Origin of the sequence: Nocardia sp. BMG51109, assembly GCF_000526215.1 — a bacterium.
Taxonomy (GTDB): domain Bacteria; phylum Actinomycetota; class Actinomycetes; order Mycobacteriales; family Mycobacteriaceae; genus Nocardia.
This window is the reverse complement of the sequence record NZ_JAFQ01000004.1, coordinates 2,757,002-2,983,449: the sequence shown is the minus strand read 5'-3', so window position 1 is coordinate 2,983,449 and position 226,448 is coordinate 2,757,002. Positions and strand designations below refer to the sequence as shown.

At 69.1% G+C, this 226,448-nt stretch carries 227 protein-coding genes, 5 tRNA genes, 3 rRNA genes, 1 pseudogene and 1 riboswitch (2 of these 237 running past the window's edge); of the genes and pseudogenes, 98 read left to right on the top strand and 138 right to left on the bottom strand.

The genetic code is table 11. The features are described from left to right. The 16 genes from D892_RS0115085 to D892_RS0115020 all read right to left on the bottom strand — a co-directional run. A protein-coding gene (locus D892_RS0115085) for an ABC transporter permease (protein ID WP_024802034.1) crosses the window boundary here: on the bottom strand, positions 1-545 show its 5' portion. 250 nt of this gene lie to the left of the window's left edge; 545 of the gene's 795 nt are visible here — the first part of the coding sequence; its start codon is at positions 543-545; its stop codon lies beyond the left edge, outside the window. An 11-nt stretch (positions 546-556) separates the two neighbouring features. Beyond that, the gene (locus D892_RS0115080) at positions 557-1,633 is read right to left on the bottom strand and encodes an ABC transporter ATP-binding protein (protein WP_024802033.1); all 1,077 of its coding nucleotides are present in this window, start codon (positions 1,631-1,633) and stop codon (positions 557-559) included. A gap of 326 nt (positions 1,634-1,959) precedes the next feature. Continuing rightward, positions 1,960-2,343, bottom strand: coding sequence for a 50S ribosomal protein L7/L12 (gene rplL, locus D892_RS0115075; RefSeq protein WP_024802032.1), 384 nt, complete (start codon positions 2,341-2,343; stop codon positions 1,960-1,962). Positions 2,344-2,385: 42 nt separating this feature from the next. After that, positions 2,386-2,931, bottom strand: coding sequence for a 50S ribosomal protein L10 (gene rplJ, locus D892_RS0115070; protein WP_024802031.1), 546 nt, complete (start codon positions 2,929-2,931; stop codon positions 2,386-2,388). Between the two features lie 325 nt (positions 2,932-3,256). Further along, positions 3,257-3,463: a type II toxin-antitoxin system HicA family toxin gene (locus tag D892_RS49615; protein ID WP_198036899.1), complete on the bottom strand. Its 207-nt coding sequence runs from the start codon at positions 3,461-3,463 to the stop codon at positions 3,257-3,259. Between the two features lie 48 nt (positions 3,464-3,511). Further along, complete coding sequence (locus tag D892_RS45180; protein ID WP_084161079.1) at positions 3,512-3,721, bottom strand: type II toxin-antitoxin system HicB family antitoxin; 210 nt, start codon at positions 3,719-3,721, stop codon at positions 3,512-3,514. Positions 3,722-3,854: 133 nt separating this feature from the next. Further along, positions 3,855-4,568, bottom strand: a complete 714-nt coding sequence (gene rplA / locus D892_RS0115065) for a 50S ribosomal protein L1 (RefSeq protein WP_024802030.1) — start codon at positions 4,566-4,568, stop codon at positions 3,855-3,857. Between the two features lie 101 nt (positions 4,569-4,669). Further along, entirely contained in the window at positions 4,670-5,104 is a 435-nt protein-coding gene (gene rplK / locus D892_RS0115060) for a 50S ribosomal protein L11 (protein ID WP_024802029.1), read from the bottom strand. Between the two features lie 39 nt (positions 5,105-5,143). Continuing rightward, entirely contained in the window at positions 5,144-5,962 is an 819-nt protein-coding gene (nusG, locus tag D892_RS0115055) for a transcription termination/antitermination protein NusG (RefSeq protein ID WP_024802028.1), read from the bottom strand. Between the two features lie 127 nt (positions 5,963-6,089). Further along, positions 6,090-6,509 (bottom strand): preprotein translocase subunit SecE, encoded by a 420-nt coding sequence (secE, locus tag D892_RS0115050; protein ID WP_024802027.1) that lies wholly within the window; start codon positions 6,507-6,509, stop codon positions 6,090-6,092. 34 nt (positions 6,510-6,543) lie between these two features. Further along, a tRNA-Trp gene (locus tag D892_RS0115045) sits at positions 6,544-6,616 on the bottom strand. 270 nt (positions 6,617-6,886) lie between these two features. Continuing rightward, on the bottom strand, positions 6,887-7,972 hold the full coding sequence (locus D892_RS0115040; RefSeq protein WP_304413527.1) for a fused (3R)-hydroxyacyl-ACP dehydratase subunits HadA/HadB: 1,086 nt from the start codon (positions 7,970-7,972) through the stop codon (positions 6,887-6,889). Positions 7,973-8,145: 173 nt separating this feature from the next. Further along, complete coding sequence (gene rpmG / locus D892_RS0115035) at positions 8,146-8,316, bottom strand: 50S ribosomal protein L33 (RefSeq protein WP_019049401.1); 171 nt, start codon at positions 8,314-8,316, stop codon at positions 8,146-8,148. 45 nt (positions 8,317-8,361) lie between these two features. Then, positions 8,362-8,434: transfer RNA gene (locus D892_RS0115030), tRNA-Met, on the bottom strand. Positions 8,435-8,517: 83 nt separating this feature from the next. Beyond that, a tRNA-Thr gene (locus tag D892_RS0115025) sits at positions 8,518-8,590 on the bottom strand. A gap of 512 nt (positions 8,591-9,102) precedes the next feature. After that, positions 9,103-9,183 (bottom strand) — tRNA-Tyr (locus D892_RS0115020). A gap of 186 nt (positions 9,184-9,369) precedes the next feature. Between D892_RS0115020 and D892_RS0115015 the strand changes: the two genes are divergently transcribed. Continuing rightward, a complete protein-coding gene (locus D892_RS0115015) occupies positions 9,370-9,861 on the top strand; it encodes a YajQ family cyclic di-GMP-binding protein (RefSeq protein WP_024802025.1) in 492 nt (163 codons plus the stop codon). Between the two features lie 30 nt (positions 9,862-9,891). On the opposite strand, the gene htpX is transcribed toward D892_RS0115015, so the two are convergent. Next, the gene (htpX, locus tag D892_RS0115010; protein ID WP_024802024.1) at positions 9,892-10,773 is read right to left on the bottom strand and encodes a zinc metalloprotease HtpX; all 882 of its coding nucleotides are present in this window, start codon (positions 10,771-10,773) and stop codon (positions 9,892-9,894) included. Between the two features lie 124 nt (positions 10,774-10,897). Then, positions 10,898-11,923, bottom strand: a complete 1,026-nt coding sequence (locus D892_RS0115005; RefSeq protein WP_036567072.1) for a polyprenyl synthetase family protein — start codon at positions 11,921-11,923, stop codon at positions 10,898-10,900. A 218-nt stretch (positions 11,924-12,141) separates the two neighbouring features. On the opposite strand from D892_RS0115005, the gene D892_RS0115000 reads away from it, so the two are divergent. From D892_RS0115000 to D892_RS0114990, 3 genes are all read left to right on the top strand, one after another. Next, a complete protein-coding gene (locus D892_RS0115000; RefSeq protein ID WP_024802022.1) occupies positions 12,142-13,458 on the top strand; it encodes a geranylgeranyl reductase family protein in 1,317 nt (438 codons plus the stop codon). A 5-nt stretch (positions 13,459-13,463) separates the two neighbouring features. After that, entirely contained in the window at positions 13,464-13,925 is a 462-nt protein-coding gene (locus tag D892_RS0114995) for a helix-turn-helix domain-containing protein (protein WP_051499694.1), read from the top strand. An 89-nt stretch (positions 13,926-14,014) separates the two neighbouring features. Continuing rightward, positions 14,015-14,476, top strand: coding sequence for a VOC family protein (locus D892_RS0114990; protein WP_036567070.1), 462 nt, complete (start codon positions 14,015-14,017; stop codon positions 14,474-14,476). Positions 14,477-14,618: 142 nt separating this feature from the next. On the opposite strand, the gene D892_RS0114985 is transcribed toward D892_RS0114990, so the two are convergent. Continuing rightward, complete coding sequence (locus tag D892_RS0114985) at positions 14,619-15,125, bottom strand: DUF2505 domain-containing protein (protein WP_024802019.1); 507 nt, start codon at positions 15,123-15,125, stop codon at positions 14,619-14,621. A 40-nt stretch (positions 15,126-15,165) separates the two neighbouring features. Between D892_RS0114985 and D892_RS41195 the strand changes: the two genes are divergently transcribed. The 7 genes from D892_RS41195 (at position 15,166) to D892_RS0114950 (ending at position 24,094) form a co-directional block, all read left to right on the top strand. Then, the gene (locus tag D892_RS41195; RefSeq protein WP_024802018.1) at positions 15,166-15,672 is read left to right on the top strand and encodes a DUF3592 domain-containing protein; all 507 of its coding nucleotides are present in this window, start codon (positions 15,166-15,168) and stop codon (positions 15,670-15,672) included. Positions 15,673-15,745: 73 nt separating this feature from the next. Further along, positions 15,746-16,888, top strand: a complete 1,143-nt coding sequence (locus tag D892_RS0114975; protein WP_024802017.1) for a glycosyltransferase family 1 protein — start codon at positions 15,746-15,748, stop codon at positions 16,886-16,888. 482 nt (positions 16,889-17,370) lie between these two features. Continuing rightward, entirely contained in the window at positions 17,371-18,159 is a 789-nt protein-coding gene (gene erm / locus D892_RS0114970) for a 23S ribosomal RNA methyltransferase Erm (RefSeq protein WP_024802016.1), read from the top strand. A gap of 54 nt (positions 18,160-18,213) precedes the next feature. Further along, positions 18,214-18,918, top strand: a complete 705-nt coding sequence (locus D892_RS0114965; RefSeq protein WP_024802015.1) for a demethylmenaquinone methyltransferase — start codon at positions 18,214-18,216, stop codon at positions 18,916-18,918. A 190-nt stretch (positions 18,919-19,108) separates the two neighbouring features. Next, on the top strand, positions 19,109-23,263 hold the full coding sequence (locus D892_RS0114960; protein WP_024802014.1) for a bifunctional nitrate reductase/sulfite reductase flavoprotein subunit alpha: 4,155 nt from the start codon (positions 19,109-19,111) through the stop codon (positions 23,261-23,263). Between the two features lie 243 nt (positions 23,264-23,506). After that, positions 23,507-23,734 (top strand): hypothetical protein, encoded by a 228-nt coding sequence (locus D892_RS0114955; RefSeq protein ID WP_024802013.1) that lies wholly within the window; start codon positions 23,507-23,509, stop codon positions 23,732-23,734. 129 nt (positions 23,735-23,863) lie between these two features. Next, positions 23,864-24,094 (top strand): hypothetical protein, encoded by a 231-nt coding sequence (locus tag D892_RS0114950; RefSeq protein WP_024802012.1) that lies wholly within the window; start codon positions 23,864-23,866, stop codon positions 24,092-24,094. 10 nt (positions 24,095-24,104) lie between these two features. Here the strand turns inward: D892_RS0114950 and menD are convergent, their stop codons facing one another. Beyond that, entirely contained in the window at positions 24,105-25,733 is a 1,629-nt protein-coding gene (gene menD / locus D892_RS0114945) for a 2-succinyl-5-enolpyruvyl-6-hydroxy-3-cyclohexene-1-carboxylic-acid synthase (protein ID WP_024802011.1), read from the bottom strand. A gap of 89 nt (positions 25,734-25,822) precedes the next feature. On the opposite strand from menD, the gene D892_RS0114940 reads away from it, so the two are divergent. Next, on the top strand, positions 25,823-26,650 hold the full coding sequence (locus tag D892_RS0114940; RefSeq protein ID WP_024802010.1) for a siderophore-interacting protein: 828 nt from the start codon (positions 25,823-25,825) through the stop codon (positions 26,648-26,650). A 252-nt stretch (positions 26,651-26,902) separates the two neighbouring features. Here D892_RS0114940 and D892_RS0114935 read toward each other — a convergent pair whose 3' ends face one another. Together D892_RS0114935 and D892_RS0114930 are read right to left on the bottom strand one after the other, a co-directional pair. Beyond that, positions 26,903-27,349 (bottom strand): hypothetical protein, encoded by a 447-nt coding sequence (locus D892_RS0114935; protein ID WP_024802009.1) that lies wholly within the window; start codon positions 27,347-27,349, stop codon positions 26,903-26,905. A gap of 85 nt (positions 27,350-27,434) precedes the next feature. Then, positions 27,435-28,121 (bottom strand): PaaI family thioesterase, encoded by a 687-nt coding sequence (locus D892_RS0114930; protein ID WP_024802008.1) that lies wholly within the window; start codon positions 28,119-28,121, stop codon positions 27,435-27,437. A 104-nt stretch (positions 28,122-28,225) separates the two neighbouring features. Here D892_RS0114930 and D892_RS0114925 point away from each other — a divergent pair, with 104 nt between their 5' ends. From D892_RS0114925 to menE, 6 genes are all read left to right on the top strand, one after another. Further along, positions 28,226-29,119 carry a 1,4-dihydroxy-2-naphthoyl-CoA synthase gene (locus D892_RS0114925; protein WP_024802007.1) on the top strand — a complete coding sequence of 298 codons (894 nt, stop codon included), beginning with the start codon at positions 28,226-28,228 and terminating at the stop codon, positions 29,117-29,119. A 99-nt stretch (positions 29,120-29,218) separates the two neighbouring features. Then, on the top strand, positions 29,219-29,614 hold the full coding sequence (locus tag D892_RS0114920) for a VOC family protein (protein WP_024802006.1): 396 nt from the start codon (positions 29,219-29,221) through the stop codon (positions 29,612-29,614). 104 nt (positions 29,615-29,718) lie between these two features. Beyond that, positions 29,719-31,029 (top strand): inorganic phosphate transporter, encoded by a 1,311-nt coding sequence (locus D892_RS0114915; protein WP_024802005.1) that lies wholly within the window; start codon positions 29,719-29,721, stop codon positions 31,027-31,029. Then, on the top strand, positions 31,029-31,343 hold the full coding sequence (locus tag D892_RS0114910) for a hypothetical protein (protein WP_024802004.1): 315 nt from the start codon (positions 31,029-31,031) through the stop codon (positions 31,341-31,343). Before D892_RS0114915 ends, D892_RS0114910 begins: the two co-directional genes overlap by 1 nt. Before the next feature lie 90 nt (positions 31,344-31,433). Continuing rightward, positions 31,434-31,727, top strand: a complete 294-nt coding sequence (locus D892_RS41190) for a DUF3349 domain-containing protein (RefSeq protein WP_036568881.1) — start codon at positions 31,434-31,436, stop codon at positions 31,725-31,727. 104 nt (positions 31,728-31,831) lie between these two features. Beyond that, positions 31,832-32,989, top strand: coding sequence for an o-succinylbenzoate--CoA ligase (gene menE, locus D892_RS0114900; RefSeq protein ID WP_051499067.1), 1,158 nt, complete (start codon positions 31,832-31,834; stop codon positions 32,987-32,989). On the opposite strand, the gene D892_RS0114895 is transcribed toward menE, so the two are convergent. After that, positions 32,979-33,407 (bottom strand): TA system VapC family ribonuclease toxin, encoded by a 429-nt coding sequence (locus D892_RS0114895; protein ID WP_024802001.1) that lies wholly within the window; start codon positions 33,405-33,407, stop codon positions 32,979-32,981. The genes menE and D892_RS0114895 overlap by 11 nt on opposite strands. Continuing rightward, positions 33,407-33,634 carry a hypothetical protein gene (locus tag D892_RS0114890; protein ID WP_024802000.1) on the bottom strand — a complete coding sequence of 76 codons (228 nt, stop codon included), beginning with the start codon at positions 33,632-33,634 and terminating at the stop codon, positions 33,407-33,409. The genes D892_RS0114895 and D892_RS0114890 overlap by 1 nt, the downstream gene beginning before the upstream one ends. Positions 33,635-33,757: 123 nt before the next feature. Here D892_RS0114890 and D892_RS0114885 point away from each other — a divergent pair, with 123 nt between their 5' ends. Next, a complete protein-coding gene (locus D892_RS0114885) occupies positions 33,758-34,774 on the top strand; it encodes a daunorubicin resistance protein DrrA family ABC transporter ATP-binding protein (RefSeq protein WP_024801999.1) in 1,017 nt (338 codons plus the stop codon). Between the two features lie 58 nt (positions 34,775-34,832). Beyond that, a complete protein-coding gene (locus D892_RS0114880) occupies positions 34,833-35,678 on the top strand; it encodes an ABC transporter permease (RefSeq protein WP_024801998.1) in 846 nt (281 codons plus the stop codon). A gap of 53 nt (positions 35,679-35,731) precedes the next feature. Here the strand turns inward: D892_RS0114880 and D892_RS0114875 are convergent, their stop codons facing one another. Continuing rightward, complete coding sequence (locus D892_RS0114875) at positions 35,732-39,172, bottom strand: BTAD domain-containing putative transcriptional regulator (protein ID WP_024801997.1); 3,441 nt, start codon at positions 39,170-39,172, stop codon at positions 35,732-35,734. 189 nt (positions 39,173-39,361) lie between these two features. Here D892_RS0114875 and D892_RS0114870 point away from each other — a divergent pair, with 189 nt between their 5' ends. Beyond that, positions 39,362-40,231, top strand: a complete 870-nt coding sequence (locus tag D892_RS0114870) for a 1,4-dihydroxy-2-naphthoate polyprenyltransferase (protein ID WP_024801996.1) — start codon at positions 39,362-39,364, stop codon at positions 40,229-40,231. Here D892_RS0114870 and D892_RS0114865 read toward each other — a convergent pair. The 4 genes from D892_RS0114865 to D892_RS0114850 form a co-directional block, all read right to left on the bottom strand. Beyond that, positions 40,228-40,611: a phage holin family protein gene (locus tag D892_RS0114865; RefSeq protein ID WP_024801995.1), complete on the bottom strand. Its 384-nt coding sequence runs from the start codon at positions 40,609-40,611 to the stop codon at positions 40,228-40,230. The genes D892_RS0114870 and D892_RS0114865 overlap by 4 nt on opposite strands. A gap of 68 nt (positions 40,612-40,679) precedes the next feature. Continuing rightward, entirely contained in the window at positions 40,680-41,291 is a 612-nt protein-coding gene (locus D892_RS0114860) for a Clp protease N-terminal domain-containing protein (RefSeq protein WP_024801994.1), read from the bottom strand. Continuing rightward, positions 41,291-41,512, bottom strand: a complete 222-nt coding sequence (locus D892_RS0114855; RefSeq protein WP_024801993.1) for a helix-turn-helix domain-containing protein — start codon at positions 41,510-41,512, stop codon at positions 41,291-41,293. The genes D892_RS0114860 and D892_RS0114855 overlap by 1 nt, the downstream gene beginning before the upstream one ends. Before the next feature lie 172 nt (positions 41,513-41,684). Then, positions 41,685-42,023: a DUF4229 domain-containing protein gene (locus D892_RS0114850; protein ID WP_024801992.1), complete on the bottom strand. Its 339-nt coding sequence runs from the start codon at positions 42,021-42,023 to the stop codon at positions 41,685-41,687. A gap of 237 nt (positions 42,024-42,260) precedes the next feature. Between D892_RS0114850 and D892_RS0114845 the strand changes: the two genes are divergently transcribed. Together D892_RS0114845 and D892_RS0114840 are read left to right on the top strand one after the other, a co-directional pair. After that, the gene (locus tag D892_RS0114845; protein WP_024801991.1) at positions 42,261-42,494 is read left to right on the top strand and encodes a BldC family transcriptional regulator; all 234 of its coding nucleotides are present in this window, start codon (positions 42,261-42,263) and stop codon (positions 42,492-42,494) included. 86 nt (positions 42,495-42,580) lie between these two features. Next, positions 42,581-42,778, top strand: coding sequence for a hypothetical protein (locus D892_RS0114840; protein ID WP_024801990.1), 198 nt, complete (start codon positions 42,581-42,583; stop codon positions 42,776-42,778). A 256-nt stretch (positions 42,779-43,034) separates the two neighbouring features. Here D892_RS0114840 and dapA read toward each other — a convergent pair whose 3' ends face one another. Then, positions 43,035-43,958: a 4-hydroxy-tetrahydrodipicolinate synthase gene (gene dapA, locus D892_RS0114835; RefSeq protein WP_024801989.1), complete on the bottom strand. Its 924-nt coding sequence runs from the start codon at positions 43,956-43,958 to the stop codon at positions 43,035-43,037. A 71-nt stretch (positions 43,959-44,029) separates the two neighbouring features. Here dapA and D892_RS0114830 point away from each other — a divergent pair, with 71 nt between their 5' ends. Next, positions 44,030-44,974, top strand: a complete 945-nt coding sequence (locus D892_RS0114830) for a LysR substrate-binding domain-containing protein (RefSeq protein ID WP_024801988.1) — start codon at positions 44,030-44,032, stop codon at positions 44,972-44,974. A 29-nt stretch (positions 44,975-45,003) separates the two neighbouring features. Further along, positions 45,004-45,927, top strand: coding sequence for an NADP-dependent oxidoreductase (locus D892_RS0114825; RefSeq protein WP_024801987.1), 924 nt, complete (start codon positions 45,004-45,006; stop codon positions 45,925-45,927). A 73-nt stretch (positions 45,928-46,000) separates the two neighbouring features. Here D892_RS0114825 and D892_RS0114820 read toward each other — a convergent pair whose 3' ends face one another. From D892_RS0114820 to hemL, 7 genes are all read right to left on the bottom strand, one after another. Then, positions 46,001-46,639, bottom strand: a complete 639-nt coding sequence (locus tag D892_RS0114820) for a hypothetical protein (protein WP_036567060.1) — start codon at positions 46,637-46,639, stop codon at positions 46,001-46,003. Between the two features lie 4 nt (positions 46,640-46,643). Beyond that, positions 46,644-47,615, bottom strand: coding sequence for a c-type cytochrome biogenesis protein CcsB (gene ccsB, locus D892_RS0114815; protein WP_024801985.1), 972 nt, complete (start codon positions 47,613-47,615; stop codon positions 46,644-46,646). A 2-nt stretch (positions 47,616-47,617) separates the two neighbouring features. Continuing rightward, complete coding sequence (locus tag D892_RS0114810; RefSeq protein WP_024801984.1) at positions 47,618-49,309, bottom strand: cytochrome c biogenesis protein ResB; 1,692 nt, start codon at positions 49,307-49,309, stop codon at positions 47,618-47,620. A gap of 1 nt (position 49,310) precedes the next feature. Beyond that, complete coding sequence (locus tag D892_RS0114805) at positions 49,311-50,147, bottom strand: cytochrome C biogenesis protein CcdA (RefSeq protein WP_036567058.1); 837 nt, start codon at positions 50,145-50,147, stop codon at positions 49,311-49,313. A gap of 211 nt (positions 50,148-50,358) precedes the next feature. Further along, the gene (locus tag D892_RS0114800) at positions 50,359-50,937 is read right to left on the bottom strand and encodes a TlpA disulfide reductase family protein (RefSeq protein ID WP_036568876.1); all 579 of its coding nucleotides are present in this window, start codon (positions 50,935-50,937) and stop codon (positions 50,359-50,361) included. 125 nt (positions 50,938-51,062) lie between these two features. Continuing rightward, entirely contained in the window at positions 51,063-51,668 is a 606-nt protein-coding gene (locus tag D892_RS0114795; protein ID WP_051499686.1) for a histidine phosphatase family protein, read from the bottom strand. A gap of 158 nt (positions 51,669-51,826) precedes the next feature. Next, positions 51,827-53,158: a glutamate-1-semialdehyde 2,1-aminomutase gene (hemL, locus tag D892_RS0114790; RefSeq protein ID WP_024801980.1), complete on the bottom strand. Its 1,332-nt coding sequence runs from the start codon at positions 53,156-53,158 to the stop codon at positions 51,827-51,829. Positions 53,159-53,550: 392 nt separating this feature from the next. On the opposite strand from hemL, the gene D892_RS0114785 reads away from it, so the two are divergent. Continuing rightward, on the top strand, positions 53,551-53,937 hold the full coding sequence (locus D892_RS0114785; RefSeq protein ID WP_024801979.1) for a hypothetical protein: 387 nt from the start codon (positions 53,551-53,553) through the stop codon (positions 53,935-53,937). A gap of 10 nt (positions 53,938-53,947) precedes the next feature. Here the strand turns inward: D892_RS0114785 and D892_RS0114780 are convergent, their stop codons facing one another. The 5 genes from D892_RS0114780 to hemB form a co-directional block, all read right to left on the bottom strand. Next, complete coding sequence (locus tag D892_RS0114780; protein ID WP_024801978.1) at positions 53,948-54,196, bottom strand: hypothetical protein; 249 nt, start codon at positions 54,194-54,196, stop codon at positions 53,948-53,950. 248 nt (positions 54,197-54,444) lie between these two features. Further along, complete coding sequence (locus tag D892_RS0114775) at positions 54,445-54,681, bottom strand: hypothetical protein (RefSeq protein WP_156959512.1); 237 nt, start codon at positions 54,679-54,681, stop codon at positions 54,445-54,447. Further along, positions 54,678-55,193, bottom strand: coding sequence for a hypothetical protein (locus D892_RS0114770; protein ID WP_024801976.1), 516 nt, complete (start codon positions 55,191-55,193; stop codon positions 54,678-54,680). Before D892_RS0114770 ends, D892_RS0114775 begins: the two co-directional genes overlap by 4 nt. Before the next feature lie 269 nt (positions 55,194-55,462). Then, complete coding sequence (locus D892_RS0114760; RefSeq protein ID WP_024801975.1) at positions 55,463-55,981, bottom strand: hypothetical protein; 519 nt, start codon at positions 55,979-55,981, stop codon at positions 55,463-55,465. Next, a complete protein-coding gene (gene hemB / locus D892_RS0114755; protein WP_024801974.1) occupies positions 55,978-56,955 on the bottom strand; it encodes a porphobilinogen synthase in 978 nt (325 codons plus the stop codon). The genes D892_RS0114760 and hemB overlap by 4 nt, the downstream gene beginning before the upstream one ends. A gap of 354 nt (positions 56,956-57,309) precedes the next feature. On the opposite strand from hemB, the gene D892_RS41185 reads away from it, so the two are divergent. After that, a complete protein-coding gene (locus tag D892_RS41185) occupies positions 57,310-58,143 on the top strand; it encodes a tetratricopeptide repeat protein (RefSeq protein ID WP_024801973.1) in 834 nt (277 codons plus the stop codon). Positions 58,144-58,500: 357 nt separating this feature from the next. Continuing rightward, positions 58,501-58,773: a hypothetical protein gene (locus D892_RS0114745; protein ID WP_024801972.1), complete on the top strand. Its 273-nt coding sequence runs from the start codon at positions 58,501-58,503 to the stop codon at positions 58,771-58,773. A gap of 405 nt (positions 58,774-59,178) precedes the next feature. Here the strand turns inward: D892_RS0114745 and D892_RS0114740 are convergent, their stop codons facing one another. From D892_RS0114740 to D892_RS0114720, 5 genes are all read right to left on the bottom strand, one after another. Continuing rightward, positions 59,179-60,741 carry a bifunctional uroporphyrinogen-III C-methyltransferase/uroporphyrinogen-III synthase gene (locus D892_RS0114740; protein ID WP_024801971.1) on the bottom strand — a complete coding sequence of 521 codons (1,563 nt, stop codon included), beginning with the start codon at positions 60,739-60,741 and terminating at the stop codon, positions 59,179-59,181. A gap of 76 nt (positions 60,742-60,817) precedes the next feature. Further along, complete coding sequence (gene hemC / locus D892_RS0114735) at positions 60,818-61,939, bottom strand: hydroxymethylbilane synthase (protein WP_084161076.1); 1,122 nt, start codon at positions 61,937-61,939, stop codon at positions 60,818-60,820. 103 nt (positions 61,940-62,042) lie between these two features. Then, positions 62,043-63,461: a glutamyl-tRNA reductase gene (locus tag D892_RS0114730; protein ID WP_024801969.1), complete on the bottom strand. Its 1,419-nt coding sequence runs from the start codon at positions 63,459-63,461 to the stop codon at positions 62,043-62,045. Continuing rightward, positions 63,458-64,369 (bottom strand): redox-sensing transcriptional repressor Rex, encoded by a 912-nt coding sequence (locus D892_RS41180; protein WP_024801968.1) that lies wholly within the window; start codon positions 64,367-64,369, stop codon positions 63,458-63,460. The genes D892_RS0114730 and D892_RS41180 overlap by 4 nt, the downstream gene beginning before the upstream one ends. A gap of 270 nt (positions 64,370-64,639) precedes the next feature. Next, positions 64,640-64,900, bottom strand: coding sequence for a glutaredoxin family protein (locus D892_RS0114720; RefSeq protein WP_024801967.1), 261 nt, complete (start codon positions 64,898-64,900; stop codon positions 64,640-64,642). 220 nt (positions 64,901-65,120) lie between these two features. Here D892_RS0114720 and D892_RS0114710 point away from each other — a divergent pair, with 220 nt between their 5' ends. Continuing rightward, positions 65,121-66,158 carry an HAD-IB family hydrolase gene (locus tag D892_RS0114710; RefSeq protein ID WP_024801966.1) on the top strand — a complete coding sequence of 346 codons (1,038 nt, stop codon included), beginning with the start codon at positions 65,121-65,123 and terminating at the stop codon, positions 66,156-66,158. Positions 66,159-66,423: 265 nt separating this feature from the next. Here D892_RS0114710 and D892_RS0114705 read toward each other — a convergent pair whose 3' ends face one another. The 9 genes from D892_RS0114705 to D892_RS0114665 form a co-directional block, all read right to left on the bottom strand. Beyond that, on the bottom strand, positions 66,424-67,440 hold the full coding sequence (locus D892_RS0114705) for a lysophospholipid acyltransferase family protein (RefSeq protein ID WP_024801965.1): 1,017 nt from the start codon (positions 67,438-67,440) through the stop codon (positions 66,424-66,426). Then, positions 67,437-68,507 (bottom strand): NAD-dependent epimerase/dehydratase family protein, encoded by a 1,071-nt coding sequence (locus D892_RS0114700; protein ID WP_051499066.1) that lies wholly within the window; start codon positions 68,505-68,507, stop codon positions 67,437-67,439. Before D892_RS0114700 ends, D892_RS0114705 begins: the two co-directional genes overlap by 4 nt. Before the next feature lie 189 nt (positions 68,508-68,696). Continuing rightward, a complete protein-coding gene (locus D892_RS45175) occupies positions 68,697-68,798 on the bottom strand; it encodes a 30S ribosomal protein bS22 (RefSeq protein WP_003402602.1) in 102 nt (33 codons plus the stop codon). A gap of 229 nt (positions 68,799-69,027) precedes the next feature. Continuing rightward, the gene (locus D892_RS0114690; protein WP_024801963.1) at positions 69,028-69,252 is read right to left on the bottom strand and encodes a helix-turn-helix domain-containing protein; all 225 of its coding nucleotides are present in this window, start codon (positions 69,250-69,252) and stop codon (positions 69,028-69,030) included. A gap of 136 nt (positions 69,253-69,388) precedes the next feature. Then, a complete protein-coding gene (gene proC / locus D892_RS0114685; protein WP_024801962.1) occupies positions 69,389-70,207 on the bottom strand; it encodes a pyrroline-5-carboxylate reductase in 819 nt (272 codons plus the stop codon). A gap of 60 nt (positions 70,208-70,267) precedes the next feature. After that, entirely contained in the window at positions 70,268-71,167 is a 900-nt protein-coding gene (locus D892_RS0114680) for an acyl-CoA thioesterase domain-containing protein (RefSeq protein ID WP_024801961.1), read from the bottom strand. Positions 71,168-71,649: 482 nt separating this feature from the next. Continuing rightward, positions 71,650-72,546 carry a sugar phosphate isomerase/epimerase gene (locus D892_RS0114675; RefSeq protein ID WP_036567054.1) on the bottom strand — a complete coding sequence of 299 codons (897 nt, stop codon included), beginning with the start codon at positions 72,544-72,546 and terminating at the stop codon, positions 71,650-71,652. 32 nt (positions 72,547-72,578) lie between these two features. Continuing rightward, positions 72,579-74,237, bottom strand: a complete 1,659-nt coding sequence (locus tag D892_RS43680; RefSeq protein ID WP_024801959.1) for a hypothetical protein — start codon at positions 74,235-74,237, stop codon at positions 72,579-72,581. After that, complete coding sequence (locus D892_RS0114665) at positions 74,234-75,223, bottom strand: Ppx/GppA phosphatase family protein (protein WP_024801958.1); 990 nt, start codon at positions 75,221-75,223, stop codon at positions 74,234-74,236. Before D892_RS0114665 ends, D892_RS43680 begins: the two co-directional genes overlap by 4 nt. A 107-nt stretch (positions 75,224-75,330) precedes the next feature. Here D892_RS0114665 and D892_RS0114660 point away from each other — a divergent pair, with 107 nt between their 5' ends. From D892_RS0114660 to D892_RS0114650, 3 genes are all read left to right on the top strand, one after another. Further along, entirely contained in the window at positions 75,331-76,188 is an 858-nt protein-coding gene (locus D892_RS0114660; RefSeq protein WP_024801957.1) for a hypothetical protein, read from the top strand. A gap of 219 nt (positions 76,189-76,407) precedes the next feature. Beyond that, complete coding sequence (locus tag D892_RS0114655; RefSeq protein ID WP_232236091.1) at positions 76,408-76,731, top strand: hypothetical protein; 324 nt, start codon at positions 76,408-76,410, stop codon at positions 76,729-76,731. 112 nt (positions 76,732-76,843) lie between these two features. Next, a complete protein-coding gene (locus tag D892_RS0114650) occupies positions 76,844-77,188 on the top strand; it encodes a hypothetical protein (protein WP_024801955.1) in 345 nt (114 codons plus the stop codon). Between the two features lie 22 nt (positions 77,189-77,210). Here the strand turns inward: D892_RS0114650 and D892_RS0114645 are convergent, their stop codons facing one another. Both D892_RS0114645 and D892_RS0114640 read right to left on the bottom strand, forming a co-directional pair. Next, on the bottom strand, positions 77,211-77,900 hold the full coding sequence (locus D892_RS0114645) for a response regulator transcription factor (protein ID WP_024801954.1): 690 nt from the start codon (positions 77,898-77,900) through the stop codon (positions 77,211-77,213). Next, positions 77,897-79,171 (bottom strand): cell wall metabolism sensor histidine kinase WalK, encoded by a 1,275-nt coding sequence (locus D892_RS0114640; RefSeq protein WP_024801953.1) that lies wholly within the window; start codon positions 79,169-79,171, stop codon positions 77,897-77,899. Before D892_RS0114640 ends, D892_RS0114645 begins: the two co-directional genes overlap by 4 nt. Before the next feature lie 369 nt (positions 79,172-79,540). Here D892_RS0114640 and D892_RS0114635 point away from each other — a divergent pair, with 369 nt between their 5' ends. Then, positions 79,541-80,356 carry a class I SAM-dependent methyltransferase gene (locus tag D892_RS0114635; RefSeq protein WP_024801952.1) on the top strand — a complete coding sequence of 272 codons (816 nt, stop codon included), beginning with the start codon at positions 79,541-79,543 and terminating at the stop codon, positions 80,354-80,356. A gap of 22 nt (positions 80,357-80,378) precedes the next feature. Here the strand turns inward: D892_RS0114635 and D892_RS0114630 are convergent, their stop codons facing one another. From D892_RS0114630 to D892_RS0114595, 8 genes are all read right to left on the bottom strand, one after another. Further along, positions 80,379-81,131: a DUF6796 family protein gene (locus D892_RS0114630; RefSeq protein WP_369801749.1), complete on the bottom strand. Its 753-nt coding sequence runs from the start codon at positions 81,129-81,131 to the stop codon at positions 80,379-80,381. Positions 81,132-81,188: 57 nt separating this feature from the next. Then, positions 81,189-83,228 carry a CocE/NonD family hydrolase gene (locus D892_RS0114625; RefSeq protein ID WP_024801950.1) on the bottom strand — a complete coding sequence of 680 codons (2,040 nt, stop codon included), beginning with the start codon at positions 83,226-83,228 and terminating at the stop codon, positions 81,189-81,191. Positions 83,229-83,748: 520 nt separating this feature from the next. Next, the gene (locus D892_RS0114620; protein WP_024801949.1) at positions 83,749-85,809 is read right to left on the bottom strand and encodes a CocE/NonD family hydrolase; all 2,061 of its coding nucleotides are present in this window, start codon (positions 85,807-85,809) and stop codon (positions 83,749-83,751) included. A 396-nt stretch (positions 85,810-86,205) separates the two neighbouring features. Further along, entirely contained in the window at positions 86,206-86,943 is a 738-nt protein-coding gene (locus tag D892_RS0114615) for a phosphoglyceromutase (RefSeq protein ID WP_024801948.1), read from the bottom strand. Between the two features lie 193 nt (positions 86,944-87,136). After that, complete coding sequence (locus D892_RS0114610) at positions 87,137-88,042, bottom strand: ROK family protein (protein ID WP_024801947.1); 906 nt, start codon at positions 88,040-88,042, stop codon at positions 87,137-87,139. Positions 88,043-88,169: 127 nt separating this feature from the next. Next, positions 88,170-88,661 carry a YbjN domain-containing protein gene (locus D892_RS0114605; RefSeq protein ID WP_024801946.1) on the bottom strand — a complete coding sequence of 164 codons (492 nt, stop codon included), beginning with the start codon at positions 88,659-88,661 and terminating at the stop codon, positions 88,170-88,172. Between the two features lie 14 nt (positions 88,662-88,675). Then, a complete protein-coding gene (gene mshA / locus D892_RS0114600) occupies positions 88,676-90,028 on the bottom strand; it encodes a D-inositol-3-phosphate glycosyltransferase (RefSeq protein WP_024801945.1) in 1,353 nt (450 codons plus the stop codon). A gap of 175 nt (positions 90,029-90,203) precedes the next feature. Continuing rightward, positions 90,204-91,028, bottom strand: a complete 825-nt coding sequence (locus D892_RS0114595) for an alpha/beta fold hydrolase (protein ID WP_024801944.1) — start codon at positions 91,026-91,028, stop codon at positions 90,204-90,206. 287 nt (positions 91,029-91,315) lie between these two features. On the opposite strand from D892_RS0114595, the gene D892_RS0114590 reads away from it, so the two are divergent. Further along, the gene (locus D892_RS0114590) at positions 91,316-92,050 is read left to right on the top strand and encodes an SDR family NAD(P)-dependent oxidoreductase (RefSeq protein ID WP_024801943.1); all 735 of its coding nucleotides are present in this window, start codon (positions 91,316-91,318) and stop codon (positions 92,048-92,050) included. A gap of 180 nt (positions 92,051-92,230) precedes the next feature. On the opposite strand, the gene D892_RS0114585 is transcribed toward D892_RS0114590, so the two are convergent. Continuing rightward, positions 92,231-93,424 (bottom strand): Ig-like domain-containing protein, encoded by a 1,194-nt coding sequence (locus tag D892_RS0114585; RefSeq protein ID WP_051499676.1) that lies wholly within the window; start codon positions 93,422-93,424, stop codon positions 92,231-92,233. Between the two features lie 98 nt (positions 93,425-93,522). After that, the gene (locus tag D892_RS0114580) at positions 93,523-94,608 is read right to left on the bottom strand and encodes a UDP-N-acetylmuramate dehydrogenase (protein WP_051499674.1); all 1,086 of its coding nucleotides are present in this window, start codon (positions 94,606-94,608) and stop codon (positions 93,523-93,525) included. A 59-nt stretch (positions 94,609-94,667) separates the two neighbouring features. Here D892_RS0114580 and D892_RS0114575 point away from each other — a divergent pair, with 59 nt between their 5' ends. The 3 genes from D892_RS0114575 to D892_RS0114565 all read left to right on the top strand — a co-directional run bounded on the left by D892_RS0114575 (position 94,668) and on the right by D892_RS0114565 (position 96,545). Continuing rightward, positions 94,668-95,159, top strand: coding sequence for a DUF2505 domain-containing protein (locus D892_RS0114575; RefSeq protein WP_024801940.1), 492 nt, complete (start codon positions 94,668-94,670; stop codon positions 95,157-95,159). Positions 95,160-95,250: 91 nt separating this feature from the next. After that, positions 95,251-95,766, top strand: coding sequence for a DUF2505 domain-containing protein (locus D892_RS0114570; RefSeq protein WP_024801939.1), 516 nt, complete (start codon positions 95,251-95,253; stop codon positions 95,764-95,766). Next, complete coding sequence (locus tag D892_RS0114565) at positions 95,736-96,545, top strand: hypothetical protein (protein WP_024801938.1); 810 nt, start codon at positions 95,736-95,738, stop codon at positions 96,543-96,545. The genes D892_RS0114570 and D892_RS0114565 overlap by 31 nt, the downstream gene beginning before the upstream one ends. Positions 96,546-96,750: 205 nt before the next feature. On the opposite strand, the gene D892_RS0114560 is transcribed toward D892_RS0114565, so the two are convergent. Together D892_RS0114560 and D892_RS0114555 are read right to left on the bottom strand one after the other, a co-directional pair. Then, positions 96,751-98,232 carry a hypothetical protein gene (locus D892_RS0114560; RefSeq protein ID WP_036568862.1) on the bottom strand — a complete coding sequence of 494 codons (1,482 nt, stop codon included), beginning with the start codon at positions 98,230-98,232 and terminating at the stop codon, positions 96,751-96,753. 158 nt (positions 98,233-98,390) lie between these two features. Next, positions 98,391-98,999: a hypothetical protein gene (locus D892_RS0114555; protein WP_024801936.1), complete on the bottom strand. Its 609-nt coding sequence runs from the start codon at positions 98,997-98,999 to the stop codon at positions 98,391-98,393. A gap of 116 nt (positions 99,000-99,115) precedes the next feature. Here D892_RS0114555 and D892_RS0114550 point away from each other — a divergent pair, with 116 nt between their 5' ends. Beyond that, complete coding sequence (locus D892_RS0114550; protein ID WP_024801935.1) at positions 99,116-99,877, top strand: DUF2993 domain-containing protein; 762 nt, start codon at positions 99,116-99,118, stop codon at positions 99,875-99,877. A gap of 65 nt (positions 99,878-99,942) precedes the next feature. Here D892_RS0114550 and deoC read toward each other — a convergent pair whose 3' ends face one another. Further along, entirely contained in the window at positions 99,943-100,629 is a 687-nt protein-coding gene (gene deoC / locus D892_RS0114545; RefSeq protein WP_024801934.1) for a deoxyribose-phosphate aldolase, read from the bottom strand. A 154-nt stretch (positions 100,630-100,783) separates the two neighbouring features. On the opposite strand from deoC, the gene D892_RS0114540 reads away from it, so the two are divergent. Beyond that, positions 100,784-101,329 carry a GNAT family N-acetyltransferase gene (locus D892_RS0114540; RefSeq protein ID WP_024801933.1) on the top strand — a complete coding sequence of 182 codons (546 nt, stop codon included), beginning with the start codon at positions 100,784-100,786 and terminating at the stop codon, positions 101,327-101,329. A 79-nt stretch (positions 101,330-101,408) separates the two neighbouring features. Further along, entirely contained in the window at positions 101,409-102,290 is an 882-nt protein-coding gene (gene purU / locus D892_RS0114535) for a formyltetrahydrofolate deformylase (protein WP_024801932.1), read from the top strand. Positions 102,291-102,350: 60 nt separating this feature from the next. Here the strand turns inward: purU and D892_RS0114530 are convergent, their stop codons facing one another. The 6 genes from D892_RS0114530 to D892_RS0114505 all read right to left on the bottom strand — a co-directional run bounded on the left by D892_RS0114530 (position 102,351) and on the right by D892_RS0114505 (position 107,796). Next, on the bottom strand, positions 102,351-103,367 hold the full coding sequence (locus D892_RS0114530; protein ID WP_024801931.1) for an alpha/beta fold hydrolase: 1,017 nt from the start codon (positions 103,365-103,367) through the stop codon (positions 102,351-102,353). A gap of 390 nt (positions 103,368-103,757) precedes the next feature. Continuing rightward, on the bottom strand, positions 103,758-104,777 hold the full coding sequence (locus D892_RS0114525) for an alpha/beta fold hydrolase (RefSeq protein WP_024801930.1): 1,020 nt from the start codon (positions 104,775-104,777) through the stop codon (positions 103,758-103,760). 79 nt (positions 104,778-104,856) lie between these two features. Beyond that, complete coding sequence (locus D892_RS0114520) at positions 104,857-105,153, bottom strand: DUF2516 family protein (protein ID WP_024801929.1); 297 nt, start codon at positions 105,151-105,153, stop codon at positions 104,857-104,859. Between the two features lie 54 nt (positions 105,154-105,207). Beyond that, a complete protein-coding gene (locus D892_RS0114515; protein ID WP_024801928.1) occupies positions 105,208-105,900 on the bottom strand; it encodes a hypothetical protein in 693 nt (230 codons plus the stop codon). Further along, on the bottom strand, positions 105,897-106,451 hold the full coding sequence (locus D892_RS0114510; RefSeq protein ID WP_024801927.1) for a helix-turn-helix domain-containing protein: 555 nt from the start codon (positions 106,449-106,451) through the stop codon (positions 105,897-105,899). The genes D892_RS0114515 and D892_RS0114510 overlap by 4 nt, the downstream gene beginning before the upstream one ends. An 85-nt stretch (positions 106,452-106,536) precedes the next feature. Beyond that, the gene (locus tag D892_RS0114505) at positions 106,537-107,796 is read right to left on the bottom strand and encodes a DUF445 domain-containing protein (RefSeq protein ID WP_232236341.1); all 1,260 of its coding nucleotides are present in this window, start codon (positions 107,794-107,796) and stop codon (positions 106,537-106,539) included. Between the two features lie 271 nt (positions 107,797-108,067). Between D892_RS0114505 and D892_RS0114500 the strand changes: the two genes are divergently transcribed. The 3 genes from D892_RS0114500 to D892_RS0114490 all read left to right on the top strand — a co-directional run bounded on the left by D892_RS0114500 (position 108,068) and on the right by D892_RS0114490 (position 111,849). Beyond that, positions 108,068-108,838: a TetR/AcrR family transcriptional regulator gene (locus D892_RS0114500; protein ID WP_051499064.1), complete on the top strand. Its 771-nt coding sequence runs from the start codon at positions 108,068-108,070 to the stop codon at positions 108,836-108,838. A gap of 307 nt (positions 108,839-109,145) precedes the next feature. Then, on the top strand, positions 109,146-110,585 hold the full coding sequence (locus D892_RS0114495; protein WP_024801924.1) for an AarF/ABC1/UbiB kinase family protein: 1,440 nt from the start codon (positions 109,146-109,148) through the stop codon (positions 110,583-110,585). A gap of 22 nt (positions 110,586-110,607) precedes the next feature. Further along, positions 110,608-111,849 (top strand): trans-acting enoyl reductase family protein, encoded by a 1,242-nt coding sequence (locus D892_RS0114490; RefSeq protein WP_024801923.1) that lies wholly within the window; start codon positions 110,608-110,610, stop codon positions 111,847-111,849. 93 nt (positions 111,850-111,942) lie between these two features. Here the strand turns inward: D892_RS0114490 and D892_RS0114485 are convergent, their stop codons facing one another. Next, complete coding sequence (locus D892_RS0114485; RefSeq protein WP_024801922.1) at positions 111,943-112,854, bottom strand: diiron oxygenase; 912 nt, start codon at positions 112,852-112,854, stop codon at positions 111,943-111,945. 159 nt (positions 112,855-113,013) lie between these two features. On the opposite strand from D892_RS0114485, the gene D892_RS0114480 reads away from it, so the two are divergent. The 8 genes from D892_RS0114480 to D892_RS0114445 all read left to right on the top strand — a co-directional run bounded on the left by D892_RS0114480 (position 113,014) and on the right by D892_RS0114445 (position 118,696). Next, the gene (locus D892_RS0114480; protein ID WP_024801921.1) at positions 113,014-113,343 is read left to right on the top strand and encodes a DUF4873 domain-containing protein; all 330 of its coding nucleotides are present in this window, start codon (positions 113,014-113,016) and stop codon (positions 113,341-113,343) included. Next, entirely contained in the window at positions 113,340-113,972 is a 633-nt protein-coding gene (locus D892_RS0114475) for a class I SAM-dependent methyltransferase (RefSeq protein ID WP_024801920.1), read from the top strand. The genes D892_RS0114480 and D892_RS0114475 overlap by 4 nt, the downstream gene beginning before the upstream one ends. Before the next feature lie 295 nt (positions 113,973-114,267). Continuing rightward, on the top strand, positions 114,268-114,654 hold the full coding sequence (locus tag D892_RS0114470; protein WP_024801919.1) for a hypothetical protein: 387 nt from the start codon (positions 114,268-114,270) through the stop codon (positions 114,652-114,654). Then, positions 114,651-115,394, top strand: coding sequence for a hypothetical protein (locus D892_RS41170; protein WP_024801918.1), 744 nt, complete (start codon positions 114,651-114,653; stop codon positions 115,392-115,394). Before D892_RS0114470 ends, D892_RS41170 begins: the two co-directional genes overlap by 4 nt. Continuing rightward, entirely contained in the window at positions 115,394-116,137 is a 744-nt protein-coding gene (locus tag D892_RS0114460) for an ESX secretion-associated protein EspG (RefSeq protein WP_024801917.1), read from the top strand. Before D892_RS41170 ends, D892_RS0114460 begins: the two co-directional genes overlap by 1 nt. A gap of 69 nt (positions 116,138-116,206) precedes the next feature. After that, entirely contained in the window at positions 116,207-117,100 is an 894-nt protein-coding gene (locus D892_RS0114455; protein ID WP_024801916.1) for a polyphosphate kinase 2 family protein, read from the top strand. Positions 117,101-117,266: 166 nt separating this feature from the next. Continuing rightward, positions 117,267-118,040, top strand: coding sequence for a thioredoxin domain-containing protein (locus D892_RS0114450; protein ID WP_024801915.1), 774 nt, complete (start codon positions 117,267-117,269; stop codon positions 118,038-118,040). Between the two features lie 98 nt (positions 118,041-118,138). Then, on the top strand, positions 118,139-118,696 hold the full coding sequence (locus tag D892_RS0114445) for a vitamin K epoxide reductase family protein (protein ID WP_024801914.1): 558 nt from the start codon (positions 118,139-118,141) through the stop codon (positions 118,694-118,696). A 3-nt stretch (positions 118,697-118,699) separates the two neighbouring features. On the opposite strand, the gene D892_RS0114440 is transcribed toward D892_RS0114445, so the two are convergent. Together D892_RS0114440 and D892_RS0114435 are read right to left on the bottom strand one after the other, a co-directional pair. Beyond that, on the bottom strand, positions 118,700-119,857 hold the full coding sequence (locus D892_RS0114440; protein ID WP_051499063.1) for a S1C family serine protease: 1,158 nt from the start codon (positions 119,855-119,857) through the stop codon (positions 118,700-118,702). 295 nt (positions 119,858-120,152) lie between these two features. Beyond that, positions 120,153-120,884 (bottom strand): ZIP family metal transporter, encoded by a 732-nt coding sequence (locus tag D892_RS0114435; protein ID WP_024801912.1) that lies wholly within the window; start codon positions 120,882-120,884, stop codon positions 120,153-120,155. Between the two features lie 114 nt (positions 120,885-120,998). Between D892_RS0114435 and D892_RS0114430 the strand changes: the two genes are divergently transcribed. Both D892_RS0114430 and D892_RS0114425 read left to right on the top strand, forming a co-directional pair. Beyond that, the gene (locus D892_RS0114430) at positions 120,999-122,051 is read left to right on the top strand and encodes an NAD(P)-dependent alcohol dehydrogenase (protein WP_024801911.1); all 1,053 of its coding nucleotides are present in this window, start codon (positions 120,999-121,001) and stop codon (positions 122,049-122,051) included. Positions 122,052-122,828: 777 nt separating this feature from the next. After that, complete coding sequence (locus D892_RS0114425; RefSeq protein WP_024801910.1) at positions 122,829-123,452, top strand: hypothetical protein; 624 nt, start codon at positions 122,829-122,831, stop codon at positions 123,450-123,452. A 163-nt stretch (positions 123,453-123,615) separates the two neighbouring features. Here D892_RS0114425 and D892_RS0114420 read toward each other — a convergent pair whose 3' ends face one another. From D892_RS0114420 to aceA, 5 genes are all read right to left on the bottom strand, one after another. Continuing rightward, complete coding sequence (locus tag D892_RS0114420; RefSeq protein WP_024801909.1) at positions 123,616-124,530, bottom strand: triacylglycerol lipase; 915 nt, start codon at positions 124,528-124,530, stop codon at positions 123,616-123,618. A 157-nt stretch (positions 124,531-124,687) separates the two neighbouring features. After that, complete coding sequence (locus D892_RS0114415; RefSeq protein ID WP_024801908.1) at positions 124,688-124,870, bottom strand: antitoxin; 183 nt, start codon at positions 124,868-124,870, stop codon at positions 124,688-124,690. A 69-nt stretch (positions 124,871-124,939) separates the two neighbouring features. Then, positions 124,940-127,246, bottom strand: a complete 2,307-nt coding sequence (metE, locus tag D892_RS0114410) for a 5-methyltetrahydropteroyltriglutamate--homocysteine S-methyltransferase (protein ID WP_024801907.1) — start codon at positions 127,244-127,246, stop codon at positions 124,940-124,942. 132 nt (positions 127,247-127,378) lie between these two features. Continuing rightward, positions 127,379-128,254 carry a 3-hydroxybutyryl-CoA dehydrogenase gene (locus tag D892_RS0114405; RefSeq protein ID WP_024801906.1) on the bottom strand — a complete coding sequence of 292 codons (876 nt, stop codon included), beginning with the start codon at positions 128,252-128,254 and terminating at the stop codon, positions 127,379-127,381. A 231-nt stretch (positions 128,255-128,485) separates the two neighbouring features. Beyond that, the gene (aceA, locus tag D892_RS0114400; RefSeq protein ID WP_024801905.1) at positions 128,486-129,772 is read right to left on the bottom strand and encodes an isocitrate lyase; all 1,287 of its coding nucleotides are present in this window, start codon (positions 129,770-129,772) and stop codon (positions 128,486-128,488) included. A gap of 467 nt (positions 129,773-130,239) precedes the next feature. On the opposite strand from aceA, the gene D892_RS0114395 reads away from it, so the two are divergent. Beyond that, positions 130,240-131,373 carry a lipase family protein gene (locus D892_RS0114395; RefSeq protein ID WP_024801904.1) on the top strand — a complete coding sequence of 378 codons (1,134 nt, stop codon included), beginning with the start codon at positions 130,240-130,242 and terminating at the stop codon, positions 131,371-131,373. A gap of 25 nt (positions 131,374-131,398) precedes the next feature. Here the strand turns inward: D892_RS0114395 and D892_RS0114390 are convergent, their stop codons facing one another. After that, positions 131,399-131,638 (bottom strand): hypothetical protein, encoded by a 240-nt coding sequence (locus tag D892_RS0114390; protein ID WP_024801903.1) that lies wholly within the window; start codon positions 131,636-131,638, stop codon positions 131,399-131,401. Continuing rightward, positions 131,635-132,024, bottom strand: a complete 390-nt coding sequence (locus tag D892_RS0114385; protein ID WP_024801902.1) for a hypothetical protein — start codon at positions 132,022-132,024, stop codon at positions 131,635-131,637. Before D892_RS0114385 ends, D892_RS0114390 begins: the two co-directional genes overlap by 4 nt. A gap of 257 nt (positions 132,025-132,281) precedes the next feature. Between D892_RS0114385 and D892_RS0114380 the strand changes: the two genes are divergently transcribed. The 3 genes from D892_RS0114380 (at position 132,282) to D892_RS0114365 (ending at position 136,998) form a co-directional block, all read left to right on the top strand. Continuing rightward, complete coding sequence (locus D892_RS0114380; RefSeq protein ID WP_156959510.1) at positions 132,282-135,146, top strand: tetratricopeptide repeat protein; 2,865 nt, start codon at positions 132,282-132,284, stop codon at positions 135,144-135,146. A gap of 225 nt (positions 135,147-135,371) precedes the next feature. Next, positions 135,372-135,986, top strand: a complete 615-nt coding sequence (locus tag D892_RS0114370) for an NTP transferase domain-containing protein (RefSeq protein ID WP_024801900.1) — start codon at positions 135,372-135,374, stop codon at positions 135,984-135,986. 13 nt (positions 135,987-135,999) lie between these two features. Further along, entirely contained in the window at positions 136,000-136,998 is a 999-nt protein-coding gene (locus D892_RS0114365; RefSeq protein WP_024801899.1) for an XdhC family protein, read from the top strand. 7 nt (positions 136,999-137,005) lie between these two features. Here the strand turns inward: D892_RS0114365 and D892_RS0114360 are convergent, their stop codons facing one another. From D892_RS0114360 to D892_RS0114340, 5 genes are all read right to left on the bottom strand, one after another. After that, a complete protein-coding gene (locus D892_RS0114360; RefSeq protein ID WP_024801898.1) occupies positions 137,006-138,109 on the bottom strand; it encodes an ABC transporter substrate-binding protein in 1,104 nt (367 codons plus the stop codon). An 89-nt stretch (positions 138,110-138,198) separates the two neighbouring features. Next, the gene (locus D892_RS0114355; RefSeq protein WP_024801897.1) at positions 138,199-138,996 is read right to left on the bottom strand and encodes an ABC transporter permease; all 798 of its coding nucleotides are present in this window, start codon (positions 138,994-138,996) and stop codon (positions 138,199-138,201) included. A 70-nt stretch (positions 138,997-139,066) separates the two neighbouring features. After that, entirely contained in the window at positions 139,067-139,819 is a 753-nt protein-coding gene (locus D892_RS0114350) for an ABC transporter permease (protein WP_024801896.1), read from the bottom strand. Next, entirely contained in the window at positions 139,816-140,655 is an 840-nt protein-coding gene (locus D892_RS0114345; protein ID WP_024801895.1) for an ABC transporter ATP-binding protein, read from the bottom strand. The genes D892_RS0114350 and D892_RS0114345 overlap by 4 nt, the downstream gene beginning before the upstream one ends. Before the next feature lie 87 nt (positions 140,656-140,742). Continuing rightward, positions 140,743-141,318, bottom strand: a complete 576-nt coding sequence (locus D892_RS0114340; protein WP_156959509.1) for a hypothetical protein — start codon at positions 141,316-141,318, stop codon at positions 140,743-140,745. Between the two features lie 221 nt (positions 141,319-141,539). Between D892_RS0114340 and D892_RS0114335 the strand changes: the two genes are divergently transcribed. After that, complete coding sequence (locus D892_RS0114335; RefSeq protein WP_024801893.1) at positions 141,540-141,773, top strand: hypothetical protein; 234 nt, start codon at positions 141,540-141,542, stop codon at positions 141,771-141,773. Positions 141,774-141,786: 13 nt separating this feature from the next. On the opposite strand, the gene D892_RS0114330 is transcribed toward D892_RS0114335, so the two are convergent. The 5 genes from D892_RS0114330 to D892_RS0114310 all read right to left on the bottom strand — a co-directional run bounded on the left by D892_RS0114330 (position 141,787) and on the right by D892_RS0114310 (position 146,762). Then, positions 141,787-142,611: a class II fructose-bisphosphate aldolase gene (locus D892_RS0114330; protein ID WP_024801892.1), complete on the bottom strand. Its 825-nt coding sequence runs from the start codon at positions 142,609-142,611 to the stop codon at positions 141,787-141,789. After that, a complete protein-coding gene (locus D892_RS0114325; RefSeq protein WP_232236090.1) occupies positions 142,608-143,555 on the bottom strand; it encodes a hexose kinase in 948 nt (315 codons plus the stop codon). The genes D892_RS0114330 and D892_RS0114325 overlap by 4 nt, the downstream gene beginning before the upstream one ends. Then, on the bottom strand, positions 143,552-144,712 hold the full coding sequence (locus D892_RS0114320) for an N-acetylglucosamine-6-phosphate deacetylase (RefSeq protein WP_036567046.1): 1,161 nt from the start codon (positions 144,710-144,712) through the stop codon (positions 143,552-143,554). The genes D892_RS0114325 and D892_RS0114320 overlap by 4 nt, the downstream gene beginning before the upstream one ends. Positions 144,713-144,913: 201 nt before the next feature. After that, positions 144,914-145,840, bottom strand: coding sequence for an ROK family protein (locus D892_RS0114315; RefSeq protein ID WP_024801889.1), 927 nt, complete (start codon positions 145,838-145,840; stop codon positions 144,914-144,916). Positions 145,841-145,850: 10 nt separating this feature from the next. Beyond that, complete coding sequence (locus D892_RS0114310) at positions 145,851-146,762, bottom strand: SIS domain-containing protein (RefSeq protein ID WP_036568852.1); 912 nt, start codon at positions 146,760-146,762, stop codon at positions 145,851-145,853. Positions 146,763-146,917: 155 nt separating this feature from the next. On the opposite strand from D892_RS0114310, the gene D892_RS0114305 reads away from it, so the two are divergent. The 5 genes from D892_RS0114305 (at position 146,918) to D892_RS0114285 (ending at position 151,261) form a co-directional block, all read left to right on the top strand. Beyond that, a complete protein-coding gene (locus D892_RS0114305; RefSeq protein WP_024801887.1) occupies positions 146,918-148,162 on the top strand; it encodes an extracellular solute-binding protein in 1,245 nt (414 codons plus the stop codon). After that, complete coding sequence (locus tag D892_RS0114300) at positions 148,159-149,067, top strand: carbohydrate ABC transporter permease (RefSeq protein ID WP_024801886.1); 909 nt, start codon at positions 148,159-148,161, stop codon at positions 149,065-149,067. Before D892_RS0114305 ends, D892_RS0114300 begins: the two co-directional genes overlap by 4 nt. After that, the gene (locus tag D892_RS0114295; protein ID WP_232236089.1) at positions 149,064-149,963 is read left to right on the top strand and encodes a carbohydrate ABC transporter permease; all 900 of its coding nucleotides are present in this window, start codon (positions 149,064-149,066) and stop codon (positions 149,961-149,963) included. Before D892_RS0114300 ends, D892_RS0114295 begins: the two co-directional genes overlap by 4 nt. Continuing rightward, a complete protein-coding gene (locus tag D892_RS0114290; protein WP_024801884.1) occupies positions 149,960-150,748 on the top strand; it encodes a DeoR/GlpR family DNA-binding transcription regulator in 789 nt (262 codons plus the stop codon). The genes D892_RS0114295 and D892_RS0114290 overlap by 4 nt, the downstream gene beginning before the upstream one ends. A gap of 69 nt (positions 150,749-150,817) precedes the next feature. Continuing rightward, positions 150,818-151,261 carry a DUF4254 domain-containing protein gene (locus D892_RS0114285; RefSeq protein ID WP_024801883.1) on the top strand — a complete coding sequence of 148 codons (444 nt, stop codon included), beginning with the start codon at positions 150,818-150,820 and terminating at the stop codon, positions 151,259-151,261. A 210-nt stretch (positions 151,262-151,471) separates the two neighbouring features. Here the strand turns inward: D892_RS0114285 and D892_RS0114280 are convergent, their stop codons facing one another. Next, the gene (locus D892_RS0114280) at positions 151,472-153,070 is read right to left on the bottom strand and encodes an ATP-dependent DNA ligase (RefSeq protein WP_024801882.1); all 1,599 of its coding nucleotides are present in this window, start codon (positions 153,068-153,070) and stop codon (positions 151,472-151,474) included. 94 nt (positions 153,071-153,164) lie between these two features. Between D892_RS0114280 and ramB the strand changes: the two genes are divergently transcribed. From ramB to D892_RS0114240, 8 genes are all read left to right on the top strand, one after another. Next, positions 153,165-154,574 carry an acetate metabolism transcriptional regulator RamB gene (gene ramB, locus D892_RS0114275; protein WP_024801881.1) on the top strand — a complete coding sequence of 470 codons (1,410 nt, stop codon included), beginning with the start codon at positions 153,165-153,167 and terminating at the stop codon, positions 154,572-154,574. 242 nt (positions 154,575-154,816) lie between these two features. Continuing rightward, entirely contained in the window at positions 154,817-156,094 is a 1,278-nt protein-coding gene (gene urtA, locus D892_RS0114270) for an urea ABC transporter substrate-binding protein (protein WP_024801880.1), read from the top strand. A 101-nt stretch (positions 156,095-156,195) separates the two neighbouring features. Continuing rightward, positions 156,196-157,080, top strand: coding sequence for an urea ABC transporter permease subunit UrtB (gene urtB, locus D892_RS0114265; protein ID WP_024801879.1), 885 nt, complete (start codon positions 156,196-156,198; stop codon positions 157,078-157,080). Between the two features lie 71 nt (positions 157,081-157,151). Further along, positions 157,152-158,303: an urea ABC transporter permease subunit UrtC gene (urtC, locus tag D892_RS0114260; protein WP_024801878.1), complete on the top strand. Its 1,152-nt coding sequence runs from the start codon at positions 157,152-157,154 to the stop codon at positions 158,301-158,303. Next, the gene (gene urtD, locus D892_RS0114255; RefSeq protein ID WP_024801877.1) at positions 158,300-159,148 is read left to right on the top strand and encodes an urea ABC transporter ATP-binding protein UrtD; all 849 of its coding nucleotides are present in this window, start codon (positions 158,300-158,302) and stop codon (positions 159,146-159,148) included. The genes urtC and urtD overlap by 4 nt, the downstream gene beginning before the upstream one ends. Then, positions 159,132-159,824 carry an urea ABC transporter ATP-binding subunit UrtE gene (urtE, locus tag D892_RS0114250; RefSeq protein ID WP_024801876.1) on the top strand — a complete coding sequence of 231 codons (693 nt, stop codon included), beginning with the start codon at positions 159,132-159,134 and terminating at the stop codon, positions 159,822-159,824. Before urtD ends, urtE begins: the two co-directional genes overlap by 17 nt. A gap of 14 nt (positions 159,825-159,838) precedes the next feature. After that, entirely contained in the window at positions 159,839-160,678 is an 840-nt protein-coding gene (locus D892_RS45170; RefSeq protein WP_024801875.1) for a GntR family transcriptional regulator, read from the top strand. Between the two features lie 237 nt (positions 160,679-160,915). Further along, positions 160,916-161,455 (top strand): carboxymuconolactone decarboxylase family protein, encoded by a 540-nt coding sequence (locus D892_RS0114240; RefSeq protein ID WP_024801874.1) that lies wholly within the window; start codon positions 160,916-160,918, stop codon positions 161,453-161,455. Between the two features lie 88 nt (positions 161,456-161,543). Here the strand turns inward: D892_RS0114240 and D892_RS0114235 are convergent, their stop codons facing one another. Together D892_RS0114235 and lpdA are read right to left on the bottom strand one after the other, a co-directional pair. After that, complete coding sequence (locus D892_RS0114235; RefSeq protein WP_198036897.1) at positions 161,544-162,197, bottom strand: Uma2 family endonuclease; 654 nt, start codon at positions 162,195-162,197, stop codon at positions 161,544-161,546. Between the two features lie 205 nt (positions 162,198-162,402). Further along, positions 162,403-163,806 carry a dihydrolipoyl dehydrogenase gene (gene lpdA, locus D892_RS0114230; protein WP_024801872.1) on the bottom strand — a complete coding sequence of 468 codons (1,404 nt, stop codon included), beginning with the start codon at positions 163,804-163,806 and terminating at the stop codon, positions 162,403-162,405. 167 nt (positions 163,807-163,973) lie between these two features. On the opposite strand from lpdA, the gene D892_RS0114225 reads away from it, so the two are divergent. After that, positions 163,974-164,693 carry an alpha/beta hydrolase gene (locus D892_RS0114225; protein ID WP_024801871.1) on the top strand — a complete coding sequence of 240 codons (720 nt, stop codon included), beginning with the start codon at positions 163,974-163,976 and terminating at the stop codon, positions 164,691-164,693. A gap of 37 nt (positions 164,694-164,730) precedes the next feature. Here D892_RS0114225 and D892_RS0114220 read toward each other — a convergent pair whose 3' ends face one another. After that, positions 164,731-165,705 carry a dipeptidase gene (locus tag D892_RS0114220; protein WP_024801870.1) on the bottom strand — a complete coding sequence of 325 codons (975 nt, stop codon included), beginning with the start codon at positions 165,703-165,705 and terminating at the stop codon, positions 164,731-164,733. A 199-nt stretch (positions 165,706-165,904) separates the two neighbouring features. Between D892_RS0114220 and D892_RS0114215 the strand changes: the two genes are divergently transcribed. Beyond that, on the top strand, positions 165,905-167,968 hold the full coding sequence (locus D892_RS0114215) for a prolyl oligopeptidase family protein (protein WP_024801869.1): 2,064 nt from the start codon (positions 165,905-165,907) through the stop codon (positions 167,966-167,968). Here the strand turns inward: D892_RS0114215 and D892_RS41165 are convergent. The 7 genes from D892_RS41165 to D892_RS48525 all read right to left on the bottom strand — a co-directional run bounded on the left by D892_RS41165 (position 167,965) and on the right by D892_RS48525 (position 174,777). Beyond that, positions 167,965-168,615, bottom strand: a complete 651-nt coding sequence (locus D892_RS41165) for a TetR/AcrR family transcriptional regulator (RefSeq protein WP_024801868.1) — start codon at positions 168,613-168,615, stop codon at positions 167,965-167,967. The two genes, D892_RS0114215 and D892_RS41165, sit on opposite strands and share 4 nt — an antisense overlap. Beyond that, entirely contained in the window at positions 168,612-169,520 is a 909-nt protein-coding gene (locus D892_RS43675; protein ID WP_024801867.1) for an alpha/beta fold hydrolase, read from the bottom strand. The genes D892_RS41165 and D892_RS43675 overlap by 4 nt, the downstream gene beginning before the upstream one ends. Before the next feature lie 356 nt (positions 169,521-169,876). After that, entirely contained in the window at positions 169,877-170,737 is an 861-nt protein-coding gene (locus D892_RS0114200; RefSeq protein ID WP_024801866.1) for an alpha/beta fold hydrolase, read from the bottom strand. A 216-nt stretch (positions 170,738-170,953) separates the two neighbouring features. After that, entirely contained in the window at positions 170,954-172,675 is a 1,722-nt protein-coding gene (locus D892_RS0114195) for an NAD-binding protein (protein ID WP_024801865.1), read from the bottom strand. A 99-nt stretch (positions 172,676-172,774) separates the two neighbouring features. After that, the gene (locus tag D892_RS0114190; RefSeq protein ID WP_024801864.1) at positions 172,775-173,407 is read right to left on the bottom strand and encodes a TetR/AcrR family transcriptional regulator; all 633 of its coding nucleotides are present in this window, start codon (positions 173,405-173,407) and stop codon (positions 172,775-172,777) included. A 332-nt stretch (positions 173,408-173,739) separates the two neighbouring features. After that, positions 173,740-174,537: an HAD-IIA family hydrolase gene (locus tag D892_RS0114185; RefSeq protein ID WP_024801863.1), complete on the bottom strand. Its 798-nt coding sequence runs from the start codon at positions 174,535-174,537 to the stop codon at positions 173,740-173,742. 72 nt (positions 174,538-174,609) lie between these two features. Continuing rightward, positions 174,610-174,777, bottom strand: a complete 168-nt coding sequence (locus D892_RS48525) for a hypothetical protein (protein ID WP_232236088.1) — start codon at positions 174,775-174,777, stop codon at positions 174,610-174,612. Here D892_RS48525 and D892_RS48520 point away from each other — a divergent pair. Genes D892_RS48520 through D892_RS0114165 form a run of 3 tightly spaced genes read left to right on the top strand, consistent with a single transcriptional unit; the run spans position 174,776 to position 175,761 of the window. After that, a complete protein-coding gene (locus tag D892_RS48520) occupies positions 174,776-174,883 on the top strand; it encodes an ArsR family transcriptional regulator (protein WP_232236087.1) in 108 nt (35 codons plus the stop codon). The two genes, D892_RS48525 and D892_RS48520, sit on opposite strands and share 2 nt — an antisense overlap. Before the next feature lie 3 nt (positions 174,884-174,886). Beyond that, positions 174,887-175,270: an SRPBCC domain-containing protein gene (locus D892_RS0114170; RefSeq protein ID WP_024801862.1), complete on the top strand. Its 384-nt coding sequence runs from the start codon at positions 174,887-174,889 to the stop codon at positions 175,268-175,270. Next, entirely contained in the window at positions 175,267-175,761 is a 495-nt protein-coding gene (locus D892_RS0114165; protein WP_024801861.1) for an LOG family protein, read from the top strand. Before D892_RS0114170 ends, D892_RS0114165 begins: the two co-directional genes overlap by 4 nt. A 61-nt stretch (positions 175,762-175,822) precedes the next feature. On the opposite strand, the gene D892_RS0114160 is transcribed toward D892_RS0114165, so the two are convergent. The 7 genes from D892_RS0114160 to D892_RS0114130 form a co-directional block, all read right to left on the bottom strand. Continuing rightward, positions 175,823-176,806, bottom strand: coding sequence for a nitronate monooxygenase family protein (locus D892_RS0114160; RefSeq protein ID WP_024801860.1), 984 nt, complete (start codon positions 176,804-176,806; stop codon positions 175,823-175,825). Positions 176,807-176,941: 135 nt separating this feature from the next. Continuing rightward, a 5S ribosomal RNA gene (gene rrf / locus D892_RS0114155) occupies positions 176,942-177,058 on the bottom strand. A 102-nt stretch (positions 177,059-177,160) separates the two neighbouring features. Further along, a 23S ribosomal RNA gene (locus D892_RS0114150) occupies positions 177,161-180,269 on the bottom strand. Positions 180,270-180,597: 328 nt separating this feature from the next. After that, positions 180,598-182,114, bottom strand: a 16S ribosomal RNA gene (locus D892_RS0114145). The 16S, 23S and 5S rRNA genes sit together here, the layout of an rRNA operon. A gap of 516 nt (positions 182,115-182,630) precedes the next feature. Next, a complete protein-coding gene (locus D892_RS0114140) occupies positions 182,631-183,056 on the bottom strand; it encodes a hypothetical protein (RefSeq protein ID WP_024801859.1) in 426 nt (141 codons plus the stop codon). Between the two features lie 125 nt (positions 183,057-183,181). Then, on the bottom strand, positions 183,182-184,807 hold the full coding sequence (gene groL, locus D892_RS0114135; protein WP_024801858.1) for a chaperonin GroEL: 1,626 nt from the start codon (positions 184,805-184,807) through the stop codon (positions 183,182-183,184). Between the two features lie 200 nt (positions 184,808-185,007). Next, entirely contained in the window at positions 185,008-185,301 is a 294-nt protein-coding gene (locus D892_RS0114130) for a hypothetical protein (RefSeq protein WP_024801857.1), read from the bottom strand. 93 nt (positions 185,302-185,394) lie between these two features. Between D892_RS0114130 and D892_RS0114125 the strand changes: the two genes are divergently transcribed. Continuing rightward, positions 185,395-186,159 carry a trans-aconitate 2-methyltransferase gene (locus tag D892_RS0114125; protein WP_024801856.1) on the top strand — a complete coding sequence of 255 codons (765 nt, stop codon included), beginning with the start codon at positions 185,395-185,397 and terminating at the stop codon, positions 186,157-186,159. A gap of 18 nt (positions 186,160-186,177) precedes the next feature. Here D892_RS0114125 and D892_RS0114120 read toward each other — a convergent pair whose 3' ends face one another. From D892_RS0114120 to D892_RS0114085, 8 genes and pseudogenes are all read right to left on the bottom strand, one after another. Beyond that, positions 186,178-186,663: a DUF4189 domain-containing protein gene (locus tag D892_RS0114120; RefSeq protein ID WP_024801855.1), complete on the bottom strand. Its 486-nt coding sequence runs from the start codon at positions 186,661-186,663 to the stop codon at positions 186,178-186,180. Positions 186,664-186,949: 286 nt separating this feature from the next. Continuing rightward, a pseudogene (locus D892_RS0114115) lies at positions 186,950-187,663 on the bottom strand (Clp protease N-terminal domain-containing protein); the annotation flags it as partial. A 103-nt stretch (positions 187,664-187,766) separates the two neighbouring features. After that, on the bottom strand, positions 187,767-188,051 hold the full coding sequence (locus D892_RS0114110) for a hypothetical protein (RefSeq protein WP_156959508.1): 285 nt from the start codon (positions 188,049-188,051) through the stop codon (positions 187,767-187,769). 156 nt (positions 188,052-188,207) lie between these two features. After that, positions 188,208-188,639 (bottom strand): hypothetical protein, encoded by a 432-nt coding sequence (locus tag D892_RS46660; protein ID WP_024801852.1) that lies wholly within the window; start codon positions 188,637-188,639, stop codon positions 188,208-188,210. A gap of 95 nt (positions 188,640-188,734) precedes the next feature. After that, entirely contained in the window at positions 188,735-189,088 is a 354-nt protein-coding gene (locus D892_RS0114100) for a UBP-type zinc finger domain-containing protein (protein WP_024801851.1), read from the bottom strand. After that, entirely contained in the window at positions 189,088-190,566 is a 1,479-nt protein-coding gene (locus D892_RS0114095) for an ATP-binding protein (RefSeq protein ID WP_051499667.1), read from the bottom strand. Before D892_RS0114095 ends, D892_RS0114100 begins: the two co-directional genes overlap by 1 nt. 56 nt (positions 190,567-190,622) lie before the next feature. Next, the gene (locus D892_RS0114090) at positions 190,623-192,296 is read right to left on the bottom strand and encodes an FAD-dependent oxidoreductase (RefSeq protein ID WP_024801849.1); all 1,674 of its coding nucleotides are present in this window, start codon (positions 192,294-192,296) and stop codon (positions 190,623-190,625) included. 34 nt (positions 192,297-192,330) lie between these two features. After that, a complete protein-coding gene (locus D892_RS0114085; protein ID WP_024801848.1) occupies positions 192,331-192,528 on the bottom strand; it encodes a hypothetical protein in 198 nt (65 codons plus the stop codon). Positions 192,529-192,760: 232 nt separating this feature from the next. On the opposite strand from D892_RS0114085, the gene D892_RS0114080 reads away from it, so the two are divergent. Further along, on the top strand, positions 192,761-193,213 hold the full coding sequence (locus D892_RS0114080) for an SRPBCC family protein (protein ID WP_024801847.1): 453 nt from the start codon (positions 192,761-192,763) through the stop codon (positions 193,211-193,213). Between the two features lie 11 nt (positions 193,214-193,224). Here the strand turns inward: D892_RS0114080 and D892_RS0114075 are convergent, their stop codons facing one another. Beyond that, on the bottom strand, positions 193,225-194,253 hold the full coding sequence (locus tag D892_RS0114075; protein ID WP_024801846.1) for a beta-ketoacyl-ACP synthase III: 1,029 nt from the start codon (positions 194,251-194,253) through the stop codon (positions 193,225-193,227). Positions 194,254-194,506: 253 nt separating this feature from the next. On the opposite strand from D892_RS0114075, the gene D892_RS0114070 reads away from it, so the two are divergent. The 13 genes from D892_RS0114070 to mnhG all read left to right on the top strand — a co-directional run bounded on the left by D892_RS0114070 (position 194,507) and on the right by mnhG (position 207,242). Then, on the top strand, positions 194,507-194,779 hold the full coding sequence (locus tag D892_RS0114070) for a GlsB/YeaQ/YmgE family stress response membrane protein (protein WP_024801845.1): 273 nt from the start codon (positions 194,507-194,509) through the stop codon (positions 194,777-194,779). A 125-nt stretch (positions 194,780-194,904) separates the two neighbouring features. Continuing rightward, positions 194,905-195,621, top strand: a complete 717-nt coding sequence (locus D892_RS0114065; protein ID WP_024801844.1) for a phosphatidylserine decarboxylase — start codon at positions 194,905-194,907, stop codon at positions 195,619-195,621. Beyond that, positions 195,618-196,535, top strand: a complete 918-nt coding sequence (locus tag D892_RS0114060) for a phosphatidylcholine/phosphatidylserine synthase (RefSeq protein WP_024801843.1) — start codon at positions 195,618-195,620, stop codon at positions 196,533-196,535. The genes D892_RS0114065 and D892_RS0114060 overlap by 4 nt, the downstream gene beginning before the upstream one ends. A gap of 84 nt (positions 196,536-196,619) precedes the next feature. Continuing rightward, positions 196,620-196,838, top strand: coding sequence for a type II toxin-antitoxin system CcdA family antitoxin (locus D892_RS0114055; protein ID WP_024801842.1), 219 nt, complete (start codon positions 196,620-196,622; stop codon positions 196,836-196,838). Continuing rightward, entirely contained in the window at positions 196,835-197,242 is a 408-nt protein-coding gene (locus D892_RS0114050) for a type II toxin-antitoxin system VapC family toxin (protein ID WP_232236083.1), read from the top strand. Before D892_RS0114055 ends, D892_RS0114050 begins: the two co-directional genes overlap by 4 nt. 12 nt (positions 197,243-197,254) lie before the next feature. Beyond that, a complete protein-coding gene (locus tag D892_RS0114045) occupies positions 197,255-199,468 on the top strand; it encodes an AAA family ATPase (protein ID WP_036567034.1) in 2,214 nt (737 codons plus the stop codon). A 189-nt stretch (positions 199,469-199,657) separates the two neighbouring features. Further along, positions 199,658-200,995, top strand: a complete 1,338-nt coding sequence (locus D892_RS0114040; protein ID WP_024801839.1) for a hypothetical protein — start codon at positions 199,658-199,660, stop codon at positions 200,993-200,995. 121 nt (positions 200,996-201,116) lie between these two features. Continuing rightward, the gene (locus tag D892_RS0114035; RefSeq protein ID WP_024801838.1) at positions 201,117-204,041 is read left to right on the top strand and encodes a Na+/H+ antiporter subunit A; all 2,925 of its coding nucleotides are present in this window, start codon (positions 201,117-201,119) and stop codon (positions 204,039-204,041) included. A 40-nt stretch (positions 204,042-204,081) separates the two neighbouring features. Continuing rightward, complete coding sequence (locus D892_RS0114030) at positions 204,082-204,465, top strand: Na(+)/H(+) antiporter subunit C (protein ID WP_024801837.1); 384 nt, start codon at positions 204,082-204,084, stop codon at positions 204,463-204,465. Next, positions 204,462-206,078: a Na+/H+ antiporter subunit D gene (locus tag D892_RS0114025; RefSeq protein WP_024801836.1), complete on the top strand. Its 1,617-nt coding sequence runs from the start codon at positions 204,462-204,464 to the stop codon at positions 206,076-206,078. The genes D892_RS0114030 and D892_RS0114025 overlap by 4 nt, the downstream gene beginning before the upstream one ends. A gap of 8 nt (positions 206,079-206,086) precedes the next feature. Then, the gene (locus D892_RS0114020) at positions 206,087-206,635 is read left to right on the top strand and encodes a Na+/H+ antiporter subunit E (RefSeq protein ID WP_024801835.1); all 549 of its coding nucleotides are present in this window, start codon (positions 206,087-206,089) and stop codon (positions 206,633-206,635) included. Continuing rightward, complete coding sequence (locus tag D892_RS0114015) at positions 206,635-206,895, top strand: monovalent cation/H+ antiporter complex subunit F (protein ID WP_024801834.1); 261 nt, start codon at positions 206,635-206,637, stop codon at positions 206,893-206,895. The genes D892_RS0114020 and D892_RS0114015 overlap by 1 nt, the downstream gene beginning before the upstream one ends. Beyond that, positions 206,892-207,242 (top strand): monovalent cation/H(+) antiporter subunit G, encoded by a 351-nt coding sequence (mnhG, locus tag D892_RS0114010; RefSeq protein WP_024801833.1) that lies wholly within the window; start codon positions 206,892-206,894, stop codon positions 207,240-207,242. The genes D892_RS0114015 and mnhG overlap by 4 nt, the downstream gene beginning before the upstream one ends. Here the strand turns inward: mnhG and D892_RS0114005 are convergent. The 5 genes from D892_RS0114005 to D892_RS0113985 all read right to left on the bottom strand — a co-directional run bounded on the left by D892_RS0114005 (position 207,211) and on the right by D892_RS0113985 (position 211,658). Next, entirely contained in the window at positions 207,211-208,521 is a 1,311-nt protein-coding gene (locus D892_RS0114005; protein ID WP_051499664.1) for a phosphatase PAP2 family protein, read from the bottom strand. The two genes, mnhG and D892_RS0114005, sit on opposite strands and share 32 nt — an antisense overlap. A 203-nt stretch (positions 208,522-208,724) precedes the next feature. Then, positions 208,725-209,870, bottom strand: a complete 1,146-nt coding sequence (locus D892_RS0114000) for a glutamate--cysteine ligase (RefSeq protein WP_024801831.1) — start codon at positions 209,868-209,870, stop codon at positions 208,725-208,727. A 12-nt stretch (positions 209,871-209,882) separates the two neighbouring features. Then, positions 209,883-210,584 carry a superoxide dismutase family protein gene (locus D892_RS0113995; RefSeq protein ID WP_024801830.1) on the bottom strand — a complete coding sequence of 234 codons (702 nt, stop codon included), beginning with the start codon at positions 210,582-210,584 and terminating at the stop codon, positions 209,883-209,885. A 114-nt stretch (positions 210,585-210,698) separates the two neighbouring features. Then, positions 210,699-211,268: a LytR C-terminal domain-containing protein gene (locus tag D892_RS0113990; protein ID WP_024801829.1), complete on the bottom strand. Its 570-nt coding sequence runs from the start codon at positions 211,266-211,268 to the stop codon at positions 210,699-210,701. 39 nt (positions 211,269-211,307) lie between these two features. Next, the gene (locus D892_RS0113985) at positions 211,308-211,658 is read right to left on the bottom strand and encodes a DUF3263 domain-containing protein (RefSeq protein WP_024801828.1); all 351 of its coding nucleotides are present in this window, start codon (positions 211,656-211,658) and stop codon (positions 211,308-211,310) included. A gap of 317 nt (positions 211,659-211,975) precedes the next feature. On the opposite strand from D892_RS0113985, the gene D892_RS0113980 reads away from it, so the two are divergent. Genes D892_RS0113980 through D892_RS0113970 form a run of 3 tightly spaced genes read left to right on the top strand, consistent with a single transcriptional unit; the run spans position 211,976 to position 214,377 of the window. After that, on the top strand, positions 211,976-212,566 hold the full coding sequence (locus D892_RS0113980; protein WP_024801827.1) for a peptide deformylase: 591 nt from the start codon (positions 211,976-211,978) through the stop codon (positions 212,564-212,566). After that, positions 212,556-213,518 carry a GNAT family N-acetyltransferase gene (locus tag D892_RS0113975; RefSeq protein ID WP_024801826.1) on the top strand — a complete coding sequence of 321 codons (963 nt, stop codon included), beginning with the start codon at positions 212,556-212,558 and terminating at the stop codon, positions 213,516-213,518. The genes D892_RS0113980 and D892_RS0113975 overlap by 11 nt, the downstream gene beginning before the upstream one ends. 43 nt (positions 213,519-213,561) lie before the next feature. Beyond that, on the top strand, positions 213,562-214,377 hold the full coding sequence (locus D892_RS0113970; RefSeq protein WP_024801825.1) for an exodeoxyribonuclease III: 816 nt from the start codon (positions 213,562-213,564) through the stop codon (positions 214,375-214,377). 59 nt (positions 214,378-214,436) lie between these two features. Here the strand turns inward: D892_RS0113970 and D892_RS0113965 are convergent, their stop codons facing one another. Together D892_RS0113965 and D892_RS0113960 are read right to left on the bottom strand one after the other, a co-directional pair. Further along, positions 214,437-215,075 carry a hypothetical protein gene (locus D892_RS0113965; protein ID WP_024801824.1) on the bottom strand — a complete coding sequence of 213 codons (639 nt, stop codon included), beginning with the start codon at positions 215,073-215,075 and terminating at the stop codon, positions 214,437-214,439. A gap of 74 nt (positions 215,076-215,149) precedes the next feature. Next, the gene (locus D892_RS0113960; protein ID WP_024801823.1) at positions 215,150-216,976 is read right to left on the bottom strand and encodes an acyl-CoA dehydrogenase; all 1,827 of its coding nucleotides are present in this window, start codon (positions 216,974-216,976) and stop codon (positions 215,150-215,152) included. A 361-nt stretch (positions 216,977-217,337) separates the two neighbouring features. Here D892_RS0113960 and D892_RS0113955 point away from each other — a divergent pair, with 361 nt between their 5' ends. Both D892_RS0113955 and thiC read left to right on the top strand, forming a co-directional pair. Continuing rightward, positions 217,338-217,964 carry a TetR/AcrR family transcriptional regulator gene (locus tag D892_RS0113955; RefSeq protein ID WP_024801822.1) on the top strand — a complete coding sequence of 209 codons (627 nt, stop codon included), beginning with the start codon at positions 217,338-217,340 and terminating at the stop codon, positions 217,962-217,964. Between the two features lie 63 nt (positions 217,965-218,027). After that, positions 218,028-218,154, top strand: a riboswitch (TPP riboswitch). 153 nt (positions 218,155-218,307) lie between these two features. Further along, positions 218,308-219,909 carry a phosphomethylpyrimidine synthase ThiC gene (thiC, locus tag D892_RS0113950; protein WP_051499659.1) on the top strand — a complete coding sequence of 534 codons (1,602 nt, stop codon included), beginning with the start codon at positions 218,308-218,310 and terminating at the stop codon, positions 219,907-219,909. A gap of 102 nt (positions 219,910-220,011) precedes the next feature. Here the strand turns inward: thiC and D892_RS0113945 are convergent, their stop codons facing one another. Next, positions 220,012-220,410 (bottom strand): VOC family protein, encoded by a 399-nt coding sequence (locus tag D892_RS0113945; protein ID WP_024801820.1) that lies wholly within the window; start codon positions 220,408-220,410, stop codon positions 220,012-220,014. Positions 220,411-220,652: 242 nt separating this feature from the next. On the opposite strand from D892_RS0113945, the gene thiD reads away from it, so the two are divergent. Together thiD and D892_RS0113935 are read left to right on the top strand one after the other, a co-directional pair. Further along, complete coding sequence (thiD, locus tag D892_RS0113940; RefSeq protein WP_024801819.1) at positions 220,653-221,498, top strand: bifunctional hydroxymethylpyrimidine kinase/phosphomethylpyrimidine kinase; 846 nt, start codon at positions 220,653-220,655, stop codon at positions 221,496-221,498. 90 nt (positions 221,499-221,588) lie between these two features. Further along, the gene (locus D892_RS0113935) at positions 221,589-222,872 is read left to right on the top strand and encodes a bifunctional glycosyltransferase family 2/GtrA family protein (protein WP_024801818.1); all 1,284 of its coding nucleotides are present in this window, start codon (positions 221,589-221,591) and stop codon (positions 222,870-222,872) included. Positions 222,873-222,896: 24 nt separating this feature from the next. Here D892_RS0113935 and D892_RS49180 read toward each other — a convergent pair whose 3' ends face one another. The 6 genes from D892_RS49180 to D892_RS0113910 form a co-directional block, all read right to left on the bottom strand. Continuing rightward, a complete protein-coding gene (locus D892_RS49180; RefSeq protein WP_255360224.1) occupies positions 222,897-223,019 on the bottom strand; it encodes a hypothetical protein in 123 nt (40 codons plus the stop codon). Positions 223,020-223,113: 94 nt separating this feature from the next. Beyond that, positions 223,114-223,186, bottom strand: a tRNA-Glu gene (locus D892_RS0113930). Positions 223,187-223,302: 116 nt separating this feature from the next. Then, positions 223,303-223,926 (bottom strand): TetR/AcrR family transcriptional regulator, encoded by a 624-nt coding sequence (locus tag D892_RS0113925; RefSeq protein ID WP_024801817.1) that lies wholly within the window; start codon positions 223,924-223,926, stop codon positions 223,303-223,305. Positions 223,927-223,932: 6 nt separating this feature from the next. Beyond that, positions 223,933-224,721 carry an enoyl-CoA hydratase family protein gene (locus D892_RS0113920; RefSeq protein ID WP_024801816.1) on the bottom strand — a complete coding sequence of 263 codons (789 nt, stop codon included), beginning with the start codon at positions 224,719-224,721 and terminating at the stop codon, positions 223,933-223,935. Further along, positions 224,721-225,881: an acyl-CoA dehydrogenase family protein gene (locus D892_RS0113915; protein WP_024801815.1), complete on the bottom strand. Its 1,161-nt coding sequence runs from the start codon at positions 225,879-225,881 to the stop codon at positions 224,721-224,723. The genes D892_RS0113920 and D892_RS0113915 overlap by 1 nt, the downstream gene beginning before the upstream one ends. A 4-nt stretch (positions 225,882-225,885) precedes the next feature. Further along, positions 225,886-226,448: the 3' end of a biotin carboxylase N-terminal domain-containing protein gene (locus D892_RS0113910; RefSeq protein WP_024801814.1), read on the bottom strand. It continues 1,525 nt past the right edge of the window; 563 of the gene's 2,088 nt are visible here — the last part of the coding sequence; its start codon lies beyond the right edge, outside the window; its stop codon occupies positions 225,886-225,888.

Here is a 226,448-nt window from a genome sequence, read left to right as displayed (position 1 = left end):
CCCGGCGTGCCACCCTGCAGCAGCACGTTGAATCCGTAACCGCCGCAGATGCCGACGACCGACACCAGGCCGTTCAGCAGCACGGCGACCAGCATCATGCCCAGTACGCGCGGCACCACCAGCCGCTGCACCGGATCGATGCCGAGGACTTCCATCGCGTCGATCTCCTCGCGGATCGTCCGCGAGCCCAGATCCGCGGCGACGGCCGAACCCGCCGCGCCCGCGATGATCAGCGCGGTGACGACCGGGGCCGCCTGTTGCACCGTGGCCAGCACACTGGTCGCGCCGGTGAACGACTCGGCGCCCAGCTGCTTGATCAGTGAACCGGTCTGTAACGCCACCACGGCGCCGAACGGGATTGCCACCAGGGAGGCGGGAAGGATCGACACACTCGCGATGAACCACGACTGTTCGACGAACTCCCGCCACTGGAACGGCCGGACGAAGGTCTTGCGTGCAACGCTGATGAGCAGCGCAAAGATATTGCCGGCCTGAGCAAAACCCGACTCGACCGGGGTGCGCAGCCGCGTCAGGGTTTGATTCACGGTCGCGTATGTTACCCGTTGGTTCGGTTGTGTCGAACAGTGGTGTCGTACGCGCCGCCCTGATATTCCGGAGCATTACCGGTATAGGCGGGTAGGACTTGTGTATCGCCGTTCTCTTCCATCGATTCCTGGATGGCGATCTGCGCCGCGTGCGGCAGCGTGTGCATGATCTCGCGGACGCGACGGCGGCGCCGTTCGACGGCCTGGCGCACGGGCATGCCCGGATTGACCTTCATCTGCGGCGGGATGCCCTGAATGTCGTCGATGCCGTTGTCGTAGTGGCCGGCGTCGGCGAGGGCCTGCTCGCGGGCCATCTGCGTCTCGTCCTTCTCCTCGGTCATACCGATCGGACCGACCATGCGGCCGTTGAGGAACTGCTTGACCACGGGCTCCTCCGAGGTGAGCAGCACCTCGCGGGGACCGAACATGACCAGCTGACGGCGGAACAGCATGCCGATGTTGTCGGGGATCGTGCGGGCCACCTGGATGTTGTGCGTCACGATCAGGATCGTGGCGTCGATCTGCGCGTTGATGTCGAGCAGCAGCTGGCTGATGTAGGTGGTGCGGACCGGGTCCAGACCCGAGTCGGGCTCGTCGACGAGGATGATCTGCGGGTCCAGCACCAGCGCGCGAGCCAGGCCCGCGCGCTTGCGCATACCGCCGGAGATCTCGCCGGGCAGCTTGCCTTCGGCGCCGACCAGACCGGTCAGCTCGAGCTTCTCCATGACGATCTTCTTGATCTCGGATTCGCTCTTCTTGGTGTGCTCGCGCAGCGGGAAGGCCACGTTGTCGAACAGGTTCATCGAACCGAACAGCGCACCGTCCTGGAACAGGACGCCGAACAGCTTGCGGATCTCGTAGAGATCCTTGTTCGAACAGGTGGTGATGTCGGTTCCGTCGATGAAGATCGAGCCGCGCTCGGGGCGCAGCAGGCCGATCAGAGACTTCAGAAAGACGGACTTACCGGTACCTGAGGGGCCGAGCAGGGCGCTGACTTCCCCGGGGGGCAGGGTGAGGGTTACATCCTGCCAAATACGCTGCGAACCGAAAGATTTCGTGACCCCTTCGGTCCTGACCTCGACGCCCACGCCAACCTCCACGACTTCTTCTGACGAGCGCCCACGCAACCGCGCCACGGCGATCCCAGCGCTGTGTGACGCGGAGCACTGGGGTGCGGCCACTGTATCGTATGCCGCTTGTCTCGGACACCCTACCTGACTCGCCAGTAGAAACTTTGTCGCACGAGTGTCATACGACCGGCGACGATGCGTACCGCGGCCAGGCCGGCAGGCCACCGGCATGGACACCCTGCGAATTTAACGGGCTATTTTCCGTTGAAATGAGCAGTGGGCGGTCCCCGAGGGAACCGCCCGCTGCGACACGGTACGACCGTGGTTAATCCACAGGAAACCGACTACTTGACGGAGACCTTGGCGCCGGCCTCTTCCAGCTTGGTCTTCGCGGCGTCGGCCTGCTCCTTGGCGACCTTCTCCAGGATCGGCTTCGGGGCGCCCTCGACCAGGTCCTTGGCCTCCTTCAGGCCCAGGCCGGACACGATCTCGCGGACGACCTTGATGACCTGGATCTTCTTGTCGCCGGCGCCCTCGAGGACGACGTCGAACTCGTCCTGCTCCTCGACGGGCTCGGCACCGGCGGCGGCACCGGCCGGAGCGGCGGCGACGGCGACCGGGGCGGCGGCGGTGACGTCGAACTTCTCCTCGAACTTCTTCACGAAGTCCGACAGCTCGAGCAGGGTCATGTTGCCGATGGTGTCGAGCAGCTCGTCAACGTTGGCCATGGTGGTATTCCTTTCGGTGATGGGTCTCGATGGGGGGAAGGATCATTCGGCGGCCGGAGCGGCGTCGCCGCCCTCGGCACGCTTCTGGTCCTCGAGCGCGGCGAACAGGCGGACGACCTGACCCGCGGGGGCGGCGAACAGGCCGGCGGCCTTGTACAGGTTGCCCTTCATGGCACCGGCCAGCTTGGCCAGCAGCACCTCGCGGGACTCCAGGTCGGCGATGCGCTCGACCTCGGCCACGGACAGCGGGGCGCCGTCCATGTATCCGCCCTTGATGACCAGGGACTTGTTGTCCTTGGCGAAGGTCTTCAGCGCTTTCGCCGCATCGACCGGATCACCCTTGACGAAGGTGATCGCGGTCGGGCCGACGAACAAGTCGTCCAGGCCGTCCACGTCCGCGTCGGCGGCGGCGCGCTTGACCAGGGTGTTCTTGGCGATGGAGTAAGTGGCGTTCGAGCCCAGGGCCCGGCGCAGCTCGGTGAGCTTGCCGACCGACAGACCACGGTATTCCGTGATCACGGTGGCGGTGGAACCCTTGAACTGCTCGCTGATCTCCTCGACCGCGTTGACCTTCCAGGTCTTCGCCATACTTCGCCTCCTCTCTGGATGATCGGTTCGTGTGCTACCGACGTCCGGCGGAGGCGAGACCCAGCGACAAAGCAAACGCCCCGGACGCAGAGGTTCCGGGGCGCACAAGAAATCAGCGCCGACGCCTGCCGACTACACGGCATCCGCCAGCGGACAATTCCGTCCTCGGTTCTCCCTGCGTGGGCCGCCGACATCAGCGCCGGACCTTCAGCTGCCTGACGGCAGCAACCAACGGTCTTCGGTAGAACGATTGGGGTTGATCGCCGAACAGGCCGACGACCACAGCACAGAATAGCCGACCCCACCCCCATCCGCCAAAACGGGCCTAGAGGAGCTTGGTCAGCTCTTCCACAGTCATAAAGGCTTCTTTGAGAATCCCCCGCAGCGTCCCCCGTTTGAGATCTCGCCCCTGATGAACCGGGACCACTACCTCACGACCATCCGGGTGCCTCATCAGGTGGTGGCTGCCGCGGGTTCGCACCAATCTCCACCCGCACTTCTCAAGGGCGCGAATAACTTTCCTGCCTGGCACAACAGGTACCGGCGGCAATTGTTCCCCCCGTGTATCGACTGAAGACGATCAAGCGACGTCCATGGTTACCGTCATCTCGTCCGGCACACCGTCTTCTTCGATCAGAAGAAGCAAACCTTCGCGAAGATCCGCCAATGCCTCGTCAGCTGTATCGCCGTCGCCAAAGGCAGTAGCACCGGGACGAAGACTGGCACTGGCGCACCACGCTCCATCCTCATCCTGTTCCAGCGTGTAGGGAACATGCACTGTGCGGCTCATGCAGCCAAGTATAAGTTGACATCCGGCCGGGCCGATCGGGTAATGGGGATCCGTTCGGCCGAAGACGAATCCACCCGTCGACAGACGAACGGCCGGTACGGAGATCCGTACCGGCCGTGCGGGGTTCAGCGTGCTACGCGTCCTCGTCGGTGAGGTTGCGGGTGCGGTTCGGGTCCACCGGGATGCCCGGGCCGGTGTTCGTCGAAATCGTCACCTTCTTGACGTAGCGGCCCTTCGCGTTCGAGGGCTTCAGGCGCAGGATCTCGTCCAGCGCGGCGCCGTAGTTCTCCACCAGGTTCTTGTCGTCGAAGGACGCCTTGCCGATCACGAAATGCAGGTTGGCCTGCTTGTCGACGCGGAAGTTGATCTTGCCGCCCTTGATCTCGTTGACGGCCTTGGTCACATCGGTGGTGACCGTGCCCGTCTTCGGGTTCGGCATCAGGCCGCGCGGGCCCAGCACTCGCGCGATGCGGCCGACCTTGGCCATCTGGTCCGGCGTGGCGATCGCGGCGTCGAACTCGAGCCAACCGCCCTGGATGCGCTCGATCAGGTCCTCGGCGCCCACGGCGTCGGCGCCGGCGGCCTCGGCCTCGGCGGCCTTCTCGCCGGCCGCGAACACGATGACGCGGGCGGTCTTACCGGTGCCGTGCGGCAGGTTCACGGTGCCGCGGACCATCTGATCGGCCTTGCGCGGATCGACGCCCAGCCGGACGGCGACCTCGACGGTGGCGTCGGTCTTCTTGGTGGAGGTGTCCTTCGCCAACCGCGTGGCGGCCAGCGGCGAGTAGAGCTGAGCGCGGTCGACCTTGGCGGCCGCCTCGAGATAAGCCTTGCTTCGTTTTGCCATGATTTTCTGTCCTGTCCTGGAGTTCAGATGTGGTTGCCGGGACTGGCCGTCCCTCCCACCGGAGCCGGAATGCCGCGGGCGGCGAAGCCGCCCCGAAAAGCTCAGTCGGAGATGGTGATACCCATCGAGCGAGCGGTGCCGGCGATGATCTTGGCCGCATGATCGAGGTCGTAGGCGTTCAGATCTTCCTGCTTGGTCTTGGCGATCTCGCGGATCTGATCCATGCTGACCGTGGCGACCTTGTTGCGGTGCGGCTCGGCGGAGCCCTTCTGCACACCGGCGGCCTTGAGCAGGAGCTTGGCGGCGGGCGGAGTCTTCAGCTTGAAGTCGAACGAGCGGTCCTCGAAGACCGTGATCTCGACCGGGATGACGTTGCCGCGCTGCGACTCGGTCGCGGCGTTGTACGCCTTGCAGAACTCCATGATGTTGACGCCGTGCTGACCCAGCGCGGGACCGACCGGCGGGGCGGGATTCGCCTGGCCGGCCTGGATCTGGAGCTTGATGAGCCCAGCGACCTTCTTCTTCTTGGGGGGCATCTTTCTTTCCTTGGTTGGGTTCTTGCCTTATTGCAAGTCTCAGATTTTCGCGACCTGGGTGAAGGACAGCTCCACCGGGGTCTCGCGGCCGAAGATCGACACCAGCACCTTCAGCTTCTGCTGCTCGGCGTTGACCTCGGAGATGCTGGCCGGCAGCGTCGCGAACGGGCCGTCCATCACGGTCACCGACTCGCCGACCTCGAAATCGACCTCGAGCGCCGGCTTCGACACGGTTTCCGTCGAGGACTCCGTCGCCGCGGCGGACGTGCTGGCGGCCGCGGCCGGCTTCTTCTGCTGCTCCTCGGCCGGGATCAGGAACTTCACGACCTCGTCGATGGACAGCGGCGACGGCCGGGAGGTGGCCCCGACGAACCCGGTGACGCCGGGGGTGTTGCGCACCGCGCCCCACGACTCGTCGTTCAGGTCCATCCGCACCAGGATGTAGCCCGGCAGCACCTTGCGCTGCACGTTCTTGCGCTGGCCGTTCTTGATCTCGGTGACCTGCTCGGTCGGGACCTCGACCTGGAAGATGTAGTCCTCCAGGCCCAGGTTCTGCACGCGGGTCTCGAGGTTGGTCTTCACCTTGTTCTCGTAGCCGGCGTAGGAGTGGATGACATACCAGTCGCCGGGGGCGCGACGCAGGGCCGACTTCATCTCCGCGACCGGATCGGCGGGTGCGTCGGCGGGCTCGGCGGATGCGTCGGTGGGCTCCGTGCTCGATGCGGCGTCCGCGGTGGCGCTCCCGCCGTCGGTCGGCGCGGAGTCCGCGAAGTCCTCGGCGGTCTCGCCGACGCCGGCCTGCTCGACCGCGTCGTCGACCGGGAACTCGTCGGTTGTGCCGTTCTCCGGGGTGCTCACTGGGCACTCGCTTCCTGTGTCGTCACTAACTTCCTCTGCGTGCCGGAGCTACATCCGGCGGATGGCTCCGCCCCGGCCCGGCCGAATTCCGGCCTGTTCGGGAGCGGTGTACCGGCGCTGACGTCAGCTAGCCGAACAGCCAGTTGACACCCTTGATGAACGCCAGATCCAACCCGGCGATGAACGCGACCATGAAGACCACGAACACCAAGACCACGCTCGTATAGGTGACCATCTGCTTGCGGTTGGGCCAGATCACCTTGCGGAGTTCCGCGACAACCTCGCGCAGGAACTTCACCAGGCGCTTGAACGGATTCGCCGATCCGCCCGAGGCCTTCTTGCCAGACGATGTGGACGCCTTCCCGGAGTCCGAGTCGGCCCGGGAACCGGCCGACCGCTCGATCGTGGCGACCGAACCCGTATCGCTCTGCGAGGACGTTCCGCGAGCACGCCGGCTCGACCGCTTACCACTCGGCCGACTCACCGCCGCGGCATCGTCGTCGTCATCGGACGCATGCGCGCCGCGGCGAAGGTCCTCGTCGCTCACGTCCACTCCTCGCTCTCGTCGCTGGCATCCAGTGCAGGGGCGACAGGACTTGAACCTGCAACCTGCGGTTTTGGAGACCGCTGCTCTGCCATTTGAGCTACGCCCCTTCGGCTGGATGTCCGTCGGTTATCCAGCACCGTTTCTTTTCAGTTGTATCCAGGTATCACACAACACGCGGTATTACACAACACGCGCGCCGCTCCGGCGACGGCGGCCCCGACGGGTATCCCCGGTCGGAACCAGCCCTTTCAGAGCAGCGCGCAGCGGCTGGCGACCCAGAAACCCGAGTGTACGTTACCGATCCTCCGGATTGCCAATCGGGTTCGACCGTGCCGATCACGAGGCACGCCGCCGGGATGGACCGCCTACCGGGCCGCTCACACCAGCTGCACCGTGGCGGTCGCCCGTCCGAAAATCTTACGCCCCTCGGACTTCGCGACGATCGCCACGACCGCCGTGCGGGTCTCCGGATCCATCGACTTCACCTTGCCGGTGTACTCGATCTCGGCCGGCCGGTCGGCGGGCACGTAGACCGGACTGGTGAAGCGGACGTTGTACTCCTTGACCGCGCCCGGGTCGCCGAGCCAGGAGGTGACGAACCCGCCGCCCAGGCCCATGGTGAGCATGCCGTGCGCCACCACGTTGTCCAGGCCGACGAGCCCGACCACGTCGTCGCTCCAGTGGATGGGGTTGGCGTCGCCGGAGACACCGGCGTAGTTGACCAGGTCGCCACGGGTGAGCTTGACGTTGCGGGTGGGCAGTTCGTCGCCGACGGAGACGTCGTCGAACCGGATCGCCCGCTTGCTGGGGGCCACATCGGGAATCGTGATGGCCGGCGCCTCGGCGACCGGCGGGGCCGTGCGCGGGCGATGGCCGGGCGCCTCCCCGATGCCGTGCATCAGCACGTTGCTGACGGCGTCGCCGACGTTCGAGTCGACCTCGGCGCCGCTGCGGCCGACCAAGGTGGTGTAGGTGGTCAGCACCAGCTCGTCGTTCTGCGCGGTCACGATGTTCTTGGTGACGATCATGTCGGCACCGCCGGGGGCCTGCCGGAACGAATGTAGGTAGACGTCGCAGGTCAGCTGGTCGCCGACCCGGATCGGGCGGTGGAACTCCAGGATCTGGTCGGTCTGCATGATCTGGCTCAGGTCGTAGCCGGTGACGACCTGCTCGAACAGCTTGCGCTGGGCCAGGATGCCGACCAGGGAGATGAAGGTCAGCGGCGCGACCAGGCTGTCGTGGCCGTACTCCTGAGCGGTGTCCTCCTCCCAGTGCACCGGGTGGTAGTCCTGCACGGCCCGCGCGTACTCGCGCACCTTCTCGCGGCCGACCTCGTAGTAGTCGTCGACGCGGTAGTGGTGGCCGACCATCGCCGCCGCGTGGGTCGCGGGGTCGGACGGCTCGCCGTCCGGACCGGCCGTGGCCTGTCCCGGCTCGACTGCGGTACCGGTGTTGATTGTCACGGAAGGCTATCCCTATCTGACCCCGCTACCGGGAGTCGGCGGAGCGCTCACCACCGCACAGACACCAAATGCCGGAGCGGGTGGAACCTGCTCCGGCACTCTGGACTGCATGGGATTGCGGCGCTGCGGGGACACAGCGGCCGCATGCGGCGGCTTGCACGCGTGGAGAAACGTTAGCGAGACTCGCGGTGCGCCCGATGAGTACCGCAGTTCGGGCAGAACTTCTTCAGCTCGAGGCGGTCCGGGTCGTTACGCCGGTTCTTCTTGGTGATGTAGTTGCGGTGCTTGCACTCTTCGCAGGCCAAGGTGATCTTTGGCCGGACATCGGTGGACTTCGCGGCCACGATATGCCTTCTTTCCGGTCAACCTGAGGGTCAATCAGTATGGGGTAGCGATGGCCGGACTCGAACCGGCGACACAACGATTATGAGTCGTTTGCTCTACCGCCTGAGCTACACCGCCATATGCGCGGCAATGCGGAGGTGCTACCCGGCTCTCGGTTCAACGCACAGAGTGCCGAGTCGGTCACCACCGGCAATCCGGCGAGCCCCCTAACGGAATCGAACCGTTGACCTTTTCCTTACCATGGAAACGCTCTGCCGACTGAGCTAAGGGGGCACAGCCACTCACGCCCAGCGATGCAGAAGATCGACCACATACGATGTCGACCGCACACACCCCGGGGCGCTGAAGCCTTGAACGAGGTTACACACCCGACCACGTGGTTACCAAACCGGCAGTTCAGGGCGGATTTCCGACCACAGCAGAAGCACACCGGCAACGAACCACGCACCACTCCCGACGAGCAGTCGGAAAAGTGACGACGAGCCGGGCGCGAGGAAAACCCGTGCGGACCAACCACACACACCCGAACCAGAGTGCCGAACACCCGAAACACCAGAGTACCGAACCCCCAGGACAGCGGGCGTACATCTGCCCGAGAAGCACCGACAACCCAGATGTGCACAACTCCGGGAGGTTGACGTACACAACCCCGGGAGGTTTACACCCGGAAGGGGGGTCCGGGGGGCGAAGCCCCTCCGGGCAAGGGGTGTGGGGGCTGCGCCCCCACAATCAATCCTCGAAAAAGGTGCGCGCTTTCGGCGCACAGAACTCCCCCTGAGAGGAGGTGGCGGATGGAGGATTCGAACCTCCGAAGCTTGCGCGGCTGATTTACAGTCAGCTCCCTTTGGCCGCTCGGGCAATCCGCCTCGTCGCGCTGTCTCAGCGCGCAGTGCAGAATACAACGATCCCGGCCCCAGGACGCAAACCTGCTGGCCAGAGCGCCGGCGGTGCGGCCGGCTTCGCATCACGGCAGGCTCCCGACTAGCTTCGATGGTCCGGGGAGAAACGCCGTGACCGGAACGTCCGGACGGAACTTCAGACAGGAGTACAGGGTGGCCGATTCGTCATTCGATGTCGTGAGCAAGGTCGACCGGCAGGAGGTCGACAACGCGCTGAATCAGGCGGCGAAGGAGCTCGGCACCCGGTACGACTTCCGCGGCACCGGCGCGAGCATCGAGTGGTCCGGGGAGGAGCGGATCGTGCTGTCGGCGGAGTCGGAGGACCGGGTCAAGGCGGCGCTGGACGTGTTCAAGGAGAAGCTGATCCGCCGCGACATCTCGCTGAAGGCCTTCGACGCCGGCGAGCCGCAGGCCTCCGGCAAGGTCTACAAGATCACCGGCACGCTGCTGCAGGGCATCTCCACCGAGAATGCGAAGAAGATCGCCAAGCTGATCCGCGACGAGGGCCCCAAGGGCGTCAAGGCGCAGATCCAGGGCGACGAGCTACGGGTGAGCGGGAAGAAGCGCGACGATCTGCAGGCGGTCATCGCGCTGCTGAAGAATGCCGACCTCGACGTCGCGCTGCAGTTCGTGAACTACCGGTAGATATCCGGCCTACTGCGGTAGGTATCCGGCCTACTGCCGCGGCCCGCCGGCCATCTGTTCCAGGCGGGCGATGCGTTCATCCATCGGGGGGTGGGTGGAGAACCAGCGCGCCATCCGGTCGCCGGCCCGGAACGGGTTGGCGATCATCAGATGCGACTGGGAGGTCAGCTGCGGCTCCGGCGGTAGCGGCGCCGCCTGGGTGCCGCGCTCCAGCTTGCGTAACGCCGAGGCCAGGGCCAGCGGGTCGCCGGTCAGCGCGGCACCGTCCTGGTCGGCCTGGTACTCGCGCGATCGCGATACGGCCAGCTTGATGAGGGTGGCGGCGATCGGCCCGAGCAGCGATACCAGCAGTACGCCCAGGATGTTCGGGCTCTCGCCGTCGCGGCTGCCGCCGAACATGCTGGCGAAGAACGCCAGATTCGCCAGGCCCGAGATCACCGCGGCCAGGGCGCCGGCCACCGACGAGATCAGGATGTCCCGGTTGTAGACGTGCGACAGCTCGTGCCCCAGCACCGCGCGCAGCTCCCGTTCGTTGAGGATCTGCAGGATGCCGGTGGTGCAGCAGACGGCCGCGTGCCGCGGATTGCGACCGGTGGCGAAGGCGTTCGGGGCGTTGGTCGGGCTGACGTAGAGCCGGGGCATCGGCTGGCGCGCGGAGGTAGCCAGTTCGCGCACGATCTTGTACATCACCGGCGCCTCCAGCTCGGAGACCGGCTGTGCGTGCATCGCCTTCAGCGCGAGCTTGTCGCTGTTGAAGTAGGCGTAGGCGTTCATGCCGAGGGCCAGCAGGATCGCGATCACCAGGATGACCGGGCTGCGGAACATCGCCCCGGCGAAAACGATCAGCGCCGAAAGACCGACCAGTAGCGCGAACGTCTTCACGCCGTTGCCAAAACCACCGTGCCCGTGCATCGCACTCCTTCACGCCCCCGGATCTCGATTGCGTTACACCAGGTCAACGATGGAAGGCCGGGAGAAGGTTCCTGGTCGGATTGTGAGCTTTGCGAGGTTGACCCCGGCGCCGGCGGTAGCTAACTCACCCCACCCGTTCGATGGTGTAGCGGACCAGACGCTCGAGGGCCGCGTTGGCGGGACCGTCGGGGAGCGCGGCCAGCTCGGTGTACGCGATGTCGGCGTAGCTGTGCAGCTTCTCCTTCGCCAGCGCCATGCCGCGGGAGCGGGACAGCAGGTCGAGGGCCTCGGTCACTTCCTCGTCGGTCTGCAGCGGGCGGGCCAGCAGCGAGCGCAGCCGGTCGCCCTCCGGGCCCTGGTCGCGCAGCGCGTACAGCACGGGCAGCGTGTGCACGCCCTCGCGCAGGTCGGTGCCCGGGGTCTTGCCGGACTGCGCGGAGACCGAGGAGATGTCGATGATGTCGTCGGAGATCTGGAATGCCGTGCCGACCGCGTCGCCGAGCCGGGCGAGGCGCTCCACGTCGTCCGGGCTGTCGCCGGAGAACATGCCGCCGAACCGGCCCGAGGCGGCGATCAGCGAACCGGTCTTCTCCCACACCACCCGCAGGTAGTGCTCGACCGGATCCTGGGATTGCTTGGCGCCCAGCGTTTCCCGCATCTGGCCGGTCACCAGTTCGGCGAACGTCTCAGCGATGATGCGCACCGCGTCCGGGCCCAGCGTGGAGACCAGCCGCGATGCGTGCGCGAACAGATAGTCGCCGGCCAGGATGGCGATGCTGTTACCCCAGCGCGAGTTCACGCTGGCCGCGCCGCGGCGCATCGACGCCTCGTCCATCACGTCGTCGTGGTACAGGGTGGCCAGGTGCACCAGCTCGACCACGGTGCCCGCGGTGATCAGATCCGGGTCGCCCGGGCGCGGGCCCAGCTGGCCGGTGAGGATGGTGAACAGCGGGCGAAAACGCTTACCGCCAGCCTTGGCCAGATGCAATGCGGCTTCCTGCAGGAAATCCTCGCCGTCGGACAGCTCGCTGATCAGTAGCTTCTCGACCTCTTCCAGACCGTTGCGCACGGTCGAGGCGAGTTCGGCATCGCCGAGATCGACCCCGGCGACCACGGTGGTGGTCTCATCAGTCACAGCCGATGCACTCATGCCATCTCCCACTGCCGGTTCCATCCCCACACCCAAGAACCTAGCGTGTCGGGCTCGACCTTCCCATGAACAGTGTCACTCTCGAGCGGATCGGAGAGTCCGGGGGTACCGGCGGCCCGGAGCGAGGCGTCCGGTCCACCCGATTCCGGCGGCCCGGGGAGATCCGCACCGTGCGGCACCGTCGACACCCCTGGACCGGTGCTGCAAGTATTGACGCCATGGGTGCAGCGGATGCGGGTACCGCGAGCGGTGATTCGACGGCGCGGGCACGCGGGAACTCTCCCGCCGCCCTGCCCTCGCATGCCGAGGTGCTGGTGGTGGGTGCGGGTCCGGCGGGCTCGGCGGCCGCGGCGTGGGCCGCGCGCGCCGGCCGCGACGTGCTGCTGCTCGACGCCGCGGCGTTCCCGCGCGACAAGACCTGCGGCGACGGGTTGACGCCGCGGGCGACGGCCGAGCTGGAACACCTCGGGCTGGGCGAGTGGGTGCGCACGCATACGGTCAACCGCGGCCTGCGGATGACCGGATTCGGCCGAGAGGCCCTGCTGACCTGGCCGGACGGGTCGTTTCCTGGCTACGGCAGCGCGGTCGCCCGCACCGAACTCGACGACAAGCTGCGCGAGACGGCGGTGAAATGGGGAGCCCACATGGTCGACGGGGCGCGCGTGGTGGACGTGGCCCGCACCGGCGACCGGGTTACCGCAGTCACCGTGCGCACCGATAACGGTACCCGCGAGAACAACGGCACCCGCGAGATCGGCTGCCGGACCCTGATCGTCGCCGACGGGGTGCGCTCGCCGGTCGGGAAGTTGCTGGGGCGCACCTGGCATCGCCGCTTCGCCTACGGCGTCGCCGCCCGCGCCTACATCCGATCCGCCCGCAGCGACGACGAGTGGATCACCTCGCATCTGGAGCTGCGCGACGCCGACGACACCCTGGTGCCCGGCTACGGCTGGGTGTTCCCGCTCGGCAACGGCGAGGTCAACATCGGTGTGGGCTCGCTGGCCACCGCCGGCCGGCCCTCGCACGTCGCGCTGAGACCGCTGCTACAGCACTATGTGTCGCTGCGGCGCGGGGAATGGGAGTTCGAGGGCGAGGCGCGGGCCGTCGCCTCGGCGCTGCTGCCCATGGGCGGCGCCGTGTCGGCGATCGCGGGCCGCAACTGGGCCCTGGTCGGCGACGCCGCGGGCTGTGTCAACCCGCTCAACGGCGAGGGCATCGACTACGGCCTGGAGGGCGGGCACCTGCTGGCCGGGCTGCTCGACGAGCCGGATCTGAGCACGCTGTGGCCGGATCTGCTGCGCGCCCGGTACGGCCGCACGTTCTCGGTGGCGCGGCGCATCGCCGCGCTGGCCACCCGCCCGCGCATGGTGCCGACCGGCGGGCCGCCGGTGATGCGCTCGAAGTACCTGCAGCGCACCGCGGTCCGGGTGATGGGCAACCTGGTCACCGAGGAGGACGCCGATCTGACCGCGCGCGCCTGGCGGGCCGCGGGCCGGACGTCGATGCGGTTCGACGACCTGCCGCCGTTCACATGACCGGCATGCGAGATCGGCTGCCGGCGCGCCGAGTGGTGAGCGGTGGCCGGCGGCCGGAGCAATCGCCGCTGGAGCTGCTGCCGCATCTGCGGCGGGCGCGCGATCTCGCCGACCGCCACTATGCCGAACCGCTGGATCTGGACGGTCTCGCCGCGGCGGCGGGCGTATCGAAGTACTACTTCCTGCGCTGCTTCGCGGCGACCTACGGCAAGACACCCGCGGTATATCTGGCGGAGCGCCGCATCGAACGCGCGCAGGATCTGCTGCGCGCCACCAACATCACCGTCACCGAGGCGTGCATGCTGGTCGGCTACACCAGCCTCGGCTCGTTCAGCCGCAAGTTCACCGAGCTGGTGGGCATGTCCCCGTCCGCCTACCAGGCGAAATTCGCCGCCGAGGGCGCGCCGCGCATACCGGGCTGCTACGTGTTCATGCACGGGCTGTCGGACCGCAAGCGGCCGGACTGAACGAGACCCCGGCGCCCGGGGCACCCGCACCGCCGAACACCGCAATTTCGGAGAAGCGATCCGCTGTCCGGATTCCATAGCCTTGGCCCATGGCAACCATCACGAACGTTTCGCTGGTGACCGTGTACGTCACCGATCAGGACGCCGCCAAGCAGTGGTATATCGACAAGCTGGGATTCGTGGAGGGCAGCGATGTCACCATGGGCGACAACGGCTTTCGATGGCTCACCGTGCTTCAGCCGGACCATCCCGAACTGGAGGTGACGCTCATGGTTCCGGGTCCGCCGCTGGACGACAACCTCGCCGAGGCGATCCGCCGGTCCATGGCGAACGGCACGCACGGCGCGCTCGGCCTGAACACCGACGACTGTCAGAAGGCCTACGAGGAGCTCACCGCCAAGGGTGTGGAATTCGTGCAGCCGCCGTCGGAGCGCCCCTACGGTGTCGAGGCCGTGATGCGGGACAACTCCGGAAACTGGCTGGTGCTGGTGGAGAAGCGGGAGTTCGATCCCACCACCGTCGACTGGAACGCGGAAACGGGCTGCGCCTGACCGGCCGGGCTTTCGGGCCGGGCAACGGACGAGCCGGGAACCGGCGGCACGGCCGGCGCACAGCGAGCGCAACCCGCCTCCGAGGGGCGTGGCCGCGAACAGAACCGGCGTACCGGCGACGTTCGCGGCCTTCGGGTTTCGGTCAGGCGCCGGCCTTGACTCCCAGCCACTCCTCGATGAACTTGCGCTCGCTGGTCAGCACCCGGTGCTGCAACTGCTCGGCCAGCGGTTCGATGGCGCCGCCGACCAGCGGAACCTGTACCGCGAGGGTGCCGGAGACCTCGATCTCCGAACCCTCCGCGGTGGGCCGCAGGACGTAGGTGCCCGACATCTCGCTGGCGATGCCCTTGGACGCGCCGGCGAAGGCGCCCGCGGCGGTGTCGCCGTCGAGCGGGCCCCAGTCGTCGGTGCGCTCGAGCACCAGTTCGTTGTCGAGGACCTTGTTGACGACGGCCGGAATCTTGTCCCGACGTGCTCGTTCGGTCATGTGCACGCGGATGGTTCCCGGTCCGTCGGGATGCGACAGATCGAGCGTGGCGGTGTCGGCGCCGTCGAAACGGGCCCGCCACATGTCGTCGCTGATGATCGCCCGGTGAAGCTCTTCGACCGGGACGCTGTAAGGCACGGTGAAGCTGAATTTTCGGGACATGGCCGCACACGCTATCCGAGCGATGCAATAGCCTTGTCCGGTGTCGGAAACCACCCAGTCTGATCAGCTGCGATCCGAGCAGCCACCGGTGCGCCGGCGCACCGGGATCGGGGTCGTGGTGGCCGCGACCACGGTGAGCGTGCTGGCGGTGCTGCTGGTGCTCGCGGCCTGGCGGGACGACATGCTGATCGACGCCGACAAGGGCGTCACCAGCGCGGAGGTGCTGTCGGCGGGGCGGCTGCGCTCGGCGGTCACGTACGTGACCCCCGACGGAGTCACGCACAATCCGAAGGTGGGCGTGCTGTACCCGACGAAACTGACCGCGGGCGAACGGATCAACGTCGAATACAGCAAGAAGGATCCGGAGCTGGTGCGGGTGGCCGGGCGCGACGCCCGGGTGGCGATCATTCCGGCGCTGTCGGTGATCGTGGTCGTCTGGGCGGTGGCGCTGCCGGTGCTGTGGCTGCTGCGACGGTCGCAGCGGCGCGGCGCGGCACCGGGAACCCCCCTGGACAACACGCCGGGTACCGGCGCAGACGTCGAGTAGTGTTCGCTCGAACTTCGTATGGGTGTCACGTCGGCGTGGCGGCTTCGCGTCGTGCCGTGGCCACACTCGAGGTGTGCGTGTAGCGATTGTCGCGGAGTCGTTCCTGCCGAACATGAACGGTGTGGTGAACTCCGTGCTGCAGGTACTCGATCATCTGGACCGCCACGGTCACGAGGGCCTGGTGATCGCGCCGGACACGCCGCGCGGGCTGCCGCCGGCGCCGCGGGAGCACGGCCGGTTCCCCGTCCTGCGGGTTCCCGCGGTGATGGTGCCGAAGATCAGCTCGCTGCCGGTGGGGTTGCCGCAACCGGTGATCACCGCGGCGATCGACGAGTTCGACGCGGACGTGGTCCATCTGGCGTCGCCGTTCCTGCTGGGCGCCGGGGGTGTGGCGGCCGCGGTGCGGCTGGACCTGCCGGCCGTGGCGGTGTATCAGACCGATGTCGCCGGATTCGCCACCAGCTACGGTCTCGGACCGGCCCGGCGCGCGGCGTGGGCGTGGACGCGGCGCATTCACGAGCGGGCCGCACGAACGCTGGCACCGTCCACGGCGGCGGCCGAAGATCTTGCGCGGCAAGGTATTCCGCGGGTGCACCGGTGGGCCCGCGGGGTCGACATCGCCCGGTTCACGCCGTCCGAACGGCGTGACGAGCTGCGCGAACAGTGGTCGCCGGACGGTCGGCTGATCGTCGGATTCGTCGGCCGCCTGGCCCCGGAGAAGCATGTCGACCGGCTGGCGGTGCTCGCCGACGATCCCGACGTGCGGGTGGTGATCGTGGGTGACGGCCCCGAACGCGAGCGGCTGACGCGGCTGCTCCCCACGGCGGTGTTCACGGGCGAACTCGGCGGCGCCGAACTCGCGCAGGCGTACGCGAGCCTCGACGTGATGGTGCACCCCGGGGAGCACGAGACGTTCTGCCAGGGCGTGCAGGAGGCGCTGGCCTCCGGCCTGCCGGTGGTCGGCCCCGACGCCGGCGGACCGCGCGACCTGATCTCGCACTGCCGCAACGGATATCTGCTGCCGGTGGACCGCTTCACCGAACTGCTGCCCAGCGCCGTCGCGGCCCTGCAGGACCCGCAGCTGCGCGCCCGCTTCTCCGTCGCCGCCCGCAAGTCCGTCCTGCACCGCACCTGGCCGGCGATCTGCACCGAACTGATGGGCCACTACGCGGACGTACTCGGCACCAACCGAGAAGACCTGTACCGCAGCGCATAATGCCCGGCACAGCGGGTGACGCTACCGGTCGAGCATCCGGACCAGATCGCCGGTAAGCCGCCCGTGCCGGGTCTTCTCGCAGACAAACCGCCGGCCGTCCGGGGTGAACCAGCGAGCACCCCTCCTCGAGACGTGGGTCTCCGGCGGACGCGGCCACGATTCTGCGGGGAGCCAGGCTCGGCTGACGACCACGTCAGGAGTCGTCGGCCGACGCCCGGCGGAAAATCGGTGGCCGGCGGGCGCGGCGAGGATCTACTGTGTGGCGCATGGGAGGTCCAGGCGTGAACGGGGCTTGCGCGGTCGGCGCGTACTACGTGCGGCTGCGCGCAGGAGCCTGGACCCTGCCCCCGCATCGCATCGTTCTCCGCATGTTCTGATCCGGAGTTCTCCCTGACGGCCGGTCGGCCGATTCTCGTGCGTCTCGGCGTGGGTCCGGGCGAATCACACCTTCCTGATTCGACCGCTCCGTTCGGAGGACACCCATGTCCCGATCGCTGTCGCGCGCCCGTACCGCGCGCAAGACACTGTCCCAGAATTTCCTGGTCGATGCCCGCGCGGCGGCGGCCATCGTGCGCGAGTCCGGCTGCGGGCCGGACGATCTGGTGCTCGAGGCCGGCCCGGGTGACGGCATGTTGACCAGGCACCTGCTCGCCGCCGGGAGCCGGGTGCTGGCCTACGAGAAAGATCCCCGCTACGCGGGCCGGCTTCGGCGCCGGTACGTGGACGACGATCGAATTCACGTCTACCACAAGGATTTTCGCGTCGTTCACCCACCGCGGCAACCCTTCGCCGTGGTGGCCAACATTCCGTTCGCGATCACGACCGACATCGTCCGCTGGTGCCTAGCGGCGGACCGCCTGACAGCGGCCGCGCTGCTGACCCAGCGCGAGTTCGCGCGCAAGCACTCCGGCGACTACGGCCGCTGGTCCAAGCTCACCGTCACCCAGTGGCCGTGGCTATCGATGACGCTGGGCAGCACCGTGGCGCGCACCAGCTTTCATCCCGTGCCCCGGGTCGATGCCGCCGTCCTGCACCTGCGCCGCCGCCGGGCGCCGCTGCTTCCCCGGTCCGCCGCGGCGGAGTACCACCGGTTGGTCGACATCGGGTTCTCGGGAGTCGGCGGGTCCGTCGCCGCCTCGCTGTGCCGGCATCATCCGGCCGGAACGGTGCGACGGGCCTGTGCCGCGGCGGGTGTCGCCGCCGACCTCCCGGTGGGATATCTTCCGCCGGACTCCTGGGTCGCCCTGTTCGGCGCACTGTCGCGCCGATGATCGCGACCCAGGTCCCGTACATCCCGCGGCGCGTACGCGTTAGTGTCAGGAGCCGTGGCGAAAAAAGAGTCGTTCCGGGCCTCGCTGGAGAAGCAGCCGCATGAGGTCGCGTCGATGTTCGACGGGGTCGCGAAGCGGTACGACCTCACCAACACGGTGATCTCCGCCGGTCAGGACCGATATTGGCGATGGGCGACGGGCAAGGCGCTGCAGCTGCGGCCCGGCGAGCGGGTGCTGGACCTGGCGGCCGGGACGGGCGTGTCCACGGTGGAGTTCGCCAAGTCCGGCGCCTGGTGCGTCGCCACGGATTTCTCCCGCGGCATGCTAGCGGCGGGCCGCTTCCGCAACGTGCCGATGGTGGCCGGCGACGCGACCGCGCTGCCGTTCGCCGACGACTCCTTCGACGCGGTCACCATTTCCTACGGGTTGCGCAACGTCTCCGATCCGGACGCGGCGCTGCGCGAGATGCTGCGCGTCAGCAAGCCGGGCGGGCGGCTGGTGATCGCCGAGTTCTCGACTCCGGTATTCGCGCCCTTCCGCACCCTGTATATGGAGTACTTGATGAAGGCGCTGCCGCGCGTGGCCCGCGCGGTCAGCTCCAATCCGGGTGCCTACATCTACCTGGCCGAATCGATCCGGGCGTGGCCGAACCAGCCGCAGCTGGCGATGCGCATCGCCGACGCGGGCTGGTCGGCGGTGAAGTGGCGCAATCTGACCGGCGGCATCGTGGCGCTGCACCGGGCCTACAAGCTCGGCTAGCGAACCCGATTCCCGGCGGCGTGATACTGCTCACGCCATCCGGCCGACCCCGCCCGCCATTGCCGAAAATACCGATTCACCAGGTATTTCGCCGACCTCACAGGCCATGTTTCGGCAGGTGAGAACTTTCGTCATCTGACGATAACGTCCGGTAAATCCGGCGCAATCCCGGCTGGACATCATCGGACTCATGTCGGATGCAGCCGCGGGCAGCCCGAGCACCACCAGAACGGCGTGCTCGTACTGTGGAGTGGGATGCGGCATGGTCGTCCGGACGACGACCGGCGAGCACGGCACGCCGGTGATCGCGAAGGTGCAGGGCGACAAGCTGCATCCGGTCAACGCCGGTCGGCTGTGCACGAAGGGCGCCACCCACGCCGACCTGATGCGGGCCTCCGGGCGCATGACGACGGCCCACCGCCGACCCGAACGCGGCCGGCCGCCGACGCCCCTCCCCGTGGACGACGCGGTGCGCGAGGCCGCCGCGCGCCTGCGTGCGATTCTCGACGAGCACGGTCCCGACGCGATCGCGCTGTACGTCTCCGGCCAGCTGTCCATGGAGGCGCAGTACCTGGCGAACAAGCTGGCCAAGGGCTACCTGCGCACCCTGCACATCGAGGCCAACTCGCGGCTGTGCATGGCCAGCGCCGGTACCGGTTACAAGCAGTCGCTCGGTGCGGACGGCCCGCCGGGCTCCTACGACGACATCGACCGGGCGGACCTGTTCTTCGTGATCGGCGCGAACATGGCCGACTGCCATCCGATCCTGTACCTGCGGATGGCCGATCGCCGCAAGGCCGGCGCGAAACTGATCGTCGTCGATCCGCGGCGCACCGAAACCGCTTCGCACGCGGACCTTTTCCTGCAGATCGCTCCCGGCACCGATCTGGCGCTGCTGAACGGGCTGCTGCATCTGCTGGTCGAGGGCGGCGATATCGACAAGGATTTCATCGCCGAACATACCGAGGGCTGGGAGTCGATGCCGGAGTTCCTGGCCGACTATCCCCCGGCCCGGGTCGCCGAGCTCACCGGACTGGCCGAGGACGACATCCGCACGGCCGCGCGCTGGATCGGCGAGGCGGGCGAATGGATGTCGTTGTGGACCATGGGGCTCAACCAATCCACGCACGGCACCTGGAACACCAACGCCCTGTGCAATCTGCACCTGGCGACCGGCGCGATCTGCCGCCCGGGCAGCGGGCCGTTCTCGCTGACCGGTCAGCCGAATGCCATGGGCGGCAGGGAAATGGGCTACATGGGCCCGGGGCTGCCCGGGCAGCGCAGCGTCCTGTCGGCCGCCGACCGGACGTTCGTGGAGACCGCGTGGGGGCTCGACTCCGGCACGCTGCGCGACGAGGCGGGACCCGGGACGATCGAGATGTTCCGCGGCATGGTGGAGGGCCGGATCAAGGCGTGCTGGATCGTGTGCAGCAATCCCGTTGCGACGGTGGCCAATCGCAAGACCGTCATCGCGGGGCTGGAGGCGGCGGAACTGGTGATCGCGCAGGACGTCTATACCGAGACGGCCACCAACGCCTACGCCGACCTGCTGCTGCCGGCCACGCTGTGGGCGGAATCCGATATGACGATGGTGAATTCGGAGCGCACGGTCACCCTGCTGCAGCGCTCCATCGATCCGCCCGGCGACGCGCGACCCGACTGGTTGCTGATCGCCCAGGTGGCCACCGAGATGGGCTTCGAGGGCTTCGACTACCGCTCCGGCGCCGAGGTTTTCGACGAGATCCGCCGGTTCGCCAATCCCGCGACGGGTTACGACCTGCGCGGCGTCAGCCACGCGAGCCTGCGGGACGGGCCGGCGCAGTGGCCGTGCCCCGATCCGGCGCGGCGCCGCAATCCGATCCGCTACCTCAACGACGGCGTGAGCCAGGACCTGTTCACCGACGAGAACGGCCACCGGCCGCGGCTGGCCTTCGCCACCCCGAGCCGCCGCGCGGTGTTCTGGCCGCGACCGCATATGGCGCCCGACGAGATGCCCGACGACGACTACCCGTTCGTGCTCAACACCGGCCGCCTGCCGCACCAGTGGCACACCATGACCAAGACCGGCCGGGTCGCGAAGCTGAACAAGCTGAACGGGAAACCGTTCGTGGAGGTCCATCCCGGCGACGCCGAGCGGATCGGGCTCGCGGCCGGAGACCAGGTCGAAATCGCCTCCCGCCGAGGCCGTGCCGTACTTCCCGTGCAGATCAGCGACCGGGTGCGACCCGGGGACTGCTTCGCACCGTTCCACTGGAACGACGAGCACGGCGAGTACCTGACCGTCAATGCCGTCACCAACGACGCGGTCGACGCGGCCTCGCTGCAACCCGAGTTCAAGGCCTGCGCGGTGGCGCTGCGGAAGGTGGCGCAGATGCCCGAATCGGCGCCGGCCGCCGAACCGCCGGTCCCCGCACCGACCGACCCCGCACTGTCCGACGGAACCGGCCACCCGCTGGCTGCCATGCTGGGCCTGGACACCGCAACACCCCCGACGCTCTCCGAGACCGAACGGATCTATCTCGGCGGATACCTCGCCGCATTGCACACGCTGCCGGTGCGGGGCCAGCCGGTGCTGCCCGACACCGCTCCCCTGTCGCCGCACACCCGGATGTGGATCAACGGCATGCTCGCCGGAATGTATTCGCGGACCGGCGCCGCCGAGACGGCGGACGCGGCCGCACCGGACCGGCCGATCACCGTGCTGTGGGCGTCGCAGACCGGCACCGCCGAGGAGATCGCGGCCTCGACCGCCGCCCGGCTGGCCGAATCCGGCTATGCGCCGAGGCTGCTCGACATGGACTCCTGTGACCCGGCCGAACTCGCCGGCGACGCGCTCGTGATCACCAGCACCTTCGGCGACGGCGGGCCGCCGGACAACGCCGCGGATTTCTGGGAACGACTGTGCGACAGCGCGGTCCGGCTGACCGGCGTGCGGTTCGCGGTGTTCGCCCTCGGCGACTCCTCCTACGACGACTTCTGCGGATACGGCCGCAAGCTGGACCGGACGCTGTCCGAGCGGGGCGCCGTCCGCCTGCTGCCCCGAGTCGACAGCGAGCCCGACCACGAACGGCTGTCGGCCGCCTGGCTCGACGATGTGCTGTCCGCCCTGGATGGCCCGGAAGACTTGAATGGCCCGGAAGACACTGCCGCAGAGCAGGATTCGGCACCCTCCCCGGGAGGCGGCGCGACGATGGTGCTGTCGCGCCCGGCCGCGCCCGAGCGAACCCGGCGCGCCGCGCCGCCGTTCACCCGCAACGCACCGGTGGCCGCCCCGCTCGTCCGCAACACCCTGCTGTCCCGGCCGGGCTCCGGAAAAGAGGTGCGGCACTTCGGATTCGATCTCCAGGGACTCGAGGCCGATTATCAGGTCGGCGACTCGCTCGGGGTCTGGCCCGCGAACGGCGAGGAGCTGGTGGGTGAATGGCTCGCCGCCACCGGGCTGGACGGGCAGCGCGGCATCGAACTGGACGACCGGGAACTGCCGCTGGCACAGGCGTTGCGCACGCACTACGACATCACGAAGGTCAGCCGCGACCTGCTGACCTTCATCGCCGAACACAATCCGAACCAGCGGCTGGCGAAACTGCTGCGCCGGGACAACCGCAACGAGTTGGAGCGCTATCTGTGGGACCGGCAGGCGATCGATGTGCTGCGCGACTTCCCGGTGCGGGCCGATCTGGTCGAATGGCTGGGCGCGCTGAAGAAGCTACAGCCACGGCAGTATTCGATCTCCTCCAGCCCGCTCGTGGATCCGCACGAGGTGCAGCTGACCGTCGGCGTGGTGCGCTACGCCGAACGCGGCGGCGTCTGCTCGACCTACCTCGCCGACCGCTGTCAGGACGCCGAGGTGCCGGTATTCCTGCAGCGCGCACCGCATTTCCGGCCGCCGCTGGACCCGACCACGCCGATGATCATGGTCGGGCCGGGCACCGGCATCGCGCCGTTCCGTGGCTTCCTGCACGAGCGCCGCGCCCTGGGGTGCGGCGGCCGGAACTGGCTGTTCTTCGGCGACCAGCACGCCGCGGACCACTTCTACTACCGCGACGAGCTCGAGGACATGTTCCGCTCCGGCGTCCTCACCCGGCTGGACCTGGCCTTCTCCCGCGACCAGCGAGAGCGGATCTACGTGCAGCACAGGATGATCGAGCACGGCGCCGAGCTGTGGTCCTGGCTGTCCGACGGCGGCCACTTCTACGTCTGCGGCGACGCCGACCGGATGGCCCGCGACGTCGACGACGCCCTGCTGACCATCGCGCAGATCCACGGCAAGCTCGACGCCGACGGCGCCCTGGCCTTCAAGAAACAACTCATCGCCGAGAAGCGGTACCTGCGCGACGTGTACTGAGGGCCCGCCACACCACCCGGGGGCGACCGGGTCGATCGCGGCCGCTTCCATATCGAACACCGGTCCGGTCATGATCACTCCTCACTCGGCATGACTTCCCGCAACGCGGGCATCCGCAGAGTGGGACGGGGCGAACCCGCCGAACTCGTCGCGCGGCCGGCGTCCTTGCGCCGGTATGTGCACGCGGCGGTCGCAACCCACTCGTTAGCAGCGAAAACCGCTGACGACCAGGAGAATTGGAGGATGAAGGGTGATCGAGTGGAGATAGTCGTGGACACCGGCGGCGGATCTCGCACATACGAGGTGGCGGCAACGAAGGCGGGACGCCGGGTCGAGGTGCGCATCGCGCGCGGCATCGTCGAGGTCAGCGAGACCACTCGCACCGGCACCCCGGTACGGACCGCGCGATTCATGTCCGGCCGCACATTGGCGCTGGTCGAGTATCCGGCCGACGGGGGCGCGGCCGAATGATTCGAGACGAGTGGGCGTGATCCGAGACAAGTGGCGGAAAGGTTGCCAGGCGCGTCCGGACGGCGCATTCTCGATGGTGCCCGGTGACCCGATCCGGGCGAATCGGCCCACAGTGGAAAGGAGCACCCGATGACCGATCGAACCCTCGATACCGGTGCCATCGACGCGGTTCCGGAAGCCGATTTCAGGGAGCAGACCGTCGCGGCGTATCCCGACGCCGAGGACGACGACACCGAGACCGGCACGCCGGTCGGCGCGGGCGATCGCGAGGCCGCCGACGCCGACGTGCTCGAACAGTCCCGCTCGGTGCCGCTGGACGACGATTACGAGAACGAGGACCAGGCCGCGGCCGATTACTGACGGTTCGCCGCTACCGATCGATCCCGGCGCGCACGGTGGCGTGCAGCTCGCGCAGGCCGGACCGCTCGGTGGCCACCTCCAGCACGCGGATGCCGTGTGCGTGCCCGGTCAGCTCGGCGGCCAGCCCGTCCGGGTCGACCTGCCGGTGCGGAATGCGGTAGGCGGCGCACAGCGCGGCCAGATCCATGCCGTGCGGCGTGCCGAAGACGCGCTCGAACACCCCGGCGTACTGCGGATCACCCTGTTCCAGCAGTTCGAAGATGCCGCCACCGTCGTCGTTGGCGACCACGATGGTCAGGTCGGCCGGGCGCGGCTCACCGGGGCCGAGCAGCAGCCCCGACGCGTCGTGCAGGAAGGTCAGGTCACCGATCAGCGCGACGGTGCGGCCCGGGTGGCTGAGCGCGGCGCCCACCGCGGTCGATACGGTGCCGTCGATACCCGCGACACCGCGGTTGGACACCACCCGCACGCCGGGGCGCGGATACGACACCAGCGCGGCGTCGCGCACCGGATTGGAGGCGCCCAGCAGCAGCTGATCGCCCTCGTGCAGGGCGTCCATCACCACCGCCGCCACGTGCAGGCCCGTCGGCTTGGGGTGCCTGGCCAGCTCGTCGCGCACCACCTGCCGGGCCTTGGCATTCATCTCGGCGCAGTGCCGCACCCATTCGGGGCCGGGCGCGCCGCTGGTGATCGCCCGCGTTCCGGTGCCGACCACGTTGCCGGACACGTCGGGCCAGCGCGGGCCGGTGGTCAGCGCGTACACGGTGACGTCCGGATCGGCGAGCACCTTCGACACCTGCCGATGCAGGGTGGGGCGTCCGGTGATGATCGCCTGGCGCGGCCGCAGCAGCGACAGCGCCATCGGATGCAGCTCCGGGCCGTGCCGGGGGGCGGTGGGTTCGGCCACCGTCGGCAGCCCGGCCAGTTCGGGCCGATGGCCGGAACCGTGGCCGGAGACGACCACCGTATCCGGGGTCAGATCGATCTCCAGCGGAACGTCCAGCGTCGCGTATTGCGTTGCGGTCCAAGGCTTGTCGCCGGCACGCCCGCTCGGCGCGACCTCGTCCGGCAGGGCGTCGGGCACGAGCGGCTCGCGCAGCGGGATATCGAAGTGCACCGGACCGGCATTGCCGGACCGGGTGCCGCGGGCCGCGGCCAGCACCCGGCACACCGCCGCGCGCCACACGCTGTTCTGCCGGCGGTATCCGCCGTCCTCGGCCTCGGCGAGCCCCAGGCTGATCGCGGCCCGCACCTGGCTACCGAACAGGCCGAACTGCTCGACGGTCTGATTCGCCCCGCTGCCGAGCATCTCGTAGGGCCTGTTGGCGCTGAGCACGATCAGCGGCTGCCGGGCGTAGTTGGCCTCCAGCACGGCCGGGCCGAGGTTGGCCACGGCGGTCCCGGACGTCATCACGACCGGGACCGGCCGACCGCTGGAGACGGCCAGGCCGATCGCGAGAAATCCCGCGGTGCGCTCGTCGATGCGCATGTGCAGCCGCAGGCGGCCGGCGGCGTCGGCGGCCTGCAGAGCGAAGGCCAGCGGCGCGTTCCGGGAACCGGGGCACAACACGACATCCTGCACACCCCCGCGCACCAGTTCGTCGACTACGACCTGGGCCTGCGCTGTCGAAGGATTCACAGCCCCAGCCTCCCAGACAGTGCCGCACCATGGGGAGTCGGCCCGCTCACACCTGTTGCCGAAACTTAGGTTTTGCTAACCTAAGCCACATGGCCAAGCGCAGCAAATTCGTCCGGCCCACGGAGCGGCAGATTCTGACCGCCGAGGTGCTCGCGAGCAAGCGGATCAGTCCCGGTTTCGTCCGCGTGACCCTGGGCGGATCCGGGCTGAGCGAGTTCGCCCCGATGGGATTCGATCAGTGGTTCCGGCTGTTCCTGCCGGGCCGCAACGGCCTGCGGTTGCCGACCGCGACCAGCAACCTCTGGTACGCGCAGTATCTGATGATGAGCAAGGAAGACCGCCCGGTCGTGCGCAACTACACCGTGCGGGAGTTCCGCCCGGCCGGCGCGGGGCATTTCGGCGACACCGCCGAGCTGGACATCGACTTCGCCATGCACGGCGACCAGACGCCCGCCTGCGCGTGGGCGAGCGGGACCGCCGTCGGCAGCGAGGTGGGCCTGCTCGACGAGGGCATCACATACCAAGCGCCGCAACACAGTTCGTGGACGCTGCTGGTCGGCGACGAGAGCGCGCTGCCCGCCGTGGCCGGCGTGCTGAATTCGGCGCCGCGGGAGCTACGCGGGGCGGCGTTCCTCGAGATCGGCCACCCGGACGACGCCCAGGAACTCGGCGAACCCGAAGGGATGCGGGTGCATTGGCTGCCGCGCACCGATCCGGCCACCGAGATCGGCCGCCCGGCCCTCGAGGCCGTGCGCGCCGCGGAACTACCCACGCAGGGCGTCTACGCGTTCGTGGCGGGGGAACAGAAACTCGCCTCCGGCCTGCGCCGGCACCTGGCCGACGAACGCGGAATTCCCAAGGCCGACATCACCTTCACCGGCTACTGGCGGGTGGGCAAGTCGGCCGGCGAGCGTTAGACCGACCGGTCGGCATTCACGGAAGTCGATGCGGCACATCGAGGTAGCGCTCGAGCGTCGACGGAACCGGTTCGAGCCGAACCGGCACGGCCGACGCTCGGCACCGCATCGGGCATTCACCCACGCGGCGAGGAGCGTTGCACGAGTTCGCCGCCCGCCGAGCACGCGATGCGTAACACGAGCGGCGGGCCGAACGTTCGGGACGACCGGGCCGCGGATCCGCCGGAGCGAAGGCCGCGGCCATCGATCGATCTACTTGGCGTGCCGTTCCACCAGGTCGCCGACCCGCGGAAGGGCCTCGGCCACATGCTTCTTCGCCGAGGAGCGCACCGCGGAGTAGGCCTTCTTCAGGGCCGGGCGCGAGGAGCTCTCGGCCCGCGCATCGGTCACCGCGAGCAGCGCCTCGGCAACCTCGTCCTCCTTGGAGACCAGCAGATCGGCGAATCGGCCGTTACCCGAGTCCTGGTACTCGGCCCAGTACGGCTCGAGCCGCTCGACGAACTTCGGCACGAACGACTCCAGCGCATCCGACACGATGGTCGGGCTGACCTTCTTCGCCGCCGCGTACGCACCCTTCACGGCCAGGCCGGACGCGCCACCCTTGTCCGACACCTCCGCTTCCAGAACCTCCTGGGCATCGGCGACGAAGGCCGGGCGCTTGGCGTCATCGAGCAGGGATTCAGACAGTGCTGCAACCACTTTCAGGTTCCTCCGGATAGTTTTTCGATGAGCGAGCGCAGGCAACTATACGCACCGGACGAACCCGGCACAGCAGCCCGGACCACTACGGCTGCCACGGCAGCAACTGCACCATGAGCCCTTCACAATCGGCGAGCAATGTTTCTGATTCGTCGAACAGCCGAGCCGTGACGAACGTCTTGCGCCCCTCGATGCGATCCACGGTCCCTTCGACCTGGAGCGGAGTCTCCAAAGGAGTGACTTTTCGGTAATTCACATGCAGATAGGCCGTGCGGCTGATGGGCCGCCCGGCGTAGTGCACGAGCGAGCCGAACAGGTCGTCGAACAGCAACGGCAACACGCCGCCGTGCACCGCGCTGTTGCCGCCGAGGTGATACCGCCGGAACTCTCCGGTCATCCGGACGCCCTCGGGCCCGGCCTCGACCGTCAGCCACGGCGGCATGAGCAGACTGCCGCGCCCGGGCAGGCTGGACACCCGCCCGGCCGGGCTGTGCAGTTCCGGTGCCCGGTACGGCTCGAGCAGCTCGATCAGCCGGTTCGCCTGCGCGAGCGCCTGACCGTACGTCTCCTCGGTGCAATCCGCCGAGACCGCCAGGTCCTGCAGCGTGCGCATCGCCTCGACGAACGCCCCGAAGTTGGGGCCGGGCTCGGACTCGGTGACCTTGGGGAAACCACCGTGCGTCTCGTAGCGATCGGCATCGATCGCGCTCCGGTCGATGTCCGGTTCAGCTCGCTCGGCTGTGTCCGATGTTCGCTCGCTGCGCTCGCTCATAACCTGAACGGTAATGCTTGTTCTTACACCGTCAAACCCAACTGATGAGTAGGTTTCCGGGACGGCCGGGGCCGATGCGGCGAGCGGTGCGCGAAGATGACACCGTGACGTTCAATGCGAAGCTGTGGGAGCCCGTCGCGGGGTTCGAGGACCTGACCGATATCACCTACCACCGGCACCTCGAGCAGGGCACGGTGCGCGTGGCATTCGACCGCCCGGAGGTGCGCAACGCCTTCCGCCCGCACACCGTCGACGAGCTGTACCGGGTGCTCGACCACGCGCGAATGACCTCGGACGTCGGCGCGGTCCTGCTCACCGGCAACGGCCCCAGCCCCAAGGACGGCGGGTGGGCGTTCTGCTCCGGCGGCGATCAGCGCATCCGCGGCCGCAGCGGATATCAGTACGCCAGCGGCGAGACCGCCGACACCGTGGACAGGGCGCGCGCGGGCCGGCTGCACATCCTGGAGGTGCAGCGGCTCATCCGATTCATGCCCAAGGTGGTGATCGCGCTGGTGAACGGCTGGGCCGCCGGCGGCGGGCACAGCCTGCACGTGGTCTGCGACCTGACGCTGGCGAGCCGCGAGCACGCCCGGTTCAAGCAGACCGATGCCGACGTGGGCAGCTTCGACGCCGGGTACGGCAGCGCCTACCTGGCGAAACTGGTCGGCCAGAAGTTCGCCCGCGAGATCTTCTTCCTCGGCCGCACCTACACCGCCGAGCAGATGCACCACATGGGCGCGGTGAACGCCGTCGTCGACCACGACCGGCTCGAGGACGAGGCCCTCGAATGGACCGCCGACATCCTGGGCAAATCGCCGCAGGCGCAGCGGATGCTGAAATACGCGTTCAACCTCACCGACGACGGTCTGGTCGGCCAGCAGCTGTTCGCGGGCGAGGCGACCCGCCTCGGCTACATGACCGACGAGGCGGTCGAGGGGCGCGACGCGTTTCTGGAGAAGCGCGAGCCCGACTGGTCGCCGTACCCCTGGTACTACTGACGCCGTAACCCCTGCGCTACCGGCCCTGCACCGCTGACTCGGTGGATTCCGGCCGAAAGCGCACCGGAACACCGGGGCACAGCACCTAGGCTCGGGGCCGTGGACATTCTCGGCAGCCGCGTCATCCTGCGACCGGCGGACTACGAGCGAACAGTGGCGTTCTATCGAGACGGGCTGGGATTGGCGATCGCGCGGGAGTATCCGGGCGGGACCGTTTTCTTCGCGGGTCAGTCGCTGATCGAGGTGGCCGCGCACGGTCGTCGCGCGGACGCGCCCACCGGCTTCGCGGGGGCGTTGTGGTTGCAGGTGCGCGACGCCGCCGCGGCGGAGGCGGAGTGCACGCTGCACGGAATCGCCATCGAGCGTGCGCCGGTGCGGGAACCCTGGGGCCTGATCGAGATGTGGATCAGCGATCCCGACGGGGTGCCGATCGTGGTGGTGGAGGTGCCCCCGGAACATCCGCTGCGCCGCGACAATCGACCGTCCAGGGACTGAGCAGCGGATCTCCGGCTACCCACGCCGGCCCGCCATTCGGTGTGGTCACGGCGCATTCGCGCCCGGTGGCGCACACCGTCGGGGCGATGCCGCACACTGGAGGCGTGACCGCCGAACTGCTGGTTCTGCTCATCGTGGTCGTCACCGCACTGGTCTTCGATTTCACGAACGGCTTCCACGACACCGCCAACGCGATGGCCACATCCATCGCCACGGGTGCGCTCGGACCGCGGACGGCGGTGCTGCTGTCCGGCGGGCTGAACCTGATCGGCGCATTTCTCAGCGTCGAGGTCGCGGCCACGGTGGCGGAGGGCATCGTCCGGCTGAACGGGGTCGGCGGTCCGGACCTGCTCGAGATCGTGTTCGCGGGGCTGGTCGGCGGCATCCTGTGGAACCTGCTGACCTGGCTGTTCGGCTTGCCGTCGAGTTCCTCGCACGCGCTGTTCGGCGGCCTCATCGGCGCGACGATCGCCGCGCTCGGCTGGAGCGGCGTGATCTGGTCGGCCGGGGAACAGGGCGTGCTGAACAAGATCGTGCTGCCGGCGGTGCTGGCCCCGGTGGTGGCGGCGCTGGTCGCCTCGATCGGTACCTGGCTGGTGTATCGCATCACCCGCGGCAGCGACGAGCGGATCGTGAACCGGGGGTTCCGCTGGGGACAGATCGGCTCGGCCTCGCTGGTGTCGCTGGCGCACGGCACCAACGACGCGCAGAAGACGATGGGCATCATCTTCCTGGCGCTGATCGCCTACGGGTCGCGCTCGCCGTCGGATCCGCTGCCGCTGTGGGTGATCGTTTCCTGCGCCGTGGCGATCGCGGCCGGAACGGCGCTCGGCGGCTGGCGCATCATCCGGACGCTGGGCCGGGGCCTGGTCGACATCACACCGCCGCAGGGCCTGGCCGCCGAATCCACCAGCGCGGCCATCATTCTCACCTCCGCGCACTTCGGCCTGCCGCTGTCGACGACGCAGACCGTGACCGGCGCGATCCTCGGCACCGGACTCGGCCGGCCGGGTGCGGAGGTGCGCTGGCCGGTGCTCGGCCGGATGGCGGTGGCGTGGGTGTTCACCCTGCCGCTGGCCGGATTGGCCGGTGCGATCTGCTGGGCACTGGCGCACGGCATCGGCGGATCGGCCGGCGTGCTGGTGGTATTCGCGCTGCTGCTGATGCTCGCGGCGTTCATGTGGCTGCGGGCGCGCCGTGCGCCGGTGCACGCGGGCAACGTCAACGACGAGTGGCGTTCGCGGCCGCCGCCCGCGGCACCCCCACCGCCCGAAGCGGCCCGGCCATCCGAACAGCAGACGCTTCCCGCGGAGCGGCAATCGTCGGAGCAGCAGCGAACGCCCGGAGACGCGACCCGCGACGGCGCGAGTTCGCAGCGGGATTCGTCGCATCGGGATTCGTCGAGGAGGACGTGATGAACACGGTGGTGCAGGTGTCGACCGAACTGTGGCGGGTCACGGTGGCGGCCCTCGTCTTCGGCGCGGGACTGCCCGCGATCTTCGCCCTCGGCGTCCGATTCCAATCGCATGCCACGACGGGCGCCGACGGCACCGCAACGACAGGCGCCGACGGCACCGCGACGGTCTCCCCCACCCGCCGCCGGGCGGCCACCGCGGCGGCCGCGCTGTGCTTCGCGGCGGTGCTGGCGGTGATCGTCGCGGCCGTGCTGTTCGTCGCCAAGGCATTTCTCGCCTCCCGCCTGGGCATCCATCTGTTCGGGCAGGGCTGACCGCCGGAAGGACAAGTCGTGACCAGTGATTCGTCACCCTCGCAGCCGCCGCGGCGGCCGGAACCGCTGCCGGCCGAGGACGAGAGGTCGATGCTGCGGCGGGTGATCGGCTGGCTGAAGGCCGGTTACCCGCAGGGCATCCCGCAGTCGGACTATGTGGCGCTGCTCGCCGTGCTGCACCGCCGCCTCACCGACTACGAGGTGCACCTGATCGTCGAGGAGCTGATCAGCGAGCGCGCCGGTGACGACGAGATCGCCCGGCACGAGATCGAGGACGCGATCGCCCGAGTTGCCAAGGAGCAGCCCGGCGAGGACGATATCGCCCGAGTGACCTCCCGGCTCGCCGCCGGTGGCTGGCCGCTGGCGACACCGACGTCGGACTGATTCCCTCGCCCTACTCCAGTGAAGGAAAGTGCGGACCCGCGCGCGGGTCGCCACCCCGACATGACACGATCACGAACGTGAGCAGCACCCTGCGGACCCTCCCCATGCCGACCGGTACCGCGGTGGGCGATATCCTGCCGCATCTCCGGGAAGCGTTGGCGGGCAACGGTCCGGCGTGGCTGCCGGTGCCCAGTGGCGACCGCCGGGAGTCGCACCGGCTGTCGAACGCCCTGGGTCCGGGCGAGCCCATCGACGACGACGTGGCGCTGGTGGTGACCACCTCGGGAACCACGGGCGTGCCGAAGGGCGCGATGCTCGGCGCGGCCGCCCTGCGGGCCAGCGGCGACGCCACCCACGAGCGGCTGGGCGGGCCGGGACAGTGGCTGCTGGCGCTGCCGACCCATCACATCGCCGGCTTGCAGGTATTGCTGCGCAGTATCCAGGCCGGAACCGAGCCGGTGGTGCTCGACGTCTCGGACGGATTCCTGCCGACCGGCCTGGCCCAGGCCGTCGCGACCATGACCGGCCCGCGCCGGTACACCTCGCTGGTGCCGACCCAGCTGATCAAGGCGCTCGACGAGCCCGCGGGCACGGAGGCGCTCGCCGCGCTGGACGCGGTGCTGATCGGCGGCGCGGCCACCCCGCCGCCGGTGCTGGCGCGCGCCCGCGCCGCGGGCATCAATGTCGTGCGCACCTACGGCATGAGCGAGACCTGCGGGGGCTGTGTCTACGAGGGCGTGCCGCTCACCGGCGCCGAGGTGCGCATCGAGGGCGGCCGGGTGCTGCTGGGCGGAGCCATGCTGGCCCAGGGCTACCGGGGGCTGCCCGATCATCCCGCCTTCGCCGAACCGGGCTGGTTCCGCACCGACGACGCCGGCGTGTTCGACGGCGGCGTCCTCAGCGTCAGCGGGCGCCTCGACGAGGCCATCACCACCGGCGGCCTGCTGGTGATCCCGCAGGTCGTGGAGGCCGTGCTGGCCACCCACCCGGCGGTCGGCGAGGCCGTCGTGCTGGGCCTGCCGGACGAGCGGCTGGGGCAGCGCGTGGCGGTGGCCGTGGTCCCCGCCGCCGGCGCACTGCCCACCCTCGACGAACTGCGCGCGCACGTGGCCGGTGAGCTGGACCCGACCGCCGCCCCCCGCGAACTGGCCGTGCTGGAAGAACTTCCGATGCGCGGGCCCGGCAAGCCGGACCGGACCGCCCTGCGCGAACGCCTGCTCGCCCATCCCCCGCACCGCGCCCAGGACCCGGTCAGTCGCTGAACGGATCGCGAACCGTGATGCCGGGATACTTCCGGAAATCCCGATCGCGGCTGTAGATCGTCGCCACGCCGTGCTCGTGCATCAACGCGACGATCACCGTGTCGGGCACGTCGTTGCCGCGGCCACCGCCGAGCTTGGTGTAGCAGTTCCAGAAGCTGTCGCCCTCCGCGACCAGGCGGACGGAGGGCGACGCCAGCAGCGCCTCGACGCCCCCGTGCGCGTCCGCGATCGGCAACGGCGCGGCACAGATCCGCGGATGCGTGACGATCCGCAGATAGCTCTGCAGCACGGGCCAGAACACCGTGGTCAATTCCGGACCGCGCAGCAACTCCCCTACCAGCGCGGCGGCCTTCGCGTGCACGGGGGAACTCGAATCCGAGGCATATACGAGGACGTTGGTGTCGACGGTGCGCGACATCAGTCGTCCGCGTCCAGGGCCTCGTTCAGTGCGTGCTTGTCGTCGATGTCGATGCGCAGCCCGAGGGCGGCGGTCGGCCAGGCGATGTCGGTGCGCGGCTGTTCCTCCTGGGCGAGCTGCCGCGCCAGCAACTCCGAGACCAGCTTCCCCATCGTCTTCCCCTCCCGTTTCTGACGGCGCTTGAGCTGCTCGAGCACCACCGCGTCGATATCGATGGTAGTTCGCACGCATCTGATGCTACTTCCACACGCATCAGATGTACAGCGGCGATCGCGGTGTAAGAGCGCCTTGCGCGGACGCGCAACAGCGACGCAAGGGGCATGCAAGAGCCGGGCCGCACAGTGTGTGACATGACTTCTCATGAACCCGCTGATGTCCTCGCCATCGAGGCGGACGGGCTGGTCAAGGTCTTCGGGGAACAGCGGGCCGTCGACGGCGTGAGCCTGACGGTGCCGCGGGGTGCCGTATACGGCGTGCTCGGTCCCAACGGAGCCGGCAAGACGACCACCATCCGCATGCTCGCCACGCTGCTGCGCCCCGACGGAGGCAGCGCCCGCATCTTCGGCCGCGACGTGGTGGCCGAACCGACCGCGGTGCGCTCCCTGATCGGGGTCACCGGACAGTACGCCTCGGTGGACGAAAAACTCAGCGCCACCGAGAATTTGACGATCTTCTCCCGCCTGCTCGGCCTGAGCCGGGCCGAGGCCAGGCGCAAGTCGGTCGAACTGCTGGAGGAGTTCGGGCTGACCGAGGCCGCGAGCAAGCCCCTGGAGAACTTCTCCGGCGGCATGCGGCGCCGGCTCGATCTGGCCGCCAGCCTGATCGCGACCCCGCCGCTGCTGTTTCTCGACGAGCCGACCACCGGCCTGGACCCGCGCACCCGCGCGCAGATGTGGGAGACCATCCGGCGCCTGGTCCGCGAGGGCGCGACGGTGCTGCTGACCACGCAGTACCTGGACGAGGCCGACCAACTGGCCGACCGGATCGCGGTGATCGACCGCGGCAAGGTGATCGCCGACGGCACCTCCGAGGAGCTGAAGGCCTCGGTCGGGCTCTCGTCGCTGCAACTGACCCTCGCCGAGCCCGAGCGCATCGAACAGGCGCGGGCGATCACCGGCGAATTCCTGTCCACCGCGGCCGGAAAGCTCGTCGAGGCCGGCATCACCCCCGAAGCCCGCCGGATCACCGCCCCGCTGAACGACCCGAGCGTCACCGCCGATCTGCTGATCCGGTTGCGCGACAACGATATCCGGGTCGACGAGATCAACGTCAGCAAGCCGAGCCTGGACGAGGTGTTCTTCGCGCTCACCGGGCACGGCGCCGAGAACGACACCGACACCGACAACTCCGAAAGGAGCGCGGCATGAGCGGTCAGGGCCCGGAGGCGGCAGCCCGCGTGACCACGGAGGAAAGGACAACAGCACGATGACCACCACCACGATGCCCGCACCCGCGCGCACCGGGCGGCACGCGGCACCCGCCGCGATTCCCGAGGTGAGCAACCACATTCCGTTCCGGCAGACGGTGGCGAATTCGTTCACCATGGCCTACCGGGGCATCCTGAAGATCAAACACAATCCGGAACAGCTGTTCGACGTCACGATCCAGCCGATCCTGTTCACCGCCCTGTTCGCCTACATCTTCGGCGGCGCCATCGGCGGCAGCGTGCAGGCGTACCTGCCCACGCTGATCCCGGGCATTCTGGTGCAGACCGTGGTCCTGACCTCGGTCGTCACCGGGACGCAGCTGCGCGAGGATATGGACAAGGGAGTGTTCGACCGCTTCAAATCCCTTCCGATCGCGCGTATTTCGGCCCTGTCGGGGGCACTGATCGCCGATATGGTGCGCTACGGCCTCGCCACCGTGCTCACCATCGTGGTCGGGCTGATCCTGGGCTACCGGCCCGACGGCGGGGTGCCCGGCGTCGTGGCCGCGGGCCTGGTCGTCGTGGTCTGCTCGTTCGCGGTCAGCTGGATCTGGGCGCTGGTCGGCGTCACCGGCAAGAGTGCCGCGTCGGTGCAGGGCATCTCGATGATGATCATGTTCCCGCTGACCTTCATGTCCGGCGCCTTCGTCTCGGTCGGCACCATGCCGGGCTGGCTGCAGGGATTGAACAAGGTCAACCCGATCTACTACATGGTCGACGCCTGCCGGGAGCTGATGAACACCAACAGCTACACCGGCAACCTGGCGTGGTGCCTGATCGGCTCGGCCGCGGTGATCGTGATCTTCGCGCCGCTGGCCCTGCGGGCCTACATGCGCCGGGCGTGAGCCCTACGGCCCCGACCGTGCCCGCCGACCGCGACAGCGGACGGCGGGCACGCTCATGCGCGCAGCTTCGGGGCGATGTCCCGGAGGATCTGCAGGATCCGGTTCGACGCCGCCCGCCGGTTCAGACCCGCGACGGCACGCAGCGCATCGTCCACCGCGTGCCCGCCGAGGGCCGCGCGATGCATCTCCAGGTGGCGGTTCCGCCGCATCGTCGGGCAGTCCTGACGGCCCACGACCTTCGCCGCCAAGGCCAGCAGGGTGAGGCCGGACGCCCGATCCACCTCGGCGGCAACGAGATACGAGCCCACCGCGCAGGCCACGGCGCCGACCTGCGGCAGATCCGGGAGCTGCGCCATCCGCTCCACCGCGATCTCGCTCAACTGCCGCGGCAGCGCCGGCACCTCGGATATCCGGCCGTAGAGAACGTGCGCGTCGAGCACGGCGCTGACCATCATGACGGCCCCGGGGCCGGGCGCGGCGATCTCGTCGGGCCACCCGTACAGTGCCAGGGTCCGCCGGTAGGCACGCAGGCCGTCGTCTATATCGCCCGCGGCGAGGTGGAATTCGGCGAAGCCCACGGTGACGGCCCCGCGGCGGCGGTTGGGCCGCGCCACCTCGTCGCCGAAATCCTGCTCGTCGCCGATCATTCCCGACGCGAGTTCCAACTCGTGCCTCGCCTCCTCCAGCCGACCGGCGCCGACCAGCGAAACGGCACGGAAACTGCGGATTTCCACGCTCTCCTCGTAGCACCGCAGACGCGCCAGCAGGTCCACGGCCCGGGCGTAGTGATCCGCCGACTCCTGGTAGCGCGCCGCCTGGGCGGACATCTGCCCCAGGTGCTGGCACGCCATCGATGTACCCCACACGTCGTGGTGACTGACGATGTCCAGCAATCGGTTCGCGTCCTGTATCGACCCGTACACGTCGCTGCCGTTCTCGCGCATGTTCGCGCGCAGCATCAACGCGACCGAGCGCACACCGTCGTCCGCGTCGCGGGCCCCGGCGGCCAGTACGCGCGCCAGCCGAGGAACATCGGGGTCGACACAGATGATCCGGCCGCAGTACCGCGCGATCGGGCTCAGTGGCGCCGCCACTCGCAGCAGGCGGCGGGCGCGCATCCGAACGGTAGCGACCGGGCGCAATCCCTCCTGCACGAACACCAGATGCATGCCGATCATCGCGTGGCTGAGCATCTGCAGATCCGCCGGCTCCGCGGCATCGCAGTCCGGCGGCACCACGGTGAGCACCCGCGGCGCCCAGCTCACCAGCTCCATGTGCGCACCGCGCATCACCCAGAGCATCGCGGCGATCGGAAATACGGCGTACACCGTCGGGGCGTCACGGTGATCGAGCGCATAACGCAGCACGGTGAGCAGGTTGTCCAGGTCGGCGGCGACCGCCAGCACCACCGGCACCTGCTCGTCGGTCGGATACCGCCGCGCGGCGTCGAAGGCGAATTCCCGTGCCCAGCCGCACATCCGGTCCATCACGAGATCGGCTTCCCCGGACGCGACCAGTCGTTCCTCGCCGAACTCCCGGACCGTCTCCAGCATGCGGTACCGGGTCGGAATCTCGTCGTCGTCGGCGAGCACGCTCAGCAGTGACTGACTCACCAGCCCCTCGACCGCGGCGCCCGGATCGAGCACGTCGCTGCCGCCTGCCACGGATTCCGCGGCGGCGAGGGTGAATCCGGCCGGGAACCGGCACAGCCGCAGCAAGGCCGTCTGCTGTTCGGGGTCGAGCAGATTCCAGCTCCACTCGATCACGGCGTGCAGCGTCCGGTGACGTTCGGGCGAGGTGCGATCGCCGCTGCGCAGCAACGTGAACCGGTGTTCGAGCCGGGACTCGATCTCCTCGACGCTCATGGTGCGCACCCGTGCCGCCGCGAGTTCGATGGCCAGCGGCAGGCCGTCCAGGGTGCGGCACAGCCGGGCGACGATATCGGGGTCCAGGCGCACCGACGGGCGCACCGCTCGTGCTCGCGCCGCGAACAGGTCGGTGGCCGGCGAGTCGCGGGCGCCGATCGCCAACGGCGGCAACGGATACACGGTCTCGGCGGTGATCGCCAGCGGTGCGCGGCTGGTGGTGAGCACGGTCAACCGGTCGCAGGCGCCGACCAGGTCGGCGACCACCTCGGCGACCGCGTCGATCAGGTGTTCGCAATTGTCCAGGATCAGCAGCATCGGCCGCAGCGACAACGCTTCCCGCACCCTGCGCCGGGCATCGACCTCCTGATTCGGCCGCAGAACCCGGATCTCCCGGGAGTATTCGTTCACCCCCAGGGTGGCGCCGATGGCGGCCTCGATCTCGGCGCAGGTGGCCGCCAATCCGTCGGGATCGACGCGCAACGACGCCAGTTCGACCAGGACCACGGCCTGCTCCGCACCCACCCGGGTACCCAATTCGTTGGCCACACGGGTCTTTCCGGTACCGCCGGGGCCGAGCACGGTGGTCACCCGCGAGTTTCGCAACAGGCGTTCGAGTGCGTCGAGGTCCCCCTCGCGGCCCAGCAGCGGATTGGGGGCGGCCCGCAACCCGATCACCGAAAGCAGCGGCGGCGCGGCCGGTTCCGCGGGAATGCCGTCATCCACCGCATCGAGTCCGTGCTGCGCCGAAGCCACCTGCTGGGCGGGGTTGCGGGTACCGGCGGATCGTGTCGCCTGTCCGGCACCGGCCAGCCGCTCGCCGCGCAGAATCGCGGTATTCAGTTCGACGAGGGCCGGGCCGGGATCGGTGCCGAGCTCGTCGGCCAGCCTCCTGCGCACTGTCGCAAAGACTTCCAGCGCCTCGCTGGTGCGGCCGTCGGCGGCGAGCAGACGCATCAGGGTGGCCTGCGCGGGCTCGTCCAACGACGCGGACGCGGCGGCCCTGCGCGCGACGGCAATGGCGCCGGCGAGGTCGCCCGCCATCTCTCGGGCGGTCAGTTCCAGCAGGTCCAGGGCGTTCCACCGCGCCGCCGCCAGCTCGCCCAGCTCGTCGGCGACCGGCCCGGGCGGCAGATCGGACCCCGGCTCCGCCCGCCACAGTGCGCGCGCCCGCGCGACCCTGTCCAGGCAGCCCTTCCCGTCGGCGCCCTCGAGCAGTTCCCGGGCCTGACGTTCCAGGAGCCGAACCAGCGTGAGGTCGATCCGGTCCTCGGCCAAGGCCAGCCGGTATCCGGCCGGTCCGACCTCCAGCGCACCGTCCGGTAGCGCCGACCGCAGTCGCGAGACCTGCGTGTGCAGTGCGTTCATCGGCGCGCGCGGTGGCTGCTCGCCCCAGACGTCGTCGATCAGCGCCTGCGCGCTGCGGCTGCGGCCCGGGCGCATGGCCAATGCGGCGAGCAGCAACCGTGCGCGGGCCCCGGGTACCGCGGCGAGGTCGCCGTCGCGGCACAAGGCGATCTCGCCGAGCAGGGCCACGTCGACGGACGATCCGGGCAGGCTGCCGCCCCGGTCCGTGCCGGGCCGGGTATGCGTTCCGGCGCCTACGGAGCCGTTGTGATCAGGAAACATGCCGTCGCAATCGTATGTGGCCAGTCGACCGATTATCGGGTCCGCGACAGTGGGGTGCTCAGCTCTGTTCATTGTGCGCCCGCCCCTTCGTGCATCTTGTCCGATATATCGGAATAATATTAGCGATAGTCGTGGTGATGGTCCAGCGCGGCCGGTTGCCGAGCCCCGGCCGCGCATTAGGCTTCGACCATGGCAAGTGCTGCACAATGGCTCGAAGGCGCCCGTCCGCGCACCCTTCCCAATGCGATCGCCCCGGTTCTGGTGGGCACCGGCGCGGCCGCCTCACTGGACGGCCTGGTGTGGTGGAAGGCGCTGCTGAGCCTGCTGGTGTCGCTGGCGCTGATCATCGGGGTCAACTACGCCAACGACTACTCCGACGGCGTCCGCGGCACCGACGACGAGCGGGTCGGGCCGCTGCGGCTGGTCGGTTCGGGGGTGGCGAGCCCGGGCTCCGTGCGCGCCGCCGCGGTCGCGAGCCTCACCGTGGCCGCGGTGATCGGCCTGGTGCTGGTGTTCACCACGGCGTGGTGGCTGCTGCTGATCGGCGCGGCCTGCCTCGCCGGGGCGTGGTTCTATACCGGCGGCGCGAAGCCGTACGGCTACAGCGGTTTCGGCGAGATCGCGGTATTCGTCTTCTTCGGCCTGATCGCGGTGCTGGGCACCGAGTTCGTGCAGGCCGAGCGGATCGACTGGGCCGGACTGGCCGGCGCGGTGGCGGTCGGCGCGTTCTCCAGCGCGGTACTGGTCACCAACAACCTGCGCGATATCCCGACCGATTCGGTGACCGGCAAGACCACGCTGGCCGTGCGCCTGGGCGACACCCGCACCCGCACGCTGCACCTGGTGCTGCTGGTGGCCCCGTTCGCGGCCTCGCTGCTGCTGGTGCTGCGCACCCCGTGGGCGCTGGCCGGGCTGCTGGCCGTTCCGCTCGCGGTGCGCTCGAACGCGCCCGTGCGCGGCGGGGAGAACGGCCCCGGCCTGATCCCGTCGCTGCGGGACACCGGCCTGGCCATGCTGGCCTGGTCGATCCTCACGGGGCTCGCGCTGGGGATCGGCTAGTCCTTGTCGGGCACCAGGATGCCGAGGATCCAGTTGACCAGGGTGATGATGATCGCGCCGAATACCGCCCCCCAGAAGCCGTGCACGCGCAGGCCGTAGTCGGTGGTTTCGGTGATCTTCGCGGTCAACCACAGCATCAGGGCGTTGATCACCAGCAGGAACAGACCCAGGGTGACGATCACCAGCGGCAGTGACAGCAGCTTCACGATCGGCTTCACCAGGGCGTTCACCAATCCGAAGACGATCGCGACGGCGAGCACCACGACGATCTTCGCGCCGGTGCCCTGGTCCGCCGGACTGACCAGGTCGATATCGGTGACCCAGGCGGCGGCGAGCCAGATCGCGACCGCGTTGATGATCAGGCGTAGCAAGAGGGCCATGGCGACATGCTAATGGCCGCCCCGCTCGAAGACCGGGCGTAGCGGCCACCGCGTGGCCGGATACGTCGTCAGGCCGCCCGATCGAGCAGGTCGTGCACGGCGCGGCGCACCGCGTCGGCGCCGTCCGCACCACCGAGAATTTCGCGGGTCACGTCGTTCGACGCACGCAGCAGGCCGAGCAGCACATGCCCCGCCTCGATGCGATCGTCGCCGCGCGAGAGCGCCTCGCGCAGCGACAGTTCCAGCGTCTTCTTCGCCCCCTGGGTGAACGGGATGTGGCCGAAGCTCATGCTGCCGCCGAGCCGGAACCGGCCGCGGCGCGGTCGTTCCTCGGCCGGAACGGCGCGCTCCAGCGCGTCCTCGCCGAAGGTGGCCTCCAGGCTTTCCCGGACGGCATCCAGATCGATGCCGATGGAGCGCAGGGCGGCGGCGTCCTCCTCGCCGAGCGGCTCGCCCGTCGGCTCCGGATCGCCACCGGTTCGGTTGCGGCGCAGGATCTCCCGCACACCTTCGGCGGTAATGCCGTTGTCGGACAGCACCTTTCGCAATCCCCCATCGGGACATACGGTGAGTCCGAGCAGCAGGTACTCGACATCGATGGTCGGAGCGCGCAGTTCGCGCGCCTCCTCCTGCGCCACGACGACCGCGTAACGCGCCGGCTTCGCAAATCTTTCGAACATCAGCGGATGCCGCCTCTCCGGTTGTACTTCTGATGGACCGCCTGGCGGCTGACCTCGAGCGCGTCGGCGATCGCCTGCCAGGACCAGCCCTGCTCGCGGGCATTGGCCACCTGGATCGCCTCCAGCCGTTCGAGCAACCGGCGCAGTGCCAGCACCGCGCGCAGCCCGACCCTGGGGTCCGGGCTGCCGGCGGCCGCCGCCAGCGTTGTCGCTTCACTCATGAACGTCAATTACGTTGACACTCGCGGGTCGTCAACAAAAATTGACATGGCATCGGGATGTGTTCGCCACCAGCGAAAGCACGACTCGAACCCGGGGCGGCCACGCCCTCGGGAAACCGGAGGAGCGAGCGCCGGCGACCCGCCGCGCTCGATGCCGGTTACGAGCGGATATCTACCGCGACTCCTCGCCGCGCATGCGGGCCCGCAGCCGCGCCTTGTCGGTGCGGCGCTTCTCGTCGACGGCCGCGATATCCGCGTTCACCCGGGCGCGCAGCCGCTTGAACAACACCAGCGACAACGGCAGCGCCACGATCAGCGCGAACAGCAGCGCGACGATCAGCGGGATCTCCACGCTCAGCAAATGCGCCAGCACCATGATGACGGCAGCGATGACCGCAACCAGCAGCAGCCGGGCAAGGGTGTAGAGAACCAGGTTGCGCGCCAGCCGCCGACCCGCCGAGGCCGGGGCACGGTCGGCCGGTGCGGCGTCCGGTCGGGATGCGTCACTCACATCGACCAGCCTAAGCGACCACAGGACTGGACCACCGACCTGCCCGACGCTCCGATACGTCCGGATCGCTGAGAATTCGCTGGACAACGGCCACCCGCCCGATTCCAAGCCGTACGCATATCCGATTTGTCTATTACTTCCCCTTTACCAAAGTTAGATCGTTCGAGTACCTGGGGGTGTCGGTGCAACGATGTCGCTATCTGATGAGGGAACTGTCGATTACGGAAAGGTTTGCGAATGACTGCGATCACCGCGGCGAGCCGCACGTTGGGTTCCGTCAACGGCCAGGAGAGCCTCCTGACCCCCGGCCAGGTAGCCGCCCTGTTCCACGTCGATCCGAAGACCGTCACCCGCTGGGCGCATGCCGGGCGCCTGGGTTCGCTGCGTACTCCGGGCGGCCATCGCCGTTTCCGTGAGTCCGAGGTGATGCAGCTGCTGAAGTCCCTGACGACGGAGGCGACTCGCGCCTGACGGGCACAGCCTGACCGCCCGTTTCGAATGTCGACGGTGCCGCAGGTACGGACACGGATTACTCTCGATGGCAGGAGGTGAGTGACGTGACGTACCTGTTGGCACTCATCGCGGTCGTAGCCGTCGCGGTGCTGTGCTGGAAGGCGTTCGGACCGGAAGGGTCCCGCCGCATCGGTTCCGGCTCCGACCGACGCAATCGCGTTGTCGGCCCCGACGACGACCCCGAATTTCTCTGGCGGATCTCCCGCCAACATCGTGACGGCGATCCCGGATCGGATCGCTGACCACCGGTAACTGCGCGACGCCGCCCGCACGACCAGCAGGAACACGTCGCTGACGAGCTTCCGTATGGGCGCTACCGAGAAACCTCGGTGCGCGTTGGGAGCATGTCGCTCCCCGGTGTAGCGCCCTGGGCAGGGTGATCATCCGGGGAGGCAGGGTTGCGCCCTAGCCGTCAACCCGCCCTCACTCCGAGTTCATCGGACCCGAGGCGCCCACCGCTCGGCTCGAGGAGAGATGCCCGACCCGATGCCGGTTGCTTTACCTTCGGAAATCCACAGCGCCGGCCACTGCACCGGCCGGGGCGATGTCACTACCGTCCAGGGCATCGAGCGCGGCGGCGACCGCCGCGTCGGTGGCCGGAAGCAACGGCAGCCGGACCGCCGGGCTCGGGATGCGGCCCTGCGCTGCCAGAACTCCCTTGACCACAACGGGATTGGGCTCGGCGAACATCGCCTCCGACAGCGGCGTCAACAGGTTGCCGAGGCGCCTCGCCCGGTCGACCGAGCCGTCGCGCCAAGCGGCCACCAGCTCCACATATCCGGACGGAGCGACATTCGCGCCGGCCAGGATGGCCCCGGAGGCACCGAGTGCCAGCATCGGCGGGGCGTAGAGATCGTCCCCGCACAGCACGGCGACATCGTCCGGGCAGTTGCACAGGAACGCCATGGTGGCGGCGTCCATCCCGCCGACCGCGTGCTTGAACCCGGCGATCCCGGGCAGCGCGGCCAGGCGGCGCAGCGTATCGGCGCCGAGCGTGCGGCCGGTGCGATACGGAATGTTGTAGACCAGCAGCGGCACCGGGCTCGCGGCGGCCAGCCGGCGGAAGTGTTCCACCACACCGTCTTCGGACGGGCGGGTGTAGTACGGGACGACGACCAGTGCGGCGGAGATCCGCGGATCGAGCGCGGCCAGTTCCTGCGTCGAGGCGGCCGTCGAATTGGACCCCGTCCCGGCGATGAGCGGAACCCCGCGCTCCTGGCACACGGTGGCGGAGATATCGATGACGCGGCGGCGCTCGTCGCCGGTCAGGGTGGCGGGTTCGCCGGTCGTGCCCAGTGCGACGAGCCCCGCGGCCCCCGCGTCGAGCGCCTCGTGGGCCAGTCGTTCCAGTGCCTCGGACGCCAGCTCGCCGGTCGTGGTGAACGGCGTGACGAGCGGGACGAACAGGCCGGTGAGCGTCATGGCACCAGGTTGACCCATGCCGGGCCTTTACGTCTATTTCAGGTTTCTGCATAGGAGCATAAGATGAACTGATGCTCGATGTCCGACGCCTGCGACTGCTGCGTGAACTGGCGCAGCGCGGAACGATAGCGGCCGTCGCCGAGGCGCTGGCCTACACCCCCTCGGCTGTCTCCCAGCAGCTGTCCGCGCTCGAACGGGAGGCCGGGGTGCCGCTGCTGGAGCGGACCGGCCGCAGCGTCCGGCTCACACCCGCGGCACTGCGATTGGCCGACCATGCCGAAGCCATTCTCGCGGTGCTGGAGCAGGCGTCCGCCGAACTCGCCGACGGCCGAACCGCACTCAGCGGACCCCTGCGCATCGGCGCCTTCGCGACCGCGGTGCGGACGATCCTGTCGCCGGCGCTGGTGGCGCTGAGCCGGGAGCACCCCGGCCTGGAACTGTTCGTCTCCGAACTGGATCCGGCGAACACCCCGGCCGCCCTGCGCGCCGAATCGCTCGATATCGCGCTGGTTCAGGAATACGACTATGTCCCGACAGCGACCGAAACCGGTTTGGACACAGAACCTTTCCTGGAGGAAACGGTGTACCTGGCGGCGCGGTCGACCGAACCTCTTGCCGCACACCGCCGTTCCTCGTGGATCGCCGGAACACCGGGCACGCTGTGCCATCTGATGACCGTACGAGCATGTGAGGCAGCGGGTTTCACCCCGCATATCCGGCATCATTCCGACGATTTCGGCACCGTCCTCGCCCTGGTGGCCGCCGGCCAGGGCGTCGCCTTCGTCCCGCTGCTCGGCGCGCTCGACATCCCGGACGAGGTCATCCTCACCGCGCTCCCGACCCGCCGCCGCACCCGCCTCGCCTACCGCCGCGGCACCGGATCGCACCCGGCCATCGCCGCCGCCCGCGGCGCCCTGCACACCGCCTGCTCGACGATTCCGGCGATAAAGGCCGGCCGTCAGCCGCACGGTCGCGGCGCCGCCCGCCGTCGCCACGACCTATTCGACAAGGAATGACCAGGCAGAACATCGCGTTGGCCCGACATATGAAAGCGATCATTGCCCACGGCTACGGTGACCCCGACGTGCTCGAGTTCGGCGAGCTTCCGACGCCCAAGGTGGGGCCGGATCAGGTACTGGTCCGGGTGCGGGCGGCCGGTGTGAATCCGGTCGATTGGAAGGTGCTCGCCGGATATCTGGATCCGATGATGTACGTCCATTTCCCGCTGATTCCGGGGTGGGACGTCGCGGGCGTGGTCGAGCAGGTCGGCCTGGACGTTCCCGAGTTCCAGGTCGGGGACAAGGTAATGGGCTATGTCCGGCGCGACGAGGTGCAGCACGGCACCTACGCCGAACTGGTCTCCGCACCGGCGCGCACGCTCGCACGCAAGCCGGCGGCGCTGAACTGGCAGCAGGCGGCGGGCCTGCCGCTCGCCGGGCTCACCGCGTACCGGTCCCTGGAACGGGTCGGTCTCGCCGCCGATGAGACCGTGCTCGTCCACGCCGCGGCCGGTGGCGTCGGTTCGCTCGCCGTGCAGATCGCGGTCGCGCGCGGCGCCCGCGTGATCGGCACCGCCAGCGAACGCAACCACGATTTCCTGCGCTCCCTCGGCGCCGAACCGGTCACCTACGGCGACGGTCTGGCCGACCGGGTACGGGCACTATCGCCCGAAGGCATCGACGCCGCCGTCGATTTCGCGGGCAGCGGCGTGATCGATATTTCCCAACAGCTCCTGCGGGACCGATCCAGGATCGCCTCCATCACCGACAACTCGGTCGGCGACAAGGGCGGCCACGTCGTCTGGGTCCGCCCGTCCGGCACGGACCTCGCCACACTCGCAGACCTCGCCGATACCGGTCAGCTCACGGTCCCGATCGACACCGTCCTCCCCCTGTCCGAGGCCGCCCGTGCCCTCGACCTGAGCAAGGAGGGCCGCACCCGAGGCAAGATCGTCCTCGACGCCTCCTGATCGCCGAGCGTGTCGTGGTGGCGGCAAACGTCGCTGATTCCCGCCACCACGACACACTCACGTTGGGCCGTATTCAGAGGTGGTCAAGGTCTTCTCGTTGCCAGAGACCTTGCACGCCAGGGAGTTCGGAGAGATAGGAGGCGACCTCGGCCCGGCCCCAGCCGTGCGATTCGCGGAGACCGGCGGCCAGCATGGAGAGATAGTGCGGCGTCGGTTCGTTCAGCTCGACGGTCTCGGGATCCCACGGCGAGGTGAACGTCAGCACGGGAACATCGCCCAGATCCGCGACGTGAAGCAAGGTTTCGTAGCGCCCGTCCCCCAGCCGCACCACCCCCTTACCGACGACCTCATCGAGATCCAGATCGGGGGTAGCGCCCGGCGCCCGGTGCATCTCTTGCGCGAGTAGGTCATCGAACTGCTGAACAGTCAGCAGATACCCTCGCGCGGCCGCCCCCACCGGCCACTCCGCAGCAGGCCGGTGCGCATAGAACGCGATACCACCCGTCCAAACCGGGCTTTCCCAAGCGAAATACACGGTGCCGGGCAGTGTCAGCGGCCGCGTCGCCAGGGGTGGCGTGGAATCACGAAACCCCGGATAGGTCCGCGGTGTCCCCGGCGGGTTACCGCCCTCGCGGTAATAGGAAAAACGCCGCTCGAAGAGATTGGACCCATAGGCGGCGTACCACACATGAGACCGGCCCGCCGTCGGCATGGGATCAGTTGAGCCCCGCGTAGCTGTGCAACCCGCTCACCACGATGTTGATGATGAACAGGTTGAACAGCATCGCCACGAACCCGGCGACGTTGATCCACGCCGCCTTGGTGTCGCGCCAGCCCGACGTCGCGCGGGCGTGGAGGTAGGCGGCGTAGACGACCCAGGCGATGAAGGAGACGGTTTCCTTCGGGTCCCAGCCCCAGAAGCGGCCCCAGGCGGATTCGGCCCAGATGGCGCCGAGAATGACGCCGGTGCCGAACAGGGGGAAGCCGACGATGGTGGTCTTGTAGGCGAGGCGGTCCAGGGTGCGGGCGTCGGGGAGGCGGCGGGCCAGGGCACCGAGGATGTTCGTGGACTCCTCGCCCTCGGGCTGGCGCAGCCGGAACAGGAACAGCAGGCTCGCCACGCCGGAGAGCATGAAGATGCCGCTGCCGACGCTGACGACCGTGACGTGGATGGGCAGCCAGTACGACTTCAGCGCCGGAACCACCGGGGCCGCTTCGGCATACAGCACCTGGCCCGCCAGGAACATCAGGATCAGCACCGGCGCCAGCAGGAAGACCCACATCGGGCGGTAGCGCCGCTCGTGGATGAACACCAGACCCGTCACCACGGCGGCGGCCGTGGCCATGGTGATGAACTCGTACATGTTCCCCAGGGGGAACCGGTGAGTGGCGAAGCCGCGCAACACGATCGACACCAGATGCAGGCCGGTCGCGACGAACAGCACCGCGAACGCCATATTGCCGAACCGCTCCGGCAGCGACCGCGCAGGGCGCTCCTCGACTCGCCCGGGCACCGACGGCCCGTCCCCGGAACCGCCCCCGACGGTGACGAGTTCGCGCTCGGACGTCTCGCGGCTGCGCGCCGACGCGTACTGCACGATGAGCATCGCCAGCACCAGGACGTAGATGACGAACGCCGTCTTGAAGGCCAGATTGCTGTATCCGGTGAGAGTTTCGTCGATCGGCATGTTCACTCTCTCGTGCTTTCGGTCCGCGCGGTGGGGTGGTCCGTGGTGTTGTCCAGCAGCCGTTCCCGCAGGCGGTCGAATTCGCCGCCCCAACCGGCCTGGTCGGTGCGGGCGAGGCCGCCCATCTCTACTACGGTACGTCGTTCATCGCCGGACGAGGAGTCCGGGTAGGCGCGCAGCCAGATCCGGCGGCGCTTCACCAGCAGCGACACCAGCAGTCCCGCCATCATCGTCAGGGCACTGGCAAGGACCCAGCCCTGCGCGGGATCGTGCGAGACCTGCAGATTCGCGTACTGCTCGGCGCCGTCGAAGGTCACCTTGGTGCCGTCGGACAGGGTGGCCGATTCGCCCGGCCGCATATTCACCCGTTGCTCCTTGGCCAACCGGCCCTGCTTGATCATCTCCGTATCCAGCGCGAACAGCGACTGCGCGCGGCCGGTGTCCAGGCCGGTCTCGCCGCGGTAGATGTCGATGGCCACCGCGGGATCGGTCGGCGCCGGATACGACGAGGTCAGCAAGTTGCCGTGGAGCAGGGCGGTCGGCGCGAACAGGCCGTCGATCGCGATCTGATGCTTGCGGCGTTCCTGTTCGCTGCCGAACATGCCCCCGGGCGGGTCGAAGCGCATGACACCGCTGGACAGGAACGTCGTCGCGTCCTCGGGCCGCCACTGCACGGTCTGGGTGCGGGTCCGGCCGTCGGGGTAGGTGACGGTGAAGGTCGGCGCGTAGCCGTGGCCCTGCAGGTACACCCGGTCGCCCGAGACGCGCAGCGGGTGGTTCACCTGAATCGTGGTGTCCCGCCAGGTGTCATCGGCGAGGTCGGCGCCGGCCTGATAGGAGATGTCCGCCGTGAACATCTCGGCCTGGCCGTTGGACAGGTAGTCGGCCCGGAAGTCCTTGACCCGCACGCACAGCGGCGCCAGTCCGGTGCCGTCGTTGACCCGCCCGGCGGTGAAGGAATCGAAGGCGGCCGTGGATGTGGTGCACAGGCCCGGCCCGTCGCCGGCGACGACGATGGCGCTGCCCTCGTACCCGAACAGCCGTCCGACCGCGATCGCCACCAACAGCGCGACCAGCGCGAGATGGAAGACCAGATTGCCCAGTTCGCGGACGTAACCCTTCTCGGCCGACAGCGTGACTTCCTCGACGGCGCCTTCCCCGACGGCGCCGCCCGCGACAGCGGACCGCTCCGCCCGGCGCTCCATCACCCGCCAGCCGCGAAGCTCCCTGCGAGCCTTGGCGACGACGTCCTCGGCCGAGTCGGTGACGGTGGTCGAATAGTGGTGCGGCAGCCGGGTCAGATTGCGCGGCGCCTTGACCGGCGGTGTGCGCCACGCCTTGTAGTGGTCGAACACCCGGGGCACGATGCAGCCCACCAGCGAGACGAACAGCAGCACGTAGACCGCGGTGAACCAGGAACTGGAGAACACGTCGAACAGCTGCAGCCGATCCATCCACGGCCCCAGGAAACCCCGGTCGGCGATGTATTTATCGACCTTCTGCTCGTTGAGGTTTCGCTGCGGCAGCAGCGCGCCGGGGATGGCCGCCAGGGCCAGCAGGAACAGCAGCATCAGCGCGGTGCGCATGCTGGTGAGCCCGCGCCAGGTGTTGCGCAGCAGCGCCAGGACGCGGCGCGGCGGCGACTGGCGAGGCGGGCGGGCCGGGGCGGGAGCGGGGGTCATCGTTGCTGTCATGTCAGATCGGCAATGTCACCTGAGAGACGAATACGGTACGCACCCACCCGACGAACTGATCCCACAGGCCGGTGACCAGCGCGATGCCGACGGCGACGAGCAGGATCCCCCCGATCACCTGGATGGTGCGCGAATTGCGGCGCAGCCGGCCGACCCCGCGCAGCGCGCTGGCCGACCCGAACGCCAGGATCACGAACGGCAGGCCGAGGCCCAGGCAGTACGCGACGATCAGCACCACACCACGGGCGGCGGTGCTGCCTTCGGTGCCGGCGGACACGGCCATCACGCCGGACAGTGTCGGGCCCAGGCACGGCGTCCAGCCGAGCGCGAACACCGCGCCCAGCAGGGGCGCCCCGAGGACACCGGTGAGCCGGCGCGGATGCATCCGGGTGTCGCGCTGCAACGCCGGGATCAGCCCGAGGAACACCAGCCCCATCACGATGGTGACGACGCCGCCGATGCGTTGCAGCAGTTCGCGATTCACGTTGAGGGTCTGGATGAGGCCGAAGACGGTCGCCGACGCCAGCACGAATACGACCGTGAATCCGGCGACGAACAGCCCCGCCGCCCCGGCGACCCGCAGCCGCCCGGACCTCTCCACCCGCGTCCGCTGCGTTCCGGTCGCCTCGGCCACGGTGACCGGCGGCGCCTCGGCCCCGACCAATCCGGCGAGATACGACAGATATCCGGGCACCAGGGGCACCACGCACGGCGAGGCGAACGACACCAGCCCGGCCAGCAGGCAGGCACCCAGCGCCAGCAGCAGCGGCCCGGTCGCCGCCGCCTGCTGGAACGAATCTCCCACCGCCGCATAGACGTTCACGGTCACCGTGCCCACCCCCGCACGATTGCGTCCCCACACCGCGGCGGGACTCCGGCCGCCCGAGCCGGGTGCCGGAACGCGCGGTCGATGCGCGAGGGCGCGTGCGCCACGGAACGCGCGCCCACCGATACAGCGCTCCCGCAACAGATCTCACGGCGTCGCGCACCCGCGAAGCGCACGGAAGAGGTGCCGCCGTGCCTGGTCGACAACGCCGAGGAGTCCGATCTCACTGAGCGCCCTCCGCGGCGATCCGATCGACGACCGGTTGCAGATCCTGGGCGAGCAGGGAGCGGAGGAAGACCGCGGCGACCCGGTGTTGCCGGTCGAGGATGAGGGTGGTGGGGATGACGCTGGTGGGGAACTTTCCGCCGAGGGCGAGCAGCGTGCGCATCTCCGGGTCGTAGATCGACGGGTAGCCGACGTGGAAGTCGGTGACGAAGTCCTGTGCCTTGTCGCGCTGCGGATCGCGGACGTTGATGCCCAGGAACGCGACACCCCGGTCCTTGGACTGCTCGTAGACCTGTTCCAGCGCCTCCGCCTCGGCGCGGCACGGGCCGCACCACTGGCCCCACAGGTTCAGCACCACAACCTGATTCGGAAAGTTGTCGACCGAGACCGACTTACCGGGCGTCATCAGGTCGGGACCGGACAGCTTGCCGATGGTGCCCCGCGTCTCGGGCGGATCGTAGAAGATATCGGTCTTACCGCCGGGCGAGACGAAATCGAAGGTGCCGCTGGAGACCACCGCGTCCTTACCGGTGGAGCAGCCCGCCAGCGCCGCCACCAGCGCGACACACGCGACCAGTACCGCCGGCGGCCATCCGGTTCGGCGCGGGCGCGACGATACCCGGCCCCGGACGGCCGCGCGGCCCGGCACGGACTCCGTCACCGCGACAGCGCGCCCGCCACCTTCCTCGCGCGCCCGGCCGTTCACGCCCCGGCCACCCGCGGATCCGATCCCCCGGCGGGCTCGGAGTACACGATATCGATGAGCGTATCGCCCTGGTACACAAGCGAAGTCACGGAGGCGAGCGAGCACTGCCGATGCCGCGGATCGTGCCACAGCCGCTTGCCCTCCAGGAAGCGGCGCAGCGTCCACACCGGCAGCTGATGCGAGACCAGCACCGCCTCGTGTCCGGCCGCCTCCACCCGGGCCTTGTTCACGGCGGCCAGCATCCGGTGCGCGATCTGCAGGTACGGCTCGCCCCACGAGGGCGTGAACGGGTCGCGCAGCTTCCACCAGTGCCGCGGCTTGCGCAGCGCACCGTCGCCGACCGACACCCGCAGCCCCTCGAAGGTGTTGCCCGCCTCGATCAGGTTGTCGTCGGTGCGCACGACCACGCCGTGCTGGATCGCGATGGGTTCCGCGGTCTCCTGCGCGCGCTGCAGCGGCGAGGCCACCACCAGCGACAGGTCGTGATCGGCCAGCGACCGGGCCACGGCCGCGGCCTGCGACCGGCCCGACACCGACAGGCTGAAGCCGGGCAGGCGGCCGTACAGGATGCCTTTCGGATTGTGCACCTCGCCGTGCCGCATGACGTGCACGATCGTCTCGGTGTCCGAGGCGACGTGCACGGGCAGCGACGGTGTCGCACCGGTGCCGGCGTCGGTCCCGTGGGCGGGGGCGTCGGCCGGGCGGGACGATATCGGGGCAGAGCTCGCGACGAGATCTGAGGCGAGCTGTTCGGGTTCGCTCACGCGCTGGATCCTTCGGGTGTGGCGGCCGCCGCGGCCGCCGCGGCGGCGGGCAGGGCGGCGGCGATACGGGCGAATGCGTCCTCGTCGAGCGCGGTGGAGACGAACCAGCACTCGAACGCGCTCGGCGGCGGATACACGCCGCGCTCGAGTAGGGCATGGAAGAACGGCGGGAAGCGCCAGGTCTCGCTGGCCTTGGCGGCGGCATAGTCGGTCACCGGGCGATCGGCGAAGAACACGCTCACCATATTGCCCGCGAACTGGACGACGTGGGCGACACCGGCTGCGGTGAGGGCCTCGGTGATCAGGGTGCGCAGCCGCTCCGCGTTGCGGTCCAGCGTGGCGTAGGCCGCGTCGTCGGCGGCCCGCAGCGTCGCCAGGCCCGCGGCCATGGCGACCGGATTCCCGGACAGCGTGCCCGCCTGGTACACCGGCCCGACCGGGGCGAGCCGGTCCATGACGTCGGCGCGGCCGCCGAACGCCGCCGCCGGCAGGCCGCCGCTCATCACCTTGCCGAATGTGTACAGGTCGCCCGCGACGCCGTCGAGGCCGTACCAGCCGGCCGGGCTCACCCGGAAACCGGTCATCACCTCGTCCATGATCAGCAGCGCCCCGTGCGCGGTGGTGAGTTCGCGCAGGCCGGCGTTGAATCCGGGGGCCGGCGGGACCGCGCCCATGTTGCCCGCGGCCGCCTCGGTGATCACGCAGGCGATCTCGCCCGGGTTCTCGGCGAACGCGGCGGCGACGGCGTCGAGGTCGTTGTAGGGCAGCACGATGGTGTCGGCGGCCTGCGCACCGGTGACGCCCGGGGAGGTCGGCAGGCCCAGCGTCGCTACGCCCGAGCCGGCATCGGCCAGCAGCGCGTCCACATGCCCGTGGTAGCAGCCGGCGAACTTGATGATCTTGCTCCGGCCGGTGTACCCGCGCGCCAGCCGGACCGCGCTCATGGTGGCCTCGGTACCGGAGTTGACCAGCCGCACCCGCTGCACCGGATCGACCCGCGCGGCGATGGCCTCGGCCAGCTCGATCTCCGATTCGGCCGGCGCACCGAACGACAGCCCGCCGCTCGCGGCCCGCTGCACCGCCTCCACCACCGCCGGATGGGCGTGGCCGAGGATCATCGGCCCCCACGAGCCCACCAGATCCACCAGATCGTTGCCGTCGGCATCGGTGAGCAGGCAGCCGCGCCCCGAGGCGATGAACCGCGGCGTGCCGCCCACGGATTTGAAGGCCCGCACGGGCGAGTTCACGCCGCCGGGAATGATCTCGGTGGCACGGTCGAAGAGGCGAGCGGAAATCGGCACGGGGACGGCGCGAGGAGAAGAACTCACGGCCTCCAGTGTCGCAGCCGAACTCCGACCGGTCGACGACAGGGTGTAGTTGGGTGAGCGACCGCACACGATCGAGCCGCTGCCCAGGTCATCGCCCATGGGGCGGCGGGCACGAAGGACCGGGAACTCGCCGGGCCGGGGTGGGCCGGGGCGAAGATCACCTGTGCGGTATGCGCTCCGGCCGACAAGTCGAATGGGGCGGAGACCCCCGAACGGGGCGGAGACTCGAGACGCGTTGCCGGAAAGAGCGTTTGCCCGCGAGCACCCGCCGGGCAGTCGCGGCCCGCGCGAACCGCAACACGCCGGATCATCTTTTCCCCGATATGAATCGCCGAACGATTGCCGGTACGTAGGCTCGACGGCACGACTCGTCCACGGCCGGGAGGGATTTCATGCGAAACGTCCTGCTCAGCACCGTCCTGCTCACCGCCGGGGCCGCGGCCGCGGTCTGCGGCGCGGGCCAAGCCGCGGCGGGCGTCCCGGTTGCCCAGCCCGATCAGGGGCGGGTCGGGATGACCCTGTCCCACCAGGAGACCACCGCCCTGGCCGAGGGCCCGGTTCCGGCACTGGTCACCAAGGTGGTCCCGCCGAGCCGGATGGGTGCGGCCCTGCAGCCCGACACCCAGCTCTACCGCGACGACGACGGCAACGTGCACGCCTCGCTGCGCCAGGTGATCGGGGAGGCCGCCGACCGCCCCGACGGCAATGTGACGGTCTATCTCAACGCACCCGGCACGCACGGCTCCCGGGTGCTCGACATCTACCAGAACTGGGGCTGAGCCGACCCGGTCACGACAGCGGGATACCGAGGCAGAACACTGCCCAACCCGTCGTCAGCAGGCAGTTCAGCGGGTTCGGCAGCACGTCGAGCAGTGCGGACTCCGCCACAGCGGGAGCGGAGGCGGACTCGACAGCCGGCGACGCGGATACGAAACCGGCGGCGGACCCATCGACGGCCGAGCCGACGGCGGCCGAGCCGACCACCCCGGCCGCCAGCACCGTGCGGGCGGCACGTCTCGCAAGATCTGTGCGCTTCATACGACCCGATTGTCCGCCCGTTCGGAGAGCCTGTCCGCCGGCTCGGGCGACACCCGAAGGATGTCGGCGCGCCACGCCGCGTCGTTCTCGATCGCGACAGTGACCCGTCCAGCCACAGCGCCCCGTCCGGCCGGATCGCGAACCGGCGGCCCATTCGACCTGATCGTCACCGATAACCGACCCGACGCCGACAGTGCCCCCGACGCCGACAGCGACCGTGGCGCGCCGGCGGCGAACGAACCGGACGTTCAGCGCGACCGGGCGCAGCGCGCCACCAGATCGATGACGGCCAGCCCCGCCACCGCCACCAGCACGGTGGCCGACCCGAGCCAGGGACCGGAGTAGCGGGTGGCCGTGAAGCCCGGCAGTTCGTCCGCCGCGGCGAGGGCGACGGTGCTGGTCCCGTTCCGCCAGACCGGCACGACCGCCGCGAGACACAGCACCAACAGCACCAGGTCGACCACGATCCACAGCCGGCGCATCACCGGACGTCCTCCTCGGCCTCGGATTCGGGACCCGGCAACCGCTCCAGCGCGGCGGTCAACTCCGCCCGCAACCGGCGATGGTCACGGGCCCACGCCTGCACCAGGCCGCCGCCGTCGCGCAATTTCAGCCCGATGCCCTTGCGCCGGCGCGGCACACCGCTCAGCTCGCCCAGCGCCCGGGCCGATTGCCAGTCCTCGTCGTCCCAGGACTCCTCGTCGGGCTCGGGCAATACCTGATCGATCCGGCTCAGCGGCAGGGTCTCGGTGCCCTCGCGCAGCGTGCTGCCGGTCAGTTCGACGCTGACATGCCGCCGACCGGCCACGACCTGCAAATACACGAAACCGGCCAGCAGCGCGGCACAGAATCCCAGCCCGAACCAGTGCACCTGCCCCCGCAGCACGAGTTCCAGCAGCAGGACGGCCAGGCACAGCAGCGGACCGTAGGCGACCGTGCGCCAACGGGCACCCGGCTCGGCGAACAGCACCGTAGGCGCGGTCTGGGCTTCGTTCATACGGCGGAGGTCAGCCGACCGCCCCCGGGAGCAACAGGACGGCGAGGGTGAGCAATCCGAACAGGATCAGCAGGCTCACGACCAGTACGTCCCGCCGAAGGCTTTGCGGCTGCTGAATGACCACGCGCATCGTTGCTCCGCTCCACCGGAGCCGTCCGCATAAAGCGACCTCGGAGAACAACGTCCGAGAAACGACTTCCGGTTCCCAAATCCTCTGTGACTGCTCTCACGATACATCCTGATCTACTCGCAACAAACTCCGAGTATTTTCACCGCGCATTCGTCCGGAAGAAAGTATCGGATTCGCTTCTGCGGCACAGAAACAGCGCGCCACCCGCCAGGACGGCCTGCAGGATCGCCACCGCGCCGGTGACCATCGCGACGACGCCCTGAATTCCGCCCAGGCCGATCATCGTCCCGATCGCGCCGAACACCAGCACCGCGGCCGCCACGTCCAGCAGCGTCCGCGCCCACAGCCGGCCGCGGCGCAGCTGGTGCACCACCGCCAGGGCACCGACGGCCAGCGCCAGCCCGAACACCACCATCAGCACCTGCATCACCGACACCACCAGCTCGACCTGCGCGAGCGAGGCTTCGGGCTGCTGCGCGCGCACCTGGTCGAAAAGGTCCTTCGCGAGCTGACGCCGGTTGAGGAACCGGTCCACGGCACCCGCGATCAGCCGCACCACGCCGAGGCCGATGACGGCCCACCACAACTGGCAGGCGGTATGGACATCCGGCGGCGTGTTGGCCGGCTCCGGGTGCCCCGGCGGACTCCACTGGTTCACGACAGCCAGTGCGCGGCCTCGGTAGCCCAGTAGGTGAGCACGAAGTCCGCGCCCGCCCGGCGGATACCCACCAGCGATTCCAGTACGGCGGCGCGACGGTCGATCCAGCCGCGCTCGGCGGCGCCGGTGATCATCGCGTATTCGCCGGAGATCTGATATGCGGCCACCGGCACCGGCGAGTGGTCGGCGACGTCGCGCAGGATGTCCAGGTAGGACATGGCCGGCTTCACCATCACGATGTCGGCGCCCTCGGCCAGGTCCAGGTCCAGTTCGCGCAGCGCCTCCCGGCGGTTGGCCGGATCCTGCTGATAGGTGCGGCGGTCGCCCTGCAGCGAGGAGGCGACGGCCTCGCGGAACGGCCCGTAGAACGCCGAGGAGTACTTCGCGGCGTAGGCGAGGATGCCGGTGTCGGTGCGACCGGCGGCGTCCAGGCCGGCCCGGATCACACCCACCTGGCCGTCCATCATGCCGCTGGTGCCGAGCAGGTCGGCGCCCGCCTCGGCCTGGGCCAGCGCCATGTCGACATAGCGTTCGAGGGTGGCGTCGTTGTCGACGGCACCGTCGGGCGACAGCACGCCGCAGTGGCCGTGGTCGGTGAATTCGTCCAGGCAGGTGTCGGCCATGACCACCGTCGAATCGCCCACCTCCTCGGCGAGGGCGCGCAGGCCGCGGTTGAGAATGCCGTCCGGCGCGGCGGCCTGGCTGCCGGTCGGGTCCTTGTCCTCCGCGCGGGGCACGCCGAACAGCATCAGCCCGCCGACCCCGGCGGTGACGGCCGCCACGGCCGCCTTGCGCAGCGAATCCAGCGTGTGCTGATGAACGCCCGGCATGGAACCGATCTCGCGCGCCTCCGCCAGTCCGTCGGCGACGAACATCGGCAGCACCAATTGCCTTGGCTCCAACGTGGTTTCGGCGACGAGGCGACGCAGTGCGGGGGTACGACGCAACCGCCGCGGGCGGTCCATTCCGGTCATGAACCGCACGATACGCCCCGCTCCCGGGCCTGTCGCGGGCACCTCCGGCACACCTCTCGGACGAGATCGGCCACGCGGACGAAGGCCGGGACCGAGGCGAGTCGGTCCGCGCCGTCACGGGGCGCTCGAGTTGTCCGGGGCCGGAATCCCTGCCTGCGGCCGACGGTGTCACGGCCTCGTGGTGCACGGCCGCGAGGGCCGGTACGGTCGGCCACAAGGGGTCAGGGGCGTACGGCAGGCGCTGCTGCCTGATCGAGCGACAGACAAGCACCGCCGCGTAATCGGGTCCACCGTGTGATGAGGCGAAGGTAGGCGCTGCGGGATACTGCGGGTGAGTCGATCCGGGGAGGTGCGGTGTCCGAATCGAGCGAAAGGATCACGCCCGGTCCGAGTCCTGCCCTCCGGGCGCTGCGGGCAGCCGCCGAGGGTGGCGACCGCACCGCGATGGAGATGCTCGCGGAGCGCCTGTGGGATGCGGGCGACCGGGCCGGAACCGAGTCGTGGTTGCGCCGCGCGGCCGATCTCGGCAGTGTGGCCGCGCTCGGCCGGATCGGCGCGCTGGCCTGGCAGGACGGCCGGATCGCCGAGGCCGTGCTGACGCTGGAACAGGCGGCCGCGGCCGGAAATCACGATGCCGCACAGCAACTGGGCATCCTGCACTTGGAGCGCGGCGAGATCGAGGCCGCCGAGTTCTGGCTGCTCCCGGCGGCCGAATCCGGACTGCCCGAGGCGATGTGCAATATGGGCGCGCTCGCCGACCGGCGCGATCAGGCGGCCGAGGCCGAACGCTGGTACGAGCGCGCCGCCCGCGCGGGCGAGCCCACGGCCATGCGCAATCTCGCCGTACGCCTGGCCCGGCGCGGAGAAATCCCCAGGGCCACCGAACTTCTCACCGAGTCCGCCCGGCGCGGTCGCACGGACGCCCTGGCGGTGCTCGGCACCGTCCTGCTCGAATCCGGTGACGAGGCGGCGGCCGAACACTGGTTGCGTCGCGGTGCGGAGTCCGGTGACGCCGAATCCATGCTCCGCCTCGCGAAATTCCTCGACCACTCCGCGCAGCAGGCGTTCCCTCCCGATGGCGCCGCCCACGCCGATCCCCTTGCCGCCCACCAGGAATCCGCCCGCTGGCTCGAACGCGCGGCGGCCCTGGGCCATCCGGGAGCCCTCGACCTGATGCACTGGGACTGACCCACCGCCGCGCCGTCGTATGACACCGCACTGTCACTCGGCAACCGGGAACGGACCCGGCACGACCTGCCTGGCCTCGGTAGCGATACCACCACGAGCGCAACGCAAGCGACGGTCACTCGGGGCCGCGGGACGGAGTGCGCCACGGGCCGACTCACCGGCCGCCGAGCACCGCCGGCGACTACGGTCGTCCACCTTCGCGCGGCCCGAACCCAGCAACCGGCTCACGGGTGGCGGCATCGTCGACCCAGCCACGAAACCTGTGGCAAGCAGCGGATTTTGTCGTCGCGGTGCGGTACAATCGAAGATGTGTTCGAAAGGAATTCGTGAGGATTCCCGAGGCGAGGGGAGGATCTCGTGGCCGCAACCGCACCGACGATCATCGATCGGCCGTATGTCCCGCTGGTGAAAAGTCCGCTGCCACCGGGCCGCCCGCGGTCGTGGTACGTCACCCACAATCGCCGGCTGAAGGCGATGCGCCTGGCGATCGCGCTACTCGATTCCGGGGTCTACCGCGCCGGCCTGGCCGATAACGAAACCATCCGCCACACGGCCGAACTCGTCGGCGTCCGCCCACCGTCCGACAAGACCTGCCGCCTGGTCCGAGACGTAATGCGCGCCCGCCGCTGAAACGAACCAACCGATCAGGTGCCCGTCCGCTGCGAACGGCCGGTCGTCCCACACGGCCGCCCATGCCGTCCCAACGCACTCGGTCCCGCAGCGCGAACCGTTGCGACCACACCCGGGTCGGTCCGGCGCACTCGGTCCCGTGGTGCGGGTCGTTGCGACCGCCGAGGTCGGTCCAGCGGGCTCGGTCCGTGGCGCAGGCCGGCCACCCAAGCTGGTCCAGCGGGCTCGGTCCTGTGGTGCGGGCCGTTGCGTTCGCCCAAGCCGGTCCGGTAAGGCCCCGACGGGCGGAACGAGAAGACAACCGTACGAGGAGAGCGACCTCGGCGGAGACAGGCCAACCGGATTCGGACCGATGAGGGGTCCGAGGCGGTGTGCCGGTGCATGCTCGAGCACCGGCACACCGCCCTAGCGGCTGCGGCGGCTCTTCTTGCGCGGCGGGGGCAGCAGGCCCTCGGCACGCAGGTGCGCGGCGTGTTCGGCCAGCGCGTCGACCAGCGGACCGACCTGGGCCAGCTCGGGCTGCACGTCCACGCGCAGGCCGAATTCGATGGCCGTCTCGGCGGTCTTGGGGCCGATGCAGGCAACGATGGTGCGCGCGTGCGGCTTTCCGGCGATGCCGACCAGATTCCGCACCGTCGACGACGAGGTGAACAGGACCGCGTCGAAGCCGCCGGTCTTGATCATCTCGCGGGTCTCGGCGGGCGGCGGCGAGGCCCGCACCGTCCGGTACGCGGTGACGTCGTCGATCTCCCAGCCGCGGTCGCGCAGACCCTCGGCCAGCGTCTCGGTGGCGATGTCGGCGCGCGGCAACAGGACCCGGTTCACCGGGTCGAAGACATCGTCGTAGGGCGGGAAGTCGGCGAGCAGACCCTCGGAGGACTGCTCACCGCTCGGCACCAGCTCCGGATTGATGCCGAACGAGCGCACCTTGTCGGCCGTGGCCTCGCCGACGCAGGCGATCTTCACACCCGAGAACGCCCGCGCGTCCAGGCCGAATTCGCCGAACTTCTCCCACACCGCGCGCACCGCGTTGGTGGAGGTGAACACCACCCACTGGTAGCGGCCGTCGACCAGGCCCTTCACCGCGCGCTCCATCTGCGCGGGGCTGCGCGGCGGCTCGACGGCGATGGTCGGCACCTCCATCGGAATGGCGCCGTGCATGACGAGCTTCTCGCTCATCTCGCCGGCCTGTTCCTTGGTGCGCGGCACGAGCACGGTCCAGCCGTACAGCGCCCGCGACTCCCACCAGGACATCTTCGACCGCTTCTCGACCTCCTTGCCGACCGTGACGACCAGCGGGCCGACCAGTTCGGAGGCGGCGGAGTTCAGGGTCGCCAGCGTCGCCTCGATGGTGCGCTGCTGGCGGGTGGTGCCGCGGACCGTGACCGCGACCGGCGTCTGCGGCGCCAGGCCGTGCTCCACCAGCGCGCTGGCGGTCTCGGCCAGATGCCCGGAGGTGGCGTGCAGCACCAGCGGCCCCGGCGCGCCGGCGACGGCGGCCCAGTCCACCTCGCCGCGCACATCCACCTCGGTGTGCTTGGAGCCCAGCGCGATTCCCGCATAGGCCGGGACGGTGCTGCCCGACGGCAGGCCGGGCAGCACCTCGAAGGTCATGTGTGAGCGGGTGACCGCGTTGACCTCCGCGATCACCGAATCGGTGGTCAGCGGATCGCCGGAGACCAGCCGGACCACATCGTTGCCGCCGCGGGCCTCCGAGATCAGGGTCTTGGCCACCTCCGCCGGTTCGCCGAGCGCCGGGCGCACGTCGACCGTCGGCTCGCCGTCCGGGCCCGGCTCCACCGCGGCACCGACCAGGGCCGACACGGTCTTGTCGACATCGGGGTCGGTGAACGCCAGCGTTGCCCGCCCGAGGACCTCGCGGGCCCGCACGGTGAGCAGCGCCGGATCACCGGGGCCCGATCCCACGAACAGGATCCGGCCGGGGTGCTTCTTGGTGGCTCGGCTCATGCCCGCACCTCGCTGACGCTCGGTGCCGGCATGCCCGAAGGCGCTGCGCTGATGATTCGCTCGCTGCGCTCGCTCATTAGAGGTTCTCCATTGGGCTGGGATTACTGAAGTCGGAAGCGGCGCTGTGGTCGGCGCCGGATTGGACGCGGGGACCTGCGCCGTCGCGTGGGCCGTCGTCGGCCCCGGCGCTCCCGCCGAGCAGGTCGCGTGCCCCCAGCTCCAAGAGCTCACGCGCCAGCGAGCGGCCCAGCTGCTCGGCCTGTGCGAGCGAGCCGACCGCGGAGGCCCGGATGACATCCGAGCCATCGATCGCCGCCGCGCATCCGCGCAGCGACAGTTCCTCCACCACCCGGCCGTCATCGTCCAGCGACTCGACCACCTCGGCGAGCGCGCCGACCGGCACCGTACAGCCGGCCTCCAGCTCGGCCAGCAGCGACCGCTCGGCCAGCACCGTGACACGGGTGGCGGCATCGTCCAGATCGGACAGCGCGGCCATCAGGCCGATGTCCTCGTTGCGGCATTCGACGGCGAGCGCGCCCTGGGCCGGCGCGGGCAGCAGCTGCACCGGCTCCAGCGCCTCGGTCACCGCGTCGAGCCGCTCGATGCGGGCCAGCCCGGCACGGGCGACGACCACCGCGTCGAGTTCGCCCTCGGCGACCTTGCGCATCCTGGTGTCGAGATTGCCGCGCAGCGGCAGGATCTCCAGACCGAGGCCCAGCGCACGCAGCTGCGCCACGCGCCGCGGGGCCGACGTGCCGACCTTCGCGCCGGGCGGCAGCGCGCCGAGTACCAGGCCGTCGCGGGCGACCACGGCATCGCGCGGATCCTCGCGCACCGGGACAGCGGCGATGGTGAACCTCGGGTCCGGCGCGGTGGGCAGGTCCTTGTAGGAGTGCACCGCGATATCGATGGTGCGGGCGGCCAGTTCGTCACGCAGGGCCGTGGTGAACACCCCGACGCCGATCTCCTCGACCGGATCGGGCGACTTGTCGCCGGCGGTCTTCACGACGACGAGTTCGGCGTGCTGCCCGCTCGCGATCAGCGCGTCACGAACGGTGCCGGCCTGTGTGCGCGCCAACAGACTGCCCCGGGTGCCGATGCGCCACGGCGCGTCGGCGGTGCCTCGTGCGGTCACGTCGTGCTCCTGCACCGATGCCTCGGTCACGAATTCCTCGGTCGTCGTCGTTGTTTCGGTCATGCGCCACCCCCATTGATACGAGCACGGCGCTCCGTGAGGTCCCGCGCGGTCGCGCGTGCCTCCGGCCTCGGCCGGCTCGCCCGCTGCATCGCGGCCTGAACGCTCATGCGGTGTGCCCCTGCCCCTCACCCGGACTGCCCGGTGCGAAGTCGTCGGCCAGCTCGCCCAGGGCCGCGACCTCCATCGGTGTCGCCACCGCCTGGGCCGCGCCGGGCTCGAGCGCGAACAGTTCGCGCAGCGCCTCGGCATAGGTGTCGCCGCCGGGCGTGGAGGCCAGCTGTTTGACCCGCACCGTCGGCGCGTGCAGCAGCTTGTCGACCACCCGGCGCACCGTGCGGGCCACCTCCTGGCGTTCCGGATCGGCGAGGTCGGGCAGCTTGGACTCCAGCCGCAGCAGCTCCGACTCGACCACCTCGGCGGCCCGCCGGCGCAGTGCCGCCACCGTCGGCGTCACCTCCGCCATGCGCTGTCCCGCAAGGTATTTCGCGAGTTCCTCGGCGACGATCGAGCGTGCGGCGCTGGTGTCGTCGGCGGCCGCGCCTGCGGCCGGATCGCGCTGCAGCGTCTCCATATCGATCACGGTGACATCGGGCAGGCCCGCCACCGCCGGGTCGACGTCGCGCGGCAGGCCCAGATCGCAGATCACCATCTGATGGCCCATCCGCGCGGAGTTCAGCGCGCGGTGCGCGTCGGCCAGCGTCACCACCGAGCCGACCGCCCCGGTGCTGGTGATCACGATGTCGGCATCCGCCAGCACGGGGACCAGGCCCGTCAGGTCCGTCGCCGACGCCGAGGCGTCGTGCATGGTGGCGGCGGTGTGGGCCAGCCGTTGCGCCCGCTCCAGCGTCCGATTGACCACGGTGATGTGACCGACCCCGGCGCGCGCCAGATGCGCCACCGCGAGGCCGCCCATCGCGCCCGCGCCGATCACCACGGCCGCGCGCCCGTGCAGCGCGGTGTCGAACGCCGTGCCGTCCTCCCGGTCCGTCGAGAACACCGCGCGGGCGCGATCCAGCGCGACCGACACCACCGAGGCTCCGGCCCGGTCGATCCCGGTCTCGGAATGCACCCGCTTGCCGACCCGGAGTGCGTGCTGGGCCAGTTCGTGCAGGGTGCGCCCGGCCGCCTGCTGCGCATCGGCGGCGGCATATGCGGCGCGGATCTGGCTGAGCACCTGCTGCTCGCCGACCACCAGCGAATCCAGGCCGCTCGCGACCGCGAACAGATGTTCGGCGGCGGCCTCGCTGTAGCGCACGTAGGCGTGCTTGGTCAGCTCGGGCAGCGGCAGCCCGGAATGCTTGGCGAGCAGATCGCCCACCTCGGCCAGGCCGCCGTGGAAGGCGTCGACCACCGCGTAGACCTCCACCCGGTTGCAGGTGGACACGATCATCGCCTCGGAGATGTGCTGCGAGGCCAGCATGCGATCGGTCAGCTTGGGGCGGTCGTCCTCGGTGACGGCGACCTTCTCCAGCACCGCCACCGGTGCGCTGCGATGCGAAATACCGACAAGAAGGACACTCATGGTGCGACCACCGATCCCTTGCTGTTTGGCTCCGTTGCCGAATGCTTGATGCCCACGTGCGACCGGTCCGCCACCCGGCGGCCGATCGGCGTGGGCACCGCGGTCACGGTCTCACCCGCGGCCACGCTGCGCGCCTCGTCCGGCGCCTCTGCGCTGCGCGCCCGTTCGAACGACAGCATCTGCATCTCGACGGCGAGATCGACCCGGCGGATCTCGACCGATGCGGGCGCTTCGAGCGCGGCCGACGAGAAGCTGAGCAGGCAGTGCACGCCGGCGGCGACCAGCTCGTCGCAGACACCCTGCGCGGCCGAATCGGGCACGGTGAGCACGGCGATGGTGGGCGCGAGCTCGGCGACGGCGCCGCGCAGCTCCGCGACATCGCGCACGGCCAGCCCGCTGATCATCTCGCCCACCACGCCCGGATCGGAGTCGAAGATGCCGACCATGCTGAATCCGCGCCGCCGGAAACCGCCGTAACCGACCAGGGCGCGCCCCAGATTCCCGGCGCCGACCAGGATCACCCGGTGCCCCTCGGACAGGCCGAGCACATCCTCGATGCGGGCGTGCAGCTTGGCCACGTCGTAGCCGACCCCGCGGACCCCGTTGGGCCCGAGGAACGACAGATCCTTGCGCAACTTCGCGGAACCGACACCCGCCGCGACAGCCAGTTCCTCACTCGATACGATGAGGACACCCTCGTCGGCGAGCACGGCGAGCACGCGGAGATACGTCGCCAACCGGGTCACCGTCGCCTGCGGGATGTCTTTCTGCTGTGTACGATTGGCGGATTCGCGAGGCCCTTCGTGGTGACGCACATCGTCGGGGGCGCCGGTGGGCCCGCCGACCGCGTCGCTCGAACGCAGAGCCCTGCCGGAGACGCCGCCGGGCGTCTCATGCTGCTCTGTCACGTCGTTCGGCTCCTCGTCCGGCCGGGGATAGGTGTCCGGTTCGCTGTGCACCCGCCGACGCCGGGGCCAAGCGCCGGCTCGGTACCTGGGGTAGGGGCGCATCCACTGCCTCAGCAGTCGGTTCGCGTGTCACCACCGTAACTGCTTGTGAAGCCCTGCACAAAGTCGGTGAATTCAGTCACTCGGCGCGGCGGCCGCACGGGGGCCGCACCCGCCACATTCAACCCGCAAGCAGCGGTCCGATTCCAACTGACGCGCCGGAGGCCGTGTTCAGCGGCCGAGGTCCGCCCGCAACCGGCGCTCGTCGACGTCGAAGTAGCTGTGCTCGCGCCCGTCGAGCAACACCACCGGCAGCCGGTCGCCGAACTCGGCCCGCAGGCCGGGATCGGACGACGCCGCCTCGTCCACGTCCACCGCGGCCGGCTCGATACCGAAGTCCGCGCAGATCAGCCGCAGTTGTTCCAGCGCGATGGTGCACATCCCGCACCCCGCCCGCGTCAACAAGGTCACCGCATGCGTCCCGTCGCTCATATCCTCCATTCAACGCACACTGCCGGACCCGGGCCGAACGCGCACCACCGGACCCGGCCGAACGCGCAGCCGGACCCGGCCGAATACGCACAGCCGGACCCGGCCGAACACGCACAGCCGGACGGGCGCGGCTACGCGATCGAACGTTCGAACACAGCGTCTGGCCGGGCCACACCCTCGGTTAGGGTGGGAGTGTTCGCGCGGACGGGCGGAGGTACTGGTGCCGGAACGATCGAAAGAGGCGAGGACGGGCTTCATCGCGGGCAGATTCGGCGAATTCCCGGCACGCTGGAGCCAGAGCCTGTCCGATCAGCTCACTCGCATCACGCGCAGCCCGTTCGGACCGAGCGAGGAGGAGGTGCGCGCCAACCTCGCCGGCGAGGCCAGCGCCGACGCCGCGCTCGCGCTGCACGATGCGGAACTGGCGGAGACCGACGTCGCCGAACCCGATTCGCCCTTGCCGCCCCATGCCCGCCCACCGCGCGACCTGACCGCGGCCGCATTCTTCGACGTCGACAACACCATGGTGCAGGGCGCCTCGATCGTGCATTTCGCCCGGGGGCTGGCCATGCGCAAGTACTTCAGGACCTCCGATCTGGCCGATATCGCCTGGAAACAGGTGAAATTCCGGGTCACCGGCAAGGAGAACACGGGCGATATGGCCAGCGGTAAGGAGAAGGCGCTCGCGTTCATCGCCGGGCGCTCGACCGCCGAACTGGCCGAACTCGGCGAGGAGATCTACGACGAGATCATCGCCGACAAGATCTGGCCGGGCACCCGGGCGCTGGCCCAGATGCACCTGGACGCCGGCCAGCAGGTGTGGCTGGTCACCGCCACGCCGGTCGAGCTGGCCCAGGTGATCGCCAAGCGGCTGGGGCTGACCGGCGCGCTGGGCACGGTCGCCGAGAGCGTGGACGGCATGTTCACCGGCCGCCTGGTCGGCGACGTCCTGCACGGTCTCGGCAAGGCGCACGCGGTGCGCACCCTGGCCATCCGCGAGGGCCTGAACCTCAAGCGCTGCACCGCCTATTCCGACAGCCACAACGACGTCCCGATGCTGTCGCTGGTCGGCACGTCGGTCGCTATCAACCCCGACTCGGACCTGCGCGAGGTGGCGAAGAACCGCGGCTGGGAGATCCGCGATTTCCGCACCGGCCGCAAGGCCGCCAAGATCGGCGTCCCGACGGCCCTGGCCCTGGGGGCGGCGGGCGGCGCCGCGGCAGCGGTACTCACCCGCAAGCGAGAAGCACAGACCTGACGCCGCGTTCCGCTCCAGCACCCGGAACCGCACCGTCATCCCGGTGTTCGGCAACGCACCGCCATTACGACGCGTGAAACTACACCGTCATCCCGGCATGCTTCGGCTGGCATTCCGGCGTGCTTTGTTGGCCGGAATCCGGCTCGGCGGTGCGGATCCCGGCCGAAGCACGCCCGGGGATGACGGGACCGACACATGCGACGGCGCGGGCCGATACATGCGGCGGGACCTACGGGTGGCGTGGGAGCTGCACGTGCGACGGGGCCTAACCGGTGAACGGGTTGCGGCGCTTCATCAGCAGTTTGTACAGCGTCTGCTGGATGGTCTCGCGGACCTGATCGGTCACCTCGAACATGGTCATCGGGTCGTCGGCCGATTCGGGCTCGTAGCCGCCGGTGGCGATCGGCGTGCCGAACTCGATGTGCCACTTCGACGGCAGCGGGATCGCGCCGAGCACGCCGAGATGCGGGAACAGCGGCGTCACCGGGAAGTACGGCAGGCCGAGCAGCCGGGCCAGCGGCTTCAGGTCGGCGAGCTTCGGGTAGATCTCCTCGGAGCCGACGATGGAGCACGGAACGATCGGCACGCCCGACTTCACCGCCGCCGACACGAATCCGCCCCGGCCGAACCGCTGCAGCTTGTACCGCTCCGCATAGGGCTTACCGATGCCCTTGAAACCCTCGGGGAATACGCCGACCAGCTCGCCCGTGCGCAGCAGCCGTTCGGCGTCGGCGGGGCAGGCCACCGTGTGACCTGCCTTGCGGGCCAGCCCGCCCAGCATCGGCAGCTCGAAGACCAGATCGGCGGCCAGCAGCCGCAGCGCCCGCTGCTTCGGATGCCGGTCGTGCACGGCCAGCTGGAGCATCAGGCCGTCGATCGGCAGCACGCCGGCGTGATTCGACACGATCAGCGCCGCACCGGATTCGGGGAGGTTATCGATGCCGGAGACGTCGACCCGGAACCACCGCTGCGACAGCGGCCGCAGCGTCGGCAGCACCACCTTCTCCAGCAGATGTTCGTCCAGCCCGAACTCGTCCACCTGGTAGTCGCCGGTCAGGCGGCGGCGGGCGAAATCGGCCGTGCCGCGGATGCCGTCGCCGAGCGCGCCGCGCACCAGATCCCCGAGCGTCCGCTCCGGCGGCGGCCCGGCCTCGGCCAACCGTTCGGTCAGCGAGGTCACCGAACTCGGCGGTGACTCTCCCGGCCAGCGCCGTCCGGTCCCGCGTTGTCGCGACTCGAAGTCCGCGTCGTGCAGCTGTATCACCTTGGCCACGTCACTCATCGGTGCGCTCCCACTCCGGCCCCGATCAGGCCGAGAAGTCTCGATTCTGCAGCGTCGATCCACCGTGGATCGAGGACGGGCCGCAACGCTGCGCCCCCAACGAAGTCGTCGAATGCCTGCACCGTCGTCCAGCGTGGCTGAAATCCGAGTTCGGCGCGCATCCGGGTGGTGTCCAGACCACAACCGAAATGAAAATAATCGATCTGCTCGGTCGTGAATTCCCGCATCACCGGCTCCATGAGCGAGCATCCGACGGTGCGGAACAGCGAGTACGGGATCGGCAGCTCGATGCGGCCGGCCCGGCGCACGGCCTGCGACAGCACCAGCGCGCCGTCGCCGGCGACGTTGAACGTGCCGCCGGGCGCGGCCAGCGCGGCATGCGCCAGGGCGGCGATCGCGTCCTCCTCGTGCAACAGCTGCAGGCGCGGGTCCCGGCCGAGGATGGTCGGCGTCACCGGTGGGCGGAAATACCGCACACCACGCTGCGCCAGCCGCGGGCCGACGATCGGCGGGAAACGAAGAATCGCCGCGGCGATATCCGGACGCCTGCGCGCCAGCCCGCGCACGAAACCTTCGATGTCGATCATGTCGCGGGCGAACTCCCCGCGCGGGGTGTGCGCGGACATTTCCTCGGTGAATTTCGCGGGATCCTTCGCACTGCACCCGTATACCGCCGACGACGAGCGCACCACCACCCGCCGCACGCTCGATGCCTTCTGGCAGGCCGCGAACAACTGCATCGAGCCGAGCACGTTGCAGTCCTTCATCGCGGCGCGCCCGCCGCCGGACGGCGGCCGCGACAGCATCGCCGGATGCACCACGGTGTCGACCTCGTTGCCGTCGATCACCTTGCGGATCAAGGGATTTCGGATGTCGGCACGGACGAACTCGGCCCGCCCCATGCGGCGTAGCTGCTGCCGTCCCGGCATCCGCGCGTCCACGGCGAGGATCCGCTCGACGGTGGGGTCGGCGGCCAGGCGTGCAACCACGGTGCCGCCGAAGAACCGGCTTGCGCCGGTCACCAGCACAACCTTGGGCGTATGCCCGTCCCGCACGCTCGCACCCACGCCGGATCCCACCTATACGGCCCCCGTTTTCCGCTGATTTCCCAGATCCCAGAGTAGCCCCTGCCATTACCGGCGCCGCAGCGTTTAACCTGCTTCTTACGATGACTTCCACCACCGGAAAAGGAAAAACCCGCCACCTCTCGGGTGACGGGCCTTCGGCGAGCACTGCGTCGGCAGCCGAGCGCAGCGTTACTTGCCGAGTTTGCGACGCTGCACACGCGTGCGGCGAAGCAGCTTGCGGTGCTTCTTCTTCGACATGCGCTTGCGGCGCTTCTTGATCACAGAACCCATAGGGCTGTTCCTCGCGTTCTCTCTATACCTCGGCGCGCACGCCGGTCCACGTACGCCCGTGTCCACCCCACTGGACCCCGGTACACCGGCGGGCGAACACGACGATCGTTCATGCTACCGGGCCAACCTGCGGCGAACGAAACGGGGATCCGCCGCGACCCACCGTCCACAGAGCCGCCGAGCCCACCGTTCCGGCCGCTGCCGGAACGGTCGGGCCCGAGCGTCCGACCTACCCCGCGTCGAAGTAGGACGTCTGCAGATAGTCGTGCACCGCCTTGGCGTGCACCCGGAACGATCGGCCCACCCGCACCGCGGGGAGCTCACCCGAGTGCACCAGCCGGTACACCGTCATCTTGGACACCCGCATCAGATTCGCCACCTCGGCGACGGTGAGGAACTGCGTCCCTCCACCGATTGCGGGACCGGTACTCGCAGAGCTGTTTCCAGACATCATTGCGCCACTCACACCTCCGGCACGTCCGCGCCGCCGGCTTCCCCACCGGCGGAACAGACACGCACGTGCTCCTTGAAGCTTAGCGTGACCAGTGGGATTACTGCGACGGGTGGGAGATAACAGTGTCGATTGCGCGCTACTCGGCGGTCGTCCCCTGTTCGACGGAGCGTCGCCTGGCCGCATTCAACGCCTCCCAGAACGCCGAGCGCACGCCGCCTCGTTCGAGTTCGCGGATCGCCGCCGCCGTGGTGCCGGCCGGCGAGGTGACCGCCGCGCGCAACTCCGCGGCATCCTGTCCGGACTCCTCCAGCAGCGCCGCCGAACCGAGCATGGTCTGCGCCACCAGCTCGCTCGCCACGTCCCGGCTCAGCCCGAGCCCCACCCCCGCCTCCACCATCGCCTCGACGACCAGGAAGAAGTACGCCGGGCCGGACCCGGACACCGCGGTGACGGCGTCCATCTGGGCCTCGGGCACGGTCACCACCTTGCCGACCGCCGCCAGCACCTCGCTCACCTGCCGCAACTGTTCGGGTTTGGCGTAGCGGCCCGCCGCGAGCACACTCATCCCCTGACCGACCAGCATCGGCGTATTGGGCATGACCCGCACGACCGGGAATCCGGCCGGCAGCTTGCCCTCCAGCTTGGACGTGGGCACACCGGCGGCCAGCGACACCACCACCTGGTCGCGATCGTTGTCCAGTTCGGCCTTGCCCAACGCGGTCAGTACCCCGTCGACGTCGTGCGGCTTGACCGCGACGATCAACAGGTCGGCACTGGTCACGGCGTCCGCGACACTGTCGGTGACCCGGATGCCGAACCGCTCGCCGAGGAATTCGGACCGGGCCGGCGCCGTCTCGACGACGGCCAGATCCTTGCTCGCCCGCCCCGACTCGAGCAACCCGGCGATCAACGCCTCGCCGATCCGTCCGCCACCGATCACCGCAATTCTCGTCATGACGGCAAGGCTATCCGCGCCCCCGGAACCCCGGGCACACGGCCGGGCCGACCGGGCGGGCTATTGCGGCTGCGGGATCAGGGCGAGCTGGCGGGACTGGGCGACCACCGCGCCGGTGGCGTCGAGGACCAGCTGATCCTCGTCGAACATCCGCTCGCCCACCTCGTGCGTGGTGGCGATGACCCGCAGCCAGCCGGGCGCCGGGCGGCGGCGCAGGTAGGTGGACATCTGCACCGTCGGGGCCCAGCCGAAGTGGCCCAGGTTCATCGGCACCGGCGGGCTCATATCGCCCGCCATCATCGCGAAGTAGGCGGCGACGTCCGGATCGCGCTCGTCGCCGGCCCGCGGGCGGATCCACAGCCGCAGCCGGGGTTCGCCCTGCTCGCCGTCGAGGAAGTGGGCCCAGGCCCGATCCATCGCCACGGAGGCGCCCTGGGCGACGTTCACGATGCGGCCCATCGGGGACCCGGGCTCGTAGCCGATCGCGTCGCCCGGCGGTTCGACGGGCATGTCGGTGTAGCTGTCGCGGGCGTAGACGGGCGCGGCGTCGTCGAGGCGGCCGAAGGTGAAGGCGGTGTGCACCCGGGTTCGCCCGCCCTGCACCAGGTCGGTGTCGGCCAGGCAGATCTGCCTGCCGATCTTGCGGATGCGCACCTGATATTCGACCTCGCCGGGTTCGGGCGCACCGAGGAAATCGCTCGAGGCCGCGATCGCGAACATGTCCGTCCGGCCCGGATCGGCGGCGCGCAGGCGGGCCGTGGCGGCCGCGGCGCTGCCCGCGACCAGGGTGCCGCCGTGCGGCTTCTTGCCGATGGTCCAGGTCGCCTCGATGAAGCCGCGATAGCGGCCCACGTCCGGGAGGTCCGACGGCAGTTCGGTCACCCCGCAGGCTCGGCTGAACGGGGCGTCGTCGACGTCCGCACCCGGCCGTTCCGCATCGGTGGTGGTCAGCTCCGTCACGGCCACTCCTTCCCGCGGGCTGTACCCGCTCCGGATCCCGTACAGCGTATAAGTCTGCCCGGACAGCGCGTGATTCCCGGCCCAGTGTGACGAACCCACCAGTTCGCCGCGCTCGGCATCGACAAGTCCTCGACCGCCGCGACTCGTCCGGAACACCGGCGACGCCATGCCCGCAGCACCGCCCACCGTGCCCATCTCGTCGTCTCGGCGTCCACACCCCGCGCCCCGACACGCCCACCCCTCGCTCGGGCAGGCCGCCTCGTCGTATCCCGACATGCTTTCCGCCGGGTGTGGATCCTGGCCCAAGCACGTTGGGATGACCGCCGGACCCGAGGCAACTCCCGGGACGGAGGCTGGGATCGCGCGGCGACTCCGGGATTGGCAGCCACGGCCACCGGACGAGGCGCCGAGTTGCGGGTTCGTATCTCGCCGCCTGGGCAGCGGTCGTGACACAGGACGGGCGGGTGGGTCGGGCTCGACCCTCAGACTCGCTGCACCCCGGTCGTTTCCGGGGTGGCGGCGGGGCGGACGTCGTTGAGGTGGGTGCGGGCGAAGGTCAGGGCGCGCTGCAGGGCGGCGGCCCGCTCGCCGGTGGTGCGGGCGTTCTGGGTGTTCACCTCGATCACCGCGTGGCCGCTGAAACCGCTGTGCACCAGCGATTCGCAGACCTGCGCGCAGGGCTGGTTGCCCTCGCCGGGAATCAGGTGCTCGTCGTGCGCGGCGCCGGTGCCGTCGGCGAGATGCAGATGCGCGAGGCCCTTGCCCATCCGGCCGGCGAGCACGCGCGCATCCGTGCCGGCGGTCGCCGTGTGCGACAGGTCGAGGGTGTAGTTGCGGAATCCGGTGTCGGTCGGGTCGTAGGACGGGCTGAACGCGGTCAGCGAAAGGCCCGGGCCGCCACGGCGTTCCAGCCGTCGCGCGGCGCCCGAGCGACGCCCGAACAGGCTGTCGGCCCGCATCGGAAACATGTTCTCGACGGCCACCGTCACCGGGCTGTGCTCCTCGAGCTGAGCCACCTGCGCGGCGAAGCCCTCGGCGTAGCCGCGCTGCCAGCGGAACGGCGGATGCACGACCACCGTGCTCGCCCCCAGCGCCTCCGCCGTGTGCACGCTGCGCTCCAGCTTCACGACCGGATCCGCGCCCCAGACCCGCTGCGAGATCAGCAGACACGGCGCGTGCACCGCGAGCACCGGCGTCGAGTACCGGCGCGCGTAGTCCTGCACGGTCGCGATGCTCTGGCTGGCCGGTTCGGCCCAGACCATCAGTTCCACCCCGTCGTACCCGAGTTCCGCGGCGTAGCGAAACGCCGCCTCCGCGTTCTCGGGGTACACCGACGCCGTCGACAGTCCCACCCGGATGTTGTTCCCCGCCGGTGTCATCCGCACTGTCTCATCCGCTCGGTGTCATCCGCTCAGTTCGTGCTGAGTAGGAACGCCAGTGGGCCCAGTGTCACGAAGATGCCGACGATCACGGCGATCACGGTGCTCATGATGTCGTCGGTGCGGCGCAGCACCCGCACCAGCGCCACCAGGCCGAGTATCACGACCATGGCCAGCATCAGGGCGACGAACGGCAGCACGTCCCACATCTTCTCGAAACCCTTGAACAGCAGCATCCCCGCGACCGCGGCGCCGGCGACCTGCCCGGCGAGCACCAGCCACTGGCGCCGGTTGGCGTCCTCCTCGGAGCGCGGGGTGCGGGCGCGCTCCGCGACGGCCTGCTTGGAGGTCTGTGCGCGGCGGGCGACGGCCCGCTTGGCGCGCACCGCCCACGACTCGCCGGACTCGTCGTCCTCGTCGTCGTCGAATTCATCGAAGTCGTCGAACTCGTTGAGATCGTCGTCGAACTCGTCGGAATCGTCGGAATCGAGGTCGCCGGGGCGGACCGGCGCGTAGACATCGGTGCGATCGTTCGCGGTTGCGGGGATGTCCGCGGGCGCGAAACCGCGCCGATTGCCCTTGTCCCGCAGCAGATCCCCGGCGACGGTGGGACCGGAGACCAGCTGCTGGTCGGCCAGCGCCCACGCGGGTGCGCCGTTCGGCTCGACGGGCGCGGGTACGCCGTTGTGCATCGGGTGGCCCCCGGGCGGGGCCGGCGGTTCGGCGGGGTGGCGCCTTCGCGCCGACCACGCGGGTAGGCCCGGAGGTGGCGGACCGCCCGCCCCGTTGCGGGGTGGCGGCTCCATCCGGTCCTGCTGGTCGCCGCGGAACGGCGGCTCGCCCTCGGGCGGACGCGCGGGCGCCCACCCGGCCGGCCCGGGGCCCGCGCCGTTGCGCTGCGGGAACGGCCCACGGAGCGGCCGGATCTCGGTCGCCTGCTCGTCGGGACCGCGGCGGCGCCAGCCGTCCACGCCCGGAGGCGCCTGTTCGGGAGTCTCCGGGATCGGCGGCGGCGGTTCGGCCATGGCTTCCATGGCCTCCATGCGCTCGCGGCGCGCTCGTCGGCTGGTCGGTGGCGGCGCTCCGGTACCGCCGAACGGGTCGGGATCGGCATCCGCGGTCTGCTCCGCGGGCGCGTCGGGCCAGCCGTAACCCGCCGGATCGCGAAGCGCCGCATCCGACATGGCGGGCGACTGGTACGAGCGCTGCTCATAGGCGGGGGGCTCGTAGGCGGGAGGGGCGTAGCCGGAGGGATCGAAGGCCGGCGACTCCGGCACCGCGGACCCGTTCGTCCCGGAACCGTTGGTGTGCGCCCCGTTGTTCCCCAGCGGGTCGTACAGCGAGATCGGCCCCGACAGCGGCGAATACGCGGGCCCGGCATCGAAATCCGGTAGCGACGACGAGTAATCGGACGATGCGGAGTAGTTGGACGATGCGGAGTAATCGGACGGCGCCGAGTAATCGGACGACCCGTATCCGTAGTCGATCGCCCCGGAGGCGTCGTCGGCCTCCGGGTCGGGGGCGGCGTGCGCGGAGGAACCCTCGCGCACCACCGGCTGGTCGCCGGTCAGCTCCGTGACCGAGATGCCCCGGCCACTGCGGCGCCGCCGGCCGCCGCCGGACGACGGCACGCCCTGACCGTTGCGGGCCAGCAGCTCGGCGACCGACAGCTGGGTTGAATCGTCACTCATTGCGACACCGTTTCGGTCGGGCCAGGTACTCCGTTCGGACAGCCGGCACCGGGTTCGCTGTCCAAGTCGGTATCCAGTTTGCGCAGGATCAGTCCCTCCCGCAGCGCCCAAGGGCAAATCTCGAGAGTATCCAGCGATAACGCTCGCATACTCGCCTCCGCGACCAATGCGCCAGCCACCAGTTGTTGTGACCGATCGGAACTAACGCCCTCCAATTCTGCACGGTCCGCCGCCGTCATCCGAGAGATGAACGCGATCAGCTGCCGCAGACCGGAACTGGAGAGAATACGCCGCTCCCGAGGCCCCGCCGAGGAGGGGGCGGCGCCGGTGAGCCGGGCCAGCGTCCGGAACGTCTTCGAGGTGCCCACGGCCAGATCGGGACGCCCCGGCTCGACCAGTTGTTTGGCGGGTACCACCAGCTCGGCCTCCAGCCAGTCGCGCAGCACCGCGACCCGGCGCTTACCCGGCGGGTCCTCGCGCAGCCATTCGCGGGTGAGCCGACCGGCGCCCAACGGCAGCGACAGTGCCGCGTCGGGAGCCTCGTCGCAGCCGTTGCTCATCTCCAGGGAACCGCCGCCGATATCGATATTGAGGATGCGCCCGGCGCTCCAGCCGTACCAGCGGCGCACGGCGAGGAAGGTCAGCCGGGCCTCGTCGACCCCCGTCAGCACCCGCAGATCGACGCCGGTGTCGTGGCGTATCCGGGCCAGCACCTCGTCGGAGTTGGTGGCCTCGCGCACCGCCGACGTCGCGAACGGCATCAGCTGCACGCAGCCGGAAGTCTTTGCGATGCTGGCGAATTCGGTAATGGTGGAGGTCAGGCGGGCTGATCCGCCGGGGGTGATGCGGCCGTGGTCGTCCATGTTCTCCGACAGCCGCAGCGTCGCCTTGGTGGAGCTCATCGGCATCGGGTGGCCACCGCGATGCGCGTCCACCACGAGCAGGTGGACGGTATTGCTTCCCACATCGAGCACACCGAGCCGCACATGAACACGGTACTGGGTTGTCGTGTCGCGCAGCAGACGGAACGATGTAACACCCGGTAAACCCCGGTTCTGCACGAATCCGGAAATAGCTGTTAGCGTCGGGCGATGTGACGGCAGGAGCTTCCGCGAGCGCCCCGACCGGGTTGCGGCCAGCGGCGAAGATCGATCCCAGCCCGGAGGTAGATCTCGACTTCCCGCGCGAATGGATCGAGTTCGCCGATCCGGCGAACAGCGAGCATACGATCGTGGCCGATCTGACCTGGCTGCTGTCGCGCTGGACGTGCGTCTTCGGCACACCCGCCTGTCAGGGCATCATCGAGGGCCGCCCCGACGACGGCTGCTGCTCGCACGGCGCGTTCCTCTCCGACGACGACGATCGCAAGAAGCTCCAGAAGGCTGTGAAAATGCTCACACCCGACGACTGGCAGCTGATGGACGAGGCACGCGACGCCGACGGCAAGGTGCGCAAGAAGCTGTACCTGGAGAAGGACGACCTCGACGGCGAGACCGCCGAGCGCACCCGCCGTTACGACGGTGCGTGCATCTTCCTCAACCGCCCCGGCTTCGCCGGCGGCATCGGCTGCGCGCTGCACAGCATGGCGCTGCGCAAGGGGCTCGAACCGCTGACCGTGAAGCCGGAAGTGTGCTGGCAGCTGCCGATCCGGCGCACCCAGGACTGGGTGGACCGCCCCGACGGCGTGCAGATCCTGCGCACCACCCTGGGTGAATACGACCGGCGCGGCTGGGGCCCGGGCGGACTCGACCTGCACTGGTACTGCTCCGGCTCACCGGACGCGCACGTGGGTTCCCGGCCGGTGTGGCAGTCCTACGCCCCGGAACTGATCGAACTGATCGGCGAGCCCGCGTACGACGAACTCGCCCGGCACTGCAAGCGCCGCGAGGGACTCGGCATCGTCGCCGTGCATCCGGCCACCGCCGAGGCGGAACGCGAAGCCGCGCACTGAGATTGCCCAAAGGTAGCCAACTATCGCGCGCCGATATGCCGTAGCGTGAACCGCGCAAAACGGGCAAACATCCGGCGCCCCGATGGGAGGACCTGCGGAACCGATGGCGACACAACGACAAAATGTACGACACGCGGGTAGCGAGTCGATAAGACATCCGGCGGCCATGCAGGCTTCACCCGGCGATGGTAGGTGTCTTGCCTCATGATGAGAAAAATCATGGCAACCGCGGCCCTCACCGTCGGCGCGGCGCTGGCGCTGGCCCCGGTGGCACACGGCGAGGACGCCGGTTTCGACCCGTTCGACTACAACGTGCAGACCGACAAGTTCGTGAACTACACGGATCCGGCGGCGTTGCAGGCGCAGCAGAACGGCAAGCAGGTCATCGTGACTCCGTACGGCACCTCGCGCACCATCGCCTGCCGCGGTAACGGCGCCGACATTCCGCTCTACGACTGCATGCAGCACGACGACTTCGGCTGGCAGCCGCTGTCGAAGACCGATCTGCCACAGATCGGCACCGCCTGGGTGCACATCGTCTGAGTTCACACCGTCCGAGTTCACATCGTTCGAGCGCGGGCGCCCCAACGGATCGGGGGCGTCCGCTACGCTGCCCGCTGTAATAGCGGAACGGCATACGAACGATAGGACGGGTATGACCAAAACGATCTTCGCCTGCGCCGTCGCCGCCGGCGCGCTGCTCATGGCCGCGCCCGCCGCAAGCGCCGATCCGGCCCCGGAGGACCCCTACGGCTGGAACGAATATCGCGACTGGACTTCCGGATTCGTCTCGGCCTTCGACCCGGGCGCGTACTTCGATCCCGCCAAGACGTCGAAGCGCCTGGTGGTCAGCCCCTACGGCACCGGTCGCCCGATCGAGTGCCGCGGCGACGGCCATTACGTATGGCCGCACGACTGCCGCCAGTACGACGACAACGGCGTGCCGCACAACCTGAACGCGGTCGCCGTTCCGGTGCGCCAGCTGTTCGTCTACCAGTAGCGGTGTGCCCGCGGGCGGGGATTCAGGCCTCCAGCTTGTACCCCAGCCCGCGCACCGTGACCAGGTGCTCCGGCTTCGCCGGGTCGTTCTCTATCTTCGACCGGAGCCGCTTGACGTGCACGTCGAGCGTCTTGGTGTCGCCGACGTAGTCCGCGCCCCACACCCGGTCGATGAGCTGACCGCGGGTCAGCACCCGCCCGGAGTTGCGCAGCAGATACTCGAGCAGGTCGAACTCCTTGAGCGGCAACGTCACCGACTTGCCGTTGACCTGCACGGTGTGGCGATCGACGTCCATCCGCACCGGACCGGCCTCCAGCACACCGCTGTCGCTGGTGCCCTCGACCTCCTCGCCGACGCCGCGGCGCAGCACCGCGCGGATGCGGGCGATGAGCTCGCGCGACGAGTACGGCTTGGTGACATAGTCGTCGGCGCCCAGTTCGAGGCCGACGACCTTGTCGATCTCGCTGTCGCGGGCGGTCACCATGATCACCGGCACGCTGCTGCGGGTGCGCAGCTGCTTGCAGACGTCGGTGCCGCTCATGCCGGGCAGCATGAGATCGAGCAGCACGATGTCGGCGCCGGAGCGATCGAACTCGGCCAGCGCGGAGGGCCCGTCGCCGACCAGGGTCACCTCGAACCCCTCCTTACGCAGCAAGAACGCGAGCGGATCGGCCAGCGACTCCTCGTCCTCGACGATCAGCACACTCGTCATCGTGTTGCCTCCACACCATTGGGTCTGGCCCGTCCCGCCGGGCGCGGACCGTTTTCCTTCTTACCCACCGAATTTCCGGTGGGAGTTTTTCTCTCCGCCGCGATCGCGGTCGTGCCCGCGCCGCCCGCGGACTCGTCCTCGGCGTCGGCGGCGGGGATGCGCAGCGTGAACGTCGAGCCGGTGCCGAGCTTGCTCCACAGCGTGATCTCGCCGTTGTGATTGGCCGCCACGTGTTTGACGATAGCCAGCCCGAGCCCGGTCCCGCCGGTGGCGCGCGAGCGGGCCTTGTCCGCGCGGAAGAACCGCTCGAAGACCCGCTCCTGATCCTCCTTGGCGATGCCGATGCCGCGGTCGGTGACGGCGATGTTCACGTGTCCCCCGCGCAGCGAGCGGCTCACCGAGACGTGCGAGCCCTTCGGCGAATAGCTGATGGCGTTCTCCACCAGGTTCGACAGCGCGGTGATCAGCAGCATCTCGTCGCCGAGCACCTCGAGGCCGCTGTTCGCGTCGGTGCTCACGGTGATGCCGGCGGCCTCGGCGGCGGTGCGGGACCGCTCGATGGCCGCGTGGACGACGGTGTCCACGTCCACGGCCTCGAGTTCCGGCAGCTTCTCCGCGCCCTGCAGGCGCGACAGCGCGATCAGCTCGGTCACCATCTTGCCCATCCGGCCGCATTCGTCGTGCAGGCGCCGGCCGAAATGCCGCACCGAGTCGGGATCGTCGGCCGACTCCAGCAGTGCCTCCGCCAGCAGGCTCATCGCCCCGACCGGGGTCTTGAGCTCATGGCTGACATTGGCCACGAAATCCCGGCGGGTCGCCTCCATTCTCGCCTGTTCGGAGTCGTCGTCGGCGAACAGCACGACGAAGTTGGCGTTCTCCCGCGACAGCGGGCGGGCCACCCCGCGCACCGCGATGCGGCTGCGGCCGGGCACCGGATTCTTCAGGCTGAGATCGAAGTCCACGCTCTCCGCGGAGGCCAGCACCTTCTCCACCGCGGCCCACGCGCGCTCCTCGAGCAACCGGTTGCGGACCAGACCCAGTTCCTCCGCACGCGGATTCACCAGCACCACGTCGCGGTATTCGTCGACGACCGCGATGCCGCTCTCGGAGGCAAGCACGATCAGATCGAGCACCTGGGACATGGTGAGGCCGGATTCGGCCTCGCGGCGCTGCGCCTGCCGGGCATTCATGTACGGGATGAGCAGGCCACCGACGGCCAGACCTACGACGGCCGCCAGAACTGCCAGCAGCACGGCCTGGGGAACGCTCACAACTGAATCGTACGGTCGCGGACGCGCCGGCCAAGTGCGGGCCCGGGAAGTTTCCCGCAGGTCACGGGCACTTCCGCCGACGTTAGCCCGGCGTTTACGCAAAGTTCCACCGGTGCGTCGAGCGGCTCGGCCCGCACCGCCGCGGCGCCGATGAGGATGCCGCTTCCAGATTTCGTTGCGGCACCACGTATCTGGAGACTGTACGACACCACTGTGAACTGTCCTCCATTCTGTTCGGTCCGGTACCGGGCGCCGCACCCGCGCGGCGGCTGTGAAATGCGACTCTCCTTCCGCATCGGCGGCTCTGAGCCATGGCCTTGACCGGCCACTCCGATTTAGTTAGGTTAACCTAACCTAAGGGAGGCTGGGATGATGAAGGAAGCCATTCGGCTGGGCACCGTGCAGGAGACCCTGCTGATTCCGCTCTACGGGCGGGCGCTGGACGCCGGAACCCGGCGCCCGGTACTGGGGGATGCCAAGGCGGTCGAGCTCGTCGACCGGATCGACTACGACTTCGCCAAGTTCCGCGGGCCCGCACTGTCCGGTTCCGTCCTGCGCACGGCCATCTTCGACGGCTGGGTCCGGCGATTCCTGAACGAACACCCGGACGGGACGGTGATCGAGCTGGGCGCCGGCCTGAACACCCGGTCGAACCGCCTGGACAACGGCCGGGCCCACTGGTTCGACCTGGACCTGCCCGATACGACCGAACTGCGGCGGGCATTCTTCGACGACACCGATCGAATCACCACGATCGCCGGTTCGGTCCTGGACACCGACTGGTTCGACAAGGTCGCGGCGACCGGCGGTCCGTACTTCTTCGTCAGCGAGGCGGTGCTGCTCTACCTCGAACAGGAGCAGGTGCGCACCGTCGTGCGGCAGCTCGCCGAGCGGTTCCCCGGCAGCAGGCTCGCCTTCGATACCGGTGGCCGCACGATGATGAACAACCAGGATCGCAATCCGGTCTTCCAGGCGCTCTCCGCTCGCATGCAGTGGATCTGCGACGATCCGGCCGAGCTGGGGGCGTGGGGCCTGACGCTGCTGGACAGCCGGACGTTCGCCACCCCGCAACCGGAGATCGGCCGGCACTGGCCGTGGCGCTACCGCTTCGGCATGCCGCTCTTGGCCCGCGTCGTGCCGCCCCTGATCGGGGCGTATAAGCTGAATCTCTTCACGCTCGGCTGAACCGGGACCGCACGCGCGCCGATCAGGCCCGGCGGCGCCCCGACCACAGCAACGCCGTGCTCACGCCGTAGCTGATCAGATGCCCCAGGCTGATCCCCGCGCCTTGCAGCGAGTGCTTGTACCGGCCCGGCACCAGGCGATTCCCCGTCACCGCGGATGCGACGGCAATCGGCAGGGCGGGCGTGACGACGGGGCCGGCCCAACGCGGGTACGCGGTGCGGCCGGTCGCCACGGCGGCGATGGCCAGCGCGGAAGCGGCCACGGTGGCAATGCCGAAGGGCCAGTACGCGATCGCGATGGCGCGGCCGAAGTCGTCGGCCTGCCGGAGCAGACGGCGCTTCGCCTCCTCACTCACGGGCGCCAGTTCCTCCGCCGCCCTGTACGCCTCGCCCCAGTGGAAGAACGTGCCGTGAATGAATGCCGGCGTGGTCCAGGCGGCGGCCAGGATGAGCGCCGGCGGCACGGCACGGGCCCGACCGGCGGGCGCGAGTCCCTGATACAGATGCCAGGCGGCGGCCAGATACAGCGGCGACCCGAAGACTCCGCACATCGCCCCCACGGTCGACCTCGTGGTGGACGCCGGCAGCATCGAACCGATCTCGGGCTTGACCCCCGGCTCGCTCAGGATGGGATGCCGGTCGGGCTCCACCTTCGATCCCAGCAGCAGGACATCACCCGTCGCGTAGAGGACCGATCCGGCCACACCGGCCAGCCCCGCCCATCGGATACGGCGCGTATGCCGACCCGCACGACCTCGCAAACGACGAAAAGGCATAGCCAAATCTAACCCATCGAACCAAGCTTTGCCTTACCTAATCACAGGTTGCCGAGATCACCAGCCGGGATTGCCTGCGACCGGCAGATTCACGTAGCTGGGTTCGTTCGGGTCGAGTTGCAGATGCTGTGGGCGCAAACCGGATTCGACCAGCAGCGGAGTCGGCGGCACGCCCTTCGGGAAGCTCGCGGCGTACACGTTCACCCGCAGGCGGTGGCCGGGTTGCAGGACGGCGTCGACGGCCGGCACCGCGATATCGAGCGGAGTGGGCTCGCCGGGCACGGTCGGCTGCCGGGTGTCCAGGGACAGGTCGGCTACCGGAATGGTGTAGTCGCCGTTCGCGTCTCGGGTGCTGCACGATTCGTCGACGGCCCGCAGCGACGCCATCAGCTGGCCCGTGGACAGCACCGTCGAGCGGCCGTCGGGCGACACATCGGTGACCTCGACGACCCAGAAGCCGTCGGTCGCGTCCTGCACTGTATCGAGGTGCACCGCCATCGGGCCGGCGACGGTGGTCGGCTCCGCGGCCGGCGCGCTGGTGAAGGTCAGGCCGCCCAGCTCGTGGACGCGGTTGTCCTCCCCGCAGGCGACGACGATCGCGGTGACACCGATCGTCTGCTGCGACGCGTCGCGGGAACACAGTCCGGTCAATCCCGGTGCAACGGTGAGGCGGTCGACGCTCGGGCTCGGCTCGGTGAGCAGCGATCCGTCGTGCACGCTGCCGGCGCCGGTTCCGCTGGGCGCGGCGGCCAGATACATCCGCCGATACTCCGACTCCGGCCTCGGGAACGCCGGCAGGGTGGTCCAGGCACCGCCCTGCTCCTGGACCGTGACCGGGCCGTACCGGTCGATGCCGTTGTCGATTCCCTTGAGCCACTTGTCGAACCAGGCACGCTGCAGGACGTCCATCCGCGGCGGCAGGCCGGGCCGGCCGGATTCCGCGCCGTTGGTGATGTGGTAGGTGTCGCCCATCAGCAGCTGTTTCTGCCCGGGCGGCAACGGGATTCGGCCGAACAGCTCGGACTGCGAGTTGACGAACAGATCGTGCCAGCCGCCGGAGATGAAGGCGGGTGCGGTGATTCCGCTCGGATCGGTCTCCCACGCCTGGCGCGACGGGCTGTCGGCCTGCAGCAAATCCTGCACCTTCGGACCCAGCTGCGGGATCGTGGGCGTGATGAAGGAGTCGATCAGCGCGTCCACGAAGGTGAACGGGTCGGCGATGCGATCGGCCAGCCACTTCGTGTCGAATCGCCCCTGCGCCAACGAGACCAGATCGGGCATCATCTTGCTCATGTTGACCGCCAGCAGCCAGGCGGGCATGAAGGTGGTGCCGATCCCGCCGCCCGGGGCCACCACGTCGCGGAACGGGTTGCCGCTGGGCACGACCGGGAAGATCGCCTTCAACGCCGGCGGGGTCTTCGCGGCCACCTGCACCTGGTTGATGCCCGAATAGGAGACGCCGGTCATGCCGATGTCGCCGGTCGACCAGGGTTGTCGCGAGGCCCAGTCGATCACCTCGACGGTGTCCTGCTGCTCCCGCGCCCGCAGCAGATCCCAAACCCCTTGGGAGAAGCCGGTTCCCCGGACATCGACGACCACCTGCGTGTACCCGCTCCTGATCAGCTGCCGGTCGACGGTGAACGTGCGCATCAGACCGCCGCCGATCGTCTTGGTCAGATCGGTGAGGCCGGAGAAGGGCGTACCCGTCAGGTCGAAGTCACGGGCCAGCTGCATGATCCGGTCCGACAGTCCCGGGATCGACATCGCCGAGTCCATGGCCATAGACGCCAATTTGGTGTAGGGCGTGAGGTTGAGGATGGTCGGGGTGGGCGTGGCGATCGGACGGCCGGAGGCATCGGCGGGGTGGTAGACATTGCCCTTCAGCACGGTGCCGTCGCTCATGGTGATCGGCACGTCCCACTCGATATGGACGCCGGGATACTGCTGCGGCCCGTCTTCCGTTGCCGCCCAGGCCGTTCCGGCCGCGCCCCCGTCGGGCCCCACCGGCTCGGGTGTCTCAGCGACGACCGGCGACACGAACGGTGTCATCGCCATGGCGGCTACCGCCACCAGCCCAGCCCGCAGCAGATACCTCATCGCCCACCATCCACTCCGTTGTCCAGCGGTCGATTCTCAAGGTAGGACGATCGGCTACCGACGAGTAGCAAAACGGCCGAAAATCATGGGCAGCACAACAACACACCTTCGGCATCGTTATCGCACCCCACCAGCGAACAGCCGGACTCGACCGCGGAACCTCGGAGGATTCCAGCCGCGCGCGCAAGTTGCCGACGCGAGCACGGAGACCGTCGGCCAGGGAATGGGAAACTGCTGCTCGAGCCGCCGTACAACCGACCGCGGCCGTGCTGTGAGATCCGCGTGTCCGCAGGTACCGTCGCCGGTGGCCGGAAGCGGCTCGTAGTGCACCCGACCACCGGCGACGGTCGTATCCGAGATAGTGCCCGGCAGTGCCGAACACCGATCAGTATTCGGAGCAGCCAGGGCACCCGGCTTGGTCCCCGGCCCGAAATCTGCGACGGGGCAAGCGCACCGCGATCGGCACCCGAACCTGAGCTGCGTGTCGCCGCAAGGATCACACGCTCGTGGGCTTCCCGGACTACCAGGCGGGGTTGCCGCGGACCGGGATGTTCACGAAGCTGGGGGCGGTCGGATCCAGTTGGATGTGCTGGGGTTTCAGGCCCGTGTCGATCAGCATGGGCATGATCGGGAGGCCCTTGGGGAAGGTGCCGGCGAAGACGTCCACGCGCAGGCGGTGGCCGGGTTGCAGGACCGCCTCGGTGGCGGGGAGTGCGAGGTCGAGCGTGGTGACCTCGCCCGGGACCGTGGGTTGCCGCTTGTCCAGCGAGGTGTACGCGCGCGGATCGGTGTAGTCGCCGTTCTCGGAGCGCGTGCTGCGGGACTCGTCGATCTGCCGCAGCGAGGCCATCAGCTGGCCGGACGACAGCACGGTCGACTGCCCGTCGGGAGCGACGTCGTTGACCGTCGCCACCCAGTAGCCGTCGGCCGCGTCCTGAACGGTGTTGAGCCGCACCGCGATCGGGCCGGAGAGGGTGGTCGGGACCGCGACCGGATCGCTGGTGAAGGTCAGGCCGTTGAGCTCGGCCACCCGCGAATCCTTGGCGCAGCCGTCGATGATCGACAGGACGCCGGCGGTGGCCTGCGCGGCGTCGTTGGAGCAGACGGTGGTCAGGCCGGGGGCCACGGTGAGGCGGCCGGTGTCGTCGTCGGGCGCGCTCGTCAGCGAACCGTCGTACGCGCTGTTCGCGGTGCCACTTCGGCGGGCGGACAGGTACATCCGGCGATAGGCCGATGCCTCCTCGGCGGGCGCGGACGGGCCGAATCCGTCCCGGGTCGTCCAACCGCCGCCCTGCTGACGCAGCGTCACGGGGCCGTAGGTGTCGATGCCGTTGTCGATTCCCTTGAGCCACTTGTCGAACCACGCCCGCTGCAACACATCCAGCCGGGGCGGCAGGCCGGGCCTGCCGTACTCGCTACCCGAGTTGAGGTGGTAGGTGTTGCCCATGAACAGCTGCTTCTGCCCGGGCGGCAGCGAAACCTCGTTGTAGATCTTGGATTCCGAGTAGGTGAACAGGTCGTGCCAGCCACCGGCGACGAAGGTGGGGATGTCGATCGAGCTCGGGTCACCCAGCCACGCCTGCCGTTCCGCGGTGTAGTCCGACAGCATCTGCTTCACTCGCGGATCCAGATCCTCCATCCGGGTGCTGGTGTAGGCGGACAGCAGCACGTCCATGTACGTGTAGGGATCGGCCATCCGATCGCCGAGCCACCGGGTATCGAACTTGCCGTTCACGATCGACTGCACGTCCGGTACCCACTTCAGGCTGTTGATCGCGGTCAGCCACAGCGGGATGAAGTTGAAGCCGAAGCCGCCGCCGGGCGCCAGCACGTCGTTGATCAGGTCGCTGCCGGGCACCACCGGGAAGATCGCCTTCAGCGCGTCCGGGTGCTTCTCGGCGGCCTGCACCTGGTTGATGCCCGAGTACGAGATGCCGTTCATGCCGACCTTGCCGGTGGACCACGGTTGCCGCGCGGTCCAGTCGATCACCTCGACGGTGTCCTGCTGCTCCCGCTGGCGCAGCATGTCCCACTCGCCCTGCGAGAAGCCCGTGCCGCGCACGTCGACCACGACCTGGCTGTAGCCGCTCTTGATCAGCTGCCGGTCCACCGTGAAGCTGCGCAGCTCGCCGCCGCCGAAAGCCTTCGTCAGGTCGGTGATCCCGGACAGCGGGGTGCCGGAGAGATCGATCTGCCGGAACAGGTTCAGCAGCGCGTCGGACAGCCCCGGGATCGACTGGGCGTGATCGGCGAGGTTGGAGACCAGCTTGGTGTACGGGGTGAGGTTGACGACGGTGGGCGTCCGCGTGTCGGCGGGGCGGCCGGCGGCGTCGGCGGGGCGATACACGTTGCCCTTCAGCACCGTGCCGTCGCTCATCGTGATCGGCACGTCCCAGTCGATGTGGATGTTCGGATACTGCTGCGGGCCGTCCTGGGCCGCCGTCCACGCGGCACCCGCGGCTCCGCCGTCCGGGCCGGTGGCGGTGGGTCCCGCGGTGGCCGTGGTGGCCGTGGTGACAAGGAAGGGGAAAACCATGGCCGTAACGACCGCCGCTACCGTCATACGCAGCACGTACTTCATCGGACGTGATCCACCTCTCGAATTGGTCAAGCGACCGGAAGCTTATCTACTCGCGGGTAAGTTGCAAATAGCCGGTTACATCAATCGGAGCGAAAGTCTCTCGGCCGATCACCCCTCCCCCTCGGAGACGAACGTGCAGGGGAGGCTGCCGATCACCATCCACACCGCGCGTGAGCGGCCCGGATCCGGCTTCCACCACCACACGCCCGACCGAAGCGGCTCAGCGACAAGACGATAGCCGTGCCGTCACGAAAGAGAGGTAGTTCACAAACCGATCCGTCCGAACCTTATCCGCACAACCTCGGCAACGACAGCGGACGCTCCGTGTCGGGCACAAAAGGAAACGCGCTGCGGCACAGGACCGCAGCGCGCTTCGGAGGAGGGATCGGCGGGGTGTTACCTGCCGCCCTGGTTCGCGACCGCGGCGGCGCCGGCCGCGGCGGCCTCCGGGTCCAGGTATTGGCTCGGGCCGGTCGGGCGCAGGTTCTCGTCCAGCTCGTAGCGCAGCGGGATGCCGGTGGGGATGTTCAGGCCGGCGATGTCGGCATCGGAGATACCGTCCAGGTGCTTCACCAGGGCGCGCAGCGAATTGCCGTGCGCGGCAACCAGAACCGTCTTACCCGCCACCAGCTCCTGGGAGATGGTCGACTCCCAGTACGGGACCATGCGGGCGACGACGTCCTGCAGGCACTCGGTCTGCGGGACCTCGGTACCGGTGTAGCGGGGATCGCCGTCCTGGCTGTACTCGCCGCCCGGCTCGATCGGCGGCGGCGGGGTGTCGTAGCTGCGGCGCCACAGCATGAACTGATCCTCGCCGTACTGGTCGCGGATCTGGGCCTTGTTCTTGCCCTGGAGGGCGCCGTAGTGGCGCTCGTTCAGCCGCCAGTCGCGCACCACCGGGATCCAGTGCCGGTCGGCGGCGTCCAGGGCGATGTTCGCGGTGCTGATCGCGCGGCGCAGCAGCGAGGTGTAGACGATGTCGGGCAGGATCCCGTTCTCGGCCAGCAGCTCACCGGCGCGCTTGCCCTCGGCCGCGCCCTTGTCGGTCAGATGAACGTCCACCCAGCCGGTGAACAGGTTCAGGGCATTCCATTCGCTCTCGCCGTGGCGCAGCAACACGAGGGTGTACGTCATGCGCGCTATGCTAACGCGCCCCGCCGGGCGTCCGGGGAGGCCAGTCGGGCCGGGGAACAGGTCGGTCGCATGCCTCGGGACCACCGCTGTCCGGAGCCGTGGTCCGCGGCCGTGCCCGTGTTCGCCACCACAGAGGAGTTTTTCGTCCCTGGTCGCCTGTGTCCGGGCGGCTTGATACCACCGCTCCACGCACTCAGTCGTACTCGTCGGCCGTAGCGTGGCCCGCCGCGAGGACGCCCGCGCCGGTCAGGGTGGCGCCGTTGCTGATTCGCGAAGGGACGACCTGGAGGTGGCGGATGAAGTCGAGGCGGGCGTGGGCAGCTATGGCCGCGCGCATCGGATCCCACAGGGGTGCACCGGATTCGGCGAAACCGCCGCCGACCACGACGCGGTCGATGTCGAGCAGTGCGGCGGCCGACGAGATCGCTTGTCCCAGTGCGGTTCCGGAGCGGTCCAGGGCCGCCAGGGCGATCGGATCGCCGGCGTGGGCGGCCTGTGCCAGTTCCGCGCCGGTATCGCCGGTCCACCCCTGTTCCCGGGCCCAGCGCACCGAGGACATGCCGCTCGCCACCGCCTCCACGCAGCCGGCACCACCGCACCCGCACGGCGCCTCGGAACCCGGCACCACGATGTGACCGACGTGTCCGGCGTTTCCGGTGCGGCCCACCGCGACTCGGCCGTCCGCGATGATTCCGCCGCCGATTCCCGACGAGACCGTCATCGCCAGGCCGTTGCGCACCCCGCGCAGACCGCCGACGTGATGTTCGGCCAGCGCCAGGCAGGCACCGTCGACGGCCAGCCGGACCACGGCGGCGGGAAACGCCTCCTGCACCGCGGGCACCAGGGGAAATCCCGACCGCCATTCCGGAATATTCAGCGGCGCAATGGTTCCCGACCGCACGTCGACCGGCCCGGCCGACCCGATGCCGACCGCCGTCACCCGGGTGTCCCCCGCCACCGCCGCCAGCAGATCCCGGCACGTCTCCCAGACGGCCGCCGCCGGCACGGCGGCCCGCCGCACGTCCCGCACCAGCCGACCGGCGCGCACCACACCGGCCGCCAGCTTGGTCGCTCCGATATCGAGTGCCAGAACAGTCATCGCGAAGCCACCTTCTACCCACCCGGCGCGGCCGTGCCGGACCACCCGCATTCTGACCCGTCGCCCTGGCGCCGGGCCACTGCTCCCGCCCGCGCACCGGCCCGTTCCCGCGCTCCGGGCATGACGGTCAGGAGTCCTCGGTGTCCACCAGGTGTTCGAAGGCGCGGAGGTTCTTCAGGGATTCGCCGCGCGAGACGCGCCACTTCCATTCGCGGCGAATGGATTCGGCGAAGCCGAGCTCGAGCAGGACGTTGAAGTCGGCGTCGACGGCCTCGAGGATCTGGCCGAAGATGCGGTCGAGTTCGTCGGCGGTCACGGTGTGGGTGGCGAAGCGGCCGACCATGTAGATGTCGCCGACGCGGTCGAGGGTGTAGGCGACGCCGTAGAGCCGGCGGTTGCGGCGCAGCAGGAACTTGTAGACGCCCTCGAAGTTCTCGTCGGGCTTGCGGCAGACGAAACATTCCACCCGCATGCCGTGCTTGCCGATCGTCAGCATCACGGTGGTCTTCAGCTTGCGCTCACCGGGGAGCACGACGATGAAGGTGTCCTCGCCCTCGCGGGTGTAGTCCACCTCGCGTTCGCGCAGGGTGTCCTCGATCAGCTCCGCGGTCTCTCGGATCGGGTCGTGCTCGGTCACCGGCGAACCACTCCTGTCCGGCGCCGCCACAGCGCCCGCGATCTGGCCTGGCTGCTCTCTGCCTGCAACGTACCCACCGGGCGCGAACGCATGCCCCGGTACCCCGCCAATGTCTGCGCATAGCTGTCCAGCAGGCCCTCGGCGGTGTGCTCCCAGGAGAATTCGGCGGCGTGCCCGACCGCGACGGCGCCCATGCGGCGCAGGCGGGCCGGATCGTCGAACAGCGAGCCGAGCGCGGCGGCCCAGTCGTCGATGCGATGCCCGGGCACGAGCAGCCCCGACACCCCGTCGCGCACCGCCGTGCCCAGGCCGCCCACGTGCGCGGCCAGCACCGGCGTGCCGGTGGCCTGCGCCTCGATGGCGACCAGGCCGAACGATTCGTTGTAGCTGGGCACCGCGACCAGATCGGCCGCCCGGTACACCCGGACCAGCTGGTCGGGGGGCTGCGGCGGCAGGAACGTCACGCGGTCGGCGATCCCGAGTTCCGCGGCCAGGTCGATCAGCGCGTCGGGGCGGTCCAGGCCGGTGCCGGACGGGCCGCCGACGATCAGCACGCGCAGCGGGCGGTGCGGCTGATCGCGCAGGACCCGCGCGGCCGCGCGCACCAGGACGTCGGGGGCCTTCAGCGGCTGGATGCGGCCGACGAACGCGACGATCTGCTCGTCGGGGTCCAGGCCGAGTTCCGCACGGGCCGCCGCGCGATCACCGGGGCGATACCTGCTCAGGTCGGCGCCCGGGAGCACCACATCGATCCGCTCGGGCTCGGCGCCGTACAGCTCGACCAGCTGCCGCGCCTCCTCGCGGGTATTGGCGACCAGCCGGTCGCCCTCCGAGACGATCTGCTTCTCGCCGATCTCCCGGCCGGGCGGCTCCGGGCTGTCGCCCTCGGCGAGATGGGCGTTCTTGACCGCGGCCAGCGTGTGCGCGGTGTGCACCAGCGGCACCCGCCAGCGATCCCGGGCCAGCCAGCCGACCTGGCCGGACAGCCAGTAGTGCGAGTGGATCAGGTCGTAGTAGCCGGGTTGGTGCCGTGCCTCCTGCCGCAGCACCTCGGCGGCGAACGGGCACAGCTGGGTGGGCAGGTCGTGCTTGTCGAGGCCCTCGAACGGGCCCGCCACCACGTTGCGCACCAGCACACCGGGCGCGGCCTCGACGACCGGCTCGTCGTCGGAGGAGGTGGCGCGGGTGAAGATCTCCACCTCGACCCCGCGCCGGGCCAGCTGGATCGCGGTTTGCAGCACGTAGACGTTCATGCCGCCCGCGTCGCCGGTGCCCGGCTGCGCCAGTGGCGACGTGTGCACCGACAACACGGCTATTCGATCCGGCCGTAGGTCCGTGCGTTGACTCACCGCTCCAGTGTGCACGCCGGGCGGCGCGGACCGTCGCGACCTCCGTCGCCAAGTGACCGTAGTCACAAGGTAATTCGCCGCCGCGGCGGCCCTTCGCCGGACCGCCGCGCGCCCACCGGAGCGCCGGAGCATGTCATCGATCACATCCGGCGAACGCCGAACGGGGCATTGCGGTTCAATCCAGTCCGGTGACGAATGCGGTGATCTCCGCGGCGAAGCGGGCCGGATCCTCGACGAACAGACCGTGCTGGGCGTCGTCCCAGTACGAGGTGCGGGCGTCGGGGACGGTCTCGGCGATGTAGCGGCCGTTGTCGACGGGGACCACCGGATCGGCGGTGCCGTGCAGGATCAGCACCGGAACGTCCAGGGTGCGTAGCGTTTCGGTGTTGTCGACGGTGCGGTAGAACAGCGCCTTGCGCACCCGCGGCGGGGTGGACAGGCTGCCGCCGAACAGGCGCTGGGCATCCTCGCCCCGGTCGCGCCGGCTGCCGGTATTGGCATTGCCGAATGCCGCGAAGCCGCGCATGGCCCGGCCCGGGCTCTCCTCGAACACGTCGGGGATGGCCTGCCGCATCGCCGGGCCGGGCTCGGCACCGGGCACGCCCCGCCCGATTCCCGCCTGTGAACCGCAGTAGACGATGCCCGCCACCGCGCCGGTGCCGTACGCCGTCAGATAGTCGCTGAGCACGATGCCGCCGTAGGACCAGCCGAGCAGCACCGCGCCGGTCTCGATCCGCTCCGCCGCCAGCACCGCGGCGATGTCGGCGGCCCAGATCTTCGGATCGTCGTAACCGGTCTCCGGCGCCTCCGAGTAGCCGTGCCCGCGCAGGTCGACGGCGATCACCCGGAAGCGTTCGGCCAGCAATCCGGCGGCGGTCCCCCAGCAGCGCAGATTTCCGGCCCAGCCGTGCAGCAGCATGAGCGGCTTCCCGTCGGCCGGGCCTGTCACCCGGTACACGATGCTGGTCCCGTCCGCGCCGACTACGTCCCGAATTGCCATGCGGTCAGGCTAGCCACCGCAGCGGACCCGGTCACCGGGCATGCGACGCCGGTCCTCGTCGGCCCGGCATGCTCATGACCGGCCACCTGTGGATTCCCCTCCGGGAGGGCGGGAGGTCGCAGTGCACGCCGGTGACGACGGGCGCCGGGGCAGTACCAGCTCGGCGGCGCGGGGCAATTCAGGTGGATGCCGGGCCGACGCGCTGGACCCGTTCTGCCCGGCGCATGACATCGCCGAGCACGTAACCGCACACTGCCGAGTGAATTGCCGGCACATATGCTCAGGGCATGAGCATTCGCACCGCTGTCGTCACTGGAGCCAGTTCGGGAATCGGCGAAGCGACCGCACGGGAACTCGCCCGCCAGGGCTTTCACGTGTACGTCGGGGCCCGGCGGGTGGATCGGCTGAAGCGGCTGGCCGACGAGATCGGCGGCACCGCACTGCCGCTGGATGTGACCGACGAGGCGTCGGTGCGGGCGTTCACCGAGGCGGTCGAGCGGGTCGACGTGCTGGTCAACAATGCCGGCGGCGCCAAGGGGCTGGCGCCGGTGGCCGAGGCCGATCTGGACGACTGGCGCTGGATGTGGGAGACGAATGTGCTCGGTACGCTGCGGGTCACCAAGGCGCTGCTGCCGAAGCTGATCGACTCCGGCGACGGATTGATCGTCACCGTCACGTCGATCGCCGCGATGGACACCTACGACAACGGTTCCGGCTACACCTCCGCCAAGCACGCTCAGGGCGTCCTGCACCGCACGCTGCGCGGCGAGCTGCTGGGCCGGCCGGTGCGGCTGACCGAAATCGCCCCGGGCGCAGTGGAAACCGAGTTCTCGCTGGTCCGGTTCGACGGCGACGCCGAGCGGGCCGCGAAGGTCTACGAGGGTATCGATCCGCTGGTCGCCCAGGACGTCGCCGAGGTCATCGCCTTCGTGGCCGGTCGGCCGGCGCACGTCAACCTGGACACCATCGTCGTCAAGCCCCGCGATCAGGCCGGTCCCGGCCGCTTCGCACGCCGCAGCTGATTTCCGATTCGGCCGACCACACAACGACATTCGACCCGGACACCACCGCCGCCCGACCTCGCAACCGAACCGAGCCCAACCGCCTCGCGCGCCACGGCCGATTCCGAATTCACCGGCCGCACAGCGACGTTGGCCCCGGCCCGCGCTACCGGACGACGATCCTGGAGCGCGGCGCGGCCGTCAGCGGGTACCGCCGACCGGGCCCGGCGGCACCGGGGTGGCGGAGACGACCGACTTGGGCTCACCGTGCAAGGCCGACATGGTTTTCCAGGTTTCCCAGTCGATGGTCCAGTCGTAGATGTCGCCGTCGGCGGCCGACAGGGCGATGGAGGTGCCGGTGACCTCGACCGGATCGCCGTACATCGCCGTCGGGAAGAAGGCCTGCGCGTCGCCCGTGCTCAGGTTTATGCAGCCGTTGGTGACGTTCGTATTGCCCTGCGCCCCGGACGATTCCGGGTTTGCGTGGATGAACTCGCCGTTGTTGGAGATGCGGACCGCCCACCGTTCACGCACGTTCTCGTAGAACGGCGGATTCGACATCATGAAATCCTCGTACTTCTCGGTCACCACGTGGGTGCCCGAGCGGGTCACGTTGCGCGCCTCGTTGCCCTCGCCGTAGCTGCACGGGAAGTCGAAGACCGTCTGGCCGTCGCGGACCACCTGCACCCGGTGGCTGGGCGCGTAGCCCTGCACGATCTGGCTGCGGCCGATCTTGAATTCGGAGGTCAGATCGCCGTAGCCGTAGGCTCCCCCGCCGAGTTCGACGCCGTAGAGCTTGCCCGAGAACTTCACGTCGGTGCCCGGCGCCCAGTACTCGCGCGGGCGCCAGTGCGCGCGGGAGCCGCCGCCCTCGTCCGGCAGCCAGGCCCAGCCGCCCTCGGTCTCCGGCGTGGTCGTGACGGTGAGCGCCTTCTCCACGGCGGCCTTGTCCACTACGTGGCTCTTGAACTGCAGGATGAGCGGCGCCGCGATGCCGACCTCCTGACCGTCGCCGATGTTCAGCGTGGCGGATACGGTCTGCTGGGGCGCCAGCGTGCTGAACTTGCCCTCGATCGGGACCGGTTTGCCGTCGGTGCCGGTCGCGGTGCCCGACCAGGTGTAAGCGGCGTCGTAGCCGAGCGGCTCGGTGATCTTGAACCCGGTGCCGTCCGGGGACAGCGCACCGGCGACCTGCTTACCGCTCGCATTGGTCAGGGCCACCTGGTCGATGCGACCGGCGGCCACCGTCACCGAGATCGGTGCGGTCGGATTGACGTCGGTGCTGCCGTTGCCGGGATCGAAAGTCACCTTGGCGACCGGTCCGTTGTCCTCCGGCGTCGATTCGCCGCCGTTCGAACATCCGGCCACCAGCGCGGCTCCCGCCAGCTGGGCCATCCCGATCAGCACGGCGCGGCGGCTGGTACCTCCTCGAATGCTCACTTCCTCGAATTTACCGCCACGATCGACCGGGCCGACCGTGGCACACGCCACCGCTAGAGGGTGACACCCACCGTCACCGGCTCCGGTTCCAACCGGATTCCGAATCGCTCGGCCACGCCGTCGCGGACCGTGCGGGCCAGCTCGACCAGGTCCGCGGCGGTCGCGCCGCCCTGATTGGTCAGCGCCAGCGTGTGTTTCGTGGACAGCCGCGCCGGCGCCCCGGCACCGGGGAAACCCTTCCCGAAGCCGGCTCGCTCGATCAGCCAGCCCGCCGAGAACTTCACCCCGCCGACCGCCGGATACGTGGGGACTGTGACATCGCCCACACGGTCGGCGATCGCCGCGCGCACCCGGTCCACACGCTCGTGCGGCACAACCGGATTGGTGAAGAACGAGCCCGCGCTCCAGGTGTCGTGGTCGGCGGGATCGAGCACCATGCCCTTGCGCGCGCGCAACCGCAGCACGGCCTCGCGCACCTGCGCGGCAGGCCGCGTCCCGCCCTCCTCCGCGTCGAGGGCCTCGGCCAGTTCGCGATAGCGCAACGGTGCGCTCGCGCCGCCGGCGTCGAGGGCGAACTCCACGTCCAGAACCACGGCCCGATCGCTGTGTTTGAGCACCGAGGTGCGGTAGCCGAAGCCGAGTTCGTCCGGTGCGGCCCAGCGGATCTCACCGCTCGCCCGATCCAGCAACCGCACCCGGCGCAGCAGGTGTTCGACCTCCACGCCGTAGGCGCCGACGTTCTGCACCGGCGTGGCGCCCGCGGAGCCCGGAATGCCCGACAGGCACTCCAGGCCGCCGCATCCGGCCGCGACCGTGGCCGCGACCACGGCGTCCCAATTCGCCCCGGCCTCGGCGACCACCCGGTGCGCGCCGCCGTCGGCGCCGATCTCGACTCCCTCGGTCGCGATCCGCACGACCACACCGCCGAATCCGGCATCGGAGATCAGCAGATTCGACCCGCCCGCAACCAGCAGCACCGGAACGCCCTCGGCATCGAGGGTGCGCACCGTCGCGACCAGTGCCTCGGTGTCCGCACAGTCGGCCACCAGCGCCGGGCCGCCGACCCGCAGGGTGGTCAGCTCCGCCAGCGGAACCGAATTGCGCACCCGCGCACCGGTCCCGGCCAGCAGCTCCCGCATTTTGTGGATCGGCACCACTCGAGACGTATGCACAGCGACAGACGGTAGCGTGTTGCACCATGGCGACACCCTTGGCGTACACGGCTCAGTACACGCATCCGGCCGACGCGATCCGTGCCGCGTTCGCCGACGAGCAGTATTGGAAGGACCGGATCGAGGAGGTCGGCGGCCCGAACGCGCGACTGGACTCGTTCAGCGCCTCCGTCGACGAGGAACAGGTGCACGTCGAGATGGTGCAGTCCATCCCGGCCGCGGAACTGCCCAGCGCGATCACCTCGGCGCGGCCCGGCGATCTGATCATCCCGCGCACCGAGAGCTACTCCGGCTTCGCGGGCACCTTCACCGCACAGGTGCAGGATGCGCCGGCCCAGGTGCGCGGCACCGTCACCCTCACCGACCAGGGTGAGACCGCTCGGGCCGACATCCAGGGTTCGGTCGAGGTGAGTATCCCGTTGTTCGGCAAGAAGATCGAGGGCGTCGTCGCCGAGAAGCTGCTGGAGTTGCTCGCCGCCGAGACCGACTTCACCAACGAGTGGATCGCGAACCGCTGACCGACCCCCCGTCGACGACCACCGGGCCGACGCGCGCACAAATGCGCCACGACTGCCGCACGGCCGACGGGCCCCGGTAGCCTAGCTCCCCATGGCTCGCCGACTGGACTACTCCGCCCGCTACCCGCTGCATACCACGAAAGAGTTGTACGCGGCGCTGTCCGACCGCGACTACTGGGATGCGCGGATGGAGGAGATGCGCAAGTACTCTCCCAACGAGGTGATCGCGCTGTCCGCGGGGGACAGCGGTATCGAGGTCGAGATTCAGCACATTCTGCCCCGTGACATGCTGCCCGAGATCGCCCAGACGGTGATGCGCAAGGACATGGTGATCACCCGCACCGAGACCTACGGCCCGTTCGGCCCGGAGGTCACCGGCGAGTACACGGCGGCGATTCCGGCCGGCCCCGGCAGCCTGGGCGGCAGCATGCACCTGTTCCCCACCGAGACCGGCTGCACGCTGCGCACGTCGTCGACGGCGAAGGTGTTCATCCCGATGCTGGGCCCGAAGTTCGAGCAGATGATGCTGATCAACCTCGTGGATCTGCTGCGGGCCGAGGCCGAATTCACGGCGCAGTGGCTGGAAGAACAGCACCCGACCAGCTGACACCCCGCAGGCCGATCGGCACGATCACCCGCGGCACCACCGGAATCAACCGGCTGCGGCGCAGCGATCGCTGGCTGACGCACGACGAACTGGTCCTCTCGCGGCTGTCGGCGGCCGCGGATGCGCTGGTCGTCGATCTCGGTTACGGGGCGAGCCCGGTGACCACCCTGGAGTTGGCGGCGCGACTGCGGCGGGTGCGCGCCGACGTGCGGGTGGTCGGCCTGGAGATCGATCCGGAGCGGGTGGTGCCGGGCAGCGACGGCGTGCTGTTCGCGCGCGGCGGATTCGAGCTGGCCGGATTGCGGCCCGTGCTGGTGCGCGCGTTCAACGTGCTGCGGCAGTATCCGGAGTCCGAGGTGCCCGCGGCGTGGTCGACGGTGCTGCGCGCGCTGGCGCCGGGCGGGCTGCTGGTCGACGGCACCTGTGACGAGCTGGGGCGCCGCTGCGCCTGGGTGCTGCTGGAGCAGTCGGGTCCCGTGTCGCTGACGCTGGCGTGGGATCCGTTCACCGTCGAGCGCCCGTCCGACGTCGCCGAACGCCTGCCGAAGGTCCTGATCCACCGCAACGTCCCGGGCGAACCGATACACACCCTGCTCACCGCCGCCGACCGCGCCTGGGCGCACGCCGCCCCGCTGGCACCCTACGGCCCGCGCGTACGCTGGCGCGAGGCCGCGAAAATATTGCGCGACAACGGTTTTCCGGTCCGCCGCTACCGCCGCCGAATGCGCGACTGCGTGCTGTCGGTGCCTTGGGAGACGGTAGCCCCGAACGACCGGTGAGCCCGCACCGCCCGCGAGCCGCCCGAAACTACAGGCCGACCGCCGACCGATGAGTTCCGCCATGCACGCGAGCGACACGGCCCGCATGCGGCCGATGGCCGCTGCCCACCGGGGGCACCGAACGTGGCTCATAGCCCGACCTTCAGCCTGCCGACCTGCCGGGCCTCACCTGGCGCGCGGACATTCGGAACCGGTGAGGCGGGAGTCAGCCGGATCGCAGGTCGCGTATGCGGCCGATGGCCGCTGCTACCGGAGGCACCGAGCGCGGCTCGTAGGGGAGGCGCCATAGGCCGCTGTGGAAGGCTCCTGTGGTGAACAGGGACTCCGGGTTGGGTGGGGGAGCCGGGGGTTCGAGCAGGTCGGCAACGAGTTTGGCCGCCAGCAGTGTGCGGGCGGTTCCGGGCTCGAGGAACTCGATGCCGTAGCGGGCGCAGCCGTGGCGGACGACTGTCGAGCGGGCGTCGCGGGCGGTTCGGCTCGCGACGAGCGGCGCCACGGCGTGGGATACGGTCCGTCCCTGGGCTTGTGACAACTGTGCTCGCCAGCGCGGTAGTCGCTGGGCCAGTGCGTAGTTCGGACCCGGTGTGGGTGGTAGCAGGTCGGCCACGCCCCAGCGTTGTCCCGCCTCGTCGGTCAGCTCGTGGCGATAATTCGGGCGGAAGAATGTCGAGCCGGAGAGCAGCCGGGCGGCATTGTGCGCCGCCCCGCGAAATCCGTACCGCGCCAGCCGTTCTCGTGCATCGGTCAGGACCTCGAACGGCACGGCGTAGCAGTCGGCCGGGGAACCCAGTTGCGCCAGTGCGGTTTCCGGGCGTAGCCGGGACACCGCGTCCGTGAGCAGGTCCGTCGCGGCCGCGACGCGCACACCGGCCGGGCCGGACGCCGTCGCATACCGTCCCAGCACCGGCCGGACGTCGGCCCCGAACTCGGCCTCGACCCACTGCACGAGAGAAGGGAGATGTGCGACGAGATCGGCGCCCGCGCGTCCCGCCAGGACCGGGAAACGCAGCCGTCCCGCTCCCGCGCGCGCCCGCTCCCGCAATTCCTCCCAGCGCCGATGGCCGGGCAGATCGATCGCCGAGACGTGTGCGCCCCATCGCAACAGCGGTCGCAGCGGGCCGAGCGCCGCATCGGCGCCGGTGACCACGATGCGAAAACCGGGTAGCGACAACCATTCCGGATGGTCGACGACTCGGTCCACCGCGGTGGCGAAACCGGGTTCGAGGACGCCCCGGCGTTGCCATTCGCGCAGTTGCCGCCGCAGCCGGTCGCCGGCCAGCACCTCGCCGCCCAGCGGAACCTCCAGGCGCTCGGCAGGTTTCGCCGTTCCGGCGACCTCCGCCGTCTCGACCGGAAGCACGGCGGACCCGAGCGCCGGCAGTTCCACCGCGTGCAGCGGGCGCACCGAGCGCCCGGCGGTCACGTGGAGCATCGCCCGCATCGCTCGCAGCCCGTCCGCGGCGATCCCGAGCGAGACGTCCGGGGCGCTGGCGGCCAGGGCGGTCATCCCGCGAAAGACCCGGCGGTACGCGCGGCCCCAGTCGCGGCAGGTTTCCACCGATTGCGCCAGGTCGGCGTCGTAGCGGCGCACGGCGTCGGCGATGACCGCCGCGGAGACCATGTCGGCGATCCGGCCGGTCGGTCCGGGCGGGAAGTACAAACCGCCGCTGCAGCCGACCCGCACCATAATCAGCCACCCTGCCATGAACGCGGACACCGGGAAACCCGAACCCGATGCCTCATTGCGGCACCACATCATTCCCGCTCGGGCGAATACCGCGCATGTCCGGCCGACGGTGAGCGGGCGGCAGGCGGTGAGCGTCAGTGTCTTTCAGGCCCGGTCTTTCAGGCCCGGGAGAGCGCGTGACGGACTCGGGCGGCCGTGCGGGGCGGCAGCGCCGCGACGCCGGCGCGCAGGTCCGCGCCCGCGCAGCGGTGGATGGCGACCGCATCGGCCACCACCTCGTCCAGTGCGCTCTGCCCTATCCCCGTCTCGGCGAGATCGAGCACCGTCCGCACCGGCGTGGTGACCAGGAACGTTCCCGCCGACTCGACATCGTTCGCCCGCAGCGGCCGACGCAGCACCACCAGCCGCGGCACGCTGGGCACCCGCCCGCCATCGGCCGACAGGTGCAGAAACCGCGGCCGCAGCCGCCCCAGACCGTGCAGTTCGGCCGCGCTGTGGTGACTGACCGCGGCACCGCCCTCGAACCACGCCGACCACATCGCGTATTCGTCCAGCGGCCCGCGCGGCCAATCCGTCATCCGCAGCAGCCCGACTCCGGCGCGGGCGACCGAACCCTCGGCGAGGGCCACCCGCACCCGCTCCTCGCAGCCCGTGCGCGAGGCCAAGCGGGTGGTGAAATACCCGGCATGCCGGTCGGCCAGCCGCCGCAGCACGCGCCACCCCCGCTCCGAATCGCGGATACGGCTGGCGGCGGCGCTACCGGACATGTGACCCAGGTTACGCCGGGGTTCTGTGCGGCATGTCACAATCACGGACGTCCTTGCCTCCGGCCCCTCATCCGTCCCACAGAGCGGGCTCAGAAAGCTCGGGAAGAATCGGTGCCATGAGTTCGAACACTCCAGAGACCGCGATCGCCCCCGGCCCGCCGCCGAGCGGACCGTCCGGGACCCGGAACGTGCGGCGGATCATCCTGATCGTCGGACTCGTCGTCGCGCTCGTCGCGGTCGGCTGCGTGGCCGCGGTCGAGACCTACTACCGCAACAAGACCGAGAACTGCATCGCCACTCAGGTCGAGCAGACGCTGGGTTCCAAGGTCTCGGTGGGCCTGGGTCCGAAACCGTTGCTACTCACCGCGATCGACCACCGGATCCAGTATGTGAACGTCGACAGCGACGACGCGAAGTTCGGGCCGGCCACCGATATGAAGGTGCACGTGCGGCTCGACGACATCCGGATGAACGACGACGGCGGCGCCGATGTCGGCAGCAGCAACGCCCGCGCCACCTGGAGCAACCAGGGCATCACCGACACGCTGAGCGGTCTGGTGTCCGGCGTCCAGTCGAATCCCGGCGCCGGCACCCTGGACGTCAAGGTGCTCGGCGGACTGGCCGGGCTGCAGGTCCGGCCGCAGATCGTCGGCGACAAGATCGAGGTGACCACGCAGTCCGCGCAGCTGTTCGGGCTCGGCCTGCCGACCGATCTGGTGGATGGCATCGTGCAGACGATGACCGAGAGCCTGCAGAGCTACCCTCTGGATATGCGGCCGACCGAGGTGAAGGTCACCGACAACGGCATCGAGGTCGCGCTCACCGGCGGCGCCACCAAGCTGGAGCCCGCCCAGAACGGCCAGGCCGCCACCTGCTGAGCCGCCACCTGCTGACCGGTCGGCGGGCCACTCCGGGAATCCGGCGTCACTCCGGGAATCCGGCGTCACTCCGGGAATCCGGCCAGGACGTCGCGCGACCGCGACAGCCCGAGCCGGGTGGCGCCCGCCTCGATCAGTTCGGCGGCCGCGGCGGCGGTCCGGATGCCGCCGCTGGCCTTGATCCCCAACCGGCCGCCCACCGTGTCGGCCATCAGCCGGACGGCGCGCGCGTCGGCGCCGCCCGCCGGATGAAATCCGGTGGAGGTCTTCACGAAATCCGCGCCGGCCCGCTCGGCCACCCGGCACACCTCGACGAGCACCTCGTCGGGCAGCGCGGCCGATTCGACGATCACCTTCAGCACGACCTGCTCGCCCAGCGCCTCGCGCACGGTGATGACGTCCGACAGCACCGCGGTGTAGTCGCGCGCCAGCGCCGCGCCGATATCGATGACCATATCCACCTCGGCGGCGCCCTGCTCGGCCGACAGCCGCGCCTCGGTGCCCTTGACCAGGGAGTGGTGCTTGCCGGACGGGAACCCGGCGACGGTGGCGAGCACCAACCCGGGCGCGTCGACCGGCAGCATCGCCGGCGACAGGCATACCGCGTACACGCCGAGCTGCCGCGCCTCCTCGACGGCGGTGGCGACGGTGGCCGCGGTGGCCTCGGGCGCGAGCAGGGTGTGGTCGATCATCGCGGCCACCTCACCGCGGGTGAGCGCGCGCGAACCTGAGTGCGGGGCGGGGTCGGCCATGGGCTCAGAGTCTGGCACATGCCACGCGGCGAATATCGTTGCGGCCGGGATCGCCGGTCGCGCACACTCATAGGAGTCGGCCCCCGCGGGCTCGGCGCTTCACTGCCGAATCGGAACGTGCGGATGTGCCCATCGCCGGGGAGGAGAATTCAGCGTGCTGATCCGTCGCGAACGGGGCGGCGACATCTCGGCGATCGATGCGGTGCACCGGGCCGCATTCGCCCGTGACTACCCCGACGCAACGACCGAGGAGTCCCCCGGCGCCTCCGCCGATCCGGCCGAGGTCGCGCTGGTGCACCGGCTGCGCAGCGATTCCGGCTGGATTCCGACGCTGTCGATGGTCGCCGAGGTCAACGACCGCGTGGTCGGGCACGTGTGCCTGACCAGGGCCGGGGTGGGCCCGTTCCCGGTGCTGGCGCTCGGGCCGATCGGTGTGCTGCCCGGCCATCAGGGCGACGGTGTCGGCTCGGCGCTCATGCATGCCGCGCTCGGCGCCGCCGACGCCCTGGACGAACCGCTCGTGGGCTTGCTGGGAAGCCTCGACTACTACCCGCGCTTCGGATTCGTCCGCGGATCGCGGGCCGGCATCCTGCCCGACGAGCCCACCTGGGCCTCGCACTTCCAGGTGCGGCCGCTCACGGCCTACGAGACGGGGATCGCAGGCGAGTTCCGGTACGCGGAGCCGTTCTACAGCCTGTGACCGGCCCGCCGTCTCTTCGTCGGCGTTCCGGGCCGCCCGAACCGGTATCCGCAGGTGCACAACCTGGGAGGATCGAGCCATGAGCCCGACCGCCGACGACCGCCGCTACGTCCTGATGCTGGGCTGTCCGGACCGGCCGGGCATCATCGCCCGGATCACCTCGTTCATCGCCGACTTCGGCGGATCGATCGTGGAGGCCGGCTACCACTCGGACACCGACTCGGGCTGGTTTTTCACCCGGCAGGCGGTGAAGGCGTCGACGGTGCCGTTCGGGCTGAGCGAACTGCGCGACCGGTTCGCCGCGGTGGCGGCCGAGCTGGGGCCCGAAACCGATTGGCAGCTACTGGATTCCGGCGCCCGGCGACGCGCGGTGCTGCTGGTGAGCCGGGACGGTCACTGCCTGCACGACCTGCTCGGCCGGGCGCTCAGCGGGGAACTGCCCGCGACCATCGAGGCGGTGATCGGCAATCATCCGGATCTGGCGGAGATGGCGGCGGCGCACAGCGTGGCCTTCCATCACGTGCCCTTCCCCCAGGATCCGGCCGAGCGGGGGCCGGCCTTCGCACAGGTCCGGGAGCTGGTGGACGCGCACGATCCGGATGCCGTGGTGCTGGCGCGATTCATGCAGGTGCTGCCCGCCGAGCTGTGCGAGCACTGGGCCGGCCGGGCGATCAACATCCACCACAGCTTCCTGCCGTCGTTCGTCGGTGCGCGCCCGTACCACCAGGCGTTCGCCCGGGGCGTGAAGCTGATCGGCGCCACCTGCCACTACGTGACCCCGGAGCTGGACGCCGGCCCGATCATCGAACAGGACGTGATCCGCATCGACCACTCCGACACCGTGCCCGACATGGTCCGCCGCGGCCGCGACATCGAACGCGTCGTCCTGGCCCGCGGGCTGCGCTGGCATCTGGAGGGGCGGGTGCTGGTGCACGGCCGCCGCACCGTGATCTTCGACTGACGCGCGCGTCAGTGTGATCTTCGACTGACGCGCGCGTCAGTGTGATCTTCGACCGACAGGTCAGCTCGCCGCGGCGCGCGACCCGTACCGGCCGATGCGGACCATGCGGTGCAGTTCGGCGTTGAACTCCTGTGCCGCTTCGATATTCGGCAGGTGGCCGGTGGGCATGACGACGTAGCGGTCCAGGCTGCCGACCTCGGACAGCCGATCGGCGATGCGCTCCGACATCCGCCGGGGCAGCAGGCGGTCGTACCGGCCGGCGACCACGCTCGTGGGTACCGTCAGGTGGGCGGCCGCGTCCTCCAGTTCCATCTCCGCGAGCGCCAGCGCGAACCGGCCGCGGACCTGCGGGCGGCAGGACCGCACGATCGACAGGGCGAAGTCGGCCTGTTCGGCCGTGGCCGTGCGATTGAGGATGCGGGACTTGAGGATCGCCCGGACCGGGGCGCCGGTCGGCAGCGGTACCGGGGTGCCGAACAGCACCCGGCCCAGCCAGATCGGCGCGGGCACCAGGTCGTTGAAGATCGGCAGCACCTGGGTCTCGGACGCGATCGCGCCGGACGTCGTGGTCGCCAGCAGCGCGGCGGAGGCGCGCTCGGCGACCTGCTCCGGATACCGCCGGGCCCAGGCCTGAATCGTGATGCCGCCCATGCTGTGGCCGACCAGAACCGCGCGCTGTCCGGGCCGCAGTACCGCGTCCAGCACGTCGCGGAGATCGTCGGCGAGCTGGTCGGCGCAGAATTCGCGGGTGCCGACCTCGCTCGCGCCGTGCCCGCGCAGGTCGAAGGCGACCACCCGGTGCTGGTCGGCGAACGCGTTGATCTGCGGGTTCCAGTACTCGAGGCAGCAGGACCAGCCGTGGATCAGCACGATCACGTCGCCGTCGGCGGGTCCGTAGGCGTGCACCCGCAGGCGGGCCCCGTCGCCGGTGGTGACCGGGACGATCTCGGGCGAGGGGACGGCGTTCAGCGCGGCCGTCGCGTAGGTGCGGGCACGCAATCGCGCGCGATATGCGGAACTCAGCGCATCGGCGCCGCTTCGCAGGCCGGTCACCGTTTCGGGCAGCTTCACCAGCATGAGCACTCCTTTGTGTCCACCCGCACACTACCGCGCTAGCAGCAGTGCTTGCTAGTGCAAGCAGTGGACCGTGCCTGTGACGCACCCGAGCGCCGGGTGCGTGGACAGTTCCGCCGCCTGCCTCCCGTACTCCTCGGATACCCCGCGCACGCAACGGCATTCACGCACGAACCCGTCGATGAGCCACTGTTACCTATCGGATACCCCGCGCACGCAACGGCATTCACGCACGAACCCGTCGATGAGCCACTGTTACCTACACCACATATCGGCCGGACCGGCGGCCGCGCTCTCACCTGGCCGGATAACGAATCACGAACGATCCGCTCACCGACGAGAACCTATACCTGTGCGCCACAACAGATTCGGCTGCGCGGCCACCCGGTGGGGCTAGGCGGTGGCCTCGCGGGCGGGGTAGGCCGCGGCGGCGACGCGGGCGAGTTCCTCGTTGAAGCGCTCGTAGGCCTCCACGTTGCCCAGGTGCCCGGTCGGCAGGACGTCGAATCGGTCGAGGCTGCCCGTGGAGCGCAGCATGTCGGCTATCCGCCGGGCGTGCACGACCGGAGTCAGGTCGTCGAACCTGCCGGCCAGCAGCGTGGTCGGCACGGTGAGATTCGCCGCGGCACGGCCCAGCGCCAGGTCGGCGAGCAGCAGTCCGAAGCTCGCGCGCACGGCGGCCGGACAGGAGCGCACGATCGCCTGCGCGAACTCGGCGATGTCACCGGTGCTTGCCAGGCTCATGACCTGGCGGCGGAACGCCCAGCGCACCGGCGCGATCGGCGGGAACACGATCCGGCCGCCGAGCCCGACCCGGCCGACCGCGAACGGCAGCCGCACCGATCCGCGGTTGCACAGCGGCACGACGGTGGTCTCGGCGATCAGATCGCCGGGCGCGGTGTTGGTCAGCAGCACCGCCGCCGCGCGGTTCCCGACCTGCTCCGGATGCCGACCGGCCCAGGCCTGGATCGTCATGCCGCCCAGGCTGTGCCCGACCAGAACCGCGCGCTGCCCGGGCCGCAGCACCGCCGCCAGCACGGCGGACAGGTCGTCGGCGAGCAGATCGGTGCTCAGCGGGCTGTTGCCGGACTCGCTCTCGCCGTGGCCGCGCTGGTCGTAGGCGATCACGCGGTAGTCGCCGGCGAAGGCGTTGATCTGTGGATTCCAGTATTCGATGCAGCAGGTCCACCCGTGCACCAGGACAATGACGTCGCCGTCGGACGGCCCGTAGGCGTGCACCCGTAATCGGGTGCCGCCGGCGGCGATCACCGGCACGACCGCACAGGGTGCGTGCGGTGGATTCAGTGCGCCCGTCGGGTAGACCCGGGTGCGCAGGGTGGCGCGATGCGCGCGCAGCAGAGCCCGGACCCGGCCCGCGATCTCCGCCATCAGGCTCGGCGGCGTTGCCCGCATGGACACTCCTTTGTGTGTTACTGACTGCAACAGTAACTCGAAGGAGTGCATGCTTGCCAGTGCAAGCAGTGGCGCCCTGCTACCAGCGCGGGCCCCGCTGCACCTCGTCCACCTTGGGCCGCACGTCGGCCAGGTAGACGCCGGTGGCGACGACCGCGATGATGCCGAGCAGGCCCACCGGCGTCCTGGCCAGCAGCAGGAAGGCCAGCGCGCCGGCGAGGATGGCGACCCAGATGGGCTTGGTCAGCTTGTCTACGGCGGTGAATGCGTCGGAACGCTGCCGGACGGCGTGGACCAGCGCAAAGATGGTCGCGCCCAATGCGGCAAGCCACAGCACCAAGACGATTGCACCAGTCACGGAGTACACAAGCCTCATGATACGGGCTACGCCCCCGCACGCCAGGGCGTGCGGGGGTGCACCCGTCCGGCCTTACTCCTCGGAGGTGGTCTTCTTCGCCGCGGCCTTCTTGGCCGGCGCCTTCTTCGCGGGCGCCTTCTTGGCCGGAGCGGCCGCCGGGGCCGGCTCCTCCGGGTCGGACTCCGTGGTCACCTGCACGACCTCGGCGTCGACGACCGGCTCGGCCTCCGCGGCGTCGGATTCTTCGTCGACCTTCTGCCCGAGGAAGCCGCGGGCCTGGTCGGTCACCTTGCCGAACACGTCCTCGGCACGGGTGACGACATCGCTGTAGAGGCCCTCTACCCGGCCGAACTGCTCGTCGAAGCTCGAACTCTCCGAACGCAGCCGGCCCACGGTCTCCTCGCCGCGCGAAGCCAGCTCCGTGTACAGGTCGAGCAGCTGGTGGTAGTACTGGTCGACCGACTTGCGCAGCTCCTCGGGGGTGAGCTTCTCGCGCAGCTCGGCGAGGTCGTCCGGCAGTTCGGCGGGCAGGCCGGTCAGCCGCTGGCGCAGCGTGTCGAACTGCTCCTGGGCATCGGCCGGCAGGGTGGACAGGCGCTCGCGGGCCTCCTCGACCCGGCCGCTCACATCGGCGGTGCCCGCACGTTCGCGCACCTTCTCGACCAGGTCGTTCACGGCGTTGTAGAGCGCGTCACCGGCGCCGACGGTCGCGTAGAGCGGCTTGGTCACGGTGACCGTGGGTGTGGTGGCTTCGGATTCGGTCATGATGTTTCGTTCTCCTGGCGTGGCGGAACTTCGGTAGTGCTGCCGTCGGTGGCGTGAAGCGGAACCTCGTTGTCCCAGTTCCCTCCCCCGGGAACGCCCTCCTGAATGTCCGTAGCGTCCCCGCCGAAGTCGTTCCCCGCGTTTTCGCGACGGAACGATTCATAGATGTCCAGCAGCACCTGCTTCTGCCGCTCGGTAATTCCCGTATCGGCCAGCAGGGCGTCCCGGACCGGGCTGGGTGGCCTCTCTTCGAGAAAACCGGCCCGCATGTACAAGACCTCCGAGGAGACCCGCAGACCCTTGGCGATCTGCGCGAGCACCTCGGCGGACGGGTTACGCAATCCGCGCTCGATCTGACTGAGATACGGATTGCTCACCCCCGCCAGCTGTGCGAGCTGACGCAGCGAGACCTGCGCGGCCTCCCGCTGCGCCCGGATGAAGCCTCCGATGTCGTGTGCCGCATTGGCTACGCGGCCCACCCGTTCTCCGGCCGCGGACGTCTCCGCGGATGCCCCGGTGTTCTGGTCGGAAACCTCGGGCTCCTGTGCCATCACTCACCTTCCGGCGGTTGTACGGTCGATTCTAAAACCAGGTGCTAGCTTTTGCAAGCACCTTGCTAGCACTACGCCCCGGCGGCTATGACCAGCCCGGGAACAGCACGTGCGAAACGGTGTAGATCGCCAGTCCGGCGAGAGATCCCACGACCGTTCCGTTGATCCGGATGAATTGCAGATCGCGACCCGCCTGCAATTCGATCTTGCGGCTCGCCTCCTCGGCGTCCCACCGCGCCACCGTATCGCTGATGAGGGTGGCGATCTCGGAACCGTAGTTGGAAACCAGATAGCGCACACCGCGTTCCACCCACGAATCCACCCGGGACCGCAGCGGCTCCTCGTCGACCAGCCGCTGCCCCAGCTGCCCGACATTCTCGGTGATCTTGCGGCGCAGCGTGCTGTGCGGATCGTCGGCCGATTCGAGAATCATCCGCTTGGCGGCCCGCCAGGTGGCCCGGGCCATTCCGGTGATCTCCTCGCGGCCCATGATCTCGGCCTTCACCCGCTCGGCCTTGGCGATCATGGCCTCGTCGTACTGCAGATCGTTCGCGAATTCCTCCAGGAAGCGGGTGACCGCCAGCCGCACCTCGTGATCCGGCTGCGAGCGGATCTTCCAGGTGAATTCCACCAACTCCCGATAAATTCGTTCCGACAGCATCATATTGACGAATTTCGGTGCCCAGGACGGCGCGTCGCGCAGGACGATCCGGTCCAGGGTTTCCTGGCTGGCCAGCGCCCACTGGTGTGCCCGTTCGGCGAGCAGGTCCAGCAGCGGCGCCTGCCGGTTCTCGGCCAGCAGCTCCGCGAGCACCCGGCCGATCGGCGGGCCCCACTGCGGCTCGGCGATGCGCTTGACGATGGTGTTGTCGATCACCTGCTCGACGTCCTCGTCGCGCAGCGCGCCGATCACCGCGCGCAGGATCGTCGAGGATTCCTCGGACACCCGGTCCGCGTGGTGCGGATCGGCCATCCAGCGGCCCAGCCGCAGCGAGATCCGCGCCGAATTGACCTTCTCCACCACGGTGTCCGGGGACAGGAAATTCGTGCGGACGAAATCGCCGAGGCTGGCGCCCAATTGGTCTTTCTTCTTGCGGATGATCGCGGTGTGCGGGATCGGCAGGCCGAGCGGATGCCGGAACAGCGCCGTCACCGCGAACCAATCGGCCAGCGCGCCGACCATGCCCGCCTCCGACGCCGCGCGCAGGTAGCCGACCCACTCCCCGCCCGCCCCCTGCGCGCCCAGCCAGCAGCAGAACAGATAGATCACGGTGGCACCGGCCAGGAATCCGGTGGCCACGATCTTCATCTTGCGCAGATCGCGCCGCTTGCCGGATTCGTCCATCAGGTCGGCGAACGACGACGGTGACCCGGGAGCCGGGCGCCCACCCGGCGGACCGGCTGTGTTGTTTCCCACTCCGGCAGCGGATTCGGCGAGAGAGCCCGAATCCGCACCGGCGACGGGTGCACTGCTGGCAGATCGCTCCATATAGCCCATTCTGGTCGCAGTGATCGACCGGCCCGGTGAGACCCGCCCACCCCCTACCGCCGCGCCGGGAACATCGGGTCCCTGTCCGAAGTCGGAGCACGCGCGTTGCCGAGGATTTAAGCTGGAGATGCCCCCGTACCGCCCAGCAAGGGAGTCCATCCTGTCCACCGAAGAGCTCGTCGAGGTCGGCAAACGCGCGAAAAAAGCCGCTCCGGCACGTACGGGGCGAGTGGACGGCCGGAAGAAACGCTGGCATCAGCACAAGATCGACCGGCGCGAAGAACTGGTCGACGGCACCCTGGCCGCCATCCGCAAGCGCGGCGGGGATGTCGGCATGGATGAGATCGCCACCGAGATCGGTGTCTCGAAAACCGTTCTCTACCGGTATTTCTCGGATAAGAGCGATCTGACCCGCGCCACCATGGAGCGATTCATCGAGACCACCCTGATGCCGCGCATCTACGAGGCCATCAGCGACGATCTGGACGAATATCAGCTGGTGCGCAACACCCTCGCCGCCTATGTGCACACCGTCGACGCCGATACCGACGTGTACCGGTTCATCATGGGCAACGGGTCGAGCACCGATAAATCCACCCTCGCCGATTTCGAGAAGTTGTTCGCCGACGTGGTGACGGCCGTGCTGCGGGACAAGGCCTACGACCGCCAGCTGTTCACCGAGGGCGTCGAACTCTATGCGTACGTCCTGGTGGGCGGCGTCCAGCTGGCCACCGACTGGTGGATCACCCACCGCACGATGACGGCCGAGCGGATGCTCGACCACATGACCATGATGGCGTGGAGCGCCATCGAGGGCATGGTCCTGGCCGACGGTTCCCCGGAGAAGTTCAACGCCGCTCCGCACCGGCTCCCGCAGCCGGGCGACACCGCGGAGTAACCGGCACCGAAACACCCGTCGCCGCAGAACACCGGCCTGTCGACGGTCGGCGATACACGGCTCCGCTCGCCGCAGTCCGCGTTGACACGGCTCCCCGCAGTTCTCGATACACGGCCCGCCGTGGTTCTCGATACACGGCCCGCCGTGGTGGGCCGGACGCGGCTAGATCACGGCGCGCGGGCGGGTCGATCACGGCGCGCCGTCGGGGCCGATCTGTGTCTGGGCCAGATGCGCCCCGTTCGTTAGTCTGAGGACCGGGCAGGGAGCGCGGTCCCATCGACCGCGCGTCGGCACCAACGGAGGTTCAATGGCGAAGGAGCTGCCGACGTCCCGGTTCGCTCGGGGGACGAAGCTGGGCGTGGCCGTAGCCGGCAACGTCATTCGCGCACAACGCACCCGCCGCTCGATGCGCGGGCGCTCGGAGGCGGTGCGCGAGCGCATGGCCGAGGAGTCGATGCTCCGGTCGACCGAACAGATGGTCATGGTGCTGGGCACCATGAAGGGCGTCGCCATGAAGCTCGGCCAGATGCTCTCGGTGCTGGATCTCGACCTGGTGCCGCCCGAGCATCGGGAACGGTTCCAGCGCCGGCTCGCGGTACTGCGCGACAGCGCGCCGAACGTCTCGTTCGACACGATGTGCGCGGTGGTCGAGGAGGATTACGGCCGCCCGCTGGACGAGATCTTCGCCGAATTCGAACCGGAACCGATCGCCGCGGCCTCCATCGGGCAGGTGTACCGGGCCCGGCTGCACGACGGCCGGCAGGTCGCGGTGAAGGTGCAGTATCCGGGCATCGACGCCGCCGTGCGCGCGGACCTGAAGAACCTGGCGATGTTCCGGCGCGTGCTGCAGACGGCGATGCCGTGGGTGACGCCGGCGGTGCTCGACGAGCTGCGGCTGAATCTGGAGAGCGAACTCGACTACGTCGCCGAGGCGCACACCCAGCGCCAGATCGCCGAGCTGTACGCCGATCATCCGTTCATCGTCGTGCCCGCCACCATGCCGGAGCTGTCGAGCACCCGGGTCCTGGTCAGCGAGTATTTTCCCGGCCACGACTTCGAACGGATCCGGGAGCTGCCGGCGGCGGAGCGCAACCGGGTCGGTGAGATCATCTACCGCTTCTACGTGGGTTCGCTGTTCAGCTTCAACGAGTTCTGCGGCGACCCGCATCCGGGCAATCTGCTGCTCGGCGAGGACGGCCGGGTGGCGTTCCTGGACTTCGGGTTGTTCAACCGGATGGACCCCAAGCACGTCCAGGCGGAGATCGCCGGAATCCGGGCGGCGGCCGAGGACCGCGCCGACGACCTGTGGCAGATCATGATCGATCGCGGCGTCATCGAGGAGCCCGACGAGGTCAGCCCGGAGGAATGCCTGGAATACGTGCTCGCCGCCTGCGAATGGGCGGTGCTGGACGAGGAGTTGACCATCACCCCGGAGCTGGCCAGCGGCGCGTTCGTGCTGGCCGTCGACCCGCGCGCCGGCGAGTACGCCGGGATGAAGCAGCAGAATCTGCCGCCCGAGCACCTGTTCTCCCGGCGCGCCGATTTCCTCACCTTCGGTGTGCTCGGCCAGTTGCAGGCCACCGCGAACTGGCATCGCATCGCGCGCGAATGGCTCTACGACGATCCACCGGTCACCGAACTGGGCAAGGCGCATCACGCCTGGCTGGCCCAGCGGCCCGAACTCGTGACACAGACCGCTCCGGCGCCCAAGAAGGCGAACACCGGAAAACGACGGCGCAAGGCCTGACACCCGGCAGATGGGAAAATCCATGGCAGACAGGGAATTCGACCTGGTCCTGTTCGGCGCGACCGGCTTCGTCGGCAAGCTGACGGCGCAGTACCTGGCGGGCGCGGCACCGGCGGGGGCGCGCATCGCGCTCGCGGGCCGCTCCCCCGAGAAGCTCACCCGGGTCCGCGACGAACTGGGCCCGACAGCCGCGGAATGGCCGCTGCTGGTTGCGGATTCGTCGGATCAGGCCGCACTGGACGCCCTCGCGGTGCGGACAAAGGTTGTCGTCAGCACTGTCGGGCCCTATCTGCGCTACGGACTGCCGCTGGTGCGGGCGTGCGCGCGGGCCGGCACCCACTACGCCGATCTGACCGGTGAGCCGCCGTTCATCCGGGAATGCATCGACCGGTTCCACGACGAGGCCGCCGCCAGCGGTGCGAAGATCGTGAATTCCTGTGGCTACGACTCGATTCCGTCGGATCTGAGCGTGTACCGGCTGTACCGGCGGTCGGTCGAGGACAACACCGGCGAGCTGACCGACACCACGCTGGTGGCCTGGATCCGGGGCGGCGTCAGCGGCGGAACGATCGCCTCCGGGCGCGCCATCATGGAGGCGATCGCCGAGGACCCGTCGCAAGGATCCACGCTGTCGCATCCGTATTCGCTGAGCCCGGACAAGGCACAGGATCCGGACGTCGGCCGGCAGTCCGACCAGACGCTGGCGCGCGCGTCGAGCATCGATCCCAGCCTGGACGGCTGGGTGACGACGTTCGTGATGGCCGCGCACAACACCAAGATCGTGCGGCGCAGCAACGGCCTGCTGGGGTGGGTGTACGGCAAGAACTTCCGCTACCGCGAGACGATGAGCGCCGGCAAGTCGCCCGCGGCCCCGCTGGTGGCGGCCGGCATCGCGGGCGGCGTGGTGGCGGCGATGGCCACGGGCGCGGTGCTGTCACGGATGGCGGTGGGCCGCAAGGTGCTGGATCGGGTGCTGCCCGATCCGGGCACCGGTCCGAGCGAGAAGACCAGGCTCGCCGGCTGGTTCACGATGAAGACCTTCGCGCACACCACCTCCGGGGCCAAGTACGTGTGCACGTTCTCCGGCCGGGGCGATCCGGGGTACCAGGCCACCTCGGTGCTGCTCGGCGAGTCCGGGCTCAGCCTGGCCTTCGACGAATTGCCCGATCTCGCAGGCATTCTCACCCCGGCGGCGGCGATGGGCGACGCGCTCACCGAACGCCTGCGCACAGCCGGGATGACGATCGACGTCGACCGGGCCTGAGGTCGACCGATACCGACCGGGCCCGAGGCCGACCGACACCGACCGGGCCTACGGTCCGTCGATGCCAACCGGACTGAAAACCGTTGCGGTGGTTCACAAATCGTCGGGCAGCGATCGGGCGAGCTGCCACAGCGCGTGCACCACCTTGCCGTCGAGCAGGCCGACCTCGGCGAAATAGCGCAGCATCGGCTCGGACAGGAACCGCATCGTCGCGCGGTACTGCGGACCGGTGAACGCCGCCAGGAATCCGCGCCAGGGCTCAATACCGACCGATTCGTACACCTTCGGATTGATCAGCATCGGGTAGACCACCAGCCCGAAATAGGCGAGCAGCAGCTGATGCGGCAGCCGCCGCGCGGCGCCCCGCTCGGCCATGCCGCGGGCGAGTTCGTCGCGGGCGAACCCGATGTGCCGGGCCTCCTCCAGCACGTGGATGCGCATCAGCTGACGTACGTGCGGCTGAATCGTGCTGTCGGCCATGGTCTCTCGCTGACCGCGATCGAGGATCTCCTCGATCAGCAGGGTGCCGGCGTAGACCACGGGACCGAGCGGGAAGAATTCGGCGAGCTTCAACTGGATGCGGTTGAGCCGGTTCGGCCGGTACGGCGCCACCCCGGTCTTGTCGATGAGCCGGGCGAACATCGTCGAATGCCGGGATTCCTCGCCGATCTCGGTGAGCGCGTACATCGCATGCCTGGTGGCCGGCTCCCGCGCCACGATGCGCAACAGATACTTGCTGAGCAGCCCCTCGGCCAGGATGCCGAACGACAGCAGGCTGACCAGCTCGTGCTTGCCCAGTTCCACCCGCTGCTCGGGGGTCAGCCGCCGCCACAGCTCGGTGCCGTACAGCGAGAGGCGATGTTCGGGCAGCCAGTGTTTGCCCTCTTCCCACGGAGCGGCCCAGTCGATATCGACATCGGCGTCGTAGAAGTGTTCGGCCGAAGAGCGCAGCAGCCGGTCGGCGACGCGCTCGCGGCCGTCGGTGTTGTCGAGTCCGTGCGGCATCGCACTTCACCTCGGATAACAAGTTAGACGTAACACTGAGTTATAGTTAATATCGAGTGTGCGCCAGGACACACCATCCGTCAACGGTTCCGCAGGAGAAGGCCGGACGGCGGGCGAACCGAGCCCACGAGAACGACTCCCCAATGGCGAGGAGGCGCAATGGAACTGGTCCCCGAGCCGGCCGAATACGAGGGTCCGGCCACCGTCACGCTGGGCGAGGACAGCTTCTCGGTGCGGGTGCGGTTGCGCGGGCACCGTCAGCCGATCGACGGCGTCTACCGCTGGTACGGTCGCATCGACCCGCATCCGGCGCTGAACCGCGCCGCGGGCAACCGCAAGAAGCGCGTGCGCCTGCACACCCCCGAGGGAGTGGCCGAGGCACAGCTCGGCGACCGTGATTTCTGGGGCCGCCTGCGCGTGACGGGCCACAGCACGCCGCCGTTCCGGGTCGCGACGGCGGCCGCGACCGAGGAGAGGACGGCCGGGTGAACCTCGCGCGGCGCACGATGAACCACCCCGCCTTCGCCCTGGCGTACGAGCGCATCTGGCGGCCGACGAGCTTCCTCGCGGCGACCGGCCGCACCATGCAGGCCGACCGCCGCGACGCGGTGCGCACGCTGCGCCTGAGCGGCGCCCGCACGGTGCTCGACGTCGCTTGCGGCCCCGGTAATTTCACGCACTATCTGAGCCGGCGACTGCCCGGTGACGGCTACGCCGTCGGCATCGACTTCTCGGTGCCGATGCTGCGCCGGGCGCGGGCGGACAACCGCGGCCCGCGGGCCGGCTACGTGCGCGGCGACGCCCGCCGGCTGCCGTTCCCGGACGGCGGCTTCGACGCGGTGTGCTGCTTCGGCGCGCTGTACCTGATCCCCGACCCGATGCTGGCGGCCGCCAAGATGATCCGGGTCCTCGCCCCGGGCGGACGAATCGCGATCAGCACCAGCCACCGCTCCGACGGCCCGCTGGGCCGGGTCAGCACGGCGGTCGGCGGAGCCGGCGGGCTGCGGGTCTTCGATGCCGGCACCTTCCCGGAACTGTTCGCCGAGGCGGGCCTGGTGGAGATCGAGCAGCAGGTGCACGGGCTCATGCAGTACGTGAGCGCCACCCGCCCCGGCTGAAAGCCGCTCGGGGACAGTCCGTCCACACGCCCCGGGCCGTCGCACTTGCGCCACGATGCCCGCGGACGGCGCGAACCGAGGCGCGGCGGGGCCGCTCGCCCCGAGCGTTCCGGCGGCCGCCGGAACGGTCCGGCCGGTCATCCGGACGACGGAAACACCGGGCCTGCAACGGCTTTCACAATCCGCACCGGGACAATGGTGTGTCGTGTCACAGCGCCGATCGGCGGCATCGCCGGTAACGCTCCGGTAATGTCCCGATGGGGACAGGTGGGTGGTGAGCAGAGGGGAGACGCGGGTGGGTGTACCGGATACCGGACAACAGGCCGCCCGCGAACTGTACGCCGCGGCAACGGCTTCCGGCGGCGATGCCTTCGAGATCGACGAGGACGTGGCGCGCAACCTGGCCGCCGCCTGCGACCGGCTCGTCGACGATCTGCGGCAGTCGCTGCGCACCGATCAGCCCACCGCGGTCACCGGCTTCCCCGATCTTCCGTCCGGGCACGGGCTGGCTCGCGGCTTCAGCGCCAAGGGCCGCGAATTCCTCGACGCCGTCCTCGCCTTCCAGGAGACGGCCCTGCTGTTCAAGGCCGCCTACCTGGCCGCGGGCAGACATTTCGAGGAGGCCGAGGCCGCCAACCGCGCCGCCCTCGAAGTGGCCGCCGCCCGGCTGGAGCACCGGTGACGCCGAACGAACCGGCCGCACCCGACGGTGCGCCGGAGCAGGCGCCCGGCGGACCGGCGGACCACTCCACCGGTCCGGACGAGGCCGGGTTGTCCGACGTCCGGGCGGCCCCCGAGGGCGTGGCCTCCGGCGGTCCGCCGGCCCCCGGCACGAACCGCCCCGGCGAAACGCGGGACGAGTTCGATCCGCCCTACGTGCCGGACCGGGAGGTGTTCGGCGCCTTCTCCCATCGGGAACTCTGGGATCGGGTACACGAGACCCTCGATCCCGGCGCCCTCGGCGAGGCCGCCGACGCCTGGCGCCGCAACGCCGATCTGGTCGGCGAGGCATTCCGCGCCTTCTCCGACAGCACCAACGCCGAGTTCGCCCGCTGGGCCGGCCGGGCCCGGGACGCGGCACAGCGGGCCACCCGCGACCTCGTCGCGCGCGGAAACGCCGTGGCGGAGGCGTGCGCCACGCTGCACCGATTGCTGGAGTCCGACGCCGAGGCGGCCCAGGGGATCCGGGACGCGATCCCGCCACCGCCGCCGGCGTATCGGCCGCTGGACGATCCGGCTGCCGAGGCGGTGCACGGCGGCCCGCGGCGAATGGAGCACGACCTGCACACCGCGGCCGCCCTGGCCGCCGCGCGCGACGCCATGACCTACGTCTACAACCCGACTCTGCCCCCGTCCGGGGACCGCGTTCCCCGCTTCCCGCCGGCGCCGTCCGGACCCGGTTCGAGCGGGGGTCGCGAATAGTGAAATGGGTACTCACCCCGGACGAGTTCACTCACGTCTGGGCCACCGAGACCGGGCTGGACCGCCGACCTTACCCCGTAAATATGATCCCCGCGGCCACCGCGCGCACCGAATCCGAATACGCCGCACTGGGTTTGCGGCACCGCTACGCCCGCAACACCGACCCGGACCTGACCGCCGCGCTGATGCTGTGCGCGCGTGCCGACGCCACCACCGTCACCGTGACCGGGGAGCGGAGCGACCGGCGCGACCGGCGGGCGCCCACCGCCTCGCGACCGGGCGAGCCGGAACGGATCCTGGCCTTCGCCGCGGTGGTGCACCAGCACGCCGGCATCCTGGTCGCGCGCCCCGACACCGTGACCGTCACGGTCTGTCACGCCCGCGCGCTGGGCGCCAAGCTGGTGGATGTGATCGGTTCGGCCCCGCCGGGCCGGCAGGCACCCATGCGCGAACCGCAGCACGAGGTGCTGAATCCGGACGAACCGCCGACCGCCCCCGCCAACGGCCGGCCCGGCGCCGCCCGGCTGCGCCGCAAGCTGCGCGAGCCGGTCGACGCGCGCGGCTTCATCACCATCACGGTCGCCCCCGACAATCCGATGTCGCCGCCCACCCGCCACCGCACCTGGCTCGACTTCAGCGGCGACGGGCGCTACCTGCTCACCACCGCTGCGGACCTGCTCCTGACGCCGGTGTCGGACGACGATTTCGCCGGCCACCTGATGAAATTGGCGGGCATCGGCTGAGTCCGTCCCGCACCGGACATGCCGCGCAATCACCGGGCCCGGCCACCGAGCCGGGCATACTGCTCAGTTATGGCCAAATCCCCCTGGTCCACACCGATCACCGAGGCATTGCGGGCCGACGGCATCGAACTCGGCGGCATCGGACTCGGCGACATCGAACTCGGCGACATCGAACTCGGCGCCTTCGACACCTCCGCGACCCCCGGTTTCCGGGGCGACAAGAAGTCCGGCGAACGGCTGCTGGCCGAGCGTGGCCCGGTGCTGTCGGATCTGCAGGAGAAACTGTTCGCCAACGGCCGCTCGGGCGATCCGCGCAACGTGCTGCTGGTGTTGCAGGGCATGGACACCGCCGGCAAGGGCGGCATCGTCCGGCACGTGATCGGCTCGGTGGATCCGCAGGGCGTCGACCACGCGGCCTTCGGCGTGCCGACCGCCGAGGAGCGGCGGCACCACTATCTGTGGCGGATCCGCAAGCGGCTGCCGCGCGGCGGGCAGCTCGGGGTGTTCGACCGGTCGCATTACGAGGACGTGCTGGTGGTCCGGGTGCACGAGCTGGTCCCGCCGGACGTGTGGGGCAGGCGCTACGACGAGATCAACCGGTTCGAGCGCAAGCTCACCGAGGCCGGCACCACGCTGGTGAAGGTGGCGATGTTCGTCTCGCTGGACGAACAGAAGAAGCGGCTCGCCGAACGGCTGAACCGCCCCGACAAGTACTGGAAGTTCGATCCGGACGATATCGCCGAGCGCGGCCACTGGCCCGCCTACCGCGAGGCGTATCAGGACGTCCTGGACCGGACCTCGACCGAATACGCCCCCTGGTACGCCGTGCCCGCCGACCGCAAGTGGTACTCCCGGCTGGCGGTCACCGAACTGCTGATCGATGCGCTGCGACGGCTCGAACTGGATTGGCCGGCAGCGCAGTTCGACGTCGAGGAGCAGAAACGCCGGCTCGCGGCCTCCTGAGCGACGGCCGGTCTGGGCAATTTCTCAGGTTCGCGGGTAATCATGGCGTCCGGACCGCCCCCGGCCGCACGGAAGGCTGCGACGCGCCAGCGGCGTGGACGCCCCGTACCATCGCAGGCGGCACCGGACGGCTGTCCGCAGCAAAACACAGGAAGGCGACTCGAAGGTGAGCAAGAATCCGCGAGGGAAGAGCCCGCTGGCCTCGGTGCGGGGTGCCGATCGCACCCGCACCATCCTGATCCAGGTGGGTGTCGGGGCCGTGCTGGTCGCGCTCATCGCCGCTATCGGCATCAGCATCGCGGTGAAGCAGAACAAGAAGAACGACCCGGGCCCCACACCGGCGGTCGCCGCGCAGCCCGCCACGCCCGACGCGATCACCGGCTCGATCACCGACAACGGCGCCATCCGCATCGGGAAGCCGAGCGCCAAGACGACCGTCCGCGTGATCGCCGACCTGCAGTGCCCGGCCTGCCAGGCGTTCGAGCAGGCCAACGGCAAGGTGCTCGAGGACGAGGTGCAGGCCGGCAACGCCGCGGTGGAATACAACGTCATCGCCTTCCTGGACAAGATGTCGTCGGGCACCCGCTACTCCTCGCGCGGCGCGAACGCCGCCTACTGCGTGGCCGAGTCCGATCCGGCGAAGTTCCTGCCCTGGCTGACCAGCATGTACCAGCAGCAGCCGCCGGAGAACGGCACCGGCCTGCCCGACGAGCAGATCGTGCAGATCGCCCAGGCCGCCGGATACACCGATCCCGCCGTCGCCGAGTGCATCACCAGCGACAAGTACGACAAGTACGTGCAGAAGGTCAGCCAGGACGTGCTGGGCGAGGGCATCCAGTCCACGCCGTCGGTGTTCGTGAACGGCAACCAGATCAAGAGCTCACAGCAGCTCATGCAGCCGGACGGCCTGCGCCAGGTCATCGAGTCCGCCGGAAAGTAGGCCCGGGCGGGCACCGGAACATCGTGACCGCCGGGAAGTACGCCCACGCCGGAACATCGAGGCCGGCCCCCGGCGGGCACCGGAAGGAGTAGTGCGGGATGACGACACGTTCCGCCTGGGTTCTGCTGATCGGCGGGCTCGCGGGCTGGATCGCCTCGGTCACGCTGACCGTGGAGCGGTTCAAGCTGTTCATGGATCCCGACTACCGGCCCTCGTGCAGCATCAACCCGGTGCTGTCCTGCGGCTCGGTGATGGCGACCGATCAGGCCTCGGTGTTCGGATTCCCGAATCCGCTGATCGGCATCGTCGGTTTCTCGGTCGTGGTCACGCTGGGGGTGCTGACCGTCGCCGGTGTCCAGTTCCCTCGCTGGATCTGGGGCGGCCTGTGGCTGGGCCTGATCCTGGGCATGGCGTTCATCGGTTGGCTGATCTTCCAGAGCCTGTATCGGATCAACGCGCTGTGCCCGTACTGCATGGTCGTGTGGGCGGCCACGCCGATCCTGCTGGCCGTCGTGACCAATCAGCTGTGGGAGAGCGCGCAGGCGCCGCTGCGGATCATCGCGGAATGGCGCTGGACCGTCGTGGTGGTGTTCTACGCGGTGCTGCTGCTGCTGGTATTCCTGCAGTTCCAGGACTACTGGATGTCGCTGGTCTGAGGATCAGTTCGGCGGGCCCGCGGCCAGCACCACGGCCACCGTTCGCCTGGCGCCGTCGCGCCCGGTGAGTTCGAGGTGCACGGTGTCGTTGGGTTTGCGCAGGTTGAGCGTGGCCTTCAGGGATTGGACGGAGCTGATCACCCGGCCGTCCATTCCGGTGATCAGATCGCCCTCGGTCAGTCCGGCGGCGTAGGCCGGCATGCCGTAGACGGCCGATCGGACCCGGGCCCCGGCGGGCTTCTCGTCCGAGGTGATCACGCCCAGGGTGGCGGTGGGCCCGACGTGCACGGTCTCGGTCGGCATGCCGGAACGGATCTGCCGGACCACGCCCATCGCCCGGTCGATCGGCACCGCGTACCCGCTGGCCTGGCCCGCGGCCCGGGCCGGCTCGCCGTTCGCGGCGGCGATCACGCCGACCACCGCGCCGTAGCGATCGACGAGCGCGCCGCCGGACTGTCCGGACGTCACCGGCGCGGCGATCTCGACCATGCCGGTCAGCGCCTTGGCCGACGAGTCGGCCGAATCCCGCGCCATGATCGACGAACCCAGGGCGGTGACCGTTCCGGGTGTCGCGGTCGGCGAGCCGGTGCCGCCGGCATTGCCGATCGCCATCACCTCGTCGCCGATGCGCAATCCCGCGGAACTGCCGATGCGGGCGACCGGCAGCCCGTCGGCCCGGGCCAGGGCCAGCAGCGCGATATCGGCCTCGGAGTCGTAGCCGAGCACGGTCGCGGTGTACCGGTCGCCGGTGCCGAGATCGCCGACGCTGATGGAATCCGCGCCCTTGACCACGTGATGACTGGTGAGCACCTGACCGTCGGCGGTGAGCACGATGCCCGAACCGGCGGCGCTCAGCCCGGACGGCCGGATGGACACGTCGACGTTGGCCAGCCGGGGTTCCACGGCCGCGGCGACCGCGCCCGGATCCATCGGCGGCAGCGGCGGCCCGAGCAGCGTCGCGGTCGGGTGACCGAGGCCGAAGGCCCAGCGCGGAAGCTCCCCGCGGTAGCCGAGGAAGCCGACCGCGACCAGGACCAGCGCGAGCAGAATCGCCGGCGCCCGCCAGGCACGACCCGGCCCGCTGCCGGCGCCGCCTGCGGCACCGTCGGGCGGCGGATCGCCGGTCGTCCGGTACCGGTCGTCGTATCGCCGATCGTCCATGGCCACTCCCGCCTCGTGCAGCCCGTCGGGCTCCGGCGATTGTGTTTCTATATGTAGCAGCACTGCGGGCCCGGTGCGCCCGTTCCCTGATACCTGTCTACCGCCCTGCCGTTTCCTGCTGGTCAACGGTCCGAGTCGGGAAAGTTCCAGCGCCGGGGAGTAATTCGGCTGTCGTGTCACCGATTTCCGTCAGTGGTTCGGCCCGCGACCCGCATCAGCGATTCGGGGGTCGCGACTCGCGTCGGTAGTCCGGGAGCCGCAACTCACGTCGGTAGTCCGGGAGCCGCAACTCGCGTCAGTAGTTCAGGGCCGCGACGGCGAACATCAGCAGGGCTCCCGCGATCGTGCACAGCAGCACCAGCCGCGACGGCCGACCGGCATGCGCCTCGGGCAGGATGTCCCCGGTCGCCAGGTACAGCAGGAAGCCCGCGAAATATCCCAGATACAGCCCGGCCAGGTCGGCCGGTATGTGAACGACCGTGCCGATCACCGCGCCGACCACGGGCGCGAGCGCATCGAGCCACAGCAGCACCAGTGCGCGGCGGTGCGCGTTGCCGTACAGGGTCGGGATGGTGAAGGCGTTGAAACCGTCGGCGAAGTCGTGGCAGATCACCGCGATCGCCACCGAGATCCCCAGTGCCGCACCGGTTTGGAAGCCGACGCCGATACTCAGGCCGTCGAGCATGCTGTGGAAGATCAGCCCGCACGCGGCGAGGACGCCGACGGACTGGAAATCGTGTGTGTGACTGCCGAATTCGCCCTCGTGGCCGACGTGGATGGCGGTGGCCTGCTCGATGATGTGAACGGTGAAGAACCCGACGACGGCCGCGACCAGCGCGCCGGGCACCCCGACGACGGTGTACGCCGATTCCGCGAGCGCGTCGGGCAGCAGATCGAAGGCGACCACGCCGAGCATGACGCCGGCGGCCAGGCCGAGCACGACACGCTTGCGTTCGCCGATGCGGACCGCCACCAGCCCGCCCAGCAGTGTCGACAACAGAGAGACCAGCGAAAGCAGAATCGCCACGACGTTCAGCATGTGCTATCGCGTGGCACACTCCAGGCAAATCGGATCGGCGAGTTCGGTGCCGCGGGCCACACCCGTTTGCGTAGCTAACAATGCGAGGGTAGGCATGGGTGCATGACGACCGCTGCCGCCTATGCCGTCTCGACTCCCGACGGACCGTTCGCCAAGACCACGATCGAGCGTCGCGAGCTGAGCCCGCACGACGTCCTGATCGACATCAAGTACGCCGGTATCTGTCATTCCGATATCCACACCGCTCGCGATGAGTGGCACGGGACGACCTACCCGTGCATCCCCGGACACGAGATCGCCGGCCTGGTCGCCGCGGTCGGGTCCGCAGTGACCAGGCACCGGGTCGGCGACCGCGTCGGCGTCGGCTGCATGGTCGACTCGTGCGGCGAGTGCGGGCCGTGCGTCGCGGGTGAGCAGCAGTACTGCACCCGCGGCGCCGTCATGACCTACAACACGACGGTGCCCGAGGAGTTCCAGCCGGGCGGCCACACCTTCGGCGGCTACTCGACGCAGGTCGTGGTGACCGAGAACTTCGCCGTGTCGATTCCGGAGGGGATCGGGCTCGATGTCGCCGCGCCGCTGCTGTGCGCGGGTGTCACCCTGTTCTCGCCGCTGCGGCACTGGAACGCCGGGCCCGGCAAGAAGGTCGCGATCATCGGCATGGGCGGGCTCGGGCATATCGGCGTCAAGATCGCCGCGGCGATGGGCGCGGAGGTGACGGTGCTCAGCCACTCGTTGAGCAAGCAGGACGACGGCCGCCGCTTCGGCGCGCACCACTACTACGCCACCAGCGACAAGCAAACATTCCGCGAACTGCGCGGCGAATTCGACCTCATCCTCAACACCGTCTCCGCCGACCTGCCGATGGATCGGTACATGAAGCTACTGAACCTGGACGGCACCCTGGTGATCCTCGGCCTGCCCGACAACCCGCTCGAGGTGAAGCCGTTCACGCTCGCCGGCTTCCGCCGCTCCCTGGCCGGTTCGATGATCGGCGGCATCCCGCAGACCCAGGAGATGCTCGACTTCTGCGCCGAGCACGGCATCGGCGCCGAGATCGAGGTCATCTCCGCCGACCGCATCGACGAGGCCTACGAACGAGTGGTGAACAGCGACGTCCGCTACCGCTTCGTCATCGACGCCTCCACCATGTAGATCGACGTGGGTACCGGCGACCATGACGGAACGGACGCGCCCCCTTTCGTCATACGGAATTTCGCCGAGACCGATGACCCCGGTGAGCACCGAGTGGTTCGAGGGCAGCTACAGCGGCCAGGGCCTGCGAGTGCGTCGAATTGACCTATCTCGATACCGACAACGTCGAAGTCCGCGATTCAAGGAACCCGGTGAACCGGCGCTCGAGCTTGAAATACTCTGCTACCCAGAGGAATCGCCTTTGCCGACGATGATCCGAGTATCCACGGGAGCCGTGACACCGACCGGCGAGGCCGCCACTGTCAACCGAAAACATGGCCGCGGCTGTCGAATCCGACCTCATCAGGTCGAATTACCCTGCATCGCAGATGAGTTCTCCGTGGACGCCGCCGGTGTGCCGAGCCGCAGTGGTCACCCATGGTCCGTGATTCGCCGAGCCCGGACCGGGCGTACGTTACTGTGACTTTGAACACAGACATGCCGATCTGCCCTACACGCGTCTGAGCACGGAATTTCCCGGTCGACGCGCCGATGTGGGCAGCTTGATTCAGATTGCGCTACCGGGCGCACAGCAAATTTGAGGCGCAACAGGATTCAAGGGCATTTTCGCGTGATCAACAGCCGTCCGGTCCGGGCATCGCCCGCAACACAGATAATAGCCAGCTATCGCCGAGACACGCAGCGTAGACGAACCCCCTGCGCGACAACGCAATCCATCTCCCCTAAGGTCTTTTCCGGTCGCCCATCCGGGGCAGACAAGTGGAGGGAATTCTAAGAATGAAGTTCGGGAAGATCACTGCTACCGTTTTCATGGCTATCGCCGCGACGGGGATCACAGCGGCAACCGCACACGGCGAGTCGGCAGCAGTCACGGAGCAGCCGGCGGCAGTGACGGCGGGGGACGCGACTTCTGGCGTCGACCGCGGCATCAATTACCAGACAGCGGTTTCCCCGGTCGACAAGACCGTCACGACCACCGTCGCGAACGGCAGGTTCGAGCTGGCTCCGAGCGGAACAGCGGTGGCGCTCAAGTCCGATACCGGCGAGACCATGGGTGAGGTGCCGCTGCAGTTCGATGTCGAGGGCGTTTCCATTGCGGCCGCGCAGCAGATCGGCGCCGACGGGCACACGTTGACGCTGACGCCCACCCCGACGGCCGAAGACATTGCCCAGCTGAAGGACATCAGCTCCTTCGACCGGCTCCTGGAGCAGATCAACAAGAACCAGCCGAACGTCACCATCGGTGCCGTTATCGGCGGAATCATCGGCGCCTTCGTGCCCTTCCTGTGGATCTTCACCATCCCCGCCGGTGTCGTCATCGGCGGAATCATCGGTGGATACTCCCAGGGGGGCCAGGAGTTCCTGGACGCCGTGCAGGCATTCGCCACCGGCCAGCCGTGATGCGGCGCGGGTAGCCGAAACGAAACACCCGCAAACCGAAACGAGGTGGGCGCAGACACCATTCACCGGGTCTGCGCCCATTCTTCTGCCCTATGTTCCGCAACCCTTTTCACGCGCCCACTGATTCCACACGTCCGACGGGACCAGCGCAGATCGGCAAGAACTATCCGGCGCAACGAGCTGCGGTATGCGTCGGGTCGAGGGCCGCCTGGACTATCTGGATGACGGTGGGTGAGCGGAGTAATCTGCCGTGGTCGAAAGTGTCGGCGGCGCAGACGTTCTGGACCCAGATATTGTTCACCAGCGCGCCCGGGCCGGCCTGGAGGAAAGTTGCCTCGGGGGGTGTGGATATCTCGTCGAAGCGGCTGGCTACCACCGTGTAACGCACGCCGGGTTCGGTGTCGCCGCCGGCGTTGAGGGTGTTCAGGAATTCGCTGCCGACGAGCTGCTGGGCGGCGGCGGGGCCGAGTACCCGAGCCACCATATCCGCGCTCGGCTCGGCCGCGCTGCCGGTGGGTAGCAGGTAGCCGAGATTGCTGGCGGTGGTGCCGTGGTTGGTGGCTCCGACGGTGATCAGCTGCCGCACCGTATTCCGTTCCGGGGCGGCCGGATCCACGCCGCCGCCGAAGCGCATGTACTGGCGCGCCACCAGTCCGCCCTGGGAATGCGCGACGATGTCGACCCGCTCGGAACGGGTCGCCGCGCGGACCCTCTCGATGAATTCGGCGAGTTCGCCGGACGAGGCCCGGATATCGCCGGTGCCGTAGACGCCCGGCTGACTGCCGTACAGGCTCGAGGTGTCGCGCCCGTAGTCGAGGGCGAAGACGCAATGACCCGCCGCCTTCAGCTTCGGCGCCAGCGCATCCCAGCTGTGCCGATTGCCCCAGGTGCCGTGCACGAGCACGACGGGTTCGGGATGTCCGGCCTCCGGTATGCATTGCCAATCATTAGCCTCCGGTGGGGAGGAGCTGCCGGCGGAGTGCGGTTCGGCAGCGGTCCCGGAATCCGCTGCTGCCGCACCCACCCCCATCACCGTGCACAAACCCATGACCAACAGCAGCACGGCCGGCGAACGCATCACTCATCCCTTCCACACCGAAGAGCAGTAACGGATCGATTGCCGATGCTAGGACGGTGAGAGCGGGAATTCGGGTAGGCGAGCGCCGAAACGCCGGAGGGGCGGAACGACGAACGGCGGCCCGGGTGCGAACACCCGGGCCGCCGTTCGTCGGATACTACTTGTGACGCTGCTCGCGCAGTGTCTTCTTGGCCGTCTGCTGCGCCTTGTCGACCTGCTTGGCGTACTTGCCCTTGGTCTGCTTGTCGACGGCGTCACCGACCTTGTCGATCACCGGCTCGAATTTGTCGGCGTGCTTGCCGGCAAGGTCGGCGATCTTCTTGAAGTTGAACATTCCCATGACCGCATCTCCTGTCGCGAAACTGGCTATTCCAGGCTAACCGGACGGGACGCCCGGCACCCCGGATCGTTACCGCGGGCCCTGCTCCGCCCGCCGCCGCACCCGTCGCGCGGCCGCGACCAGATTGCGCAGCGACGGTTCCAGCTGCCAGGAGTGCCGAGTCTTCAAGCCGCCGTCGGGATTCGCCCACAGCCGCTCCGGGGTGACCGCCTCGGCCGCCGCGGTGAGCGATTCGTCCAGCTCGTCGATGTCGGGGATGCGCGCCGAACGACTCTCGTACACACCCGGACCCACGCCGTGCGAGAGCCCGTGGCCCTCCCCCACGTCCTCCCGCAACGCCTTGAGCACCCATTCGATGGACCGGGTGGCGACGATCGCGGTGACGTCGGCATCCAGCTCCTCGATCGCCCGCACGATCTCGGCCCGGCCGGAATAGCCGATATGCGTGTGGATCTGGGTCTCCGGCCGAACGCCCGAGGTGGCCAGCCGGAACGCGTTCACCGCCCAGCGCAGGTATTCGGGACGCCCGCTGGGGCGCAGCGGCAGCAGCTCACGCACCGCCGGTTCGTCGACCTGAATGATCGGCACCCCGGCCTTCTCCAGATCCGCCAGCTCGTCGCGGATCGCCAGCGCCACCTGGTCGGCGGTCTCGTACAGCGGCTGGTCCTGCCGCACGAACGAGCGTGCCACCATCGTGACCGGGCCGGTGACAATGCCTTTCACCGGTTTGTCGGTCAGCGACTGGGCGTAGGTGATCCACTCCACCGACATCGGCTTCGGCCGCGCGACATCGCCGTACAGGACCGGCGGCCGCACGCACCGCGACCCGTACACCTGCACCCAGCCGAAATGCGTGGTGGCGAAGCCGTCCAGCAGTTCGGCGAAGTACTGGATCATGTCGTTGCGCTCGTGCTCGCCGTGCACCAGCACGTCCAGGCCGATGTCCTCCTGCAACCGGATGGTCGACTCGATCTCGGCCTCGATCCGCTTGCGGTATTCCTCGTAGGACAGCCGCCCCGCGCCGAGCTCGTAGCGGGCCTGACGGACCGCCGCGGTCTGCGGGAACGAGCCCAGCGTGGTGGCCGGCACCGTCGGCAGGTTCAGCGCGGCGCGCTGAGCTTCCCAGCGCACCTCGTACGGCTCGCGCTCGCGCATCTGCGGCGTCACGGCGTAAACCCGTTGCCGCACAGCGTGTTTCTGCTTGAAGTGCACCTCGCCGGGCCGCTTGCGCCAGTTGTCCGACGGCCCCTCGGTCAGCGCCTTCGCGAGCGAAACCACCTCGAGGACCTTCTGTTTCGCGAAGGCCAGGCGGTCGGCGACATTGCCGTCGATATCGTATTCGACGAGCACGTCGTAGGGCACGTGCAGCAGCGTCGTCCCGGTGGACACCACCAGATCCGGGCAGACCCGGGCCAGCTCCTCGAGGTACTGCAGCGTCACGTAGCGGTCGGCGCGCCACACGTTGGTGCCGCTGATCACGCCCGCGTACAGCCGCTTGCGCCGGATCCCGGGGATCTTCGCCAGCTCCTCCGGGCGCATCCGGAAGCTGGCCAGATCCAGCCCGATCGCCTCCACGGCCGTCCCGGCCAGGATCCGCACGGCCTCACCGAAATCGCCGTACTGGCCGGTGACCAGGATGCGCGGACGCAGCGGAGCGGTCGACAGGCGCTGGTAGGCCCGCTCGAACGCCGCCAGCTCGGCCGGCGTGCGCTCGCTGGTGAAGCACGGCTCGTCCAGCTGCACGCAGGTCGACCCGCGCTTGGCGAGGATCTCGAGCAGCTCCTCGTACACCGGAAGCAGCCGGTCCAGCAGGGCCAGCCTGTCGAACTCGGCCTCGCCGGGCACCTGCCCGGCCTTGGACAGCAACAGCAGCGACACCGGCCCGAGCACCACCGGCCGCTGCTCGATCCCGGCGGCCATGGCCCGGTCCCACTCGTCGAGCAGGGCCTCGGGATGCAGCGAGAACTCGGTGTCGGCATCCAGCTCCGGCTGGCGGTAGTGGTAGTTGGTGCCGAACAGGCGCACCAGCTCCAGCGGCGGCAGGTCCGGCCGGCCGCGCGCCATCAGGAAGTAGAAGTCCAAGGGGTGCAAGCCTTCTCGGTACCCCTCGAACCGCTTCGGCACCGCGCCGAACAGCAGCGCGTTGTCGAGGATGTGGTCGTAGAAGGAGAAGGTGTTGCCGGGCACCTGGGTGAGCCCGGCCGCGTGCAGCTCGGCGAACTGGGTCTCCTGGATCTCCCGGCCCACGGACAGCAACTCGTCGCGCGAGAGCGAACCGCGCCAGTACGACTCCAGCGCGCGTTTGAGCTCCCGGTGCGGTCCGATTCTCGGATAGCCGAGAATGCTCGATCCGAAACCCTCGGTGACGTTGACCATGAGCGGGACACTCCTTCTCCAGCCGCGGGTCCGACTCGGCCCTTTTCGCAGCTTATGCCCGGTGGCGGTAGCGGCCGTCGCGATTCCCGGCGGCGTGCTCGCGGCAAGCCCGTCGTTCCGGCGGGGGTTGCGTCAGCGGTTGTTGTTGTACTGGTAGAAGCCGGCGCCGGTCTTCTTGCCGAGCAGCCCGGCCTCGACCATGCGCATCAACAGCGGCGGCGCCGAGTACAGCGGCTCCTTGAACTCGTCGTACATGGAGTCGGCGATCGACTTCACGGTGTCCAGGCCGACCAGGTCGGTCAGCGCCAGCGGGCCCATCGGGTGCGCGCAGCCGAGCACCATCGCCTTGTCGACGTCGTCCTTGGTCGCGAAGCCCGATTCGACCATCCGGATCGCCGAGAGCAGATACGGCACCAGCAGCGCGTTCACCACGAAACCGGAGCGGTCGGCCGAGCGCACGACCTGCTTGCCCAGCACGTCGGCGGCGAAGTTCTCGGCGCGCTTGGACACCGCGTCGCTGGTCTTCAGCGTCGTCACCAGCTCCACCAGCGGCAGCACCGGCACCGGATTGAAGAAGTGCATGCCCACCACGCGATCGGGGTTGGCGGTGGCCATCGCGATCTTCATGATCGGGATCGAGGAGGTGTTCGAGGCGAGCACGGCGGCCGGATCGGTCACGACCTTGTCCAGCTCGGCGAAGATCGAGGTCTTCACCTCCTCGTTCTCCACGACGGCCTCGGCGACCAGCTGGCGGTCGGCGAAATCGCCCAGGTCCGAGGTGAAGCGCAGCCGCCACGCGGCCTGCTCACGCTCCCGCTCGGTGATCTTGCCGCTGGACACGCCGCGATCGAGCGAGCGCAGGATCCGGGCGCGGCCCGCGGCGGCCAGTTCCCGGGTCTGTTCGAACACGAGCACATCGACATGCGCCCGGGCGCACACCTCCGCGATTCCGGCGCCCATCTGTCCGGCGCCGATCACTCCGACGCGTTGAATCTTCTCGGTGCTCACGTCCCGCTCCTGCTGGTCGTTGTGGCTCGGTGGCTGTGGGAAACGTTAGGGGGAAAGCCCTTCCCACCGGGGCTGTTCGGTGGGAAGGGCGAGTGCGCGTCCGGGCGGACGCGAGGACGGGGAGGCCGGGGCCCAGGTGATGCGGACTGGGCCCCGACCACCCCGCCGCACCCGGGCGACGCCGGGTGCGGCGGAAGGGCGCAAGCACTGCGGGCGGGGAAACCCCACCGCTCAGTGGAACTGACCTTCTTCGGTCGAACCCTTCAGCGCGGTGGTCGAGCTGTCGGGATCGACGGTGGTGGCGATCGCGTCGAAGTAGCCGGCGCCCACCTCGCGCTGGTGCTTGGTGGCGGTGTAGCCGCGCTCCTCGGCCGCGAACTCGCGCTCCTGCAGGTCGACGTAGGCGGTCATGCCCTCGCGGGCGTAGCCGTAGGCCAGGTCGAACATCGAGTAGTTGAGCGCGTGGAAGCCGGCCAGGGTGATGAACTGGAACTTGAAGCCCATCGCGCCCAGCTCCTTCTGGAACTTCGCGATCGTGGCGTCGTCCAGGTGCTTGCGCCAGTTGAACGACGGCGAGCAGTTGTAGGCCAGCAGCTGGTCCGGGAACTCGCTCTTCACCGACTCGGCGAACTTGCGCGCCAGTTCCAGGTCGGGGGTGCCGGTCTCCATCCAGATCAGATCGGCGTACGGGGCGTAGGCCTTGGCCCGGGCGATGCAGGGCTCGATGCCGTTCTTGACCTGGTAGAAGCCCTCTGCGGTGCGGTCACCGGTGATGAACGGGCGGTCGCGCTCGTCCACGTCGGAGGTGATCAGGGTGGCGGCCTCGGCGTCGGTGCGGGCGATGACCACGGTGGGGGTGCCGGCCACGTCGGAGGCCAGGCGCGCGGAGTTCAGCGTGCGGATGTGCTGCTGGGTGGGGATGAGCACCTTGCCGCCCAGGTGGCCGCACTTCTTCTCCGAGGCCAGCTGGTCCTCCCAGTGGGTGCCGGCGGCGCCCGCGGTGATCATGGCCTTCTGCAGCTCGTAGACGTTCAGCGCGCCGCCGAAGCCGGCCTCGCCGTCGGCGACGATCGGCACCAGCCAGTTGTCGACGGAGGTGTCGCCCTCGACGCGGGAGATCTCGTCGGCGCGCAGCAGCGCGTTGTTGATGCGGCGCACCACGGCCGGCACCGAGTTGGCCGGGTAGAGGCTCTGGTCGGGGTAGGTGTGGCCGGACAGGTTCGCGTCACCGGCGACCTGCCAGCCCGACAGGTAGATGGCCTTGAGGCCGGCGCGCACCTGCTGCACGGCCATGTTGCCGGTCAGCGCGCCCAGCGCGTTGATGTACTCGCCGCCGTTGACACCCTCCCAGAGGATTTCCGCGCCACGGCGGGCGAGCGTGTTCTCCTCGACAACGGTGCCTTGCAGCTTGGCCACCTGCTCCGCGGTGTAGTTCCGGGAGACGCCTTTCCAGCGCGGGTTGGTGTCCCAGTCCTGCTGGATTTCCGCAGCGGTCTTCGGGGTGCCGACAGTCGACATCTCTGACTCCACTTCTTCGTTCGGTCGTGCCCCATGTCCGGAATCCGTCGCGATGTCCGAACTCTGCTGGAGCGGCAATTTGCAGGCTTGCTAGGCCCATCGGGTGTACATCCACACGATGGCACACCGAAAAAGTGCCGTCTACCTGTTGTTATTGTGAATCCGTGCTAGGCGTCGCGGACCATTTGCTAATCCTGCGAAATTTGCCCAGCAATTGCATGCCTCAACTCTACTCCCGAGTAGGTCTGACATGCGGTTTTACGTAACGGGCGTACTGTTTTCGGTGATCTCCCCCACCGCCCGATCTCGCCGCCCGGCTTTCCCGGCTGTGAGGACGTTCACAAGGTGGGTCGGATGCCGCCGGTGTGGGCCCGGCCACTTTCCGTGCCGAGACGGCTGGGCGCACGTCCAACTGCGAGACTGTTTCCCACACCGTCGGCGGGGCCCGGTCCTCGGAAGGGAACACGATGCGAAAACTGTGCGTTGCCGCGCTCACCGCGCTGCTGGCCGCGGCGGGGATGTCGAGCCTGGCCACCGGTGCCGCGGCGGATGCCGGCGCCGTCGAGTCGGTGCAGCCGCTGCCGGCGCGGGCCACGCTGCCGGGCTCGGTGCATTCCGAACGCCTGCTGTACGAGAGCAGCACGGTCGGCGACGAACCGGCCGTCGCCGGTGCCGCCGTGTACTTCCCGCCCGGATCGCCGCCGCCCGGCGGATGGCCGGTCGTGGCCTGGGCGCACGGCACCATCGGTCTCGGCGACTCGTGCGCCTACAGCGTGAACGGGCCCAGCGCCGTCGATCGCGACTGGGCCTACCTGGGGACCTGGCTGCGCCAGGGCTACGCCGTCGTCGCCGCCGACTACGCCGGTCTGGGCACGCCCGGTGAGCACCCGTACCTGAACGGCCGGGTCGAGGCGCACAACGTGGTCGACGCGGTGCGGGCGGCGTCGCGGCAGTACTCGTCGATATCGAACAAGTGGGTCGTGGTCGGCCAGTCCCAGGGCGGCGGCGCCGCGGTCGCCACCGCGCGCTACGCCACCGAATTCGGCGGGCCGGAACTCGACTACCGCGGTGCGGTGGGTACCGGTGTCCCGGCCTACATCGAGGACGTCATCCCCGCGCTGGGGCCGGGTGTGCCGCCGGTGGCCATCGGCGCGCACGGCAACGCGTACCTCCTGTATCTGCTCAACGGACTGCGTACCTCGCATCCAGAGCTGAACATCGAGTCGTTCCTCGACGACTCCGGCCGGATGTGGCTGGAACGGGCCCGCACCGAATGCCTGGGGCCGCTCAGCGACGAGCTGGCGGCCCAGCACGTGGTGATCGGCGACCTGTTCGCCCGCCCGCTGGCGCAGATCCCGAACCTGCACGGGCTGCTCGCCGACACCATCGGCCTGCCCGAAACCGGCTACGACCGGCCGCTGTTCCTCGGGCAGGGGCTGCGCGACACCGATGTGCTCACGCCGCAGACGCTGCGGTTCGCGGGGGTGCTGGCGGCCAACCGGCAGCCGGTGACGCTGAAGACCTACCCGACCGACCACGACGACACGGTGAACACATCGCTGCCGGATTCGATCCCGTTCGTGCGCAACCTGTTCGGATGAGCCCGGGCCGCGGGGCCCGCCCGGTTCAGGGGCGGGCCCCGATGCTCGGCACGGCGCCGCAGAACGGTTCGCACGCGCGACGCCCGGGGACGTCGGCCGGCGCCGGGTAGTGGTCGGTCGTCTCCGTAGGCGCCGAATCGTCCTCGGCGACGGTCACGACGATCATCACCCCGACCGCGAAGGCCACGACGGCGAGGAAGATCCCGATCGCCCGGACGAACGACCCGGGCGGCAGGAAGAGGGCGAGGAGGCCGAGGTAGATCATCGCCGGTCGCCCGTCGCGCAGGGCGACTGCGCGCGCGGCTCCGGCGAATCGCCGCCGCCCGACCCGGCGCCGTCCGGGCCGTACTCGGGGGCCGCGAACGCCCGCAGCGCCAGCAGGGTCAGCGCCTCGGTGAGGCTCAGGCCCAGATCCGCCGCGTACGCCGAGGCCATGTCGACGTCCCAGTCGTCCCCCGTGCCCAGTGGCTCGAGCACCATCAATTCGGCCAGCAGGACGCCGGCCAAGGCCTGCGACCGGGTGATCCGATGGTCCGCCGGAAGATACGACAGCACCCACCGGCCCCGGTCCGGTCCCGGAAGATCGATGCGAAATGCGACCTCGAGGGCCACATCGCTAGTGATCAACCAGTCCGTGGCGACAATTCCCATGTGCGCGTTCCTTTCTCCCGTCGGCCGACACTGCTCGAGCCGATGACGTCAATGCTGACGACGCGGGAGCGCACCGTCGATCACACCGGAGCGGGCATTTACTTCACATCGGCACAATCACTTGACCTCGGATAACGTGCGCTGATACGAAGGACACATCACACGTCAGCTGCCCGGTTCGAGGCGCCGAATCCGCCTCCGCGCGCACGGATCCGGTTCCGTCCGCACCGCCGGGCACCTCCGGGGGGAGGTACCAGGTGCCCCGTGCTCGTTCCGACCGTCCGCGTAAACCCCGCCGGCCGCGGGAGGTCGAGGCCATCTACGACCGATTCCGGGAGCTCGGCCTCGGCGATCGGGAAATGCGTGAGCCGTTCGTCGCGGAATTGCGGCAACACGGATACCGCGCCCGGGCCGCGTGGCGCTACGCCAACAATTACTCCCAGGAGAACGTCTGCGACCGGTTCAACGACCTGTCCGGCAGCGACACGATGAAGCCGAGCCGCATCTCCGAGTACGAGACCTGGCCGGGCGAGGCGAACGGTCAGCGGCCGAAGGGCGTGCGGCCGACCGCCGAGGTGCTCAAGAAGCTGGCCACCCTCTACGGCACCACCTGGGATCGGCTGGTCGATCTCGCCGATCTGGACCATATGACCGCGGCCGAACGCGGCGAGTACTGCGCGGCCCTGCTGTCGCGCGGCGCCGACCCGGGCGCCGTGCTGGTCGGCGACCTGCCGCCCGAGGCGCCCGCCTTCACCGGCCGCGACGAAGCGAAATCCGAACTGCACAACCGTGTTTCGGCGCATATCGAGGGCACCGGCGCGGCGGTGCACGTGATCGACGGCCCGCCCGGCGTGGGGAAGACGACGCTCGCCCGGTACGCGGTGAGCGCGTTCTACAACCTCTACCCGGACGGCACGATCTGGCTCGATCTGATCGGGTACACCCCCGGCCGCGACCCCGCCGAGCCCGCCGACCTGCTGGAATGGCTGTTGTTGCAGATCGACGTGCCACCGACCGCGATCGCGGCGGATTCGGGCCGCCGGGCCCAGCAGTGGCGCAAGGCCATGGCCGCGCGGCGGATGTTCCTCGTCTTCGACAACGCCGCCGACAGCGCCCGGGTCAAGGATCTGCTGCCGCAGGCGCCGGGCTGCTTCGTGCTGATCACCAGCCGCAAACGGCTCACCGGACTGTACGACCGCGGTCCGGTGCAGCCCTATCACCTGGACGGCATGTCGCTCGACGAGGCGGAGCAGCTACTGGTCAAGCTGGCCAATCTGAGCGCGGGCTACGATCGCGCCGCGGTCCGCCAGATCTCCGAGACCTCCGGTGGACTTCCGTTGGCGCTCAAGCTGATTGCCGGGCAGATTGCCCATCACGGCACCAATATGCTGGCCGACAGCGCCGCCGATTTCGCCAGCATGGCCGCCGAGATCCGCGGCACCCCGGTGGGTTCGGAGCGGGCCGAGTCCGCCGCGGAACACATTCTGGAGCGCTTCGCGGCCGAGGACGAGTCGGTCCGGGCCGCGTTCGAGCTGTCGTACAAGCGGTTGCGGGAACCCACGCTCCAGCACGCGGTCCGGCTGCTCGGCTGGTTCCCGGGCACCGAGATCACCGCGCAGACCTATGCGTGGCTGGCCGACATGTCCGAGGCCTCGGCAAAGCTGTTGATACTCAAGCTTTGTGAGGCCGGATTCCTCGACCCGCTGCCCGATCCCGGCGAGGAGGCCGGACCCGGCCCCGGCGGCCCGCGCTACCGCATGCACGACATGCTGCGGCTGGGCGCTCAGCTACAGGCCGAGCGGGAGGGCTCGGTCACCGAGCGCGCGGCACTCGTCGATCGCCTGATCGGCCACAGCCTCACCATCGCGCGCACCGTCAACGCGATCCGGCCCTTCCACACGGTCGGGGTGCGCCCGACGCCGAATCCGCCGGAGGAGGCGGCCCGGGCCCGCGCGTGGCTGACCGCGGAACAGGAACTGCTGCTCGGATGCCTCGAAATCACTCGTCCCACAGTGGAAGCCGCCGAACTGTCGCGGTTGATGGCGGCGCATCTGTGCGGGCTGGGCTTCTGGGAGGTCGCCGAGCGGCTGTACGGGCGGGCACTGGCGATCGCCCGGACGATCGGCGACCGGCCGGGACAGGCATGGGCGATGCTGGGGCAGGGCCGGATGGCCCGGATGCGCGGGGCGCACGTGCAGGCCGGCGAGGCGTTCCTGGCTGTCCACGACATCGCCGACGACCTCGGCGATCTGCGCTGCGTGGCCGAGGTGGAATGCGAGCGCGGCCATTCCGCCTGGATCACCGGCGAGCACGCCGATGCCCGGCACTACTTCAACGAGGCGCTGCGCATCGCCTGCGAAATCGGTTACCGGCCAACGCAATGCGACGCGCTCGACGGACTCGGCCGGGCCGGGCGGATGGCGTGTGACTACAAGGCCGCCGAGCGCTGGTCGCAGGAGGCGCTGTCGATCGCCACCGAACTCGCCGACCCCGAGCGGGTGGGCACGGCGCACTGGGGATACGCCGAGGCCGCGCGGCTGCGCGGCGACTGCGACATCGCGCGGCAGCACTACGTGTACGCCCTGCACATCGCCCGCGGCATCAATCACGTGAAGTTGGAGGGCGACGCGCTGCGGGGGCTGGGCCATATCGAGCGCCTGGCAGGCAACCGCGAGACGGCGCAGCGCCATCTGGCCGGTGCCCTGGACATGGCCCGCCGCATCCAGGATCAATACGGCGAGAACTGGGCGCTGTGGGAGCTGGGCAACCTGGCCCTGCTGGCGGGCAGGATAGACCTGGCGCGCAACAACTTCGAGTACGCGCTCCAGCTGGCCAGGGAGATCCGGGATCCGATCGGGAAGGTCGATGCGCTGCGCGGGCTCGCGCATGTCGAGCGCCTGCGGGCGGCCGGCGATCCGGCGCGCTACCAGCAGGCCGTCGACTACTACCGGGACTCGATCGAATGCGCCCAGCAGATCGGCGACCGGCGCGGCCGCGCGGACGCCCTGCGCGGTCTGGGCCTGCTGGCCGGACAGCACGGCCGGGCCGACGAGGAGCAGGGCTATCTGTCGGCGGCCACCGAACTCTACGAACGCATCGGGGTCGAGCCGCCGTCGACGTGAGCGACGGCCGAGCCGTCTCCGGTCCGGCCGCACTCACCCCGGCCCGGCCGGGTCCCGGCGTCCGGCGAGCGCCGGCCGGGCACCGCGAGCCCGGCCGCGCTCGAGCCGTCGGCCGTGGCCGCCACCGGGCCTCTCTCGGACGGCGAAGACCAGCGCAGACGGTTAGGCTCGACGTGGGCGGTCTTCGGGCGCGGCGCACCGGACCGCAGGCCGAAAGGACACGGCATGGACGACGGACCCTGGGCCGGAATCGTGCTCGCCGCCGGCGCCGGTACCCGGTACGGGCGGCCGAAGGCGCTCGCCGAGGGCGGTGCCTGGCTCCGCGGTGCGGTCGGGGCGCTGCGCGACGGCGGCTGCGATCGAGTGTTCGTGGTGCTCGGCGCGACCGGTCCGGCCACGCGCGCGGCGGACGGCCGGTGGCTGCTGTGCGAATCGCCGGAGATCGCGATACCGCAAGGGGCGCAACCGGTCTGGGCGGCCGACTGGGCCGTGGGATTGGCGGCATCGCTGCGCGCCGGGCTGGGCGCGGCCGCGCGGGCGGCGGCCGGGTTCGCGGTCGTGATGCCGGTCGACACCCCCGACGTGGGCGCCGACGTCGTCACCCGGGTGCTCGCGGCGGCGGGTACCGCACCGAGCGGTCTGGCTCGCGCCGTATTCCACAACAGGCCGGGGCACCCCGTTGTGATAGCTCACAGACACTGGGCGGCCGTACTGGAGTCGGCGCGAGGAAATTTCGGAGCTCGCACATTTCTGGACGCCAGACCGGATATCGTGGCCGTCACGTGCGACGATCTGGCGACGGGCCGCGATCACGACTACCCGCCCACCCTCGCACCGTGACCGGGAGTTTGTGATGCGCGACATCGTCGATGACCTATCAAGGGTGTGGCACAGCGGCCGGACGGGCGCCCTGGCAACCTTGGTCCGCACCTTCGGCCCGTCACCGCTTCCGGTCGGATCGATGATGTTGCTGGATCCCGACGGCGGCGTGCGCGGATCGGTCTCCGACGGGTGCTACGAATCCGCGGTCTACGAGGCGGCCGCCCATGCCGCCCGCACCGGCCACCGCGAATTACACCGATTCGACGCGAACTCCGCAACGGCGGTGGGCGCCGACCGCGGCACCATCGACGTATTCGTGGAGCCGTTCTCCCGCACCAGCTTTCCCGAGTTCTCCGCGGTGGCCAAGGCAATGGCCGACCATCACCCTGTTACCGTCTTCACGGTGGTGTGGCACAGGGATCCCGAGGTGATCGGGCAGCATCTGGTGACCGAACGGCGGCACAACATCGAACTGGTCTCGCTGCCGGAGTCGGACGTGTTCGTCTCCTCGTACGCCCCGCCGCCGCGGCTGATCGTGTTCGGGGCCAACCCCTTCGCCGCGGCGCTGGCCGTCCAGGGGCGGCTGCTCGGCTACCGGGTGACGGTGTGCGATGCCCGGGAGACCTTCGCCTCGCCGCAGTCGTTCCCCGGTGCGGAGGTGGTGGCCGACTGGCCGCACCGCTATCTCAACGCCGAGGCCGCCGCGGGCCACATCGACGCCGGCACGGCGATCGTCGCGGCCTCGCAGGATCCCAAGTTCGAGATTCCGCTGCTGACGGTGGCGCTGCGGCTGCCCGAGCTGGCGTACCTCGGCGCGCTCGGCTCGCGCGCCGCGCACTACCACCGGATGGAGGCGCTGCAGGCCGGTGGTTTCGACGCCGGGACGCTGTCGCGCCTGCACTCACCCGCCGGCTTCGACATCGGCGCCCACACCCCGATGGAGACCGCCGTCGCGGTGATCGCCGAGCTGGTCGCCACCCGCTCGGCGCGGCGGCAGCCGGACCTGCGCACCGCGGTGCCGGCGTCCTGATCCCCGGCTACTTCAGACCGGGCTGTTCGGCGTACAGCTCGCGCAGGACGGACAGGTCGAAGAGCTGATCGGCCTCGATGGCGATCTTCGCCTTGCCGAGCGCCTCGATATTGCGGGCGATCAGCTCGTCGGTCATCGTGAACAGGCCGCCGGCCTCGGTGTCGGCCGAGACCACCAGGTCGTTCTGGGCCGTCGCCTCCTTCGTCTGTTCACCGAGTTCCAGGCGCTGGTCCTTGCCGTACACCTCGACCGCCAGCCGGGCGCTCTCGGCCGGATCGGCGACGGCGTCCTTCCAGCCCTTGATCTCGGCGGCCAGGAACGCCTTCAGCTTGTCGCGCTCGGAGTCGATGGTCTGCTGCCGCACCGTCAGCGTCTCCGCGGTGAGCGGCAGGCCGAAGTCGGCGAACAGGAAGTGCGCGGTCGGGAATCCCTTGGCCGCCAGCGTGATCGGCTCGTTGGTCACGTAGCTCACCCACCCGTCGACCTCACCACTGGCCAGCGGGGTGGGGTCGTACTGCGCGGGCACGATCTGCACGTCGCCCGGCGCCATGCCGTTGGCGGCCAGCAATGCGGCGAAGATCAGCTGGTTGGTGTCCTGCACACCGATCTTGCGGCCCTTCATATCTCCCGGGGTCTTCAGTGGCTTCCCCGCCGAACTCACGATGCAGAACGGATTCTTCTGATACGTCGCGCCCACGATCTTGGCGGGCAGGCCCTCGAGCACGGCGGGCGCGGTGGTCTGCGGCGCCGACATGCCCAGCCAGATCTTGCCCGTATCGAGCCCGGCCTCCACCGACGTGCTGGCGGCCCCGCCCGCGACCAGGTCCACCCCGCCGAATCCGGCGTCCCGGAAATAGCCGCGGCTGTCGGCGAAATACTCGCCCGCGAATTCGATGTTCTTCAGCCAGGACAGCTGGATGGCGACCTTGCCGTAGCGGGATCCGTCCTGAGTGGTGCCGTTGCTGTTGCTCGCGCCGGAGTCGCCGCCGCAGGCCGCGAGAAAACCCGCGCCGCCGACCGCGAATCCGGCGAGCGCCGAGGTGCGCAGGAAGGACCGGCGGTCCAGGGAGGGAATCTTCCGGGCCGGCGAGGGGCCTGTCACACGAGTCATGCCGGAAATCTAAGGCGTCTCGATTTCCGCCACTTTGCTTTCGGTCATTCTCGTGTGTGCGCTGTGTTAATTGCCGACACGATCCGCGTTCAGCCCCTCCCGGCCTCCGGCCCGAACCGGGCCAGCACCACATTCTCGAGCACGCCGACGATCGCGTACAACAGCACCGAAACCAGCGTCACCAGCACGATGGACGCCCACAGCTTGCTGTACTGGAAGGTCGGGATCGCGCGGATCAGGCCGGCGCCCAGACCCGTTCCGCTGCCCAGCCATTCGCCCAGCAGCGCGCCGATCAGCGCGCCGGGCACCGAGATCCGCGCGGCGGCGAACACCGACGGCAGCGCGGCCGGCACCGCCACCAGACGCAGCCGGGTCCAGCGCGAACCGCCATAGGCGGCAACGAGTTCCATGGCCTGGCGAGAGGCCGACCGGAGCCCGGTCATGATCATCACCAGCGCCGGGAAGAACACCACGATCGCCGCCAGCACCGCGACCCCGGCCTGTCCGCGGCCGAACACCAGCACCACGATCGGGGTCAGCGCCACCAGCGGCACCGACCGCAGCAGCAGGGCCACCGGCATGAACGACCGCTCCACGGCGGGCAGCGTGACGAACAGCGCCGCCGCCACCAGCGCGCCGATCATTCCGGCCCCGAACCCGATGGCCGCGTCCCGCAGGGTGATCCCCAGATCGGCGAGAATCGCCTGCCGCGCGGTGTCCGCGGAGCTGCCGGTGACCAGATACTCCCAGACGTCCCCCGGCGTCTTGCCGACACGAGGACCGACCTGGGGGAACGCCTCCAGAAAGGCGTACCAGATCACCAGCATCAGAATCAGCGAAATGAGCAGGGGGAAAAGGAATTTCCCGATCCGGCGCACTGCGATCACGAGACCACCTCCGTATCTTGCGGGACACCCGCACCCGGTCGGCCCGATGACGGTACTTCGCGATTGTCCATCATCGTGCCTCCGAGGAAACTCCCGTCCAGGGCCTGACAACCCGCGCCACCAGCGCCACCACCGCGTACCCGAGCCCGGCCAGCGCGGCCGCCGCCAGGGCCATGCCCCAGGTCCGGGGCACGTTGTAGGAGGTCTGCGCGGCGGTGAGGGCGACGCCGATACCGCTGTCGACGCCGCCCAGATATTCGCCGATGATGGCGCCCAGCACGGCCGAGGGCGCGGCGATCTTCAACGCGGCCAGCATATTCGGCAGCGCGGCGACCACCTGGACGCGGCGCAGCTGCTGCCAGCGCCCGCCGCCGTAGGCCCGGATCAGATCGAGGCTGGTGCGGTCGGCCGAACGCAGGCCCGCCACCGTGCCCACCATGGTGGTGAAGAAGCAGTACATCGCGGCCAGGAAGACCGTCGGGGTGCGGCCGCCGAATACCACCAGGATGATCGGCCCGAGCGCGAGCAGCGGCGTGCAGTAGCTGAGGATCGCCAGCTGGGTGGCCAGCGATTCGATCGGCGGTACCAGCAGCACCAGCAGGGCGAGCGCGATCGCCAGCGCATTACCCCACAGGAACCCTTGCAGCGCACCGAATGCCGTGATCCGGAAGTTCGGGCCGTACAGTGCCCACCCGTCGGTGTACATGGTGCGCAGGACGGTCCACGGACCGGGAATCGTGCCGCCGGCGACATCCAGCGCGGCGAGCAGCCACCACAGCCCGACGAGCGCCACCGGACCGAGCACGCCGCCCGCTCGGCTCATTCCGCACCGCCCGTGATCCCCAGCGCCACTTCGGCTTCCGCCTCGATACCGCCCCGGCCCGTACGGCCGAACAGCAGCTCCGACAGATAGTCGTGCAACCGGTGGAACTCCGGCGAGCGCATCATCTCGGGGGTGCGCGGGCGCGGCAGATCGATCGGCACCATCTCCACCACCCGGCCCGGCCGCGGGCTCAGCACGGCCACCATGTCGGAGAGGAACACCGCCTCGGCGATGCCGTGCGTGACCATCAGTGTGGTGGCGGGCTTCTCGGTCCAGATGCGCAGCAGTTCCAGGTTCAGCCGCTGCCGGGTCATATCGTCGAGGGCGCCGAACGGCTCGTCGAGCAGCAGCACCGTCGGCTGCACCACCAGCGCCCGGGCGATCGAAACCCGTTGCCGCATACCGCCGGACAGCTGCGCCGGCTTCGCCTTCTCGAAGCCCTCCAGGCCGACCAGCGCGACCAGGTCGGCGATCTGTTCCGGCGCCACCGGCAGCCCGGCCACCTGGAGCGGCAGCTTGATGTTGGATTCCACGGTGCGCCAGGGCAACAGCGCCGAATCCTGGAAGGCGATGCCGAATCCGTGGCCGCGGCGCAGTTCCGCCGGGCTCGCGCCGTCGATCCGGGCGGTGCCCGCGGTGGGCTCCTCCAGTCCGGCCAGGATCCGCAGCACCGTCGACTTCCCGCATCCGGACGGGCCCAGTAGCGACAGGAACGCGCCCTGCTCGGTATGCAGATCCACCGACTCCAGCGCCCGCACCGTGCGCCGCCCCACCCGGAACGTCTTGCTCAGACCGCTGACGTGAATGCCGGTGCCCGCGGCCGGTGTGCTACTCATGTCGTCACACTAGGAGGAACCGGTTGCACGGATATTGCGAATCGGCGCTTCAGGTTAGCGATTCGTAACGGGCGGGGTTCGGCCCGCTCACGCGCCGCCGGGTTCGAACCAGTCGCGCGCCGCCCGGCGGAACAGCAGCACGATCACGATCACCGAACCGACCGGCCCGAGCCACCCCGGCGGACGGCCGATCGCGATCGACGGAACGGTCCACAGCATGGCCAGACCGGCCAGCAGAATCGCCCCCACCCGGATGCCGGCGCCCACCGCACCGAAACCCAGCGCCGTCAGGCCCAGCAACCAGGTGGGGATGAACGACAGCGAGGTGATCAGCGCCGCCCGCCCACCGGACAGCCAGCCCGCCGCACCCGTGCAGACCAGACCGATCAGGGCCATGCCCAGCGCCACGACCTGCGCCGTCCGGACCGATCCGGGCATCGTCCAGTCCGCCTCGGCGGCGTCCGCGTCGGCGGTCCGCACGGCCTCGGCGACTGCCGCATCGACATCCACGCCGTCGACTTCCCTGCCGTCGGCACCTCTGCCGTCGACACCCCTGCCGTCGGACTCCGCGCCGTCGAACTCTGCGCTGTGGAACTCTGCGCCGTCGACCTTCGCGCTGTCGGCCGCCGCGTCCTCCGTCTCCGCGCCTCCGGTTTCGGACATCGGTCCTCCCATCTCGCGCTGGATGGCCGACAAGACTGTACCGCTCGGTTCGTTCCGGCTCGAGGCAACGCGCGGGCAACCGCGCAGTCGATCCGTCACCGAGACGGGGCTCCACACCGGCAGAATTCACCAAAAAGCCCTATTGACGTGGGATAATTCCAGATACGCACCGGTCGGCCCCGAGACCGGTGCGGGCGTGGCGAGGAGAGGCTGGAGCGGTTATGGCCATCGGCACCTTCCTCTACGTCGATGCGGACGGCACCCGGCGGGCGATCACCGATCCCCTCGACGCGATCGCCTACACCGTGCACGTGTGGATCGATGCCGAGGTCGTCAACGACACCGACACCACCGCGTGGCTGCACGAGAGCGAGGACGGCGACGGCCGCTCGCGACCGCTGCCGCCCGGCGATCGCGCCCGGCCGGACTACGTGGCGAGTGTGGTCTTCTCCTGAGGCCGGGCGGCGCTTACTCGAGGATGCGCAGCAACCGCTCCGCCTCGTCGCGCACCGCGGCGCGGCCGGGGCCCAGATACTTCCGCGGGTCCGACAGCTCCGGATCGGCGGCGAGCGCGTCCCGGACCGCCTGTGCCATCAGGATATTCAGCCGGGTGGCGATATTGATCTTCGTCATGCCGTGCCGGACGGCCGACCGCAGGCCCGCGTCCGGCACGCCGGAGGAACCGTGCAGCACCAGCGGGACCGGGACCTTCGCCGCGAGCCGGGCGATCAGGTCGTCGTCGAGCCGGGCGGAGCGGGCGTGCATCGCGTGCGACGAGCCCACCGCGACGGCCAGCGCGTCCACGCCCGTGGCGGCGGCGAAGGCGACGGCCTCGTCCGGATCGGTGCGGACGTCCGGGGCGTGCGGGCCGCCCTTGCCGCCGACCTCGCCGAGTTCGGCCTCCACGAAGACGCCGCGCTCCCGGCACCAGCGGGCGATCTCCGCGGTGCTGTCCACGTTTTCGGCGTAGTCCAGGACGGAGCCGTCGTACATCACCGAGCCGATTCCGAGTTCGACCGCCTCCCTGATCAATTCGTGCGAGGTGGCGTGGTCGAGGTGGACGGTCAGCGCGGCCGGGGCAGCGGCGGCCAGCGCCAGACAGGCGCGGGCGAGCGGGCGCAGGCCGCCGTGGTAGCGCACGGTGTTCTCGGAGATCTGCAGGACCACCGGACGTTTCGCGGCGGCGGCCGCAGCGGCGATCGCCTCCGCGTGCTCCAAGGTGATCACGTTGAAGGCGGCCAGCCCGCCGGGCCGGGCGGCGGCGATCAGATCCGGCACGGGCACGACGGTCACGAGGCGTTCTCCCGGGCGCCGGACAGCTCGGTGATCACGACCTCCGGCGCCAGCCGGTCGCGCAGCGACCGATCGATCTCGCCGGCCACCGGAATGACCACGGCCGCGGCGGAGGTCGCCACGGCGTCGGCGAGCAGCGCCGGCCAGTCCGGTTCGCCTCCGGCGGCGAGCGCCGCGATCACCGCGGCGGTCGCGGCATCGCCTGCGCCCGTGGGGTTTCCGGCGACCGGCTCGGGTAGTCGCGCCAACCAGGCACCGGCGGCCGTGACCGCGACCATCCCCTCGGCGCCGCGGGTCGCGATCACCGCGCGCACGCCGCGCTCCAGCAGCGGCCGCACCGCCGACACCACCTCCGCCGGCGTCCCCGCCGCGACACCAGTGAGCTGCTCCAGTTCCTCGCGATTGGGCATCAGCACCACGCCCGGCACCTCGGCCGCCGTTTGCAGCGCCCGGCCCTCCACATCGCAGATCGTCGGGACCCCGACCGCCAGGGCGGCGCGGGCCAGCCGGGCCGGCACCGACCGGTCGACACCTCCGGGCAGCGAGCCGGCCACCACCATGCCGCCGGTGTCCGGCAGCAGCCCCGACACCCGGACCAGCAGCTGGTCGACGGCGTACGGATCGCCCACCCGTGCACCCGGTTCCCACAGCCCGGTCGCGGTGCCGTCGCCGGACTCGCTGATCACCACCGTGCGGCGCACCCAGGCCAGCGCGTGCACGAAATCCACCGGAAGCTCCAGCTCGGCGGCGGCCGCGAAGACGTGATCGGCGAAACCCGTTGCGCGGGAGTATTTTCCGATCTGATTGAGGACGCGGGTCACGTTGATGCCCTTACCGCCGATGCGCTGCTCGACCGACAGCACCCGATGTTCCCGGCCTCGCTCGAACTGCTCCACGCGGTAGGTCATGTCGTAGGCGGGATTCATGGTCACGGTGAGGATCACGTCAACCACTGTCCACGTCGCAGGACGCGTTGCAAACCCAGGTCCGCATCGAGCACGAGGGCGTCGGCGAGCAGGCCGGGCCGCAGATCGCCGACGGCGTCCAGCCGCACCGCCGCCGCCGGTGCCGCGGTGGCCGCGCGCACCGCCTCCGCCAGGGGTACCCCGCATTCGCGCACCGCCCAGCGCAGGCACCGCAGCAGGGTGGCGGTGCCGCCGGCGATCGAGCCGTTCGCCACCCGCGCCGTTCCGCCGCTGACCCGGACCGGCTGCGGGCCCAGCCGGTAGTCGCCGTCCGGCAGGCCCGCGGCCTGCATGGCGTCGGTGATCAGCGCGACCCGGCCGGGCGCGGTGGCGAAGACGAGCGCGCCGAAGCCGGGGGCGACATGCACGCCGTCGCCGATCAGCTCCGTGATCACCTGCCGTTCCGCGGCGGCCAGCAGACCGGCCGCGACCGGTCCGGGCGCGCGATGGTGCAGCGGCGGCATGCCGTTGGCCAGGTGCGTCACCAGCGTGCCGAAACCGCTGGGCGCCAGCGCCGCCCGGAACTCCTCGTACCCGGCGTCGCTGTGGCCCAGCGCGACCACTACGCCGTGGTCGGCGAGCGTCTTCGCGGCGGCGGCGTAACCCTGACGTTCGGGAGCGAGGGTCATGACGCGCAGCCGACCGTCGGCCGCCGTCAGCAGCCGGTCGAGCAGCGCCGGATCGGGATCGGTCAGGTATCGCGGATCCTGTGCGCCACACCGCATCTCGGACAGGAACGGGCCCTCGACGTGAATACCGGCGATGCTCCCGTCCTTCGCCAGAACGCTCAGCGTGGCCGTCTGCGCCACCATGTCGTCCGGTGCGCCGGTGACGATGCCCGCGACCACGCTGGTGGAGCCCTGCCGCTGGTGGAATTCCGCCGCGGCCCTGGCCTCCTCGGTGTCGGTGGTATCGAACCGGTGCCCGAAGCCGCCGTGATTATGGATGTCCACCAGCCCGGGGACGATCGTGCCGAGATACTCCGGCGGCGTGGATTCCGGGTGCGCCGCACGCCATTCCGCCGACGACGAGACGGCGGCGATCCGGTCACCGCGGACGGAGACGACACCGTCGTCGAGCGACTGCGACGCGGAGACGATCCGTCCGCGCAGGTGCAGTTCCGCGCCGCCGCTCATCGCACCGCCCCGATCGCCCGCGCGCCCGCACCGTCACGCCCCGTGACCAGCCCCGCCCTTCGCCACATACGCTCCAGCATCGTCGCGTCGGCCCGAGGGCACAACGCCGGCGCGGCAAGCTTGTGACGCAGCACCAGGCGAGGACGCCGACGACGCGGCTGCACCCTGAGCCGCACGGTGCTCATTCCAGCACTCCCGCGCTCATTCCAGCTCTCCCGCACGCGCGAACTTCGCGGCGCCCACCAGACCGGCGCGGGCTCCGAACTCGCCGAGCACCACCCGCGGCACCGGGGCGAGCCGCAGCAGATGTTCCAGCCGGTCCTGCAAGGCATCCGTGAGCACGGCCCCCGCACCGGCCAGACCGCCGCCCAGCACGATCAGTTCCGGGCAGGTGGCGTGGACGATGCCGAGCAGGGCCTCGGCGAGGGCGTCGACGGCGTCGCCGACCACCGCGCGCGCATCGGGATCGGTGTCGAGTACCGCGAAAACCGCTTCGGCGCCGATGATCTCGCGACCGGTGCGGGCGCGGTAGGCACGGGCGATGGCGACGCCGGACGCCACGGTCTCCACACAGCCGACGCCGCCGCAGGGGCAGGGCACGCCGTCGCGATGACGCACCGGGATATGGCCGTACTCACCGGCCTGCCCGGCACGGCCGCGGACCAACCGGCCGCCCACCGACAGCGTTCCGCTGATGCCCGTGCCGAGGATCAGCACGCAGACGTCGTCGCAGCCGCGTCCCGCGCCGTAGCGCCACTCCGCCCAGCCGGCCACCGCGACATCGTGTTCGAGCAGCACCGGCAGGCCCCAGCGGTCCCGAAAACGGTTGCCCACCTTCACGTCTCGCCAGCCCACGTTGCCGCTGAACACCGCCAGCGAGCGGCCGGGATCGACGATGCCCGGCAGCACGACCGCCGCCCGGGACACCGATTTCCGCTGCGCCGCCGCCAGTTCGGCGAGGACGGACGATCCCAGGTCACCCATGGCGTCGAACGCGGCCTCGCCGCGCGGTGTCGCGACCGCGCCCGACGACAGCACCCGCCCGGCGGCGTCGGTGACCTCGCCCTTGATCGTGGTCCCGCCGACATCCACGGCGAGCACCAGATCCGGCGGTTCGACGGCGGTCACGACCCGGCCATCACTCGAGAATCACCGAGCGGTTCAGGCTGCGCGGGCGATCCGGATCCAGCCCGAGGTCGGCCGCCCGCAGCAGGCACAGCCGATGCACCCGCACCAGGTCGGCCATCGGATCGATAGCGCGATGTTCGAAATGCGCGCCGGTGGCCGCGATCTCGTCGGCGAAGCCGGGAAGCAGCGGCCCCAGTGCCCACACCGCCCGGCCGGGCGCCGCGATGCTGATCGGCCCGTGCCGGTATTCGGTGGCCAGATAGCCCTCGGTCCACGCCTGGCAGGATTCGCGCAGCTTGAGCGCCGCCTCCTCGGCCAGGGCCGCCGCGAAACCCGTTCCCGCGAAGCTGATCTGCTCGGCGCCGCGCACCGCCGCCAGGGCGCTCTCGGCGTCCTCGGCCAGTACCGCCCGCGCCTGCGCGATCACCGGGGCGAGGTCCTCGCCGAGATGCCGGCGCAGGATCGCCAACGCGGTGGTCGCGAAGCGGGTCTGCACCACCGACCGCTCGTCGACCTCCTCGATCAGGATCGCGTCGCCCAGCTCGAGTACCGGTGTCCCCGGACTGGAACAGATCACGGTGCGCGGCACCCCGGCCGGGATCGCCCGCATCGCGTCGACCACCTCGGTGGTGGTGCCGGAGCGGCAGATCACCAGGTAGCGGTCGTAGTCGCGGCCGGTGCGGACGTGGCTCGCGGGCCAGGCGTCGGTCAGCCCCCAGCCGGCGGACTCCCGCAGCGACGCGATCGCGCGGGACATGAAAAGCGAGGTGCCGCAACCGATCACGGCCACCCGCTCACCCGGCGCCGGCAGCAGCGCGGCATTGTCGGCGGCGATCGACGCGGCGCGGGCCCAATCGTCGGGCTGCGTGGCCACCTCGGCAGCCAGATGGGTTTCGAAGGTTCGATCGGCAGAGGTCGGCACGAAACCAGGATCGACCTGGTGATCGTTCATGTCAAATTTACAGTCGAAACGGTCACGTTCGATCAGTGTTAGCGCTAACCTTCGTCAGATCGACTCGTCTCGCTTCCTCATCCGCGGTTCGGATCGCCGGGTGCGCACATGGAAAGGTTCTACTCGTGAAACGTCCACTCCGCGGCGCGTTCTCGTCGATAGCGTTACTCACCGGCCTGGCCCTGGCCGTCTCCTCCTGCGGGTTCGGCGGTAACAACGCCGACGACTCGGACCCGAACACCCTGTCCTTCCTGGCCCCGAGCTACAGCGACAACACCAAGTCGGAGTGGGACACCATCATCGCCGACTTCCAGCGCCAGAATCCGGATATCGAGGTAAAACTCCAGGTGGAGTCCTGGAACTCGATCAACGACGTGGTCCGCACCAAGTTGCAGTCCCCGTCGACCACCCCCGACATCCTCAACATCGACGCCTACTCCACCTTCGCCACCGACGGCCAGCTCTATCCGGCATCCGAGGTGGTCTCCCCCGGAGTGCTCGCCGACATCCAGCCCGGCTTCGCCCAGAACGCCTCGATCGGCGGAACCCAGTGGGCGCTACCGCTGTTCGCCTCGACCCGCACGCTGTTCTACAACAGCGACCTGTTCGCCAGGGCCGGCATCGCGGCGCCGCCGAAGACCTGGCCGGAGCTCACCGACGCCGCGACGAAGATCCAGGCGCTGGGCGGCGGGGTCTCCGGCTACGGCCTGCCGCTGGGCAGCGAGGAGGCGCAGGGCGAGACCTCGATCTGGACCTTCGGCGCGGGCGGGAACTGGTCCGAGGGCGACAAGGTCACCGTCGACACCCCGGCCAATACCGAGGGCGTGGCCGCGATGAAGTCGATCGCGGACGCCGGTGTGACACAGCCGAATCCGGGCGCCACCGACCGCAAGGACGTGATCAACGCCTTCATCCAGGGCAAGATCGGCATGATCGAGGGCCTGCCGCCGGTGATCGGCATGATCGCCCAGAAGAACCCGAATCTGAAGTACGCCACCGCACCCTCGCCCACCGAGACCGGCGATCCGGTGACCCTGGGCGTCGCCGACCATCTGATGGCGTTCAAGAAGGACGGCAAGAAGTCCGAGGCGATCAAGAAGTTCCTCGACTACTTCTACTCGGCCCCGGTCTATTCCACGTTCGTCGCCGCCGAGCACTTCATCCCGATCACGGCGAGCGGCACCCAGGCGATGGCCGAGGACCCGGTGGTGAAGGCCTTCTCCGCCACGCTGCCGGTGGCCAAGTTCTACCCGAGCAACAACCCCCAATGGGGTGCGGCACAGGGCGCCATCCGGCAACAGATGGGGACCGTCACGCAGGGCGCCGACCCGGCCGCGGTGCTCGGCAGGATCCAGCAGGCGGCGAATTGACCTCCGCCACCGGACGATCCGGGTCCCGATCCACGGCGGCGCTGCGCGCACTGCCGTGGATCGGCCCCGTGCTGGTGCTGATCGCGGGCGTGGTGGCGTTCCCGGCGGGCTACATGCTGTGGACCTCCACCCGCGCGCTGAGCGCCTACGGCCAGGACCGCGGCTCGGCCGGCCTGGAGAACTTCCGCACGCTGTTCGCCATCGATGAACTCGGCAGCGTGCTGCTGCACACCGTGCTCTGGGTGGTGGCGGTCGTGGTGATCACGCTGGTGCTCTCGGCGGGGCTGGCGCAGTTCCTGCACAAGGACTTTCCCGGCCGCACCGCGGTGCGGCTGGCGATCCTGGTGCCGTGGGCGGCCTCGGTGGTGATGACCACCTCGGTCTTCGCCTACATGCTCGATCCGGACGTCGGCCTCGTCAACCGGTTCCTGGTCGACATCGGCGTGCTGGACCGGGGTTTCGGCTTCACCAAGGAGGCGGGGCCGGCCTTCCTGGTGGCGATCGGGGTCGCGGTGTTCGTCTCGGTTCCGTTCACCACCTACACGATGCTGGCCGGGCTACAGGCGATTCCGTCCGAGATCTACGAGGCGGGCCGGGTCGACGGCGCCGGCGCCTGGCAGCGCTACCGGCATCTGACGCTGCCGCAGCTGCGCCCGGCGATCGCGGTCGCGACGGTCATCAACATCATCAACGTATTCAACTCGCTGCCCATCCTGCAGGTGCTGACCGGCAGCATCGCGGGTTTCTCCGCCGACACCACAACCACGTTGACGTTCAAGCTGATCCGGCAGAACCAGCAGGTCGCCACGGCGGCCGCGATGAGCGTGCTGAACTTCGCGCTGATCGCGATCATCATCGCCGTCTACGTGAAACTGATCCGCCCGGCCGGAGAGGAGGCCCGATGAGCGACACCGTAACCCGGTCAGCGAACACCGGACTTGCTGCCGCGCAGCATATTTCACCGGCCATGAAGGCCCGGAAACGCCGTCGCTGGGATCTCACGCTGGCCGGCATCGTGATCGCGGCGATCTTCCTGATCCCGTATCTGGTGATGGTGCTGGGCTCGCTGAAGCCGCGCTCGGAGATCCTGCGCATCCCGCCGACCTATCTGCCACAGGACTGGAGCCCGGACAACTACGCCACCATGTGGCACACCCCGGAGGCCCCGCTGCCGTTCAACATGATCAGCACCGCGGTGATCTCGGTGTGCGCGACGGCGCTGGTGCTGGTGGTGGCGATCCCGGCCGCGTATTACACGGCGCGGCGGCGCTTTCCGGGTAAGGCCGCGTTCCTGGGCCTGGTGCTGGTCACCCAGATGTTGCAGCCGACCGTGCTGGTGACCGGCCTGATCCGGGAGTTCTTCACGCTCGGCATCAACGACACGTGGCTGGCGATGATCCTGGTGAACGCCGCATTCAACCTGTCGTTCGCGGTCTGGATCATGCACAGCTTCTTCGCGTCGGTGCCGGTGGAGATCGAGGAGGCCGCGCAGCTCGACGGGCTGAGCCGGCTGCGGATCCTGACCAGGATCAGCCTGCCGCTGGTGTGGCCGGGCATCGTCACCGCCACCATCTTCGCGTTCGTCTCGTGCTGGAACGAATTCGCCGCGAGCCTGGTCATTCTGACCACGCCGGAGAACCAGCCGCTGTCGGTGGCCCTGACGAAATTCATCGGGCAGTACGACACGGCCTGGCAGTACGTCTTCGCCATCTCGACCGTCGGCGTCGTGCCGGTGGTCGTCCTGTTCGCACTCATCGAGAAGCGCTTGGTCGCGGGGCTGACCGCGGGAAGCGTGAAATGACTTCTGCGACAGACCGTTCCCAGCGCTGGAACCGGCTGCTGGAACTGCTGGCCGACGCCGGGCGGCTGTCGGTGGACGAGGCCGCCGCGCGGCTCGGCGTCTCGCCCGCCACCGCCCGCCGCGATTTCACCGCGCTGGCCGACCAGCAGCTGGCCACCCGCACGCACGGCGGCATCGTCGCCACCTCGGTGGCCTACCAACTGCCCGCCCGCTATCGCGGCGGCGACGAGGCCAAGCAGCGCGTCGCCGAATATGCGGCGGGACTGGTGAATCCGGACGAGGTGGTCGGGCTCAACGGCGGCACCACGACCACGGCCGTGGCACGCGCACTGGCCGGCCGGCCCGACCTTCCGGTCGGCGCCGACAATCGGCTGACCCTGGTCACCAACGCCCTGAACATCGCCGGCGAGATGGTCCTGCGCCCGCATCTGCGCACAATCTGCCTCGGCGGCATGGCCCGGCGCGAATCCTACGAGCTGCACGGGCCGCTGGCCGAGCGGGCGCTGGCCGAATTACGCTTGGACACCGTCGTTCTCGGCGTGGACGCGCTCTCGGCGGAGGGCGGCGCGCAGTGCCGCCATCTGGACGAGGCGGGCATCAACGCCGAAATGGCGCGGCGCGCCGGACGAGTCGTCGTCGTGGCCACCGCCGAGAAGCTGGAACGCACCGCCCTGGCCCGGATCTGCCCGATCGAGGACGTCGACATCCTCGTCATGGATACCGCCGCCGACGAGGCGGAGATCGCCACGATCCGCCAGGCCGGCGTGCGGGTCGAGCTGGTGTGAGCACAAGATCACAAACCGGCATCGAATGTCGTTGCCGATAAGAAACATTCGCCGTGCAGGATTACCGCCGTGGAATCGCTCCCACCGAAACACAGCCTGCTGGAGGCATGCCGCGGGACGGCGCACGACGACAACTTCGTGCTGCGCTGCGCCTGCCGCCTGGCCGAACTGCACGAACAACGGCTCGCCACGTCACCGACCGCCGCATCCGATATCGATCGCGATCGCGCCCGGCTCGTGCACGAGGTAGATCAGTGGGTCGCAACGCAATTACCCCGCGCGCACGCCGGCGCGCGGTTACATACCGAAACGGTGGGAACCGTGGTGGATCGGCTGGCGCAGTTCTCCGCGCTGACCTATCTGACGCTGACCGAGGCACCCGACGAGGTGGTCCGCGATGCCACGCGGCGCATGTCGGAGCTGGCGGTCGCCTACGACGATCTGGCCGGCGAGATCTCGGCCGGACTGTGCCGCCTGCCCGATCTCAGCGGATACCACTCCTACGAACACTGACTCCTGCGAACACCGGCGACCTGTGCACACCGGCTTCCTGTGGACACCGACGACCGACGCCGAACGGCGGCGCCGGCGAGGGGGCGGCGCCGCCGTGGCGGGGATGACCGGATCAGGGCAGCTGATCCGTGCCGGTCGAACCGACGAACCCCATCGTGCGCCCGCTGCCTCGAGATCCCCGTCCATTCGCCTGTGAATCGGCTGGGAGAACTACTCCGCGGCAGCGGATCCCGGCGGGAGCAGCGCGCGCACGGCGGCGATCGTGTCGGCCTGGGCAGGTTCCTTGTCGGGCCGGTAGCGGACCACCCGGGCGAAGCGCAGGGCGACCCCGCCCGGATAGCGGGAACTCACCTGCGCGCCGTCCAGCGCGATCTCGACCACCAGCTCCGGGTGCAGGAATACGGTGTGCTCGTCGCGGGTGCGCTCGTGCCGCGGGAATTCCGCTGTCTGCCAGTGCAACAGCGCATCGGTCAGGCCCTTGAACGTCTTGCCGACCATGATCGGTTCGCCGCCGTCGGGATCGAGCGCGCCCAGATGCAGATTCGACAGGTATCCGGTGCGGCGGCCGTACCCCCATTCCGCACCGAGCACGATCAGGTCCAGGGTGTGCGCGGGTTTGATCTTCTGCCAGGCCCGTCCGCGGCGCCCGGCGGCATAGGGCGCGGCCAGCGATTTGATCACGACACCCTCGTGCCCGGCCGCCAGCGCGGCGTCGAGGTAGTCCGCCGCCGCCTCGGCATCGGGCCGCAACAGCGCCGGAATGCTGTGCTCGCCCGCCACTTTCGCCAGTGCCGCGCGCCGCTCGGACAGCGGCGCGTCGAGCAGGTCGGCACCGTCCAGGTGCAGGCAGTCGAAGAAGTACGGATGCAGCAACAGCTCGCGGGTGGAGGCCGCCGCGGGCACGGCCTCGCCGAGTGCGGTGGCCGCGCTCGCCTCCGGATCGGTGCCGGGCGCGGGCGACAGGGCGAACCGGCTCATCGTCTCCTGGAAGGGGCGGGGACGCCCGGCATCGTTCAGCGCCAGGGTCTCACCGTCCAGAACCACGCTCTCGCAGTCCAATCCGGTCACCAGCTCCACCAGCTCGGGCACGTTCCCGGTGATGTCGCGCAGCGTGCGCGTGAAGACCCGCACCCGGGAACCGCTGCGGTGCACCTGGATCCGCGCGCCGTCGAGCTTGTGTTCGACGCTCACCTCGCCGCCGAACTCGGCGAACGCGTCGTCCAGCGTGGCGCCCGGCGACGCCAGCATGGGCTGGATCGGCCGGCCCACCTCCAGCCGGAACTCCGACAGCGCCGGGGCGCCGCCGGTCATCGCGGCCATCGCCGTCACGGGCAGCCGCCCGGACAGCATGTGGGCGCGGCGGACCAGCTCGACCGGCACCGCGGCGGCGACCGCCACCGCCTCGGCGACGATCGCGGCCAGGGCGCCCTGGCGGAGCTCACCGGTCAGCAGGCGCACCAGGAAGTCGCGTTCCGGCGCCGTCGCCGCGGACAGCAGGTCGACCAGCAGTGCGCGACGGCGGGCCGTCGACCCGGAACCGCCCGTATGCGCCAGATTGCCCAGGGTCTCGTCCACGGCCGTCACGGTCAGGCCCGGCTCGGCCGCCGGATCGACGGATACGGCGGTCAGCGTGCGCCAGCCGGTGCCGATCCGGCCCTGCAGCGGCTCACCCGACACCCACGCCACCACCGGCGCGAGCTCCGCGGGCCCGGCCCGGCTCAGCAGCTCCGCCAGCGTGGCAATCTTGGTCTTGCGCGACGAGGTCGCCCGGACGGCCTCCGACGCCTCGACGACTTGCGACAACAGCACGAATCCGACGGTAGCGCGAGGGCCCGACAGGGCATGGGCAGATTTTGCTAATCGGAGGTTTGCAGACCTGTTAAATCGGCCATAAACTGGACGAATGGCCAAAACTTACGTCGGAGCGCGGCTTCGTCAGCTGCGGACCGAACGAGGGCTGAGCCAGGTCTCGCTCGCCAAGAAGCTGGAGATCTCGGCGAGCTACCTCAACCAGATCGAACACGACGTGCGCCCGCTCACCGTCCAGGTGCTGATGCGGATCAGCGAGGAGTTCGGCGTCGACGCCGGCTTCTTCTCCTCCCAGGACGACACCCGGCTGATCGCCGAGCTGCGCGAGGTGGTGATGGACCAGGAGCTCGCCGTCGAGGCCGACGCCGAGGAGATCGCCGAGATGGTCTCGGCGCATCCGAGCCTGGCGCGGGCGATGGTGAACATGCACCGCCGCTACCGCAACACCACCGCGCAGCTGGCCGCCGCCACCGAGGACCGCTTCGCCGACGGCAGCGGCACCGGTTCCATCTCCCGCCCGCACGAGGAGGTGCGCGACTTCTTCTACCAGCGGCAGAACTACATCCACGAGGTCGACACCGCCGCCGAGGAACTCGCCAACCGGATGCGCTTCCACGGCGGCGATCTCAAGCGCGAGATCGCCCGGCGGCTCACCACCGCGCACGGGGTGCAGATCGTCGAGCGCATCGACCTCGGCGAGGGCGTGCTGCACCGCTTCGACCCCGAGGCGCGGCGGCTGGAGATCGCGCCGCACCTGTCCGGCGGGCAGCGGGTGTTCAAGCTCGCGGCCGAGCTGGCCTACCTGGAATGCGGCGACCTGATCGAAAAACTGGTCGAGGAGGGCAATTTCGCCTCCGAGGATTCGCGCACGCTCGCCCAGCTCGGGCTGGCCAACTACTTCGCCGCCGCCCTGGTGCTGCCGTACTCCTATTTCCACGAGGTCGCCGAGGATTTCCGGTACGACATCGAGCGGTTGTCGGCGTTCTTCACGCAGAGTTACGAGACCATCTGCCATCGCCTGTCGACGCTGCAGCGCCCGAAACTGCGCGGGGTGCCGTTCTCGTTCGTGCGCGTCGACCGGGCCGGCAACATGTCGAAACGGCAGTCCGCCACCGGCTTCCACTTCTCCTCCAGCGGCGGCACCTGCCCGCTGTGGAACGTCTACGAGACCTTCGCCTACCCGGGCCGGATCATGACCCAGATCGCCCAGATGCCCGACGGCCGCAAGTATCTGTGGATCGCGCGCACCGTCGAGCGGCGCGCCACTCGCTACGGCGAGCCCAGCAAGACCTTCGCCATCGGACTCGGCTGCGAGCTGCGGCATGCGGGCCGGGTCGTCTACGCCGACGGCCTGGATCTCAACGAGCCCAAGGCCACCCCGATCGGCGCGGGCTGCCGGGTGTGTGAGCGCACCAACTGCCCGCAGCGCGCCTTCCCGCCGCTGGGGAAGTCCCTCGACATCAGCGAACACCGCAGCTCCATTTCCCCGTACGTGCTGCGGTAAAGCATTCGGCCCGCGCCGTTCCGGCGGTCCCGGCACGGGGAAAGTTCACGTCACGGAAACGTCCGCAACAGGTCCGTCACCGAGAAATATTCGGGCGCAACACTTCGCGCTTACTCTTCGGCGCACGGATACAACCGCTGTATACAACGCCGGTGTCCCGCAAGGGATTCGGCGAGTTCAGCGCGCGATCCGGTGCGGCTTCCGCGCCGCCGAACACCTGATGAGCAAGAAGGGTCCGCCCCATGTCAGATTCTCGTGACACCCGTCGCGCCCGCCCCCATCCGCTACTGAAAATGGTCGCCGCGCCGAGCGCACTGGCGCTGTCGGCGCTGCTCCTGTCCGGCTGCGGCGCGCGCGACGACGCCGACTCCGGTTCTGCCGCGGCCTCGTGCGTGGACACTTCGAAGGACAGCATCAAGATCGGTTCGCTGCACTCGCTCACCGGCACCATGGCGATCAGCGAGGTCACCGTCGCCAATTCCACCAAGCTGGCGGTCGACCAGATCAATGCCGCCGGCGGGGTCATGGGTAAGCAGATCCGGATCGTCGCCGAGGACGGCGCCTCCGATCCGAAGACGTTCGCGGAGAAGGCCGAGAAACTCGTCAGCTCCGACTGTGTCGCAGCGGTTTTCGGCGGCTGGACCTCGGCCAGTCGCAAGGCGATGAAACCGAAGTTCGAGACGCTGAACTCGCTGCTGTTCTATCCGGTGCAATACGAGGGCCTGGAGGACAGCAAGAACATCTTCTACACCGGCGCCACCACCAATCAGCAGATCGTCCCCGCGCTGGACTATCTGAAGCAGAAGGGCGTCACGTCGCTGTATCTGGTCGGCAGCGACTACGTGTTCCCGCAGACCGCCAACCGCGAGATCAAGGCGTACGCGGCGGCGAACGGTATCGAGATCAAGGGTGAGGACTACGCCCCGCTCGGCTCCACCGATTTCTCCACAATCGTCAACAAGGTGCGGAATGCCAAGGCGGGGGCGGTTTTCAACACCCTCAACGGCGATTCGAACGTGGCCTTCTTCCGCGAATACGCCAACGCCGGGCTGAAAGCCGCCGAGATGCCGGTGATCTCGGTGTCGATCGCCGAGGAGGAGGTCACCGGCATCGGCCCGCAGAACATCGCCGGGCAGCTCACCGCGTGGAACTACTACCAGACCGTGGACAGCCCGCAGAACAAGGCGTTCGTCGACGCCTACAAGGCCGGCTACGGCGCGGGCAAGCCCACCTCCGATCCGATGGAGGCCGCCTACACCTCGGTATTCCTGTGGAAGAACATGGTGGAGAAGGCGAAATCGTTCGCCGTGCCCGATATCCAGAACGCCGCCGACGGCGTCACCTTCGATGCGCCCGAGGGCACCGTGACCGTCGACGGAGCCAACCATCACATCACCAAGACGGCGCGGATCGGCGAGATCCACCCGGACGGACTGATCTACACGGTGTGGGATTCCGGCAAGCCGATTCCGCCGGATCCGTATCTGAAGTCCTACGAATGGGCCGCCGGCCTCAAGTAGCCGCTTGCCATCGATGAGGGGAGGTGCGGTCCCGTCCTGGTGCCGGGAGGACGGGACCGCACCGTTCGATCGAATTCGAGGGGATATCGGAGGTGATATCGATGGAAGTCGCGGTCGGACAATTGTTCACCGGGCTGAGCCTGGGATCCATTCTGCTGCTGGCGGCGCTGGGCCTGTCGCTGACCTTCGGTCAGATGGGCGTGATCAACATGGCGCACGGCGAGTTCATCATGGCGGGTTGTTATACGACCTTCGTCGTGCAGCAGGTCGTGCACGCCACCGGCGTCGCGCTGATCGTCTCGCTGTTCGCCGGTTTCCTGGTCGGCGGGCTGCTCGGCGCGGCGCTGGAAATGGGGCTGATCCGCTGGATGTACGACCGGCCGCTGGACACCCTGCTGGTGACCTTCGGCGTCGGCCTGATCCTGCAACAGCTGGCGCGCAACATCTTCGGCGCACCCGCCAAGAACGTCGTCGTCCCGGAATGGCTGTCCGGCGGCCTCACCCTCGCCGGAACCGTGGTACCCAAGACCCGCCTCTTCATTCTGGTACTCGCCGTCGTCGCGGTCGCCGTGCTGGCCGTCGCGCTGAAGACGACACCGCTGGGGCGGCGCATCCGGGCCGTCGTGCAGAACCGCGACCTCGCCGAGACCAGCGGAATATCCAGCCGGACAACCGATATCGGCACCTTCTTCATCGGGTCCGGGCTGGCCGCGGTCGCCGGTGTCGCGCTCACCCTGATCGGTTCGACCAGCCCGACCATCGGGCAGAGCTATCTCGTCGACGCCTTCCTGGTCGTCGTCATCGGCGGGCTCGGGCAGATCAGGGGCACGGTGCTCGCGGCCTTCGCACTGGGACTGCTGAATTCGTTCATCGAGTACTCGACCACGGCGTCGGTGGCCAAGGTGATCGTCTTCGTGCTGATCGTCGTATTCCTCCAGGTGCGTCCCCAGGGGTTGTTCACCGTCCGGACAAGGAGCCTGGCATGAGCGGTCAGGGCCCGGAGGAGGCAGCTCGCGTCACCACGCAGGGCACCCGCTCAGGCCGAAACAAGCACAGCATGAGCGGTCAGGGCCCGCTACGGACCCTCGCCGGTTTCGCCTCGGCGGCCATCCTGCTGTTCGCCGTCGCGCCGGCGGTGCTGAGCGATTTCCGGCTCGGGTTGCTCGCCAAGTTCCTGTGCTTCGCCATCGTGGCCGTCGGGATCGGATTGGCCTGGGGCAGAGGCGGAATGCTCACCCTCGGCCAGGGCGTGTTCTTCGGTATCGGCGCCTATATCATGGCCATGCACATGCAACTGGCCGACGCGGCGCGGTTGCGGCAGGACGTCCCGGAGTTCATGCAGATCGCGGGCATCGCCGAACTGCCTTCCTACTGGCGGCCTTTCGCGTCCGCTCCGGTGGCGCTGCTGGCCATCCTGGTGCTGCCCGGCCTGCTCGCCGCACTGCTGGGTTTCGGGGTCTTCAAGCGCCGGGTCAAGGGCGCGTACTTCGCGATCCTGTCCCAGGCCCTGACGGCGGCGCTGGCGATCCTCCTCACCGGCCAGCAGACCATGGGCGGGTTCACCGGGCTCAGCGACTTCCGCGCCTTCTTCGGCTTCCGGCTCGACGATCCGGTGAACCGGCGGATGCTGTTCTTCCTCGCGGCCGGGGCATTGCTGCTGGTGGTCGCGGTGGCGCGGCAGCTGATGCGCAGCCGCTACGGCGAACTGCTGGTGGCGGTGCGCGATCAGGAGGAACGGGTGCGCTTCCTCGGCTACGATCCCGCCAATATCAAGATCGTCGCGTACGTGGTGGCGGCCTTCTTCGCCGGGATCGCGGGTGCGCTGTTCACGCCGATCGTGGGCATCATCTCGCCGGCCGACATCGGCGTGGTGCCGTCGATCGTATTCCTGATCGGCGTCGCGATCGGCGGCCGCAGCACGTTGCTGGGCCCGGTGCTCGGAGCGATCGGGGTGGCGTGGGCCCAGACCACGTTCTCCGAGCACTTCCCGTCCGCCTGGACGTACCTGCAGGGCGTGCTGTTCATCGTGGTCGTCGGATTCATCCCCGCCGGGCTGGCGGGCCTGTGGCCGCTCCTCCGGGGTGCGGTGGATCGGTTCCGGCGCCCGGCCCGGCCGGAGTCGGCACCCGAGCGAGCGGCCTCGTCCGTGGAGGCGGCTTCCTCCGAAGCGACAGGGCCCCGGACGGAAACGACGGTGGAGACACGATGACCGGCGATCACCTCGACGGCGCCGAGTCCGCAGCGGGCGGGCCGAAGTTCGGCGGCACGGCGGGCATGGGCGGCGAATACCTCGAAATCCGGGGCCTCTCCGTGAATTTCGACGGATTTCAGGCCGTGACCGGCGTCGACCTGACGGTCCTGCAGGGTGACCTGCGGTTCCTCATCGGCCCGAACGGCGCCGGGAAGACCACGCTGATCGACGCGATCACCGGCCTGACCCCCGCCACCGGGTCGGCCCGGAAATCGGGGACGGAACTGCTGGGCCGCAAGGTGCACCGGATCGCGCGCCTCGGCGTCGGCCGCACCTTCCAGACCGCCAGCGTCTTCGAACAGCTCACGGTGCTACAGAACCTCGATATCGCGGCCGGCTCCGGTCGCTCTGCGCGCACCCTGCTGCGGCGGCGCGGATCGGTGACCCCGGCCATCGAGTCCGCCTTGGCGACAACCGGTCTCACCGACCTGCGCGACGAGCCGGCCGGCGTGCTCGCGCACGGGCAGAAACAGTGGCTGGAGATCGGCATGCTGCTGGTACAGAACGCCTCGGTGCTGCTACTGGACGAGCCGGTGGCCGGGATGAGCGCGGAGGAACGGGACGAAACCGGGAAGCTGTTGCGCCGCATCGGTTCCGACCGTGTCGTCATCGTCGTCGAGCACGATATGGACTTCATGCGGGCGTATGCCTCGTCGGTCACCGTGCTGGCCGGCGGCCGGGTGCTCAGCGAGGGCACGGTCGAGCAGGTGCAGGCCGATCCGAAGGTGCAGGAGGTCTACCTGGGCACCGCCGCCGCCGTCGAAACCTATGCCGAGGAGGCAGCCGATGCTCGAACTCGTTGACATCCGTGCCGGTTACGGCCGCACCGAGGTGATCCACGGTGTGTCGCTGTCGGTCCCGGACGACGGTGTCGCGGCCGTCATGGGCCACAACGGCGCCGGTAAGACGACCCTGCTGCGGGCCGCGGTCGGGCTGCTCCCGGTGAAATCGGGACAGATCCGCTTCGACGGCGAGCCGATCACCAAGCTGTCGCCGTCGCGGCGGGTGCGGCGCGGGATCGCCTATGTTCCGCAGGGGCAGCAGTGTTTTCCACAGCTGACCGCGAAGGAGAACCTGCAAGTGGTGGCCGGCGGTCGGGCGGGCGGCAAGGCGTCGATCGACGAAGCGCTGCAACTGTTTCCGGCGCTGCGCGACCTGCTCGACCGCAAGGCCGGACTGCTGTCCGGCGGCCAGCGCCAGCAACTGGCCATCGCGCGGGCCTTGCTCACCGAGCCGACGCTGCTGATTCTCGACGAACCCACCGAGGGCATTCAGCCGTCGGTAGTGGCCGAGATCGAGCACACCATCATGGAACTCACCCGCCGCGGTGGTCTGAGCGTGCTGCTGGTGGAGCAGCATATCGGCTTCGCGCTGCAGGCCGCCGAGCGTTACTGCGTGCTGCAGTCCGGCCGGGTCGCCGCCGAGGGCGCCGGCGGCGCGGGCGCGGCCACCTCCGTCCGCGCGGCGATGGCGATCTGACCGGGACGCACGAGATGACGCGCCGGGGGCGTATCTCATTGAGCGAGCGGGTGTATCGCGCGCTACGCGACGACCTGGCCGCGGGCGCCGTGGATCCCACCGTCCGCCTCGGCGAGGAGCGCCTCGCCGGAGCCTACGGCGTCTCCCGCACGCCGGTGCGGGAAGCGCTGGCGCGCTTGCTCGCCGACGGCCTGGTGGAACGCCACGAGGACGGGCTGTATCCCTACCGCCCCCGGCTGGACGAGCTGGGGGACCTGTACGAGCTGCGAATAGTACTGGAAGCGCGGGGAATCCGGCGGGTCCGGTTCGCCGCGCAGCACGGCATTCCCTCCGATGTCCCGGCCTACGGCGAAATCACCCACCTCGGATATCCGGCCGCGGACCCCGAAAACGCCGCGACCGGTACCGGTTCGCAGCCCACCACCGCATCGACCGGCCCGCTCGCCCCGAGCCCGCAGGCCCTCGTCCACGATCAGCTCGTGGTGCGTCGGGAACTGTCCCTCTGGCGGGCGTTCCGGAACGAACCACCCGCCCCGACACCGGACGTCATCACCGCCGACGAACAGTTCCACACCAATCTGCTACTGGCAGCGGGTAATTCGTCCCTGTCCGACGCACTCACCGCCGTGCACGCCAAGGTCCGCCCGATTCGCTCGCTGGACATTCCGACCCCCGAACGCATCGTCCGAATGACCTCCGGCCACATCGCCATCGCCGAGCAGATCCTGGCGGGCGAGCTGGACCTGGCGCTGAGCACTCTGCTCGCCCATATCCTCGAATCCCGCACACACGTCCTGGTCCGCGCCCGCCAGGCCCTGGAGCTCACCAAACTCGGCCAGGCCCTGCGGGAATGACTGCCGCGCACGATCATCCGCGCGCGGCCTCCGGCGTGGGCCGGGCATCGCCGTCCCACGGACCGCGCGCCATGGCACGAACCGGATGTGAGCGTCGCGGTCCGAGCGTCACGAGGGGCAGGCCGTGCCTCGCCATGACACGGCCCGAGCGTAGCCGCGGCACGGGCCCGCACCGGTGACGAACACGGCTGTACATCACTTGTGGCACCCGGGCGGACCAGGCTGTTAGCGTGAGGCATGATGTCGACGAAGCCGCGCATCGAGCCGGGCCGCCTCCGCGAGCTGGGCCCCGTCAACTGGGTTGTCTGGCAGGTACTTTCGCGCGCGGCGGGCACCCCCGACGCGCATCTGTTCAGCACCCTGGGCCGCACCGGCGGCCTGTTCCGCGGCTGGCTGCACTTCTCGGGACGGCTGATGCCCGGCGGCAAACTGCCCCGCTACGAGACGGAACTGGTCATCCTGCGCGTGGCACATCTGCGCCAGTGCGACTACGAAACCGACCACCACATCCGCCTCGGCAAGCGAGCCGGCGTCACCCCCGAGATCCTGGACCGGCTGCGCACCGGCCCCGACGCCCCCGGCTGGTCGGCCAAGGAACGCGCCCTGCTCACCGCCGTCGACCAACTCGTGCGGACCCGCGACCTCGACGACCCCACCTGGTCGGCCCTGGCTGCCCACTACGACGAGCGCCGCCTCATCGAAATTGTCCTGCTCACCAACCAATACGAGAGCTTGGCCAGCACCATCACCACGCTGCGCATCCAGACCGACCACTGACCCTGCCCACCGAGCATTTCGCACCGATCCGCCACCGAGGTGCGCCTCGCGTCCGGTGAGGAACCGAGAGCGCCTGGGGCAGCACGAGTCAAGACATCCAGGGCTCCCACTCGTCGGTGGGGATCGAGACGTCGAACGGGTCCGGCAGCACGATTGTCTCCCCGAACTTCCAGCTCATCGACTCCAGGTAGCTGCCCGAACGGCGGTCCGGCTCGGTGAACAGTGTCGCGGCGGCCGTCTTCGGATCCCGATCGACGAGCAAGTAGTGAGCAATGCCGACCTGCGCATATCCATTCCACTTACTGGGGCGAACTCGCCGAGCACCCGGCTCCCGGTCCTCGGCCGCATTCGATGGTGAGGTGACCTCGACGCTCAGTGCCAGTTGTCCGGGCAGGATCTTCGTCAGCGCCGCGACTCGCGCCTGCCGCGCCACCTCCTTGTCGATCACACAAAGATCCGGGATATAGCCGTCATGAATTTCGCTCAGATTGAGGTCTTGGGTCTGAACACAGCGCCATGGAAACGATGCGTCGGCGACCTTGACCGCCGCAAAAGAATCCTGAATCTCACTCACGATCATGTTGTGAGCGAAGTCCGGCCCCGGTGCCACAACGATCTCCCCCCCGATGATCTCGACCCGCGTTCCGTCGTGCGGCAGATCGAGAATGTCCGCCAGTTCGTCCCGCACCCACAGGTCGTACGGGTCCCCGGGCAGCTCGCTATGACGATGCACGACAGCCATGACACTCATTCCGATGCCCTCCCTAGGTGTCTTGTTGCGGCAATCGTAGCCGGAGGGACCGCGAAACCCCAGCTCAACAGCATTCCCGCACCCCTTGGACATTCCCGCACCCCTCCGGCATTCACGCACCCCGTACCAGACCGACGGCAAGGCGCCCTCCGGTTCGAAAACCGAAGGGCGCCTTCGCGGATCGTCGAGTGACGGATCAGAAGTTGATCATGTGCCCCGCCAGGCCGTGGATGGCCTCCTGCAACGCCTCGGACAGCGTCGGGTGCGTGTGCACGTTGCGCGCCAGCTCGTTGACGGTCAGATCCCACTTCTGCGCCAGCGTCAGCTCGGGCAGCAGCTCCGAGACGTCGGGACCGATCAGGTGGCCGCCGATCAGTTCGCCGTACTTGGTGTCCGCGATCAGCTTCACGAAGCCGGTCGCATCGCCGAGGCCGTGCGCCTTGCCGTTGGCGGTGAACGGGAAGTTCGCGACCTTCACGTCGTAGCCCTCGGCCCGCGCCTGCTCCTCCGTGAGGCCGAAGCTGGCGACCTGCGGCTGGCAGAAGGTGGCGCGCGGCATCATCCGGTAGTCACCCAGCGCGAGCGTCTCGGCGCCGCCGATGGTCTCGGCGGCGACCACGCCCTGCGCCTCGGCGACGTGCGCGAGCTGCAGCTTGGCCGTGACGTCACCGATGGCGTAGATGTGCGGGACGGTGGTGCGCATGTAGTCGTCGATGGCGATGGCGCCGCGCTCGGTCAGCTGCACGCCGGTGGTCTCCAGGCCGTAGCCCTCCACCCGCGGCGCGAATCCGACGGCCTGCAGCACCTTGTCGACGGTGACGGTCTCGACCGCACCGGACTTGTTGTCCTTGATGGCGACGGTGACCTTGCTGCCGTTGTCCTCGATGGACTGCACGGCCGCGCCGGCGGTGATGGTGATACCGAGCTTCTTGTACGCCTTGGTGATCTCCTTGGAGACGTCGGCGTCCTCGTTCGGCAGGGCGCGGTCGAGAAATTCCACGATGCGCACGTCCACGCCGTAGTTCTTCAGCACGTAGGCGAATTCCATGCCGATCGCGCCCGCGCCCACGACCAGGATCGAACCCGGCAGGTCGCGGGTCAGGATCTGTTCTTCGTAGGTGACGACGTTGGCCGACAGCGAGGTGCCGGGCAACAGCTTGGTGACGGTTCCGGTGGCGATGATCGCGTTGTCGAAGGTGATCGACTCCTCGCCGCCCTTGGTCAGCGCGACCGACAGCGAGTTCGGACCGGTGAACGACCCCTTGCCGTCGAATTCGTCGATCTTGTTCTTCTTCATCAGGAAGTGGACGCCCTTGACCCGGCCGTCGGCGACCTTGCGGCTGCGGTCGAACGCCGCGCCGAAGTCGAAGCTCGCCTCGCCGGTGATCCCGAACGTCTTGGCTTCCTTGGTGAAAAGGTGTGCCAGCTCCGCGTTGCGCAGCAGGGCCTTGGACGGGATGCAGCCCACGTTCAGGCACACACCGCCCCAATATTTCTGCTCGACGATCGCTGTTCGCAGGCCGAGTTGAGCGGCGCGGATCGCGGCGACGTAACCGCCGGGACCAGCGCCGAGAACGACGACATCGTAGTGGGAAGTCACGGCCACGAGCCTAACTCCGCCGGCGATCGCGGGCCCACCCACCTCCGCCGAATCAGCGTGAATTCGGCATCACACCCGGGCACTCGGGCACGTCCGCTCCACGAAATCAGCAAGTAACACAATTGAGAATGTTATTTTCATGTGGGAGAACGATGTTGGGAGCCCGCATGGCAACGTATGTCCTCGTACACGGCGGCGGCCACGGCGGCTGGTGCTATCAGCGGGTCGCCCGGCTGCTGCGCCGGGCCGGTCACGACGTATACACCCCGACGCTGTCCGGCCTGGCCGACCGGGCGCACGTGCTCGGCCCCGGCATCGGGCTGCACACGCACATCGACGACGTCGCCGAGCTGATCAACCACGAGGATCTGCGCGAGGTGATCCTGGTCGGCCACAGCTACGGCGGCATGGTGGTCACCGGCGCCGCCGACCGGACACACGACCGGATCGGCAAACTCGTCTACCTGGACGCCGCCACCCCGGCCAACGGGCAGTCGCTGGTCGATGTCGCCGGCCCGTACATCGAGGCGGTCCGCCCGCTGGGCGCCGTCGTCGACGGCGTGGAACTCGTCCTGCAACCCGGCGCCGACGCCGGAATGCTGTACGGCATCACCGACCCCGACGACCTGCGATGGATGGCCGAGCGCCTGACCGCCCACCCCTGGCGCTGCTTCGAGGAACCGCTCGATCTCCGCAACGAGGACGAGCTGTGGGCGATCCCGCAGTTCCACATCGTCTGCACCGTCACGCTGGCGACCCGCGACCCGGAGCTGATCGCGAAGGCCCGCGCGGCCGGCCGCCTGTGGGACATCGACACCGGCCACGATCTGATGATCACCGAACCCCAGGCGGTCACCGACTGCCTGCTCGAGGTCGCCACCGCTTGACCGCTGCCACCGCCGAACCGCTGCCACCGCCCGACCGCTAACGCCAGACGCGCCGCGCGGCCCGCAGGAAGTTGCCGCCGAATACGGCCGCCCGATCCGCCTCGCCGAATCCGCGGCGTGCCAGCACGGCGTCCAGTCCGGGCACGTCGCCCGCGCCCAGCAGATCCTCCGGCGGCGTCCACCGCAGCGGGCCCCACCGGGTGTAGTCCTCGGAGAAGTTCTCCGGCGCGGCGGCGATCTCGGCATTGAACTGGTCGCCGTCGAAGGAGAAGTCCGAGCCGATGCCGACATGCTCGATGCCGACCAGCTCCGCCCCGTAGGCGAGATGATCCGCCATCGCCTCGATCCGGGCCGCACGCTCGTCGGAACCGTTGTGGCCGAGGAAGATTCCGACGCCGTTGATGCCGATCACGCCGCCGGTCGCCGCACAGGCCCGGGCCTGATCGTCGGTGATGTTGCGCGGATGTTCCCACAGCGCCGCGAAATTCGAGTGGCTGTAGATCATCGGCTCGCCGGTCACCTCGGCGATATCGAGACCGGTGCGCCGCGAACAGTGCGAGCCGTCGGCGAACACGCCGACCTCGTTCAGCACCCGGATCAGGTCGCGGCCGAATCCGGTCAGTCCGGTGTCCTCGGTGTCGAGGCAGCCGCAGCCCGCCGCATTCGCGCGGTTGTAACTCGGCAGCAGCGAACGCACGCCCAGCTCGTGGAAGACCCGTACCGTGTCGAGATCACCGCCGAGCGGCCCGGAATCCTCCAGATCGAACGCCAATGCCATGGCGGGACCGCCCGCGACCACGTCCTCGATCGACCGGACGAGCCGAAAACGTCCGTCCGCCAAGGCGGCCCGGCGAAACTGCCGCACCAGTCCCAGCGCGTCCGCGGTGCTGTGCGGCGCATAGCCGACATTGACCGACAGATACGAGCCCGGCCGATAGCGCGCCAGTTCGGCGATGTCGGCCGACGGCAGCAGCGGCAGACAGCAGTGTTGTTCCCACAGGAAATGCGGCAACCGGGCCTCCTATCGGTCGTCGGCAACGATGTCGCAATCGTAGGCGGGCCCGCGTGCGGTCCCGCACCGCAGCACACCCCCGGCGTACCCCGCCACCCACCCGGTAAGCCGAGGTGAGCGGCGGTGCCGGCGAGCGCCGGAATCCGGCGGGGGCGGATCACCGGCGCACCGAACCGCCGCGTCGGCAACAATGGCAGGCATGAGCGCCGCCGAGGAGAACCGGAACGACGACCCCTACCTGTGGCTGGAGGAAGTGACCTCCGACCGCGCGCTGGACTGGGCGCGGGCACACAACGAGGTGGTGGTCGACCGCTTCGCCACCGCGGACCGGTTCTCCGAGCTGGAGCACCGCATCCTCGACATGCTCGACACCGACACCCGCATTCCGTACCCGAGCCGGCGCGGCGACCATCTCTACAACTTCTGGCGCGACGCCGAGCACCCGAAAGGGCTGTGGCGGCGAACCAGTTTCGCCGAGTACCGCAAGCCGAACCCGCAGTGGGAGGTGCTGATCGATCTCGACGCGCTGGCCGCCGCCGAACAGGAGAACTGGGTGTGGGGCGGCGCCGCGGTGTTGCGGCCGGACCAGTCGCTGGCACTGATCAGCCTGTCCCGCGGCGGCGCCGACGCCAAGGTCGTGCGCGAATTCGATATGGCGGCAAAACAGTTCCGTGCGGCCGCGGACGGCGGATTCGAACTGCCGGAGGCCAAGTCGCAGATCCGCTGGATCGACGCCGACACCGTCTATGTCGGAACGGATTTCGGCCCGGGCTCGCTCACCGAGTCCGGCTATCCGCGGCTGGCCAAGCAGTGGCGGCGCGGTACCCCGCTGGCGGAGGCCGAGACCGTCTTCGAGGGCGAGCCGGAGGACGTCCTGGTCGCCGCCGGCTACGACCGCACGCCGGGATACGAGCGCCACTACGTCGCCCGGGCCACCGATTTCTTCAACGAATCGGTGTACCTGCTGGAGGACGACGGCACGCTACTCCACATCGATGTGCCGACCGATGCTTCCGAGTCGTGGTTCAAGGACTGGCTGCTGGTGCGGGTGAAGGCGCCGTGGGAGGTGGCCGGCACGACCTATCCGGCCGGCGCCCTGCTGGCCATCGACCTGAACGACTTCCTGGACGGCGCACGGGATTTCGAGGTGGTGTTCACACCGGACGCGCACACCGCACTGCACGGCTACGGCTGGACCGAGAACCATCTGCTGCTGATCACCCTCGAGGACGTGCAGACCCGGCTCTACGTGCTCACCCCCGGCCGCGACGGCTGGACGCGCGCACCCCTGGGCGATACCCCGCCGATGTCGACGACCAACGTCATGAATCTCGACCCGCTCGAGGGCGGCGACGAATTCATGCTCACCACCAGCGGTTTCACCACACCGGCCACACTGCTGGCCAGTTCCGTCGGCGGGCGGACCGAAACGCTCAGGCAGGAACCGGCCTTCTTCGACGCCGACGGCATCGAGACCGAGCAGTTCTTCGCCCGCTCCGACGACGGAACGATGGTGCCGTACTTCGTGATCCGCCATCGCGACCACAAGGGCGCGCCCGGCCCGACGGTGATGTCCGGCTACGGCGGCTTCGAGGTCTCGCGCACCCCCGCCTACAGCGGCGCCTCCGGAATGGGCTGGCTCGAACGCGGCGGCACCTGGGTGATGACCAACATCCGCGGCGGCGGCGAGTACGGCCCCGAGTGGCACACCCAGGTGCAGAAGGAGAACCGCCACAAGGTCTACGAGGACTTCTCCTCGATCGCCCGGGACCTGGTGGCGCGCGGCATCACCACCCCGCAGCAGCTGGGCGCGGTGGGCGGCAGCAACGGCGGCCTGTTGATGGGCGTCATGCTCACCCGCTACCCGGAACTGTTCGGCGCCATCGTCTGTCAGGTTCCCCTGCTGGATATGAAGCGCTACCACCTGCTGCTCGCGGGCGCCTCGTGGGTCGCCGAGTACGGGGATCCGGACATCCCGGAGGAGTGGGAGTACCTGTCCGAGTACTCGCCGTACCAGAACACCAGCGCCGACCGGACCTATCCGCCGATCCTGCTGACCACCTCCACCCGCGACGACCGCGTACACCCCGGCCACGCCCGGAAGATGGCCGCGCGCTTGACCGAACAGGGCCACACGATCTGGTACCACGAGAACATCGAGGGCGGCCACGGCGGCGCCGCCGACAACAAGCAGCTGGCCTTCCAGGCCGCGCTGATCTACGAGTTCTTCACCCAGATGCTGATCGAGGACCGGAAAAGCTAGTCGCGCGAACTCTTTTCGGACCGGTACCGGTCGAAGCCGTCCAGCATGGCCGTGAGGCCGAGATCGAAATGATCCGTCCCGGCCGAACCGTCGGCCGCGGCGGCGAGCAGGTTGTAGTCGGGCCCGCCCGGCGCCGGCTTGCGGCTGCGGACGGCGGCGACGGCCGCCGCCGTCCAGCTCAGCATGTGCCCGGACACGTATTCACCCACACAACGCGCCACCCGCAGCGCGACGGACGGTTCGAACCCGGCGTCGCGCAGCAGCGTGATCATCCGGTTTCCGGTGTCCACGGCCTGCGGACTGCGCACCGGCCGGGTGGCGAAGACCGGCACCGCGTTCGGATGCCGCCGCAGCACCGAACGCACCCGATGCCCGTAGGCACGCATGAGTTCCCGCCAATCCCCGTGCCACGGCAACTCTTCCATCGCCAGCTCGGTGAACATCGCGGCGGCGATCTCGTCGAACAGATCCTGCTGGTCGGTGAAGTGCCGATAGGCCGCCATCGGATCGGCTCCCAGCTCCCTCCCCAACCGGCGCATCGAGAAGCCCTCCAGTCCTTCTCGATCGATCAGCGAAAGCGCCACCGCCGCAATGTGGTCCCGGTGCAGTGCGGGACGATCGGCAGTCCTCCTGCCGCGCGCACTCACCGTCGCGCTCCCTCGACGACGGCGAGCAGGCGCTCGGCGAACGGCACCGGCTGCACCTGGTAGGCGGTGTGCCCGCCCGGGAATTCCACATACGACATGGCCGGCTCCGCGGCGAGCGCCCGCGCGGCGACCTCGTACGGACGGCCCGCGCTGTCGGCTCCGACGGCAATCGACCACGGCACCGAAATGGTGCGCAGGGCATCGAGATCCGGCTGGTAATCGAAGCACAGTGCCGGCAGCTCCCGGTACATCGGTAAGTCGGCATTGCCGAGCAGGCGGGTCATGACCGACGGCGGTTTCCGCGTCGCCCGGCGAACCGCGGAATCCAGCGCGAGTGCGACCCGCGTCGCGCCTGCCATGGCCGCCTGCCCTGCCGCGGACCGGAACACGGCCGGCATGTGCGGCGCCGTCATCACACCGAACGCGGCGAAGGCACGCAGCGGGCTCTTCTCCACCGCCAGCCGCCAGATCTCGGCGAGCTGCCGCCGGCCGGGATCGTCACCCGGCAGCAGTTGCACGACCGCGGGCTCGTGCACGACCGCACCGAGCAACCGAGCACCGTGCCGGGCAAGCACTTCCAACGCGATGATCGCACCACCACTGCTGCCGAACAGATGCGCTCGTTCCACCGCGTAGGCATCCAGAACGGCCACCACATCGTCGGCCTGAGCGCGGTTATCGATCGCCGCCCCCGGCTCGGTGAACGCACTGCGCGAGTTGCCGCGCCGATCGAAGGTGATGACGGTGTACCGGGCACCGAGCAGCGCCGCGACGTCCTCGTAGACCCCGGCGTCGCCGCCACCGCCCGCAACGAGCATCAGCGCGGGACCTGACCCGACCGATCCCGTGTACAACCTCGCGCCCGGCACGTCGACCATCCGCACGACACGCTCCCCACCGGCCATACCAACCCTCCGAGTCTACGGTGTAGACATAAATCTACACCGTAGACTCGCAGGGCGCCGGGAGACCACGCGCGGAGCGCGAGACCCGCGCCCCGCCGCGTACGCCGGGCTCAGCGGGTCCTGTTCCGGATCACCCTCGGCACCACACCTTTTCCGTCGTCCCGACAGGACCTGTTTCCGGCATCCCGATGGAGCCCGTTTCGGTCGTCCCGACGCTCTCCCGGCCGGAATTCCCTGCGCAGCCACCGGCCAACGTCAGAGATTCCGGCAGAAACACGCCGGAACGACCAACCGGGACGGACCGGGCAGCACTGGACGACGGGCCGAGTCACACCGGAACGACGGAACCGGTCCGCTCACAGCTCCCGGACCCACTTCTCGATGCGGTCGACGGTGCCGCGCGGGTCGGTGATCCAGCCGTTGTGGCCCCTGGGTTCCGGCTGGTGCCAGGTGGTGACGCGGGCGTCGGGCAGCTTCTCCAGCAGGTGCGCGGCCGAGCCGGGCGGGGTGAGGTCGTCACCCTCCAGCGTGATCGACAGGACCGGCAGCTTCAGGCGGGCGATGCGCTCCTCGTAGTCGATATCGGCGTCGACAGGGACGAAGCGACCCGTGCGCGCCAGCCGGGCCCAGTCGGAGATCAGCACCTTGGACTGCCGTCCGAACCCGCCCGCGGTGATCACGTCGCCGGGCCAGAAGCCGGCCAGATTGGCGGTCAGCGAGATGGCCGCCGGGCCCAGCCGCATGGCCGAGCGGGCGATGCCACCGTAGCCGCGATAGTAGGGCGTCCCGGAGGCGACCAGGATCAGGCCACCCAACCGACCCCTGACCCGGGCGGCGTACATCGTGCCGAGCTGGCCACCCATGCTGTGCCCCAACAGGATCGGGGTACTGTCCGGAAAGCGCTCGCGGACCACCTCGAACATCGCCGGGAAGTCGACCGAGACCAGCTCCTGGTAGCCGTAGGCACTCGTCGGGCTCGGCTTCGGGCGGCTGTCGCCGTTGCCGCGCAACTCGCCGATCGCCGCGTCGAAACCGCGGCCGGCCAGTTCCCGAGCGAAATCCTCGTAGTAGGCGCCCGGCACACCCAGACCGGGGATGATCACGATCACCGCCCGCGGCGCGTCCGCGGTGATCGGGTGCCGATGCTCACCCCGCGCCGGCGCCAGCCGCACCGGAACGACGCTGCCGTCGGCCACCTGGATCGGAATCGTCTCCATGCGCGCACGCTACCGCGCCGACGCACTGCCGTACCGGCCGACAGCTCCGCTCACCGACACGGCCGTCTCACCAACACAGCCGTCGCCGACCGGCATCCACCGACACCCGGATCCCGGCCCGCCGAGGTGGCGGCGCACCGATGTCGTCGCCTGCCCGCGGACCGCCGGGGCCCGGCAGTGTCCGGTCCACGCCGGACCGGCGGGTGACCGATCGGATCAGACGGTGACCGAATCCGGCTCGGCCGGATCGTCACCCGATGCCCTCGGCTCACTGCCCGCGCTCTGCTCCAGGCTCTGCGACAGCAAATGGTCGAGCCCGGTCCGATTCGACACCACCACCAGCCGATTTCCCGCGGCCAGCAGGCTTTCCGGATCCGGCTGCCACTCCAGTTCGGCGCCGACGGTCGCCTGCAGCGCCAGCACCCGGGTGTGCACCGGCAGGCCCGCGATCCTGATCGGCTTGCCGACCAGCGCCGACCCGGCCTCCACCGGCACCTCGGCGACCATCAGCGTGGCCTCGTTGATCGGCAGCGTCGCGATCACCCGGCGCTCGGCCATCGCCGCGGCGAAACCCTCGGCGGCCAACTGGAAGACGCTGTTCACCACCACCGAGGGGCCGAGGCTGCGCTGCACCCGCTCGGCGAGGTCGTCGTCCGAAACCCGCAGCACCACTTGCAGATCCTCGCGATGCGTCCGCTTGTGATAGGACTGGCCTAGCAGCGCGGCCTCCAGATTCACCGCGTCGCTGCTGGTGAGCAGCACCAGCGCCCGAGCTCGCGACACGCCCGCGGCCGCCAACGTGTTCTCCCAGGTGGCCTGGCCGATCACCACCGGAACGCCGAGCCGGCGCGCCAGCGCGATACCGCGGGCATTCTCGTCGTAGTCCAGCCCGACCACCGGCACCCCGAGATCGCACAGCTGCTCCATGACGCGCATGCCGACGTTGCCCAGACCGGCGACCACCACATGGCCGCTGAAATCCGCAGGCTCCGGCCCGATCTGCTCGGACAACTGGGCGCGCAGCACCCCGCCCACCACCATCGCGGTGACGACGGGTGTCAGGGTGAGACCGACGAAGACGACCGCGACCTGCAACACCTTGAAGATCGGGTCGCGGTCGCGCTCCGGCTGCGCCGCGCCGGCGGCGTCCAGGAGCGTCTCGTATATCGCATCGCCCCAGGCGTTTCCGAACGCGGCCATCAGGGTGCAGCCCAGCAGGATCAGCGCGAGCAACACCAGCACCAGCCGAACCAGGTTGTGGCGGAACAGATATCGGAACTGCAAAAGCCATCGCCTGCGGCTGTTCAGCACGTGTGGGGTGCGCCGGCCGGACAGCGCCAGCGCTCGCGCATCGCTACGGGTGGAGGCGAGCATGCGAACATCGCCCGAGGCCGATTCGGTCAACCCGCACACCATCGTCGCGTCCGGAATGCCGGACGGACCGGTGACATACAGGGTGCGCTCGCCCAGCCGCAGGTACTCCATGGCCTTCTCGCCCAGCGCGGCCGCGATGAACGACGGCGCCGCCATCTCGGAAATGGACAGCACCACGCAGTCGGCGAACAGGGTCCGGATGCGAAAACCCAGGCCCGTATTGAACATTCGGATGACCAGCCGGATATCCGGGTTGAGCTCGTGCGCCTGCAACGCGGCGTGGAAGTTCTCCACATCGGCCTGATCGACCAGCGCCAGCGCCCGCGCCCCGGCGACCCCGGCGGTGCTCAGCGTCTCCTCGTCCAGCCGCTCGGCGCACAGGATGCGCACCCGGTCCAGGCGCTCCAGCTTCGGCACATAGCTGCCCCGGCGATCCGGGATGACAACGGTGACGATGTCCTCCGGAAACCGTTCGACCAGCTGCGCAGCCAGCTGATACACGAGCGGATTATGCCCGCAGACAACGAAACTCGATGCGCGGTCCCCCGCCTTGTCGACACTCACAGTGCGATGCTAAAGCGAATCGTCAGCATACGGCCAGGCAAACCGCCCCTTTTCGTCCGGCCGGTGAATTGCCGATTACCACCGGGGCCGCCTATCTGCTCACGAACTCACCGCCCCGATGATCACCCGGCGCAGCACCCGGATCACATCGTCGAGCGACGGCTGCGGATCCGCGCCGCTCCAGGCGTCCACCACGTAGTTGACCGCACCGATGATCGCCAGCACCCGCATCTCGTAATCGCCGGGCGGGATTTCTCCCTGTTGTGCGGCGCCCTCCGCCGCACCGGCCAATAGCGCACCCCAGGCGCGACGCAATTCCAATCGGAACTTTTCCACATTCGGCCCGGCGCCGACCACCTCGACCAATGCGACCCGGGCCTTACGCGGATCTCTTCCGATGGATTCGACGTAGGCCCGCACGGCCGCATCGATCACCTCGGGAGCGCCGCGGTCGGCGTGATCGGCCAGGGCCGCGGTCACCACCTCCCGCGATTGCCCATCGATCTGTTCGTAGAGCTCCAACAGCAGCGATTCACGACCGGTGAACTCCTCGTAGAACTGCCGCGAGGAGAGTCCGGCATCTTTACAGATGGCGCCGACCGAACTATTCGCGTAGCCGTCACGTGCGAACACGGTCAGCCCGGACTCCAGAAAACGCGCACGTCGCTGCCGCTGCCGGTCTTCTACGGGCTGCCCGGCGTACATCCTGCCCGCGTTCGTCTCCTGTGACATCGCGCCAGACAATACCTAAACGTTCGATCCGTAAGGGATGGATCGGGCCGCTCATTTATCGCGAGAAATCTCGGTGTGATAGCTGAAAGTTGACTACCGGACGTGAGCCGATTCCGCGGTACGCGCGGTGACGCTTATTCAATTCCATTCCCGGGACTCTTCCCGGACTCGCGAGGGCCCAACCCCCTCATCTGGATCAGGCCCTCGCGAGAACCGCCGGCACAGCATCTCCGGAACCGGAGTTACCAGCGGTTTGCCTGTCCATGAAGGACGATACTCATCGCGAACCGATTTCGCGACATTTTGACGGAATTTTCTAGAAGTATTTCTGGTTAATCGCCGGTATCGGGGAGAGCCACGGCCGGCACCAGCGCGGGGAGTTCGGCCACCGAATCGAGCACGTGATCCGGTGCCGATGCGGCGGCGTCGAGTACGGACTGCCGGAATTTCCCGGTTCGCACCAGCACTCCGGTCATTCCGGCCGCCCGCGCGGCGAGCACATCCGAATGCAGGTCGTCGCCGATCATCAGCAGCTGCTCCGGGCGCAGGCCCAGCAGGCCGGCACAGGCATGGAAGCCGGTCGGGGACGGCTTGCCGATCACCGTGATGCGCGCGTGCCCGGCCGCCTCCAGGCCCGGCAGGTAGGTGCCGGTATCGATCCGCAGGCCGTCGGCGGTCGCCCACGTCATGCTGCCCTGCATGGCGATCACGGGAATGCCGTCCAGCATCGACTCGACCACCCGGCTCAATGCGCGATGGGTGAATTCCGCTCCGGCACCGCCGATCACGATGACGTCGGGATGCTCCGCGTCCAGGGTGAGCCCGGTCAGATCGTCCTCGATGGCACCGTGATTGAGCACCCACACCCGCGCACCCGGATGGTGGCGGCTCAAATATTCGACGGTCAGCCGGGCCGCCGTCACGATCTCCGAGATGTCCACCGGAATGCCTGCGGCGCACAGCCTTTCGGCTATCTCGGCGCAGCTGGCGGAGGTGGTGTTGGTGAGGAACGCCCGGCGCAGCCCTGCCTCGTGCACCGCGCGTACCGCGTCGGCGGCGCCCGGGACCGCGCGCCACGAGGTCACCAGCACGCCGTCGATGTCGTACAGTACGCCCCGGATACCGGCCATACATCCAGCCTAGCGAGGGTGATCACACCCCGCGCCGCGTGACGATCGGATCGCGAACGAAAAGTTGAGCAATTACTTGACCAACCGACGGATCGGCATGAACTCGAGCATGTGCTCAACCAATCGGACCGGCTCGATCACATCTTTCGCGCCCTGGGCGACCCCGCCCGCCGGCACCTGCTCGAGCGATTGAGCAGCGGTCCGGCTGCGGTCAGCCACGCTGGCCGAGCCGCTGGACATGTCGCTGGCGACGGTGGTCCAGCACCTGCGGGTACTACAGGATGCGGGGCTGGTCCGATCCGACCACACCACAACCGATTACACCACCACCGATCACGAGGAGTAGGCCATGCCGGAACAGTCCGTCACCCATGCCACGTTCACGATCGAACGCGACTACCCCGCCGCCCCGGATCGGGTCTTCGCGGCCTGGCCCGACCCGGCCACCAAGGCGCGCTGGTTCGCCGGCGGCACGCACGACGGCCACGAACTCGGCTTCGAGACCACCTACCAGGAGATCGTTCCGGACGAGCGGATCGTCTACACCTCGGCACCGAGCACCGGCGGCACGGTGGCCACGGTATCCCTGACGACGGTGGAATTCGTTGCCGCCGAGGACGGTACGCGCCTCGTTCTCACCGCCTATCTCGACGGCCACGAGCAGCCCGCCCGGCGCGAGCAGGGCACCGGTGACCAGCTCGACGCTCTCGGCAAGGAACTCGCCGCCCGATGAGCGTTCCGCCGCCTCAGATCGCGGTCTGCGGACCGCGCGACTGCACCGATGCCGACGCCGGCCGGGCCGCCGAGGCCGGTCGGCTGCTGGCCGAGGCCGGCGCGACCGTCCTCTGCGGCGGCGGCACCGGAGTCATGGCAGCCGTCGCCGAAGGCGCCTCGCGCGCAGGCGGTCTCGTGATCGGGATCCGCCCCGACACCGACCGCTCCACCGCCTGCGCCGGACTGTCCGCGGTGCTCTACACCGGCATGGGCGAGGCCCGCAACGCCATCCTGGTGTCCTCCGCCGACGCCGTCATCGTCATCGGCGGCTCCTGGGGCACCCTCTCCGAGCTGGCCCTCGCCCGTCGCCGCGGCATTCCCGTTGTCTCCCTGGGCGGTTGGCAGATCCTCGACGAAGACGGCAACCCGCTCGCCGCGACCATCGCCGTCCCCGATCCCGCCGCCGCCGTTGCCGCGGCACTGCCCGGGGGAATGCCGCCGGCGGGATAGTGGAGGGAAGGAACTTCGCCACCGTAGCCACGCTCGATACGGAATCCGCCGGAGACGCGAATCAGTACGGTGACGACACGTCTCTCATCCTGGCAGCACGGTCGACGACACGATCGGCCGCGCTCGCGATCGCCTCGACGAGGTCGACGGCACCTTGCACGGCCGTCACCAGGCCGACGCCCTGGCCCGCCCAGACGGGTACGGCCGACAGGTCGTTGCGGGCCGCCAGATCCTGGTATTCGCCCCGGGCCTCGGTGTCTTCGCGGAGTTCGTCGTCCCGGCCGCGCCACTTGTCGAGAAACTCGTTGCGCAGGGTTCGCGCCGGGTACCGGTCCGGCCATGCCGAGCCGCGGGCGATATCGAGGGTGCGGTTGCGCTCGGTGTCTCGCCCCTCGGCCGCGAGTAGTGCCTCGACCTCCTCCGCCGATGTCAGCGCCTCCGAGGTGGCCTCGAATCCGGTGCCGATCAACGCTCCCGCCGCGCCCAGCGCCAGCGCGGCGGCGAGCCCGCGGCCATCGGCGATGCCCCCGGCCGCGAGAACCGGTGTGGCACCGGCAAGATCGACCACCGCGGGCACGAAAGACATGGTGCCGATGGCGTTCCCGCCGCTGTGCCCGCCCGCGTCACCGCCTTGGGCGACGATGATGTCGGCGCCCGCGTCCAGCGCCCGCCGGGCCTCGTCGAGATCGGTGACCTGCAGGATCAGTTTCGCGCCCGACGCCCGGATCCTCTCCGCGAACGGCATCGGATCGCCGAACGACAGCAGTACGGCCGCGGGCCCGAACTCCAGCGCCCACGCGACCGTGTCGACGTCCACCGCCCAGCTCAAAAAGCCGATACCCCAGGGCTTCTCGGTCACCGATCGGACCAGCCGCAGCTCCGGCTCGACGCCACCGCGTACACCGGCGCCACCACCGATCAGTCCGAGACCGCCCGCCTCCGACACCGCACCCGCCAGCGCACCGCCGGCCACGCCTCCCATCGGTGCCGAGACGATCGGATGAGCAATCCCCAGGTGTTCGGTAAAGGCCGTCCGTAGTGTCATGCCTCAGCCTGACACGACCCGGACCACACCCTGCCCGGTGCCCCCGGAGCCCACCATCCGGTAAGCCACCATGGGAAAGGGCCCGGAAATGACGGAAGGCCCCCAGCTGCTGCTGGAGGCCTCCCTCGAAGTATGTTCCGGCGGTGACCTACTCTCCCACACCCAGTCGAGTGCAGTACCATCGGCGCAGGCGAGCTTAGCTTCCGGGTTCGGAATGGGACCGGGCGTTTCCCCACCGCTATAACCACCGTAACACTATGAAACTATCCACCACCCACCACACACGCTCTGCCGAGCAGGCGGGGGTGTGGTGTGTTGTTTCAGAACACCGCACAGTGGACGCGTAGCACCTTCGTTCATAAGCCCTCGGCCTATTAGTACCGGTCACCTACACCCCTCACAGGGCTTCCAGCTCCGGCCTATCAACCCAATCATCTCTTGGGGACCTTAACCCCTCGAAGGGGGAAAGAAACCTCATCTTGGAACAGGCTTCCCGCTTAGATGCTTTCAGCGGTTATCCCTCCCGAACGTAGCCAACCAGCCATGCTCCTGGCGGAACAACTGGCACACCAGAGGTTCGTCCGTCCCGGTCCTCTCGTACTAGGGACAGCCTTCCTCAAGTTTCTCACGCGCGCGGCGGATAGAGACCGAACTGTCTCACGACGTTCTAAACCCAGCTCGCGTGCCGCTTTAATGGGCGAACAGCCCAACCCTTGGGACCAACTCCAGCCCCAGGATGCGACGAGCCGACATCGAGGTGCCAAACCATCCCGTCGATATGGACTCTTGGGGAAGATCAGCCTGTTATCCCCGGGGTACCTTTTATCCGTTGAGCGACACCGCTTCCACACGCCGGTGCCGGATCACTAGTCCCGACTTTCGTCCCTGCTCGACACGTCCGTCTCACAGTCAAGCTCCCTTGTGCACTTACACTCAACACCTGATTACCAACCAGGCCGAGGGAACCTTTGGGCGCCTCCGTTACCCTTTAGGAGGCAACCGCCCCAGTTAAACTACCCACCAGGCACTGTCCCTGAACCGGATCACGGCCCGAGGTTAGAAGCCCAATACGACCAGAGTGGTATTTCAACGACGACTCCACCCGAACTAGCGTCCAAGCTTCACAGTCTCCCACCTATCCTACACAAACCGTACCGAACACCAATACCAAGCTATAGTGAAGGTCCCGGGGTCTTTTCGTCCTGCCGCGCGTAACGAGCATCTTTACTCGTAATGCAATTTCGCCGAGCCTATGGTGGAGACAGCAGAGAAGTCGTTACGCCATTCGTGCAGGTCGGAACTTACCCGACAAGGAATTTCGCTACCTTAGGATGGTTATAGTTACCACCGCCGTTTACCGGGGCTTAAATTCTCAGCTTCACGGAACAAATCCGTTAACCGGTCCTCTTAACCTTCCGGCACCGGGCAGGCGTCAGTCCGTATACCTCGTCTTACGACTTCGCACGGACCTGTGTTTTTAGTAAACAGTCGCTTCTCTCTGGTCTCTGCGACCCACCCCAGCTCCCCGTGCAAGACGGTTCACCAGAACGGGCCCTCCTTCTCCCGAAGTTACGGAGGCATTTTGCCGAGTTCCTTCACCACAGTTCGCTCGATCGCCTTAGTATTCTCTACCTGACCACCTGTGTCGGTTTAGGGTACGGGCCGTGTACCAACTCACTAGAGGCTTTTCTCGACAGCATAGGATCACTGAATTCACCTCAACCGGCTACGCATCACCTCTCACCCTCCATGTGACACGGATTTGCCTATGTCACGGGCTACAGGCTTACACCCGGTAATCCACCACCGGGCCCAGCTACCTTCCTGCGTCACCCCATCGCTTGACTACTACAACCAGGATCCCGTGCATCCCTCTTGGGTCCCCCGAAGGAGATCCCGCCAGTTCAGGACGGTTAGCACAGCTGATTCGCCATTGGGCGCGGATACACGGGTACGGGAATATCAACCCGTTGTCCATCGACTACGCCTGTCGGCCTCGCCTTAGGTCCCGACTCACCCTGGGCGGAATAACCTGGCCCAGGAACCCTTGGTCATCCGGCGGACGAGTTTCTCACTCGTCTTTCGCTACTCATGCCTGCATTCTCACTCCCACAGCCTCCACACCTGGATCACTCCGGCGCTTCCCTGGCTGCAGGACGCTCCCCTACCCACCCAGCCGACTAGCCCGAAGGCGATCATATGACTGAGTGCCGCGGCTTCGGCGGTGTACTTGAGCCCCGCTACATTGTCGGCGCAGGACCACTTGACCAGTGAGCTATTACGCACTCTTTCAAGGATGGCTGCTTCTAAGCCAACCTCCTGGTTGTCTCAGCGATCCCACATCCTTTTCCACTTAGTACACGCTTAGGGGCCTTAGCCGGCGATCCGGGCTGTTTCCCTCTCGACCACGAAGCTTATCCCCCGCAGTCTCACTGCCACGCTCTCACACACCAGCATTCGGAGTTTGGCTGACTTCAGTAAGCTTGTAGGCCCCCTAGGCCACCCAGTAGCTCTACCTCCGGTGTGAAACACGCAACGCTGCACCTAAATGCATTTCGGGGAGAACCAGCTATCACAGAGTTTGATTGGCCTTTCACCCCTACCCACAACTCATCCCCTCAGTTTTCAACCTAAGTGGGTTCGGGCCTCCACAACATCTTACTGCTGCTTCACCCTGGCCATGGGTAGATCACTCCGCTTCGGGTCCATGACATGCGACTCCACCGCCCTCTTCGGACTCGCTTTCGCTACGGCTCCCCCACACGGGTTAACCTCGCCACACACCAATGACTCGCAGGCTCATTCTTCAAAAGGCACGCCATCACCCAACAAGTGAGCTCTGACGGATTGTAAGCGCCCGGTTTCAGGTACTATTTCACTCCCCTCCCGGGGTACTTTTCACCTTTCCCTCACGGTACTAGTCCGCTATCGGTCACCAGGTAGTATTCAGGCTTACCGGGTGGTCCCGGCAGATTCACAGCAGATTCCACGGGCCCGCTGCTACTCGGGTATCTCCCACGACAGGGAACATGTTTTCGCTTACCGGACTCTCACCGTCTACGGTCGGCCATCCCAGACCAATTCAGCTAACACGAACCTTTCTGACTGTCGCCCATCACGGCAGTGATGAGAAGAAAGACCCCACAACCCCGGCCATGCAACGACTGCCGCCTATCACACATAACCGGTTTAGCCTCATCCGCTTTCGCTCGCCACTACTCACGGAATCACAATTGTTTTCTCTTCCTGCGGGTACTGAGATGTTTCACTTCCCCGCGTTCCCTCCACACACCCTATACATTCAGATGCGGGTAACACGACATCACTCGTGCTGGGTTTCCCCATTCGGAAATCCTCGGATCTCAGCTCGGTTGACAGCTCCCCGAGGCATATCGCAGCCTCCCACGTCCTTCATCGGCTCCTGGTGCCAAGGCATCCACCGAACGCTCTTACACACTTACAAACAAAGATGCTCGCGTCCACTGTGCAGTTCTCAAACAACACACCCGACCCGGAACAACCCGACGCCAGACCAGGAACACATCCTGCGGTACGAACCGGAGATCCGAGCGGATCCATTTTTTGCCTAGAAGAAACACCGCGTGTTCCCTCAGGACCCAACAGTGTGTCGACTACATCCCCGAACCCGGATCCATCAAGACCCGAGCCTCACCGAGGCGCATGCCAGCGTTCCACCCATGAGCAACCACCGGAAGACACATGCTCCCGTAATGGCCTCTGCCAGAAGAACTCCCACCGACGCGGAAGCCTCACTGGAGAATGCTCCTTAGAAAGGAGGTGATCCAGCCGCACCTTCCGGTACGGCTACCTTGTTACGACTTCGTCCCAATCGCCGATCCCACCTTCGACAGCTCCCTCCCACAAGGGGTTAGGCCACCGGCTTCGGGTGTTACCGACTTTCATGACGTGACGGGCGGTGTGTACAAGGCCCGGGAACGTATTCACCGCAGCGTTGCTGATCTGCGATTACTAGCGACTCCAACTTCACGGGGTCGAGTTGCAGACCCCGATCCGAACTGAGACCGGCTTTAAGGGATTCGCTCCACCTCACGGTATCGCAACCCTCTGTACCAGCCATTGTAGCATGTGTGAAGCCCTGGACATAAGGGGCATGATGACTTGACGTCGTCCCCACCTTCCTCCGAGTTGACCCCGGCAGTCTCCCGCGAGTCCCCAACACGACTTGCTGGCAACACGGGACAAGGGTTGCGCTCGTTGCGGGACTTAACCCAACATCTCACGACACGAGCTGACGACAGCCATGCACCACCTGTACACCAACCACAAGGGGGGCCACATCTCTGCAGCTTTCTGGTGTATGTCAAACCCAGGTAAGGTTCTTCGCGTTGCATCGAATTAATCCACATGCTCCGCCGCTTGTGCGGGCCCCCGTCAATTCCTTTGAGTTTTAGCCTTGCGGCCGTACTCCCCAGGCGGGGCGCTTAATGCGTTGGCTACGGCACGGAGCCCGTGGAAGGAACCCCACACCTAGCGCCCACCGTTTACGGCGTGGACTACCAGGGTATCTAATCCTGTTCGCTACCCACGCTTTCGCTTCTCAGCGTCAGTTACTGCCCAGAGACCCGCCTTCGCCACCGGTGTTCCTCCTGATATCTGCGCATTTCACCGCTACACCAGGAATTCCAGTCTCCCCTGCAGTACTCTAGCCCGCCCGTATCGACCGCAAGCGTGCAGTTGAGCTACACGTTTTCACGATCGACGCGACGAACCGCCTACAAGCTCTTTACGCCCAGTAATTCCGGACAACGCTCGCACCCTACGTATTACCGCGGCTGCTGGCACGTAGTTGGCCGGTGCTTCTTCTACAGGTACCGTCAGTTCCCCTTCGTCCCTGTCGAAAGCGGTTTACAACCCGAAGGCCGTCATCCCGCACGCGGCGTCGCTGCATCAGGCTTCCGCCCATTGTGCAATATTCCCCACTGCTGCCTCCCGTAGGAGTCTGGGCCGTGTCTCAGTCCCAGTGTGGCCGGTCGCCCTCTCAGGCCGGCTACCCGTCGTCGCCTTGGTAGGCCATTACCCCACCAACAAGCTGATAGGCCGCGGGCCCATCTCGCACCGATAAATCTTTCCACCACACCCCATGCGAGGCACGGTCCTATCCGGTATTAGACCCAGTTTCCCAGGCTTATCCCAGAGTACGAGGCAGATCACCCACGTGTTACTCACCCGTTCGCCACTAATCCACCCGAAGGCTTCATCGTTCGACTTGCATGTGTTAAGCACGCCGCCAGCGTTCGTCCTGAGCCAGGATCAAACTCTCCGTTGAAGACTCTCAACCACACCCCGAAAAGGGGTGTAATCGGAAGTAACTCTCGAACCAGGAGTCCGAAAACCTAACTAAAACGCCAGCCGGAATTAAGCTGACTAAAAAACAATGCCCTGCCCTCACACGGGGGTATGAGAACAGGAACCAAAAAATATTTGGCACTGACATTCATCGACACACTATTGAGTTCTCAAAGAACACACGCACACACCATCTCCCAGGCATCCGCCCGCTCGATCATGAGGCAACTTTCCCAGCTTAGCTCAGCCATCCACCCCGAACCAAATCAGAGTCTCAACCGAACCAGTGTGACCATCAGGCGCTCCCCGTCCAACCTCGTGTCCCCGCCTCACAGCCGGGTCGGCGTCCGTGTCGCTCTGACCTGGAATAAGTTACGTGCCAATCGCTTTCAGTGTCAAATCGCCTGGTCATACGGCCAAGCGGCAAGATCGGGACAACGCGGGAGCGGGGGTCGACCCGGAAACAGAGCCGACCTTCGCGCACCGACGGACGCTGTCAGTTGTCGCAGAGCTTGACCCATTTCGTCTCGCGGTACCGGTTGTCGACCACGAACAGCCCCGCGTCGTCCTCGAACGGGACGGCGATATCGAAATCGCCCGCGCGGTACATCAACCACTTGTCGCCGGTCGCGTGCAACAGCTGAGCATCCTCGGCTCCTTCGAGGAAGCCGGAGAAGTTCAGCGTGTGGCTCTCGTTGGAGACGTCGCCGTCGGAGTCCAGCGACGCGTACTGGTAGGTCTGCGCGGAGAACCATCCCCAGGGCTTCACCGAACCCGAGCACGTCACGCTCTCGGAGCCCGAGACGGCTCGTGCAGATCCGGCGCCCAGCACGTGTGCCGTGGCCACGGCGATCAGAGCGAACGCGGCGATCAGAGTCTTCTTCATCTTTCCCACCCACTCGGTGATGGGCCCTGTGCCCATCGCCGACGACGCTACGAACGACGCCTTGGGCCGGACTTACGGAAGCCCTAACAACGGCCGGCGGCCGGTTCACTCCGGAGAGTGAACCGGCCGCCGGTTCGAAAGGGGTTGCCGGAAGGCAGGACTCAGAAGTCCATGCCACCCATGCCGCCGGTCGGGTCGCCCGCCGGGGCGGCCTGCTTCTCCGGCTTGTCGGCGACGACCGCCTCGGTGGTGAGGAACAGCGCCGCGATCGAGCCCGCGTTCTGCAGGGCCGAACGGGTCACCTTCACCGGGTCGGCGACGCCGGCCACCAGCAGGTCCTCGTAGTCGCCGGTGTCGGCGTTGAGGCCCTGGCCCTTCGGCAGGCCCGCGACCTTCTCCGCCACCACGCCGGGCTCGAGGCCGGCGTTGAAGGCGATCTGCTTCAGCGGCGCGGCCAGCGCGACCTTCACTATGTTCGCGCCGGTGGCCTCGTCACCGGTCAGCTTCAGGTCGTCCAGAGCCGGGCCGGCCTGCAGCAGCGCCACGCCACCACCGGGGACGATGCCCTCCTCGACGGCGGCCTTGGCGTTGCGCACCGCGTCCTCGATGCGGTGCTTGCGCTCCTTGAGCTCCACCTCGGTGGCGGCGCCGGCCTTGATCACCGCGACACCGCCGGCCAGCTTGGCCAGGCGCTCCTGCAGCTTCTCGCGGTCGTAGTCCGAGTCCGAGTTCTCGATCTCGGTGCGGATCTGCGCGACCCGGCCCTGGATGGCGTCGGCGTCGCCGGCACCGTCGACGATGGTGGTCTCGTCCTTGGTGACGACCACCTTGCGGGCCTGGCCCAGCAGGTCCACGGTGGCGTTCTCCAGGTTGAGGCCGACCTCTTCGCTGATGACCTCGCCACCGGTCAGGATGGCGATGTCGGCCAGCTGCGCCTTGCGGCGGTCGCCGAAGCCCGGGGCCTTCACGGCGACGGACTTGAAGGTGCCGCGGATCTTGTTGACCACCAGGGTGGACAGGGCCTCGCCCTCGACGTCCTCGGAGATGATCAGCAGCGGCTTACCGGCCTGGATGACCTTCTCCAGCAGCGGGAGCAGGTCCTTGACGGTGGAGACCTTCGAGCCGACCAGCAGGATGTACGGATCCTCGAGGACCGCTTCCTGACGCTCCGGGTCGGTCACGAAGTAACCGGAGATGTAGCCCTTGTCGAAGCGCATGCCCTCGGTGAGCTCCAGCTGGAGACCGAAGGTGTTGCTCTCCTCGACGGTGATGACGCCTTCCTTGCCGACCTTGTCCATGGCCTCGGCGATCAGCTCACCGATGGACTGGTCACCCGCCGAGATGGCGGCGGTGGCGGCGATCTGCTCCTTGGTCTCGACCTCCTTGGCCGATTCGAGCAGGCGGTTGGTGACGGCCTCGACGGCCTTCTCGATGCCGCGCTTCAGGCCCAGCGGGTTCGCACCGGCCGCGACGTTGCGCAGGCCCTCGCGCACCAGCGCCTGGGCGAGCACGGTGGCGGTGGTGGTGCCGTCACCGGCGACGTCGTCGGTCTTCTTGGCGACTTCCTTGACCAGCTCGGCGCCGATCTTCTCGTAAGGGTCCTCCAGCTCGATCTCCTTGGCGATGGACACGCCATCGTTGGTGATCGTGGGGGCACCCCACTTCTTCTCCAGAACGACGTTGCGACCCTTGGGGCCCAGCGTCACCTTGACAGCGTCGGCGAGGCTGTTCAGACCCCGCTCGAGGCCGCGGCGGGCCTCTTCGTCGTACGCAATCGTCTTGGCCATTGCGAAGTGATCCTCCAGGATTGGGGGTGACACGATGCTGGCCAGGCTCGGTGCCCGCGACGGACGAGCAGGTGTGTCGTGGCTCCCGCTCTCACCGTCCCGACCTGGCACTCACAGGTCGAGAGTGCCAGTCCCTTTCTAGCACTCAGGGGTGTCGACTGCAAGGTCAGGGGTGGCGACTCCGGGCAGCGGTTATGAGGCTAGGTGGTATCGGTGACGCGCAGCGCCAGAGCGAGGAAGGCATCGGTGCGCCGCTCGTCCGGGGAGCGCGGCTCCCCTCGTTCGACCGTGACCTGCTCGGCGTCGTGCAACAGGAGCTCCGCCTCGATGCGCATGATGGCGCGAATGAACGGCGGGGCCACCTCCGGAGGGAGATCCCCGTTGACGATGTAGCTACCGTCCGGACCGTCCTCGGTTTGCACATAGGAAAGTGCGCGCAGCAGGTCAGCGCGCAATTCCCCCGCGATTAGGTCGGAATCCACGTCATCCGCCATAGCCACATCGTATCTTGACAACCCTTGTAGAACTCACATCCGGGTCATACAGTACGGACGTACGGTTTGAGAACGCGACCTCTGGAGCCGCCCATGTGGGATCCGCAGCAGTATCTGGCCTTCGATGATCACCGCTCCCGACCCTTCTTCGAGCTGCTCGGGCGCATCGGCGCCGAGCGGCCGCGGCGCGTCGTCGACCTGGGATGCGGACCCGGACACCTGACCGGCGCCCTCGGCGACCGCTGGCCGGACGCGGTGGTGGAGGCGTCGGATTCCGCGCCGCAGATGGTCGCCGCCGCCCGGGCCCGCGGCGTGCACGCCACGCTGCTGGATGTCCGCGAGTGGGAGCCCGAGCCGGACACCGATGTGGTGGTCTGCAACGCGGTGCTGCAGTGGGTGCCCGGACACCCGGCGCTGCTGACCGACTGGGCGGCGAAGCTACCGTCGGGGGCGTGGCTGGCCGTCCAGGTGCCGGGCAATTTCGATGCCCCGTCGCATCGGTGCATCCGGGAGCTGGCCGGGCGGGACAACTGGCGGGAGCGCCTGGCGGCGACCGGCGTCCTGGAGGAGCGCGCGGTCCTCGACCCGACCGGCTACGCCACCGTACTGGCCGAGGCGGGCTGCGCCGTCGACGCCTGGGAGACAACCTATGTCCAGCGCCTGACCGGGGACGACCCGGTGCTGAAGTGGGTTTCGGGTACGGCGCTACGGCCGATCCGCGACGCCCTGGACGACGCGGAGTGGGACCGGTTCGTCGCCGAACTGGCCCCGCTGCTGCGCGCCGCCTACCCCGGACAGCCCGACGGCACCACCTGGCTGCCGTTCCGCCGCGTCTTCACCGTCGCCCGCACGCCCTGACCCGGTCGGGGCACACGGCTAGTTCTGGCACACCGATTCGAGGATCTGCGACCGCACCCCGCTGCCCTTCTGGATCGCGTTGAAATCGGCCTCCTCCCGAGTGCGGCCCCACCCGGAGGTGTAGCGGTGGTTCCCGTCCGGCTCACCGTCGTCGTCGAGGCTGTCGGACCGGACCACCGCTGCGCACCATCCGGAGCCGACCCGCACCTTCCAGCCGCAGTCGCCGCCGGTGGTGTACGGCCCGGACGAACCCGTCGGCGGATGGGCGACCACCGGATTCCGCTCGTTGCACGCGGCGACCGCGTCGTTCTGGGCATCCTCCGCCGAGGCCCGGTCCCGGACCGATGCCCAGGCGCCGTTCGATGTCGATACCGCGATCGCGGCGTACCGGGTGTCGTCCGCGGAGGCGGAGGCCGTCGAGAAGGCGACCCCGGCGGCGACCGTCGCGGCAACGATGCCGACCCGGGCGAACGACGCGGCGGAACCCGAAGCGATAATTTTCATGGTCGCAGCATGTTTCGTCGGCCTTGCCGAAAGCTTAAGAAACACAGTGCTTCTCGCAGTCGGCTCGGCGGAACGACCGAAACGGACGGGGACTCTTCACCTCTCGTCGGCGGTGGGACGGTCTCGCACCGGATCGTCACCGGCTCGCGGTCGGCGGCTCCGGTGGCGACGGCGGGCTCGGGGCGGCCGGGGGCGCGGGCGGCGCCGGGGCGGCCGGGGGCTGGGGTGGTGTCGGAGCGACGGGAGCAGGCGGTGTCGGAGCGACGGGAGCAGGCGGAGCCTCTGCCGCGGTGACGAAGTCGGCCAGCTGCGCGACGATGTCCGCCTCTACCTCCGCCTTGCGCAGGCCGAGACCGGACAGCACGCCGGCGCCGTCCTCCTGCTCCAGCAGGGCGAGCAGCATATGTTCGGTGCCGATGTAGTTGTGGCCCAGGCGAAGTGCCTCGCGGAAGGTCAGCTCCAGGGCCTTGCGTGCGGCGGCGCCGAAGGGAATCAGAGCGGGGAGATCATCGACGGCCGGAGGAAGTGCCGCCGTGGCGACCCGGCGTACCGCCTCCAGCGTGACACCCTTGGCGACGATCGCATGGGCCGCCAGGCTGTTCGGCTCGGAGAGCAGCCCGAGCACCAGATGTTCCGTCTGGATCTCGGGGTTGCCGGCACTCCGCGTCTCCTCCTGGGAGGCGACGACGACCGCGCGGGCCCGCGAGGTGAATCGCGCGAACCCCGCGTTGGGATCCATTGCCGGGTCGGCCGGCGACTTGGGGACGAACCGCTTCTGGGCGGCCTGCTTGCTGACCCCCATGCTGTCGCCGATATCGGTCCACGAGGCGCCGGTGCGGCGGGCCTGGTCGACGAAGTGGCCGATCAGATGATCGGCCACCTCGCCCAGGTGCCCGCCGACGACCACCGCGTCGGAGAGTTGCTCCAGCACGTTGTCGGGACGCGCCTTCTTGATGCCCTCGATCAGGTCGTCGAGGCGTACGTTGATACTGTCTGCCATGCGTCAACAATAGGTTGACGATGCCGCAATCGTCAACAGGTAGTTGACTTGTCTCACGCGGGGTCGGCGGCCGCACGGCGCCCGGCGGCGTGCGTCGTGCCGATCAGTTCGGCGCGGTCGCCGACGGGACGGCGGGCTCGGTCGCGGCGCCGGTGGACGCCTCCGGTGCGCTCGATTCCGCCGGACCGCCACGTAGCTCGCCGGGCAGCGTGATGTGCGGCAACGGAATACGCGGCAGTCGATGTTCGGTGGTCGTCGGCGGTGCGGTCGTGGTGGCCGGCGCATTTCTGCGCAGTTCGTTACCGCCCGAACCGGTATCCGGATCGCAGGCCGCGATCGGCGCGACCAGAGCACCGGCGGCCAGCACCGCAATGACCAATTTCTGCACGAGATCTCCCACCGATCGGGCGCCACTCCAGTCGCGGCGCATGCGAAAACGGTGCGCCGCAGGGCTTATCGACTGCCTAAGGATCGGTAAACGCCACGCCCGCGCCCGGCCACTGCGGACGGCGAAAGGCCGTGCTACAAGCTACTTTTCGGCAGGCTACTCTTCGGCGATGCCGATGGCGACCGCCACCGGTGTCTCGGCCCGGCTCTCGGCCAGGCACACCAGTTTCGCGGTGCCCAGTGCGACATTCGGGCTGCCCTCGAACTTCGAACCCGGGTTCTCCGCGAGCACCTGCTCCATCGTCGACTTCTCGGCCTCGGTGTCGAGGTTCTTGAACTCGGAGCACGGCGTCCGCGAGGCCGGGCCCAGCGCGGCATATTCGGAGGAGGGTGCGGTGGTGGGGCCATCGGTCGAGGGTTCGGCGGCCGCAGTGGTCGCCGAGGGGGCGGGGGCGGACGAGGTGGCGGTGCTGGGCGGCGCGTTCCTGCGCAGTCCGGCGGCGTCGGTGCCCGAGTCGTCACCGCCGCAGGCGGTGGGTCCCAGTGCCAGCGCGCACAGCGCGACGGCGATCGCCGAATGTCGTTTCATGGACGTCTATCCCCGGTGTTCGCAAGCGCCGGTTCGGTCCGGCGCGCGTCGCAGCGTACCGGGCGGGAGGCGGGATTGGAAACCCGGCGGAGGCGTCAGTGAATCCGTTTCTGCCAATCGCGCGGCACCCGGTCACGCGGCCCCGGCACGGTCTGGTCGAGCGGATGATGCTGGGGCGGCGCGAGTTCGGGTCCCTCGTCGAATACCTCGCCGGTCCGGAAGTTCCAGAACCATGCCTCGCCCGGCTCGTAGCTCTGCGTGAACGGATGCCCGGTCACGGCGAAATGCTTGGTGGCGTGCTGCGCCGGGGAGGAGTCGCAGCACCCCACGTGCCCGCACTGGGCACAGCGGCGCAGATGCACCCACCAGCCCTGGTCCGCTTCGCATTCCGCGCAACCCGGGCCGCTCGGCGGCACCGCCGGGTCGATGCCCTCGATCGCCTGCGACATCACTCACCTCCAGAATTCGGTTGCGCCGCTCGACCTTCGATGTTCTCCTCCGCGTCGTTCCCGCGTCCGGCGGGATGCAGCGGCAGCCGGACGATGAACCGGGTGTCACCGGGCGCCGACTCGACCCGGATATCGCCACCGTGTTTCTTCACCACGATCCGGAACGAGATATCCAGTCCCAGACCGGTTCCCTCGCCGACCGGCTTGGTGGTGAAGAAGGGTTCGAAGATCCGGCTCCGGATATCGTCCGGCACGCCGGGACCCGTATCGCAGATCTCGACCGCGGCACAGTCGTTCTCGTGATAGGTGCGGACGGTGAGCGTACCCCGGCCGTCCATCGCGGCGACCGCGTTGTCCACCAGATTGGTCCACACCTGATTCAATTCCGCTGCGTAGCAAGGTACTTCGGGCAGGGCGTGATCGTACTCCTTGACCACCTCGATGCCGTCGCCGATCTTGCGGCCCAGCATCACCAGGGTGCTGTCGAGCAGTTCGTGGATATCGACCACCTGGAACGGCGCCCGGTCCATCTGCGAATACTGCCGGGCCGCGTCGACCAGCGACGAGATCCGGACGGTCGAGTCGGTGATCTCGTTCATCAGCAGTTCGGTCTCGACGGTGTAGTTCAGCCACCGGATCGCACCCTCGAACACACCGGCGTCGCACCCCTCCAGCGTGGCCGCCACCCGCTCCAGCCAGGCGGTGTCGAAGCCCGCCTGCACGAAGGTCGGCGCGATATCCCAGCCGTTGGCGATGCCGCGGTCGGCAAGCCAGTCGCCGAGTTCGTCCTCGCGGTCGGCGGCCTCCAGCGTGGTCAGCGTCGGGGCCTTGGCGACCTGGGTGGCCGCCTCCTCCTGCAACTGCACCATCGCGTCCAGCGCCGACGAGTCGAACGTGCCGTGCGCCATCATCTTCAGCTTGTGCCGCATCCCGGCGACCCGGTCGCGCAGCGACGAGGTGGCCCGGACCGCGGCGGCGGCCGGATTGTTCAGCTCGTGGGTCAGCCCGGCCGACAACGACCCCAGCGCCAGCAGCCGCTCGCGCTGGCCGATGATCTCGTTGGCGTTGCGGTTGCCGAAGAACACGCCCTCAAGCAGGTGCAGCGCCATCGGGAACCACTCCTGCATCATCCGCGCGAAGGTGCCGGCGTCGAGCACGAAGAACGTCGACGGCCTGGTCACCGTCAGCGTGCCGACGTAGTTCTCCTCGGCCTTGTCACCCATGTAGGCGGTCCAGGCGCCGGCATAGGAACCGCGGTGATCGGTGCGTACCAGCTCGATCTCCTCGCCGGCGGACAGCTTGGTCAGCACGACCTCGCCGTCCATCAGCACGTAGAAGCAGGTCGCGGCGTCGCCCTCGCGATACACCGTGCCCGGCTCGAAATGCCGTACCCGCCCGTCCCGGCACAGCCACGCCAGCTGCTCGTCGTCGAGCTTCTCGAACAGGAACAGCGTGCGCAGTTCCTCGGGATCACACATCACATCGGTGTCCGCCGCCTGGTCGGCGACCGCTTCCTCGGCCACGGTGCCACCTCCTACTGTTTCGCGATGTATCGGTGGACGAGCATGACCGCCATCGCGCCCTCGCCCACGGCGGACGCGACCCGTTTCGCCGACTCCGCGCGCACGTCGCCGGCCACGAACACTCCCGGAACGCTGGTCTCCAGGTGATGCGGCGGGCGCGGCAGCTCCCAGCCGGCCGGGCGGTTGCCGTCGACCAGCAGATCCGGGCCGGCCAGCACGTATCCGGCCGCGTCGCGAACCACCAGGCCGTCGAGCCAGTCGGTCTCCGGTGCGGCGCCGATGAACAGGAACAACCGCTCCGCGTCCGCCTTTTCTTCCACCCCGGTGGCGTTGTTGCGCAGCACGATGCGCTCCAGGTGATCGTCGCCGTCGGCCGCGGCCACCTCGGTACAGGTGTGCACCTTGATGTTCGGGATCTGCTCGAGCTGCCGGACCAGATAATGCGACATCGACCGCTCCAGCGAGTCCGACCGCACGAGAATGTGCACCGTCTTCGCGTTGCGGGACAGGAACACCGCCGCCTGGCCGGCCGAATTCGCGCCGCCCACGATGTAGATCTCCCGGTCGGCGCAGTCGGCCGCCTCCGTCATGGCGGATCCGTAGTACACGCCGCGCCCGGTGAATTCGTCCACGCCCGGCGCCGGATGATGCCGGTAGTTGACGCCCGTGGCGATCAGCACGGAGTGCGCGGCGACGGCGCTGCCGTCGTCGAAGCGCACCATCCGGGCCGAACCGCACACCTCCAGTCCCACCACCCGGCGCGCGGTGATCAGCTCGGCGCCGAACTTGACCGCCTGCCGCCGCGCCCGATCGGCCAGCTGCGCTCCCGACAATCCGTCCGGAAAGCCGAGGTAGTTCTCGATGCGCGAACTCTGCCCGGCCTGGCCGCCGGTGGCGGTGCGTTCGACCAGCACCGTGCGCAGGCCCTCCGACGCGCCGTACACCGCGGCGCCCAGCCCGGCCGGTCCGCCGCCGACCACGATCAGGTCGTAGAAGTCGCCGACCGGGTCGGTGCTGAGACCGACGCTGCCGGCCAACTCGCTGTCCGAGGGTGTGATCAGCGCCTGCCCCGCGGCGTCGATCACCACCGGGCACTGGTCCTGCGTCGCGCCCGCCGCCTCCAGCAGCCGCGCACCCTCCGGCTCGTCGGCCAGATACCACCGGTACGGCAGCTGGTTGCGGGCCAGGAATTCGCGCACCTGCGAGCAGCGCGCCGACCAGCGGTGGCCGATCACCTTCGTCTCGTGCACCGGCCGGTGCTCATCGCCGCGCCATGCCTCCAGCAGCGCATCGATGACCGGGTACAGCTTCTCCTCCGGCGGATCCCACGGCTTGAGCAGATAGTGATCGAGGTCGACGACATTGATCGCCTCGATGGCCGCGTTGGTGTCGGCGTAGGCGGTCAACAGCACCCGGCGGGCGTACGGGTGCAGATCCATCGCCTGTTCCAGGAATTCGATGCCGTCCATCTCCGGCATCCGGTAATCGGCGATCAGCACGGCGACCGGCTGCCCCCGCAGTTTCATCTCGCGCAACGCGTCGAGCGCGGCGGGCCCCGATTCCGCCCGCAGAATCCGATAATCCGCCCCGTAGCGGCGCCTCAAGTCGCGGACCACGGCCCGGGAGACACCCGGATCGTCGTCGACGCTGAGTATTGCCGGCTTGGCGGCAGCTGGTGAAGTCACCTCGAAAGTATGGGGCGTCGGCGCACGTGTTCGCTCAGAGCCGATGGTGCTGGACCAGGTCCAGCTCGGTAGGGGTCAGCAGTCGTTCGAGCCGTTCCTCGCGTTCGGCGGCGGTACGTCTGGATCTCTCGCCGCGAGCCACCGCCGCGACGGCGGTGGCCTCGGATTCGGGGACCGGAAGGAGCGGAACGGAATCCGGATGCCTGCGGGGGAGGAGAAAGCGCAAATTCACGGCGGATCACCTCACGTCGGAAGAAACTCGGGCTCGGGTCGGCTACTTCGTCACCTCTCCCTCATCTATCTGCCATTGTGCGTCGGTTATTACGAGGAGGGGTAGCCCTCACATCAGAATGTGATCTAGTTGATTTTCAATCGGATGTGGTCCGCATCACCGGTCGCCGGTCACAACGGGGGCGCGACAGTAGGATTCCGATACCGAACACCCACCTCTCTCGGAGGCAGCGTTGCCGAACACTCTCGAAACCACCGTCGACATCTCCGCCGCACCGGAACGGGTCTGGGCGGTGGTGTCGGATCTGAAGCGGATGCCCGAATTCAGCCCGAACACCGTCCGCATGGTGCCGCTGGGCACCCTGGGCCCCGGCACCTGGACGGTCAACCTCAATCGGGACGGACGCAGGTACTACCCGACCACCTCGCGGATCGTCCGGTTCGAGCCGAACCGGACGTTCGCCTTCCGCATGAACGAGAACGCCACGGTGTGGAGCTTCACGCTGGAGCCCACCGAATCCGGCACCCGGCTGACCGAGCGGCGCGACGTTCCCAACGGTGTGCGCAAGCCGATTCGCCTGTTGATCGACAAGTTTCTCGGCGGCGAACAGCAGTTCGAGTCGAATCTGGTGCACGGTATGAACGAAACCCTCGGCAAGATCAAGACCGCCGCCGAGCGGAGCTGATTGCCGACGGGTTACTGCCAGTTGGGCAGTTTCACTACCTGGGCGGCGTAGGAGAGGCCGGCGCCGAAGGCGACCAGCAGCGCGTCGGCGCCCGGCTTGGTCTCGCCCCGGCGTAGTAGCGCCTCCATCGCCAGCGGTATCGAGGCGGCCGAGGTATTGCCCGCCTCCTCGATGTCGCCCGCCAGCGCGCAGTTGGCCGACAGCTCCAGCTCGCGGGCCATGATCTCGATGATGCGGCCGTTGGCCTGGTGCGGGACCATCGCATCCAGGTCGCCCGGGGTCAGCCCGGCCCGGTCGATGGCGTCCAGGCAGACCTTCTTGAGCGAATGCGCGGCCCAGCGGAACACCGCCGTACCCTCCATCGCCAGGTAGGGGCGCACGGCATCGAGGCCGCGCTCATCGATCTCGTCGAAGAACTCCATCCAGTCCTTGTCCTGGCGGATGGCGTGATGCTGGTCGCCGTCGGAACCCCAGACGGTCGGGCCGATCCCCGGCTCGTCGGACGGGCCGATGACCACGGCGCCCGCGCCGTCGGCGAACAGGAACGCCGTGCCGCGATCGGCCGGGTCGACCGCGTCGGTGAGCCGCTCCACGCCGATCACCAGAACGTGGCCGGCGGTACCGCCCTTGACGAGATCCGAGCCCAGCGCGACGGCGTGGCAGAACCCGGCGCAACCGGCCGAGATGTCGAACGCCGCGGGATTGTCCATGCCCAGTTCGGTGGCGATCTGGGGCGCCGCCGCCGGGGTGAGCAGCAGCCAGGTGGAGGTGGCGACGATGACGCAGCCGACCTGATCGGGCGCGACGGCGGCCGCGGCCAGCGCATCGCGGGCCGCGGCCACGCTCATCTCGATCAGCGTTTCCGAGTCCGAGGCGAACCGCCGGGTCTTGATGCCCGAGCGGGTGCGGATCCATTCGTCGCTGGAGTCGATCGGTCCGGCAACTTCGTCGTTGGTGACGACCCTGGTCGGGCGGTACACACCGAGCCCGAGCATCGCCGTGTGCTCCACCCCTGTGATCTGGGCGAGTCGAGCAGCCATCGTGCTTCTCCTAGGTACCTGCCGGCAGGCGTGTCCGGGCCTGCGGCCCTCACCCGCGCATCGAACGTTCCTTCATCGGGCCCTCACCGGCGACTCGCATCTGAGCCGATAGACATGAGGCCCCCTCATATTAGCCGGAACAGTAACGGGAGTCGTGGGTATTGTCACAATCGATCGGGTACTGCCAGTTCGCGTGCCGGTTGCTTCGACCGGCGGCACGCCTCTCTGTTCCCACGAGTGATTCGAGGACACCATGCTCGGTCTCGGAATTATCGGCTGGATCATCATCGGCGGCCTGGCCGGCTGGATCGCCAGTAAGTTCATGGGGACGGATGCCCAGCAGGGCATCCTCCTCAATATCGTCGTCGGGGTCGTCGGCGGCCTGCTGGGCGGCTTCCTGCTGAACCTGCTCGGCGTCGACGTGGCGGGCGGCGGAATCATCTTCAGCTTCCTCACCTGCCTCGCCGGTGCGGCGATCCTGCTGTGGCTGGTGCGACTGGTCACCGGGCGTCGAAAGGTCGGCTGACCGGTTCGATCACGCTGTCGCGGCGGCCATCCGGTCGCCGCGGCTGCGTGCTGTCGTAGCACAGGCTCGGACGCGGCACGTCCCGTAAGGTGTGAGCGACTTGTCCGCGCACGAAAGAGGAGCCCGTGGCCCGCCGCCCCACCCCGCCCGGCACGCCCGAACGCACCGGCCTCGGTCACATCGCCGATCTGGTGCGCGACGCGATTCCGCCGTTGCATCCCGCAGGTCTGCCGTTCGTGGCGGCTCCACTGGCGGTCGCCCTGCTGGGCCGGCGGCGGACGTGGCTGCGGCGCAGCGGTTTCGCGGCCGCGGCGGGGTCGGCGGCGTTCTTCCGGCATCCGCACCGAGTGCCGCCGCAGCGGCCGGGTGCCGTGGTCGCGCCCGCCGACGGGCAGGTCGCGCTGGTGGACACCGCGGTGCCGCCGGCCGAGCTGAATCTGGGCGAGGCCGAGCTGCCGCGCGTGAGCATCTTCCTGTCGGTACTGGACGTGCACGTGCAGCGCACGCCGGTCGACGGCACCGTGCGCGAGATCGTCTACCGGCGCGGGCGGTTCCGCTCCGCCGATCTGCCGGAGGCCAGCACCGACAACGAGCGCAACAGCATGGTGCTGGAGACCGCCGGCGGCCAGGTCGTGACGGTGGTGCAGATCGCGGGCCTGCTGGCCCGCCGGATCGTCTGCGACGCCCGGGTCGGCGACAAGCTGGGCATCGGCGACACCTATGGGCTGATCCGATTCGGCTCGCGGGTCGACACGTACTTTCCGTCCGGGACCGACCTGCTCGTCGCGCCGGGGCAGCGCACCGTCGGCGGAGAGACGGTGCTGGCCGAACTGCTCTCATGATCGAGGAAACGGTGACCGAAGAGGGGAAGCGGCGCCGGTCGGTGCGCCTGCTGCCCAGCATCGTGACGATTATGGCGCTGTGCGCCGGATTGTCGGCGGTGAAGTTCGCGCTGGAGGGCTCGTTGGCCACCGCGGTGGCGATGATCGGTGCGGCGGCAGTGCTCGACACGCTCGACGGCCGGCTGGCCCGGATGCTGTCGGCGACCACCAAGATCGGCGCCGAGCTCGATTCGCTCGCGGACGCGATCTCGTTCGGCGTCGCGCCCGCGCTGGTGCTGTACGTGACGTTCCTGCGCCAGGACAGCGCGGGCTGGATCATCGCACTGCTCTACGCGGTGAGCATCGTGCTGCGGCTGGCGCGGTTCAACACCCTGATGGACGACGACACCCGCCCCGACTGGCAGCGCGAGTACTTCGTCGGGGTGCCGGCGCCGGCGGCGGCGCTGATCGCGATGCTGCCGCTGACGCTGCACGAACAGTTCCACAGCGGCTGGTGGAACAACTTCCCGGTGGTGGCGGCCTGGACGATCTTCGCGGCGCTGCTGGCCGTCAGCACGATCCCGACGCTCGCGATGAAGTCGGTGTCGGTCGCGCCGCAGGCCGCGGCGCTGCTGCTGGTGCTGACCGCCCTGGCCGCGGCCGCGCTGGTCACCTATCCGCTCATCCTGCTGATGGTGCTGATCGCGCTGTACCTGGGCCACATCCCGTTCGCGTGGCGCTCGCAGCGCTGGGTCGCCGCCCGCCCCGAGACCTGGCACCACAAGCCCGCCGAACGCCGCGCCCAGCGCCGCGCCGCCCGCCGCCGCCCGGGCCTGCGCGTACCGGCGTCGTCGTTACGGCTGCGCCGCCCCGCCCTGCGGGTGTCGGTGTCGACGTCCCGCCTGCGCCTGCGCCGCCCGGGGCCCCGTGAATGACGATCGCCGGATCACGAGGGTCCCCCACATCTCGGTCTGACCTCGGAGAACAACTATACACATCTATGTGTGTATAGTTGCTGTATGGCACGCCTGAACGTCTATGTCCCGGATGAGCTCGCACAGCGTGCTCGCGAGCGAGGTCTCAATGTGTCCGCGCTGGCCCAGGAGGCAATAATGGCGGAGCTGGACAAAAACGCTACCGCCGCGTGGCTGGCGGAGTTGGCCGAGGACCGCCCCGAGGTACCTCACGAGGCAACACTCGCCGCTCTCGAGGCCGCGCGAGATGAGTTCGGCCGGTGAACGAACCGGAGCAGATCGTTCTCGATGCCAGCGCCATGGTCGATGTTCTTATACACAACAATCGCACGGCGGCCGTGAGCGCACGGATCACCTCTGCCATTCTGCACGTGCCGGCGCATTTCGATGCCGAAGTCCTGTCCGCGCTCGAGCGTCTGAACCGCACCGGCGATCTCTCCGATGTCGCGGTCGACACCGCCCTGAGCCGGCTCGCCCGTGCGCCGCTGACCCGGCATCCGTTGATGAACCTGACGATCGGCGCGTGGTCGAAACGGGCGGCGATCAGACTCGCCGATGCGCTCTACGTCGAACTCTCCGAGCAGTTGAAGATGCCGTTGATCACGACGGACGGGCGTCTGGCTCGAACGTGCTCGCACGCCGAGGATGTCCGGCCGACCGACACCTGAGCCGCGGGCACAATGGCAGGCGTGCCGGATCTGTCGCTCACCGCTCGCCTGAACCGATCAGCCGCCGATGCCCGCCGGGGGGTGGTGCGGGTGCATCCGGAGGCCCTGGCGGCGTTGGGGTTGCGGGAGTGGGACGGGATCGCGCTGATCGGGTCGCGGCGGACCGCCGCGGTGGCGGGTGTCGCGCCGGCGGGGACGCCCGCCGGCCTGATTCTGCTGGACGATGTGACGCTGTCCAACGCCGGCGTGCGCGAGGACGCGACGCTGGTGGTCGCGCCGGCGAACGTGTTCGGGGCGCGGCAGATCTCGGTGACCGGATCGGCGCAGGCCGCCCACAGCATTCCGGAGTCCACGCTGCGGCAGGCGCTGCTCGGCAAGGTGGTCACCGTCGGTGACGCGGTCTCGCTGCTGCCCCGCGACCTCGGGCCGGGCACCAGCACCGCGGCTGCGACACAGGCACTTTCGCGCACCTTCGGGATCGCCTGGACCTCCGAGCTGCTCACCGTCACCGCGACCGACCCGGTCCGCGGCCCGGTCAGCGTGCAGCCCAACAGCGCGGTGGTGTGGGGCGCGGGCGTGCCGCCGGCCGCGGCCTCGCACGACCCGGGTGCCGGATCCGACGTCCAGGACGGCGCTCCCGGAACCCGAATGCGGGTGCGGGAGCGGCCCTCCGCGGTGGACGTCGCCGACCTGGCGGGCGTGCGCGGGCAGGCGGCGAAGCTGTCGGAGTGGCTCAGCCTCGCCCTCGACGAACCTGAACTGCTGAAAACCCTCGGCGCCCCACCGCATCTCGGCGTGCTGATCACCGGCCCGGCCGGGGCCGGGAAGGCGACGCTGGCGCGCGCGGTGGCCACGCCGCGGCGGATCGTGGAACTCGACGGCCCCACGGTCGGGGCCACCGAGAGCGGCACCCGGCTGCGCGAGGTCGGGCTCGCGGTGTCCGAGATCTGTTCGGGCCCAGGGGGAGTCCTGCTGATCACCGATATCGATGCGCTGCTGCCCGCCGATCCGGAGCCGGTCGCCGCGCTGGTGCTGGACCAGTTGCGCGCGGCGGTCGCGACGCCGGGGGTCGCGTTCCTGGCCACCACCTCCGACCCCACCCGGATCGACAGCCGGATGCGCGCACCGGATCTGTGCGATCGCGAGATCGCGCTGACCCTGCCCACCGCCGCCGTCCGCAAGGACCTGCTGGAGCAGTTGCTGCGCAAGGTACCCACCGAGGATTTGAAACTCGAGGAGATCGCCGACCGCACACCGGGATTCGTGGTGTCCGATCTGGCGGCGCTGTGCCGGGAGGCGGCGCTGCGGGCCGCGTCGCGGGCCAGCCGCGACCACACCGAGCCGGTGCTGACGCAGCCCGACCTGCTCGGCGCGCTGGAGGTGATCCGCCCGCTGTCGCGTTCGGGCACCGAGGAATTGGCCATCGGCAGCCTCGCCCTGGACGACGTCGGCGATATGACCGAGACCAAGCAGGCGCTGACCGAGGCGGTGCTGTGGCCGCTGCGGCATCCGGATTCGTTCGCCCGGCTCGGCATCGATCCGCCGCGCGGCGTGCTGCTGTACGGGCCGCCCGGGTGCGGGAAGACCTTCCTGGTGCGCGCGCTGGCCGGCACCGGGCAGCTGAGCGTGCACGCGGTCAAGGGCGCCGAACTGATGGACAAGTGGGTCGGCTCGTCCGAGCGCGCGGTCCGCGAACTGTTCCAGCGCGCCCGCGACTCCGCGCCGTCGCTGATCTTTCTCGACGAGGTGGACGCCCTGGCGCCACGCCGCGGCCAGAGCAGCGATTCCGGGGTCGGCGACCGGGTGGTCGCGGCGCTGCTCACCGAGCTGGACGGGGTGGAGCCGCTGCGCGATGTCGTGGTGGTGGGCGCCACCAACCGGCCGGAGCTGATCGATCCGGCGCTGACCCGGCCCGGCCGGCTGGAGCGGCTGGTGTTCGTGCCGCCCCCGGATGCCGCCGGGCGCACCGACATTCTGCGCACCGCGAGCCGATCGGTGCCGCTGGCCCCCGACGTCGACCTGCCCGCGCTGGCGGCCGACCTGGACGGATACTCGGCCGCCGACTGCTCCGCGCTGCTGCGGGAGGCGGCGCTGGCCGCGATGCGGCGCGATGTCGACACCGCCGACATCACCGCCGCGGACGTCGGCACCGCCCGCGCGGCGGTCCGGCCGTCGCTGGATCCGGATCAGGTGGAGGCGCTGCGGCGCTACGCGGAAGCACGGTAGCGCTGCGGCGCTACGCCGAGGCACGGTAGCGCTGCGGCGCTACGCCGAAGCACGGTAGCGGGATCCCCGGTCGCTCGGTGCTTTGCGCGGCGGACGCGACCGGATCGGCCGGAAAAAGAATAATCCGCACACACACGGCAACCGGCACGTCTACGGCGCTCGGGCGCCGATCATGGGTATTTTCGGCTGGTGCGGACCAGCGTCGGGGCCTTCGAGACGGTGACGGCGGGCCTCGCAACCCTGATTGCGGGAATGTCGCTGACCCTCCCGATCGATTTCGCGTGGACGACGAAGACGACCGCGCTACAGCTGGACCTGCTCGCGCACAGCGTGCCCCGCGCCATCGCCGCCGGGGCCGTCGTCGCCCTGACCGTCGCCGTGTTCGCCACCACCGTCAATCACGGGCTCGCCGCCTGGGGATCGGCGCTGTGCGGCAGCGCGCTGCTGCTGGTGACCCACCTGGCCGGCCGGCACAGCGGACCCGGCACCTCGCTGGCGACCCTGAACTTCCTCGACGCGATGGCGGGCGGCGTGCTGCTCGGCGGCATAGCCGCGGCGGTGCTCCGGGGGCGGCCACAGGTGTTCGGCTGGACGTTCGGCGGGCTCGCCGCCATCGTGGTGGGCTCGGCGCAGCCGGTGACACACGGCGACAAGATCGGCGATCCGACCGGATTCGGGCGCTTCCCGGCGGCCGACTCGCCGCCGCTGTGGCTCATCGCGGTGACGCTGGCGCTGGTCGCCGTGGGTACCGTGGCCAACCGGCACCGCACCCAGGTGGAGCGGCGGTCGGTCGAACTGCCGATGGCGCCGATCCTGGCCGGGCTGCTGTACGTGATGGTGACCCTGCTGGCCACGGAGTGGCTCACCCGCCGCGCCGCGGATCCGATCGACATCGCCCTCGGCGTGGGCGCGACCGTGGTCGCCGGGCTGCTCGCCGCCATGCTCCTGCCCCGCCGCGACGGCACCCTGGTGCTGCTGGCGGTCGCCCTGTCCGCCGTCGGCAGCGCGATCATGCCGTCCGGGCTGCCGGCCTGGTCGACGGCCCCGCTGCTGGTGCTGCTGGCGGCCGGGATCGTGCTGGGTTTCCGGCGGCCGGGCCCGCTGTTCGCGCTGCTGTTGCTGACCGCGCTGGTGGTGTACGCCGCGCTCACCGTCGACGTCCCGTCGCACGGCCGGGTGCGCGCGGCGGTGTGCGGGGTGCTGCTGGCCCTCGCGGCCGGGTACTGCTTCGGCAGCGCCGCGCCCCGCTACAACCCGACCCGGGTGCTGGGCATCGCGATCGTCTTCATGCCCTCGGTGGTGCTGGCCCTGCGCGACCATGTCGACCGCGGCGACTTCACCACGCTCACGGTCGAGTCCGGGCACTGGCACGTCTGCCCGGTCCCGACCTCGGATTCTCCCGCGCCGTACTGGACCGCGCTGGCGGTCACGATCGGGTGCGTCGCGGGCCTCGTCGCACTGCGCCGCCTGCGCGCGCCCGCCGTCGCACCGGCGACCGAACCGCCGGGAAGAACGGCCGAGAATTGATAGCCGACATATAGCGAAACGCCGCGAAAATGGTTGACACCATATAACCCGTGCGCAGGGGCGCCTGGCGGCAACAGTAGTATCGACTCCGCCACCCCGCCGCCGACCGACGGAGTGAAGTTTGCTCGCTGTCTTGATAGCCCATGCCGTCGCGACTCTGCTCGCGCCTCCCTGCATCCGGGTGCTGGGCCGACGCGGGTTCGCTCTGCTGGCGCTGGTTCCACTGGCGAGCCTGGGCTGGGTGATCGCGAACTGGAACAGCGACAGCACGGTGCGCGTCACCTGGGCGCCGGGCATCCACATGGACCTCGACCTGCGGTTCGATTCGCTCGCCTCGATCATGTCGGTGCTGATCCTCGGGGTCGGCGCGCTGGTTCTCGGCTACTGCGCGAGCTACTTCGACGACGACGACCGGCAGCGGCTGGGCATCTTCGCGGCCTACCTGGTCGCCTTCGCCGGCACGATGTTCGGGCTGGTCGTCAGCGACAACACGATGCTGCTGTTCACCTTCTGGGAGGCCACCACCGTGCTGTCGTTCCTGCTCGTCGGCCATCACGCCGAGCAGCAGGCCGGGCGGCGCGCGGCGCTGCAGGCGCTGCTGGTGACCACCGCGGGCGGGCTGGCGATGCTGGTGGGGCTCATTCTGCTGGGGCAGCGCTGCGGCACCTACCTGCTCTCCGAGACCCTCGCCCGGGCCGATCCGCACGACTGGTCGACCTGCGTCGCGGTGGTGCTGATCCTGATCGGCGCGCTGAGCAAATCGGCGATCGTGCCGCTGCACTTCTGGCTGCCGGGCGCGATGACGGCGCCCACGCCGGTCAGCGCGTATCTGCACGCGGCGGCGATGGTGAAGGCCGGCATCTATCTGGTCGCCCGGCTCGCACCGGCGTTCGCGGTATCGCCGCCGTGGCATCCGCTCATCCTCACCCTGGGGCTGGTCTCGATGGTGCTCGCGGGGTTGCGCGCGCTGCAGGTGACCGATCTGAAACTGGTGCTGGCCTTCGGCACGGTGAGCCAGCTGGGCTTCCTGATCACGCTGGTCGGCATCGGCACACCCGACGCGGCCCTGGCCGGGGCCGCGCTGATCGTCGCGCACGGGCTGTTCAAGGGATGCCTGTTCATGGTGGTCGGCATCATCGATCACAGCGCCGGGACCAGGGACCTGCGGCGGCTGTCCGGTCTGGGAAAACGGGCGCCGGTGCTGTGCGGAGTCGCGATCCTGGCGGCGGCCAGCATGGCCGGGATACCGCCGCTGCTCGGCTTCGTCGGCAAGGAGACCGCGCTCGGCGCGGTGCTGAACGCGAACAACCTGTCTTCGTCCGTCAAGGTGGCCGTGGGCATCGCCGTGGTGGTCGGCTCGATTCTGACCGTCGGCTACAGCCTCCGATTCCTGTGGGGCGCGTTCGGCACCAAGTCGGTGACCATGGGTGCGCCCGAACCGCGGCGGCAGTGGCATCGGCCCGGTGCGTGGTTCCTGGCCCCGCCTGCCGTGCTGGCCCTGGCCGGGCTCGTGGCGGGTCCGGCCGCGCCCTGGATGGACCGGCTGCTGCGGCCCTACGCGGAGACCCTGCCCGGCGGCGAGCCCACCCATCTGGCGCTGTGGCACGGCTTCGGGCATCCGCTCACGCTGACCATGATCGTGATCGCGTGCGGTCTGGTGCTGTTCGAGATCCGCGACCGCATCGGCGAGACCGCGAACCCCCGGCTGGGCAACGCCGACCGCGTCTACGACAAGACGCTGCGGGCGATGGATCAGCTGTCGCTGCGCATGACCGGTGCCACGCAACGGGGTTCGCTGCCGCTGAGCCAGGCACTCATCCTGATCACACTGATCCTGCTGCCCACCGCGACGCTGGCCATCGACGCGCGCACGAAGGTCCAACTGCGGCTGTGGGATTCGCCGTTGCAGCTGGTCATCGGCCTGATCATGATCGTCATGGCGGTGGGCGCCACCGTGATGCGCAACCGCCTGGCGGGGGTGCTGATGGTCGGCGTCACCGGTTACGGCTGCGGCGTGATCTTCGCCCTGCACGGCGCGCCCGATCTGGCTCTGACCCAGTTCCTGGTGGAGACGCTGACGCTGGTGATCTTCGTGCTGGTGCTGCGCAAGTTCCCCGCCGAGGTCGAGCCCGACCGCGCCACGCCGTTCAAGGCGCGCCGCGCGCTGCTCGCCGCGCTGGTCGGCACCGCGGTCGCGGTGCTCGGGGCGTTCGCCGTCGCCGCCCGCGGACCCGACCCGATCTGGCGCCGGATCCCGTCGGCCGCCTACGAATTCGGCGGCGGGAAGAACGCGGTGAACGTGCTGCTGGTCGATATCCGGGCGTGGGACACCCTCGGTGAGATCTCGGTGCTGGTGGTCGCCGCGACCGGGGTCGCGTCGCTGATGTTCCGCAGCCGCCGCTTCGGGACGCTGCCGCGGGTGGCCGACGCGCCGGGCTACACGCCCGACCCGGCGCGGGCCTACTGGCTTCCGGCGGCCGGACTGATCGCACCGCGCCATCGGTCGATCGTGCTGGCGATCACCACCCGCATGGTGTTTCCGACCATGATGGTGATGTCGGTGTTTTTCTTCTTCTCCGGGCACAACGCCCCGGGAGGCGGGTTCGCCGGCGGCCTCACCGCGGGATTGGCCCTGGTGCTCCGCTATCTCGCGGGCGGGCGCTACGAGCTCGCCGAGGCACTGCCGGTCGACGCCGGACATGTGCTGGGTACCGGATTGGCGCTGTCGGCGGGCACCGCGACCGGTTCCCTGCTGCTCGGCGCGCCGCCGCTGTCCTCGGCGATCATCGAGGTGACGCTGCCGCTGATCGGCCACGTCAAATTCGTCACCGCGCTGCTGTTCGACCTGGGCGTGTACCTGATCGTGGTGGGCCTGGTGCTGGACGTGCTGCGCAGTCTCGGTGCGCGGCTGGACACCGAGGAGCCGACGGGGCCGATGCCCACCGTACCCACAGTGCCCGCCACACCCGAACTGCCCGCCACACCCGAACCGCCCGCCACACCCGAACTGCCCTCGGTACCGAAATCCGCATCGGAGGAACGATGAGCGACGATCGCGCGGCGGTCGCGGCCGCACAGGAGATCCGATGACCGCGAATATCACCCTCCTGGTCCTCGTCGGCGCGTTGGTCGCATGCGGGGTGTATCTGCTGCTGGAGCGCGCGGTGTCGAAGATGCTGCTCGGGTTGATCCTGTTCGGTAACGCGGTGAATCTGCTGCTCCTCACCGTCGGCGGCCCCGACGGCAGCCCCCCGATCCTCGGCGAAACCGATCGGGTGCACCAGGATTCGGCCGATCCGCTGGCGCAGGCCATGGTGCTGACCTCGATCGTGATCACCATGGGAATCTCGGCGTTCGTGCTCGCGCTCGCCTACCGTTCCTACGCCCTGACCACCACCGAACAGGTCGAGAACGATCCCGAGGACGTCAAGGTCGCCGCCCGGCGCGAGGGCGAGGATCCCGACCAATGACCCTCTCTCCCGGCCTGATGTCCGGCCTCACCGCCCTGCCGGTGCTGATTCCGCTGCTCACGGCGGCCGTCACCCTGATCGTCGGGCGCAAGCCGCGGACACAGCAGATCATCTCCATCGCGGCGCTCGCCGCGATGGTGGTGATCGCGGGCGTTCTGCTCTACCTCGCCGACCGGGACGGGATGGTGGCCGTGCAGGTCGGCGGCTGGCACACCCCGATCGGCATCACGCTGGTGGTGGACCGGCTGTCGGCAGCCATGCTGCTGGTGTCGTCGATCGTGCTGCTGGCGGTGCTGGTGTACGCGGTCGGGCAGGGTATCAGCGACGGCGCCGAGCGGCAGCCGACCTCCATCTTCCAGCCGACGTATCTCGTGCTGAGCGCGGGTGTTTCGATCGCCTTCCTGGCCGGCGACCTGTTCAATCTGTTCGTCGGGTTCGAGGTGCTGCTGGCCGCGTCGTTCGTGCTGCTGACCCTCGGCGCCAGCGCCGACCGGGTGCGGGCCGGGGTGTCCTACGTCATGGTGTCGATGGTCTCGTCGCTGATCTTCCTGGTCGGCATCGCGCTGGCCTACGGCGCCACCGGAACCCTGAACATGGCGCAGCTGGCGGTGCGGATCGGCGAGGTGCCCCTCGGCGTCCGCGGCGCCATCTACGCCGTACTGCTGGTGGCGTTCGGGATCAAGGCGGCGGTGTTCCCGCTGTCGAACTGGCTGCCGGACTCGTATCCCACGGCACCCGCGCCGGTCACGGCCGTATTCGCGGGCCTGCTGACGAAGGTCGGCGTGTACGCGATCATCCGGATGCACACGCTGCTGTACCCGTCCGGCCGATTCGACAACGTGCTGCTGGTCTGCGGGCTGCTCACACTGCTGATCGGCATCCTCGGCGCGATCGCGCAGAGCGATATCAAGCGCCTGCTGTCGTTCACCCTGGTCAGCCACATCGGCTATCTGATGTTCGGGGTCGGGATCGGCAGCGCCACCGGGCTCACCGGCACGGTTTACTATGTGGCGCACCACATTCTGGTGCAGACCACCCTGTTCCTGGTGGTGGGGCTGATCGAACGGCAGGCCGGCTCGGCCTCGCTGAGCCGGCTGGGCGGCCTGCTCGCGGCCAGCCCGGCGCTGGCGCTGCTGTTCGGGATTCCCGCGCTGAATCTCGGTGGTATTCCGCCGCTGTCGGGTTTCATCGGCAAGGTGGCACTGCTGGAGGCGGGCGTGGACGACGGCAGCGTGCTGGCCTGGATCCTGGTGGCCGGAGCCATCCTGACGAGCCTGCTCACGCTGTATGCGATGGCCCGGGTGTGGAGCAAGGCGTTCTGGCGGCCGCGGGCCCAGGCGCCCGAGGGCGATCTGGCCGATGCCGCCCCGTCGGCGCTGATCGACGAGTCGACCGACGTCTCGTTCGACGATCGCGTCGATCCCGGCCGGATGCCGCGGCTGATGGTGGTGCCGACGGTCGCGTTGCTCGCGGTCGGGCTGGCGCTCACCGTGTTCGCGGGGCCGATTCTGGGCATCGCCTCGCGCGCCGCCGACGATCTCACCGATCGCCGACTCTATCTGGAAACCGTACTGGGCACGCCGGATTCGTGGCAGACGGGAGGCGACCGGTGAGGGCGATCGTGAGCCGGGAGACCATCGTCCGGATCGGCGTGCTGCTGTGGCTGACGCTGGTGTACATGGCCCTGTGGGGCGATCTGAGCTTCGGCAACGCGCTCGCCGGGCTGGCGATCGGCACGCTGATCATGATCGCGCTGCCGCTGCCCCGGGCGCCCGTATCGGGGCGGCTGCATCCGCTGTCGCTGATCGCGCTGATCGTCGTGGCGTCGTACTACGCGCTCGAATCCAGTGCGCAGATCGCGTGGTTCGCGATCCGGCCCGCCGGGGCGCCGGTGTCGGGTGTGCTGCGGGTGCGGTTGTCGATCCGGTCCGATCTGGTCCTCGTGCTGTGCACGGACCTGATGAACCTCATTCCCGGCACCATGGTGCTGGAACTGGACCGCAGCACGCACACCGTCTGGGTGCACGTGCTGGATGTGAGCAGCGAGGCGGCGGTCGAGAAGTTCTATCACGTCACCCACCGACTGGAACGGCTGTTGATCCGGTCCTTCGAGCGGCCGGAGGAATGGCGCGAATCGACCGTTCCCGCAAACCTTTCGGAGGAGGAGTGATGACAGTTGTCGCGATTGTCGCGGCCGTGCTGCTGTCCGCGGCGGCGGTGCTGACCGCCTACCGCACACTGATCGGACCGAGCACCCTGGACCGGGTGGTGGGCATCGACTCGATAGTCGGCATCGCCGCCGCGGGCCTGGCGGTCTGGGCCGCCTACAGCGGAGACGCCACGGTGCTGCCGGCCACCGTGGCGCTGGCGCTCGTCGGCTTCCTCGGTTCCGCCGCGGTGACCCGGTTCCGGGTGCGGGACGACCGATGACGGCCTGGCTCGATACGGCGCTGCACTGGCTCTCCTATGTCCTCATCCTGCTCGGGTCCGGCTTCGCCCTGACGGCCGCCATCGCGTTCGTCCGCTTTCCCGACATCCTGACCCGCATGCATGCCGCCACCAAGCCGCAGGTGGTCGGCCTGGTGCTGGTCCTGATCGGCAGCACCGTCGAGTTGCGTGGCCATCCCAATATCTGGATGCTGCCGCTGGTCGGCCTGTTCACGCTGCTCACGGTGCCGGCCGTCGCGCACCTGATCGGTCGCACCGCCCACCGCGAACAACGGCACCGCGACGGCCTGCTGGTGATCAACGAACGCGGTGACGACCCGGATCGATGACCCCCTCGCCCGCCGGAGCGGGCCGGCGGCCGAACCACGTCGTATGGAACACCCAGACATAGCCGGCGAAGACTCCGAGCAGGATGATGCCGGCCGGTAGCGGATGCTCCGCCATCCGTTCGGCCAGGAAGCGATAGGTCAGCAGCAGGCCGGCCAGCAATCCGGCGCCCCCGGCCACCAGCCCGACGCGGGCGCGATCCCAGCCGCGCTCGGGTGCGCGCAGCGCGGACTCGACGGTCAGGCACAGCACGGCGCCGGCGAGCAGATCCACGCCGTAGTGATAGCCGAATCCGAGCGTCGCGGTGAGGGTGGCCAGCAGCCAGAAGGCACCGCCCCAGCGCAGCCAGCGCGGCGCGGGCGAGCCGTCGGCGGCGCGGCGCGAATGCAGGAAAACCGCGGTGGCCCAGGCGGTATGCATGGAGGGCATGCAGTTGCGCGGGGTCGACCGATCGAACGGGAGCGGGGCGGGGCGGTAGTCGGGCGACGGCATGAGCTGCGGCCAGAAGTTCCCGATCTGCAGCCCGTGCCCGTCCGGGCCGAACGCGAACATCGGCCCGACCACCGGGAACAGCAGATACACGGCCGGACCGGCCAGGCCGAGCACCAGGAAGGTGCGCACCAGATAGTGGCTCGGCCACACTCCCGTCGGCACGACGCGCCGCAGCTGCCAGGCCGCGACCACCATCGCCGCCACCGGCAACTCGATGTAGACCCAGTGCAGCACCGCGTACACCCCCGGGCCGAGCGCATCGATGGCCTGACCGAACAGCCACGACGGCTGCCCGAGCGCGTGATCGGCCAGCGCCGCATACCGATCCAGCACATTCGGCCCCGCCAGCACGGTGATGTGCAGCCAGACGTCGCCCACCTTGGTGGCCAGGATCAGCAGCGCGCCGAGCGCGGCCGCGCGCAGTGCGTTGCGGCGCTGCACGCCCTCCCAGCCGAACCAGGCCACCAGCGCCAGCCCGGTGAGTGCGATCACCGCGCCGTTGCCACTGGTCAGCTCGCCGCCCAGGAGCAACCGGAGGACCGCGCACAGCACATCGATCGCCACCGCGATCCCGACCGTCCACAATCGCCGCCGCCACGACAGCCCGACCAGAGCCAGCGCCAGCCCGGCCCACGGCACCGACACCGACTTCGGCGTGCCCGCGTAATCGCTCCACAGGCTCGCCAGCGGCCCCTGGAAACCGTTGTAGGAGGACACGATCTGCAGCACGAGCAACAACAGGGGCACGGCCGCCACCGCGACCGCGACCCGGGTACGCCGCGACGGCATCCGGATCCGATTACGGTGGGCGTCACCGAAGCCGGAACGCGGGTCGTCGAGAAGCACGACGACCATAGTAAACGGATGCTGAACGCCACCCGCCCGGACAGCTGAACGTTCGACCACCAATCGCCGACGTGACCACCGCCGACGTCAGCTCGCCCGGTGGCAACCCGCCACGATGCCGTTGTCGCGCAGCCGGACCGGATCGGTCAGCCGTCGAGCTCCTTGACCAGAGCGTCGACCACGGCCACCAGATCCCCCTGGGCGGAGGCCGCGACCCGGCGCTGGCGCTGATACGAGGCGCCGCGCTCGGGAATGCCGGGAACCAGCGCCAGCTCCTCCTCGCAGCCCAGCCGCTTCGCGGTCGGCTCCAGGCGATTGAGCAGCTCCGACAGATCGTCGGTGACCAGGCGCTCGTTGCTCGCGGCGTCGGTGATGATGATCGCGTCCAGGCCGTAACGCGCTGCCCGCCACTTGTTCTCCTGCACGTGCCAGGGCGGGATGGTGGGCAGGATCTCCCCCGCCTCGACCCGGTGGTCCAGGTCCACGACCAGGCAGTGGATGAGCGCGACCAGCGCGGAAAGCTCTATCCGGGTGGGGATTCCGTCACAGACCCGCACCTCGATCGTGCCCCACTTCGGCGCCGGGCGGATATCCCAGTGCATGCCGCCGAGCTGCTCGATCACCCCGGTCTTCATCTGGTCGTGCACGAAACCCTCGAACTGCGACCAGTTCTCGAACTGGAACGGCAGCCCGGCGGTGGGCAGCTGCTGGAACATCAGCGCCCGGTTGCTGGCGTAACCGGTGTCGATCCCCGCCCACATCGGCGAGGACGCCGACAGCGCCAGCAGATGCGGATACGACAGCAGCAGCGTGTTGAGAATCGGAAAGACCTTCTCCGGGTGCGAAACCCCGACGTGCACATGCACGCCCCAGATCAGCATCTGCCGGCCCCACCACTGGGTGCGCTCGATCAGCTCGTCGTAATGCTCCGAGCGCGTGAGCTGTTGGGTCGACCACTGCGCGAACGGGTGGGTGCCGGCGCAGAACAGATCCACTCCGACCCGGTCGGCCGCGCAGCGGACGGCGTTCATGGTGCCGCTCAGATCCTCGACGACCTCGCCCACGGTGTCGTGCACACCGCTGACGATCTCGACGGTGTTGCGCAGCAGTTCCTTGGTGACCTGGGGTGTGCCGTCATAGGCGCGGCGGTCGCCGACGCCGTCGAAGACCGCGGCGGCGGTATTGGACAGATTGCGGGTCTGCTTGTCGACGAGCGCGATCTCCCACTCGACCCCCAGCGTGGGGCGGGGCGAGCTGTTCCAGTGAACTTGTCCGACGCCTGCCCCGCCCATGGCCTACCCGCGCTACCCGATGACCCCGCAGGCAACCCGGCCGCCGGCGTCACCGGTCGACAGGGTCTCGGCGTCCGGTCCGGCGCCGCCCGCCTGGGTGTATCGACTGGGAATGTTGCCGAAGTTGTCCGCACCGGCGTGGACCATCAGGGCCTTACCCTTCACGTCGTCCAGGGTGACCGTGTCGGTGGTGGTGACCAGCTTGCCGGTGCCGTCCTGCCGGATCTCGAGCGAGGTGAGATCGCCGCTCGACGGATGCGCGTTCTGGTCGCCGACCTGCAGATGCCCGCCCGCGGACAGGAAGTTGCCTGCCGGGCCGCCGGACGGCGCGGTGGAGTTGGCCTCACACTTGCCGACCTGGTGGATGTGCAGGCCGTGGAAGCCGGGCTTCAGGCCGTGCGCCTCGACGGTGATCTCGAGATGGTTGCCGGACTTGGCCACCGACGCCGTGCCGACCTCGACCCCCGCCGGATCCCGCAACTGCACCGCGACCGACTCACCGTGCGGCGCGGTGGTGGTGTGCCCGCCGCTGCCGTGCTCACCGCCGACGGTCTCGCCGCCCGGCTCCGCCGAACCCGTCCACACCGGCGGCGTGGTGCCCTTGGCGTCGCTCGACTCCTGGCTGTTCGTGCAGGCCGCGAGGCCGAAAATCGCGACCGCCACCATCGGGGTCACGGTCCACCAGGAGGGGCGACGAGTTGTGGACGGGGTCATCGGGGAACTCCTTTACGAGTACCGAGTTTACGAGTGGAGCCAGGTGTACGAATTCATTACCGGACAAGATGATGCCAGAGCCGCTGTGCAGTTCAGGTGTCGGGCCGCGACTGTTCAGTTGCCTGTCACGATAACGATCACGCCGGGTGGCGAACTCGCTATTCCGGCGAATCGGGGCTCGGCCGCGGCACCCAGCTGGTCGGCGATCTGCTGCGCCGCGGCCTGCTCGCCCGGCGAATTCCCGTAGTAGACCGTGGTTTTCGCGATCACGCCGCCGGGGTAGTTGCCCGTCTCGGCAATGGTCCAGCCCTCGGAGGTGAGCTGGTTTGCGGTGGTCGCCGCCAGGCCCGCGACGGTGCTGTTGTTGAGCACCCGCACCGGGACGGCCTTGTCCGAGGCCGCCGTCGTCGTCGGGGCGGTGGTCGTCGTCTGTGACGTCGCCGTCGGCGACGCCGTGGTCGTCGAGGACTGCGCGGCGGCCGACGTGGCCGGGGCCTGCGCCGAGGTGGTGCCGGTGGGCTGGCCCTGCGTCGCCTGGCCCTGTGTCGCGACGTCCTCGCCGGTGGATTCGGAACTCGACAGCGACATCGCACCGAGACCGACGAACACGATGGCCAGTGCGATCAGCACCATCGCGAGCGCTCGCAGCGGCGGTCCACCGGAGGGCGGATTGGGGTTGCTCACCGGCTCGACCCTAGTCGTAGGCGGGGGTCCACGCCCGCATCAGACCTGGAAGCCCAGGCGTCGGGCCGCACGGGCCTTCTGCCGGCTGGCCCGCAGCCGCCGCAGCCGCTTCACCAGCATCGGGTCGGCGGCCAGCGCCTCCGGCTTGTCGACGACAGCGTTGAGTACCTGGTAATAGCGCGTGGGCGACATGGAGAACAGCTCGCGGATGGCCTCTTCCTTGGCGCCCGCGTACTTCCACCACTTGCGCTCGAAATCGAGGATGTCGAGTTCGCGGCGGGTGAGGCCGTCGGGGGTATCCGCCGCGTTGTCCGCATCCGCCGCGTTCTCCGTATTCACGGAAGAGCTGTCCTCGCTTGCGGAAAGATTCCGGGCCGCTGCGCTGTCCATATCGCTCCCTCGCCGAATTACTCCTGACGACTGTGTTCACCGCGGCGCGAGCGGGCCGCCGTGGCCGACTGCGCCGACCGGTTCGCAAGGCTCTCGCCGAGCTGCTGCACGTCGCCGCTCATTCAACCACGAACGGCGGCGTTCCCCACCGCGTCGTACGGCGTGTCGGATGCCGCCGACGTGTCCGTCACGGCACCAGAGCCGTGTCCGTCGCGGCACCAGAGCCGTGTCCGTCGCCACACCACGGACGTCCGTCGCGGCGCCACCGAGTGTCCGTCGCCACGCCCGATTCCGGGGTCCGCGTAAAGTGACCGACCATGGCGATTCTCCCCATCCGCATCGTCGGCGACCCCGTTCTGCACAATCCGACCGAGAAGGTCACCCGATCGCCGGAGGAACTCGCCGAGCTCATCTCGGACATGTACGAGACCCTGGACGCCGCCAAGGGCGTCGGCCTGGCCGCCAATCAGGTCGGTGAACCGCTGCGGCTGTTCGTCTACGACTGCCCGGACGTCGACGCGAACGGCTCGATGAACCGCCGCCGCGGCGCGGTGATCAATCCGGTGCTGGAGACGTCGGACATCCCCGAGACGATGCCGGATCCGGACGACGACGAGGAGGGGTGCCTGTCGGTGCCGGGTGAGCAGTTCCCGACCGGCCGCGCCGACTGGGCCCGCGTCACCGGCACCGACGAACGCGGCGAACCGGTCGAGATCGAGGGCAAGGGCTTCTTCGCCCGGATGTTGCAGCACGAGGTGGGCCACCTCGACGGTTATCTGTACGTGGACGTGCTGATCGGGCGCAATGCCCGCTCGGCCAAGAAGGCGATCAAGCGGAACGGCTGGGGCGTACCGGGTTTGAGCTGGCTGCCGGGCAGCATGCCGGATCCGTTCGGCCATGACGACTGAACTCCCCGACATCCCGCCCGGCCGCCGGGTGGTGATCCGATACCGGCTACCGGAAGGTTATCCCCAGCGGTTCACCGATGTGATCGGCGAACTGGTGGCGCGGGAGCCACCGACGATCCGCACGGCGGACGGGCAGACGGTGGCCATCGCCCGCGACCACATCGTGGCCATGAAGGCGCTGGGGCCCAGGCCGATTCGCACCAGCGAGATCCGCGCGCTGGAGGCGGCGGCGAGCGACGGCTGGCCCGGCGTCGCCCGGGCCCGGATGGACGGCTGGCTGGTCACCGCCGGGAACGGATACACCAACCGGGCCAATTCGGCCGTGCCGCTGGGCGATTCGGCCGGGGCGGCGCGGATCGACCCGGATGTCCTGCACCGGATCGGCGAGTGGTACACCGAGCACGGCCTGCCGCTGCAACTGCGGCTGCCCGACCGGCTTGCCGAGGCGCCGCCGGACTGGCGGACCTGGAGCGAGACCCGGGTACTGGGGATCGATCTGGACAATTTCCGGTTCCCGCAGGGACCGTCGATGGTGCGGATCGACGCGAGCCCGCACGAGGCATGGCTGGAACTGCATCGGTTCCAGGGCGAGGACACCACGCCGGTGCCGCCGCCGCAGCCGGACGAGGCCGTGCTGACCGCCGTGCACGACGGCGAGATCGGTTTCGCCGCACTGGGTTTGCCGACACCGCTGGCCGTCGGCCGGGGCGCGGTCACCACCGCGCCCGACGGCCGGCGCTGGGTGGGCCTCACCTGCGTCGCGGTCGCCGCACCGCACCGGCGCCACGGCCTCGGCACGCTGATCTGCGCCGAGCTGATCCGCTGGGGGCACCGGCACGGCGCCACCCACGCCTATGTTCAGGTGGCGGTGGACAATACGAGGGCGTTGGCGATGTATCGGGAGATGGGTTTCGTCGATCACCACGACTACCGCTACGCGGCACCGAAGTGACGCCGCGCGGCGGCCGGTTCGGCGAAGAGGAAGGACTGCGACTGTGCGCCTGGCCACGTGGAATGTGAACTCGATTCGCTCCCGGCTGGATCGGGTGATCGGCTGGCTCGACCGCGCCGATATCGACGTGCTGGCCATCCAGGAGACCAAGTGCCGGGACGACCAGTTCCCCGCCGAACGGTTCGAGGAGGCCGGCTACGAGGTCGCGCACGTCGGGTTCAGTCAGTGGAACGGCGTCGCGATCGCCTCCCGGATCGGCCTCGAGGATGTCGATATCGCCTTTCCCGGCCAGCCCGGCTTCGACAAGGAGGCCGAGACCTCGCTGCTGAGCGCGCCGGTGGTGGAGGCCCGCGCGATCGGCGCCACCTGCGACGGGGTGCGGGTGTGGAGCCTGTACGTGCCCAACGGCCGCGCGCTCGACGATCCGCACTACGCCTACAAGCTGGAATGGCTTGCCGCGCTCCGGGATACGGCCGCACGCTGGCTGGCCGAGGACGACGCGGCGCGGATCGCCCTGGTCGGCGACTGGAATATCGCACCCACCGACGCCGACGTCTGGTCGCCGGAGTTCTTCGAGGGCAAAACCCATGTCTCGCAGCCGGAACGGGACGCCTTCAACGCCCTCGCCGAGGCCGGGTTCACCGATGTGATGCGGCCGTTCGCACCCGGTCCGGGCGTCTACACCTACTGGGACTACACGCAGCTGCGCTTTCCCCGGAAGGAAGGCATGCGCATCGATTTCATCCTCGCCTCACCGGCGCTCGCCGCCCGGACGACCGATGCGTCGGTCGACCGGGAGGAGCGAAAAGGGAAGGGCCCCAGCGATCACGCGCCCGTCATCGCCGATTTCGCCGACTGAACCGCCGATTTCACCACCCATGCCGATTTCACCACCCGGTTCACCGGCCGAGCCGCGGGCTACACCGGACGGGTCTTGATGGCGTCCTGGGAGATGTACACGTCGTAGTCGCCCGCGGTGGCCACCACCGCGTTGCCGTATGCCGAGCGCACGAACGGATCGGTGTACCAGCGACCCTTCCGCATGTCCTCGAAGAAGTCCCGGTCACCGCCGTTGAGGAAGATGTGGTTCTGCCGGGTGGCGACGCCGTCGAGGCGCTGCCCGAACAGCCTGGTCACCTTGTAGCCGGAGTGGAAGCCGAGGGTGTTCACCCAGTGCTCGAGTTCGACGATGCCGGCCTGCAGCACCCACATATCGCCCTCGACGCGGTACGTCGCGTGCTGGTCGGGGTGGTCGTCGTCGCCGTAGAGCGTCAGCTCCACATCCAGCATGTGTTCCTCGCCGGATACCGGTTTCGCGACCACATGCGCGGCCTTCACCTCACCGGTCAGGCCCAGGTAGGTCTGCAACAGGGTGGTGGCCCACAGCAGGACCACCGCCACCAGCACGAGCACCAGCGCCCCGGTTCCCCGGCCCGCCAGCACCTTCCAGCCGACCTTGCGTGCCTTGACCACCGCGGTGATCACCAGCACGGCGGCGAGGACGAACAGCACGATCAGAAAGGCCTGGATCCAGCCGAAGTTCACCGGGAACACCATGCGGTAGTTGTACCCGGAATGAGCGAATTACGTCACCGTCACTTGCGCGCCGGACGGCGAGTCGCCGGGATCGGTCAGAACGCCGCCTCGTCCAGTTTCATGATGTCGGTGTCGAGGTTCTCCACGACGGTGCGCACTCCGCTCAGCAGCGGCAGCTTGTTCTTCGCGAACCACGAGGCGACGCCGATCTTTCCGGTGTAGAAGGCCCGGTCCTGCTCCGACGGCCGGCCGTCCAGCGCCGCCTGCGCCACCGCGGCCTGCTCCAGCAGCCGCCAGCCGATCACCAGATCGCCGGTGGCGTGCAGGAAGCGCACCGAGCCGAGGCCGACCTTGTAGATCTCCTCCGGATCCTGCTGCGCCGCAACGAGATAGTTGGTCAGTGCGGTCGCCGTCGCCTGCACGTCGGCGAGGGCGGCGCCGAGCAGTTCGCGCTCGCGCTTCAACCGGTCCTCCCCCGAGTCGACGAACTTCTGGATCAGGCCCGACACGTGCCCGAGCGCCACGCCCTTGTCGCGAACGATCTTGCGGAAGAAGAAATCCTGGGCCTGGATGGCGGTGGTGCCCTCGTACAGCGAGTCGATCTTGACGTCGCGGATGTACTGCTCGATCGGGTAGTCCTGCAGATAGCCGGAACCGCCGAAGGTCTGCAGCGATTCGGTCAGCGTCTCGTAGGCCCGCTCGGAGCCGACGCCCTTGACGATCGGCAGCAGCAGGTCGTTGACCCGCGCCGCGAGTTCCGGATCGGCCCCGAAGTTCGCCTGCGCCACATCGTCGCTCTGATAGGCGGAACAGTACAGATACAGCGCGCGCAGGCCCTCCGAGTACGCCTTCTGTAGCGCCAGGCTGCGGCGGATGTCGGGGTGGTGGGTGATGGTGACGCGCGGCGCGGTCTTGTCGGCCATCTGGGTGAGATCCGCGCCCTGCACGCGAGTCTTGGCGTACTCCAACGCGTTCAGGTATCCGGACGACAGCGTGCCGGCCGACAGCACGCCCACCATCATGCGGGCGTTCTCGATCACCTTGAACATCTGGGCGATGCCGTTGTGCACCTCACCGACCAGATAACCCACGGCCGGCTTGTCGCCCCCGTAGGTCAGCTCGCAGGTGGGCGAGGACTTGATCCCCATCTTGTGCTCGAGGTTGGTGACCAGCACCCCGTTGCGCTCGCCGAGAGCCATTGTCTCGCGGTCGAACAGGAACTTCGGCACGGCGAACAGCGACAGGCCCTTGGTACCCGGGCCCGCGCCCTCCGGCCGCGCCAGGGTCAGGTGGACGATGTTGTCGGCGGTCTCGCCCACGTCGCCGCCGGAGATGAAGCGCTTCACGCCCTCGATGTGCCAGCTGCCGTCGGGCTGCTGCGTCGCCTTGGTGCGGCCCATGCCCACGTCCGATCCGGCATCGGGCTCGGTGAGCACCATCGTTCCGGCCCAACGGTTCTCCCACCCGTGCACGGCCCAGCGGCGCTGCTCCTCGGTGCCCTCGGCGAACAGCACGGTGTGCATCAGCGGGCCCATGTTGAAGAAGCTCGCCGAATTGTTCGCGGCGACAAGCATTTCCTGTGTCGCCCAGACGAGCGGCGACGGCGCGTCGACCCCGCCCATCTCGGCCGGCATCCCCAGCCCCGACCAGCCGGCCTCGTTCACCGCGGCGACGGTCTTGCGCAGCGGTTCCGGAACGGTGACGGCATGTGCCGCCGGGTCGAACCCGATCGGATTGCGGTCGGCGTCGGCGAACGACTCGGCGATCGGCCCCTCCGCCAGGCGCAGCACCTCGGCGAGCATCCCGCGCGCGGTCTCCACGTCCAGATCCCCATAGGCGCCGCCGTCCAGCAGCGCCCCGATTCCCAGCACTTCGAACAAGTTGAACTCGATATCACGAAGGTTCGCCTTGTAGTGCGACACGGACCGGCCTCCTCGACTGAGTGGAATAGCAGCGTGTGCCGACTGACCACACGCCGGTTGACGTTATCCCTGGAGGTTGCCGTACGTCCGTTCGGTTACGCAACCGTAGGGTCCACGATGAAAAATGAATTCTTTGTACCTTGTACAAATTCGATACATCAGCGGAAACCGCGCACATCCCGAAGCGGCACCGAGCGGCCCGGCACCGCTTCGCCACATTTGCCAGAAATATGCTTTCCCACACCGAAGCCCCTCCGCGCACCGAGTGGGAGGCGTGCGATCCGGGACCGGAAACGTCCGCTCCGAGCGGGGCCGGCACGACCGCCGAGCCGCCGCCGTTGCCGCTGCTATCTTGGTGCGCATGGCCTCGGACTCGGCGGTGCGGCCGCGTCGGCGCGCGCAACATCTCGGACCCGAACGACGCCGCCCGCAGGTGCTCGACGCCGCGCTGCGCATCGCCGTCGACGACGGCATCGCCGCCGTCACCATCGCCGCGGTCGCCGAACGGCTGAACGTCACCCGCCCCGTCGTCTACGCCTGCTTCGCCGACCGGGTCGAACTCCTCGACGCGCTGCTGCAGCGCGAGGAGTCGTATCTGCTCAGCGGCATCACCGAGGCGCTGCCGCGGCGGCGCGTCGAGGCAGACGAGGAGGTCTTCGTCGACGGCTTCCGCGCCCTGCTGTCGACCGTGGCCACCCGGCCCGACACGTGGAAACTGTTGTACGGCAACCCGGATCCGGCCGTCGCGAGCTCGTTCGGCCGCGGCCGGCGGCTCGCCGTCGAGCGCTGCACCCGCCGCCTGCGGCCCACGCTGCACGCCTGGGGGACCGGCGATGCCGAACGCAAACTGCCCGCCCTCGTGGAACTCTGGGTCTCCGCCGGCGAGGGCGCGGTGCGCACGCTGCTGACCGGCGACGGCCTCTGGACGCCGGAGAGTCTGGGTGCGTTCGTCGGCGCGGCCGTGTATCGCGCCCTGCGCGAGGCCTGATCGCCGTCTCCGGGATCCGGTGACAGGCCCGGGCGGCGCCATGTACCCTCGGCCGGGACAACCGCACATGCCTACGGGGGCTCGCACCAGCGGGCTGAGAGGACGGCTAGCCCATTCGGGCGATTCAGGGCCGTCGACCGTTCGAACCTGACCGGGTAATGCCGGCGTAGGGAGGATTTCCGTGTCATCGAACCGTGCCGTCGACAACCATGCCGTCGACAACCATGCCGTCGACAACCATGCCGTCGACAACCATGCCGTCGACAACCATGCCGTCGACAACCATGCCGTCGACAACCATGCCGTCGACAACCATGCCGTCGACACCGTCACCACCGGCCCGATCCAGGGCAGTGTCAAGCACTATCGGCACGTCGATGCCGAGGGCGCCGCGCTGCGCATCCCGGTCCGCCGGATCAACCTGACCACCGGCGACCACTTCGACGTCTACGACACCTCGGGCCCGTACACCGACGAGACCGCCGCCATCGACGTCGAGGCCGGCCTGCCCAAGCTTCGCGACACCTGGTCCAAGCCACAGGTTGCGGGCCCCCGCACCCAGCTGGCCTGGGCCCGGCAGGGCATCGTCACCACCGAGATGCGCTACATCGCCGCGCGCGAAGGCGTCGCACCGGAACTCGTGCGCGACGAGGTGGCCGCGGGCCGCGCGGTGATTCCGGCCAATCACCGCCATCCCGAATCCGAGCCGATGATCATCGGCAAGAAGTTCGCGGTGAAGATCAACGCGAACATCGGCAACTCGGCGGTCTCCTCGTCCGTCGCCGAGGAGGTGGAGAAGATGGTGTGGGCCACCCGCTGGGGCGCCGACACCATCATGGACCTGTCCACCGGCAAGAACATCCACGAGACCCGGGAGTGGATCCTGCGCAACTCACCGGTGCCGGTCGGCACCGTGCCGATCTATCAGGCGCTGGAGAAGGTGAACGGCGATCCCGCCGCGCTCACCTGGGAGATCTACCGCGACACCGTGATCGAGCAGGCCGAGCAGGGTGTGGACTACATGACCGTGCACGCCGGCGTGCTGCTGCGGTACGTGCCGCTGACCGCCAAGCGCGTCACCGGCATCGTCTCGCGCGGCGGGTCGATCATGGCCGCGTGGTGCCTGGCGCACCATCGGGAATCGTTCCTCTACACGAATTACGCGGAGCTGTGCGAGATCCTGGCCCGCTACGACATCACCTTCTCGCTCGGCGACGGCCTGCGCCCGGGCTCGATCGCCGACGCCAACGACGAGGCCCAGTTCGCCGAGCTGCGCACCCTGGGTGAGCTGACGAAGATCGCGAAATCGCATGGCGTGCAGGTGATGATCGAGGGCCCCGGCCACGTGCCGATGCACAAGATCGTGGAGAACGTGCGGCTGGAGGAGGAGTGGTGCGAGGAGGCGCCGTTCTACACCCTCGGCCCGCTCGCCACCGATATCGCGCCCGGCTACGACCACATCACCTCCGGGATCGGCGCCGCCATCATCGCCCAGGCCGGCACCGCGATGCTGTGCTACGTCACGCCGAAGGAGCATCTGGGCCTGCCCGACCGCGACGACGTGAAGACCGGCGTGATCACCTACAAGATCGCCGCGCACGCCGCCGATCTCGCCAAGGGGCATCCGCACGCCCAGGAGCGCGACGACGCACTGTCCCAGGCGCGCTTCGAGTTCCGCTGGCTCGACCAGTTCAATCTGTCGCTGGATCCGGACACCGCCCGCCAGTTCCACGACGAGACACTGCCCGCCGAACCGGCCAAGACGGCACACTTCTGCTCGATGTGCGGGCCGAAGTTCTGCTCGATGCGCATTTCGGCCGATGTCCGCGAATACGCGGAGCGGCACGGGCTGACCGATGTCGAGGCGATCGAGGCCGGAATGGCCGAGAAGTCCGAGGAATTCGCCGACGCCGGCAACTCGGTGTACCTGCCGATCGTGTCGTAGCCGGCACGAATCCCGATGCCGCAGACCGCCTTCCGTCGTCCCAGCGGAGGCCGGGGTCCCGCCTGGCCTCGGCCTCCGCTGGGCCGACGGGTGCGGTCCGGATCAGGATCGCGACGAAATCTGTTGTACGGCCCAGCCGTTGCCGTCGGGATCGCCGAAGAACAGGAAGCCGATGTTGTCGAGGGATCCGTCGGGGCTCGGCGCGACCCGCTGGATCTCGCCGACCTCGAGCCCGCGCTCGATCAATTCCGCCCGCGCCCTGGGCAGGTCGGCGACGACGAGTTGCAGGCCGTGCAGCGAGCCCGGCTCCATCTTCGCGAAGTCCCGCTCGCCGAGGACGATCGAACAGCCCGAGCCCGGCGGTGTGAGCTGGACGATGCGCGTACCGCCGGCGCCGGCGGTGTCGTGGTCGACGGCGAAGCCGAGCTTGTCGCGATAGAAGTCCTTGGCGCGATCGATGTCCGAGACCGGGACGATGACCACCTCGAGCGTCCAGTTCATGAGCGTTCCCTTCGTTCGAGCGACACCGGCACGACTATCGACGGCGTGTCCGGAGGAGACTCATCGCTGTCCACGAGGGGCGACCGGTCCGCGGCCGACGATCGGCGGCGAGCAGGGCGTGAAGGTCGACCGGGCAACGGCCGGCTGCCACGTTACGCGGGCACGCGACCGTCCACCGATCTCATTCGGGTACCGGCCGGGTGTATCGGGTACCCGTCTGCCGGAACCGTAGGGTTTGCCTCGTGAAACTGCTGCCACTGACACCCGACGGCCGGACACCGGTTCGCGCGCTGACCATCGCGGGGACCGATTCCGGCGGCGGCGCCGGAATTCAGGCCGACTCCCGCACGATGGCCCTGCTCGGCGTGCACGCCTGTGTCGCCGTGGCGGCGGTGACCGTGCAGAACACGGTGGGCGTCAGCGGTTTTCACGAGATTCCGCCGCAGGTGGTGGCCGATCAGGTGCGCTGCGTGATCGGTGATATCGGCATCGGCGCGGCCAAGACCGGCATGCTGGCGTCCACCGCGATCATCGAGGCGGTGGCCGCGGTGTGCGGGGAGGTGGGCATCGGACGCGCGGGCACGATCCCGCTGGTGGTGGATCCGGTGGCGGCGTCGATGCACGGCGATCCGCTGCTGCACGCCGAGGCGCTGGACGCGCTGCGCGAGGTGCTGATCCCGATGGCGACCGTGATCACGCCCAATCTGGACGAGGTGCGGCTGCTGTCCGGCGTGCACGTCACCGACGACGGCAGCGCCCGCCGGGCCGCCGAGGCGCTGCTCGAGCTGGGCCCGCGGTGGGTGGTCGTGAAGGGCGGACACCTGCGGTCCTCCGATTTCAGCACCGACCTGCTGTTCGACGGCGACCGGTTGCACGAGCTGTCGGCCCCGCGCATCGACACCGGCAACGACCACGGCGGCGGGGATACCCTGGCGGCGGCCACCGCGTGCGCCCTGGCCCACGGCTACGAGGTGCCCGAGGCGATCGCCTTCGCCAAGGAGTGGACCACCCGCTGCCTGAAGGCGGCCTATCCGCTCGGGGCCGGGCACGGGCCGGTGTCGCCGCTGTGGCGGCTGGCCGAGGGCTGATTTCCTGGGAGCTTCCTGGGAGCCGCCCTCCCAGGAAGCTCCCAGGCTGGGCGCAGCCGTGCCGCAGGCTGGGGGCCGATCGTCATCGGCATGACCGACACAGTGACGGCCGCTCCGGCGGCAGAACCGGCCGGTGTCGTGCTGACACCGGTGCTCGACGTGGTGATTCCCGTCTACAACGAGGAACGCGATCTCGGCGTGTGCGTGCGGCGACTGCACGATTTCCTGCACGCCGGATTCCCGTTCTCGGCACGAATCACCATCGCCGACAACGCCTCGACCGACAGCACGCTGGACGTGGCCCGGCTGCTGGCCGACGAACTCGCCGACGTGCGAGTGGTGCACCTGGACCGCAAGGGCCGCGGCCGCGCGCTGCGCGCGGTGTGGGATGCCTCCGACGCACAGGTCGTCGCCTATATGGACGTGGACCTGTCGACGGACCTCAACGCCCTGCTGCCGCTGGTCGCCCCGCTGGTGTCGGGACATTCGGATCTGGCCATCGGCACCCGGCTGGCCAAGTCGTCGCGGGTGGTGCGCGGGCCCAAGCGCGAGTTCATCTCCCGCTGCTACAACCTGATTCTGAAGGCGTCGCTACAGGCCCGGTTCTCCGATGCGCAGTGCGGCTTCAAGGCGATGCGCGCCGACGTCGCGCGCCGGGTGCTGCCGCTGGTGCAGGACGGTGAGTGGTTCTTCGACACCGAACTTCTGGTGATCGCCGAGCGCGCCGGGCTGCGCATCCACGAGGTGCCGGTGGACTGGATCGACGATCCGGACAGCCGCGTCGACATCGCCGACACCGCCCGCAAGGATCTGCTCGGCGTGTGGCGGGTGGGCCGGGGCCTGGCCTCCGGCTCGCTGCCGGTCAACGAGTTGCGGCGGGCGATCGGCCGAGAACCGCTGGTGGACGGCGTCCCGCTGGGGATGGTGGGCCAGCTGGTGCGGTTCGGCATCATCGGGGTGGCGTCCACGCTGGCCTACATGCTGCTGTATGTGATCCTGCAGCCGTTCACCGGGCCGCAGCCGGCGAACTTCCTCGCGCTGCTGCTCACCGCGATCGCCAACACCGCCGCCAACCGGGCCTTCACGTTCGGCGTGCGCGGGTCGAACTCGGTTGTCTCCCACCACTTCCAGGGACTGCTACTGTTCGTCTTCGCCTGGGTGCTGACCAGCGGGTCGCTGTTCGCACTGCACCGCTGGGCACCGGACGCGCCGGTGCAGCTGGAGCTGATCGTGCTGGTGGTGGCCAACGCCGTGGCGACGCTGTGCCGATTCGTCGGACTGCGCTGGGTATTTCGCAATGCGGTGAGCGGATCCGGCACCGAGCCGGTGATGAAAGACCTGGCGCCGCAACCGAACTCCCTCGTCAATCGGTGACCGCTGCACCGGCCTGGCCGGGCGCTACCGCTGCTTACCGTCGTCGCTGTCTCGCTGGGCCGACTTCGCCTTCTTCTCCGCTCGCTTTTCCTTGAGGGACTTTCCCGACTTCTTGGACATACTCTTGCGCGGAGATTTATCGGACATGAGGGTCCTTTGCTCGCAAGACCTGACTGGCCTCGGTCCCCCGACCTTACAGGGGTTTTCGGTTGCCGGACACGCAAAGCGCGCGATGGCGAAGTAGCCCCGACGGGATTCGAACCCGCGCTACCGCCTTGAGAGGGCGGCGTCCTAGGCCGCTAGACGACGGGGCCAGGACTCGATCTTCGGAAAGACCGGCATGTCTTCCGATCGGAAGACCCCGGCCAGCTTAGCCGCCGGTCGGCGCGCGGCCAAATCGCGGAGGCCGGCTCCCGTTGCAGACGGTTCTTCAGTCCGCGGCAGGGCGCGGACCCAGCACCGTGTGCAGGGTCGCCGACCACTGCCGGACGATCTCCTTGCGGCGCACGGAATCGTCGGTGAGCACATCGGCCAGGCCGAGACCGCGGGCGAGGTCCAGGGTGGCCTGGACGAGGTGATGGGCGACGGGATCGGCATCGTCGACACCCAGCGACTCCACCGCCAGCCGATGCGAGGTGCGGCCGAAGCGGGCCTCCAGCGGCACGATCCGCTCGCGGAGCGCGGGATCGGCGGCGGCGTGCGTCCACACCTGCAGCGCCGCCTTGAACAACGGGCTGGTGTAGGACTCCACCAGCCCGGCGACGACCGCCTCGGTGCGGCCGACGCCCTCGGCCACCTCGCCGAGCGCCTCGGCCTCCGCCTTCGCCTGTGCCATCCGGGTGTCGAACATGTACTCGAGCGCGGCGGTGATCAGCTCCTCCCGGGTCGGGAAGTGATGTTGCGCCGCACCGCGCGACACCCCGGCCCGCTCGGCGACCACGGCCACGGTGGCGGCCGCCCAGCCGCGCTGGGCGAGACAGTCGATGGTCGCCTCGAGCAGCCGCTGCCGGGTGGCCCGGCTGCGGTCCTGCTTGGGTTCGTGCGGTGTGCCCATGATCGGCTATTGTGCCCAGTCCGGCGGGCGGCGCTGCAAGAAGGCCGTTATCCCCTCGACGGCTTCGGGGGTGCCGAAGAAACTGCCGGACCGTTGCGCGAGGTCGTCGGCGCTGCGCCCGAATTCGGCCAGCAGCGCGGCGTTGACCAGCCGCTTGCTCTCGGCCAGACCCTGCGGCGAGCCCTGCCGCAGTTCGTCCCGCAGCCGGCTCACCTCGGCGGCCGGATCGTCGGCGGCCGCGGTGATCAGCCCGATCCGCTCCGCCTCGGCGGCATCGAACTTCTCCCCGGTCTGGTAGTAGCGCGCGGCCGCACGCGACGTCAGGCGCGGCAGCAGGGTCAGCGAGATGATGAACGGGGCCAACCCGATTCGCGCCTCGGTGAGCGCGAAGCTGCTGCCGTGCCCGGCCACCGCGATATCGCAGGCGGCCACGAGGCCCATACCTCCGGCGCGGACGTTGCCGTCCACCTGCGCCACAACGGGTTTCGGCAGCTCGAGCACGGTCCGCAGCACCTCCACCAGCCAGCGGGTGCGGATATCCGCGGCCGCCGCGGGATCGGCGTCGAGGGCTTCCTTCAGATCCGCACCGGCGCAGAAGGTGTTGCCGGTGTGGGTGAGCACGACGCCGCGGACCCGATCGTCGGCGCCGGCCCGCTGCAGTCCCTCCAGCAGCTCCCGCACCAGCCTCGACGACAGCGCATTGCGATTGTGCGGGGAATCCAGTGTGAGAACGGCGAACCCGTCCCGCACGTCGTACCGCACGAACGGCGCATCGGTGCCGGATGTCTCGCTCATCAGTACGACTTCGGCAGGCCCAGCGAATGCTGCGCGACGAAGTTCAGGATCATCTCGCGGCTCACCGGGGCCACGCGGGCGATCCGGGCCGCGGCCAGCATCCCCGCCAGCCCGACGTCACGGGTCAGGCCGGAGCCGCCGTGCGTCTGGATGGCCTGGTCCAGGGCCTTGATACTGGCCTCCGCCGCGGCGTATTTCGCCATGTTGGCGGCCTCGGCGGCACCGAAGTCGTCGCCGGAGTCGTAGAGCACGGCCGCCTTCTGCATCATCAGCTTCGCCAGCTCCAGCTCGATCTTGACCTGGGCCAGCGGATGCGCAATGCCTTGGTGCGCACCGATCGGCGTCTTCCACACCTGACGCTCCCTGGCGTACTCCACGGCGCGGTCGATGGCGTAGCGGCCCATCCCGACGGCCATCGCGGCGCCCATGATGCGCTCGGGGTTCAGCCCCGCGAACAGCTGCGCCAGCGCCGCATCCTCCTGTCCGACAAGCGCTTCCGCGGGTAGTCGCACATCGTCCAGGAACAGCGTGAACTGGTTGTCCGGCTCGATGATGTCCATCTCCTGCCGGGTCTTCTCGAAGCCCGGGGCGTCGGTGGGGACGATGAACAGCGCCGGCTTCAGCGTGCCCGACTTGGCATCCTCGGTGCGCGCCACGATCAGCACCGCCTCGGCCTGGTCCACGCCGGAGATGAAGATCTTGCGGCCGTTGAGGAGCCAGTCGCCGCCGTCGCGGCGGGCGGTGGTGGTGATGTGGTGCGAGTTGGAGCCCGCATCGGGTTCGGTGATGCCGAAGACCATGGTCGACGACCCGTCGGCCAAGCGCGGCAACCAGTTCCGCTTCTGCTCCTCGGTGCCGTACTTCGTGATGATGGTGCCGCAGATGGCCGGCGAGACCACCATCAGCAGCAGCCCCGCCCCCTGCGTCGACAACTCCTCCATCACCAGCGACAGCTCGTAGATCCCGGCGCCACCGCCGCCGTACTCCTCGGGCAGGTTGACGCCGAGGAAGCCGAGTCGCCCGGCCTCGTCCCACAGTTCGCGCAGCGGCTCGTTGGCCCGGGCCTTGGGCGAGACGTAGTCGCGGAAGTTGTACTTGGCGGCCAGCTGGGCCACCGCGGCCCGCAGCTGCCGCTGTTCGTCGGTTTCTCGGAAACTCATGGCTCTACTCCTGGATGCCGGTGGTCTCTTCGGGATGCACGACGGCCAGCACGGCGCCGACGTCGACCTGCTGTCCCTCGGTCACATTCAGCTCGGCGAGCACGCCCGTGACCGGCGCGGTGATGGTGTGCTCCATCTTCATCGCCTCCAGCCACAGGATCGGCTGCCCCTGCTCGACCCGGCCGCCCGCCTCCGCGCCGAGCCGGATCACCGAGCCCGGCATCGGCGCCAGCAGCGACCCCTCGGCGAGCTGCTCGGACGGATCCTCGAAGCGCGGCAGCCGGCGCGCCGACACCGGACCCAACGGCGAGTCGACGCAGACCAGCGCGCCGTAGCGGGCGACGTCGAAGCGGCGGCGCACCGACCGGGCTCCGGTGTCCGCACCGGGCACCAGCAGGGTTACGGAATCCGTTGTCGCATCGACCAATTCGAGCCCGTCGAAGCCGTCCACCGCGAGCCCGGCGCGGGTGATCCGGTAGCGCACCTCGCAGGCGCCGCCGACCCGGCCCTCGTAGGACTTGGTCTGCGGCTGCGACGGCAGGTTGCGCCAACCGCTCGGCAGGCCAC

What these genes read in the sequence shown, in the direction of transcription:
- rplL (WP_024802032.1), bottom strand. Translation starts at nt 2,343, where the DNA reads ATGGCCAACGTTGACGAGCTGCTCGACACCATCGGCAACATGACCCTG.
- rplJ (WP_024802031.1), bottom strand. Translation starts at nt 2,931, where the DNA reads ATGGCGAAGACCTGGAAGGTCAACGCGGTCGAGGAGATCAGCGAGCAG.
- D892_RS45180 (WP_084161079.1), bottom strand. Translation starts at nt 3,721, where the DNA reads ATGAGCCGCACAGTGCATGTTCCCTACACGCTGGAACAGGATGAGGAT.
- rplA (WP_024802030.1), bottom strand. Translation starts at nt 4,568, where the DNA reads ATGGCAAAACGAAGCAAGGCTTATCTCGAGGCGGCCGCCAAGGTCGAC.
- rplK (WP_024802029.1), bottom strand. Translation starts at nt 5,104, where the DNA reads ATGCCCCCCAAGAAGAAGAAGGTCGCTGGGCTCATCAAGCTCCAGATC.
- htpX (WP_024802024.1), bottom strand. Translation starts at nt 10,773, where the DNA reads ATGCACGGGCACGGTGGTTTTGGCAACGGCGTGAAGACGTTCGCGCTA.
- D892_RS0115005 (WP_036567072.1), bottom strand. Translation starts at nt 11,923, where the DNA reads ATGAGTGCATCGGCTGTGACTGATGAGACCACCACCGTGGTCGCCGGG.
- D892_RS0115000 (WP_024802022.1), top strand. Translation starts at nt 12,142, where the DNA reads ATGGGTGCAGCGGATGCGGGTACCGCGAGCGGTGATTCGACGGCGCGG.
- D892_RS0114995 (WP_051499694.1), top strand. Translation starts at nt 13,464, where the DNA reads ATGCGAGATCGGCTGCCGGCGCGCCGAGTGGTGAGCGGTGGCCGGCGG.
- D892_RS0114990 (WP_036567070.1), top strand. Translation starts at nt 14,015, where the DNA reads ATGGCAACCATCACGAACGTTTCGCTGGTGACCGTGTACGTCACCGAT.
- D892_RS0114985 (WP_024802019.1), bottom strand. Translation starts at nt 15,125, where the DNA reads ATGTCCCGAAAATTCAGCTTCACCGTGCCTTACAGCGTCCCGGTCGAA.
- erm (WP_024802016.1), top strand. Translation starts at nt 17,371, where the DNA reads ATGTCCCGATCGCTGTCGCGCGCCCGTACCGCGCGCAAGACACTGTCC.
- D892_RS0114960 (WP_024802014.1), top strand. Translation starts at nt 19,109, where the DNA reads ATGTCGGATGCAGCCGCGGGCAGCCCGAGCACCACCAGAACGGCGTGC.
- D892_RS0114955 (WP_024802013.1), top strand. Translation starts at nt 23,507, where the DNA reads ATGAAGGGTGATCGAGTGGAGATAGTCGTGGACACCGGCGGCGGATCT.
- D892_RS0114950 (WP_024802012.1), top strand. Translation starts at nt 23,864, where the DNA reads ATGACCGATCGAACCCTCGATACCGGTGCCATCGACGCGGTTCCGGAA.
- D892_RS0114940 (WP_024802010.1), top strand. Translation starts at nt 25,823, where the DNA reads ATGGCCAAGCGCAGCAAATTCGTCCGGCCCACGGAGCGGCAGATTCTG.
- D892_RS0114930 (WP_024802008.1), bottom strand. Translation starts at nt 28,121, where the DNA reads ATGAGCGAGCGCAGCGAGCGAACATCGGACACAGCCGAGCGAGCTGAA.
- D892_RS0114910 (WP_024802004.1), top strand. Translation starts at nt 31,029, where the DNA reads ATGAACACGGTGGTGCAGGTGTCGACCGAACTGTGGCGGGTCACGGTG.
- D892_RS41190 (WP_036568881.1), top strand. Translation starts at nt 31,434, where the DNA reads ATGCTGCGGCGGGTGATCGGCTGGCTGAAGGCCGGTTACCCGCAGGGC.
- menE (WP_051499067.1), top strand. Translation starts at nt 31,832, where the DNA reads ATGCCGACCGGTACCGCGGTGGGCGATATCCTGCCGCATCTCCGGGAA.
- D892_RS0114895 (WP_024802001.1), bottom strand. Translation starts at nt 33,407, where the DNA reads ATGTCGCGCACCGTCGACACCAACGTCCTCGTATATGCCTCGGATTCG.
- D892_RS0114885 (WP_024801999.1), top strand. Translation starts at nt 33,758, where the DNA reads ATGACTTCTCATGAACCCGCTGATGTCCTCGCCATCGAGGCGGACGGG.
- D892_RS0114880 (WP_024801998.1), top strand. Translation starts at nt 34,833, where the DNA reads ATGACCACCACCACGATGCCCGCACCCGCGCGCACCGGGCGGCACGCG.
- D892_RS0114875 (WP_024801997.1), bottom strand. Translation starts at nt 39,172, where the DNA reads ATGTTTCCTGATCACAACGGCTCCGTAGGCGCCGGAACGCATACCCGG.
- D892_RS0114870 (WP_024801996.1), top strand. Translation starts at nt 39,362, where the DNA reads ATGGCAAGTGCTGCACAATGGCTCGAAGGCGCCCGTCCGCGCACCCTT.
- D892_RS0114865 (WP_024801995.1), bottom strand. Translation starts at nt 40,611, where the DNA reads ATGGCCCTCTTGCTACGCCTGATCATCAACGCGGTCGCGATCTGGCTC.
- D892_RS0114860 (WP_024801994.1), bottom strand. Translation starts at nt 41,291, where the DNA reads ATGTTCGAAAGATTTGCGAAGCCGGCGCGTTACGCGGTCGTCGTGGCG.
- D892_RS0114855 (WP_024801993.1), bottom strand. Translation starts at nt 41,512, where the DNA reads ATGAGTGAAGCGACAACGCTGGCGGCGGCCGCCGGCAGCCCGGACCCC.
- D892_RS0114845 (WP_024801991.1), top strand. Translation starts at nt 42,261, where the DNA reads ATGACTGCGATCACCGCGGCGAGCCGCACGTTGGGTTCCGTCAACGGC.
- dapA (WP_024801989.1), bottom strand. Translation starts at nt 43,958, where the DNA reads ATGACGCTCACCGGCCTGTTCGTCCCGCTCGTCACGCCGTTCACCACG.
- D892_RS0114830 (WP_024801988.1), top strand. Translation starts at nt 44,030, where the DNA reads ATGCTCGATGTCCGACGCCTGCGACTGCTGCGTGAACTGGCGCAGCGC.
- D892_RS0114825 (WP_024801987.1), top strand. Translation starts at nt 45,004, where the DNA reads ATGAAAGCGATCATTGCCCACGGCTACGGTGACCCCGACGTGCTCGAG.
- D892_RS0114820 (WP_036567060.1), bottom strand. Translation starts at nt 46,639, where the DNA reads ATGCCGACGGCGGGCCGGTCTCATGTGTGGTACGCCGCCTATGGGTCC.
- ccsB (WP_024801985.1), bottom strand. Translation starts at nt 47,615, where the DNA reads ATGCCGATCGACGAAACTCTCACCGGATACAGCAATCTGGCCTTCAAG.
- D892_RS0114810 (WP_024801984.1), bottom strand. Translation starts at nt 49,309, where the DNA reads ATGACAGCAACGATGACCCCCGCTCCCGCCCCGGCCCGCCCGCCTCGC.
- D892_RS0114795 (WP_051499686.1), bottom strand. Translation starts at nt 51,668, where the DNA reads ATGCGGCACGGCGAGGTGCACAATCCGAAAGGCATCCTGTACGGCCGC.
- D892_RS0114785 (WP_024801979.1), top strand. Translation starts at nt 53,551, where the DNA reads ATGCGAAACGTCCTGCTCAGCACCGTCCTGCTCACCGCCGGGGCCGCG.
- D892_RS0114780 (WP_024801978.1), bottom strand. Translation starts at nt 54,196, where the DNA reads ATGAAGCGCACAGATCTTGCGAGACGTGCCGCCCGCACGGTGCTGGCG.
- D892_RS0114770 (WP_024801976.1), bottom strand. Translation starts at nt 55,193, where the DNA reads ATGAACGAAGCCCAGACCGCGCCTACGGTGCTGTTCGCCGAGCCGGGT.
- hemB (WP_024801974.1), bottom strand. Translation starts at nt 56,955, where the DNA reads ATGACCGGAATGGACCGCCCGCGGCGGTTGCGTCGTACCCCCGCACTG.
- D892_RS0114740 (WP_024801971.1), bottom strand. Translation starts at nt 60,741, where the DNA reads ATGAGCCGAGCCACCAAGAAGCACCCCGGCCGGATCCTGTTCGTGGGA.
- hemC (WP_084161076.1), bottom strand. Translation starts at nt 61,939, where the DNA reads ATGACCGAAACAACGACGACGACCGAGGAATTCGTGACCGAGGCATCG.
- D892_RS0114730 (WP_024801969.1), bottom strand. Translation starts at nt 63,461, where the DNA reads ATGAGTGTCCTTCTTGTCGGTATTTCGCATCGCAGCGCACCGGTGGCG.
- D892_RS0114720 (WP_024801967.1), bottom strand. Translation starts at nt 64,900, where the DNA reads ATGAGCGACGGGACGCATGCGGTGACCTTGTTGACGCGGGCGGGGTGC.
- D892_RS0114705 (WP_024801965.1), bottom strand. Translation starts at nt 67,440, where the DNA reads ATGAGTGACGTGGCCAAGGTGATACAGCTGCACGACGCGGACTTCGAG.
- D892_RS45175 (WP_003402602.1), bottom strand. Translation starts at nt 68,798, where the DNA reads ATGGGTTCTGTGATCAAGAAGCGCCGCAAGCGCATGTCGAAGAAGAAG.
- D892_RS0114690 (WP_024801963.1), bottom strand. Translation starts at nt 69,252, where the DNA reads ATGATGTCTGGAAACAGCTCTGCGAGTACCGGTCCCGCAATCGGTGGA.
- proC (WP_024801962.1), bottom strand. Translation starts at nt 70,207, where the DNA reads ATGACGAGAATTGCGGTGATCGGTGGCGGACGGATCGGCGAGGCGTTG.
- D892_RS0114675 (WP_036567054.1), bottom strand. Translation starts at nt 72,546, where the DNA reads ATGACACCGGCGGGGAACAACATCCGGGTGGGACTGTCGACGGCGTCG.
- D892_RS43680 (WP_024801959.1), bottom strand. Translation starts at nt 74,237, where the DNA reads ATGAGTGACGATTCAACCCAGCTGTCGGTCGCCGAGCTGCTGGCCCGC.
- D892_RS0114655 (WP_232236091.1), top strand. Translation starts at nt 76,408, where the DNA reads ATGGCAACCGCGGCCCTCACCGTCGGCGCGGCGCTGGCGCTGGCCCCG.
- D892_RS0114650 (WP_024801955.1), top strand. Translation starts at nt 76,844, where the DNA reads ATGACCAAAACGATCTTCGCCTGCGCCGTCGCCGCCGGCGCGCTGCTC.
- D892_RS0114645 (WP_024801954.1), bottom strand. Translation starts at nt 77,900, where the DNA reads ATGACGAGTGTGCTGATCGTCGAGGACGAGGAGTCGCTGGCCGATCCG.
- D892_RS0114635 (WP_024801952.1), top strand. Translation starts at nt 79,541, where the DNA reads ATGATGAAGGAAGCCATTCGGCTGGGCACCGTGCAGGAGACCCTGCTG.
- D892_RS0114630 (WP_369801749.1), bottom strand. Translation starts at nt 81,131, where the DNA reads ATGCCTTTTCGTCGTTTGCGAGGTCGTGCGGGTCGGCATACGCGCCGT.
- D892_RS0114625 (WP_024801950.1), bottom strand. Translation starts at nt 83,228, where the DNA reads ATGAGGTATCTGCTGCGGGCTGGGCTGGTGGCGGTAGCCGCCATGGCG.
- D892_RS0114620 (WP_024801949.1), bottom strand. Translation starts at nt 85,809, where the DNA reads ATGAAGTACGTGCTGCGTATGACGGTAGCGGCGGTCGTTACGGCCATG.
- D892_RS0114615 (WP_024801948.1), bottom strand. Translation starts at nt 86,943, where the DNA reads ATGACGTACACCCTCGTGTTGCTGCGCCACGGCGAGAGCGAATGGAAT.
- D892_RS0114610 (WP_024801947.1), bottom strand. Translation starts at nt 88,042, where the DNA reads ATGACTGTTCTGGCACTCGATATCGGAGCGACCAAGCTGGCGGCCGGT.
- D892_RS0114595 (WP_024801944.1), bottom strand. Translation starts at nt 91,028, where the DNA reads ATGGCAATTCGGGACGTAGTCGGCGCGGACGGGACCAGCATCGTGTAC.
- D892_RS0114590 (WP_024801943.1), top strand. Translation starts at nt 91,316, where the DNA reads ATGAGCATTCGCACCGCTGTCGTCACTGGAGCCAGTTCGGGAATCGGC.
- D892_RS0114585 (WP_051499676.1), bottom strand. Translation starts at nt 93,424, where the DNA reads ATGGCCCAGCTGGCGGGAGCCGCGCTGGTGGCCGGATGTTCGAACGGC.
- D892_RS0114580 (WP_051499674.1), bottom strand. Translation starts at nt 94,608, where the DNA reads ATGCGGGAGCTGCTGGCCGGGACCGGTGCGCGGGTGCGCAATTCGGTT.
- D892_RS0114575 (WP_024801940.1), top strand. Translation starts at nt 94,668, where the DNA reads ATGGCGACACCCTTGGCGTACACGGCTCAGTACACGCATCCGGCCGAC.
- D892_RS0114570 (WP_024801939.1), top strand. Translation starts at nt 95,251, where the DNA reads ATGGCTCGCCGACTGGACTACTCCGCCCGCTACCCGCTGCATACCACG.
- D892_RS0114560 (WP_036568862.1), bottom strand. Translation starts at nt 98,232, where the DNA reads ATGGTGCGGGTCGGCTGCAGCGGCGGTTTGTACTTCCCGCCCGGACCG.
- D892_RS0114555 (WP_024801936.1), bottom strand. Translation starts at nt 98,999, where the DNA reads ATGTCCGGTAGCGCCGCCGCCAGCCGTATCCGCGATTCGGAGCGGGGG.
- D892_RS0114550 (WP_024801935.1), top strand. Translation starts at nt 99,116, where the DNA reads ATGAGTTCGAACACTCCAGAGACCGCGATCGCCCCCGGCCCGCCGCCG.
- deoC (WP_024801934.1), bottom strand. Translation starts at nt 100,629, where the DNA reads ATGGCCGACCCCGCCCCGCACTCAGGTTCGCGCGCGCTCACCCGCGGT.
- purU (WP_024801932.1), top strand. Translation starts at nt 101,409, where the DNA reads ATGAGCCCGACCGCCGACGACCGCCGCTACGTCCTGATGCTGGGCTGT.
- D892_RS0114530 (WP_024801931.1), bottom strand. Translation starts at nt 103,367, where the DNA reads ATGCTGGTGAAGCTGCCCGAAACGGTGACCGGCCTGCGAAGCGGCGCC.
- D892_RS0114525 (WP_024801930.1), bottom strand. Translation starts at nt 104,777, where the DNA reads ATGCGGGCAACGCCGCCGAGCCTGATGGCGGAGATCGCGGGCCGGGTC.
- D892_RS0114520 (WP_024801929.1), bottom strand. Translation starts at nt 105,153, where the DNA reads ATGAGGCTTGTGTACTCCGTGACTGGTGCAATCGTCTTGGTGCTGTGG.
- D892_RS0114515 (WP_024801928.1), bottom strand. Translation starts at nt 105,900, where the DNA reads ATGACCGAATCCGAAGCCACCACACCCACGGTCACCGTGACCAAGCCG.
- D892_RS0114510 (WP_024801927.1), bottom strand. Translation starts at nt 106,451, where the DNA reads ATGGCACAGGAGCCCGAGGTTTCCGACCAGAACACCGGGGCATCCGCG.
- D892_RS0114505 (WP_232236341.1), bottom strand. Translation starts at nt 107,796, where the DNA reads ATGGACGAATCCGGCAAGCGGCGCGATCTGCGCAAGATGAAGATCGTG.
- D892_RS0114500 (WP_051499064.1), top strand. Translation starts at nt 108,068, where the DNA reads ATGCCCCCGTACCGCCCAGCAAGGGAGTCCATCCTGTCCACCGAAGAG.
- D892_RS0114495 (WP_024801924.1), top strand. Translation starts at nt 109,146, where the DNA reads ATGGCGAAGGAGCTGCCGACGTCCCGGTTCGCTCGGGGGACGAAGCTG.
- D892_RS0114490 (WP_024801923.1), top strand. Translation starts at nt 110,608, where the DNA reads ATGGCAGACAGGGAATTCGACCTGGTCCTGTTCGGCGCGACCGGCTTC.
- D892_RS0114485 (WP_024801922.1), bottom strand. Translation starts at nt 112,854, where the DNA reads ATGCCGCACGGACTCGACAACACCGACGGCCGCGAGCGCGTCGCCGAC.
- D892_RS0114480 (WP_024801921.1), top strand. Translation starts at nt 113,014, where the DNA reads ATGGAACTGGTCCCCGAGCCGGCCGAATACGAGGGTCCGGCCACCGTC.
- D892_RS0114455 (WP_024801916.1), top strand. Translation starts at nt 116,207, where the DNA reads ATGGCCAAATCCCCCTGGTCCACACCGATCACCGAGGCATTGCGGGCC.
- D892_RS0114445 (WP_024801914.1), top strand. Translation starts at nt 118,139, where the DNA reads ATGACGACACGTTCCGCCTGGGTTCTGCTGATCGGCGGGCTCGCGGGC.
- D892_RS0114440 (WP_051499063.1), bottom strand. Translation starts at nt 119,857, where the DNA reads ATGGACGATCGGCGATACGACGACCGGTACCGGACGACCGGCGATCCG.
- D892_RS0114430 (WP_024801911.1), top strand. Translation starts at nt 120,999, where the DNA reads ATGACGACCGCTGCCGCCTATGCCGTCTCGACTCCCGACGGACCGTTC.
- D892_RS0114425 (WP_024801910.1), top strand. Translation starts at nt 122,829, where the DNA reads ATGAAGTTCGGGAAGATCACTGCTACCGTTTTCATGGCTATCGCCGCG.
- D892_RS0114420 (WP_024801909.1), bottom strand. Translation starts at nt 124,530, where the DNA reads ATGCGTTCGCCGGCCGTGCTGCTGTTGGTCATGGGTTTGTGCACGGTG.
- D892_RS0114415 (WP_024801908.1), bottom strand. Translation starts at nt 124,870, where the DNA reads ATGGGAATGTTCAACTTCAAGAAGATCGCCGACCTTGCCGGCAAGCAC.
- metE (WP_024801907.1), bottom strand. Translation starts at nt 127,246, where the DNA reads ATGGTCAACGTCACCGAGGGTTTCGGATCGAGCATTCTCGGCTATCCG.
- aceA (WP_024801905.1), bottom strand. Translation starts at nt 129,772, where the DNA reads ATGTCGACTGTCGGCACCCCGAAGACCGCTGCGGAAATCCAGCAGGAC.
- D892_RS0114395 (WP_024801904.1), top strand. Translation starts at nt 130,240, where the DNA reads ATGCGAAAACTGTGCGTTGCCGCGCTCACCGCGCTGCTGGCCGCGGCG.
- D892_RS0114390 (WP_024801903.1), bottom strand. Translation starts at nt 131,638, where the DNA reads ATGATCTACCTCGGCCTCCTCGCCCTCTTCCTGCCGCCCGGGTCGTTC.
- D892_RS0114385 (WP_024801902.1), bottom strand. Translation starts at nt 132,024, where the DNA reads ATGGGAATTGTCGCCACGGACTGGTTGATCACTAGCGATGTGGCCCTC.
- D892_RS0114370 (WP_024801900.1), top strand. Translation starts at nt 135,372, where the DNA reads ATGGACGACGGACCCTGGGCCGGAATCGTGCTCGCCGCCGGCGCCGGT.
- D892_RS0114365 (WP_024801899.1), top strand. Translation starts at nt 136,000, where the DNA reads ATGCGCGACATCGTCGATGACCTATCAAGGGTGTGGCACAGCGGCCGG.
- D892_RS0114360 (WP_024801898.1), bottom strand. Translation starts at nt 138,109, where the DNA reads ATGACTCGTGTGACAGGCCCCTCGCCGGCCCGGAAGATTCCCTCCCTG.
- D892_RS0114350 (WP_024801896.1), bottom strand. Translation starts at nt 139,819, where the DNA reads ATGAGCCGAGCGGGCGGCGTGCTCGGTCCGGTGGCGCTCGTCGGGCTG.
- D892_RS0114345 (WP_024801895.1), bottom strand. Translation starts at nt 140,655, where the DNA reads ATGAGTAGCACACCGGCCGCGGGCACCGGCATTCACGTCAGCGGTCTG.
- D892_RS0114340 (WP_156959509.1), bottom strand. Translation starts at nt 141,318, where the DNA reads ATGTCCGAAACCGGAGGCGCGGAGACGGAGGACGCGGCGGCCGACAGC.
- D892_RS0114335 (WP_024801893.1), top strand. Translation starts at nt 141,540, where the DNA reads ATGGCCATCGGCACCTTCCTCTACGTCGATGCGGACGGCACCCGGCGG.
- D892_RS0114320 (WP_036567046.1), bottom strand. Translation starts at nt 144,712, where the DNA reads ATGAGCGGCGGCGCGGAACTGCACCTGCGCGGACGGATCGTCTCCGCG.
- D892_RS0114295 (WP_232236089.1), top strand. Translation starts at nt 149,064, where the DNA reads ATGAGCGACACCGTAACCCGGTCAGCGAACACCGGACTTGCTGCCGCG.
- D892_RS0114290 (WP_024801884.1), top strand. Translation starts at nt 149,960, where the DNA reads ATGACTTCTGCGACAGACCGTTCCCAGCGCTGGAACCGGCTGCTGGAA.
- ramB (WP_024801881.1), top strand. Translation starts at nt 153,165, where the DNA reads ATGGCCAAAACTTACGTCGGAGCGCGGCTTCGTCAGCTGCGGACCGAA.
- urtA (WP_024801880.1), top strand. Translation starts at nt 154,817, where the DNA reads ATGTCAGATTCTCGTGACACCCGTCGCGCCCGCCCCCATCCGCTACTG.
- urtB (WP_024801879.1), top strand. Translation starts at nt 156,196, where the DNA reads ATGGAAGTCGCGGTCGGACAATTGTTCACCGGGCTGAGCCTGGGATCC.
- urtC (WP_024801878.1), top strand. Translation starts at nt 157,152, where the DNA reads ATGAGCGGTCAGGGCCCGCTACGGACCCTCGCCGGTTTCGCCTCGGCG.
- urtD (WP_024801877.1), top strand. Translation starts at nt 158,300, where the DNA reads ATGACCGGCGATCACCTCGACGGCGCCGAGTCCGCAGCGGGCGGGCCG.
- urtE (WP_024801876.1), top strand. Translation starts at nt 159,132, where the DNA reads ATGCTCGAACTCGTTGACATCCGTGCCGGTTACGGCCGCACCGAGGTG.
- D892_RS45170 (WP_024801875.1), top strand. Translation starts at nt 159,839, where the DNA reads ATGACGCGCCGGGGGCGTATCTCATTGAGCGAGCGGGTGTATCGCGCG.
- D892_RS0114240 (WP_024801874.1), top strand. Translation starts at nt 160,916, where the DNA reads ATGATGTCGACGAAGCCGCGCATCGAGCCGGGCCGCCTCCGCGAGCTG.
- D892_RS0114235 (WP_198036897.1), bottom strand. Translation starts at nt 162,197, where the DNA reads ATGGCTGTCGTGCATCGTCATAGCGAGCTGCCCGGGGACCCGTACGAC.
- D892_RS0114225 (WP_024801871.1), top strand. Translation starts at nt 163,974, where the DNA reads ATGGCAACGTATGTCCTCGTACACGGCGGCGGCCACGGCGGCTGGTGC.
- D892_RS0114215 (WP_024801869.1), top strand. Translation starts at nt 165,905, where the DNA reads ATGAGCGCCGCCGAGGAGAACCGGAACGACGACCCCTACCTGTGGCTG.
- D892_RS43675 (WP_024801867.1), bottom strand. Translation starts at nt 169,520, where the DNA reads ATGGCCGGTGGGGAGCGTGTCGTGCGGATGGTCGACGTGCCGGGCGCG.
- D892_RS0114200 (WP_024801866.1), bottom strand. Translation starts at nt 170,737, where the DNA reads ATGGAGACGATTCCGATCCAGGTGGCCGACGGCAGCGTCGTTCCGGTG.
- D892_RS0114190 (WP_024801864.1), bottom strand. Translation starts at nt 173,407, where the DNA reads ATGTCACAGGAGACGAACGCGGGCAGGATGTACGCCGGGCAGCCCGTA.
- D892_RS0114185 (WP_024801863.1), bottom strand. Translation starts at nt 174,537, where the DNA reads ATGGCCGGTATCCGGGGCGTACTGTACGACATCGACGGCGTGCTGGTG.
- D892_RS48520 (WP_232236087.1), top strand. Translation starts at nt 174,776, where the DNA reads ATGTCGCTGGCGACGGTGGTCCAGCACCTGCGGGTACTACAGGATGCG.
- D892_RS48525 (WP_232236088.1), bottom strand. Translation starts at nt 174,777, where the DNA reads ATGTCCAGCGGCTCGGCCAGCGTGGCTGACCGCAGCCGGACCGCTGCT.
- D892_RS0114170 (WP_024801862.1), top strand. Translation starts at nt 174,887, where the DNA reads ATGCCGGAACAGTCCGTCACCCATGCCACGTTCACGATCGAACGCGAC.
- D892_RS0114165 (WP_024801861.1), top strand. Translation starts at nt 175,267, where the DNA reads ATGAGCGTTCCGCCGCCTCAGATCGCGGTCTGCGGACCGCGCGACTGC.
- D892_RS0114160 (WP_024801860.1), bottom strand. Translation starts at nt 176,806, where the DNA reads ATGACACTACGGACGGCCTTTACCGAACACCTGGGGATTGCTCATCCG.
- D892_RS0114140 (WP_024801859.1), bottom strand. Translation starts at nt 183,056, where the DNA reads ATGGGCACAGGGCCCATCACCGAGTGGGTGGGAAAGATGAAGAAGACT.
- groL (WP_024801858.1), bottom strand. Translation starts at nt 184,807, where the DNA reads ATGGCCAAGACGATTGCGTACGACGAAGAGGCCCGCCGCGGCCTCGAG.
- D892_RS0114130 (WP_024801857.1), bottom strand. Translation starts at nt 185,301, where the DNA reads ATGGCGGATGACGTGGATTCCGACCTAATCGCGGGGGAATTGCGCGCT.
- D892_RS0114125 (WP_024801856.1), top strand. Translation starts at nt 185,395, where the DNA reads ATGTGGGATCCGCAGCAGTATCTGGCCTTCGATGATCACCGCTCCCGA.
- D892_RS0114120 (WP_024801855.1), bottom strand. Translation starts at nt 186,663, where the DNA reads ATGAAAATTATCGCTTCGGGTTCCGCCGCGTCGTTCGCCCGGGTCGGC.
- D892_RS46660 (WP_024801852.1), bottom strand. Translation starts at nt 188,639, where the DNA reads ATGAAACGACATTCGGCGATCGCCGTCGCGCTGTGCGCGCTGGCACTG.
- D892_RS0114100 (WP_024801851.1), bottom strand. Translation starts at nt 189,088, where the DNA reads ATGTCGCAGGCGATCGAGGGCATCGACCCGGCGGTGCCGCCGAGCGGC.
- D892_RS0114095 (WP_051499667.1), bottom strand. Translation starts at nt 190,566, where the DNA reads ATGTGTGATCCCGAGGAACTGCGCACGCTGTTCCTGTTCGAGAAGCTC.
- D892_RS0114075 (WP_024801846.1), bottom strand. Translation starts at nt 194,253, where the DNA reads ATGGCTGCTCGACTCGCCCAGATCACAGGGGTGGAGCACACGGCGATG.
- D892_RS0114070 (WP_024801845.1), top strand. Translation starts at nt 194,507, where the DNA reads ATGCTCGGTCTCGGAATTATCGGCTGGATCATCATCGGCGGCCTGGCC.
- D892_RS0114060 (WP_024801843.1), top strand. Translation starts at nt 195,618, where the DNA reads ATGATCGAGGAAACGGTGACCGAAGAGGGGAAGCGGCGCCGGTCGGTG.
- D892_RS0114055 (WP_024801842.1), top strand. Translation starts at nt 196,620, where the DNA reads ATGGCACGCCTGAACGTCTATGTCCCGGATGAGCTCGCACAGCGTGCT.
- D892_RS0114045 (WP_036567034.1), top strand. Translation starts at nt 197,255, where the DNA reads ATGGCAGGCGTGCCGGATCTGTCGCTCACCGCTCGCCTGAACCGATCA.
- D892_RS0114030 (WP_024801837.1), top strand. Translation starts at nt 204,082, where the DNA reads ATGACCGCGAATATCACCCTCCTGGTCCTCGTCGGCGCGTTGGTCGCA.
- D892_RS0114025 (WP_024801836.1), top strand. Translation starts at nt 204,462, where the DNA reads ATGACCCTCTCTCCCGGCCTGATGTCCGGCCTCACCGCCCTGCCGGTG.
- D892_RS0114015 (WP_024801834.1), top strand. Translation starts at nt 206,635, where the DNA reads ATGACAGTTGTCGCGATTGTCGCGGCCGTGCTGCTGTCCGCGGCGGCG.
- mnhG (WP_024801833.1), top strand. Translation starts at nt 206,892, where the DNA reads ATGACGGCCTGGCTCGATACGGCGCTGCACTGGCTCTCCTATGTCCTC.
- D892_RS0114005 (WP_051499664.1), bottom strand. Translation starts at nt 208,521, where the DNA reads ATGCCGTCGCGGCGTACCCGGGTCGCGGTCGCGGTGGCGGCCGTGCCC.
- D892_RS0114000 (WP_024801831.1), bottom strand. Translation starts at nt 209,870, where the DNA reads ATGGGCGGGGCAGGCGTCGGACAAGTTCACTGGAACAGCTCGCCCCGC.
- D892_RS0113995 (WP_024801830.1), bottom strand. Translation starts at nt 210,584, where the DNA reads ATGACCCCGTCCACAACTCGTCGCCCCTCCTGGTGGACCGTGACCCCG.
- D892_RS0113985 (WP_024801828.1), bottom strand. Translation starts at nt 211,658, where the DNA reads ATGGACAGCGCAGCGGCCCGGAATCTTTCCGCAAGCGAGGACAGCTCT.
- D892_RS0113980 (WP_024801827.1), top strand. Translation starts at nt 211,976, where the DNA reads ATGGCGATTCTCCCCATCCGCATCGTCGGCGACCCCGTTCTGCACAAT.
- D892_RS0113975 (WP_024801826.1), top strand. Translation starts at nt 212,556, where the DNA reads ATGACGACTGAACTCCCCGACATCCCGCCCGGCCGCCGGGTGGTGATC.
- D892_RS0113965 (WP_024801824.1), bottom strand. Translation starts at nt 215,075, where the DNA reads ATGGTGTTCCCGGTGAACTTCGGCTGGATCCAGGCCTTTCTGATCGTG.
- D892_RS0113955 (WP_024801822.1), top strand. Translation starts at nt 217,338, where the DNA reads ATGGCCTCGGACTCGGCGGTGCGGCCGCGTCGGCGCGCGCAACATCTC.
- D892_RS0113945 (WP_024801820.1), bottom strand. Translation starts at nt 220,410, where the DNA reads ATGAACTGGACGCTCGAGGTGGTCATCGTCCCGGTCTCGGACATCGAT.
- D892_RS0113935 (WP_024801818.1), top strand. Translation starts at nt 221,589, where the DNA reads ATGACCGACACAGTGACGGCCGCTCCGGCGGCAGAACCGGCCGGTGTC.
- D892_RS49180 (WP_255360224.1), bottom strand. Translation starts at nt 223,019, where the DNA reads ATGTCCGATAAATCTCCGCGCAAGAGTATGTCCAAGAAGTCGGGAAAG.
- D892_RS0113925 (WP_024801817.1), bottom strand. Translation starts at nt 223,926, where the DNA reads ATGGGCACACCGCACGAACCCAAGCAGGACCGCAGCCGGGCCACCCGG.
- D892_RS0113920 (WP_024801816.1), bottom strand. Translation starts at nt 224,721, where the DNA reads ATGAGCGAGACATCCGGCACCGATGCGCCGTTCGTGCGGTACGACGTG.
- D892_RS0113915 (WP_024801815.1), bottom strand. Translation starts at nt 225,881, where the DNA reads ATGAGTTTCCGAGAAACCGACGAACAGCGGCAGCTGCGGGCCGCGGTG.